This window comes from Trinickia sp. EG282A (assembly GCF_040965455.1).
Taxonomy (GTDB): domain Bacteria; phylum Pseudomonadota; class Gammaproteobacteria; order Burkholderiales; family Burkholderiaceae; genus Trinickia; species Trinickia symbiotica.
The window spans coordinates 283,404-512,794 of sequence record NZ_JBFRCC010000005.1; the positions used below are offsets into that span (position 1 = coordinate 283,404).

200 protein-coding genes and 2 pseudogenes (1 of these 202 only partly in view) are annotated in these 229,391 nt (G+C 62.8%); 111 read left to right on the forward strand and 91 right to left on the reverse strand.

What is annotated here, in order from left to right:
• Positions 1–50, forward strand: the 3' portion of a protein-coding gene (locus AB4Y31_RS24190; RefSeq protein ID WP_368676583.1) for a LacI family DNA-binding transcriptional regulator. It extends 1,006 nt beyond the left edge of the window; the window shows 50 of its 1,056 coding nt (coding positions 1,007–1,056); its start codon lies off the left edge, out of view; it ends in the stop codon at positions 48–50.
• A 68-nt stretch (positions 51–118) separates the two neighbouring features.
• Positions 119–1,129, forward strand: coding sequence for an aldo/keto reductase (locus tag AB4Y31_RS24195; protein ID WP_368676190.1), 1,011 nt, complete (start codon positions 119–121; stop codon positions 1,127–1,129).
• Between the two features lie 153 nt (positions 1,130–1,282).
• Here the strand turns inward: AB4Y31_RS24195 and AB4Y31_RS24200 are convergent, their stop codons facing one another.
• On the reverse strand, positions 1,283–2,167 hold the full coding sequence (locus AB4Y31_RS24200; RefSeq protein ID WP_368676191.1) for an SDR family oxidoreductase: 885 nt from the start codon (positions 2,165–2,167) through the stop codon (positions 1,283–1,285).
• Between the two features lie 182 nt (positions 2,168–2,349).
• Between AB4Y31_RS24200 and AB4Y31_RS24205 the strand changes: the two genes are divergently transcribed.
• Positions 2,350–3,201, forward strand: coding sequence for a helix-turn-helix transcriptional regulator (locus AB4Y31_RS24205; protein ID WP_368676192.1), 852 nt, complete (start codon positions 2,350–2,352; stop codon positions 3,199–3,201).
• 131 nt (positions 3,202–3,332) lie between these two features.
• Here the strand turns inward: AB4Y31_RS24205 and AB4Y31_RS24210 are convergent, their stop codons facing one another.
• Both AB4Y31_RS24210 and AB4Y31_RS24215 read right to left on the reverse strand, forming a co-directional pair.
• Complete coding sequence (locus AB4Y31_RS24210; protein WP_368676193.1) at positions 3,333–4,316, reverse strand: alpha/beta hydrolase family protein; 984 nt, start codon at positions 4,314–4,316, stop codon at positions 3,333–3,335.
• Positions 4,317–4,397: 81 nt separating this feature from the next.
• Positions 4,398–5,450 (reverse strand): diguanylate cyclase, encoded by a 1,053-nt coding sequence (locus AB4Y31_RS24215; protein ID WP_368676194.1) that lies wholly within the window; start codon positions 5,448–5,450, stop codon positions 4,398–4,400.
• A 413-nt stretch (positions 5,451–5,863) separates the two neighbouring features.
• On the opposite strand from AB4Y31_RS24215, the gene AB4Y31_RS24220 reads away from it, so the two are divergent.
• Positions 5,864–8,107, forward strand: coding sequence for a PAS domain S-box protein (locus AB4Y31_RS24220; protein WP_368676195.1), 2,244 nt, complete (start codon positions 5,864–5,866; stop codon positions 8,105–8,107).
• 131 nt (positions 8,108–8,238) lie between these two features.
• On the opposite strand, the gene AB4Y31_RS24225 is transcribed toward AB4Y31_RS24220, so the two are convergent.
• The 7 genes from AB4Y31_RS24225 to AB4Y31_RS24255 form a co-directional block, all read right to left on the reverse strand.
• Positions 8,239–9,291: a DMT family transporter gene (locus AB4Y31_RS24225; RefSeq protein WP_368676196.1), complete on the reverse strand. Its 1,053-nt coding sequence runs from the start codon at positions 9,289–9,291 to the stop codon at positions 8,239–8,241.
• Between the two features lie 154 nt (positions 9,292–9,445).
• The gene (locus AB4Y31_RS24230; protein WP_368676197.1) at positions 9,446–10,321 is read right to left on the reverse strand and encodes an MBL fold metallo-hydrolase; all 876 of its coding nucleotides are present in this window, start codon (positions 10,319–10,321) and stop codon (positions 9,446–9,448) included.
• Positions 10,322–10,594: 273 nt separating this feature from the next.
• A complete protein-coding gene (locus tag AB4Y31_RS24235; RefSeq protein ID WP_368676198.1) occupies positions 10,595–11,914 on the reverse strand; it encodes an MFS transporter in 1,320 nt (439 codons plus the stop codon).
• Between the two features lie 13 nt (positions 11,915–11,927).
• Entirely contained in the window at positions 11,928–12,941 is a 1,014-nt protein-coding gene (locus tag AB4Y31_RS24240) for a succinylglutamate desuccinylase/aspartoacylase family protein (protein ID WP_368676199.1), read from the reverse strand.
• Between the two features lie 311 nt (positions 12,942–13,252).
• Positions 13,253–14,152 (reverse strand): LysR family transcriptional regulator, encoded by a 900-nt coding sequence (locus AB4Y31_RS24245; protein WP_368676200.1) that lies wholly within the window; start codon positions 14,150–14,152, stop codon positions 13,253–13,255.
• Between the two features lie 235 nt (positions 14,153–14,387).
• Positions 14,388–15,740: an alpha/beta fold hydrolase gene (locus AB4Y31_RS24250; protein ID WP_368676201.1), complete on the reverse strand. Its 1,353-nt coding sequence runs from the start codon at positions 15,738–15,740 to the stop codon at positions 14,388–14,390.
• An 88-nt stretch (positions 15,741–15,828) separates the two neighbouring features.
• On the reverse strand, positions 15,829–16,416 hold the full coding sequence (locus tag AB4Y31_RS24255; protein ID WP_368676202.1) for a hypothetical protein: 588 nt from the start codon (positions 16,414–16,416) through the stop codon (positions 15,829–15,831).
• A gap of 181 nt (positions 16,417–16,597) precedes the next feature.
• On the opposite strand from AB4Y31_RS24255, the gene AB4Y31_RS24260 reads away from it, so the two are divergent.
• From AB4Y31_RS24260 to AB4Y31_RS24280, 5 genes are all read left to right on the forward strand, one after another.
• Positions 16,598–17,017, forward strand: coding sequence for a hypothetical protein (locus AB4Y31_RS24260; protein WP_368676203.1), 420 nt, complete (start codon positions 16,598–16,600; stop codon positions 17,015–17,017).
• A 59-nt stretch (positions 17,018–17,076) separates the two neighbouring features.
• On the forward strand, positions 17,077–17,415 hold the full coding sequence (locus AB4Y31_RS24265) for a hypothetical protein (protein ID WP_368676204.1): 339 nt from the start codon (positions 17,077–17,079) through the stop codon (positions 17,413–17,415).
• Between the two features lie 218 nt (positions 17,416–17,633).
• Complete coding sequence (locus AB4Y31_RS24270; protein WP_368676205.1) at positions 17,634–17,942, forward strand: alpha/beta fold hydrolase; 309 nt, start codon at positions 17,634–17,636, stop codon at positions 17,940–17,942.
• Between the two features lie 493 nt (positions 17,943–18,435).
• The gene (locus AB4Y31_RS24275; RefSeq protein ID WP_368676206.1) at positions 18,436–18,771 is read left to right on the forward strand and encodes a helix-turn-helix domain-containing protein; all 336 of its coding nucleotides are present in this window, start codon (positions 18,436–18,438) and stop codon (positions 18,769–18,771) included.
• Complete coding sequence (locus tag AB4Y31_RS24280; RefSeq protein ID WP_368676207.1) at positions 18,764–19,006, forward strand: hypothetical protein; 243 nt, start codon at positions 18,764–18,766, stop codon at positions 19,004–19,006. The genes AB4Y31_RS24275 and AB4Y31_RS24280 overlap by 8 nt, the downstream gene beginning before the upstream one ends.
• 133 nt (positions 19,007–19,139) lie before the next feature.
• On the opposite strand, the gene AB4Y31_RS24285 is transcribed toward AB4Y31_RS24280, so the two are convergent.
• Positions 19,140–19,832: an alpha/beta family hydrolase gene (locus AB4Y31_RS24285; protein WP_368676208.1), complete on the reverse strand. Its 693-nt coding sequence runs from the start codon at positions 19,830–19,832 to the stop codon at positions 19,140–19,142.
• 440 nt (positions 19,833–20,272) lie between these two features.
• On the opposite strand from AB4Y31_RS24285, the gene AB4Y31_RS24290 reads away from it, so the two are divergent.
• Positions 20,273–20,428, forward strand: coding sequence for a hypothetical protein (locus AB4Y31_RS24290; protein ID WP_368676209.1), 156 nt, complete (start codon positions 20,273–20,275; stop codon positions 20,426–20,428).
• A gap of 539 nt (positions 20,429–20,967) precedes the next feature.
• A pseudogene (locus tag AB4Y31_RS24295) lies at positions 20,968–21,057 on the forward strand (DUF2269 family protein); the annotation flags it as partial.
• A gap of 5 nt (positions 21,058–21,062) precedes the next feature.
• Here the strand turns inward: AB4Y31_RS24295 and AB4Y31_RS24300 are convergent.
• A complete protein-coding gene (locus tag AB4Y31_RS24300) occupies positions 21,063–21,539 on the reverse strand; it encodes a MarR family winged helix-turn-helix transcriptional regulator (protein ID WP_368676210.1) in 477 nt (158 codons plus the stop codon).
• Positions 21,540–21,638: 99 nt separating this feature from the next.
• On the opposite strand from AB4Y31_RS24300, the gene AB4Y31_RS24305 reads away from it, so the two are divergent.
• Both AB4Y31_RS24305 and AB4Y31_RS24310 read left to right on the forward strand, forming a co-directional pair.
• Positions 21,639–22,007 carry an antibiotic biosynthesis monooxygenase gene (locus AB4Y31_RS24305; RefSeq protein ID WP_368676584.1) on the forward strand — a complete coding sequence of 123 codons (369 nt, stop codon included), beginning with the start codon at positions 21,639–21,641 and terminating at the stop codon, positions 22,005–22,007.
• 165 nt (positions 22,008–22,172) lie between these two features.
• Complete coding sequence (locus AB4Y31_RS24310; RefSeq protein WP_368676211.1) at positions 22,173–22,565, forward strand: hypothetical protein; 393 nt, start codon at positions 22,173–22,175, stop codon at positions 22,563–22,565.
• Between the two features lie 6 nt (positions 22,566–22,571).
• Here AB4Y31_RS24310 and AB4Y31_RS24315 read toward each other — a convergent pair whose 3' ends face one another.
• A complete protein-coding gene (locus AB4Y31_RS24315; RefSeq protein WP_368676585.1) occupies positions 22,572–22,787 on the reverse strand; it encodes a DUF3820 family protein in 216 nt (71 codons plus the stop codon).
• A 24-nt stretch (positions 22,788–22,811) separates the two neighbouring features.
• Here AB4Y31_RS24315 and AB4Y31_RS24320 point away from each other — a divergent pair, with 24 nt between their 5' ends.
• Positions 22,812–23,333, forward strand: coding sequence for an SRPBCC family protein (locus AB4Y31_RS24320; RefSeq protein WP_368676212.1), 522 nt, complete (start codon positions 22,812–22,814; stop codon positions 23,331–23,333).
• A gap of 98 nt (positions 23,334–23,431) precedes the next feature.
• On the opposite strand, the gene AB4Y31_RS24325 is transcribed toward AB4Y31_RS24320, so the two are convergent.
• The 7 genes from AB4Y31_RS24325 to AB4Y31_RS24355 all read right to left on the reverse strand — a co-directional run bounded on the left by AB4Y31_RS24325 (position 23,432) and on the right by AB4Y31_RS24355 (position 32,215).
• A complete protein-coding gene (locus tag AB4Y31_RS24325; RefSeq protein ID WP_368676213.1) occupies positions 23,432–24,289 on the reverse strand; it encodes an IclR family transcriptional regulator in 858 nt (285 codons plus the stop codon).
• A 123-nt stretch (positions 24,290–24,412) separates the two neighbouring features.
• Positions 24,413–25,948, reverse strand: coding sequence for an AMP-binding protein (locus AB4Y31_RS24330; protein WP_368676214.1), 1,536 nt, complete (start codon positions 25,946–25,948; stop codon positions 24,413–24,415).
• Positions 25,949–25,983: 35 nt separating this feature from the next.
• Positions 25,984–27,756, reverse strand: coding sequence for an ABC transporter permease subunit (locus AB4Y31_RS24335; protein ID WP_368676215.1), 1,773 nt, complete (start codon positions 27,754–27,756; stop codon positions 25,984–25,986).
• Positions 27,757–27,765: 9 nt separating this feature from the next.
• Positions 27,766–28,842, reverse strand: a complete 1,077-nt coding sequence (locus tag AB4Y31_RS24340; RefSeq protein WP_368676216.1) for an ABC transporter ATP-binding protein — start codon at positions 28,840–28,842, stop codon at positions 27,766–27,768.
• A 19-nt stretch (positions 28,843–28,861) separates the two neighbouring features.
• A complete protein-coding gene (locus AB4Y31_RS24345; protein WP_368676217.1) occupies positions 28,862–29,923 on the reverse strand; it encodes an ABC transporter substrate-binding protein in 1,062 nt (353 codons plus the stop codon).
• A gap of 55 nt (positions 29,924–29,978) precedes the next feature.
• On the reverse strand, positions 29,979–30,740 hold the full coding sequence (locus tag AB4Y31_RS24350; RefSeq protein ID WP_368676218.1) for an enoyl-CoA hydratase/isomerase family protein: 762 nt from the start codon (positions 30,738–30,740) through the stop codon (positions 29,979–29,981).
• Between the two features lie 263 nt (positions 30,741–31,003).
• Positions 31,004–32,215 carry an MFS transporter gene (locus AB4Y31_RS24355; RefSeq protein ID WP_368676219.1) on the reverse strand — a complete coding sequence of 404 codons (1,212 nt, stop codon included), beginning with the start codon at positions 32,213–32,215 and terminating at the stop codon, positions 31,004–31,006.
• A 92-nt stretch (positions 32,216–32,307) separates the two neighbouring features.
• Between AB4Y31_RS24355 and AB4Y31_RS24360 the strand changes: the two genes are divergently transcribed.
• On the forward strand, positions 32,308–32,712 hold the full coding sequence (locus tag AB4Y31_RS24360) for a VOC family protein (protein WP_368676220.1): 405 nt from the start codon (positions 32,308–32,310) through the stop codon (positions 32,710–32,712).
• Between the two features lie 42 nt (positions 32,713–32,754).
• Here the strand turns inward: AB4Y31_RS24360 and tam are convergent, their stop codons facing one another.
• Positions 32,755–33,534, reverse strand: coding sequence for a trans-aconitate 2-methyltransferase (tam, locus tag AB4Y31_RS24365; RefSeq protein ID WP_368676221.1), 780 nt, complete (start codon positions 33,532–33,534; stop codon positions 32,755–32,757).
• A gap of 172 nt (positions 33,535–33,706) precedes the next feature.
• Between tam and AB4Y31_RS24370 the strand changes: the two genes are divergently transcribed.
• The 5 genes from AB4Y31_RS24370 to AB4Y31_RS24390 all read left to right on the forward strand — a co-directional run bounded on the left by AB4Y31_RS24370 (position 33,707) and on the right by AB4Y31_RS24390 (position 39,562).
• Complete coding sequence (locus AB4Y31_RS24370) at positions 33,707–34,612, forward strand: LysR substrate-binding domain-containing protein (protein ID WP_368676222.1); 906 nt, start codon at positions 33,707–33,709, stop codon at positions 34,610–34,612.
• A 204-nt stretch (positions 34,613–34,816) separates the two neighbouring features.
• Positions 34,817–35,296 carry a carboxymuconolactone decarboxylase family protein gene (locus AB4Y31_RS24375; RefSeq protein WP_368676223.1) on the forward strand — a complete coding sequence of 160 codons (480 nt, stop codon included), beginning with the start codon at positions 34,817–34,819 and terminating at the stop codon, positions 35,294–35,296.
• Between the two features lie 295 nt (positions 35,297–35,591).
• The gene (locus AB4Y31_RS24380) at positions 35,592–36,683 is read left to right on the forward strand and encodes a LacI family DNA-binding transcriptional regulator (protein ID WP_368676224.1); all 1,092 of its coding nucleotides are present in this window, start codon (positions 35,592–35,594) and stop codon (positions 36,681–36,683) included.
• Between the two features lie 211 nt (positions 36,684–36,894).
• On the forward strand, positions 36,895–38,613 hold the full coding sequence (locus AB4Y31_RS24385) for a SulP family inorganic anion transporter (RefSeq protein ID WP_368676225.1): 1,719 nt from the start codon (positions 36,895–36,897) through the stop codon (positions 38,611–38,613).
• Positions 38,614–38,674: 61 nt separating this feature from the next.
• A complete protein-coding gene (locus AB4Y31_RS24390) occupies positions 38,675–39,562 on the forward strand; it encodes an NAD(P)-dependent oxidoreductase (protein WP_368676226.1) in 888 nt (295 codons plus the stop codon).
• Here the strand turns inward: AB4Y31_RS24390 and AB4Y31_RS24395 are convergent.
• Complete coding sequence (locus tag AB4Y31_RS24395; protein ID WP_368676227.1) at positions 39,482–40,597, reverse strand: S-adenosylmethionine:tRNA ribosyltransferase-isomerase; 1,116 nt, start codon at positions 40,595–40,597, stop codon at positions 39,482–39,484. The two genes, AB4Y31_RS24390 and AB4Y31_RS24395, sit on opposite strands and share 81 nt — an antisense overlap.
• A gap of 2 nt (positions 40,598–40,599) precedes the next feature.
• Entirely contained in the window at positions 40,600–41,325 is a 726-nt protein-coding gene (locus AB4Y31_RS24400) for an SDR family NAD(P)-dependent oxidoreductase (RefSeq protein ID WP_368676228.1), read from the reverse strand.
• 121 nt (positions 41,326–41,446) lie between these two features.
• Here AB4Y31_RS24400 and AB4Y31_RS24405 point away from each other — a divergent pair, with 121 nt between their 5' ends.
• The 4 genes from AB4Y31_RS24405 to AB4Y31_RS24420 all read left to right on the forward strand — a co-directional run bounded on the left by AB4Y31_RS24405 (position 41,447) and on the right by AB4Y31_RS24420 (position 47,398).
• A complete protein-coding gene (locus AB4Y31_RS24405) occupies positions 41,447–42,016 on the forward strand; it encodes a helix-turn-helix domain-containing protein (protein ID WP_107153414.1) in 570 nt (189 codons plus the stop codon).
• A 188-nt stretch (positions 42,017–42,204) separates the two neighbouring features.
• Positions 42,205–42,759: a DUF2760 domain-containing protein gene (locus tag AB4Y31_RS24410; protein ID WP_368676229.1), complete on the forward strand. Its 555-nt coding sequence runs from the start codon at positions 42,205–42,207 to the stop codon at positions 42,757–42,759.
• On the forward strand, positions 42,756–44,603 hold the full coding sequence (locus AB4Y31_RS24415; protein WP_368676230.1) for an Hsp70 family protein: 1,848 nt from the start codon (positions 42,756–42,758) through the stop codon (positions 44,601–44,603). Before AB4Y31_RS24410 ends, AB4Y31_RS24415 begins: the two co-directional genes overlap by 4 nt.
• A gap of 5 nt (positions 44,604–44,608) precedes the next feature.
• Complete coding sequence (locus AB4Y31_RS24420) at positions 44,609–47,398, forward strand: Hsp70 family protein (RefSeq protein ID WP_368676231.1); 2,790 nt, start codon at positions 44,609–44,611, stop codon at positions 47,396–47,398.
• A 36-nt stretch (positions 47,399–47,434) separates the two neighbouring features.
• Here the strand turns inward: AB4Y31_RS24420 and AB4Y31_RS24425 are convergent, their stop codons facing one another.
• The 4 genes from AB4Y31_RS24425 to AB4Y31_RS24440 all read right to left on the reverse strand — a co-directional run bounded on the left by AB4Y31_RS24425 (position 47,435) and on the right by AB4Y31_RS24440 (position 51,682).
• Positions 47,435–48,109 carry an HAD family hydrolase gene (locus AB4Y31_RS24425; RefSeq protein WP_368676232.1) on the reverse strand — a complete coding sequence of 225 codons (675 nt, stop codon included), beginning with the start codon at positions 48,107–48,109 and terminating at the stop codon, positions 47,435–47,437.
• 92 nt (positions 48,110–48,201) lie between these two features.
• Complete coding sequence (gene mdtD, locus AB4Y31_RS24430; protein ID WP_368676233.1) at positions 48,202–49,656, reverse strand: multidrug transporter subunit MdtD; 1,455 nt, start codon at positions 49,654–49,656, stop codon at positions 48,202–48,204.
• Positions 49,657–49,749: 93 nt separating this feature from the next.
• Positions 49,750–50,436 (reverse strand): DUF5074 domain-containing protein, encoded by a 687-nt coding sequence (locus tag AB4Y31_RS24435; RefSeq protein WP_368676234.1) that lies wholly within the window; start codon positions 50,434–50,436, stop codon positions 49,750–49,752.
• Between the two features lie 28 nt (positions 50,437–50,464).
• The gene (locus AB4Y31_RS24440) at positions 50,465–51,682 is read right to left on the reverse strand and encodes a helix-turn-helix domain-containing protein (protein WP_368676235.1); all 1,218 of its coding nucleotides are present in this window, start codon (positions 51,680–51,682) and stop codon (positions 50,465–50,467) included.
• Positions 51,683–51,816: 134 nt separating this feature from the next.
• On the opposite strand from AB4Y31_RS24440, the gene AB4Y31_RS24445 reads away from it, so the two are divergent.
• The 7 genes from AB4Y31_RS24445 (at position 51,817) to AB4Y31_RS24475 (ending at position 57,360) form a co-directional block, all read left to right on the forward strand.
• Entirely contained in the window at positions 51,817–52,587 is a 771-nt protein-coding gene (locus tag AB4Y31_RS24445; RefSeq protein ID WP_368676236.1) for a DUF899 domain-containing protein, read from the forward strand.
• A gap of 19 nt (positions 52,588–52,606) precedes the next feature.
• Complete coding sequence (locus AB4Y31_RS24450; RefSeq protein WP_368676237.1) at positions 52,607–53,443, forward strand: DUF2182 domain-containing protein; 837 nt, start codon at positions 52,607–52,609, stop codon at positions 53,441–53,443.
• A gap of 124 nt (positions 53,444–53,567) precedes the next feature.
• Entirely contained in the window at positions 53,568–53,771 is a 204-nt protein-coding gene (locus tag AB4Y31_RS24455) for a helix-turn-helix domain-containing protein (RefSeq protein ID WP_107153405.1), read from the forward strand.
• A 30-nt stretch (positions 53,772–53,801) separates the two neighbouring features.
• Positions 53,802–54,131: a hypothetical protein gene (locus AB4Y31_RS24460; RefSeq protein WP_368676238.1), complete on the forward strand. Its 330-nt coding sequence runs from the start codon at positions 53,802–53,804 to the stop codon at positions 54,129–54,131.
• Positions 54,132–54,713: 582 nt separating this feature from the next.
• Complete coding sequence (locus tag AB4Y31_RS24465; RefSeq protein ID WP_368676239.1) at positions 54,714–56,543, forward strand: peptidase S10; 1,830 nt, start codon at positions 54,714–54,716, stop codon at positions 56,541–56,543.
• A gap of 46 nt (positions 56,544–56,589) precedes the next feature.
• Positions 56,590–56,985 (forward strand): 2-oxoglutarate dehydrogenase, encoded by a 396-nt coding sequence (locus tag AB4Y31_RS24470; RefSeq protein WP_368676240.1) that lies wholly within the window; start codon positions 56,590–56,592, stop codon positions 56,983–56,985.
• A gap of 177 nt (positions 56,986–57,162) precedes the next feature.
• A complete protein-coding gene (locus tag AB4Y31_RS24475; RefSeq protein ID WP_368676586.1) occupies positions 57,163–57,360 on the forward strand; it encodes a YqaE/Pmp3 family membrane protein in 198 nt (65 codons plus the stop codon).
• Here the strand turns inward: AB4Y31_RS24475 and AB4Y31_RS24480 are convergent, their stop codons facing one another.
• From AB4Y31_RS24480 to AB4Y31_RS24500, 5 genes are all read right to left on the reverse strand, one after another.
• The gene (locus AB4Y31_RS24480; RefSeq protein ID WP_368676241.1) at positions 57,361–58,512 is read right to left on the reverse strand and encodes an alpha-hydroxy acid oxidase; all 1,152 of its coding nucleotides are present in this window, start codon (positions 58,510–58,512) and stop codon (positions 57,361–57,363) included.
• Positions 58,509–60,194 carry a thiamine pyrophosphate-binding protein gene (locus AB4Y31_RS24485; RefSeq protein WP_368676242.1) on the reverse strand — a complete coding sequence of 562 codons (1,686 nt, stop codon included), beginning with the start codon at positions 60,192–60,194 and terminating at the stop codon, positions 58,509–58,511. Before AB4Y31_RS24485 ends, AB4Y31_RS24480 begins: the two co-directional genes overlap by 4 nt.
• Positions 60,191–61,552 carry an MFS transporter gene (locus AB4Y31_RS24490; RefSeq protein WP_368676243.1) on the reverse strand — a complete coding sequence of 454 codons (1,362 nt, stop codon included), beginning with the start codon at positions 61,550–61,552 and terminating at the stop codon, positions 60,191–60,193. The genes AB4Y31_RS24485 and AB4Y31_RS24490 overlap by 4 nt, the downstream gene beginning before the upstream one ends.
• A 135-nt stretch (positions 61,553–61,687) precedes the next feature.
• The gene (locus tag AB4Y31_RS24495) at positions 61,688–62,302 is read right to left on the reverse strand and encodes a UbiX family flavin prenyltransferase (RefSeq protein WP_368676244.1); all 615 of its coding nucleotides are present in this window, start codon (positions 62,300–62,302) and stop codon (positions 61,688–61,690) included.
• Complete coding sequence (locus AB4Y31_RS24500) at positions 62,295–63,779, reverse strand: UbiD family decarboxylase (RefSeq protein WP_368676245.1); 1,485 nt, start codon at positions 63,777–63,779, stop codon at positions 62,295–62,297. Before AB4Y31_RS24500 ends, AB4Y31_RS24495 begins: the two co-directional genes overlap by 8 nt.
• A gap of 300 nt (positions 63,780–64,079) precedes the next feature.
• Between AB4Y31_RS24500 and AB4Y31_RS24505 the strand changes: the two genes are divergently transcribed.
• Positions 64,080–64,988 (forward strand): LysR family transcriptional regulator, encoded by a 909-nt coding sequence (locus AB4Y31_RS24505; RefSeq protein ID WP_368676246.1) that lies wholly within the window; start codon positions 64,080–64,082, stop codon positions 64,986–64,988.
• Here AB4Y31_RS24505 and AB4Y31_RS24510 read toward each other — a convergent pair.
• Positions 64,985–66,550, reverse strand: coding sequence for a methyl-accepting chemotaxis protein (locus AB4Y31_RS24510; protein WP_368676247.1), 1,566 nt, complete (start codon positions 66,548–66,550; stop codon positions 64,985–64,987). The genes AB4Y31_RS24505 and AB4Y31_RS24510 overlap by 4 nt on opposite strands.
• Before the next feature lie 291 nt (positions 66,551–66,841).
• Between AB4Y31_RS24510 and AB4Y31_RS24515 the strand changes: the two genes are divergently transcribed.
• The 11 genes from AB4Y31_RS24515 (at position 66,842) to AB4Y31_RS24565 (ending at position 75,590) form a co-directional block, all read left to right on the forward strand.
• Positions 66,842–67,837, forward strand: coding sequence for a LysR family transcriptional regulator (locus AB4Y31_RS24515; RefSeq protein WP_368676248.1), 996 nt, complete (start codon positions 66,842–66,844; stop codon positions 67,835–67,837).
• Positions 67,838–67,988: 151 nt separating this feature from the next.
• The gene (locus AB4Y31_RS24520; protein WP_368676249.1) at positions 67,989–69,350 is read left to right on the forward strand and encodes a nicotinate phosphoribosyltransferase; all 1,362 of its coding nucleotides are present in this window, start codon (positions 67,989–67,991) and stop codon (positions 69,348–69,350) included.
• A 127-nt stretch (positions 69,351–69,477) separates the two neighbouring features.
• The gene (locus tag AB4Y31_RS24525; protein WP_368676250.1) at positions 69,478–69,744 is read left to right on the forward strand and encodes a DUF4148 domain-containing protein; all 267 of its coding nucleotides are present in this window, start codon (positions 69,478–69,480) and stop codon (positions 69,742–69,744) included.
• A 93-nt stretch (positions 69,745–69,837) separates the two neighbouring features.
• Positions 69,838–70,449 (forward strand): cupin domain-containing protein, encoded by a 612-nt coding sequence (locus AB4Y31_RS24530; RefSeq protein ID WP_368676251.1) that lies wholly within the window; start codon positions 69,838–69,840, stop codon positions 70,447–70,449.
• A 173-nt stretch (positions 70,450–70,622) separates the two neighbouring features.
• Positions 70,623–71,849, forward strand: coding sequence for a Crp/Fnr family transcriptional regulator (locus AB4Y31_RS24535; RefSeq protein WP_368676252.1), 1,227 nt, complete (start codon positions 70,623–70,625; stop codon positions 71,847–71,849).
• A 37-nt stretch (positions 71,850–71,886) separates the two neighbouring features.
• Positions 71,887–72,651 (forward strand): flagellar motor protein, encoded by a 765-nt coding sequence (locus AB4Y31_RS24540; protein WP_368676253.1) that lies wholly within the window; start codon positions 71,887–71,889, stop codon positions 72,649–72,651.
• Between the two features lie 62 nt (positions 72,652–72,713).
• Positions 72,714–73,388: a flagellar motor protein MotB gene (locus AB4Y31_RS24545; RefSeq protein WP_368676254.1), complete on the forward strand. Its 675-nt coding sequence runs from the start codon at positions 72,714–72,716 to the stop codon at positions 73,386–73,388.
• Positions 73,389–73,478: 90 nt separating this feature from the next.
• Positions 73,479–74,048: an HMA2 domain-containing protein gene (locus AB4Y31_RS24550; protein ID WP_368676255.1), complete on the forward strand. Its 570-nt coding sequence runs from the start codon at positions 73,479–73,481 to the stop codon at positions 74,046–74,048.
• Positions 74,049–74,130: 82 nt separating this feature from the next.
• Positions 74,131–74,487 (forward strand): DUF5132 domain-containing protein, encoded by a 357-nt coding sequence (locus tag AB4Y31_RS24555; RefSeq protein WP_368676256.1) that lies wholly within the window; start codon positions 74,131–74,133, stop codon positions 74,485–74,487.
• Entirely contained in the window at positions 74,477–75,040 is a 564-nt protein-coding gene (locus AB4Y31_RS24560) for a hypothetical protein (RefSeq protein WP_368676257.1), read from the forward strand. Before AB4Y31_RS24555 ends, AB4Y31_RS24560 begins: the two co-directional genes overlap by 11 nt.
• Positions 75,041–75,179: 139 nt before the next feature.
• Positions 75,180–75,590 (forward strand): HMA2 domain-containing protein, encoded by a 411-nt coding sequence (locus tag AB4Y31_RS24565; protein WP_368676258.1) that lies wholly within the window; start codon positions 75,180–75,182, stop codon positions 75,588–75,590.
• 19 nt (positions 75,591–75,609) lie between these two features.
• Here AB4Y31_RS24565 and AB4Y31_RS24570 read toward each other — a convergent pair whose 3' ends face one another.
• On the reverse strand, positions 75,610–78,735 hold the full coding sequence (locus AB4Y31_RS24570; protein WP_368676259.1) for an HAD-IC family P-type ATPase: 3,126 nt from the start codon (positions 78,733–78,735) through the stop codon (positions 75,610–75,612).
• Between the two features lie 133 nt (positions 78,736–78,868).
• On the opposite strand from AB4Y31_RS24570, the gene AB4Y31_RS24575 reads away from it, so the two are divergent.
• Positions 78,869–80,125 carry a DUF445 domain-containing protein gene (locus AB4Y31_RS24575; protein ID WP_368676260.1) on the forward strand — a complete coding sequence of 419 codons (1,257 nt, stop codon included), beginning with the start codon at positions 78,869–78,871 and terminating at the stop codon, positions 80,123–80,125.
• An 81-nt stretch (positions 80,126–80,206) separates the two neighbouring features.
• Here the strand turns inward: AB4Y31_RS24575 and AB4Y31_RS24580 are convergent, their stop codons facing one another.
• The 4 genes from AB4Y31_RS24580 to AB4Y31_RS24595 form a co-directional block, all read right to left on the reverse strand.
• Positions 80,207–80,674 carry a hypothetical protein gene (locus tag AB4Y31_RS24580; RefSeq protein WP_018439212.1) on the reverse strand — a complete coding sequence of 156 codons (468 nt, stop codon included), beginning with the start codon at positions 80,672–80,674 and terminating at the stop codon, positions 80,207–80,209.
• A 188-nt stretch (positions 80,675–80,862) separates the two neighbouring features.
• Positions 80,863–83,088 (reverse strand): molybdopterin cofactor-binding domain-containing protein, encoded by a 2,226-nt coding sequence (locus tag AB4Y31_RS24585; RefSeq protein ID WP_368676261.1) that lies wholly within the window; start codon positions 83,086–83,088, stop codon positions 80,863–80,865.
• A gap of 6 nt (positions 83,089–83,094) precedes the next feature.
• Positions 83,095–83,556 carry a (2Fe-2S)-binding protein gene (locus tag AB4Y31_RS24590; protein WP_018439214.1) on the reverse strand — a complete coding sequence of 154 codons (462 nt, stop codon included), beginning with the start codon at positions 83,554–83,556 and terminating at the stop codon, positions 83,095–83,097.
• 107 nt (positions 83,557–83,663) lie between these two features.
• A complete protein-coding gene (locus tag AB4Y31_RS24595) occupies positions 83,664–84,875 on the reverse strand; it encodes a DUF2252 domain-containing protein (protein ID WP_368676262.1) in 1,212 nt (403 codons plus the stop codon).
• A gap of 193 nt (positions 84,876–85,068) precedes the next feature.
• Between AB4Y31_RS24595 and AB4Y31_RS24600 the strand changes: the two genes are divergently transcribed.
• Positions 85,069–85,263 (forward strand): hypothetical protein, encoded by a 195-nt coding sequence (locus AB4Y31_RS24600; RefSeq protein WP_223258551.1) that lies wholly within the window; start codon positions 85,069–85,071, stop codon positions 85,261–85,263.
• Between the two features lie 248 nt (positions 85,264–85,511).
• Entirely contained in the window at positions 85,512–86,957 is a 1,446-nt protein-coding gene (locus AB4Y31_RS24605; protein ID WP_368676263.1) for an NAD-dependent succinate-semialdehyde dehydrogenase, read from the forward strand.
• Positions 86,958–87,039: 82 nt separating this feature from the next.
• Here AB4Y31_RS24605 and AB4Y31_RS24610 read toward each other — a convergent pair whose 3' ends face one another.
• From AB4Y31_RS24610 to AB4Y31_RS24620, 3 genes are all read right to left on the reverse strand, one after another.
• The gene (locus tag AB4Y31_RS24610; protein ID WP_368676264.1) at positions 87,040–88,101 is read right to left on the reverse strand and encodes a lyase; all 1,062 of its coding nucleotides are present in this window, start codon (positions 88,099–88,101) and stop codon (positions 87,040–87,042) included.
• A 105-nt stretch (positions 88,102–88,206) separates the two neighbouring features.
• A complete protein-coding gene (locus AB4Y31_RS24615; protein WP_368676265.1) occupies positions 88,207–89,763 on the reverse strand; it encodes a methyl-accepting chemotaxis protein in 1,557 nt (518 codons plus the stop codon).
• Positions 89,764–89,945: 182 nt separating this feature from the next.
• Entirely contained in the window at positions 89,946–90,629 is a 684-nt protein-coding gene (locus AB4Y31_RS24620; protein WP_368676266.1) for a YoaK family protein, read from the reverse strand.
• Between the two features lie 223 nt (positions 90,630–90,852).
• Here AB4Y31_RS24620 and AB4Y31_RS24625 point away from each other — a divergent pair, with 223 nt between their 5' ends.
• On the forward strand, positions 90,853–93,945 hold the full coding sequence (locus AB4Y31_RS24625; RefSeq protein WP_368676267.1) for an FAD-linked oxidase C-terminal domain-containing protein: 3,093 nt from the start codon (positions 90,853–90,855) through the stop codon (positions 93,943–93,945).
• 119 nt (positions 93,946–94,064) lie between these two features.
• Here AB4Y31_RS24625 and AB4Y31_RS24630 read toward each other — a convergent pair whose 3' ends face one another.
• Both AB4Y31_RS24630 and AB4Y31_RS24635 read right to left on the reverse strand, forming a co-directional pair.
• Positions 94,065–94,376, reverse strand: a complete 312-nt coding sequence (locus AB4Y31_RS24630; RefSeq protein WP_368676268.1) for a hypothetical protein — start codon at positions 94,374–94,376, stop codon at positions 94,065–94,067.
• 346 nt (positions 94,377–94,722) lie between these two features.
• A complete protein-coding gene (locus AB4Y31_RS24635; RefSeq protein WP_368676269.1) occupies positions 94,723–94,998 on the reverse strand; it encodes a hypothetical protein in 276 nt (91 codons plus the stop codon).
• 157 nt (positions 94,999–95,155) lie between these two features.
• On the opposite strand from AB4Y31_RS24635, the gene AB4Y31_RS24640 reads away from it, so the two are divergent.
• Positions 95,156–95,680 carry an N-acetyltransferase family protein gene (locus tag AB4Y31_RS24640; RefSeq protein ID WP_368676270.1) on the forward strand — a complete coding sequence of 175 codons (525 nt, stop codon included), beginning with the start codon at positions 95,156–95,158 and terminating at the stop codon, positions 95,678–95,680.
• 161 nt (positions 95,681–95,841) lie between these two features.
• Here the strand turns inward: AB4Y31_RS24640 and AB4Y31_RS24645 are convergent, their stop codons facing one another.
• Positions 95,842–96,117 carry a hypothetical protein gene (locus AB4Y31_RS24645; RefSeq protein WP_368676271.1) on the reverse strand — a complete coding sequence of 92 codons (276 nt, stop codon included), beginning with the start codon at positions 96,115–96,117 and terminating at the stop codon, positions 95,842–95,844.
• Between the two features lie 194 nt (positions 96,118–96,311).
• Between AB4Y31_RS24645 and AB4Y31_RS24650 the strand changes: the two genes are divergently transcribed.
• On the forward strand, positions 96,312–96,734 hold the full coding sequence (locus AB4Y31_RS24650) for a hypothetical protein (protein ID WP_368676272.1): 423 nt from the start codon (positions 96,312–96,314) through the stop codon (positions 96,732–96,734).
• A 127-nt stretch (positions 96,735–96,861) separates the two neighbouring features.
• Here the strand turns inward: AB4Y31_RS24650 and AB4Y31_RS24655 are convergent.
• The 3 genes and pseudogenes from AB4Y31_RS24655 to AB4Y31_RS24665 all read right to left on the reverse strand — a co-directional run.
• Positions 96,862–97,815 (reverse strand): annotated as a pseudogene (locus AB4Y31_RS24655) (bile acid:sodium symporter family protein); the annotation flags it as partial.
• Positions 97,816–97,975: 160 nt separating this feature from the next.
• Entirely contained in the window at positions 97,976–98,905 is a 930-nt protein-coding gene (gene lhpI / locus AB4Y31_RS24660) for a bifunctional Delta(1)-pyrroline-2-carboxylate/Delta(1)-piperideine-2-carboxylate reductase (protein WP_368676273.1), read from the reverse strand.
• A gap of 31 nt (positions 98,906–98,936) precedes the next feature.
• Positions 98,937–99,584 carry a helix-turn-helix domain-containing protein gene (locus AB4Y31_RS24665; protein WP_018439231.1) on the reverse strand — a complete coding sequence of 216 codons (648 nt, stop codon included), beginning with the start codon at positions 99,582–99,584 and terminating at the stop codon, positions 98,937–98,939.
• A 394-nt stretch (positions 99,585–99,978) separates the two neighbouring features.
• On the opposite strand from AB4Y31_RS24665, the gene AB4Y31_RS24670 reads away from it, so the two are divergent.
• Positions 99,979–101,478 (forward strand): aldehyde dehydrogenase family protein, encoded by a 1,500-nt coding sequence (locus AB4Y31_RS24670; RefSeq protein ID WP_368676274.1) that lies wholly within the window; start codon positions 99,979–99,981, stop codon positions 101,476–101,478.
• Between the two features lie 117 nt (positions 101,479–101,595).
• Positions 101,596–102,768, forward strand: a complete 1,173-nt coding sequence (locus tag AB4Y31_RS24675) for an NAD(P)/FAD-dependent oxidoreductase (protein WP_368676275.1) — start codon at positions 101,596–101,598, stop codon at positions 102,766–102,768.
• Positions 102,769–102,781: 13 nt separating this feature from the next.
• On the opposite strand, the gene AB4Y31_RS24680 is transcribed toward AB4Y31_RS24675, so the two are convergent.
• Positions 102,782–103,882: a DnaJ C-terminal domain-containing protein gene (locus AB4Y31_RS24680; RefSeq protein ID WP_368676276.1), complete on the reverse strand. Its 1,101-nt coding sequence runs from the start codon at positions 103,880–103,882 to the stop codon at positions 102,782–102,784.
• 252 nt (positions 103,883–104,134) lie between these two features.
• Positions 104,135–104,416, reverse strand: a complete 282-nt coding sequence (locus AB4Y31_RS24685; protein WP_368676277.1) for a hypothetical protein — start codon at positions 104,414–104,416, stop codon at positions 104,135–104,137.
• Between the two features lie 274 nt (positions 104,417–104,690).
• Here AB4Y31_RS24685 and AB4Y31_RS24690 point away from each other — a divergent pair, with 274 nt between their 5' ends.
• The 4 genes from AB4Y31_RS24690 to AB4Y31_RS24705 all read left to right on the forward strand — a co-directional run bounded on the left by AB4Y31_RS24690 (position 104,691) and on the right by AB4Y31_RS24705 (position 108,986).
• Positions 104,691–105,443 carry an SDR family NAD(P)-dependent oxidoreductase gene (locus AB4Y31_RS24690; RefSeq protein ID WP_368676278.1) on the forward strand — a complete coding sequence of 251 codons (753 nt, stop codon included), beginning with the start codon at positions 104,691–104,693 and terminating at the stop codon, positions 105,441–105,443.
• A 182-nt stretch (positions 105,444–105,625) separates the two neighbouring features.
• Positions 105,626–106,951, forward strand: coding sequence for an MFS transporter (locus tag AB4Y31_RS24695; RefSeq protein ID WP_368676279.1), 1,326 nt, complete (start codon positions 105,626–105,628; stop codon positions 106,949–106,951).
• A gap of 36 nt (positions 106,952–106,987) precedes the next feature.
• Entirely contained in the window at positions 106,988–108,166 is a 1,179-nt protein-coding gene (gene rhmD, locus AB4Y31_RS24700; protein WP_368676280.1) for an L-rhamnonate dehydratase, read from the forward strand.
• A 37-nt stretch (positions 108,167–108,203) separates the two neighbouring features.
• Entirely contained in the window at positions 108,204–108,986 is a 783-nt protein-coding gene (locus tag AB4Y31_RS24705; protein WP_018439239.1) for an SDR family NAD(P)-dependent oxidoreductase, read from the forward strand.
• Here AB4Y31_RS24705 and AB4Y31_RS24710 read toward each other — a convergent pair.
• Positions 108,980–109,972, reverse strand: coding sequence for a LysR family transcriptional regulator (locus tag AB4Y31_RS24710; protein ID WP_368676281.1), 993 nt, complete (start codon positions 109,970–109,972; stop codon positions 108,980–108,982). The two genes, AB4Y31_RS24705 and AB4Y31_RS24710, sit on opposite strands and share 7 nt — an antisense overlap.
• Positions 109,973–110,119: 147 nt before the next feature.
• On the opposite strand from AB4Y31_RS24710, the gene AB4Y31_RS24715 reads away from it, so the two are divergent.
• The 6 genes from AB4Y31_RS24715 (at position 110,120) to AB4Y31_RS24740 (ending at position 116,325) form a co-directional block, all read left to right on the forward strand.
• Positions 110,120–111,028 carry an amidohydrolase gene (locus AB4Y31_RS24715; protein WP_368676282.1) on the forward strand — a complete coding sequence of 303 codons (909 nt, stop codon included), beginning with the start codon at positions 110,120–110,122 and terminating at the stop codon, positions 111,026–111,028.
• A gap of 35 nt (positions 111,029–111,063) precedes the next feature.
• A complete protein-coding gene (locus AB4Y31_RS24720; protein ID WP_368676283.1) occupies positions 111,064–112,614 on the forward strand; it encodes a sugar ABC transporter ATP-binding protein in 1,551 nt (516 codons plus the stop codon).
• On the forward strand, positions 112,611–113,678 hold the full coding sequence (locus AB4Y31_RS24725; protein WP_368676284.1) for an ABC transporter permease: 1,068 nt from the start codon (positions 112,611–112,613) through the stop codon (positions 113,676–113,678). The genes AB4Y31_RS24720 and AB4Y31_RS24725 overlap by 4 nt, the downstream gene beginning before the upstream one ends.
• Positions 113,671–114,672: an ABC transporter permease gene (locus tag AB4Y31_RS24730; protein WP_368676285.1), complete on the forward strand. Its 1,002-nt coding sequence runs from the start codon at positions 113,671–113,673 to the stop codon at positions 114,670–114,672. Before AB4Y31_RS24725 ends, AB4Y31_RS24730 begins: the two co-directional genes overlap by 8 nt.
• Before the next feature lie 117 nt (positions 114,673–114,789).
• Entirely contained in the window at positions 114,790–115,797 is a 1,008-nt protein-coding gene (gene rhaS / locus AB4Y31_RS24735) for a rhamnose ABC transporter substrate-binding protein (protein WP_368676286.1), read from the forward strand.
• A gap of 147 nt (positions 115,798–115,944) precedes the next feature.
• The gene (locus AB4Y31_RS24740; protein ID WP_107153344.1) at positions 115,945–116,325 is read left to right on the forward strand and encodes a hypothetical protein; all 381 of its coding nucleotides are present in this window, start codon (positions 115,945–115,947) and stop codon (positions 116,323–116,325) included.
• 36 nt (positions 116,326–116,361) lie between these two features.
• Here AB4Y31_RS24740 and AB4Y31_RS24745 read toward each other — a convergent pair whose 3' ends face one another.
• On the reverse strand, positions 116,362–116,763 hold the full coding sequence (locus AB4Y31_RS24745) for a hypothetical protein (protein ID WP_368676287.1): 402 nt from the start codon (positions 116,761–116,763) through the stop codon (positions 116,362–116,364).
• 200 nt (positions 116,764–116,963) lie between these two features.
• Here AB4Y31_RS24745 and AB4Y31_RS24750 point away from each other — a divergent pair, with 200 nt between their 5' ends.
• Both AB4Y31_RS24750 and AB4Y31_RS24755 read left to right on the forward strand, forming a co-directional pair.
• On the forward strand, positions 116,964–117,638 hold the full coding sequence (locus AB4Y31_RS24750; protein WP_368676288.1) for a DUF433 domain-containing protein: 675 nt from the start codon (positions 116,964–116,966) through the stop codon (positions 117,636–117,638).
• Positions 117,635–118,102: a DUF5615 family PIN-like protein gene (locus tag AB4Y31_RS24755; protein ID WP_368676289.1), complete on the forward strand. Its 468-nt coding sequence runs from the start codon at positions 117,635–117,637 to the stop codon at positions 118,100–118,102. Before AB4Y31_RS24750 ends, AB4Y31_RS24755 begins: the two co-directional genes overlap by 4 nt.
• On the opposite strand, the gene AB4Y31_RS24760 is transcribed toward AB4Y31_RS24755, so the two are convergent.
• From AB4Y31_RS24760 to AB4Y31_RS24795, 8 genes are all read right to left on the reverse strand, one after another.
• Positions 118,071–119,513, reverse strand: coding sequence for an aspartate aminotransferase family protein (locus AB4Y31_RS24760; protein WP_368676290.1), 1,443 nt, complete (start codon positions 119,511–119,513; stop codon positions 118,071–118,073). The genes AB4Y31_RS24755 and AB4Y31_RS24760 overlap by 32 nt on opposite strands.
• Positions 119,514–119,649: 136 nt before the next feature.
• Positions 119,650–120,672, reverse strand: coding sequence for an XdhC family protein (locus AB4Y31_RS24765; protein WP_368676291.1), 1,023 nt, complete (start codon positions 120,670–120,672; stop codon positions 119,650–119,652).
• Positions 120,645–121,253, reverse strand: a complete 609-nt coding sequence (locus AB4Y31_RS24770) for a CoxG family protein (RefSeq protein WP_368676292.1) — start codon at positions 121,251–121,253, stop codon at positions 120,645–120,647. The genes AB4Y31_RS24765 and AB4Y31_RS24770 overlap by 28 nt, the downstream gene beginning before the upstream one ends.
• The gene (locus AB4Y31_RS24775) at positions 121,244–122,497 is read right to left on the reverse strand and encodes a VWA domain-containing protein (RefSeq protein ID WP_368676293.1); all 1,254 of its coding nucleotides are present in this window, start codon (positions 122,495–122,497) and stop codon (positions 121,244–121,246) included. Before AB4Y31_RS24775 ends, AB4Y31_RS24770 begins: the two co-directional genes overlap by 10 nt.
• Positions 122,498–122,500: 3 nt before the next feature.
• The gene (locus AB4Y31_RS24780; protein WP_368676294.1) at positions 122,501–123,388 is read right to left on the reverse strand and encodes an AAA family ATPase; all 888 of its coding nucleotides are present in this window, start codon (positions 123,386–123,388) and stop codon (positions 122,501–122,503) included.
• 101 nt (positions 123,389–123,489) lie between these two features.
• A complete protein-coding gene (locus AB4Y31_RS24785) occupies positions 123,490–124,290 on the reverse strand; it encodes a xanthine dehydrogenase family protein subunit M (protein ID WP_368676295.1) in 801 nt (266 codons plus the stop codon).
• Between the two features lie 15 nt (positions 124,291–124,305).
• Complete coding sequence (locus tag AB4Y31_RS24790) at positions 124,306–126,693, reverse strand: xanthine dehydrogenase family protein molybdopterin-binding subunit (RefSeq protein WP_368676296.1); 2,388 nt, start codon at positions 126,691–126,693, stop codon at positions 124,306–124,308.
• Positions 126,694–126,706: 13 nt separating this feature from the next.
• Positions 126,707–127,195 (reverse strand): (2Fe-2S)-binding protein, encoded by a 489-nt coding sequence (locus AB4Y31_RS24795; protein WP_368676297.1) that lies wholly within the window; start codon positions 127,193–127,195, stop codon positions 126,707–126,709.
• Between the two features lie 429 nt (positions 127,196–127,624).
• On the opposite strand from AB4Y31_RS24795, the gene AB4Y31_RS24800 reads away from it, so the two are divergent.
• The 6 genes from AB4Y31_RS24800 (at position 127,625) to AB4Y31_RS24825 (ending at position 133,925) form a co-directional block, all read left to right on the forward strand.
• The gene (locus tag AB4Y31_RS24800) at positions 127,625–128,857 is read left to right on the forward strand and encodes an NAD(P)/FAD-dependent oxidoreductase (RefSeq protein WP_368676298.1); all 1,233 of its coding nucleotides are present in this window, start codon (positions 127,625–127,627) and stop codon (positions 128,855–128,857) included.
• Between the two features lie 345 nt (positions 128,858–129,202).
• On the forward strand, positions 129,203–129,910 hold the full coding sequence (locus AB4Y31_RS24805) for a type IV pili methyl-accepting chemotaxis transducer N-terminal domain-containing protein (RefSeq protein WP_368676299.1): 708 nt from the start codon (positions 129,203–129,205) through the stop codon (positions 129,908–129,910).
• Between the two features lie 102 nt (positions 129,911–130,012).
• Entirely contained in the window at positions 130,013–130,909 is an 897-nt protein-coding gene (locus tag AB4Y31_RS24810; protein WP_368676300.1) for an NAD-dependent protein deacetylase, read from the forward strand.
• A gap of 119 nt (positions 130,910–131,028) precedes the next feature.
• Entirely contained in the window at positions 131,029–132,438 is a 1,410-nt protein-coding gene (gene gndA, locus AB4Y31_RS24815; RefSeq protein WP_368676301.1) for an NADP-dependent phosphogluconate dehydrogenase, read from the forward strand.
• 196 nt (positions 132,439–132,634) lie between these two features.
• Positions 132,635–132,976: a DUF4148 domain-containing protein gene (locus AB4Y31_RS24820; RefSeq protein ID WP_368676302.1), complete on the forward strand. Its 342-nt coding sequence runs from the start codon at positions 132,635–132,637 to the stop codon at positions 132,974–132,976.
• A 229-nt stretch (positions 132,977–133,205) separates the two neighbouring features.
• The gene (locus AB4Y31_RS24825) at positions 133,206–133,925 is read left to right on the forward strand and encodes a murein hydrolase activator EnvC (protein WP_368676303.1); all 720 of its coding nucleotides are present in this window, start codon (positions 133,206–133,208) and stop codon (positions 133,923–133,925) included.
• Between the two features lie 30 nt (positions 133,926–133,955).
• On the opposite strand, the gene AB4Y31_RS24830 is transcribed toward AB4Y31_RS24825, so the two are convergent.
• Positions 133,956–134,183 carry a hypothetical protein gene (locus AB4Y31_RS24830; RefSeq protein ID WP_368676587.1) on the reverse strand — a complete coding sequence of 76 codons (228 nt, stop codon included), beginning with the start codon at positions 134,181–134,183 and terminating at the stop codon, positions 133,956–133,958.
• 238 nt (positions 134,184–134,421) lie between these two features.
• Here AB4Y31_RS24830 and AB4Y31_RS24835 point away from each other — a divergent pair, with 238 nt between their 5' ends.
• Positions 134,422–136,875, forward strand: coding sequence for a glycogen/starch/alpha-glucan phosphorylase (locus AB4Y31_RS24835; protein ID WP_368676304.1), 2,454 nt, complete (start codon positions 134,422–134,424; stop codon positions 136,873–136,875).
• A 33-nt stretch (positions 136,876–136,908) separates the two neighbouring features.
• Here the strand turns inward: AB4Y31_RS24835 and AB4Y31_RS24840 are convergent, their stop codons facing one another.
• From AB4Y31_RS24840 to AB4Y31_RS24850, 3 genes are all read right to left on the reverse strand, one after another.
• The gene (locus tag AB4Y31_RS24840; protein WP_368676305.1) at positions 136,909–137,337 is read right to left on the reverse strand and encodes a DUF6232 family protein; all 429 of its coding nucleotides are present in this window, start codon (positions 137,335–137,337) and stop codon (positions 136,909–136,911) included.
• A gap of 153 nt (positions 137,338–137,490) precedes the next feature.
• A complete protein-coding gene (locus AB4Y31_RS24845) occupies positions 137,491–137,745 on the reverse strand; it encodes a DUF2866 domain-containing protein (protein WP_368676306.1) in 255 nt (84 codons plus the stop codon).
• A 246-nt stretch (positions 137,746–137,991) separates the two neighbouring features.
• Entirely contained in the window at positions 137,992–138,765 is a 774-nt protein-coding gene (locus AB4Y31_RS24850) for an ABC transporter substrate-binding protein (RefSeq protein WP_368676307.1), read from the reverse strand.
• An 821-nt stretch (positions 138,766–139,586) separates the two neighbouring features.
• On the opposite strand from AB4Y31_RS24850, the gene AB4Y31_RS24855 reads away from it, so the two are divergent.
• From AB4Y31_RS24855 to AB4Y31_RS24895, 9 genes are all read left to right on the forward strand, one after another.
• Entirely contained in the window at positions 139,587–141,419 is a 1,833-nt protein-coding gene (locus tag AB4Y31_RS24855; RefSeq protein WP_368676308.1) for a ShlB/FhaC/HecB family hemolysin secretion/activation protein, read from the forward strand.
• Positions 141,416–143,311, forward strand: coding sequence for a filamentous hemagglutinin N-terminal domain-containing protein (locus AB4Y31_RS24860; RefSeq protein WP_368676309.1), 1,896 nt, complete (start codon positions 141,416–141,418; stop codon positions 143,309–143,311). Before AB4Y31_RS24855 ends, AB4Y31_RS24860 begins: the two co-directional genes overlap by 4 nt.
• Positions 143,312–143,403: 92 nt before the next feature.
• Positions 143,404–152,118, forward strand: coding sequence for a hemagglutinin repeat-containing protein (locus AB4Y31_RS24865; RefSeq protein WP_368676310.1), 8,715 nt, complete (start codon positions 143,404–143,406; stop codon positions 152,116–152,118).
• A 1,315-nt stretch (positions 152,119–153,433) separates the two neighbouring features.
• Positions 153,434–153,958, forward strand: a complete 525-nt coding sequence (locus AB4Y31_RS24870) for an Imm42 family immunity protein (protein ID WP_181322033.1) — start codon at positions 153,434–153,436, stop codon at positions 153,956–153,958.
• A gap of 9 nt (positions 153,959–153,967) precedes the next feature.
• Complete coding sequence (locus tag AB4Y31_RS24875; RefSeq protein WP_368676311.1) at positions 153,968–154,573, forward strand: hypothetical protein; 606 nt, start codon at positions 153,968–153,970, stop codon at positions 154,571–154,573.
• A gap of 331 nt (positions 154,574–154,904) precedes the next feature.
• The gene (locus tag AB4Y31_RS24880) at positions 154,905–155,369 is read left to right on the forward strand and encodes a hypothetical protein (RefSeq protein ID WP_368676312.1); all 465 of its coding nucleotides are present in this window, start codon (positions 154,905–154,907) and stop codon (positions 155,367–155,369) included.
• 55 nt (positions 155,370–155,424) lie between these two features.
• Positions 155,425–155,547, forward strand: a complete 123-nt coding sequence (locus tag AB4Y31_RS24885) for a hypothetical protein (protein ID WP_368676313.1) — start codon at positions 155,425–155,427, stop codon at positions 155,545–155,547.
• Between the two features lie 125 nt (positions 155,548–155,672).
• Positions 155,673–155,951, forward strand: coding sequence for a hypothetical protein (locus AB4Y31_RS24890; RefSeq protein WP_368676314.1), 279 nt, complete (start codon positions 155,673–155,675; stop codon positions 155,949–155,951).
• A 162-nt stretch (positions 155,952–156,113) separates the two neighbouring features.
• On the forward strand, positions 156,114–156,578 hold the full coding sequence (locus AB4Y31_RS24895; RefSeq protein WP_368676315.1) for a hypothetical protein: 465 nt from the start codon (positions 156,114–156,116) through the stop codon (positions 156,576–156,578).
• 236 nt (positions 156,579–156,814) lie between these two features.
• On the opposite strand, the gene AB4Y31_RS24900 is transcribed toward AB4Y31_RS24895, so the two are convergent.
• On the reverse strand, positions 156,815–158,269 hold the full coding sequence (locus AB4Y31_RS24900) for a hypothetical protein (protein ID WP_368676316.1): 1,455 nt from the start codon (positions 158,267–158,269) through the stop codon (positions 156,815–156,817).
• Positions 158,270–158,854: 585 nt separating this feature from the next.
• On the opposite strand from AB4Y31_RS24900, the gene AB4Y31_RS24905 reads away from it, so the two are divergent.
• Both AB4Y31_RS24905 and AB4Y31_RS24910 read left to right on the forward strand, forming a co-directional pair.
• Positions 158,855–159,052, forward strand: coding sequence for an addiction module antidote protein (locus tag AB4Y31_RS24905; RefSeq protein WP_368676317.1), 198 nt, complete (start codon positions 158,855–158,857; stop codon positions 159,050–159,052).
• A gap of 54 nt (positions 159,053–159,106) precedes the next feature.
• Positions 159,107–159,313, forward strand: a complete 207-nt coding sequence (locus tag AB4Y31_RS24910; protein ID WP_368676318.1) for a hypothetical protein — start codon at positions 159,107–159,109, stop codon at positions 159,311–159,313.
• Between the two features lie 94 nt (positions 159,314–159,407).
• On the opposite strand, the gene AB4Y31_RS24915 is transcribed toward AB4Y31_RS24910, so the two are convergent.
• Positions 159,408–160,931: a tetratricopeptide repeat protein gene (locus AB4Y31_RS24915; protein WP_368676319.1), complete on the reverse strand. Its 1,524-nt coding sequence runs from the start codon at positions 160,929–160,931 to the stop codon at positions 159,408–159,410.
• A gap of 264 nt (positions 160,932–161,195) precedes the next feature.
• Between AB4Y31_RS24915 and AB4Y31_RS24920 the strand changes: the two genes are divergently transcribed.
• The 5 genes from AB4Y31_RS24920 (at position 161,196) to AB4Y31_RS24940 (ending at position 171,952) form a co-directional block, all read left to right on the forward strand.
• Positions 161,196–162,236, forward strand: a complete 1,041-nt coding sequence (locus AB4Y31_RS24920; protein WP_368676320.1) for a M14 family zinc carboxypeptidase — start codon at positions 161,196–161,198, stop codon at positions 162,234–162,236.
• A complete protein-coding gene (locus AB4Y31_RS24925) occupies positions 162,233–163,012 on the forward strand; it encodes an alpha/beta fold hydrolase (RefSeq protein ID WP_368676321.1) in 780 nt (259 codons plus the stop codon). The genes AB4Y31_RS24920 and AB4Y31_RS24925 overlap by 4 nt, the downstream gene beginning before the upstream one ends.
• A gap of 130 nt (positions 163,013–163,142) precedes the next feature.
• Entirely contained in the window at positions 163,143–168,005 is a 4,863-nt protein-coding gene (locus AB4Y31_RS24930) for an NAD-glutamate dehydrogenase (RefSeq protein WP_368676322.1), read from the forward strand.
• Positions 168,006–168,116: 111 nt separating this feature from the next.
• Positions 168,117–170,708, forward strand: a complete 2,592-nt coding sequence (locus tag AB4Y31_RS24935) for a mechanosensitive ion channel domain-containing protein (RefSeq protein WP_368676323.1) — start codon at positions 168,117–168,119, stop codon at positions 170,706–170,708.
• 182 nt (positions 170,709–170,890) lie between these two features.
• A complete protein-coding gene (locus AB4Y31_RS24940; RefSeq protein ID WP_368676324.1) occupies positions 170,891–171,952 on the forward strand; it encodes a purine nucleoside permease in 1,062 nt (353 codons plus the stop codon).
• Between the two features lie 113 nt (positions 171,953–172,065).
• Here the strand turns inward: AB4Y31_RS24940 and AB4Y31_RS24945 are convergent, their stop codons facing one another.
• Together AB4Y31_RS24945 and AB4Y31_RS24950 are read right to left on the reverse strand one after the other, a co-directional pair.
• The gene (locus tag AB4Y31_RS24945) at positions 172,066–172,362 is read right to left on the reverse strand and encodes a DUF4148 domain-containing protein (protein ID WP_368676325.1); all 297 of its coding nucleotides are present in this window, start codon (positions 172,360–172,362) and stop codon (positions 172,066–172,068) included.
• Between the two features lie 128 nt (positions 172,363–172,490).
• The gene (locus tag AB4Y31_RS24950) at positions 172,491–173,495 is read right to left on the reverse strand and encodes a LysR family transcriptional regulator (RefSeq protein ID WP_107151423.1); all 1,005 of its coding nucleotides are present in this window, start codon (positions 173,493–173,495) and stop codon (positions 172,491–172,493) included.
• Between the two features lie 175 nt (positions 173,496–173,670).
• Between AB4Y31_RS24950 and AB4Y31_RS24955 the strand changes: the two genes are divergently transcribed.
• The 4 genes from AB4Y31_RS24955 (at position 173,671) to AB4Y31_RS24970 (ending at position 180,579) form a co-directional block, all read left to right on the forward strand.
• On the forward strand, positions 173,671–174,516 hold the full coding sequence (locus AB4Y31_RS24955; protein ID WP_368676326.1) for an alpha/beta hydrolase: 846 nt from the start codon (positions 173,671–173,673) through the stop codon (positions 174,514–174,516).
• A 67-nt stretch (positions 174,517–174,583) separates the two neighbouring features.
• On the forward strand, positions 174,584–175,795 hold the full coding sequence (locus AB4Y31_RS24960; RefSeq protein WP_368676327.1) for an efflux RND transporter periplasmic adaptor subunit: 1,212 nt from the start codon (positions 174,584–174,586) through the stop codon (positions 175,793–175,795).
• A gap of 33 nt (positions 175,796–175,828) precedes the next feature.
• Entirely contained in the window at positions 175,829–179,032 is a 3,204-nt protein-coding gene (locus AB4Y31_RS24965) for an efflux RND transporter permease subunit (RefSeq protein WP_368676328.1), read from the forward strand.
• 14 nt (positions 179,033–179,046) lie between these two features.
• Complete coding sequence (locus AB4Y31_RS24970; RefSeq protein ID WP_368676329.1) at positions 179,047–180,579, forward strand: efflux transporter outer membrane subunit; 1,533 nt, start codon at positions 179,047–179,049, stop codon at positions 180,577–180,579.
• Between the two features lie 105 nt (positions 180,580–180,684).
• On the opposite strand, the gene AB4Y31_RS24975 is transcribed toward AB4Y31_RS24970, so the two are convergent.
• The 9 genes from AB4Y31_RS24975 to AB4Y31_RS25015 all read right to left on the reverse strand — a co-directional run bounded on the left by AB4Y31_RS24975 (position 180,685) and on the right by AB4Y31_RS25015 (position 189,179).
• Positions 180,685–181,896, reverse strand: a complete 1,212-nt coding sequence (locus AB4Y31_RS24975) for an ROK family transcriptional regulator (protein WP_368676330.1) — start codon at positions 181,894–181,896, stop codon at positions 180,685–180,687.
• 46 nt (positions 181,897–181,942) lie between these two features.
• Positions 181,943–182,737, reverse strand: a complete 795-nt coding sequence (locus AB4Y31_RS24980) for an ATP-binding cassette domain-containing protein (protein ID WP_368676331.1) — start codon at positions 182,735–182,737, stop codon at positions 181,943–181,945.
• 25 nt (positions 182,738–182,762) lie between these two features.
• Complete coding sequence (locus AB4Y31_RS24985; RefSeq protein ID WP_368676332.1) at positions 182,763–183,761, reverse strand: ABC transporter permease; 999 nt, start codon at positions 183,759–183,761, stop codon at positions 182,763–182,765.
• 73 nt (positions 183,762–183,834) lie between these two features.
• Entirely contained in the window at positions 183,835–184,836 is a 1,002-nt protein-coding gene (locus tag AB4Y31_RS24990; RefSeq protein ID WP_368676333.1) for a sugar ABC transporter substrate-binding protein, read from the reverse strand.
• Positions 184,837–185,170: 334 nt separating this feature from the next.
• Positions 185,171–185,746, reverse strand: coding sequence for a flagellar transcriptional regulator FlhC (gene flhC, locus AB4Y31_RS24995; protein ID WP_368676334.1), 576 nt, complete (start codon positions 185,744–185,746; stop codon positions 185,171–185,173).
• A 10-nt stretch (positions 185,747–185,756) separates the two neighbouring features.
• Positions 185,757–186,077 carry a flagellar transcriptional regulator FlhD gene (gene flhD, locus AB4Y31_RS25000; RefSeq protein WP_018439300.1) on the reverse strand — a complete coding sequence of 107 codons (321 nt, stop codon included), beginning with the start codon at positions 186,075–186,077 and terminating at the stop codon, positions 185,757–185,759.
• A gap of 572 nt (positions 186,078–186,649) precedes the next feature.
• Positions 186,650–186,928, reverse strand: coding sequence for a muconolactone Delta-isomerase (catC, locus tag AB4Y31_RS25005; RefSeq protein ID WP_368676335.1), 279 nt, complete (start codon positions 186,926–186,928; stop codon positions 186,650–186,652).
• A 42-nt stretch (positions 186,929–186,970) separates the two neighbouring features.
• Positions 186,971–188,125 carry a muconate/chloromuconate family cycloisomerase gene (locus AB4Y31_RS25010; RefSeq protein ID WP_368676336.1) on the reverse strand — a complete coding sequence of 385 codons (1,155 nt, stop codon included), beginning with the start codon at positions 188,123–188,125 and terminating at the stop codon, positions 186,971–186,973.
• Between the two features lie 133 nt (positions 188,126–188,258).
• Positions 188,259–189,179, reverse strand: coding sequence for a LysR family transcriptional regulator (locus AB4Y31_RS25015; RefSeq protein WP_368676337.1), 921 nt, complete (start codon positions 189,177–189,179; stop codon positions 188,259–188,261).
• 190 nt (positions 189,180–189,369) lie between these two features.
• Here AB4Y31_RS25015 and catA point away from each other — a divergent pair, with 190 nt between their 5' ends.
• From catA to AB4Y31_RS25055, 8 genes are all read left to right on the forward strand, one after another.
• Positions 189,370–190,290 carry a catechol 1,2-dioxygenase gene (gene catA, locus AB4Y31_RS25020; protein WP_368676338.1) on the forward strand — a complete coding sequence of 307 codons (921 nt, stop codon included), beginning with the start codon at positions 189,370–189,372 and terminating at the stop codon, positions 190,288–190,290.
• Positions 190,291–190,383: 93 nt separating this feature from the next.
• Positions 190,384–191,754 carry a benzoate 1,2-dioxygenase large subunit gene (gene benA, locus AB4Y31_RS25025; protein ID WP_368676339.1) on the forward strand — a complete coding sequence of 457 codons (1,371 nt, stop codon included), beginning with the start codon at positions 190,384–190,386 and terminating at the stop codon, positions 191,752–191,754.
• Positions 191,751–192,242, forward strand: a complete 492-nt coding sequence (benB, locus tag AB4Y31_RS25030) for a benzoate 1,2-dioxygenase small subunit (RefSeq protein WP_368676340.1) — start codon at positions 191,751–191,753, stop codon at positions 192,240–192,242. Before benA ends, benB begins: the two co-directional genes overlap by 4 nt.
• Before the next feature lie 29 nt (positions 192,243–192,271).
• A complete protein-coding gene (gene benC / locus AB4Y31_RS25035) occupies positions 192,272–193,291 on the forward strand; it encodes a benzoate 1,2-dioxygenase electron transfer component BenC (protein ID WP_368676341.1) in 1,020 nt (339 codons plus the stop codon).
• Positions 193,288–194,121, forward strand: a complete 834-nt coding sequence (locus AB4Y31_RS25040) for a 1,6-dihydroxycyclohexa-2,4-diene-1-carboxylate dehydrogenase (RefSeq protein WP_368676342.1) — start codon at positions 193,288–193,290, stop codon at positions 194,119–194,121. Before benC ends, AB4Y31_RS25040 begins: the two co-directional genes overlap by 4 nt.
• Before the next feature lie 143 nt (positions 194,122–194,264).
• Complete coding sequence (locus AB4Y31_RS25045) at positions 194,265–195,476, forward strand: MFS transporter (protein ID WP_368676343.1); 1,212 nt, start codon at positions 194,265–194,267, stop codon at positions 195,474–195,476.
• 230 nt (positions 195,477–195,706) lie between these two features.
• Positions 195,707–196,330, forward strand: a complete 624-nt coding sequence (locus tag AB4Y31_RS25050) for a C39 family peptidase (protein WP_368676344.1) — start codon at positions 195,707–195,709, stop codon at positions 196,328–196,330.
• A gap of 83 nt (positions 196,331–196,413) precedes the next feature.
• Entirely contained in the window at positions 196,414–197,388 is a 975-nt protein-coding gene (locus tag AB4Y31_RS25055; protein WP_368676345.1) for a threonine/serine dehydratase, read from the forward strand.
• Positions 197,389–197,619: 231 nt separating this feature from the next.
• Here the strand turns inward: AB4Y31_RS25055 and AB4Y31_RS25060 are convergent, their stop codons facing one another.
• On the reverse strand, positions 197,620–198,972 hold the full coding sequence (locus AB4Y31_RS25060; RefSeq protein ID WP_368676346.1) for a DUF3734 domain-containing protein: 1,353 nt from the start codon (positions 198,970–198,972) through the stop codon (positions 197,620–197,622).
• 57 nt (positions 198,973–199,029) lie between these two features.
• Entirely contained in the window at positions 199,030–199,770 is a 741-nt protein-coding gene (locus AB4Y31_RS25065) for an acetoacetate decarboxylase (protein ID WP_368676347.1), read from the reverse strand.
• 291 nt (positions 199,771–200,061) lie between these two features.
• On the opposite strand from AB4Y31_RS25065, the gene AB4Y31_RS25070 reads away from it, so the two are divergent.
• Positions 200,062–201,225 carry a winged helix-turn-helix domain-containing protein gene (locus tag AB4Y31_RS25070; protein WP_368676348.1) on the forward strand — a complete coding sequence of 388 codons (1,164 nt, stop codon included), beginning with the start codon at positions 200,062–200,064 and terminating at the stop codon, positions 201,223–201,225.
• A gap of 74 nt (positions 201,226–201,299) precedes the next feature.
• On the opposite strand, the gene pcaD is transcribed toward AB4Y31_RS25070, so the two are convergent.
• From pcaD to AB4Y31_RS25090, 4 genes are read right to left on the reverse strand one after another with little or no spacing between them, the layout of a single operon-like run.
• Positions 201,300–202,058, reverse strand: a complete 759-nt coding sequence (pcaD, locus tag AB4Y31_RS25075) for a 3-oxoadipate enol-lactonase (RefSeq protein ID WP_368676349.1) — start codon at positions 202,056–202,058, stop codon at positions 201,300–201,302.
• A 47-nt stretch (positions 202,059–202,105) separates the two neighbouring features.
• The gene (pcaF, locus tag AB4Y31_RS25080; protein ID WP_368676350.1) at positions 202,106–203,308 is read right to left on the reverse strand and encodes a 3-oxoadipyl-CoA thiolase; all 1,203 of its coding nucleotides are present in this window, start codon (positions 203,306–203,308) and stop codon (positions 202,106–202,108) included.
• A 16-nt stretch (positions 203,309–203,324) separates the two neighbouring features.
• On the reverse strand, positions 203,325–203,981 hold the full coding sequence (locus AB4Y31_RS25085) for a 3-oxoacid CoA-transferase subunit B (RefSeq protein ID WP_368676351.1): 657 nt from the start codon (positions 203,979–203,981) through the stop codon (positions 203,325–203,327).
• Positions 203,982–203,991: 10 nt separating this feature from the next.
• The gene (locus tag AB4Y31_RS25090) at positions 203,992–204,675 is read right to left on the reverse strand and encodes a 3-oxoacid CoA-transferase subunit A (RefSeq protein WP_368676352.1); all 684 of its coding nucleotides are present in this window, start codon (positions 204,673–204,675) and stop codon (positions 203,992–203,994) included.
• Positions 204,676–204,912: 237 nt separating this feature from the next.
• Here AB4Y31_RS25090 and AB4Y31_RS25095 point away from each other — a divergent pair, with 237 nt between their 5' ends.
• The 3 genes from AB4Y31_RS25095 to AB4Y31_RS25105 all read left to right on the forward strand — a co-directional run bounded on the left by AB4Y31_RS25095 (position 204,913) and on the right by AB4Y31_RS25105 (position 206,796).
• Positions 204,913–205,746: an IclR family transcriptional regulator C-terminal domain-containing protein gene (locus AB4Y31_RS25095; protein ID WP_368676353.1), complete on the forward strand. Its 834-nt coding sequence runs from the start codon at positions 204,913–204,915 to the stop codon at positions 205,744–205,746.
• A gap of 182 nt (positions 205,747–205,928) precedes the next feature.
• Complete coding sequence (locus AB4Y31_RS25100; protein ID WP_026229416.1) at positions 205,929–206,369, forward strand: Hsp20/alpha crystallin family protein; 441 nt, start codon at positions 205,929–205,931, stop codon at positions 206,367–206,369.
• A gap of 16 nt (positions 206,370–206,385) precedes the next feature.
• Positions 206,386–206,796, forward strand: coding sequence for an Hsp20/alpha crystallin family protein (locus tag AB4Y31_RS25105; protein ID WP_368676354.1), 411 nt, complete (start codon positions 206,386–206,388; stop codon positions 206,794–206,796).
• A 63-nt stretch (positions 206,797–206,859) separates the two neighbouring features.
• Here the strand turns inward: AB4Y31_RS25105 and AB4Y31_RS25110 are convergent, their stop codons facing one another.
• Complete coding sequence (locus AB4Y31_RS25110; protein WP_368676355.1) at positions 206,860–207,453, reverse strand: hypothetical protein; 594 nt, start codon at positions 207,451–207,453, stop codon at positions 206,860–206,862.
• A gap of 279 nt (positions 207,454–207,732) precedes the next feature.
• On the opposite strand from AB4Y31_RS25110, the gene AB4Y31_RS25115 reads away from it, so the two are divergent.
• Together AB4Y31_RS25115 and AB4Y31_RS25120 are read left to right on the forward strand one after the other, a co-directional pair.
• Positions 207,733–208,143, forward strand: coding sequence for a response regulator (locus AB4Y31_RS25115; RefSeq protein ID WP_051089973.1), 411 nt, complete (start codon positions 207,733–207,735; stop codon positions 208,141–208,143).
• Between the two features lie 367 nt (positions 208,144–208,510).
• Complete coding sequence (locus tag AB4Y31_RS25120) at positions 208,511–210,109, forward strand: ATP-binding protein (protein WP_368676356.1); 1,599 nt, start codon at positions 208,511–208,513, stop codon at positions 210,107–210,109.
• A 15-nt stretch (positions 210,110–210,124) separates the two neighbouring features.
• On the opposite strand, the gene AB4Y31_RS25125 is transcribed toward AB4Y31_RS25120, so the two are convergent.
• Positions 210,125–210,751, reverse strand: a complete 627-nt coding sequence (locus AB4Y31_RS25125; protein ID WP_368676357.1) for a glutathione S-transferase family protein — start codon at positions 210,749–210,751, stop codon at positions 210,125–210,127.
• A gap of 126 nt (positions 210,752–210,877) precedes the next feature.
• On the opposite strand from AB4Y31_RS25125, the gene AB4Y31_RS25130 reads away from it, so the two are divergent.
• Entirely contained in the window at positions 210,878–212,536 is a 1,659-nt protein-coding gene (locus tag AB4Y31_RS25130; protein ID WP_368676358.1) for an ATP-binding domain-containing protein, read from the forward strand.
• A 590-nt stretch (positions 212,537–213,126) separates the two neighbouring features.
• Positions 213,127–213,399 (forward strand): YodC family protein, encoded by a 273-nt coding sequence (locus AB4Y31_RS25135; protein WP_018439335.1) that lies wholly within the window; start codon positions 213,127–213,129, stop codon positions 213,397–213,399.
• Positions 213,400–213,484: 85 nt separating this feature from the next.
• Here the strand turns inward: AB4Y31_RS25135 and AB4Y31_RS25140 are convergent, their stop codons facing one another.
• A complete protein-coding gene (locus AB4Y31_RS25140) occupies positions 213,485–213,784 on the reverse strand; it encodes a superinfection immunity protein (protein ID WP_026229420.1) in 300 nt (99 codons plus the stop codon).
• A 127-nt stretch (positions 213,785–213,911) separates the two neighbouring features.
• Between AB4Y31_RS25140 and AB4Y31_RS25145 the strand changes: the two genes are divergently transcribed.
• From AB4Y31_RS25145 to AB4Y31_RS25155, 3 genes are all read left to right on the forward strand, one after another.
• Positions 213,912–215,369, forward strand: coding sequence for a M20/M25/M40 family metallo-hydrolase (locus tag AB4Y31_RS25145; protein ID WP_368676359.1), 1,458 nt, complete (start codon positions 213,912–213,914; stop codon positions 215,367–215,369).
• Positions 215,370–215,534: 165 nt separating this feature from the next.
• Entirely contained in the window at positions 215,535–216,113 is a 579-nt protein-coding gene (locus AB4Y31_RS25150) for an NnrU family protein (RefSeq protein ID WP_368676588.1), read from the forward strand.
• A 260-nt stretch (positions 216,114–216,373) separates the two neighbouring features.
• Positions 216,374–218,611 carry a hypothetical protein gene (locus tag AB4Y31_RS25155; protein WP_368676360.1) on the forward strand — a complete coding sequence of 746 codons (2,238 nt, stop codon included), beginning with the start codon at positions 216,374–216,376 and terminating at the stop codon, positions 218,609–218,611.
• Between the two features lie 50 nt (positions 218,612–218,661).
• On the opposite strand, the gene AB4Y31_RS25160 is transcribed toward AB4Y31_RS25155, so the two are convergent.
• Complete coding sequence (locus tag AB4Y31_RS25160; protein ID WP_368676361.1) at positions 218,662–219,939, reverse strand: MFS transporter; 1,278 nt, start codon at positions 219,937–219,939, stop codon at positions 218,662–218,664.
• 116 nt (positions 219,940–220,055) lie between these two features.
• On the opposite strand from AB4Y31_RS25160, the gene AB4Y31_RS25165 reads away from it, so the two are divergent.
• Complete coding sequence (locus AB4Y31_RS25165) at positions 220,056–220,973, forward strand: LysR substrate-binding domain-containing protein (protein WP_368676362.1); 918 nt, start codon at positions 220,056–220,058, stop codon at positions 220,971–220,973.
• Between the two features lie 13 nt (positions 220,974–220,986).
• Here the strand turns inward: AB4Y31_RS25165 and AB4Y31_RS25170 are convergent, their stop codons facing one another.
• The 4 genes from AB4Y31_RS25170 to AB4Y31_RS25185 all read right to left on the reverse strand — a co-directional run bounded on the left by AB4Y31_RS25170 (position 220,987) and on the right by AB4Y31_RS25185 (position 226,822).
• On the reverse strand, positions 220,987–221,199 hold the full coding sequence (locus tag AB4Y31_RS25170; RefSeq protein ID WP_018439342.1) for a DUF1059 domain-containing protein: 213 nt from the start codon (positions 221,197–221,199) through the stop codon (positions 220,987–220,989).
• Positions 221,200–221,513: 314 nt separating this feature from the next.
• Positions 221,514–222,908, reverse strand: a complete 1,395-nt coding sequence (locus tag AB4Y31_RS25175; RefSeq protein ID WP_368676589.1) for an MFS transporter — start codon at positions 222,906–222,908, stop codon at positions 221,514–221,516.
• A 196-nt stretch (positions 222,909–223,104) separates the two neighbouring features.
• Positions 223,105–224,877, reverse strand: a complete 1,773-nt coding sequence (locus AB4Y31_RS25180) for a protease pro-enzyme activation domain-containing protein (protein ID WP_368676363.1) — start codon at positions 224,875–224,877, stop codon at positions 223,105–223,107.
• 250 nt (positions 224,878–225,127) lie between these two features.
• Complete coding sequence (locus AB4Y31_RS25185) at positions 225,128–226,822, reverse strand: S10 family peptidase (protein WP_368676364.1); 1,695 nt, start codon at positions 226,820–226,822, stop codon at positions 225,128–225,130.
• A 167-nt stretch (positions 226,823–226,989) separates the two neighbouring features.
• Between AB4Y31_RS25185 and AB4Y31_RS25190 the strand changes: the two genes are divergently transcribed.
• Positions 226,990–228,069 (forward strand): AI-2E family transporter, encoded by a 1,080-nt coding sequence (locus AB4Y31_RS25190; protein ID WP_368676365.1) that lies wholly within the window; start codon positions 226,990–226,992, stop codon positions 228,067–228,069.
• A 61-nt stretch (positions 228,070–228,130) separates the two neighbouring features.
• On the opposite strand, the gene ltaE is transcribed toward AB4Y31_RS25190, so the two are convergent.
• Positions 228,131–229,165: a low-specificity L-threonine aldolase gene (ltaE, locus tag AB4Y31_RS25195; RefSeq protein WP_368676366.1), complete on the reverse strand. Its 1,035-nt coding sequence runs from the start codon at positions 229,163–229,165 to the stop codon at positions 228,131–228,133.
• Positions 229,166–229,391 lie beyond the last annotated feature (226 nt).

A 229,391-nucleotide genomic window follows, 5' to 3' on the forward strand; every position in this document is an offset into this window, starting at 1 on the left:
CGGTGGCCGGTTCGGCAAGCCCGATGGTCTCTGTAACCGCGGGCCAGTAATCGCGGAAAAAGTCGCGCTCTAAAAATGCCAGCGCCGCCGAGCAGTTGCTCGCGGAAAGGAATACATAGTGGAAAGCCAAATAGAAGCGGTGCAGCCCACAAGCGGCGTCACGATTCCCGGACCGATCGGGTTTGGGGGTGCGCCTCTGGGCAATTTGTTTTCGCCCGTATCCGAAGAGCTCGCGGCGCAGACGATATCCGCGGCATGGAAAAGCGGCGTCCGGTATTTCGACACCGCGCCGTTTTACGGCACGGGGCTCTCGGAACGACGCCTGGGCCAAATACTCCGCGAATTGCCGAGGCAGGAGTTCGTGCTGTCCACTAAGGTTGGCCGAATCCTCGTTCCGGACGATTCAGTGCCGTCTGCCCAGAATGGCTATGTCTTCGGTCTGCCTTTCCGCGTCGAGTACGACTATTCATCGGACGGCGCATATCGCTCCATCGAGGACAGCCTCGAGCGCCTCGGTATGGATCGGATCGATGTTGTCTATATCCACGATGTCGCGGAAGACACGCATGGCCCCGATTGGGAAACGCAGTATCGCACCGCAATGGACGGCGCGGCGCGAGCGCTCTCCGACCTGCGCGCGCAGGGCGTGATCGGATCATGGGGTTTGGGCGTCAACCGAGTGGAACCCTGCATCAGGGCGCTGATTGATTCGGACCCGGATGTGTTCCTGCTTGCTGGTCGATATACGTTGCTCGATACATCGGCGCTGGACAGCTTGATTCCCGCATGCGAACAGCGCGGAGCAAAACTGGTAGTCGGCGGCCCCTACAACTCGGGACTTCTCGCAGGGGGTACGACGTTCGAATATTCGACGGCGCCCGTTGAAATGGTCGAAAAGGCTGCTCTGATCGGAGCGCGCTGTGCTCAGTTCGGCGTAAGCCTAAAGGCCGCAGCGTTGCAGTTTTGCAGCGCCCCGGAGGCAGTTTGCGCTGTCATCGCCGGCGCACGGAACCCGGACGAGGTTTGCGAAAACGTGAAAGAGATGTCAGCGCAGATTCCAGCCGACCTCTGGCGGATGCTGAAGACTGACGGGCTGATTCCGGCACACGCGCCGGAGCCCATTCGTTGATAGCGCCTCGGGGCGCGAGCTTAACGGCTACCCAGCAGCGCGCGGACATGTCATTGCACCGGCAAGCGGTAGGACCAGGGGATGATGAGGGGGCTAGTCCCGGCTTGCCGAGATGGAAATAGACGCTGATGGCGCCACCATTCGAGTGCGCTGCTACGAAAAATAGGCCGGGTGGTCAAGATCGGCGATTAGCCCGGGTTGTTGCGGCTTCCAGCGAAGCAGGGACCGGGTTCGCTCGCTCGACGCCGGCATGTCCATCGTTGCGAACCTGAACCAGCCGAAATGCTCTGCTGCCTCTTCAGGCGACTTCGAAACGACGGGGACGTTCAGGCGTCGGCCGATCACTTCGGCGATTGCCTTGAACGGTACGCCCTCTTCGGCGATGGCATGGAAGGGGCCCGCTTGCGCGCCGCGTTCGAGCGACAGCCGGAAGACTCGCGCCGCGTCGAGGCGATGCACCGCGGCCCAGCGATTAGAACCATCGCCGACATAGACGGAGACGCCTTTTTCCCGTGCGAGGTCGATCAGCCTCGGCACGAAGCCGTGATCGCCATGACCATGCACCGACGGGGGGAGGCGCACCGCCGACGCGCGCACCCCGCGCGCCGCCAGTGCGATGGCGGCCTCTTCGGAGGCGCGAGGCCATGCGGGATCGATACCCTGCACCATGTCCTCGGTCACGAGACGACCCGGCGCCAGCAGCCCGGTGCCGCTCGTCACGAGCAACGGACGGTCCGAACCTTCGAGCACGCCGCCGATCGTCTCGATGGCGAGCTTGTCGACCAAGCAGTTCTCCGCGAACTTCGAGAAATCGTGATTGAAGCCCGTGTGGATCACGCCGTCCGCAGCCGCGGCGCCGCGACGCAGGATGTCGAGGTCTTCCAGCGTGCCGCGCAGGACTTCGGCGCCTGTGGCGGCCAGGGCTGCCGCCTTCTCTTCCGAACGGCAAAGGCCGATCACCTGATGGCCAGCGGCGATGAGGTCGTTCACGACGGCCGAGCCAACCCAGCCGGTTGCACCGGTAACAAACACACGCATGATCAAAATCTCCTTCTGGAATTGCGGAAATAAGTTGCCCACGCTGAAAATGGCGATAAACAGCGATGGGAACAGGTTCGAAAGATGGAAAGCAACCGATCGAAAGTAGACCGGGGCTAACTCTCGGCTCATAATCGATCCGGGTAAAGAAGTTAACTTATACGGGTGTAGTTCCTAACCGGATGAGCGGACCAGCCACGAACGACAACGCCCTTGGGGCCTATTTGAAGGATCGCCGCACGAGGCTCGATCCTGCTGCCTTCGGGATTGCCGGCGGTCGGCGACGCACGCCCGGTTTGCGTCGTGAGGAAGTGGCCCAGCGGGCCAACATCAGCGTGACGTGGTACACCTGGCTCGAACGCGGGCGCGGCGGACCGCCGTCCGCCGCGGTGCTGGACCGGATCGCGAGCGCGCTGATGCTGACGGATGCCGAGCGCGAGCATCTTTTCCTGCTTGCCTTGGGGCGACCGCCGGAAGTCCGTTATCAGGAAACCGAAAGCATTTCCCCACGCATTCAGCGTGTCCTCGACGCGCTGGTCTATAGCCCGGCCTACGTGAAGACGCTGACGTGGGATCTCGTTGCCTGGAATCACGCCGCAGGGGTTGTTTTCAACTACGACGAGCTGGACCCGTCACAGCGCAATATCCTGCGGCGCATCTTCTGCGATCCGCGGGTCCGAGACTTTCAATCCGACTGGGACAGCGTTGCTCGGCTGCTGGTGTCGGTCTTCCGGGCCGATGCGGCACGCGCGGCAGCGACCGACGCGGCTGCGAGCGTGGCGGCGCTGGTAGAGGAGCTTAGCCGAGCCAGTCCAGAGTTCGCGATGCTATGGAAGACCCATGACGTTCGCTCTTTCGGTGAAGGCACTAAACAACTGTTGCATCCACAGGGCGGACCGCTCGTGTTCGAGCATTCGTCTTTCGTCATCGATGGCCGTCCCGACCTCAGCATGGTCATCTATTCCCCTGCGACGCCCGCGGACACCGACGTGGTCCGCTCGCTCATCGAAAAGCGTCAAAAGGCGTCCCGCTGACCGGCCCAGCGGAAAACCCTATCAGACCTTGCAACCGACTGTACCGGCCAGCGTTCGGCCGTGATTCCCCAAAGGCTGCGGTCAACGGCCTCGTGACCCGCGGTGCCAGCGCACTCAAGACGAAAAGTTTCCTATGGCAGCATGGCCTGGAAAGACCGCACCACATCGGCGTTGAATTGTTTATGAAACGCCGCCCGGTCGAAGCCCGGCAGGCTGTTGCAGATTTCCGGCCGCATCCGGGAAAGACGCGCATCGCACGGTGGCAGGAAGTCATAGTGACCCGCGTTGGCAACCACGTGATATTCGGGTGCATGGGGCAAATCAGCGCGTACCGGCTCGTCATAGTAGGGATGCGGCTGATGCCGATCGTCGGCCGCGCTCCAGAGCTGGACGGGGGCGCGAACGCCGCTTAGCCCTGCGCGGCCGAAAGTAAATCCGAACGAAGGTGCAGCGATGACGAGGGCCTTGATGCGCGGATCGTGAACCCAGGCGCCGGCGGGAACATTCGCGGCGAAATGGAGGTCGACGCGAGCCTGCTGCAGGGCCCCACACAGATCGTGATCCGGGTGCACCTCACAAAACGGGGCGATTTTCGAAACGTCCGGGATACCGCCCGCGGCCACGAGCACGGTGAAGCCGCCGTTGGAAAAGCCAAACGCGCCGATGCGGGCGGCATCCAGCCGCTTGTGCCAACGCCACTCGTCGAGCATATAGTCAACCAGCCGGCGAAGCTGGGCGGGACGGCGCCAAAGTTGCAAGACCCGGCTCTGGTCGTCGAAAGTGTCACCGGCGTGACTGACCGCTGCCGCGACGAAGCCCGCGTGAGCCAACGCGAGAGCCGTGTCGTAATGGCCGCTGTACCAGCCTCCGCCGCCGTGTGACATCACCACCAGGGGCAGGTGATTGCCCGCGATCGGCGCGTCCAGCGCTACGGTCTGGGTGAAAGTGTCCGACGAGTGCAAAGTCGCCGGCGCATTAGTCGGAAACCAGATGCCGGCCGTGAGCGGTGGCTCGGCACCGTTCGGTATTTTGACCTCCGCAAAGCCGACATCGGCTGCGAAGACAGGCGCGGCAATCAGGCCCAAAAGGGCGGTGAGAATGGCCATCAACCCCATGATCGTCTCGGTTGTTGTCGTCGCTCAGACCGAACGGTACTAAGTACAGGACTGCTTCGATCTCATTCTCATATCAAAGGATCAGCGTGACTGCAACTTGAATCCTTCGCCGCCGATACCTGCCCGGTCCACCGCCGCAATGCGGTTGCGCCCGTGCTCCTTGGCCTGATAGAGCTGCGCATCGGTGAGATTGATGAACGCAGTGAGGTCGATACCTTCATTCGGCGCAACGGTGCCCACTCCGAAGCTCGCTGTGACTCGCTGACCGTGCGGCGAGCGCAGATGGGCGATGGCTTCATCCCCAATCAGCTTGCGGCAACGCTCCGCGACGCGCATGGCCTCATCGGCATCGGTCTCCGCGAGTACGAGCAGGAATTCCTCGCCGCCATAGCGGCCCAGGAACGCGTTTGGACCCGCAGCTTCGCCGAGCACGCGTGCGATGCGCTTAAGACATTCGTCGCCCTGCACGTGACCGTAATAGTCGTTGTACGACTTGAAGAAATCGATGTCGATCATGACGAGCGAAAGCGGCTTGCCTGATGCCGCCGCGCTCGCCCATTCGCGCTCGATGAGCGTATCGAGCATGCGGCGGTTGCCGACGCCCGTCAAACTGTCAGACAGCGACAGGCGTTCCAGTTCGCGCTGGAGCTCCGCGAGCCGTTCCTCTGTGCGCTTGCGTTCGCTAATGTCGAACATGAAACCGATCAGTGCCTCGACGTCGCCGTTCTCTTTGCGCACGACGTGGACAACGTCGCGAATCCATACGTAGCCGCCGTCGGCCGTCAGTGCGCGATAGTCCGCTTCGTGGTCAGTGCCCGCCTGCGACTGCGCGACGCAAAAATTAACCACGGATTCTCGATCGTCCGGGTGCATGCGCGCGGCCCAGTCCTCGACCGTTTTCCAAGTGGACGGCGCATAGCCGAGCAGCGCTTCGATCTGCGGGCCGATATAGGCGAACTGCATCGTCGCCCAGTCGATCTTCCAGGGGATCGCTCGGGTGGATTCGAGCAGCGTGCGATAAACGGCAGGGTTGTCCTCCCCTGGCACGCGCTCAGACGGTACAAGGCTGTCCTGGTGGCGCAGGAATACGGCCTGAAGTGAACTGCCGGCCAAATCTTTGTCTTCGTGGCTCATCGTGATTGTCCAATAACGCGTAAGTGCGTTATCGGCCGGTCGCAGCGGCGCCTTGAACGCGGCACGGAAAATCGGTCGCCAAAACCTGATACTGCGCGGCTTGCCGACCATCGGATCGAGCAGTTCCTCGCACAGTTGAACTCGCGTTCGGCATTCGCTCGGCATGGCTGCGCTGCGCCGGGTGAGTGCGATGCAGGAATCGGTAGTTTTTACGTTTCCCGCAACGCTGCCATCGCACTCCGCGCTACCTGCCTATACTCATATGGCAGGATGAATGCTGAATGGCTTTTTCAGCAGCAAGCCACTTTGCGTGTCTTGCGCGCGTCGTTGCAACGCCTTTCGAAGCCAAATCCGCAAGACGCTGTTCGATCGAGGCCATCGTTGTGCAGCAATCCGTGGAGGGAGCCACAGACATGAGCGGCACCTACAACCCCTTACTGGTTTTTGTCTCCTTCGTTGTCGCATTCCTTGCTTCGTATACCGCCATCGAACTGTCCAGCCGAATCTCGTTGTTACCACAGGCACGGGGACGGACAAGCTGGCTAGTGGGTGGCGCCATTGCAATGGGAATCGGCATCTGGTCAATGCACTTCATTGGCATGCTGGCTTTCGCGCTACCAATCCCAGTTGGATACGATCTTTCCACCACGGCGGCTTCGCTCCTGATCGCGGTGTTGGCTTCATTGGTGGCGTTGATCACGGTCACTCGGGGAACGCTCTCCCGCGCCCGCCTCGGTGCCGCGGGCACTCTCATGGGGCTGGGGATCGCCGGCATGCACTACACGGGCATGTCGGCGATGGAGATGTCTCCGCCGATTCACTACACGTTCTCGATCCTGATGGCGTCGGTTGCCATTGCAATAGCAGCGTCGATCGCCGCGCTGTGGATTGCCTTCACGCTGCGGACGCCCGAGCAGCAAAACCTCACCTTCAAGCGTCTCGGCTCGGCGATGATCATGGGACTGGCAATCACCGGCATGCACTATACCGGCATGGACGCGGCGAATTTTCAGGCGGGAAGTATCTGTCTCGCTGCGAACAAGCTCGATGCGAACTGGTTGGCACTGCTGGTTTCAACGAGTTCATTCACCGTGCTGATCGGAACGCTGGTCTTCCTGGGGCTTAATACCAGCAACTTGTCCCGCTCGCTCACGCGAGCAAACGACGAGTTGCGTCAAAGGGGCGCCGAACTCCAGGAGAGCGAAAAGCGCTTCCGGGCTACGTTCGAGCAGGCGGCCGTCGGCATTGCGCATGTCGGACCGGATGGCCGCTGGCTGCGCGTGAACCAGAAGCTGTGCGACATCGTCGGCTACACACGCGAAGAGCTGCTCACGATGACTTTCCAGGACATCACGCACCCCGACGACCTGGACGCCGACCTCGCGCACCTGCATCAGATGCTCGACGGACAGATCGATACGTACACGATGGAAAAGCGCTACTTCAAGAAAGACGGCAGCGAGGTGTGGATCGCGCTGACCGTTGCGTTGATGCGTGACGACGCCAACAGCCCGGACTATTTCATTTCCGTGGTCGCGGACATCACCGAGCGCAAGCGGGCCGAGGAGCGCTTCCGTCTGGTCGTCGAAGCCGCGCCCAACGCGATGATCATGGTGAACCGTGACGGCCGGATCGTGCTGGTGAACTTGCAGACGGAGAAGGTGTTCGGTTACCCGCGCGATGAACTGGTCGGGCAACGCATCGACGTACTCGTGCCGGAGCGCTTGCGGCACGGCCATTCCGACTACCGCGCCGCGTTCTTTGGGGACCCGAAAAGTCGCCTTATGGGGGCGGGGCGCCATCTCTATGGTCGGCGTCGCGATGGCACGGAGGTGCCCGTGGAGATCGGCCTGAATCCGATCGAGATGGCCGAGGGCATGTTTGTCCTCGCGGCTATCGTGGACATTACGGAACGCAGGCGCGCAGAAGAGGCACTGCGCCAGCGAACGGAGGAGCTGGGCCGCTCCAATCGGGATCTCGAGCAATTCGCCTACGTCGCATCGCATGACCTGCAGGAGCCATTGCGGGCGATCGCCGGACCGTTGCAGTTGTTGCGGCGGCGCTTCCAGGGACAGCTCGACGCGCGGGCCGACGAGTACATCGGGCACGCGGTCGATGGCGCCGGTAGAATGCAGGCGCTGATTGACGATTTACTTGCGTTTTCGCGTGTCGGAAGGTCCGAGGAGTCCTGGCAGCGCATAGACTGCGCGCGCGAGCTGGATAAAGCACTGCGGAACCTGAGCGTGGCGATCGAGGAAAGCGGCGCGCAGATCACCCATCAGGAGCTGCCGACGGTACGCGCGCTATCCGGGCAGCTCACGCTGCTGTTCCAGAATCTGGTGGGCAACGCGATCAAGTTCCGCAGCAAGGAGCGCCCCGTGCAAATCCATGTGGGTGCCGAAACGCGCGATGAGACGTGGCTGTTCCGGGTAGCAGACAACGGTATCGGAATCGACCCGCAGCATTTCGAACGCATCTTCCTGATCTTCCAGCGTCTGCATACCCGTCGCGACTATCCGGGCACGGGCATCGGACTCGCGCTATGCAAGCGCATCGTCGAACACCATGGCGGCCGCATGTGGGTCGAGTCCGAGCCCGGCGCGGGCACTACGTTTTTCTTCACCCTGCGCCGGACGGCCAGCGATGATCACCAATAGCAGAACACCCCAAACGTCGACCCCGCGGCGATCTTCCACTGCCGCCATCCGGCTAAGGCGATTGAACTGAGTTTTTTGCCGCCCAGATCCCCCGTATGAGCCGTGCAACGTCACGTCTTTCCGCGCCGTCGTCAACGGCTACCGAGCGGGCATTGAGCGCGACCTTGCGTAGCCTTGATGGTTGCGTGTGCCAGCAGGGGATTGCGAGGACGCGTCGACTGTCTCTTGTTCATCCGAATGGCAGGCCAGGCGCCCACAGCTCCCGTAAACCCATTCATTGCAATGGCAACAGCAGCGACCTGGAGAGAAGTCGGAATATCGTGAATCGAAACTGCGCCGATGATCAGCGCGACAGGGGGAACCATGGCCGGCAGTACCGCCGCACGCGAGGCCCCCAACATGCTTACCGACTTGGCATATGCGTACACCGTCAATAGCGCGGCGACAATACCCTGTAATGCCGCGGTCGCGGTAAACCAACCAAGACTGACATGGGGAAGTTGTCCGTGCCCGGCGATGAGATACACCGGAAGATACGCGAAGCCAGATATCACATTCACCGCGGCTACCGACGAAAGAGGATCCGCATTCCAACGCTTGAGCATGAATGTGTACGCGGTCCAGAGAAAGCCAGCCGCGACAAACAGCAGATCTCCGATCCATGCCTTCGGCATCGGGTGGTCGCCGCCACCTTGAAGCATCAGCCATAGCAAGCCAGCACCCATAACCGCTGCGCCGACCCAACGTTGAGCGGCAACACGCTCTTTCAATACGAAGTGGCCAACCATCAGGCCGCCGAGCATTGCCACAGCGGGCACCATAATGGCAGTGTGCGAGAGCGGCGCAAAAGGCATTGCCACGTTAACAAGCTGTCCAAAAACAGGTCCTGCTGCAAACGCGAGAAGGATCGCTCGCGGCCAGCCAAGACCTCCCGCGTTCCTGAGCCCGGCGCGCAAGAGCAACGGAATGCAGAAGAGGCCAGAGACGCCGTACCGCATCATAGTGAGGTCAGTGGGCATAAAGCCATGATTGAGGGCGGCCTTTGAACTCACGTTGAAAATGGCCCAACCCAAAACCGCCAACACGCCATAGACAGCGCCCGAGCGCATCGTACCGCTGGTGGGAGTGCCTCTTGATCCATCGGCCGTTGCGTCGGCCGTGGCTTTGTTTTCTGTGTTAAACATTTCGACCTCCAGTTGGTTTCAGAAGAAAGGTGCTTCTTGAATCAATTCTGGACAATCGGTCACTGAATTTCCAATCGTAAATTGTCACGCTAGTGATGCTTTATTAGCATCGCAACGAGGGATGGCGTTCGCCGACTATCTCTTTATGGCGCGCTTATTTGAAATTCCAGGCGAAGCGATCGCCATCGTAATCAACGGTGCCTGCGGAGGGGCCAGCGAAGTGTGGTGTGAACACTGAGGCACCGGTTTGTGCTGCACGTTCAAGCACCCATCGACGTGATCGGTTTGCACCGTCCCGATCGGCACAGAACATGGAGCTCCAGTCCGGGTGGTAGGCCTGAATCGGGTGGTGCCAGACGTCACCGGTGAACAGCGCGCGTTCGCCTGCCGACTCGATTTCAATCGACATGTGTCCAACACTGTGGCCCGGTGTCGGATGAAATCGAATGCCCGGCAAATATTCTCCACCTTCCGCACCGATTTCTTCGGCCAACCCCGCTTCGATCACGGGAAGCACACTGTCCTCAAAAACCATTCTGCGCTTTTCCCCCGCGGGTGTCGCGAAAAATTCTCGTTCGCGTGTCGCAAACACGTAGCGCGCGTTCGGGAACGTCGGCACCCATTTGCCGTCCACAAGGTGCGTGTTCCAGCCGACATGATCGACATGTAGGTGAGTGAGCAGAACCAGATCGACATCTTCGGGTTTCACACCGGCAAGTGCGAGGCGCTCAAGGTACGGGGTGTTCAGCTGATGGAAAATGGCGCTAAATGGGCGGTCCTTATGGTTTCCACTGGCCGTGTCCACGAGGATGATTCGCCCACCGCTTCGCACGACCCACGTGTGAACGCTCAACAGGAAATTCTCCTCGGCAGCATCGAGATGATCGCCAGCAAGCCAGCTTCGATGCTCGTCAATTGTGGCCGGGTCGAAGTCCGGAAATAGCAGGCCAGTCTTGAGCGAAAATAGTTGTTCCGTGACTTTCGTAACGGTTGCGTCGCCGACGCGATAAATTGGATGCGTGTCGTTCATGATCCGACTCCGAAAGAGGGGTTTGGCGGGCGATTTCGACCACTCTTGCGTGCCGCGCAACGCGCCCGCTGGTTGATGATGGCGCCGGCTCTGTCAGGGCGGCTTTCACGTTCGATGAAGCCGCCGTCGTGCCGGCATGTATCCACTATTGCCGAAAATTGCGGAATACTCCAATGCCGATTGACCGCTCAAGCGATGCCGCGCAGGCATCGCTCGAGCGGTGAGGCGATGTCTGTTACGTAATGACGTTGGGGTGAGCACCGCCCAGTCGCTCTAAGCGGCTTCGTAACCGCTTGCAAGCGGTAGAGGACGGGGTAGTCGGTTAATCAACGTAATGGCGGCACCGGCGATTAGCAGCAAGGCCATCACATACATGCCGGCCTGCAAGCTACCAGTGGCAGACTTCACAGTACCGATGATGACGGGACTGAAAAAGCCTCCGAGCACGCCTACCACGTTGATGAACGCGATCCCGCCAGGCGCGGATGCCCCTTTCAGATAGTCAGCGGGGATCGCCCAAAGCACGGTATAAGAAGCCCAGATCATTGCAGTGGCGATGGCAATGGAAGCTATCGAGACCAAGACACTGCTGGTGTACGCCGTGGCGACTAGTAGCGTGGCTGCGGCGACAACACTGCAAATCGCGCTATGCAAGCGTCGCTCGCTACGACGATCCGAACTGCGCGAGACTGCATACATAGCAACAAGCGACGCTATGTATGGCACCGCCGACCACATGCCAATTTCGAGCGTACCCGAGATACCCGCTGCTTTGATGATCGTCGGCAACCAGAAGCTCACAGTGTAGATTCCACAAATGACGCAGAAGTTGCTGAACGCAATACCCAGTACGCGGGGGTCGGCCACTGCCTTGAGCAATGCACGATGCGCACCTGACACTTCGGGCGAGGCAGCCAGTTCGTTATTGAGCGCTGCCCTTTCACTGGAAGTCAGCCAATGCGCGTCATCGATGCGGTCAGTAAGGAAATACCAGGCCACCACGCCCAAAGCGGTACAAGGCAGCCCCTCGACGAGGAACATCCATTGCCAGCCGGCGAGGCCATGCGCGCCGGCGAGTGCCGTCATTGCCCAACTCGACACCGGTCCGCCCACGATACCGCCGATTGGACCGGCAGCCATTACGATCGCCATTGTCCGGGCCATCCGTGCTGGGGGATACCAATACGTAAGGTATAGAATCATGCCAGGCGCGAACCCGGCTTCGAATACACCCAGCAGAAAGCGTAGCGCGTAGAACGAGCGTGCGTCATAGACGAACATCATGGAGGCGGAGACAAGTCCCCATAACACCATAATTCGAGCGATGGTGCGCCGTGCACCTATTCGAGGCAGGAGCAGGTTGCTTGGAATCTCGAACAGCACGTACCCAATGAAGAAGACGCCAGCGCCAAGCCCATAGACCGCGTCGGACAGACCGAGGTTGCTCTGCATCTGCAACTTGGCAAAACCGATGTTGATGCGGTCTAGAAACGCTAGCATGTAGCACAGCGTGAGGAACGGTAGCAAACGCAGAGAAACCTTGCGATAGATGCCGTCAAGGAATTGCGGATCCGAAGAGATTGGCGCTGACATTCTGTTCTCCTAATTATCTGAGCGTCGTGTCGGACGCGAGGAGCACCAGACAGTCGCCAGGTTCAACGCCGGCAAACGACCGAATGCAAACTGCAATGCCATCGCCCGAGAAATTCAGCTCGAGTGGTGCAGACCACGGCGCATGCGGGTTGAAGACACGGCCGGCAAGCTGCCCCTTCACGACGCGATCGCCGAGTTTGACCGTCGGCTCAAATACGCCCATCGCTGGGGAGAAGACATAGTGCTTTTTTCCTTCCACCTGAAGATACCGTGTATCGAAGCGCGGAGCCGGAGCGGCGTCATCTCGCACAATCCCGGTAGCTCTCAGAAGTCTCGCAAGGCCTTCTTCGACAATGGCCAGACCATCCGGATTGCACGTGCCATAGCCACCGAATTCACCGCAAAGGAAGAGCTTGCCCTGGCGCTCGACCGCAGCGCCGTAGGTGCGATCCTCACCCAGCAGATCCATCACCATGGCATGTGGCGCGGCGAACGATTTCACGAGGCGCAGATATTCTTCGCGCGTCACGCCATCCTGCGGCGGGTAAATAAGCAGCGTCGGCATATGGTTGAATGACTGACCGCCCGCATGGATGTCGAAGATGATGTCAGCACGCGGGAACAATTCGGTGTCGACGTAGTGGGCGATCATCTCGGTAATCGTGCCATCGCGCTTGCCCGGAAAGACTCGGTTCATGTTCGCGTGGTCGATTGGTGACGTACGCTTTCCAGCGAGAAAAGCTGGAAAGTTGAGACCGGGGACGACGATAATGCGGCCGTTGATTGCGGTCTGCGAGAGGTGTTGCAGAAGCTTCATCAGCGCGATAGGACCTTCGTACTCGTCGCCATGGTTGCCGCCAGTCAGCAGCAGGGTCGGGCCGTCGCCATTCTTCAATACGGCGATCGGAATTGGGATATGACCATAGGCTGAACGATCGACTGAATGCGGCACGCGGAGCATGCCGGTATGGAAGCCGTCCTGGTCGAACTCAATGTCAGCGGTAATGCGGGGTTTTTGCGCGTCCATGATGGATTGCCTTGATCGTTTGATCGTTGAATGAAAGCCGGTGTCGTCGCCGTGCTGTGAAAATGATCGGCAACCAAAACGCACCATTCCAATGCCGTTTGCTGCGCAAGGTGATGCTCAGAGGACATCGCCGCAACCAGCGGGCGATCGCGGGAGATATTCGGGGCTTGCGCTAGCTGGATTGCGGGTAAACGCTGACGTGCAAGCGAGGGGATACGGCGCGTCCTCTGACGCGACCGAAGCGACCGGGATGTCGCCGTCCGGCGCTTTGATGGCGCGGACGTGGCGACGTAAGGACGCAGGAAACTCGTTCAGCGGGTCATTTCTGCGCGGAGGGCTTCCAGCATCACGATGAATCGGGCCAACGCCGGGTTCTGGTTCTGTCTTGTGTAGGCGAAGGTAAGCGGCATCGCGAGAGGCAGATCGGCCAACTCCAGGAACTGCACCCGTGCCGGCCGCCGGCTAAGATTGCCAGCGTTCACGATAGCAGCGCCAATACCAGCCGAGACTAGAGACAGGATGGCAGCTTCAGTGGTGACTTCCTGCACGACGTTGAGCGTAAGGCCCGCCTCCCGGCAGGCTTGAATCAGATAGTCGTGGTAGGAGGGATAAGTGTCCCGCGGAAATGCAATAACCGGCTTGTCGTTCAGCTCGCTGGCACGAACCGGTCGATCGTCCGGCCAACCCCATTGCCTTGGTACCGCGAGAAGCGCACCTTTGTGCAGGAGCGGGATAGTATTAATTTCAGCTGGGAGTTCCTCGAACCGATAAATGAAGCCGCCGTCGATGCGATCCGCGAGGAGTGATTCAACCTGTTCCGGTGAATTCAGGGGCAGCAGCTCCAGATGGACGTCCGGCGCCTGTGCCTGGTAGCGGGCGAATGCATCTGGCACGAGCCCTTCCCAACTACTGTTCTCGACAAATCCAATTCGAAGGCTGCCCTCAAGGCCTGCCGAAACTCGCTTGGCGGAGAGAGTCGCGGCCGTGAGGATCGAGAGGGCAACCCGGACTTCCCGTAGGAAAAGTTCTCCAGCCGGCGTTAGCATCACCCCAACGGTTGTGCGCTGGAAAAGTGCAACCCCGACCTCGGCCTCCAGGTCCTGAATCTGGCGCGTGATCGCCGGTTGCGTCACGTGTATCCGCTCGGCAGCTACGCGGAAACTGCGATTTTCGGCGACAGCGATGAAATAGCGCAGATGACGCAGTTCCATTTTGCATCAGCGGAATGATTTTACATAGTACCGTGAATGGGTCCGAACGCTCGAAATCAAGGCCTGAGATAAAACGCCAAGTTCGCGCATCGAGCGTACCAGAACTTCCGCACTTTGCGGCGGTGGTCGTGAGCTATTGGTCAACGCATACACCGGTTGTCTGCCGGCGACACGATTGGCCGCATTTGTACCTCGCGCAGCCGACCGACGCATGCGCATCGGAGCGCTTCGCACTTTACGCACGCAAAGGTCTCAACCCGGCGCGCACTTCATTCGCGAAGATCATCGGTTCTTCCCATGCCGCGAAGTGGCCGCCCGTTTCGGGCTTGTTGAAGTAAATCAGGTTGTGATACGCCTTTTCGGTCCAGCTCTTCGGCGCCTGGTAATTTTCTCCCGGAAACGCGCTCACAGCGGCGGGCACATTCACGTCGGCCGCGAGGAAGAAGTTCGCGTGCGATTCCCAATAGAAGCGCGCCGCCGAAATGCCCGTGTTGGTCAGCCAGTAAAGCGTGATGTCGTCGAGTATGTCGTCTCGCGTCAGCGCGCCTGCCGAATGACCATTAACGGGATGACCGAGCACGGCCGCGCTCAGCGCCGCGGCAGGCTGGCCGTAGCCATCGCCATGATCGAGCAGCCAGGACGCCAACGCGACGGGCGAGTCGGCGAGTCCATAGAGGGTCTGCGGACGCGTGCCCATTTCGAACGCGTAGCCGCGCTTCTTCTTGAAGTTGGCGCTCAATTGCTCGTACGCGTGGCTCTCCTCGTCCGATAAGCCGGCAGGCATCGGGTCGCCCGCAGTCAGCGACTTGAGTATCTGTGCCGGAACTGAGGCAGGGAAATTCACGTGAATGCCGATCAGCTCGGGCGGTGCCTGTTTGGCCATGATGTTCGTGACAATGCCGCCCAGATCGCCGCCCTGCGAAGCAAAACGTTCATAGCCGAGCCGTTTCATCAACGTGACCCACGCGCGGGCCGTGCGCTCGGGACCCCAGCCCGTTGTCGTAGGTCTCGCCGAAAAGCCATAGCCGGGCAACGACGGAATCACGAGATGGAACGCATCGGAAGCCGGTGCGCCGTACGCGGTCGGATTGACGAGCGGGTCGATGATCTTGAACTGTTCGATGACCGAGCCGGGCCAGCCGTGCGTCACGATCAACGGCATCGCGTTTTCGTGCGTCGAGCGCACATGGATGAAATGGATATCGAGTCCATCGATCTCAGTCATGAATTGCGGATACGAATTCAGTCGCGCTTCGCATTTGCGCCAGCTGTAGCCGCTCGCCCAATATTGCGCGAGCCCTTGGATGGAGGCGAGCTGAATGCCCTGCGATTCATCGGGCACCGTCTCGCGATCCGGCCAGCGCGTCGCCTTAATGCGGCGTCGCATGTCGACGAGCTGCGAGTCGGGAACGTGAACGCGGAACGGGCGAAGCGCGGACTTGTCGCCGTTTGCGGGTTGCGTGATCTTGGCAATTGCCGGGCTCGTGTCCGCCAAAGCGAGCCGGCTCAGCGAGCCTGCCGCGAGCGCCGCGGCGGCCATACCGACGAAGTGCCGGCGCGATGAGGATTGGGGCGTGTCTTTTGACATGGGATCGGTCTCCTGCCTTGATCAGCGCGTTGCGTTGCGGGCGAAGTCGACGATGTGCAACTTCATGAAGTCTTACATGCTCATGGGCTTACGGCCCGTGAGTTTGAAGAGGTCGTTCGTCATGCGATCGAATCGGCCTTGAGCGTGCAGGCAAATCGCGCGCGATATTCATGAGGTCATGGGCACCGGTTTCTCCCAGAAGTCGCGTCACATAGCTCTGTGCAGCCGACCACGCGCTGGCGGCGCTTTTGAGCAGCAACTCGCCTTCATGCGTGAGCGAAAGAGAACGGCTGCGACCATCCGGCTCGTGTTGCATATGCACTACCTCGGCAAGTCCAGTTCTTACGGTGCGGCGTCCTGCTCGCGATGGGCGTATTTGAGCGGACGAACGTATCCCGCTCGTGTCCAAAAGTTGGTCGTGTGCAAGCGCGCGTATCCCATCTGTTTGCAGATACGTTGGGATACAAGATTCAAAGGGAAGGTGCGGGGCGTGAGGGAGGGAAATGACGAGTTCGGTGACGTGATGTCGCAAAGCCTCAGCCGCCGTTGCTGCCTGGCTCGAGCCTGGCGCAGCCTTGCGCGCATGGAACTGATTGGCTGCGCTGAACACGTCAACAGGACCCGCGACGCCGGACGCGAGGATTCCGTCATAAACCCAGATGCGGACGATAGCCATTTGCGTGTCTGAAATACCACGATTAATGGCGATCCTGCCACTTCTTATCGCGGCAGTAAACCCCGATCATGGCCGCATCCGATGAACCGAGAGCAGGAGCAGCACCGTGCCAATGATCGAGAAGCAGCGCTCGGTGCCGCTAGCGCGGGCATCACGAACGAACAGGAAAGGAGCACCCAGCATGAAATTCAACGATACAGCCCCCGTGATGGCACCCACTGGCGGTCTGCCCCTCTGGCTGGCGAGCCTCACTGAAAACGCGACGCTCGAAGCGACTGTCCTGAAGCGTCCGATCGAGGGACGGGCCGATATTCTCTCGGTGATCAAACACGCGGTCTCGCTCTACGAATTCCAGCATCACAGCTACAAGGGCGTGATTGGCGACGGTTTGTATATGGAGTCGTATCGTTCTCAGATTCAGGGCGTGCCGATCGAGACGGTGGTCGTCGCGCACCTTAACGAACGGGGCGAGACGGATTCCGTGGTCATCAATCATCGTCCGCTCAACGCAGCGCTGCTGTTTTCGAAATTAATGGGGGAACGCGTCGATGAGCGCTTCCGCGATTGCTATCTGACGGGACCCGAATCCGCGGCGCTATGAAACGCCTTCTTCTTAATTTGACAATAGCGTCCGTGATGGCCGCTTCCACTGGAGTCTCCATGGCACACACCACTCCCATGCCAACCACGCCAACCACGAAGATATTGGCGATTGGCACTTTTCCTCCGGGCACGGACATGCAGCTTGTCCAGCACATCCTTCCGACCGAAGCTCGCGAGACAGCGCAGCTCTACCTCGAGGGCAAGATTGATCAGTGGTATTCACTGCAAGACCAGGCTGGGGTGGCGTTCGTCCTGAACGTTACGGATGTGGGTCAAGCGCATGAAATGCTTGAGGCACTTCCCTTGGGGAAAGCGAACTTGATGACATTCTCGCTCATCCCGATAGGCCCACTTAAGCCGTTGAGCAAGCTTGTGAATCCGGCTTCACCCCAGTAGCAAGCACTGGCGGGTACGGTCGAATACAGCAGAGCGTCCGCAATCCTGAAACATTGACGTGCAATTTGGTTAACGCAATTTCTCTAGAGCATATGGTGTATCTACACTACATTGCCTCTTATTGCAAACGCACTGCATCCGTCACGCGAGCACTAGACGAGAATCACGATCATGTCCAAACGTTTAACGAAGGCGACGGCCTTCCCCGCAGTGGAAATATGGCGAAAGGTTGGGGCAGTGATATCGCATCGGCAGACGCCTTCTACCACTACTATTCCTATTTCACCCGCGACCAGGACTACTTCGAAGCCAATATGGCAAAGCTGAAGGTCCCCGTGAAAGTGGTGTGGGGCGAGCAGGATATCTACATCAACAAGGAAATGGGCGTTGAGTACGCGAACCGTAACAGTGTGAAGCTTATGATTCTCCGTAACGTCGGCCATTTTCCGCATTTGCAAGCGCCTAAACAGACGGTGGACGAAGTTCGGGCCGTGCTTAGCGGGGGCGGCACTCCTGAGAGGGACTGAGCGAGTGCGCCGGCGTTGGCTGTCACACAACTCGATGGCTGCTCCACCTCGGAAGCCGGCATCGGGATTGCGCTAGAACGAACGGCGGAAGAGGGTCGGCTGCTGCCCGACGTGGGAACATCAACGAGTGAGCGCTCCGTCGGCTCATCATCTGACCGGGTTCGGCCACTTTCGGTCGGATGCGTCCGGCAGGCGGTCGACCGGTTCCAGGTCCGATTGCGGCGTTCGCACGGTGCATCTCGATTGTGGTGGGTCGACAAGACTCATTCGCCATTCGTATGGGCGGACCGCTTCGCCTGCCGCCCTTGCATAGCACTGCTTGCGCTACGGGCGGGAGCGAATGGCATCGGCGTACCCGTGACTTCCTAGAGCTCGAAAGATCGATGCGGCCTCGCTGCTGGCAGCGATCTATTGTCCAGTCGGTTCGGGAACTGGATAGCGATGTTATCTTCGTGTTACATTAAATGGCGTAGCGGCTCACGAAGGTGACAAAATGCCAACCCCTCACGCCCCTTCTGCCGGTGTCCGGCGGGCGCTGCGAAAATTGGGTGCCGATATTCACGATGCGCGTCGTCGCCGCCGGTTGACCATGGCGGTGGTGGCCGATCGAGCTTTCACATCGAGAGCGACTTTGCAGCGCGTTGAGGCTGGAGATCCGGGAGTGAGCATGGGCATCTATGCAGCGGTGCTGCTGGCGCTTGGCCTTCTAGGCGGACTTCAGGACGTTGCCGACGCTGCCCACGATACGGTGGGGCAGTCGTTGGCTGCCGCGGCGTTGCCTAAACGTGTCCGGCTGCCGCGTGGCAGAGGAGCGGGTGATCATGGCTGATGTCGAGGTGCATATCGATCTCGACGGTTCGCCGAGACCCGTGGGGCTGCTCAGGCGCCATGCCTCACGTCGAGAAGAGACGGTCACGTTCGAATGTGACGAGACCTGGCTGGCCGACGACGAGCGCTTTTCGATTAGCCGTGAACAACAAAACTGTCTCGCCCGATTTCCGGGGCGGATCACCGCAAGCGGATCTGGCAAATTCACTCACTCGGCACTGGGAAAATGTCGCTGACGCGACAGGCGTCGCTTAGCGTGGCTATGCGACAGACCATCTGCGGATAGCGAAGGGATTGAGCGGGCGAGTGCAGCACTGCGAATTCGCCGGCTCGCCGTCCCGACTCTGCTACAAGCATTCCTGCGCTTGCTCAGGTAACAGGCACGAACTTTCCTTCGGCGAAAAACCACGCTGACATCGTCCGTGCCAGTTCGAGCACGACCTCCGCGTCGGTCCGGCCGGAAGACGCGCGCACGTGGAACGAATGATCTGCGTCGTCCACCACATGCAGCGTGGCGCGTGGCCCCAGCGTCTCGACGACCGACCTCAGCAGGTGAAGCTCGGCCAGCTTGTCGCGCGTGCCCTGCAGGAAGAGCATCGGCACCGTGACGTCCGCCAGGTGCCGTGCCCGCTCCACGCCGGGCGCGCCCGCCGGGTGCAGCGGGAACGCGACGAAAGCGAGGCCACGCACGCCGTCGAGCGGGGAGATGGCTTGGGTCTGGGACGTCATGCGGCCGCCGAACGACCTGCCGCCCGCGAAGAGCGGCAGGGCAGGCAGCCGCCGGCGGGCCTCTGCGACGGCTGCCTGCACGGCAGCGTGTGCCACGGCCGGCGAGTCCACCCGCTTGGAGCCCCGCTCCATGTACGGAAACTGGTAGCGCAATGTGGCGACATTGGTCGCCGCAAGCGCGTCGGCCAATGACGACATGCCGGCGTGCTGCATGCCCGCCCCGGCACCGTGCGCGAAGACATACAGGGCTCGCGCGTCCTCCGGCACTCGGAGGAGCGCAGAGACCTTAGTGCCGTCGGGCAGCGCCAGGGAAAGCGATTCTGGGTCGTCCATCGTATTCAGGTCGTGTCGTTGTGGCCATTGCGCCGATTTATCAATGAGGCATCGGGAGCGTTTGTGGCGGCGTCCGGCAAGGCATTGCGCAGGCGGAGCTTGCCAGCCGATCCATGGAGCGCGCGCCCGTTGTGAACGGCGCCGCAGTCGCGATGTGTCCAGTGCCGCCCCGGTGCTTACGGCCTACATAGACCTTCAATCACGAAGCGCTGCTCAAGAATTAAGCAGCCACTGGCGACTTGGTGTCGCACTGCACACCCGGGTAAAACCTTTATAGTGGCAGGGTTTGGGTCGCCCCTCTTTTTGCAGTGCGGTCCAGATCGCCAGGCGCGATCGCACCCCGTGTGCGGCCTTGCCGGCTGTCGACAGCCATGGCGCCGAAGTATTCGGCCCCCGGTCGGCTTCGCCAGTTTCTGCCTACACCTCGAAAGGAAGTCCCTGTGAAATACATTCCCCGCATCGCCGCATCTGCCGCCCTCGTCGTCGTTGCTTTCGCTGTTGTCACGTTCGCCCAGATCAAGTTCGCGCCCCAGTCCGCAGACAACAACCCGGTCGCACAGATCATCCTCAACGTCGAGTCGCAACTGAACGGCTGATCCCCGCCGTCAAAGACAGGCGTCGTCGTCCTCGGCGCTCTCCGCCAGTCGCCACCCGTCCCGCGGCACCACGCGCACTGCTGGCAGGCAGTGCCAGCTGCTTCGCGCGATCTCCAAAATCAATTCGGAGGCCGTGGCGCTGAGCGCGTTACGAATGAATACCCGCCCGAAACAGCCTATACCAGACGCGTCATAGTCATCGTCAACACGACTGTCCCATATCGAACGGCTGGCAGGTTTCCCAGCAAAAGCGGACACAATATTGCCGACGGCGGATGGCAGCAATGGGGTCGTTCAGCGACCGCTGGCTGGCGGGCACACTAGATCCCCTTCGATTGAAAGGAGATCGTCATGAAAACGCGTCCTGCTCTCGCCGACTCGTGCGTGCCGTGGACAAGGGCAAGCTCACCGGCCAGAAGCTGCCGTTGAAGCTTCCGGAAACTGGGCTGCGGCGACGTTGCATTCCCGTTCGGCGCGATTCTCAAGAACCTGCCGATCTTGGCCATTCTGGTTATTCTGATTAGCGAGGAGGCGCGCCGATGAGCGTCTATTTCACCATCAAGGCGATACATATCATTTCCTCGGTGCTGCTTGTCGGCACAGGCTTTGGAACAGCGTTCTATCTCTTCCACGGTCAATCTCGCTGTTCAAGTTCGTCATTTCCCTGCAGTTTATTTCGCAGTGCGATCACGACGCGGCGGGTTGCCTCCAGGTCCATAGGCTGGATGCCGTCCGAAAGGCTATTGACCCAGGGCGCCTGCAGCCTCATGGCCGCGTCGAAGGTCTGCCTTCCTCTGTCGGTTAGAACAACAAGCTGCGCCCGGCGGTGATGCGGGTTGGCCTCAAATGCAACGAGCCCTTCCTTTTCGAGGTCATTGACGATCCGTTGCACGTTTTGGCGGTTACTACCCAAGTCCCTGGCGAGCCACGCCACGGGCTGTGAGCGCCCGGCGCTAACGATTGCACCGAGGATCTGCCAGCGAGCGCTCGTAAGACCAAGTGGCGCAACCAGCCGGTCGCCCGAAGTTAAAAGCAAACTGTTCAACCTGAACAGGTCAGTGAGGAAACTGGTCAGGGTCTCGCCCGCAGGCGTTCGTCTCGTCTTGCGCATCCGTCACCATATATTGGTATTGACATCATCATGTCAATACGCGAGTATCAACCATCGTTTCGATTTGACATCATACAACCGTTTTGTATAGAGGTTATCATGCCACATATGCGCCCGTTGGACCCGGCCTTTCCGATTGAACGTCAAATTGCGCTCGACGCCAAGCCGGTCGTGCTCGTGAACGTATTTACGCTCGATAAAGCCGACGAGCAGACCTTCCTCGACGTGTGGCAGGACGATGCAGCATTCATGAAACAGCAGCCCGGTTTCATCTCGACGCAGCTTCACCGCGCCATCGGCGAAAGCCCGACTTACCTTAACTACGCTGTCTGGGAGTCGACCGAGCAGTTCCGCGCTGCATTCAACCATCCAGAATTCAGAGCGAAGCTCTCCTCTTATCCGTCATCGGCGATCGCGTCGCCGCACTTGTTCCAGAAGGTGGCGGTACCAGGCGTCTGTGTTGCATAACCCGAGCCGGTAACCGGATGGCCGTGGCCAACGCGAAGTTCTGCAATTAGGCACGCCTACTTGTGCCGGCGCATCGGCTGGGAGGTGCGCTCGGGCTGCTCAACAGCCTCGTCTTCGTCGGTGTCGCGTTGGCGAGTGGATGCTTGAAAAAGCGTCAACGGCGACATGGCGGCGGTTCGCTACAGTAGCGGGTTCCGCCGCAGCATCTTGCGTGCGCCGCGGCTTGCTGCCTATGTCCGGCACTTATGTTCGCTCGGTCTTGAAAGTACGACGGTCGTGCCTTCGATCCTCGGCGCGGTGCGAGAGATCGTCGGCGCGGATTATTGCAACTTTATCTGGGCAAGCGACGACTTCGAACTGGCGAGCGTTTACAGCGAATGCGAGGCAGCCTACAAGACCCTGCCTGCATATCAACGCCTGCAGCGGAGCGGTGACGTGTCGAAACTGATCGGTAACTTTCCAGATTGGATGACGGTTCCGTTATTCGGTGGCAATGTCCGAGACAGCGTCTCGGAGATCCGATCTTGCGTGCACGCCAACGGTGTCAATGCCACGTGATCGGCGCTATCCGCGTTTGCGCAGCGGCTCCAGCAAGCCCCTCAGGCCGTTATGATCCATTTCGTGCATCAGCGCGAGCAACCGCCCCAGCTCGCCCCGCGGGAACCCTTCACGCGCCAGCCAATTGAGGTAATACCCGGGGAGGTCAGCGATGATTCGGCCTTTATATTTGCCGAAGGGCATACTGAGGGTGACAAGGCGTTCAAGGTCGGGGATTCGCATAGCGGTATTGTGCACGGCTTTCCTATGTGGGCGGCACTCAGCCACAAAAAAGGAGCCATTCGACGTCGAGCCTTGAATCGTCGACAATCTGTGGTGGGTAACACTAAGTCCGTCGCTCGATATCCAACCTGGGAGTCTCACTACATGCCAATGGCTGAATCGAAAACAATCTGTGTATCGATCGAACGAAGCCAGCAAGACGTGTACGACTTCACGTCGCGGCCTGCCTCCTTCGCACAATGGGCATCGGGCCTCGGCAAACCTGTCGGCAACGATGGATCCGTGTGGCGATTCGAAGGAGAGAGTGGCCTGGTGAAGATTCGCTTCACCGGACGCAATGCATACGGTGTGCTGGATCACTACGTCGAACTGCCCGATGGCACCGAGATCTATGTACCAATGCGCGTGATTTCGAATGGCACGGGCACCGATGTGCAATTCACGCTTTTCCGCGTCCCAGGGATGACTGACGAAAAGTTTGCGGCCGACGCGGAATGGGTCATGCGCGACTTGAAGAGACTTAAGGAATTGCTCGAAGCCCAGTGATCCGCCAGTTGGGGCTCGTCACATCACTCTTACCTGAGCAGGTACGATTTAGCCTCAGGAAATCCGATCGGCTACGAAACCCATCCTTATATCGAACCTCACGGCACCACCTGCGCGGACACCCGCCTCGACGAGATTGCCGACGCCGTCGAAATCACGAGATCCGCAAAGCGCTTCTCGTCCCGCGTCGCATCCCACCTCGGCCGAGCGACGGCGATATTCACCGCACCAATTGCACGGCCATGGGCATTGACGATCGCTGCAGCGGTCGAGATGTCGCTGACGAAGTACTCGTCCTCCGCATGCGCGTAGCCTTGTTTGCGAATCTGCACGATCCGCTTTTTGATCCGCTGCGGTTCGTACACCGTGGACGAGGTATGGGGGATGAGATGCGAGCGCGAAAGGATGTCATCTATTTCGCCGTCATTGAACGTTGCAAGCATCGCCAGGCCCGGTGCCGTGCAGTACGCCGGCAACCGGGAGCCCGTGATCACATGCGCGTTGAACACGTTTCGGCTCACGATGCGCAGGACAAAGACAATATCCGTATCGTCGAGCACGGTCAGATTGGTGGCTTCCTCCGTTTCCGCGCCGAGTTGCTGCAGGTACGGCGTCGCCCGGCTGACGAGCTCGTTCGACGTCAGATAGTGGTAGGTGAAATCGAGTAACTTCGGCGAGAGCTCGTACTTGCGGCTATCGGGATCCTTGCGCAGGTAGCCGAGCACGGCGAGCGTGTACGTGAAGCGCTGCGTGGCGCTCATATCGAAGCCAGTCAACGCGGCGATTTCGGACAACGAGAGTTGCCGCTTGCTGCCGTCGAATGCGGTCAATACGGACATCGCCTTCTCGACGGACTGCACGAAGAGCGGCGATGAGTTGGGATCGGCGGCAACCTGCGCCGGCTGTCCCTTCGCTGCCTTCCTTCTTGATGGGTCTTTGTTGGAAGCGGTAGCCACGTTCGTCCTGAAAAGCTTGAAATACGCACATTATCGCAATCAATAAGTCGATCCATCTATCGGATGCGTCGTTGCGACCATGGGCCGGTTCTTCCCTCAGCGGTAAAAGCGCAGCCTCCAGCGCTATTTGAGTGTTCCCGAATCCCAGACGTCGCGCAGATCGCGCGACAGCATGTGTTTCCTCACTCGCTCGCTCGGTGTCATATCGAACTGCGCGATGGCGCGGTAATAGCGCGGCAGCTGATAGCTCGCGAGCTGCTTGCGGGCCCATGCATGAAGAGAGGGCCAGTCGACGGGTTGGTCCTTGAACTGGACGTTGAGCAGAATATCCTGTTCTCCGATCGGTGACGGCACGCCGATCGCGGCGCTTGCGCGGATTGCCGGGTGCGACGCGAAGATGCGTTCGATTTCCCAAGCAGACACGTTTTCGCCGCGCACCCGCATGCTATCGGTACGGCGCCCAACGAAAAACAGATCGCCTTCGCCATCGCGCCGCGCCCAATCTCCTGTATGCAGCCGGCCTTCTCGCAAAGCGGAGCGCGTGGCTTCCTCGTTGTCGAGATAGCAGGGCAGCAACGCACCTTCGACGCGGCTCGTCAATACGATTTCGCCCGGCTCACCCGGCGCTACGGGGTTGCCGTGGTCGTCGAGCAGGTCGACGTCGAGCCACGGCAAAGGTCGGCCGATCGAACCGGGCTTGTCCGTGCGGTTGAGTGTCGCGAAGCTCGAGCATTCCGTCATTCCATAGCACTCGCGCAGTCGCACGTGCAGCCGCTCTTCGATGGCGCGCCAGTTCGTTGCGCCAACGCCGGCGCCCCACGCAACACGCAGCGTATGGTTGCGCGGCTGCGCCTCCTCGGGCAGCTGCATCAGAATGTCGAGCACGCCGCCGAGGTAATGCAAGTGGGTTGCGCGCGCACGCGCGACGTCGTCCCAGAACCGCGACGCCGAAAAGCGTGGCACCACGTGAAGCTCGATGTCTTCGAGAAAAGGCAGCAGCAATATCTGCGCGCCGCCGATGTGACACAACGGCTCCCACAGCAGCAGGCGGTCGCCGCCGCGCACGTCGGCGACCTGTAGCACGGCCTCGCCGGCAATGCGCATCATCCTGTGTGTGAATACGACGCCCTTCGGTGCACCGGTCGTTCCCGATGTATAAATGATGCATAGCGTGTGATCGGGTTCGAGGTAGGGTGCATCGAGCGTAATGTCTTCGTCCGACGCGTGGAATGAAGGCAGCCGTTCGCGGCGTATGCCGCGTAGGCCTGCCGCATCGACGGCGCCGGCGAATTCCTCGTCCGCGACGAGTAGCGCTGGCCTCGAATGCTCGATCAGATAGGCGAGTCCCGCACCGCGCAGTCGTGTGTTGACCGGGACCCAGACGATCCCGCTGACGATCAATGCATAGATGAGATGGATATGATCGACGTGATTGCCGCACATCACTGCAACATGGTCGCCCGCTTGCAGGCCCATGTCGTAAAGCCAGCGACGAAGCTGCGCAATGCGCTGCGCGCTCTCGCCGCCGCTGACGGGCACGCCTTCGATGAAAAGACGCGGGCCAGCTTGCGCGTTGACGAGGCTTCTCACGATCAGCGGCGCACAGTCGAGCTTGTCTTCGGGATGACGTTGTGGGAACCAGTCGGGGTAGGCGTGCATGAGGATTTGTTACTGCTAGTCGATGTCGATGTCGTTCAGCGCGGCTCGCGCTTCAGGAATGACGAAACCCAGACGATCAGCGCAATCAGCGCGACGAGCGTCGTCGAGACGGCGGCGAGCGTCGGCGTGACGGCGAGCTGGATGTCGTCCCACATCTGCTTGGGCAATGTCGTGTTGATGCCGCCGCTCACGAAAATCGCGATGGTCAGATCGTCGAAAGAGACCAGGAATGCAAACAACAGGGCGGCGGTCACGCTCGGTGCAATGAGCGGGATGAGAATGGTTGCGACTCGCTGTGGCGCCGATGCCCCCATGACGCGTGCGGCATCGTCGAGGCGCCAGTCGAACTGCCGGAGGCCGGCCGCCAGCGTTACCACGACGTAGGGAATGGCAAGCACTGTGTGTCCCACGATCAGCCCCGCGTTTGTGCCCGTCAGTCCGAGACGCGCAAGCAGGTAGAGGAGTCCGATCGCGATCACGATGCGCGGCACGATCAGCGGCGCGACGAGCAATGCGAAGAGCGGCTTGCTCGCGCGCTGCCGCATTTTGGTCAGCGCCAGCGTCGCACCGAAGCCGAGCGCGAGGGACAGCACGGCGGTGCCGATTCCGACCTCGAACGAACGCAAGACCGCGCTGCGCCAGACGGGGGACGCCGCAAATGTCGAGAACCAGCGCACGCTGAAAAGCCGCGGCGGAAAGGCGATGTAGTCCGCCCGCGTGAACGCATAGGGGATGACAGACAGCACGGGTGCGACGAGAGCCGCGAGCACCAGGAGCGTGTAGGCGTGCAGCGCGCCGAAGCGCGGCCCTCGTATGCCGGATGCCTTACCTCGCTTTCGCTGCGGAATCAGCCGCCCAATCGTGAACAGCGCACCGAATGCCCAGCTGCGCAGGAGCGAGCCGCGAGCGCGCTCGGCGATTTCGCCTGTCAAAGACGAAAGGCCGACGATACGGTCATACGCGAAGAAGATGACGATCGAACAAAGGAGCAGTACAGTCGAGAGCGCTCCGGCGAATCGCATGTCGAACGTTTCGAGCACGGACGAGATCACGAGCTGCGCGATCATCGTCTGCGCCGGGGTGCCGAGCAACGCGGGCACGATAAAGAAGCCGAGGCTGGTGATGAACACGAGCAATCCCGCGGCCGCGACGCCGGGAGCCGACAACGGCACGAACACCGTCAGGAAGCTCACGCCGCGATCGGCGCCGAGCGTCTCGGCCGCCTGTGCGTAACGCGTATCGATGCCGCGCATGACGGGCAGCATCGTCATGACCGCGAGCGGCAGCATCGCATGGACCATGCCGATCAATACGCCCGTCAGCGAAGGAACCGCGACGCCAGGATGCGAGCCGAGCCCGAGCGAGTTGCCGAGGGTGGCGAGGACGCCCGTGCGCGAGAGCAGGAGCATCCATGCGTAAGTCTTCACGAGATAGCTGGTCCAGAACGGAAGCACGATCCAGAGCAACCATCGTTCGCGCGATCGTCCAGGCATCCGGCTCAGCAGATAAGCGACCGGATAGCCGAGCATCACCGATAGCACCGCCGTCGTCAGGGCGATCGAGAATGTCGTCCAGAGGACCTTCGCGTAGACCGGCGTTTCCGCGATCCGCCCGAACTGGGCGAGTCCGAACCGGCCATTCGCATCGAAGAGTCCGCCCTGCAGAATCTCGCCTACCGGCACGAGAAAAAAGACCGCGAGGAACACCAGTGCCGGGACGATGGGCCAGAAGCGCAGCGCGCGCGCAATCAACGAACGGCGGGGACGTTCCTTCCCGCTCACGCGGGACGCGTAGGAGAGCGTTGTCATTTCTCGCACCTACGCATCGAGCAGCGTCGTACGCTGCGGATCCCACAGTAATCCGACGCGCTCGCCGATGCGCGGCTTCTCGCTGCGCGCGCATCGAACGCTGAAGAGCGAGCCGTCGTTCATCGTCAATTGCACGCGCGTATCGCTGCCGAAGAAGACGATGTCGGAGATGACACCGGCCGCGAACCCGGCATCGGGGTCGACGAGCCGTATTGTCTCCGGCCGCACGAGCAGACAACCGCGCGTGCCGCTCATCGCCGCATATGCATCGTGCGGCAGCGGCGCACGGCCGCCGGCGGCAAGCCGCAGCGCGGCGGACGTTGCGGCAGTGCCGATGTCGGTCTCGGCCTCGAAAGTGCCATCGAGCAGGTTCGAGTGACCGATGAAACCGGCAACGAAACGCGTCGCGGGTCGATCGTACAGATCGGCCGGCGTTCCGATCTGCTCGACACGCGCCTGGTTCATGAGGCAGATCCTGTCCGACAACGTGAGCGCTTCGTCCTGATCGTGCGTGACGTAGATGAACGTCGCCCCCAGCTCCTGGTGCAGCCGCCGTATCTCGCCTTGCATGTGCTCGCGCAGTTTCTTGTCGAGCGCTCCGAGCGGCTCGTCGAGCAAGATGACGGACGGGCGATAGGCGAAGCAACGCGCGAGCGCGACGCGCTGTTGCTGACCGCCCGACAGTTCACGCGGATAACGCCTCGCATACTCGTTCATGCGAACCATCGTCAGGGCCGCGTCGACAGCGACGCGCAGGTCGCGTCGCGGCATACGGCGCATTCTGAGCCCGTAAGCGACGTTGTCCCAGACCGTCATGTGCGGAAAGAGCGCATAGCTCTGAAACACCAGACCGATGTCTCGCTTACCCGGAGCGACGTTCGTGACGTCGCGGCCGTCGATCTCGATGCGCCCTTCGGTCGGTTCGATAAGCCCGCTGATCATTTGCAGCATCGTGGTCTTGCCCGAGCCGGACGGGCCCAGCAGCGTGAGAAACTCGCCGGCCTGAACGCTGAGCTCCGTCGGCTCCAAAGCGGTCGTGCCGCCGTAGCGCTTTGCGATACCGATGGTCTGGACTTTCGCAATCATCCTCGACTCCTCCGCGCCTTCAACCGATGATCCAGCTGTTGAAGCGCTCCGTCACCCGCGCCCGGTTGTCGGCCCACCATTGCGGGCTCGGCAGGCGCATATCGCGCACGTTGGCCGGTGCGGTTGGCAGCATCGCCGCGCGTGCCGGCGGTATGCTGGCGAACGAATCGCGGTTTGTTGGTCCGTACGCGAGCGTTTGCGTGAGCGTCGCCTGATCTTTCGCGTTGGCGCAAAAGCGCACGAACTGCTTGGCGTATTCAGCGTGCGGCGTTCCTTTCGGAATGGCCCATCCCTCGATTGAATAAAGCCCCTGATTCCAGACAATCTTGACCGGTGCTCCGGCATCGATCGCGGCTTGCGCGCGGCCGTTCCACGTCGACATCATGTCGACTTCGCCGCTCTGGATCGCCTGCATCGCCTGCGCGCCCGATGTCCACCACAGGTTCACGTGAGGTTTGATACGGTCCAGGCTTTTGAACGCGCGATCTACGTCGAGCGGATAGAGCTTGTCGAGCGACACACCGTCCGCGAGCAGCGCCTGCTCGAGGGTATCGATGGGGTTGCGTCGCAAAGAGCGGCGCCCAGGGAAGCGCTTGACGTCCCAGAAGTCTGCCCACGATTGCGGACCGCTCTGAGCGAACTTGTCGGTCCGGTAAGCGAGCACCGTCGAATAGACGTCGACGCCCAGCCAATCCGGCGTGACTGCCTCGGGCATCAGCGCGGGAAAATCGGACGCCTTGAGCCCGATCGGCTCCAGGAATCCTTTCGACTCGAGATAGGGGATGTCTTGCGACAACGTCAACGTGGTCACGTCCCAGATGAAGTTCTTCGTCTGCACCATCGCCGCGAACTGCGCGACGGGTTGCGATTCGCGCGCCACGCTGACGACCTTGATGCCGGTGGCCTTCTCGAAAGGATCGTAGAAAGCCGCTCTATACGCGGTCGTATAGGGGCCTCCGGGATCCGATACGACGATCTGCTTCGATTCCGCGCCAGCCCAGCGGGGCAATGCGGCCGCGGCGGCCAATGCTCCCGCCCGCTGCAAGACGCGGCGGCGTGTCGGATTGAATTCATGCGTCATCTTCGGTCTCCCGCCTGATTATCGAAAGGAATGCAAGCGTTCGTTGCACCTGCACCTACTTGGCGCGGCGACGGAAAAACTCTTCCATCATGCGTGCCGGCTCACCGGAGTCATAGGCTTCCCTTTGAATGCGCTGACCGGCTGCGATGCAATCGCGAAAGCCGGCTTCGGTCATTTCTCGGAAGCGTTGCTTGTCCAGTCGCATCGCCACTGGCGGCTTCGCAGCCAGCTCGTTGGCGATTTCGAGCGCCTTGGTGAACACTTGATCGGCGGGTACCAGGTGATGGATCAGGCCGATGCGCTCACATTCGGACGCTTCCATCAGTCGACCCGTCAGTGTCAACTCGATCGTGCGCGACATGCCGAGCATCGCGTTCATGATCCACGGGCCCGTCGTGCTCGCGATGCCCGCGTTGATCTCGGGCTGTCCCATGCGCACGCCCGGGTGGCCCACTCGAATGTCGCCCAGCAGCGCGACCTGGAACGCGGATCCCGCCGCCGTGCCGTTCAGTGCCATCACGAGCGGCTTGCTCAGGCTGCGCAATGCATCGTAATAGCGCTCCCACTCGCGTACCCAGGCCACTGCACGCTCGCCATCGAAGTCATGCGCTTCGGCCAGGTCCTGGCCGGCCGAGAACGCGCGATCGCCGGCGCCCGTCATGACGATTGCCCGGACCTCTTCATCGCCATCGAAGCGATGAAGCGCTTCGATGATCCGTTCACGCATAGGCGTGGTCCACGCATTGAGGCGGTCGGGACGGTTCAATGTGATCACCGCAACGCGGCCGTGATTCGACAGCAGGATGTCGTCGCTCATGAGTTATTGCATGGAAATAGTTGAATGGTGCATTCCAATATATGCCTTCGAAACGGTGGTGGCAAGCGGAATGGGGTACGGGTTTACGTGACGGGCAAATGGCGTCGACCGCAACTGCGGGGGCGTTGAGGTGCCGCGGAACGTCGCATCGCGGGATGAATCGCGGGTGCGAGGAAGCCGGCGTGGGGAGGGCGATGTCCTGTTGTGGCGGTCTCGCGACTAGCCGGATTGCCGCGCGCGGGCCGGCCCGCGTTCAGGACCCGTCACATCGTCCGGTGGACGTGGCGGGCACCGACTGCCAGAGCGATGAACGCGAGCACTACCGATACGGCGGCGAACGTAACGTTGGCCCAAAGATGCCCGACGCTGCGTGAGAGCAAGGCGACGCCGACAGCCGGCAGCGAATTGCCCGTATAGCAACAGAGCAGGTACGCCGACAACAATTCGGCACGCCGCTCGGCGGGCGCCATTCGGTTGGCTTCCTGCAGGCTTCCGCGAAAGCCGAGCGCGGTCGAAATCCCGCAGAGCACGGTTGCGACGACCAGCAGCGCAACCGAGCCGGCGATCTGTGCCCATAGCAAGAGCGCGAGGCTTGGGGGAAGCAGCCACAAGCCCGCGAACATGGCGACATGCGCCGCGAGCATCGGTGTCACGATGACCGTGATCGCGCTCGCGGCGAAAAGCTCGGCGACGATCGCCCCACTGAGTGCGGGGCTATGCATATGCATGCTGTCTCCGAGCAGATTCGGCAAAAGAGCGGCGTAGAACCCGAGCAACGCGAAAGTCGCGAATGCCGTTACGGCGGGGGCGATGAACGCCGTGCGCAGCTCCGGCGGAACGCCGATGCGCGGCTCGATCGAAAGTTCGGCGGCCGAATGAACTCGTTGCTCGACGGTTTCGCGCGACAACGCAGTCAGCACCGCGGTGGCGATGAGCACCGCTAGATAGACGACGAACACCGTGCGCAGCGGCCACGGAACGAATTGCGCAAGCAAGCCCGCGACCACTGCGCCGCCAGCGAGGCCGGCGAGATTGACCGCCGCGGCCAGGCGGCTTGCGGCCGCTTTGTCGGCCGCCGGGTGGAGTTCCGCGATCCATGCCGTTGCCGTGGCGGCGCCCACTCCGATGGCAAGGCCGCTCGCCGCGCGGGCGACAAAAAGCCACGCGGGGTGCGTGGCGAACAGGAAGAGCAGCGTGCTGACGATCGCCACGGCGAGCACGGCGAGACTGACGGGCCGCCGGCCAGCCCCGTCGGACACCCGGCCGAAAACGAACAGCGCGCTAAGGTTGCCGATCACGTAGGAGGCATAGACGAGCGTGATCGTCAGCTCGGAAAGGCCGAAACTACGCTGATACAGCGGATAAAGTGGCGTGACTAACGGACTGCCTGCATAAAGCACGCCGAGCACGGCGGCGCTTACGATGAGCGATGGGCGTTGTTCGAGCGTCGCTTGCCGCCGCAAAGCCTGAAGCATAGGCTTCTCCTTGGATTCGCGTATCGTCGGACGAAGCGAGCAATCTGCGTTCCGCAGGGGCAGGGCCGGTCAGCGCCAAACGGGGCTAAACGATGAACGTCTTGATCAATATCGACGTGGACGACCTGAGCAAAGCGATTCGCTTTTACAGCACAGCATTCAGTCTCGAAGTCGGCCGTCGTTTCGGTGATGGCGGTGTCGAACTGATCGGCAGTTCCGCGCCGATCTACCTGCTCGTCAAAGAAGCCGGGACGCCATCCTCGAGTACGGCGTTCGACGCTCGCAGATATGACCGCCATTGGACACCCGTCCATTTGGACTGGGTCGTCGATGACATCGAGTCGGCCGTCAAGCGCGCTGTTGAAGCGGGTGCCCGGATCGAGAACGCGATCTCCACGCAAAATTGGGGCAGGCTGACTTTAATGGCCGACCCGTTCGGTCATGGCTTTTGCTTCATCCAGTTCCTCGGAGCCGGCTACGACGAGATAGCGAGCTAGATCGCGCCATCAACCGGAATGGCTATTCGATAATCGCGGGCCTCATACGCGCGTTGCAACGATGAATAACCGTGGAAACGGCAGTAAAACGCTGCCGTCGTTGAAGGCGGGATACGCCTCGGCGATCGCGTCGCGATAGCGCGCAAGGAACCCGGCCTGCTCGGTTTGATCGAGTGGCGAAAGAAAAGGGCGTAGTCCTGTGCCCTTGAGCCATTCGACTACGGCGTCGGCGCCACCCGCGAGCGGATGATAGTAGATAGTTCGCCAGGCATCGACGCGGACACCAAGCGGCTTCAACAACGCGTAATACCACTGCGCCGTATGCCGAATGCCGAGTCGCACGTCTTCGAGCTTCGCCGCCCACGGACCCGACGCCGCGACTTCCCGCATCAGGCGGTGCGTCGGCTCGTCAAGATTGTCGGGCACCTGGAAGGCCAACGTGCCGCCCGCGGCGAGTTTGCCGAGCAGTTTGGGAAGCAGCGTTTCGTGGCTAGGCACCCACTGCAGCACGGCATTCGCAAGGATCAGGTCGTATGGCCCGGTGTCCTCCCACGTCGCAATATCGGCAACAGCGAAGCTCAGGTCCGGCAGGCGCTTGCGAGCCGCATCGATCATATCGGGTGAGCTGTCGATTCCGCTGATCGTCGCCGCCGGCGCGAGCTCGCGCAGCACTTCCGTCGAGTTGCCGGGCCCGCAGCCGATATCGATCGCGACGCGAATCTGCTCCATCGGTACGGTGGCCAGCAGGTCCTTCACCGGCCGCGTACGCTCCTTCTCGAACAGCATGTATTGCCGTGCACTCCAATCGGTCTTGGTTTCCACGCTTCGTGCCTCCTCATTCATTGATCCGAATCGAACGCCCCGCGAGGGCGCGCTACTTCTATCGCCGCGATATTGGCTTCGTCGACGATGGACCGATTCTGTATGCGCGGGCGCACCGAGTAAAATGAATTTATAACTGACATTGATTGATTTTTCTGATGAGTGTAAGCCGATGAAAATCGACACCCTTGGCGTGCAGGCGTTCGTCGCCATTGCCGATGAAGGCAGCTTTCAGGGCGCGGCGGACGCGCTCCATGTCACACAGACAGCGATCACTCAGCGCTTGCGCAAGCTCGAGGACTTTCTCGGGGTCACGCTGATCGAGCGTACGACCCGCTCGTTGGCGCTAACGGAAATCGGCCGCAATTTTCTGCCCCAAGCGCGGCGCTTACTCGCCGAGCTCTCGGACGCGCTCGCCGAAATCCGCGAGACGGGTGTCGCTCGGCGCGGCGACGTTTCCATCGCGTGCGTGCCGACGGTGGGCATTCAGTATTTGCCGCGCATCCTGCAAGCGTACTCGGCGCGTCATCCGCACAATCGCATCCGGATTCTCGACCATGCTTCGTCGGCCGTCGCCCAAGCGGTGTTGCGGCGCGAAGTCGAGTTCGGCATCAACATTGGCGGCGAACATTACCCCGAGCTTACAAGTCTTCCGTTGACGGTCGATCGGTTCGTGTTGATTTGTCGGGAAGACCATCCTCTGGCCGAGCGTCGACGCATCGGTTGGCGGCAATTACAAGCGTATCCGTTGATCTTCGCGGGCGAAGTAAGCGGCAACCGCGCGTTGCTCGACGTAGCGCTCGAGGCAAGCCAGGTAGCGTTGCGGTCGTTCTATGAGGTGCAGCGCAGCTCGACGGCGGTCGGTCTCGTCGCCGAAGGCGTAGGGGCGGCCATCGTGCCCCGGCTCGCGATTCAGAAGGGCGCCTATCCTACGGTCCGCGTCGTGGAGCTTACGCATCCGATCATCTCGCGAACGCTCGTGCTCGTGAAACGTAAGGCCGCGCATCTGTCGCCCGCGGCGGAGGCGCTCTACGAGATGATTCGCGGCAATAGCGACCGTCAAGGCGATGGAGCGTAAGCCGAGCGGCCTACATAAGCGCTTTTCCGGTGCTTGCGCGACTCAAGTCACCGATTGGTGCCCGAAGTGCAACACCGTGAGTCCGTTCGCATGTCTACCGCACGTCGCCGCGTCCTCCTATGATGAGTTCATGCAGGCGGCGCACTGCCGCCAAGTGAGTCCGCCAACGTGGCGGATGTTTGCTCATCGTCGCCAGGAGAAATCATGACGCAGCGTATCAACTACGTTAAGCAATCGCCGGAACTCTTCAGGAAGTTTCTGGAGGTCAACAACCAGTTGAAGGAAAGCGCAGTCGAAGAATCGATCCTCGACCTTGTCTCGCTGCGCGCATCGCAGATCAATGGCTGCGCCTTTTGCGTCGACATGCACGTCAAAGAAGCGCGTATTCACGGTGAACGTGAGTTGCGTCTGCACCATGTCGCGATCTGGCGCGAATCGACCCTCTTCTCGGCACGCGAACGCGCCGCGCTCACGTGGACGGAAGTGCTGACGAAGCTTCCCGAGCATGGCGTGCCCGACGACGTCTACGAGCACGTGCGGACCGAGTTCTCGGAAAAAGAGCTGTCCGACCTGACATTCGCGGTAATGATGATCAACGGATGGAACCGCGCGAGCATCGCGTTCAGAGTCGTGCCGGGTTCGTCCGACAAGGCGTACGGCCTGGACAAAGCGAACCTCGCTTGAATGTTCGGGATCGTCGGCCCGCGCGTGCGGGCTTTAGACAATTCCGTCTCGATCCCCCAACCGCCTTCTGAGTGCGCGATCGGTAGCCAGATCCGCGACAGGCCAGTAATGACCGACACCGCCGGACAGAGCCTTATCGAGTTGTCCGGCGGCCCTTCCAGGTCAAAGCCAGCGAGATGTGCTGTGGCGGTCCATGTCAGCGTCTCCGTATAAATCCTTACTTGAGCCGCGGAATCCGGATACTTAAGCTGTGAAACGTTTCATTTCCGCCCCTAAAGATTCGGCGAAGCGCGACGTGGACGAACGCAAAAAGACGACGAGCACGTTGAAGGACGTGGCGATTGCCGCAGGCGTTTCGCTCGGCACGGCTTCGAAGGTTCTTGCCGGCGCCGCCAACGTCAGCGAGGCGCGTCGCAGGCTCGTATGGGAAGCTGCGCGGCGGCTCGGCTATCGGCGCAACGCGCTTGCGGCAGAATTGCGCAGCAACCGGCCGACATCCATCGGCCTCGTCGTGCCCGATCTCACGAACTCGTTTTTCATCGAGCTGGTCTGCGCGCTCGAAGACCATGCTGAGAAGGCCGGCTACCGGCTCCTCCTCGCGCATGCGCAGGAAGACCCGGAGCGCGAAGTGGAGCGAATCCGCTTCGTGTTGTCGCGCCAGGTCGCCGGCATGATTCTGATTCCATGCCATGGATACCAGCACGCCATCGACGAACTGCGCGAATGCGACGTCCCGCTCGTCATGGCGGACCGCGTGGACAACACTTTTCCCGCCAATACAGTGACGACGGACAGCCGGCGGGCAGCGGTCGACGGCACTCGGCACCTCATTGCGCTCGGCCACAGGCGCATCGCGTTCATCGTCAATGCGCTCGATATCGTCAACAGCCGCGAGCGCGTCGACGGATACCTCGATGCGATGCGGCGGGCCGGCCTCGAGCGGTTCGCACGCGTGGTCGTTTGCGGCATGACCGACGCGGAGAGCTACGCCGCGACACTAAGCCTTTTATCCGAGCGCGAGCGGCCGACAGCCGTGTTCACGGGTGCGAGCGTCGCAACGCTGGGCGCCCTGCGCGCGATCCGCGATGCCGAGCTGCGCCTGCCCGACGACGTTTCGCTGCTCTCGTTCGACGACGCGCCTTGGATGTCGGTGCTGCGCCCGGGTATCAGCTCCATCCATCAACCGGTGGAGGCGGTCGGCCGAGCGATCTGGAATCTGCTGCATAAGCAGTTGGACGGCGAGACTTCCGAAATCGTGCATCTGCGCATGCGCGCGGACCTTCGCCTGCGTGAAAGCACCGGCGTCGCACGTGAGCCGAGCAGCCCCGACACGGCATCCACATCGGAATCAGCGCCGGTTTCCTCGGTGCCGGCCGAGCGCGCATGAGAGGGGTATCGAAAGAACCGGCGCTGTAACGTTCCACTTTTGCGTGCAGATCCGGAAATTCGAGCCGTCCTTGAACGCCGTGATGGTCGTTTTCCCGCAGCAGACCGACGTTGGGTGCACCGGCTGATCGAGGCGCCAGGCAGGGCCTTGTCATAGCTGACCTATTCGGGGCACGATGCGCGGATCGTTTAAATCAAGTCACGGTTAGCGCATGCCCAAATCGAACGGAAATTCATCCGCGGGTTTCAGTCTTCTAAAAGGCGTTTTCCCGATCAACCGCGCCGCGGCGTTACGCGACGCGCTCGCCGGAATATCACTCGCGTCAATGGATATTCCACAGGTTCTCGGCTATGCCCGCATTGCCGGCATGCCTGCGGTGACGGGGCTCTACACGGTCTTTCTTCCGCTCGTCGCATTCGCCTTCTTCGGCGCGTCGCGCCATCTCGTGGTGGCGGCCGACTCGGCGACCGCCACGATCCTCGCGAGCCGCGTTTCGTCGATGGCGCCGATGGGGACTGCCGAGTACATCACGCTCGCGAGCGCGGTCGCGCTGCTGACGGCGGCGCTGTTGCTCCTTGCCCGCATTTTCAAGCTCGGCTTTCTTGCCGATTTTCTTTCCCGCACCGTGCTCATCGGCTTTCTCGCCGGCGTGGGCGTGCAAGTATCGATCGCCATGTTCGGCGATATGTTCGGCATGACCGTGCCGATTCCTTCATCGCGAAGCTTTGCGCAACTCGTCTATGTCGCCGGCCATCTTATGCAGGTCAATCCGCCGACCGTTGCGCTCACTGCGCTCGTCGTCGTCGCCATCCTCGGCGGAAAGCGCTTTTTGCCGAGTGTGCCCTTGTCGCTCATCGCCGTGGTGGGCAGCATAGCGGCCAGCAAGGTTTTCGATTTCGCCGGTCACGGCATATCGGTACTCGGTCCGGTTGCGGGCGGGCTGCCGCCGCTGCGTTTTCCCGTCGTGACATGGCAGCAGTTTCTCGATCTCGTGCCGGTCGCCGCGTCGTGCTTCGTGATGATCATCGCGCAGAGCGCCGCAGCCGCCCGGGTGTTCGCGCAGGCGCACCACGAGGAGGTCGACGCGAACGCTGACATCCTCGGGCTCGCCGCGGCCAATGCGGCGGCCGCGCTCAGCGGGACTTTCGTCGTCAACGGCAGTCCGACGCAAACGGCCATGGCCGAGCGCGCGGGCACGCGCAGCCAAATTGGGCAACTCGCGTTCGCGGTTGTCGTCGTCATCGTGCTGCTTTTTTTTAGCTCGTTTCTCCAATATCTGCCGCGTTGCGTGCTGGCGGGCATCGTTTTCACGATCGCGCTGGGACTCATCAACGTTCGGGCGCTGAAAGCGATTCGAGGGGAAAGCCCCGGCGAATTCGCGCTGGCTTTGGCGACGGCCGCCGCCGTCGTGCTGGTAGGGGTCGAGCATGGCATTCTGCTCGCCGTTGCCTTATCGATGATGCGGCACGTGCGGCACAGCTATCATCCGCACACGATGGTACTGGCGCCCGTCGCGCCGAGCGGACGGTGGGTTCCCGTGCCCGCAAGGCTTGGCGTCGTCACCGCGCCGGGCCTCATCGTCTACCGGTTCGGCGCGGATCTGTTTTATGCTAACGATCACTTTTTTTGCTCGGAAGTCGCCGGGCTCATCGAAGCGGCGAACGAGGAGTTGCACTGTTTCGTCGTCGATGCCGGCGCCATCACCGACCTCGACTACTCCGCGGCGCGTACATTGATCGACTTCATACAAGATCTGCGCGCGCGCAACATCCGCGTGATTTTCGGGCGAGTCAACAGTTACTTGCGTTCGGATATGGACCGGCACGGCGTAACCACGATCGTGGGCACATCGAACATTTTCGAAACGCTCCACGAGGCGCTTGCCGTTGTAGGGGTCGAGCCGCCTGCTCATGTGAATGGCGGTCTATAGCGCGATTTCGGCCGCCCCGGTCGCAAGCCGCGGTAAGGTGTGAGACACACGGGAGACGCTTATGAAGATCGGGTTCATCGGCCTCGGTGTCATGGGCCAGCCAATGGCGCTCAACCTCGCGCGCGCCGGTACTGAGCTCATCGTCTGGAATCGCACGCCGGAGCGAGGCGACGCATTGCGCGAAGCGGGTGCGCAGGTTGCCGAGAGCGTCGCGGAAGTTTGCCGGGAGGCTCGCATCGTGATCGCGATGATGGCAACCGATACCGCGTTGGACGCGGTGCTCGGCCGCGGCACCGATGCATTCGCCGCGAACGTCGCGGGCCATACGATCGTGCATATGGGCACGACGTCGGCCGACTATTCGCGCGGGCTCGAGGCCGATGTTCGCGCGGCGGGCGGCCGCTATGTCGAAGCACCGGTCTCGGGCTCGCGCAAGCCGGCCGAGGCGGGGCAGCTCGTGGCGATGATGGCGGGCGACCCGGCGGCTGTCGAGGAAGTTCGGCCGCTGCTGAAGCCGATGTGTCATGAAACGGTCGTTTGTGGAGCCGTGCCGTCCGCGCTCTTGATGAAGCTGTCGGTCAATAGCTTTCTGATTCCGATGGTGACTTCGCTTGCCGAGGCCGCGCATCTCGCGCGACGTTTCGGGCTCGACATGAAGCAGTTCCAGGCCGTGCTCGACGCGGGTCAAATGGCGAGCAGCATATCGCGCGTGAAGGTCGACAAGCTCGTGAACGAAAATTTCGAGGTCCAGGCATCGATCGTCGACGTGCTGAAGAACAATCGGCTGGCGACTGAGGCCGCGCGCAACGCAAATCTTGCATCGCCGCTGCTGGATGTCTGTTTCCAGCTGTATTCGGAAAGCGTGTCGCTAGGGTACGGCAACGAGGATATGGCGGCGGTCGTGCGTGCCATCGAGGCGCGAAGCGATGCAAGGCGTGGATCGGCGTGAGCAGTGGCGCTCGACCCACATTGAATCGCCGAACTCATGCGTCCGATACTGCGACGCCTCGAGTGCGGCCTCCGCGCGTTGCAGCGTCAGCTCATCGGTGAACGCTCCGAGCAGCGCGTAGTGGCTGGAATCGGGTTCATGTGTGCCTGTCACGATTGCATCGACGACCTTGAGCTCCGTTCGCGGACCAATGTGTTGACGCGCGATACCGTCGCCTGCTTGTACCGTGCCGTCGGCACTTGCCGCGGCTTCCAGCGCGCGCACGACAGTGGTCCCGATGGCGACGATGCGCCCACGGCGCTTGCGTGTGGCTTCGACCAACGCTGCAGTCGCCGCGGGGATCCTGTAGCACTCGTCGAACGGCAACTTTGCATCGAGCGCCGGATCGCCTGTCGTTGACAATCCCGCCGCATGCGTCAACGTTGCGAATGCCACCCCCTTCTCACGCAATGCGTGCAACAGATGCCAGTCGAGGGCAAATCCCGCCGATGGAGGTTCGAACGCGACGGGGTGTGCGGCGATGGGCGTCCAGACATCCCACATCGCAAGCGGATCGACCATGTAGGAGTACTGAATTGGCTTGCCATGCACTGCGAGTTCGTGCCAGATCCGTACGGGCTCGCCTTCGAATCGGATCTCGACCAAACGCGGATGGTCGAGGAGTCGGACGACGGTAGCGATTAGCGCTCCGAATACGATACGCTCGCCGAGTGTCAACGCAGGCGGGGCCGCGCGAGCTTCGGTCGGCGTGCGAAAGTCGCCGTCGCCGAAAACGACGCAACGAAAGTCTCGAACGTCGTCGGGTTCGAGCGAAGAACGGCCGGCGAGCCGCAATTCGACGCACGCGCCCGTGCGTTCGAGGACGCCGGACAGGCTCGCGGGCAGCGTTGCGGCATCATTGGCGATCACGCAATCGCCGCGGCGCAGCAGACCCACCATCGCACTACGAGCCCGATGCTCGATCTTCCCCCAGCGATCGACGACCAGTAGTCGTGCATTCTTCGGTCGCTGGACCGGTGTCGTTGCCGCTTCCATGCTCACATTTCTCCTCTGACTGGCAGATGACGCATTTCGTCGAGCGTCGATGCGATCGCGTCGGAAAATTCGCGCGCCGCGTCGGCTGGGCGCTTGAGCGTCGCGATGTCCGCGTCAGGCACCGCAAGTGCGTGGAACGGCGTATTCATATCGCCGGGATCGAGCGAAAGCACGCGAATGCGGTCGGCACGCAGTTCCTCGTCCCAGATGCGGCTCATGTGGCGAAGCGCGGCCTTCGTCGCGCCATAGGCGCCCCAAGTCGGGTACGGCTCGACGGCCGCGTCGCTCGATACATTCAGCACCATTGCGCCGCCTCGCTCGCGCGCTGCGGCGGCGAGAGCGCCTAAAAGCGCCTTGGTCAGACGGAATGGTCCAAGCAGATTTGTGGCAATCGCCGCTTCGAGGTCCTCGCAATCGGTATCGCCGAGCAACGCGAGCGGCACGGGACCCAGCGACGAAGCATTGTTCACGAGTACATCGACGCCGCCGAGCACGCCGGTGATTTGCATCGCGAGCGGATAGATGTCGTCTTTGCGCGAGACGTCGGCCGCGAAGCCCGTCGCGTACGGGCGCTCGCCAGCCACGGATGCGACGCGCCCGGCGTCCCGCGCGATGAAGGCCACTCGCGCGCCGCGCGCTAGAAGCTCATCGACCAGGGCAAGGCCGAGTCCGGAGGTGCCCCCGGTGATCGCGGCGCGTATGCCTTCAAGGCTGAACGGTTGATCCATGATGTTCTCCTCGTCCAGGTTCTGCCGGTGCATAACCGGCGGTTTCCGTATGACCGATAATGGCCACACTGCCGTACGCGCTCCAGCGTGATGTCCAAAACTTTGTCGGAAACTCGATACGATGGACGAAGTAGAACAGGCTGCTCACCATCTCGCCCGCAATCTCGTGGCCTTGCGACATGCGCGTTCGCTGACGCAGGACGCCCTCGCGAAAGTTTCAGGGTTGCCTCGATCGACGATAGCGAACCTGGAGTCGGGCGAGGGCAATCCATCGCTCGCCGTACTGATGAAGGTCGCGGGGGCGCTTGCGGCGCCGATAGACGAGTTACTGGCATCGCCGCGCGCGAAGGTGCGCAAATGGGCGGCCAGCGAAGTGCCGGCATCGAATCGCGGCACCGGCCTGACGGTCCGGCCGCTCGTGCCAGAGCCCGTGCCGGACGGCATACTCGATACGATGGCGTTCGCGCCTGGTGCGTCGATGCGCGGTACGCCACATCTTCCTGGCACGCGCGAATATTTCACCTGCTTGTCGGGCACGGTGACCGTGTTCGTCGCGGGTGAACGGCACTCGCTCGTAGCCGGGGACGTGCTCGCGTTCCCCGGCCATGTCGCGCACTCCTATCGCAACGAGGATGCGGAGCAGGCGGCGCTGGGCATTTCGATCGTCATCCTGGCCAAGGCCGGCGTGTAGCGCCAATCGATCGCCAATGAGCGCAACTGGGCTCAGAAGGCGCACCTGAAGCAAAATGTCGTCTGCGCAGGTCGGCTGAGCGCCGATCATTTATCGGCTTCCGACCCTTTTTGTTCCCTTCCGGCCATCGATGCCGAGTAGGGGAAAGTCAATTCGTCGTTCAAGCGAGCTCAAAGGAGCCACTGCTCATGCCCGAAACGAACGTTTCGTTTTTCAGTCGATTGTCTCTCGCGATCGGCACGTTTTTTACCATCCTCGCCGATCGTGAGTTCGCGGCCGGCGTGCTCCGCCTGCGGGAAGGCGCTGCGCCCGTCGCCGCGGCGCCCCAAGCCCCGACCCCTGCCGCGCCCGTGATCAAGGATACGGGCCCGGACGCGGCGCTTCAGCTATTGGGACTGCTCCAGCGCGAGGCGCGCTTCATCGATTTCGTCGAGGAGGACATCGGCAGCTACGCGGATGCGGACATCGGCGCGGCGGCGAGGCTCGTGCACGAAGGCTGCCGCAAGGCGCTGCGCGAGCATTTCACGATTCGCCCAGTGCGCGAAGAGGCCGAGGGCAGTCGCGTGACGTTGGCCGAGAACTTCGATGCCAAGGCAATCCGGCTCACGGGCAACGTTGTCGGCAAGCCGCCGTTCAGCGGCAGCATCAGCCATCGTGGATGGCGCGTAGAGGATGTCCGGCTGCCGAAGCTCACGGGTAGTCACGACGCGACCGTGATCGCGCCCGCGGAGATCGAGCTATGAGCGAGCCGCGCTATTCAATCGGCATCGATCTCGGCACGACGCATTGCGCGCTTTCTTACGTCGATCTCTCCGCGAGCGACGGCGAGAAGACGAGCCAGGACGTCATGCCCGTCATGCAACTGGTCGGCCCCGGGGCGCTCGAAGCCCTCGATTTGCTGCCGTCCTTCCTCTATCTCCCGCACGAAAGCGAATTGACGCCGGGCGATCTCGCACTGCCGTGGACGTCGGCGCGGGATTTCATCGTCGGCGAAATGGCACGCAGCCGGGGAGCCGGCACGCCGATTCGGCTCGTTTCCAGCGCGAAGAGCTGGTTATGCCATCCCGGCGTGGACCGCCGCGCCGCCATTTTGCCGAGCGACGCGCCGCCCGAGGTCGCGCGCACGTCGCCGCTCGAGAGTTCCGTCCGCTATCTCACGCATCTGCGCGAGGCTTGGGACTATGCGCACCCCGACGCGCCATTCGCCGAGCAGGCCATCACCGTGACGATTCCCGCGTCGTTCGACCCGGCCGCGAGAGAGTTGACGGCGGAGGCCGCCGAGGCGGCCGGTTACAGCCGCGCGACGCTGCTGGAAGAACCGCAAGCGGCGCTCTATAGCTGGATCCAAAAAAGCGCGGGGGCGTGGCGTAAAGAGGTGCGAGTAGGCGACATCATCCTCGTCGTCGATGTCGGCGGCGGCACAACGGATTTGTCGCTGATCGCCGTCGTCGAGCGCGAAGGCAATCTCGAGCTGCATCGCGTCGCGGTCGGCGACCATATTCTGCTCGGCGGCGACAACATGGACCTTGCGCTCGCGCACGTCGTAGCGCGCAAGCTGGCCGCGCAAGGCACGCAGGCCGACGCGTGGCAATTGCGCGCACTGACCTACGCGTGCCGCTCGGCGAAGGAGATGCTGCTGACGGCGACGGATACGGACGTCGCGCCGCTCGTCGTGCCGAGCCGCGGCTCGAAGCTGATCGGCGGCTCGATCCGGACCGAGCTCACGCGCGACGAACTGACGCAAACGATTCTCGAAGGCTTTTTCCCGCAAGTCGACGTTTCGGCGCGACCGATCAATCGGCCGAGGGCCGGCTTGACACGGCTCGGCCTGCCCTATGCGCAGGACGCGGGCATCACGAGGCATCTCGCCGCCTTTCTTAGCCGTCAGGTCGGCGCGCTCACGGAACTCGACGGCGCGAACGAGGCGCGCGTAGAAGGGGTGAGCTTCCTGCATCCGACCGCCGTTCTCTTCAATGGCGGCGTATTCAAGTCGCCGCTGTTGGTCGAGCGGATCATGCAGGCGCTGAACGGTTGGCTCGCGGCCGAAGGCTCCGCGCCTGCGCGTCTCCTCTCGGGTGCGGATTTCGACCTTGCGGTGGCGCGCGGCGCGGCTTATTACGGCTATGTGAAGCGCGGCAAAGGCGTACGGATCCGCGGCGGCACCGCGCGTTCGTACTATGTCGGCGTCGAATCGGCGATGCCGGCCGTTCCTGGCATCGAGCCGCCGATCCAAGCGCTTTGCGTGGCGCCGTTCGGCATGGAAGAAGGCACGGACGCCGACCTGCCGGCGCAAGAGTTGGGTCTCGTCGTCGGCGAGCCGGTTCATTTCCGGTTTTTGGGCTCGTCGGTGCGCCGCCAGGATCAGGTCGGCACGATGCTCGAAGCGTGGTCGGCGGACGAGTTGCAGGAGCTCGACGCGATCGAGGCGACGCTGCCGGCGCAAGGGCGCACGGCCGGCGAAGTCGTCCCGGTCAAGCTTCATGCGCGCGTCACCGAATCGGGGACGCTGGAGCTCGAAGCGATCCCGCGCGGGACCGACGAGCGGTGGAAGGTCGAGTTCGATGTGCGCGGAGGGGCCGTCGGCTGAATTCGATGAAGCAATACACGGTCGGCATCGACCTCGGCACGAGCAACACGGTCCTCGCCTATGTCGAGGCGGGATCGGAAAACATTCGTGTCTTCGACGTCGACCAGCTCGTAAGTCTCGGTGAAGTCGGCGCGCGGCCGCTTCTGCCGTCGGTGCGATATCACCCGGCCCCCGGCGAGCTCCATGAGGGCGACCTGCAATTGCCATGGACGCGCGCCGGGCAAGACGACGGGATCGGCGCCGAGCCGCCGGCCGTCATCGGCCAGCTCGCCCGGGCGCTCGGCGCGCAGGTGCCGGGCCGCATCGTCGCGAGCGCGAAAAGCTGGCTCTCGCATGCTTCGGTCGATCGTCTCGCGCCGATTCTGCCTTGGGGTGCCGGCGACGAAGTCGGCAAGGTATCGCCCGTCACGGCGAGCGCCAGCTACCTGGCTCATCTGCGCCGCGCCTGGAATCACCGCTTTGCACACGCTCCGCTCGAGCAGCAGGATGTCGTGCTCACGGTGCCAGCGTCGTTCGACGACGGCGCACGCGCGTTGACGCTCGAGGCGGCGCGGATCGCGAAGCTGCCTGACCTGCGCCTGCTCGAAGAGCCTCAGGCCGCGTTCTACGACTGGCTGTTCCGTCATCGCGCGACGCTTACGGAGGAGCTTGCCGAGACGCGACTGGTGCTGATTTGCGATGTCGGCGGCGGCACAACCGATCTCACGCTGATCAAAGTGCAGTTCGACAACGGCGAGCCGCAATTGACGCGCATCGGCGTGGGCAACCATCTGATGCTCGGCGGCGACAACATGGATCTCGCGCTCGCGCGGCTCGTCGAAACGCGCATTGCCTCGGGCGATACGCGCTTGTCGGCGGCGAGCCTCTCGCAGCTCGTCGAGCGGTGTCGAGCGGCAAAGGAGCAGCTCCTGTCGGACGACGCGCGCGACTCGGTCGCCGTCACGCTGCTTTCCGCCGGAGCGAGACTCGTCGGCGGAGCACGAACGGCCGAGCTTGACCGAGAGGAAGCGGAGCGCGTCGTCGTCGACGGATTTTTCCCCGTCGTCGAGCCAGGCGAAACGCCTCGTCGCGCGCGAGGCGCGATCGTCGAGTTCGGGTTGCCTTATGCCGCTGACCCGGCCATCACGCGACACATCGCTGCGTTCTTGAGTCGCTTCGACGGACCTTCGCGCGAAGCGTTGAATGTGCCGGAGCACGCGGGCGCGGCCGCAGCCATGCCGGATACGTTGTTGCTCAATGGCGGCGTCTTTCGAAGCCGGCTGCTGTCGGACCGTCTCGCCGACACCATCGGCGCATGGCGCCAACGGCCGTTGCACGTCCTGCGCAACGATCATCCCGATGTGGCCGTCGCGCGCGGCGCCGTTGCCTATAGCCTCGCACGCAAAGGATTTGCGCCAAGGATCGGCGGTGGGTCGCCGCGCAGCTACATGCTCGTGCTGGATGAGGACGGCGACGTGAAGCGCGGTGTCTGCCTTTTGCCAAGGGGGACCGAGGAGGGGCACGAGGTGCGTCTCGAGGATCGGCTCTTTGCGCTGCGGCTCGGGCACCCCGTGCGTTTCCATCTGGTTTCGACCGCGGCCGATACGGCCTATCGGCATGGCGAGCTCGTCGATCTCTCGACGGGCGATTTCGTGCGATTGCCGCCGATCGCGACCGTCGTGCAGCCGAAGGGGACGGGCGAGGCGCGCGAAACGCCCGTCAAGCTCGCGACTTCGCTCACCGAGGTGGGCACCCTCGAGATGCATTGCGTCGGCGCCGACGACCCCGCGCAACGATGGTTGCTCGAGTTTCAATTGCGGCAGGGTGAAGTCGATGCCGCGTCCGCGTCCGCGTCTGAAACAGCGGCGCATTCGTCGCTCGAAGCGGCGATCGCGCCTATCGACCGTGCATTCGGCGCGCGCGCGGCCGGCGTCGATCCAAAGGAAACGAAGCGGTTGCGCTCGCGCCTCGAGGAACTGCTCGGGCCGCGCGAAAGTTGGGACAGCGCGTTGCTTCGCGAGATGTTCGGTGCGCTTTGGGAGCGCGCGCGCCGGCGGCGGCGCTCCGCGGACCATGAGCGGATATGGCTCAATCTGGCCGGGTACTGCATTCGCCCCGGTTTCGGTTATCCGCTCGACGATTGGCGCGTCGATCAACTCTGGTCGCTCTTCGACGACGGCATTCAATACGTCAACGACGGCCGCGTCTGGTCCGAATGGTGGACGCTCTGGCGCCGCGCGGCGGGCGGCCTCGGCGAAGAGGCGCAACTGCAGTTGCTCGATGCGATGGCTTATCTCGATCCGGCCAACATGAAGCGACGCAAGCTGCCGTTCGATCCCGCGAAGGTCGGCCATGCCGACATGGTCCTCGTTTCCGCATCGCTCGAGCGAATACCGGTGGAGCGCAAGATCGACATGGCGGAGCGGCTGCTCGACCGACTTCGAAAGCCCTCGGAGAATCAGCAGCAGTGGTGGGCGATCGGACGGATCGGCACGCGTCGACCGTTCTATGGCAGTGCGCATGGCGTCGTGCCGCCGGAAGTCGCGACGCGATGGCTGGACGCGATTTTGGCGCTCGATTGGAAGAAGGTCGAATCGGCCGTCTTTGCCGCGCTTCAGATCGCTCGCGTGACGGGCGACCGGGCCCGAGACCTGCCGCTTGAAGTCCGTGAGACCGTCGCGCGCCGGTTGCAGGCGGCGAGCGCGCCGCCGCGGTGGGTGCAGATGGTCAGCGAGGTCGTGGAGCTCGACGACGCCGACTCGGTGCGCGTTTTCGGCGAGACGCTGCCCGCCGGTTTGAAGCTGATCGGCGGCTGACTTCGTACTTCGCTCGCGAAAGCGGAGCGCGATCCGCTACGGCCTAGCCGCGACTTCGTCGAGATGAGAGAGGAGGTCGGCGGGGTCTTCATAGACGCGCAGCGCGCCCGCTTTCTCGAGCTCGTCGGTTCCGTAGCCTCCCGAGAGCAATCCCACGCCGAGCGCCCGGCATCGACGCGCCGCCAGCATATCCCAGACGCTGTCACCGACCACGACCGTATGCTCGATCGGCACACCTAACCGATCGGCAGCCGCGAGAAAGAGATCGGGGTCGGGCTTCGCATGCTTGACTTGATCGCGCGTGACGACGACGGCGGTTTGCGGGTCGACGCCGAGCGCTTCGAGGTTGAACTTCGCCGTTTCCATCCGCCCGCTCGTTGCGATCGCCCATCGAATGTTTGCCCGCGTCAGCGCTTCGAGCAGCGCGATCGCGCCCGGCAGCGGCTTCACCTCGCTACGCAGGCGTTGATAGGCCGCAGTATGGGCGACGCGCAGACGCTCCACTCGATCCTCGTTGAATTGATCGTGCGTTTCGCGCAGGAGCTGGTTGACGAACAGACCTCCGCTCATGCCAATCTTGCGGTGAATGCGCCAGACGGAAAGATCGATGCCCTCCGAGTCGAGCGCCTCCTTCCAGGCGAGCACATGCTGATAGACGCTGTCGACGAGCGTACCGTCGAGGTCGAAAAGAAACGATGTCTCGATGCGCATAGGTGGGTGATCCTCTTGCTCAGGTTCGCTCAACGCCTTCGGGCGTCGAGTCGTGATGTCGGGACTGCGCAGCAACGTGCGTACCGTGCGGCTCAATCCTCTCCGATATGCGCTTCGCCGTGGCCGCTGACCCCGCGCGTATCGGGTGCGAGCTGCGCGAAGATCCAGGCCGAAGACGCGGTGATGACGCCGACGCATGCGTACGTCGCATGAAACGCCACGAGCGTTTGATTGGACGATTGATGGCCGAACAACGACGTAAAGGTGCCGAGCAGCGCGCCGGCCACGGTGACGCCGAGGCTCATCGAGAGCATCTGCGCCAGCGAAAATAAGCTGTTGCCGCTGCTGGCCCCGCCGGTGCCGAGGTCCTTCAGCGTGAGCGTGTTCATGGCGGTGAACTGCATCGAATTGAAACCGCCGAAGATCGCAAACTGCACGATATGCACCCAAATGGGCTGGTTTGGCGCGACGAGCGCGAAGCTCGCCATCGTCAGGCCGACGATCACCGTGTTGACGAGCAGCACCGAGCGGTACCCATACCGGGTGATAAGTTCGACGACGATGCGCTTCGACGCCATGCCGGCAGCGGCGGCCGGCAACATCATCAGGCCGGCGTGAAACGGCGAATAGCCGAGGCTCACTTGGAGCAGGAGCGGCAGCAGGTATGGCATCGCCCCGCTGCCGATGCGAGCAAAGAGGTTTCCGAGGAGGCCGACCCGAAAAGTCGGGATCTGGAACAAGTCGAGCGAGAAGAGCGGCTCCTCGCTGCGCGCGGCGTGCAATGCGTACCCCGTCAGGCAAGCGAACGCGAAAATCAGCAGCACGAGGACGATGGCATGCTGGAGCCCGAGCTCCGCGAGACCATCGAGCGCGAGCGTGAGCGCCAGCATCGCCAGCGCGAGCATCGCGTAGCCTTTGATGTCGAAGCCGCCGGCCGAAGGCAATGGCTCGCCGAGCATGAAGAGCGCCGTGGCCGCGCAGCCGACGACGCCGACCGGCACATTGATCAGAAAGACCCAATGCCACGAAGCGACGTCGGTCAGCCAGCCGCCGAGCGTCGGGCCGATCAGCGGGCCGACGAGACCCGGGATGGCAACGAAGCTGAGCGCCGCCAGGTATCGCTCGCGCGGAAACGTGCGCAGAATCGCGAGGCGCCCGACAGGCAGCAGCATTGCGCCGCCGACGCCTTGCAACACGCGCGACGCGACCAACTGCCAAAGCGCGCGCGAGCTCGCGCAAAAGAGCGACCCCACCGTGAAAACGAGGATCGCGGCGAAGAACACGCGCCGCATACCAAGGCGATCGGCGAGAAAGCCCGAGACGGGGATCATCAGCGCCATCGTCAGCGAGTAGGCGACGACGACCGATTGCATACGCAACGGCAACTCGCCGAGACTGCGCGCCATTGCGGGCAGGGCCGTGTTGACGATCGTGGTATCGAGCGTCTGCATGAAGAACCCCGTGGCGACGAGCCATAGCGTGATCGTCAATTTGCGCTCGTGCGCTTTGTCTGGCTCGATCGCGGTCTCGGTCGTGATGTCGCGCATGGGGTGTGGGACGATGGGGCTGCTCGGGAAGACGACGGGACGATGGCTAAAAAACGTCCGAGTATTTTAGCGGCTTCACTCCATTCGATTCGGTCAGGTGCGCATGGCGTCGCCAGGTTGGTCCGCGCCGCTACCGGCCGTGTCGTCACGCTTCGGTCGGCGCACCGCCCGCAACTTCCCGCTGCCACCGCCCCCGCAGAAGAATTGCTCGCCGCCATCGGACTCGAGCCCCGAGACATTGACGCCTTCCGGCATTTCGATGGATTCGAACACTTCGCCCGTTTGCGGGTCGATTCGTCGCAACTCACTTGCGTCGTCTTCCCAAGTTCCGTGCCAGAGCTCGCCGTCGACCCATGTCACGCCCGTTACGAAGCGGTTCGACTCGATGGTTCGAAGAATGGCGCCTGTTTCGGGGTCGACCTGGTGAATCTTGCGCTCGCGATAGCGCCCGACCCAAAGCGTTCCTTCCGCCCATGCGAGCCCCGAGTTGCCGCCTCCGCCCGGCGCGGGAATCGTGGCGGTCACACGCCCCGTCTTGCGATCGATCTTCTGGATGCGGTCGTCGGCGATTTGAAAGAGATGCTCCCCGTCGAACGCCGTTCCCGCACGCGACGGGACGTCGATCGAGCGTAGCGTTTCCCCGCTCGACGGGTCCAACGCCTGCAGCTTGTCGCCGGTCGCGAACCAGACATGCTGGCCGTCGTAGCTGACGCCGTGCACACCGTCGGCGCCGGGAAACGGGCCGTACTCGCGGATGATTTCGGCTGCCGATCGTTTCATGCATGTCTCCTGATGTATTTTCCATTCACTAGACTAGCCGAGCGGGGAGCAACAATGTGGTCGCCAAAGCCGGCATGGGCGGTGTCATCCAACGACGGGCCCGCCCGCGGCCGACCGATTGCACCTTGCCGCTCTCCGCGAGCGAATCGAGTGCCCGCTGCACCGTCCGCTGACTGGCGCCGAGCGCAAGCGCGACGGCGGAACTCGACCACGATTCGCCGTCCGCCAACAAAGCGAGCACAGCCGCGTGCTTCTCGTCGACGGGCCGTGCCAACACGACGATCTCGCGAGCATGCTGTGGGACCAGCGCAAATCCCCTTTTTGTCGCGATCACCTCTGCTAGCGGCCGAATTGTGGCGCGCAGCCGTGCCATCTCCACCCGCAGCCGCGCGCGATGCGATTCATCGGGGAGCTTCGTCCGGAATGCATCGGCGATCAGTGCGTTTCGGGGCACGTCTTCGGGCCACGCCTCGGCGAGGGCGCGGGCGATCGCGAACAACACCGGTCGCCGTGCAAGACGGATCGCGGGGGCTGCGTTGCAGGCGACGATATGCCGGCAAGCGTCAACGACGAGCGCGCCCGACATCATCAGCGCTTCGACTTCTTCGAGCAGTAGCGGATGCGCCTGCCCGTGCGCGATCAGCCGCGCCGCCGGCGTCGACAGCAGCAGGGCCGCGGTCTCGACTTCCGCTTTTAGCGCAGGAATGCCTGAACGGGCCGCGGCGTGTCGGGCGCGGACGAGTGCGGCACGTGCGGCCTTTGCCTGAAGGCGCCGCATCGCCATGCCCGCGACGATCAGCTCATGCGCCGCTTTCAACGCGGGCGGGAACGGTGCGGGGTCGAGTCCGACGAGCAAGCGCTCGGCATCCTCGAGGCGGCCGATCAGCAAGAGGCGCCGGACTTCGAGGTACCGCGCGTGGGCCGCGTTCAGCCGATCGCCATGCGCTTCGAGCGTCGCGCGTGCCGCGTGCAGCATCTTCGCCGGCCAATTGAGCTCGCGCGAGGCGAGCGCGATCTCGGCCTCGGCGACGACACACCTTGCGCGGGCCAACGCTTCTTTAGGACCGAAGGCGCGCGCCGCGCTGCGCATCAGCGCTTTTGCTCGCGCCAGATCTCCGAGCTGAGCCATGGCAATGCCTCGAAGCGCGAGCGCGGGCGCGTCTGCGCGCAGCGCGACGCGATTCAGCGCACCGAGCGCATCCCCGGCCGCCAGCGCGCGCGCCGCGGCCTCGATCAGCGAGTCCATCCGAATCGCGCCACAGTTGTCACTCCCCCTCGTCAGACGCCCGGCCCTAATCTATCACCACGCTCACCAACGAGCACGTCGAATCGGGGACCGACCGAACGACGAAACCCGACTAAACCCCTTAGGAGGAAGGAATGGCAACGACACATGCAACCGGCACACGTGACGAGTGGCTCGCGGCGCGGATCAAGCTGCTCGAGGCCGAGAAGGAGCTGACGCGACGCGGCGACGAACTGGCGATGCAGCGGCAGGCACTGCCGTGGGTCCGCGTCGAGAAGGACTACCGGTTCGACACCGAGGAAGGCAACGTTTCGCTGGCGGATCTGTTCAAAGGGCGATCGCAACTACTCGTCTACCACTTCATGTTTGGGCCCGATTACCAAGCGGGGTGCCCGGCATGCTCGACGATCGCGGATGGATTCAACGGCTTTGCCATTCACCTCGCGAACCACGACGTCATGCTGATGGCGGTATCGCGAGCGCCCTTCGCGAAGCTGCAGGCGTACAAGCAGCGGATGGGCTGGACGTTTCCTTGGGCGTCGTCGCTCGGCAGCGAGTTCAATTTCGACTTCAACGTGTCGGTGACCGAGGAGCAGCAGCGCAAGGGCGACGTCGAATACAACTACGAGCGCGGCGGTCATGCCATGGATATGAAGGAGCCGCCGGAACCGGTCGTACGGTTTGCGAGTTCCTGCGGCACCGACGCGGCGACCTACACGCGCGATCGGCCCGGCATGAGCGCGTTCATCCTCGAGGACGGTGTGGTCTATCACACCTACTCGACTTATGCGCGAGGACTGGACGGCCTCTGGGGCATGTACCAATGGCTCGATCGCGCGCCGAAAGGACGCAACGAAGCGGACGGCCTCTGGTGGCTTCGCCATGACGAGTACGAAACCCGTTGAGGCAGCTTTCGAAATGAGCATGACGGAAGACCATCCCGCGGAGCGGGCGATTCCGCGGCGCATCGCCCCGGAAATCGCCTCCCAGCGAGCCCTGTTCGGCACCTCGGCGCTGCTTTTCGTCATCGGCGCGGCGGTCACGGTCGTCTGGTCCGCATCGATGTCGGCAATGGACGGCATGCCGATGGCGGGCGGCTGGTCGATGTCGATGACCTGGATGCGCATGCCCGATCAGACGTGGCTCGGCTTCGCGGCATCGTTTGTCGGCATGTGGCTCGCCATGATGACGGCAATGATGATGCCGTCTCTGGTGCCGATGCTCGTGCGCTACCGCCGGGCGATCGATGGGCGGGGCAGCGCGAGACGGCTAGCATGGCTGACATCGATCGTCGGTGCGGGCTATTTCTTCGTTTGGACGCTTTTCGGCATGGCGGTTTTTGCGATTGGGGTCACGCTTGCCGCAGCCGAGATGGCGTGGCCGGCACTGGCGCGCGCGGTTCCGATCGCGAGCGGCATGGCCGTGGCAGCTGCCGGAGTGTCTCAGTTCACCGAGTGGAAAATGCGTCACCTCGTCTGCTGCCGCGAGGCGCCGGGGCGCGATCGCAAACTGCACCCCGACGTCGGCACGGCATGGCTCCACGGTTTGCGTCTTGGTCTGCACTGCTGCTATTGCTCGCTCGGCTTGACGGTGTCTTTGCTCGTCGTTGGGATGATGGACTTGCGCATGATGACTGTCGTGACGGTTGCCATTACCGCCGAACGGCTCGCGCCGGGCGGCGAGCGTATCGCACGGGCCATTGGTGCCGTTGTCGTCGCGATGGGACTGGGCCTGATCATGCATGCCGGCTTGCTGGCCTGACGCCTCGCGGCGATTTGCCTTTTCAGCGTCGCGAGGGTTACTGTCGGAGGCGGGCATATTCGAGATAGGAACCCCGGATGAGGTATGATGGTGGAACATGTATGTTCCATTTGATGGACCTCCCATGAGGGATACCGACGTGCTTTACGGCGAGGACGCGCAGGCGCTGCGCAAGAAGGCCGGGCTCACGCAGACGCAGCTCGCGGAGCGCTGGGGCCTCACGCGACAGCAAATCGGTCGCTACGAAAAGACCGGACAGACAGTTCCGCCAAAGGAGGCCGACGCGTATCGAGGCTTGGTGCTTACCGTGCAGCGTAATGCAACATAGAAATTGCATTTGACGTCTGGACGCGCTACCATGGATCCCCTCAACGAACTTCCTCGACGCGCGATGACGGCTATCGTTTTTGACACGCTTGCTTACGCTGAAAAGCTCGAGGCCGCTGGCTTTACGCACGAGCAGGCCAAGGGCCAGGCGCACGCATTGCGTGAAATCATCGATGACCAGATAGCCACAAAGCAAGACTTGGCCGCGCTCGATGCAAGTGTCTCTACTAGGATCGCCGCGCTGGATGCGAGCGTTTCGGCAAGGCTGTCCGAGACGAAAGCCGAGCTGATCAAGTGGTATATCGGCACAATGTTCGCCATGACCGCCCTGGTCGTCGGACTCGTCAAGCTCATTCACTAGTCCGTCGTTCTTCGCAAACGGCGGCGTCGACAAAAGCTCGCAACGAACCGGTTCGCAATCTTCGTGCCGCATTGCATAGCGAAGCGGGATCTGCGCTCAATTATTTTCCCAATTCAACGATTTATCGATAGATTGTTTATCTGCTTTAAATGCAGAAAGAACGGCCTTTATACCTTTTATTGACAAATACCTTACTATTTCCGGTGCGGGCGATTAAGCACGTAAAGCTCCAGCGATAGAAAAGCTTCCGCTCCCGTGTTGTTCGCAGAGCGCCAGCCTAGTGCCTACGCTCAAGCGGCAGACGAAGCCGCGCCTTGACAAGCCGCGCGTTCCCGCCTAATTTCATAACGCCGATCTTATCGGTATCTATGCATTACCCTCCGAAATTATTTATCAAAATCGCTTAACAGACGTTTCGCATCACGCAGTATTCATTTATGCGGTTCGATAGTCAGGCTCTTGGTTGTGTCGAGAAGAGGGCTGAAGGTCGACCGTCGTCTGCTATTGCGCGCCGCGAAGAAACGACGCGTATAGGAGGCGGCGGTCATCGAGACAAGGCAACTCAACTTCCAAGGACGAATAATGAAGAAGCGAGATAGGAGTGGTGCACCCAGCCTCGAGCGTTGTCATGGCGGCGGGCTCTGGCTCGGTGCGATTGCGGCGGCAGCGCTTGCGCTTGCCGGGTGCGGCGGTGGCGACGGCGGCTCGCCGGTGGCGGCGAGCGCGAATGCGCAGCAACCCACGGCGGCGCAGTTAGCCGGTGACCAGCAGGCGATGGCCGATGCGCCTTTCGTGGATCAGATAGCCTATTCGACGAACGCGGGCGACAGTCTCGATCCGACGCAAGTGACGGAGAAGGCGGCCGTCATGCATCACGTTTGGACGTCGGGCAATACGACGATTCACTACACGACGACAACGGGCCATCTGACGGCCTTCGATCTTGGCGGCAAGCCGGAAGCGACGATGTCGTACGTAGCCTATACGGCGCCGAGCAAGGACGGGACGCCTCGCCCGGTCACGTTCTTCTACAACGGTGGCCCCGGCTCCTCATCGATCTGGCTGCGGCTTGGCTCGTTCGCCCCTACGCGCGTGGCCACGCCTGATCCACTGATGACGAATTGGCCGAATTTCCCGCTCGTGGACAATGCGCAGAGCCTTATCGATACGACCGACATGGTCTTCATCGACCCGCCGGGCACGGGGCTCTCGGAGGCCATTGCGCCCAACACGAACCAGAAGTTCTGGGGTAGCGATCCCGATGTCAATGTGATGCGCGACTTCATTCGTCGCTATATCGCGGCGAACAATCGGAGCAATTCGCCGCTGTACCTCTATGGCGAATCGTATGGCACGCCGCGCACGGACATGCTGGCGCTCGCGCTCGAATCCGCCGGCGTTCATCTGACGGGCATCATGCTGCAGTCGTCGATCCTGAACTACTTCGCCGATGCGATCGAAGCGGTCGCGATCCTCAGCGGCAACACGATCGACATGAATGCGCTCAAGCTCGACACCGATACGTTGAGCGGCTATTACCCCGGATACGCGGCGGTGGCGGCCTACTTCAACCAACTGTCGCTGCCGGTTCAGGTCGACCCGGCGCTGTTTGCGTTCCAGTCGGAGTTGTTCGCGACAACCCACTATCGCGACTTCAGGAAGTATGCGCAGTCGTGGGTACTGAGCCAACTCGGCGTACCGACGTTCCTGGGCACGCCGGTTTTCCCGAGCGCGCCTACGCTGGCTTCGTGGACGTGGTCGTCGGGCTTGTCGTTCCAGGCGTTGAATGGCTATTTCAACATCAATCCATTCAACAACGAACTGCTGCCGGGCACGACGATCGGCCGCTACGACGGACGCGTGTCACTGCCGGATAGCGATCCGCGTCTGCAAACCGATGGCGATCCTTCGGATATCCTGATTTCGCAGCCGTTCACGACGGCTCTCGCGACGCAGATGCCGACGTATCTCGGCTATACGGCGCCGAACGCGACCTACATGCCGTTGAACGACAACATCATCAACGTCTGGGACTTTTCGCACGACGGCCAGCCGCTGCCCGATACGATTCCCGATCTGCTGGCGGCGATCGAGCTCAACCCGCAGTTGCAGGTGCTTGCGTTGAACGGTTACCACGATCTCGCCACGCCGTTCTTCAACACGGAGAAGCAGCTTGCACGCTTGCAGACGGTGCAAGGGTTCAATCCGAACCTGCAGGTGACGTTCTATCCCGGCGGTCACATGATCTATCTCGACGACAATGCGCGCCCGAAGATGAAATCGGACCTGCGTGATTTTTATGCAGCACAGCCAGCGCCTGGTGCGCTTGGACTTTGGATGCTGCCGCCGCCGTGGAGAGACGAAAGCCCGGCGGCCACGCCGACGCTGGCGGCGCAGTCCTCGACGCAGTAACCGGCGCTTGCCGGTTTCTTCAGCTACCCTTTATAGAGAGCGGATCATGTCACCAATCGATATGCTGCGAAGACTTTCTCTCTTGATGCTATTGAGCGTGCTGGCCGGTGGTGCCGATGCGGCCACGCTTCAATCGGTTGCGCCTGTCCAACTGCCGCATCGCGGCGGCGGGGTCGATGGCCCGTACTTCCCGCGAACGCGGGCGACGGCGGCGATGCCGACGACGGGCAACGATCTGGCCCAACAGGCGCAGCAGCGGCTCGACGCACGCCTTGGCGCTAACACGGTGCTCAGCAACGGCGCCGCGATAACCAAGACGCAAGCCCAAGCGAATGGGCTCGGCTATATCGCCAAGCACTTCGATCAGATCGACACGACGCATAGCGGGCGCGTCACGATGAGCGACGTCAGGCAGTACCTGCAGCAGCGTCAACGGCAATAAAGGCACGTCGACGCCCGATTACGGAAGCGTCATGCTGCCCGCACGCGGATTCGCGCGCGGGCGTTTTTTTTGCGCTGCCTGAGGAAAGGGGGAACAATGAGACAATGACCGGCGCGCAAGCGCGCCGCCCGGCCGTTAGCCGGTATCGATAACGACGCTCACTAGATGGGGATCGCAATGCGTCTTTTGCTCGCTTTGGTTTTGCCGTGGTTCCAGTTTTTCACGATCGGCCGTCCGTTCGCTGGAATCATCTGTCTCCTTCTCCAACTCACGGTTATCGGATGGGTGCCCGCCGCTATCTGGTCCGTTTATGCGTTGAGCCAGTACAAGACGGATAAGAAAATCGAGCGAGCGTTGGGAAGCCGCGGCATCTGATCACGCGATCCGCGCCACGAACTTCCGATCGATGTTGTCGATCCACGCACATCCGATCAACGCGAGATCCACGTCGATCTCCCGCCGCAGCAGTCGCAGCGCATGCCGGACGCCAGCCTCGCCGCCGACCGCGAGCCCATACATCGCGGGCCGGCCGACGAGAACAAACCGTGCACCCAGTGCGAGCGCTTTCAGCACGTCGGTGCCGCGGCGCACCCCGCCATCGAGAATGACGGCCATGTCGCCCGCAACCGCGGCGATCTCGGGCAGCGCATCAAGCGTGGCGAGCGCACCGTCGAGTTGCCGGCCGCCATGGTTCGACACGATCACCCCATCGGCGCCGGCCTCTTTCGCGCGCCGTGCATCACCCGGATGAAGGATGCCTTTGATCAGCAGCTTGCCCTTCCACTGCGTCCGTATCCAGTCGATATCGCCCCAGTTAAGCGCCGCACGTCCGCTGCGGTGGTCGCCGGTGGCGCCAGTGACGATAGGCCCGCCGCGCGTTGCGGTGAAATTCTCGAAGTGCGGGATCCCCCGCGTGGCCAGTGTCCGCGCGAAAGTGGACCACATCCAGCGCGGCCTGGCGAGCCCGCCGAGCACGAGCCGAGTGCTCAAGCGCAGCGGCACGCTGAAGCCGTTGCGCAGCTCGTTTTCTCGTAGGGAAGCGAGCGGGACATCGACAGTCACCACCAGTACGGGGAAGCCCGCGGCTTCGACGCGCGCGAGTAGAGCGGCGATCGCGGCGCGATCGGCGCTCAAGTAGGCCTGATACCAGCTGCCGGGCGCGGCGTTCGAGATCGCTTCGAGCGGCACCGTCGACGCCGCGCTCAGCACGAACGGCACGCGCTCGCTGTGCGCGACACGGGCGAGTTGGAGGTCGCCGTCATGCGCGCACAGTCCGGCAAGCCCCATTGGCGCAATGCCGATCGGCGATGCATAGCGCGCGCCGAGCAGTTCGACCTCCTGCGAGCGCTCGGCAACGCCGGTCAACATCCGTGGCACGAGTGCCCAGCGAGCGAATGCGGCACGATTGCCCGCGAGCGCGCATTGGTCTTCGGCCGCGCCGCTCACGTAACCATAGATGCTGGCCGGCAACCTGCGGCGCGCACTGCGCTCGAGGTCGCCGATGGACAAATGACGCGCGAGTTTCATCGAGCGTTCGCCTCCGCTCCGGCATCGATGACTAAATTTGGCGTAAGGACGTGGGGTTCGGTGCGCAAGACGAGCACAGACGCTGTCCGCGCAGCGCGTGCGCGCTCGAAGGCCGAAGGAAAATCTTCAGTGCGCTCGACTTGCTCGGCATAGGCGCCATACGCGCGCGCGAGCGCGACGAAGTCGGGGCTTTTGAGCTCAGTGCCGATCACGCGCCCCGGGTAGTGGCGGTGTTGATGCATGCGGATGCTGCCGTACATGCCGTTGTCGACGACGATCACGATGACGCGAGCGCCGTATTGCACCGCCGTCGCGAGTTCTTGACCCGTCATCAGGAAGCAACCGTCGCCCGCGAAGCAGACCGCCGGCCGCGTCGGTTCGTGCAATGCTGCCGCGATCGCGGCGGGCAATCCGTAGCCCATCGCCCCGCTCGTCGGGGCAAGCTGCGTGCGCCAGCCGCGATAACGAAAGAAGCGTTGCACCCACAACGTATAGTTGCCGGCGCCATTGCTGACGATCGCGTTCTCAGGCAGGGCCTCGTCGATATGCGCGACGATCGCCGCAAGATCGATCGCGCCCTTGCTCGCGGGCGGCGTTCGCCGAGCTTCGTAGTCGGCGTGCGCGGCGCGAGTCCATTCGCTCCACCTCGAGTGGGCGGGCGTGGGCAATCGTGACAGCGCTTGCGCGAACTCGGCCATGCCGGCATTGATCGCGAGATGCGGACGGTAGACCCGCCCGAGTTCAGCGGCGTCGCGATGGACATGGACGAGCTTTGTCGCGGGCACCGGAACGGAAAACAGTTCGTATCCGCGCGTGCTCGTCTCGCCGAGGCGCGGTCCGATCGCAACAACGAGATCCGCTGCGCGCAGTCGTTCGGCGAGGGCCGGATCCATACCGAGCCCGGCTTCGCCCGCATAGTGCGGGTCGCGATTGTCAAAGAGGTCCTGCCGCCGGAACGCGCAAACCACGGGCAAATCGAAGCGCGTGACGAAGGCCTGCAAGTCGGCGCACGCGGCGGGAGTCCATGCGCCGCCGCCGAGCAGGACTACCGGCCGCTGCGCCTCGTCGAGCAGCATGCGCAGTTCGTCGATCCGCGCACTGGCCGGCTCCATGACGATCGACTGAGAGGGCAGCAGCGGCGGCACCTTCTCAGCGGGAACGAGCTCGACGAGCATATCCTCGGGCAGCGCGATGACGACCGGGCCAGGTCGTCCCGACGTCGCCACATGGAATGCGCGGCTCACGATCTCGGGAATGCGCGCGGCGGACTCGATCTGCGTGACCCACTTCGCGACGTGGCCGTACATCTGACGGTAATCGATCTCCTGCCAGGCTTCTCGCTCGAGCGCATCGCGCGACACTTGACCGACGAAAACGATCATCGGCGTCGAGTCCTGCCGTGCCGTGTGTACGCCGATGCACGCGTTCGATGCGCCGGGGCCGCGCGTGACGAAGCAGATGCCCGGCCGATTCGTGAGCTTGCCGTGCGCTTCCGCCATATTCGACGCGCCGCTCTCATGCCGGCAGACGATGAGGCGAATCTCATCGCGCACGTCGTAGAGCGCATCGAGTACCGCGAGAAAGCTCTCGCCCGGCACCGTGAAGATCGTATCGGTTTGTTGTGCGCGCAACGAATCGACGAGCAGACGCGCGCCTGTGAGAAATTCGGTTTCAAGGGTCATCGTTGGTCTTCCGCTTCTCTTTCGATGTCGAGGTTGCCCCGTGTTTCGGGCACGATCAAGGCGCCGACCAGAAACAGCGCCGAAATGCCGAAGAGGAACCATGACAGAGTCGCGGGCAACCGCTGCACGTCGCGCGCGAACAGCGAGACGACCGTCGGCATCATGCCGCCGATGGCGAAGCCGATATTCCAGGAGAGACCCGTGCCACTCGCGCGAATCGCCGTGGGAAAGCGCTCGTTGAGGAAGATCAGTAGCGGAGCGTAGGTCGCGCCGCCGAGAATCGCGAGCAGCAGCGCATAGGCGCCGAGCACGGGCACACTCGTCGTTCGCGTCATCAGCAGATAGAGCACCGGCAGCAGGGCGAGGCGCAGCATCCCCGCGCCGATGAAGACGGTCTTGCGGCCCAAACGCTCGGAGAGTGCGCCGATCGCGACGGCGGCGATCATGGAAAGCAGTCCGGTCGTCATCAGGATCGTCGACGTTGCGCTGTTCGGCAAGTGCTTGATGACCTTGAAAAACGTCGGCATATAGCCGGAACAGAGGTAGTAGCCCGCGCCGCTCGTGCCGGTCAGAATCACGTTGACGAGCATGACGCGGCGATGCGGCGGGGAAACCAGGACGCGCAGCGGCGACTTCTGCGCCACGCCTGCCGCGCGTCGCGCGGCGCGCTGCGCCTGTTGCGCTTTCCAGAACGGGGACTCTTCCAGCTTCGTGAATAGGAGTGCACCGATCAGCGAGGTCAGCAGTCCGGCGAAAAACATCGTGCGCCAGCCCCAAACCTCGAACTGCGGCCCGGGAAACAGTTCGGACGCGACATAGAAAACGAACGAGGCGATGAGCCCGCCGATACCCGCGCCGCCGCCGCCGATCAAGCCCGAGACCGCGCCGCGCCAATGCCGCGGCACCGACTCCGTGCCGATCGTGTGGGAAGACGCCACCACGCCGCCGACGAACACGCCCTGCACGAGTCGCAGCAGCACGAAGATGACGGGCGCGGCGATGCCTACCTGGTGGACCGTCGGCAACGTGCCGAACACCGCGGTGCTGACGCCCACGCCGAGCACGGCAATCTTCATCGCACGCTTGCGGCCGTGGCGGTCCGCATAAGACCCGAAAAGAGCCGAACCGAGCGGGCGCATCAGCAGCGTCACGGCGAACGATGCATAGACGCCGGCCAGCGAGAGCGTCGGATGTTCCGAAGGAAAAAAGAGCTTGCCGACTACGGGCGCCACATAGAGGAGCACGAAGAGATCGAAGAGATCCAGTGCCCAGCCGAAACAGGAAGAGGCCGCGGCAATGACGATGCTGCGATTGCTCTGTGTCGTGGTGCTGCTAACGCCGCCAACGGTCGTATTCATTTCCTTGTGCTCCGTGAAGGGTCTCCAACGCTTTTTTCATACGGGGAAGGCAAGGCGATCGTCTCCCGCAATCAGGCGGCGCCGGCAGCCCTGCTCGCGTGCGGGCGACGGTTGGCGCGGGCCGCTTGCACGCACTCAACACTCGAGCTCGTCCGATCCGCCGTTCCTGAACGAGTCGGCAAGGCCGCTCCATCGCTGCGGGATCTCGCCATGCTCGACGTCGAAGAGATCGAGGATGCGCCCGACCGTGTGGTCGACGACGTCCTCGATCGTTTTCGGATGCGCGTAGAAGGCGGGTACCGGCGGCATAGCGATGGCACCCATTTCGGTTGCGAGCGTCAGGTTGCGAAGATGCGCGAGATTGAGCGGCGTTTCACGAACGACGAGCACGAGGCGCCGCCGCTCCTTGAGCGTCACATCGGCCGCGCGCGTGAGCAGATTGTCGGCGAAGCCATGCGCGACCGCGGCGAGCGTCTTCATCGAGCAGGGAGCGATCACCATGCCGGCGGTGACGAACGATCCGCTCGCGATCGACGCGCCGATGTCGCGCACGTTGTGTACGACATCGGCAAGACGGTCGAGATCGGCGCGGCCGACGCCGAGTTCCTGGGCGGCCGTCACGGCGCCCGACGGCGAAACCACGAGATGCGTCTCGTGCGTGCCCAGGCGCCGCAGCGCCGCGAGCAAGCGCACGCCGATCATCGCACCGCTGGCGCCGGTGATGCCGACGACGAGGCGCGGCCTAGCCATTGGCACGGCTCATGTACGTGCCGAACGCGGCGTTGTCGGGCGCGACGAGCGCCGCGAGGTCCGCGGTCTCGAAGCCTGGAATGCGCACGCGCGTGAAGACGTGTCCGGAATAAACCAACGGGCGCGTCGCGTCGAGGCCCATCTTCGCGCTGATGCCCTGCATGTGCGGCGGCGCATCGTCGGGCAGGCCGACCGTCGTCGAAGGATCGAGCACGGACCCTTGCGCGCCCTCGATGACGACGAGATCGCGATCGGCCTGGAAGCGCGTGGCGATCGCCCATTCGACTTCGGCCGGATCATGGACGTCGACATCGGTATCGACGACGACCACCTGCTTGATGTCGTAGTGCGCGCCGAATGCGCAGAGGATCACGTTCTTGGCTTCCCCTTCGCGCTTCTTGTCGAGCTGGACCCAGAGGTGATAGCGGCAGACGCCGCCGACGGACAACTCCACGTCCTTCACGTTCGGGTGGCTGCGTTGGAGATGACCGAGCAACGTCGCTTCGCGCGGAATCGCGCCGAGCAGCAAATGCTCCATCTCGGCGGGCACGATCGTGTGATAGATCGGATGGCGACGATGCGTGAGCGCGCGGACTTCAATGACTTCGCGCGCCTCACGCGCGCTGTAGTACTTCGGAAACTCGCCGAACGGTCCTTCCATTTCACGCGCGCCCGGCAGGATGCGCCCCTCGATGACGATCTCCGCATTGGCCGGCACACGCACTTCGCTCGTCTTGCATTTGACGACGGGCAGGGGCTCGCCGTGCAGCGCGCCAGCGATTTCGAGCTCGTCATGATCGATCGGCGTGATGGCTTGCGAGGCAAGCAGCGTGAGCGGATCGACGCCGATCGCGATGGCGACGTCCAGCGGTTCGCCATTGGCTTCTGCCGCGCTGTAAAACTCGTGGAGATGCCGCGGCAGCATCAGGATCCCCATTCGGTCGGGGCCGTGGACCTGGATGCGATTGATCGAGACGTTCTGGATACCGGTGCGCGGGTTGCGCGCGATGACGAGGCCCGCCGTAATGTACGGACCGTTGTCATGCTCGCTGTGCGTCGGTATCGGCAGCAGCGCGTAGAGATCGATGCCCGCGGTGTGCACGATTTGTTGGCACGCGGCTTCGTCCGCGTCGACTTCGCGCCATGGCAACGGATGCGCGGCCGCATCGGAAAAGCGCCGCAGCAGGGCGTCTTCACTGACACCCATCGCCTCCGCGATCCACGCGCGGCGTGACATGAAGCCGCTGACCACGGCGATCGAATGGGAGCCGGGGCGCATGAAGCAGGCGGCCTGCCGCCCGTCGAGACGCTTCGCGACAGCGGCGAGCTCATGCTTCAGATCGACTGTGCGCTCGATGGTGGCGAGCCGACCTGTCCGGTCCAGATGCGTGAGCCAGTCACGCAGCGTACGTCCGGGCGCCGCGCCGCTTTCGCGGACTCTGGCGGTTGGGGGCGCCGTCAACTTTCGTGAATTCATTTAAGGGGGATCCTCTCTGGCCATGGCCGCCGATCGTCGTGAACGGCCGTCGCGCGGCAACTCAATCGGCATTTGACGCAGCATAGCGAGTCGGACCTATAACGGCTAATATTGTTTTCTGATCGATCAAATCAGTCAGCGTGATATCGGTGTTGTCACTGATGTCGGCGCACTGGCTCGTCGTAGACATGGATATGTATCGCGAGCATTGAATCGGTCGACGACGATTGATGACCGGGCGATCGTTCGATCAGCGACGATGATGATGAAGGCGGCGATTTCCGCCCACGACGAAACGACATGGACCTCAAGCAAATCCAATACTTCATTGCGCTCTTCGAGGATGGCTCGGTCACGCGCGCCGCCAAGCGGCTCAACATCGTTCAGCCCGCGCTCAGCATGCAGATCGCCAAGCTCGAGGACGAGCTCCACCAGACATTGTTCGAGCGCGGAGCGCATGGCATGACGCCGACTGCCGCGGGCCGGCTCATGTATCGACTGTTTCTGCCGATCATGCGCGACCTTCAGCACGCGCGCATGCAACTGATGCAGCGCGACGAGATCGTGACGGGGCATGTATCGCTGGGACTCATCGCATCCGTCACCGAGACGGTGTTGGCGGATGCACTCTCGCGGTTTCACGCGCAGTATCCGCACGTCGAAGTGACGGTTGTGGACGGCTATAGCGCGACGTTCATCGATCTCGTCACCGGCGGCCAACTCGACGCCGCGCTGATCAACCGACCACGTGCGCGTCTGTCGCTCGACTCCGAGCCGCTTCTCGACGAAGAAATGGTGCTCGCAACCGGCGTCGCCGCCGGCCCGACGCTGCCTTCGGTGATCGAGTTCGGTCAGCTGCAGGACCTCGATCTCGTGCTGCCCACGAAGCGTCACGGATTGCGCGGCGTGCTCGATGCGGCGGCGCAAGCCGCCGATGTGTTGCTCGCGCCGCGCTTCGAGATCGACGTCCTCAGCGCGATCGTGAAGCTCGTCGAGACCACGCGCTTTGCGACGATCCTGCCGCGCATCGTCGTCGAGCGATCGGTTCAGCGAGGCACGATGCGGGCCCATCCGATTCTCGCGCCGCGCATCGTGCGCCACATCGTGCGCATCAGTCATCCGCGGCGCCCGCCCGGTGCGGCGACGGATGCACTGATCGCGATCATCGCCGACGAACTGCGCCAGGTATCGGGCACGGATACCCGCTAACACATCGCGGCTTCGTGCTCGGCCGTCTGAAACACGGCGACGGCGGCGATCAACTGTTGCGTCTGATCGGCCATGAGGCTGGCGGCGGCCGACGCCTGCTCCACGAGCGCCGCATTCTGCTGCGTCACCTCGTCGATCTGCGCGATCGCGCGATTGACCTGCTCGATCCCTGTGCTCTGTTCCGTCGAGGCCGCGGCGATCTCGCCGATGATCCTTCTGACGCGCTCGATCGCTTCGACGATCTCGCGCATCGCACTGCCCGCTTGCTCCACGAGTGCCGAGCCGTCCTGAACGCGCGTGGTGGACTCGACGATGAGCTCCTTGATTTCCTTCGCCGCGGCAGCGCTGCGCTGGGCGAGCGTGCGCACTTCGCCGGCGACGACGGCGAATCCGCGGCCTTGCTCGCCGGCGCGCGCGGCTTCGACGGCCGCGTTCAATGCAAGGATGTTCGTCTGAAACGCGATCCCGTCAATGACGCCGATGATGTCGCCGATCTTGCTCGAGCTCGACGAAATCCCTTGCATCGTATCGATGACACGGTCGACGACGTCGCCGCCTCGCGCCGCGATCTCGGACGCGTTCGTCGCGAGGCCGTTCGCGTGTCCCGCGCTTTCCGCATTCTGTTTGACCGTGGCGGTCAGTTGCTCGATCGATGCCGCCGTTTGCTCGAGCGACGCAGCCTGTTCTTCCGTGCGCGCCGAAAGATCGGTATTGCCCGCGGCGATCTGCTGCGCGGCGGTCGTGAGATTTTCGGCGCTGCCGCGTATGCGGCCGACGATCGACGACAGATTGCGCTGCATGCGAGCCATGGCGGCGAGCAGGCTGCGATCGTCCGCCGCGCGCGCGGCGACGGAAGCCGTCAAGTCGCCATCGGCGACACGGCTCGCAATCTGAGCGGCGTAGTCCGGCTCGCCGCCCAACTGACGCCGGATGCCGCGCGTGATGCGGGTGGTCACCAGCGTGACGGCCCCGCCGATGGTGAGCATGAGCACGAGCGCGCGCAGCAGGATGCCGCGAAACATCGCGTCGATATCGTCGCTATAGACGCCGGTGATCAGGTTCCAGTCCCACGGTTCGAACCGGCGAACGTAGCTCAGTTTCGGCGTCGGCTTTCCCGTTTCGGGCTTCACGTAGACGTAGTTGACGAAGCCTCCGCCCTTCGATGCCACATCGATGATCTCGCGGATGTAGAGCTTGCCCGTGCCGTCCCGCGCGTCGAGCGTCACTTTGCCAATCTGTGAGGGCACGGCCGGATGCATGAGCACGATCCCCTCGGAGTTGTCGACGAGGACGTAGCCGTTGCTGCCGTATCTCATCTCCTTGATGCGTGCCAACGCTTCGCGCTTGGCCTGCTCGAGCGGCAGCGTTCCGTTCTGGGCTTGCTGATAGTAGGCATTGGCGACGTTGGTGGCGATGTCGATTACGCCCTTCAGCGAGGCTTCCCGCTCAGCGATCATCAGCGAGCGGGCTTTGAAGGCGTCGAATACACCAAGCGACAACAGGCCCAGCCAGACGGCGATGGTCACGATGCAGAGGCGCTGACTCAGCGATAGTTTTGTCATCTGTCGATACGGCGGCGTGCGCATGCGCGCCATGGTGGTTGCAATCACCGATCATCTACGGCGCGCGGGGGCGATAACTTTATGCAGGGAGGGGCGTCATCAGCGTAAATTATTCGTCTTATCAATAACGCTGATCGAATTGTCGCTTCTCGAGCGTGGATCGGCTCGTCCGCGCCCAAAGAAGTCTCACTGTTCCGCCAAGACGAATAGTCAAGAATCAAATAGGAATCGGCTTGTGCCGGCCATGTCGGCTGTCCTATCCTGACGCGTTGGCGACCGGAGGGTTAGCATATGGACCGCATTCAGGCAATGGAGGTTTTTACCCGCGTGGTGGACGCGAACAGCTTCACGCGGGCCGCTGAGACGCTCAGCATGCCGCGGGCGACGGTGACGACGACGATCCAGAACCTCGAGGCGTTGCTGGGCGTGCGACTGATGCACCGGACGACGCGGCGGCTCTCGCTGACGCCCGACGGCGCCGCGTACTACGAGCACTGCATGAAGATTCTCTCGGAGATCGCGGAAGCCGACGCCAGCTTCCAGCAGGGCAACCGCAAGCCGAGCGGTTCGCTCAGGGTGCACATGCCGGGCGCCATCGGGCGCCGGCTCGTAATTCCGGCGCTCTCGATCTTTCATCAGCGCTATCCGGATATCACGCTCGATCTGGGGCTGTCGGATCGGCCCGTCGATCCGATCGAGGAAGGGGTCGACTGCATGATTCGGGTCGGGCCGCTCGAGGACTCGTCTCTCGTCGCCCGCCGGATCGGCACGTTGAAGCGCGTTACCTGCGCATCGCCCGAGTATCTGAAGCGATACGGCGAGCCGAGGACGATTGCCGACCTCGAGGGTCATCGCGCCGTGAATTTTCGGATGAGCCATGACGGCCGTCCCCATCCGTGGGTATTCATGATCGACCGGAAGCCTGTCGAAGTAAGGGTGAAGGGCGCCCTCATGGTCAATGATTCCGACGCCTACGTCACTTGCGGCGTGGAGGGCTTCGGGTTGATTCAGCCGACGCTCTTCATGGTGTTGCCGCATCTGCTCGACGGATCGCTGCAAGAGGTGTTGCCGGATTTCAATCCGAAGCCGAAGCCCATTTCGATCGTCTATCCGCACAACCGCCATTTGTCCGCGAAAGTCCGCGTGTTCGCCGAATGGGTCGCCGAGCTGTTCGAGTCGACGCCGGCGCTCGAAGGCGGCGATGACTGGCGCGGCGGCTCGCCGAGCGGCGCACGTGCCGCCAGCGGCAAGAAGCGCCCAGAGGAAAGCGGCCATGTAGCAGCCTGACGTATGCCCCGTTGACGCTTTTCGGCGGACGGCTTCGACCTGCCGACGGGCTCACCGCGCCCGGCTGGCGCAAAAAGTGCGAGCAGCTTCTACAGTGATCTCGACGCGTTGCGCCTGCCGCCGGCACGGACGCCGTTGGGGGGACGCCATCATGAAGGTATCGCTCGATAGCCCGCTTCTTACCGATCTGTACGAATTGACGATGCTGCAGGCGTACTTCGACGGCGGCATGAACGACTCGGCGAGCTTCGAGTTATTCGTCCGATCGTTGCCGCCTCAGCGCAACTTCCTGATGGCGGCGGGGCTCGAGCAGGTGCTCGACTACCTCGAGAAGCTGCGGTTCACTGAAGACGACCTCACGCTGCTTGCTCGAACCGGCCGGTTCAAGCCGGGGTTCCTCCGTTCGCTCGGGTCACTGCACTTCACGGGGGACGTCGATGCGATCCGTGAAGGGACCGTCTTCTTTCCGGACGAGCCCGTCTTGCGGATCACGGCCCCCATGCGCGAGGCCCAGCTCGTCGAAAGCCGCGTGATGAACCTGATTCACTATCAGACGGTCGTGGCGAGCAAAGCCGCGCGCATCGTGCTCGCGGCGCCCGATGCGCAGCTCATCGACTTTGGGCTGCGCCGCGCGCACGGCTCGGAGGCCGCGCTGCTTTCCGCGCGCGCGAGCTATCTCGCGGGCTTCACGGGAACGGCGACGCTTGCCGCCGGCGTGCGCTTCGGAATATCGGTCCACGGCACGATGGCGCACTCGTATGTGCAGGCACACGTGAACGAAACCCAGGCCTTCGAGGACTTCGCTCATTCTCAGCCGGCCAATACCACGTTGCTGATCGACACGTACGATACCGAAGCGGCCGCGCGCAAAATAGTCGACCTCGCTCGGCGCGTCGCGCGATACGGCATCGCGATCAAGGCGGTCCGGATCGACAGCGGCGATCTGGGCGAGCATGCGCGCCGCGTGCGGCGCATCCTCGACGAGGGTGGATTGCCGTACGTCACGATATTCGCGAGCGGCAATCTGGACGAATACCGTTTGCGCGACCTCGTCGCGGCCCATGCTCCGATCGACGGCTTCGGCGTGGGCACGCGCATGAATACCTCCGCCGATGCGCCTTACCTGGACTTTGCCTACAAGCTCGTCGAATATGCGCACCAGCCGCGGCGCAAGCGCTCCGAGGGCAAGGCGACCTGGCCGGCGCGCAAGGCCGTCTTTCGGCAGGTGGACCGGCACGGTGTGATGACTCGCGATTGCCTCGCGCTCGCGGACGAAAGGCGAGACGGCATTGCACTGCTGGAGCCGGTCATGGTGGCGGGCGCGCGCCGCAAAGGCCTGCCGAACCTCGCGGCCAGCCGCGACCACGCGCGCCGCCAATTGAAGGCGCTGCCACCCGCGTTGCAAAGCCTGGAGCCTGCCGATCCGTATCCCGTTGCGGTATCCGATGCGTTGAAGCACCTGGCGCAGCGTTTAGATGCTGGCGCTCCCGCATCAACGAAAAACCAGGAATAAACCGTCGTGTCGTCCGGTACCTCCGGCGTGGCGTTCCTGCATCGAGCACGAGCGCCATTCGCAACCGGCGCGCACCGCATTGAGCGATCCGTGCCGGGCCTCGCCCGTATCTCGCTGGAGAAAGTCCATGAAGACGCTGATGGTGATTTCAATTGCCGCATTCGCGGTTTGTACCACGCAGGCAATGGCGGCAGGAAACGAAGACACGCCAAACACGACATCGAACGACGCCACGGTGATGACGCAGAACGCCGTGGGCGCGCAACCGGCAGCTGGCATGGAGAGCGGTGCTCCCATGGGCAAGACGCGGGCCGAGGTGTATCAAGAGCTGCTCCGCGCGCAAAAAGACGGGACGTTGGATCGCTTGAACGCGCTTTATGGGGGAGGTCAGTAAGGCGTTCGTCTCGGTGAGGAGGGCGCCGGTCAAGAACGGCTGGCGCTCGCACGAGGTTTGCTTGATCGATGATGTCGCTCAAGGAGAACCTCGATGACCAAGCAGGAACAACGATGCTTCAATGTGGGGCCCGGACTTCGCGGATTGCTATCGGCATTCGCCACGCTCGGGGCGACCGATTCGACGGCCGCGCTTCCGCAGCCTGACGCATTTCACTTGCCATCTAACGATTGGATTCCGAACAACCCGCGTTTGCCCGTGCTCGTGTATCGACGCGCAGTGCCGCTCGTCGGGTCCGATCCCGCTGCGCGCTTCGAGCAGCTCTTCAGTCAGAACGGTTGGCCGCCGCACTGGCGAGACGGTGTCTACGATTTCCATCATTTCCACCCGTCGACGCACGAAGTGCTCGGTTTCGCGCGAGGCAGGGCGCGTGTCATTCTCGGTGGCCCGCCGCCGGTCGGGCGTGAAGTCGAAGTCGAGGCGGGCGACGTCGTCGTTCTGCCCGCGGGCACGGCGCACTGCAGGATCGAGGCGAGCTCCGATTTTCTCGTGGTCGGCGCCTATCCACCCAATCAGGACACCGCCATCAGTCGCGAGGCGTTGAGCGAGGCAGAGCACGAAGCGATGCTTGCCGTCGACTTTCCGGAAAGCGACCCGTTGACGGGTGCGGGCGGTCCGTTAACCCGGTTGTGGAAGGCCGCTTAGCGAGTCGCGACGTTTCAAGCCGTCGAGCTTCCGCCGCTCGTCGAGAGATAGGTCATTCTTACCGAGGCATGAGGTTCGTTACGGGAAAACATCGATAAAGATTTCCTGACAAGCTGCCGTTATCCGGTCCATACGGGGAAAGCACAACATCCAAGCTTGACGGGGGATCGACAGTGAGCCAACAACGCACTTCCTGGTCGCGGGCGGCCGCGCCAGGTGAGGTCATCTATTCCGAAGGTTACGCCGGAGAGCCGGTCATCTATGTGATCGCGGACGGCAAGGTCGAGATCTCGACCAATTGCGACGACAAGAAGGTCGTGCTCGCCACCCTCGGCAAGGGCGAGTTTTTCGGCGAAGCCGCGTTGCTGCCGCCCGAACCGAAAGCGCATACGGCGAAGGCGTTGACGTTCTGCCAACTGACGGTCATCCAGGCGGGAATGGTCGAGCAGGAGCTCGAGCGCGCGTCGCCGCTGTTGCGGCATATCGTGCGCTCGACGATCCGCCGACTGCGAAAGCGCGACGATCTGCTCGCGACCTATACGCATGCCGATTTCCTGCCGGGCGTGCTCTCGTACGCGCATGTCCTTTCGTTGATGGCAGGATCCGAGAACGCCGACGCGGGAGATGGCTGGGCGCGTCGCGGCCAGTCAGAGGAAGTCTCGGTGCCGCTCGTCGACGTCATCAAGAAATGCCGGGCCATCGCGGGGCATTCGCGCCCACACGTCATGACGATGTTGAAGCGGATGGAAAAGCTCAATCTCATCACGCTGCAGTCGGGCACCACGGAGCACTTCAGCAACAACGCCGCGCGCTATGCGGCGAACGACGGCGCCACGGCACGCCAGCTCGTGACGTTCGACCCGGCGCGGATCACGGAGCGTGCGCAACAGGTGGCCGACGAGGATCTCGATATCGCGATCAACAGCGAGCTCGAGCTGATCGATCTGACCGATCTCGAGGCGCTGATCGGCGTCGACAAATCCGTGATACTCAACAAGCTCTCCCACGCCGAGATCGCCGAGGACGTGTTCGCGTTCCGCAAGACCAAGGTGCTCAACTACGTCGAGGAGAAGGGCGTCGCCTACTTCTCGCGCCGCAATCCGCGGAGGGTGACCGAGGTGAAGTCGCTCGAGGACCTGGCGTACGTCGATCAGCGCACGCTCTTCGAAGCCATCAGCCAGACCGATACCTACGATCTCGCGAAGCTCTTCGCGTCGATGACGGACCAATCGGTCGTGGACCGCCTGTTGGCCGTGATGACGGAAACGCGCAGGAACGAAATTGCGTGGGTTATGCGTCGCGACATCAAGATCGACCCGGTCGAGGTGGGCGACATCGAGGTGCGCTTCCTCGAAACGGTGAAGGCGCTCAAATCGGCCCCGACGGCCGGCGCGGCCTGATTGCACGACAGCCTCACCAAACTGGAATAGATCGGCTATGGATCTGCTTACGTTATTCGGTGCCATTTTCGGTACCGCCGCAATCGCCACCGGCTTCTGGCTCGAAGGCGGCGACTTCACGTCGCTGCTGCAGGCCGAGGCGCTCGTCGTCGTGCTCGGCGGCACACTTGGCGCGGTGATGATACAGAACACCTGGGCGCGTTTTTTTGACGGCGTGAAGCAACTCACGCTCGCGTTTTCGAAGCCGAAGCAGGTCGATCGCGCGAATCTGGCATTGCTGCTCGAATGGGGAGATCAGGCCAAGGTCAACGGTCTGCTCGCGTTCGAATCGATCGATTCGAACGGCATCGACGCTTTCGCCAAACGCGGCCTCGACTTGCTGGCGAACGGCGTGCCGACGCCGGTGCTCGAAGATGCGTTGCGCAGGGAGCTCGACGCGTACGAGCGCAATCGCATGGCCGCGGCGAAGATCTGGCAGCAGGCCGGCGGCTACGCGCCGACGTTCGGGATCCTCGGCGCCGTGCTCGGCCTCATTCACGTGACGGGTCATATCCTCGAGCCCGCTTCGCTCGGACGCGGCATTGCCGCGGCGTTCACGGCGACGCTCTATGGTCTCGGTCTCGCGAATCTCGTGTTCTTGCCGCTGTACGGCAAGATCAAGGCGCAGGTCGATTCGGAGCTGCGCTTCCGAAGGCTCTATTTCGACGGCTTGCTCGCCATCTCGCGCAAGGAATCGCCGCAAACGATCGAAACGCGTCTCGCCGGAGATATCCGCGAACGATCGGCTGAATTGCTCGGCTGACTTACAGGTGCAGCCGGTGCCCATCCCTTCCGATACGGCAGTCGAACGGAACCTCCGAGGACATGGAATTTTCATCGATCACCAAGCCGCCCGGCACTTCGCCGCGCGATCAGGAGCATGAGGACGAAGCCCGCTCCGAGCGCTGGCTTCTTTCCTATGCCGACCTCGTCACGACCTTGATGGTCTTCTTCCTCGCAATGTACATTCTGCAGCTCGCGAAAACGAAGGAGTCCGAAATGAAAGCCGCGGCCGCTCAGGCGGTGCCCGTGGCCGTGGCGCCATCCGTCGCGCAGCCCGATCTTGCACGCAGGGCTCGGCTCGTCGCGCTGCTCGCGCCGCTCGTCGACCGGCGCGAAGTGACCGTGAAGGAGACGCCGCAGGGGATCGAAATCGCGATCAATGCGAGGGTTCTTTTCAATTCCGGCGAGGCGCGACTGTTGCCCGACGGCCTCGACGATCTCACGCGCGTCGCTGAGGTATTGAAGAAAGGCTCGCCGAGGAGCATCCTCGTCGAAGGCCATACCGACAGCGCGCCGATCGCCACGGCTCAATACGCCTCGAACTGGGAGCTTTCGGCTGCGCGAGCGGGGGCCGTCGTGCGCTTCCTCGTCGAGCGGGGGATCGAGCCGGGCCGCCTGGCCGCAATCGGGCGGGCCGACAACGATCCGCTCGCGCTTGGCGACGATGCCGTGGCGCGCGCCGCGAACCGACGCGTGACGATTGTCGCGCAGTATTAGGGGCTGGCAGTTGCTGTAGATAGCCCCAGGCTGGCACGCTTCTCGCGGCGTTCGGTTGTTCTTCTTCCTTCGGGCGAGTCAGACAGCCAAATGAAACCTTCGAGCGAGAAGCCGCATTCCCACGCGCGGGTGGCCAGCCAGGTGCGCGGCCGCCTGCGCGTCAAGTTCGACCATCGATCGCGCAGCAAGGCGCAGCTCGAGCGCATCGAGCAATACCTCGAGTCGAAGCACGGCATCGGCGATGTCGTCGTCAATGCGGCGACCGGCAGCATGACGATTCCCTACGATCATGCGAAAGTCGACGGGAAGGGGATCTTTCAGTTCTTAGAGGACCTCGACGTCGTAGTCGAGTCCACGCTGCATCCGCCGGCCGCCGACGAGGCCGGACTGGAGTCTGGCCGCCATCCGGGCTTCACAGAAGCGATCGACGATCTCGACGCCTATGTGCGCCGCGCGATCGGCATGCCAATGAATTTGCGGCTCGTGCTGCCGCTCGCGCTCTTGGCCGCCGGCGCGTGGTCCATCGCGAGGCGCGGGCTCATGATCGAAACCGTGCCCGGCTGGGTCTTTCTGTGGCTCGCATTCGATACTTTCGTGAAGCTGCATCCCGAACGCGGGCCGGCGCCTCATCCCGCGCCCGATTTCGCTAGCCGTCGCTGAATGTGATTTCGCAATCGGTGGATCACCCACCGGCAGCGCGAAACCGCGCGTCTATAATGGATTTCTTTGCGGAGGGCGCGTCATGGCCGGACTGGACGACTTCTTCAGGGGCAACCTCTTGGCGGGGCTCGCGGTTGGCGTCGGTGCAGTAGTGCTTGCACCGGTCGTATTGCCCGTCGTTGCCGCCGTCTCGAAGCCGCTTGCGAAATCGGTGATCAAGACAGGCGTCATTCTTTTCGACAAAGGCAGAGAGGCCGCCGCGGAAATGGCCGAGGTGTTCGAAGACCTCGTGGCCGAGGCGCGCGCCGAGCTCGAGCATCAGCATCCGCGCGAAGGCGCAATCGTCGAAGGAATGTCCGCGGCGGGTGCGGCGCACGGGGCGAACGGCGGCGAAGCGGCCACATCTTCTTCTTCACAGGATCATCCCGGTGCCTCTTGACGAAGCGCAGCTCACGCATCGGATCGCGGGGAGGCTGCGCATCAAACTGCGCTCGCGGCGTCGCGACGCCGCGTACTTTTCCGACCTGTCGCGGCGTCTCGCGCAATGCGACGGCGTGACGGATGTGCATGCGAGTCCGCTGACGGGCAGCATACTGATCCGGCATACGACGACAGTCGACGCGATTGCGACCTATGCGGATCGGCATGGGTTGTTCTCGCTTCGGCCCCCGCGCGTCTCGTCGGAGGAAAGCGCGCCTGCGCGCGCCCATGCGGTGATGCGCCGCGAGCCGGCGATCGCCCGCCGCAAACCCGGCGAGCCTCACGAGGAGCGCGAGCGAGCGCAGGCGCGCAGGCTCAGTGCGACGCTTGCCGGCCTCGGTACGCTGCAAACGGTCAGGGGGCAGATCATGGCCCCCGCCGTCACGCTGTTCTGGTACGCCTATGACGCGTGGCGTGCTCGTCCTCGCGCGCGTACTGATTCTCCTGCGCCCCTGCCGCCCGTACCCGTACCGCCAGCAGCGGGCGACGACGCGGATCCGAATCGGCGATAAGCTTGCGTCGCCCGGGGCGAAAAAATCGCATGCCTTCCGCGAAAAACAGCGCTCTTTAATCAAGCCGTCACATCGACGCGTTGCAATAACGCATGACGCCGAGCTATCGGCATGGATGTGTAACGGGGCGCTTGCAAGGATGGCAGAGTCAGAGTATTTCGCGGATCACGTTCATCACGTGCCCGGCCGGCTTCGACTGAAGCTTTCGGCGATCAAACGGAACGACGCGCGCGCGCGCCTTGCCGAGCAGCAACTATGCGTGCTCGATGGAGTGCGCAGCGCGATCGGTAACTCGCTTACCGGCAGCCTCGTCGTGCGTTTCGACCCCCAGTTCGTCAGCGCCGAGCGGATCTTCGCCGAACTCAAGGCGTGCGGCTTGCTCGAAGCGCGAGCGATTCCCTATGTGACTGCCCCGGCGGCGACGATGCCGCAGATCGGCGGTATTGCACGGGCAATGCCTTCCCGGTCGCTCGCGGATGCGCTCGTCGACAAGACGATCGAAGCGCTGGTCGAGCGCTGCGCGATCGCGCTCGTCGCGGCATTGATCTAACGAATCCGACAACAAGCGATCAGCGCGGCTGGTGCGGCCCGTTGCGCACGGCCAGCGCCGGCTTCGTCGATTCGTTCAGCAGATAGGGCGCCGTCGCACCGGCGGCGATGGCCAGCGCATCGAGCACATCGATGCGCGACAGTCCGAGCATTCCATTCAACCCCGGGATCGCACTGGCAAGCAGTTGCAGCGCCACCGAGCCGCCGATCGCGAGATCGAGTTGCCGGTTGCGTGGCCGCTTGACGATGCTGAGCGCGCCGCGCGTCGACGAACGGCAGCTATACGCATGCAAGAGCTGAGCGAGCGTGAGCGTCATGAACGAAACGGTCCCAGCCGCCGCGCCGACACCGTGGCGCATCGCCGCGAAGGTATGACTCGCGAGCGCCCCGCCGCTGATCGCGAGCGCTTCCTTGCCGTACCGGAGCATGTCCGCGCGCTGCACGATCGCTTCACCGGGATCGCGCGGCGGTCTTTGCAGCACGTCGGGTTCGGGAGGCTCCACGGCGAGCGCGAGGGCAGGGAAGACGTCGCTCAGAAGATTGATCCAGAGCAGCTGCATCGGCGTGAGCGGCTGGCCGATACCGAGGCCGAAAGCCGACAGCGTCACGATGATTTCGCTCATGTTCGTCGAGACGAGAAAGTGCACCGATTTTCGGATGTTGTTGTAAATGGTCCGACCCTGACTCATCGCGATCGTGAGCGTCTGGAGATCGTCGTCTTCCAGGACGACGTCCGCCACTTCGCGTGCCAGATCCGTGCTGTGGCGCCCCATCGCCACGCTGATGTCCGCGGCTTTGAGCGCGGGACCATCGTTGACCCCGTCACCGACCATCGCAATGACCTGGTTCTGGCGTTGCAGCCTGCGCACGATACTGAGCTTTTGCGCGGCGCTCGCACGCGCGAAAATGTCGGCGTCCGCGGCAAGCTCGGCGAAGGCGGCTTCGTCGATGCCGTTGATCTGCGTCGAGTCGACGACGATCGCGCCGCCGTTGGTTCCGATGCCGAGCGTCTTGCCGATCGCCCGCGCCGTGACGCTCTGGTCGCCGGTGATGATGACGGTCTTGATGCCGGCTCTTTCGAAGAGGGCGATCAGCTCCTTCGCTCCCTCGCGGATCGGGTCGGCGAGTCCCAGCATGCCGAGCCAGCAAAGGCCGCGCGAATCCACGCCCAGCGTTTCGTCGCCTGACGCATAGGCGAACCCGAGCAAACGCAGCCCGCTGCCGCCCATCTCGACGTTCGCCTCCGTAATGCGGCGGCGATTTTCGTCGTCCAGTGGAAGGCGTTGACCGTCTTTCATCTGCTCGTCGCAAAGCGCAAGCACCTCGACCGGGTTGCCTTTGACGGCGAGGATATGCCCTCCCGATTCCGCATGCCGATGCAGCGTGCACATGTAGTTTCGATCTTCGGCGCGATACGCGATCTTCAGCTGCGGATGACGCATGCGCACGGCATTGACGTCGATGCCGGCGGCGAGCGCCAGCTCGACGAGCGCGATTTCGGTCGAAGAACCGTCGAGACGATAGCGCGGCGCCGTGCCTCGCAACTGCACTTCATTGCAGAGCACAGCGACGTGCATGAGCCTCAGCACGTCCTCGCGCGCGAAGAGATCGATTCGACCTTGCGGCGAATACAGGAGACCGTCCATCACGGCGCTGCGCTCGCCGTTCGCATGCATGGCGAGCACGCGCATGCGGTTGACCGTCAGTGTGCCGGTCTTATCGAAGCAAACGGTATGGACGGCACCGAGCGTTTCGACGGCGTCGAGCCGGCGCACGAGCACGTTTTGCCGGCGCATGCGGCGGATGCCGAGAGCGAGCGTCGTCGTCGCGACGGTCGGGAGTCCTTCGGGCACCGCGGCGACGGCGAGCGATACCGACGCCTTGAACATCTCGAGCAAGCCGCGCCCGCGCAGCAGGCCTAGAACGAAGACCAGGCCGCAGATCGCGGCCGCGATTCGCACTGTCTGATTGCCGAGGCGTTCCATCTGCCGCTGCATCGGCGTGGCCGGCGGGCGCGTGGTGCCGACGAGCGTTTGAATGAGACCGATCTCGGTGGCGCGTCCGATGGCGACGACTACCGCGAGGCCGTTGCCCGTGACGATCGTCGTGCCCATATAGACCATGCAGGTCCGATCCGCGAGCGCGACGTCCTCGCTGTCGGTGCGATTCGACGACTTATTTGCTGCCACGCTTTCGCCTGTCAGCGCGGACTCGTCGGCGGACAGTTGCCGGGCTTCGATCACGCGTGCATCCGCGGGCACGTAGGCACCGCCCGACAGCACGAGTATGTCGCCGACGACGAGATCGCTGGCGTCGATCCGGCGCAAGGCCCCGTTGCGCAGCACGAGCGCATGCCGTTCCGTGTCCTCGCTGAGCGCGTCGATCGCACGTTCGGTCTGCGCCTCGGTCGCATAGCCGATCACCGCATTCACGATCACGACTCCGGTGATCAGCACGGCATCGGCGAGCCCCCCGGTGGCGATCGAGACGACGGCCGAACTCGCCAGGAGCGCAACGGGCAAGCTCTTGAATTGCGACACGAACATGGCGAGCGGCGAGCGACGCTGCGGCCGCTGCAAGCGATTCGGCCCGTTGGCGAGCCGCCGCCGCCGCGCTGCGTGCTCGGACAGACCGCGAAGCCTCGACGAGCCGAGCGCGAGCAACACTTCCTTCGCATCGAGCACGTGCCACGGCCGCGCGGCCTGGCCGAGCTGACCGGCACTTGCGCGCGCACGCTCTTTGCGGTCCTGTTCGCGCGCGGCAAACGGAGGATGAAGAACGCGTGCCGTTGCGCTTTCACTTGCGCTGGCAGACAGTGGCGAATGATTCGGAGTGAAACCGTTTGGCGGCTCGTTGGCCAGCGCGGCGATCTCGGCGACCGGGATCGCCGGATCGAACCATATCAGCGCGTTTCCCGTCATCGAGCTGGCTTGGACGCGGCGGACGGGGCCGCGGGCAGTCAAACTCTGCGTGAAGGCGTTGCACGTCGCTTCGTCGCGGTAGAGTCGCGGTACATGCAATCTTGCGCGCCCTGGCACGGCCGAGTGCAGGACGACGGCCGCGTTCGCTGCATCAGGCATCGGGGCAGGCTCGCCCGGCGCGCGCGCAAGCGCGGTGGCGAGAGCCGCATCGGAGCGCCCGTTCATGAGTGTTCTTCGTCGTCAGCGGTTGAGAGACCAAGCATAGGTCAATCTGATGCGAATGCCAGCCGTTTAGGGATAGCCCCAAGGGTCGCCTAGAATGACGGCCAGTCCACGAGGTTCTCGCGATCGACCGCAAATGAAACGAGACAAACGACAGCAACGACCCGACAAAGCGCGCGACCTGCGGCGTATGAAAGCGGCCGCGACAGGGCTGCTGATTGCGATGATCGCGCTCTTCGCCGTTTCGGCGTTTTTCGAGCGAGCATATCCTGTGCTCGGTTTCGTCCGCGCGTTCGCCGAGGCGGGCATGGCCGGCGGCATCGCGGATTGGTTCGCCGTCACGGCCTTGTTTCGGCACCCGCTGCGTCTGCCGTTGCCGCATACGGCGATCATCCCGCGCAACAAAGACCGTATCGGCGAGAACCTTGGCAATTTCTTCGAGCAGAATTTTCTATCGCAGGAAGACATCGCGGCGAAGCTTGCCGACGTCGATCTTTCGGGCGCATTCGTGCGATGGATCGGCAAGCCCGAGCAGACGGGGCAGATCGCCGACTATCTGGCTGGGCTGATGCCGGACTTGTTGGCCAGTGTCGGCACCGAGGATGTCGAGCAATTCACGCGCAGCGCGCTCGCGGCACGCATCCGCGAGATCGAGCTTGCGCCGCTCGTGGGCGGCGTGCTCACGCAAGTGGCGCAAACCATCGACTACGATGCGCTCATTACGCCTGCGCTCGAAGAGCTGGCGTTGCTCTTTCACGAGAACCACGACCTGATCCGCCGCCGCGTGCGCGAAGGCACTGGATGGATATGGCAGCGCATCGCGCTCGACGATAAGGTCGCCGACGCGGTCATTCGCGTCATCGACGAAGCGATGACCGACGTGCGCGACAATCGCGATCATCCATGGCGGCGCCGCTTCGGCGAGTTCGCGCATGAGCTGATCGCCGGGCTCGCCGCGTCGCCGGCCTATCTGGCGAAATGCGAGGCATGGCGCGAGCAGTTGCTCGAGCATCCTGCGTTCGCAACTTGGGTCGGCAGCCTTTGGAGCGAGCTCGTCGAACAAACGCGCATGGACGCGCAGGCACCCGATTCGGTCGTGAAGGCGCGACTGCAGACGCTCATTACGCAATGGACGCGCGAAGCGTTGCGCGATGAAGCGTTACGCTCGCGGATGAACGAGCGGGCGCGAGAGGCGATCCTCGATATGATGCCCGCTCAGCGGCACGAGCTCGCGCGACTGATTGCCGACACGGTGCGGCGTTGGGATACCGCGACCGTGACGGAAAAACTCGAGGTGGAGGTGGGGCGCGATCTGCAATTCGTCCGAGTCAACGGAACGTTGATCGGGGGCATGGTGGGTCTGGTGCTGCACGCGCTTGGAACGCTTTTCTGATTTTCCGGGGGGGGCGCCGCCGCTCTCGTGAACCACGGCCACCCACCCCGGCGAAGCGCAATCGACCGCGCCAGCCAGTACTTAGGCTTTACCCGCCGACTCGCGCTCGCGCGTACCGACGCCTTCCTCCCGCGCCGATCCACGCAGCGGTACCGCGGACCCGAGTATCTCCCGGACACCGCCGACGCCGCCCACGAGAATCTCGCGTGCGGTCGTCACGACCCCATTGCCGAGCGTTCCGACAGCGCCGAGCGTTTCCGTGCCGACCTCCTCGGTCGCGTGCACCGCGCCGGTCAACACGTCGCGCACGATTTCCACTGCGTCGTTTGCAACGGTGCCGGTCATACGTAGTGTCCCCGTCACCGTGTCGCAGACGAACCCGATGATCGGGCCACCGAATTCTTCTGAAGCGACCCGGGCCGGGCCGCGCAGTCCATATCTCGCGCCACGGCCTTTGCCGTCGCCCGAGGGCGATTGGTCAGCTCCCTGCGTTGCCTGCGTGTTTTCAGCGCCGGTCGCCTTCTCCTTTTCATCTCGACTTGTTGCCATTTGAGCCTCCTCAACTGCAAGAAAATCATTTGAGCAGGGCGAGAAGCGCGGCGGCCCCCCGCTTCATCGCGCGAGCGCAGTCACGCCCCCGGGCGTCGCAACGCCGCCCTGCTACTACGATAGAGCAATGTAGGTCGCCGCAACAATTGTTCCTCGCTATGGCTGAGCCCTCGCGTTGAGATTGTTTCTCACGCTTGGACGTTGGCGGCGGCGAATGGCAAGACATGGACGCGCTTGCCCGTCGCGGCGAAGATGGCATTCGCGACGGCGGGGCCGATCGGCGCCACGCCCGGCTCGCCGACGCCCGTGGGCGCTTCGTTCGAGGGCACGATATGGACCTCCACTTTCGGCATGGCGTCGATGCGCAAGACTTGATAGCCGTCGAAGTTGTTTTGCTCGACGTGCCCGTCCTTGAGCGTGATCGCGCTCGAGAGCGCCGCGCCGAGCCCGAAGCCGATGCCGCCTTCCATCTGCGCCGCGATGATGTCCGGATTGATCGGCGTGCCGCAATCGACGGCGCAGACGACACGGTCGACCTTGACCTTGCCGTCCTTGTCGACGGTGACTTCGGCCACCTGCGCGACGAACGAATGGAAGGCTTCGGCGACGGCGATGCCACGGCCCTTGCCCGGCGGTAGCGGCGTATTGCTCCAGCCGGCTCGCTCGGCGGCGAGATCGAGCACCGCTCGCATGCGCGGCTCGTGCGCGAGCAAATTGCGCCGGAAAGTGTAGGGGTCCTGGCCCGCCGAGTGAGCGACTTCATCGATGAACGCCTCGACGGCGAAGGCCGTGTGCGAACTGCCGACGACGCGCCACCAGAGCACCGGTACGGCCGATTGCGTCGTCGAGAGCTCGACGGCGATGTTCGGAATCGCATAGCCGATGTTCGCCGCGCCTTCGACCGAGGTCGCATCGACGCCGTTCTTGACCATCACCGCCTCGAACGGCGTGCCCGCGAGGATCGACTGCCCGACGATCACGTGCCGCCAGCCGGTCAACTGGCCGTCGGCGGAGAGGCCAGCCTCGAGCTTGTGGAAATACATCGGGCGATAGCGGCCGCCGTGAATGTCGTCTTCGCGCGTCCATTGCAGCTTGACCGGCGTGCCATTGGCGCCGAGTGCCTTGGCGATCGACACCGCTTCGACGATGTAGTCCGATTCCGCGTTGGCGCGCCGTCCAAAGCTGCCGCCCGCATAGAGCGTATGAATCCGCACTTGCTCCGGCTGAAGGCCCGCGACGCGCGCGGCATTGCCCTGATCGACGGTCTGGAACTGATCGCCCGCCCATATCTCGCAGCTGTCGGCCGTGAGCTTGACGACGGCGTCGAGCGGCTCCATCGGAGCATGAGCGAGATAGGGGAATTCATAGGAGGCCGAAACTTTTCGCGCGGCGCCGGCGATCGCCTTCGGCGCGTCGCCGACTACGCGAGCGGGCAGGCCAGGCTTGTCGGCAAGGCGGCGGTACTCGGCCATGATATCGGCCGAGCTGCGCTTTTCGGCGCGGCTATCGTCCCATTCGACCTTGAGCGCGTCGCGTCCTTTCTTCGCGGCCCAAAAGCTTTTCGCGACGACGGCGACGCCGCGCGGAACCTGCACGACGTCGACGACGCCGGGCACCGCCTTCGCCGCCGACGCGTCGAACGACTTCACCGTGCCGCCGAAGAGCGGCGGGCGCTGCATGACGGCGACGAGCATGCCGGGCAATGCAACGTCGATCGTGAATTGCGCCGTCCCGTTCGTCTTCGGGGGAACGTCCACGCGCGGCAGCGGTTTCGCGCCGACGAGCTTGAACGTCTTCGGGTCTTTGAGCGCGACGGTCTCGGGTACGGGAAGTTTTGCCGCGACGGGGACCAGCGAGCCGTAAGTCGCCTGCTTGCCGCTTGCCGAATGATGGACGGTGCCGCGTTCGGCGCGAAGCTCGGTCGCGGGCACGTTCCATTGTTGCGCCGCCGCCGCGATCAGCATGGCGCGCGCCTTGGCGCCCGCTTCGCGAAGCTGCATCCACGAGTTCGACATCGCCGAGCTTCCGCCCGTGCCCTGGATCTTGCCGAATGCGAGGTTCGCGTAGCGCGTTGCGTCGGCCGGCGCGCTTTCGACGCCGATCTGCGACCAGTCGGCGTCGAGCTCCTCGGCGACAATCGTCGCGATGCCCGTATAGGCTCCCTGACCCAGCTCGACATGCTTCGCGATGACGGTCACGCGATTGTCCGTGCCGATTCGCAGGAATGCGTTAGGCATGAAGGTGCCGCCCGCCGGGCCGCCTGGGCCGCCCGATGCGGACGTCGCGGCGAGCGCGCGCGGCGCCGAGACGCCCCATTCGAAGCCGATGGTGAGCGCGAGCGCCGCCGCGCTGCCGACGCCCTTGAGAAACTCGCGCCGTGCCGGCCGCGATACTTCAGCGATATCGGTCGTCATGAGTCGTTACCCCTTGATCTCTTGAGCGGCTTCATGAATGGCGGCGCGAATGCGCGCATAGGTCGCGCATCGGCAGATGTTCCCGCTCATCGCGGCATCGATGTCGGCATCGGTGGGCGCCGGATTGTGTTCGAGCAGCGCCGCGGCCGACATGATCTGACCGGATTGGCAATAGCCGCACTGGGGAACCTGAAGCTTGACCCACGCGGCTTGCACGGCCTTCGCGGGCTTTCCTTGCAGGCCTTCGATCGTGGTGATGTGGCGGCCGGCGACGGCTGAGAGCGGCGTCACGCAGGAACGTATGGCCTGGCCCTCGAGATGAACGGTGCAGGCGCCGCATTGCGCCATCCCGCAGCCGAACTTGGTTCCGTGGAGCCCAGCGACTTCGCGGATGGCCCACAGCAACGGCATGTCGGGATCGGCATCGAGGGTCGTGGACTTGCCGTTGAGAACGAACGAGGTGGACATTGACGGCTCCGGAGGTCTGCGACGATGTGGGAGTGTGCATGAAACTGCACATCCTTCGCTTATCGAATCCTCCGAATTTCTTGCCTAATTCTTTTGGATGCGACGAGTCAGTTCTTGAACGCGCCGCGATCGTAGCCTTCGCAGTACTCGCGCCAATCGCCGACGACCTGCTCGGCGCATTTGACGGCAAGATCGATCAACGGAAGCCGCCAATCTTTTCGCGCGCCGAACGCGATCAGTTCGTCGGCGATCGCGGACCCTTGGCGGCCGCCGCTGCGCAATTGCGCCCATGCCGAGAGCTGCGCCATGTTGTCGACGACCGATTCGAGTCGCGGCAACTTGCCGTCCCAAGCGCCCAGGTCGACGCGGTCTTCCGAGGGCTGCAGGCTGCGCAGCACGTATGGGCGTTTCTCGAACGTTACCGCGTGCAAAAGCGCTTGCGGTACGGCTTGAGCGCGCGCTTGCACTTCCACCACGCGGCGCGCTTCGCTATCCCAATGCGGTTGCGCCACCGTGAGGTTGGGGGCGAGCGACGACGGCAACGCTTGCTTGAGATCGAGCAGGTAGTTGCCGTCGGGCGAGCCTTTCCCTTCGACGAGGATCACATACCGATCGACGCCGAGGCTGCCCGTTCCCGCGATCCGCCGCGCCACGTCGAGCGGCCGGTAGAAACCGGGATTGTCCTGGCCGCTCGCGAAATCGCTCATGAAGGCCATCACCGCAGCTCGTCTTTCGTCGTCGATCGCCAGTGCCTTCTTGCCGTCGATCTTGAGGACGCGCTTTTTGCCGTTCGACTCGGTGCGTCGATTCAGAAGATCGACTCTTGTGCGCTTACCCAGCGAATCGAAAAGCTCGCGCACCATGCCCTCGGCCAGCTCGTGCTCGATCCAGCGCGCTTTGCCGAGGCCCAGGGCCGTGCCATACGATTCGACGGCCACGTGGCACAAGGCGAGCGCCTCGGCGCGGCTGATGCGCAGATCCTCCGCGGCGACGAGCACGCTCGTGAGCAAGCGGATGAATTCATAAAGGCAAGGGGCGAGGCAAGCTTCGTCGAAGTCGTTGATATCGAAATAGACGAGCCCGTTGTCGCCCTTGTAGCTGCCGAAGTTCTGCAAGTGCATGTCGCCGCAGGCCCAAATCGTCGGCCCTTGCGCAAGCACGCCTCCGTCATGCAGACCGCGCACGCGCGCATAGAAAAGATGACAGGTGCCTCGCAGAAACGCGAAAGCGGAGGCCCGCATGAGCCGATACTTCATGGCGAGGCGTTCGTGATCGCGGCCTGCGTTGAATCGCGCGATTTCGGTCGTGACATCCGGCATGACGGATCTCCATGTAAGTGTTTTCCCCAATCAAGATTCTTTGGGCCGTCGTCGTTATAGGCAGTAGTCATCGAACTGTCATGGAAGCCAAGCAGCCGGGCGCAAACGTTTGACCGCGCACCGCCTGGGGCAATGGGGTTTGCTCGCCGACATGAGGCGATGGCGATGATACGTTGTCGCGAAGGAGATGCATGTGAATATGCTGAAAGCCGATGTGGGACAACTGGAGAAGGCCGTGAACGTGTTGATCACGCGTCCGCGCCTGATTCGCCGCGAATACTGGGTCTCGCAAATCGACAGCCTGCTGGAACTTCCGAGCATATCGATGCTCGAGCGCCAACGGTTGTGCGCGCTGCTCGATCTGCTGGGAACTGTCGCCGTCGATTGAAGTCAAGCGCTCGACGCTCGACTTGCCCGCTGCGCGCATCCGCTGTCCCGAGCGTACTGGGTGAGGCTGTTGTTGGCAAACTGAAAGCATCTGGCGTTTCGATCGCCTTCCGTCCGTTGCTCTGCTAAAAACCGCAAATTCTGCGAAAGTTACGGTTTTCCCGCCGCCTTGCAGCTCGACCATCCAATGAGCGAGCGCGCAGAGGATTCCGGTAGGACGTCTTTCCGGGCAGAAAACAGGAGATCAGCATGGCAATCGAAGGGTACGTGGACACGCAGTTGCTCATCAACGGCGAGTGGTGCGACGCCGCGAGCGGCAAGACCATCGACGTGGTCAATCCGGCCACGGGCAAGGTGATCGGCACCGTGGCGCACGCCGGCATCGCGGATCTCGAGCAAGCTGTGTCGGCTGCCCAACGCGGTTTCGAGATCTGGCGCAAGGTGCCCGCGCACGAGCGCGCGGTCACGATGCGCAAAGCCGCCGCGCTGCTGCGCGAGCGTGGCCAGACGATCGCGCGGCTGATGACGCTGGAGCAGGGCAAGCCGCTCGCCGAATCCCGCATCGAAGTATTGGCGGCGGCGGACATCATCGAATGGTTTGCGGACGAAGGACGTCGCGTCTATGGGCGCGTCGTGCCGTCGCGCAGCCTTGCCGTTCAGCAGCTCGTCGTCAAGGAGCCGGTCGGCCCCGTCGCGGCATTTACGCCGTGGAATTTTCCGGTCAACCAGGTCGTGCGCAAGCTCTGCGCGGCGCTCACGACCGGCTGCTCGTTCATCGTGAAGGCGCCTGAAGAGACGCCCGCTTCGCCGGCGCAACTGTTGCGCGCCTTCGCGGATGCCGGCGTGCCCGCAGGGGTGATCGGGCTCGTGTACGGCAACCCGGCCGAGATCTCGGGCTACTTGATTCCGCACCCGGCCATCCGCAAGGTCACGTTCACGGGCTCGACGCCCGTGGGCAAACAGCTCGCTGCGCTCGCCGGTCAGCACATGAAGCGCGTGACGATGGAGCTCGGCGGCCACGCGCCCGTGATCGTTGCCGAAGATGCCGACCTCGAGCTCGCGGCGCGAATCTCGGGCGGCGCGAAATTCCGCAATGCCGGTCAGGTTTGTATCTCGCCGACTCGCTTTCTCGTCCACAACAGCATTCGCGAGGCGTTCCAGCAAGCGCTCGTCAAGCACGCGCAGAGCATCAAGGTCGGCGATGGCCTTGCCGCAGGCACGACGCTCGGGCCGCTTGCCAATGAGCGCCGGCTGAGCGCGATGACCAGCGTGCTGTCCGACGCACGGGCGAAGGGTGCAACCATTGCGACGGGCGGCGAGCGCATCGGCAGCGAGGGCAACTTCTTTGCGCCGACAGTCCTGACCGACGTCCCGCTCGATGCCGATGTCTTCAACAACGAACCGTTCGGCCCGATTGCGGCGGTACGCGGCTTCGACTCGCTCGACGAGGCCATCAACGAGGCCAACCGGCTACCGTACGGCCTTGCGGGCTACGCGTTCACGCGCTCGTTCAGCAACGTCCATCTGCTCACGCAGCGGCTCGAGGTCGGCATGCTCTGGATCAATCAGCCGGCCACGCCGTGGCCCGAAATGCCGTTCGGCGGCGTGAAGGATTCCGGTTATGGCTCAGAAGGTGGTCCTGAGTCGCTCGAGCCGTATCTCGTCACGAAGTCGGTCACGGTGACAGCGGTTTAAAAGTAACAACGACGGCAACAACGGACGGTGCGAACAGGCTCATCGTCAGCGATGGGCCCTCGCGGCCGTGCGGGCAGGCGAATCAATTGCCGCGCGAGCCGGTGTTCCCGGACCGGTAGCGCAGCAGGTGATCCGTGCCCGATTCCGAGAGCCAGACCTCGCCCGGGCGGCCGGCCATCTGACGCACATTCGCGTGTGCGCGAGGCAGCGCGAACACGGCGAACCGTTCGGTGCGCGGATCGAAGCGCACGAGTGCATTGGCGATCCACTCACTGAGCCAGACGATATCCTGATCGTCCACGAAGATGGCGTAATCGTGCGGATTGTCGCCAGGCAATCGCCATTCGCGCCATCCACGCGTGGCCGGATCGTACATGCCGACTTTCCCGGCGTTCCATTCGCTGATCCAGACGCGCCCTTTCGAATCGGACCAGACGCGGCGCGCGCCTTGATTGGGCGTGGGCGGTTCGATCACCTCCGTCGCGCCCGTCTTCGGATCGATGCGGCCCAGATAGCTGCCGGCCAGTGAGGCGAAATAGAGACTGCCGTCGGGGGTCACGCAGATCCCATAGGGCCCTGGGCCTCGCGGCGCGTCGAAGACGTGCATGCTTCCAGTCTGCGGATCGAGCTCGCCGTAGAGGCCGCTTTGCCCCGTAAACCAAAGATGGCCCTGCTTGTCGAATACGGCGGTGTTGAGATTGGCCTCGGGCCGGTCTTTCGGCAATGGGAAACGCTTGACGGCGAGCGTCTCGGCGTCGATGCGCACGATCGCGTTCGCGCCGCCGTCGGTCACCCAGGCGGCTCGATCGGGACCGACGATCACCCCATGCGGTGCCGATCCCTCACCGAGCGGAATCTTCTCGATCTTCCCCGTGCGCGGATCGAGCCGGCCCACCGCGCCCTGCGCTTGCTCGGTGAACCAGACGGCACCGCCCGCGACTGGCACCGGCGCGACATCGTGAGGCGCGCTACCGGGCGGAACGGCGAAACTATCGAATGCCGGCGCTTGCGCTTGCGCGAACGCGGAGCTGAGTGCGAGCGCCAGCGCCATGCCGGCCACTCCCGGCGCAAAAAATTGCTTGAGCCGGGCTGCGAGAGCGTTGCCTGATGCTCCGACAACTCGTTCGTTGGCGATCTTCCTCATCTGCGCCTCCCGTCTCTTTGAATCGGTGATGTTCGACGCTCGATATTCTGTCACCGATAGGGGAAGCGCCACGCGCCTTGTTCTTAACGAGAACCGAATGAGGCGCTAAGCCGACGCCCCCGCCACGCGGAACACGCCCACGACTTCCGAGAGCAGACGGGCCTGTTCTTCCATCGATTGTGCCGCGGCGGCAGCTTCTTCGACCATCGCCGCGTTTTGTTGCGTCGTCTGATCCATTTGCGCGATGGCGATGTTGACCTGCTCGATGCCGCGGCTCTGCTCCTCGGAGGCGGCCGAGATCTCGCTGATGATGTCCGTCACGCGCCGCACCGATTGAACCAGGGATTGCATCTTCGCGCCGGCTGCCTCGACGAGCGTCCTGCCGTTTTCGACGCGGCCGACCGATTCCTCGATGAGCGACTTGATCTCCTTCGCCGCTTCCGAGCTGCGCTGCGCGAGATTGCGCACTTCGCCCGCCACGACGGCGAAGCCGCGTCCTTGCTCGCCCGCGCGGGCTGCCTCGACGGCCGCGTTGAGCGCCAGGATGTTCGTCTGGAACGCGATGCCCTCGATGACGGAAATGATGTCGACGACGCGGCTCGAACTGTCGGCGATCGTTTGCATCGTCGAGACGACTTGCTGCACGGCTTCACCGCCCTCGCCAGCGATCCGCGAGGTCTCGGCCGCCATTTGATTGGCCTGTCGCGCGTTGTCGGCGTTCTGCTTCACGGTCGCCGTCAGCTGTTCCATGCTCGCGGCCGTTTCACCGAGCGACGACGCCTGCTGCTCCGTGCGCGCCGACAGGTCGAGATTGCCGGCCGCGATCTGCCGCGCCGCGTCGGTTATCGTCTCGGTGCTGCCTCGAATGCGACGAATGGCATCGGCCAGCCTCTGCTGCATGCGCTGCATGGCGGACAGCATGCTGCCGTCGTTCGATGCGATCGCGACCTTGTGCGTCAGGTCGCCTTCGGCGATCGTCTGGGCGACCGTCGCCGCATAGGCCGGCTCGCCGCCGAGACTGCGCTTGACGTTGCGAATGATGACCACGAGTGCCAGAGAAGCGCAGCTGCCGATCACGACGATGGCGATGAGGTAGCGAATGAGGTCGCCCGTGAAAGCCGCGTCGATGTCGTCGATGTAAAGGCCTGAAATCAGATACCAGTCCCACGGCTCGAACCGCTTCACGAAAGCGAGCTTCGGCATGCGCTCGGTCTTGCCTGCCACACGGCCCATGTATTGGACGAATCCTTGACCGCTGGCCTGTCCGACTTTGACGAGATCGACGAACAGAAGCTTGCCTTCGCTGTCCGCGTAGTGGCTCACATCTTTGTTGCGCAGATCGGCGAGCACGGGGTGCATGATCACGACGGGTTTCGCGGTCGTGATGATCATGTATCCATTGCCGGGAAAACGCATCGCGGAAAGACGCGCCATCGCCTGCTGCTGTGCATCGGCTTCGGCCAGCTCGTGCCGCTCCGCCATCTGCGCGTATTGCGCGACGATGCCGTGCGCCGCCTCGACGACGTTCCGAATCGCGGCTTTGCGCTCCGCGAGCATCGTGTCGCGCGTTTGTATGGCCGCCCAGCCTCCGAACAACAGCAAACCCAGCCATGTCACCAGCAAGGCCAACCACAACTTCGCGTTCAGACTCAGACGGTCCACTTTTCCCCCTGTCGTCATGCGGCAAACATGCCGCGGTTGCCTGTCGATTCGGGCGGTATAACGGCAACGTGGGGCGCTACTTGATAGGGGGAAACCTCCACACAATCTGAGCGGCTCAGCGCAGTCTATCTTCATACATCGTCATCATGGAGGCTCACGCCGCTCAGGGACGCGGTTGCATGCTAATCGTGCCTGCGTCCGCAAAACAGCACCACGCCCAGCAGTAAGGCCAGCGGCACGCCCAGTACGGCGATGCCGAACCGATGCAAGCCGAGCGCGCCGGCTGCCGCGCCCGCCACGAACAGCAGCAGCTGGAGCGAGAGCTGAACGAGCGTCCGATCGTGCCTGTCGCCATCGTGACGACGCGTCATGCGCTCGACGAGCGCGATCGTCCACGCGCTGAAGTTGCTTGTCATGACGGTGGTGGGTGTGCCCATGCCGAGCTCGCCCGGCAGCTTCGAGAGCGCGCTCTGGCAACCCATCGCAGCTCCGGCGCAGAGCGCCACGGCGTACCGCGCCCAAGTCTCGTCGCTCAGCACCGCCTGTGAGACCAGCAGCAGCGCGAGCCACGCCGCCTCGACGAGAATCACCGCGCGCCGCGCTCGCATCGGCCCGGCGCGGCCATCGATCGTGATGATGCGTGCCGCAACGACGGCGCACACGCCGCCGCCGGCGAACGCGACGATGACGGCAACGCGCAACGCCGTCGTCTCGTCCGGCTTGACGAGCGCGCTCGCCAGCGCTGCGAGATTGCCGGTGACATGCGCCGTGAAAACTTTCGACAAGGCGAGAAAACAGGCCGCATCGACGAATCCGGCGACGGCCGACAGCACGACGAACATCGACATCGCGGGGCGGGAACGCAATTGTGATCTAAATGGTTCGCGCATCGATTGTGCCAGGCGGCGACACATCAACTCAGATCCCAGAAATCGAGCGGCCGCCTTGCCTCCGCAATGGTCTTCGCGAACGGGCACGTTATCTGCGGCTCCTGCCGATGCTCGCATTCGTCGCCTCTGCACCGCAACGCCGCGCGCGCAAGAGAGCGAGCCCAAGCACGAATCCGACGAGCGCAAGAAGGAGTAGCCGATGAGCGTCATCGATATGCATGCACACGCGAGGACGCGCGGCCAGCGCCACGTCGGCGATGCTCGCAGGCAGAACGACGCGGCGCGCGAACTGGCGGCCGCACTACGCGGGAAAATTGCCGGAGAGGTCCGTTTCGACGGCGGATCGCGCGCGCTCTACGCGACCGACCATTCGATTTACCGGCAGGTCCCGATCGGCGTCGTCATTCCACGCACTGACGACGACGTCATCGCGGTCGTCGCCGCATGTCGCGAGCGCGGCGTGCCGGTGCTGGGCCGCGGCTGCGGAACGAGCCTGGCCGGCCAGACTTGCAACGTCGCCGTCGTGATCGACTTTTCGAAGTACATGAACCGGCTCGTCGCGCTGGACCCGGAATCGCGGCAGGCGCGCGTTGAGCCCGGACTCATCAATGACCAGTTGCGCGACGCCGCCCAGCGTCACGGGCTGACGTTTGCTCCCGACCCGGCCACGCACCGCTACTGCACGCTCGGCGGCAACATCGGCAACAACTCGTGCGGCGCACACACGGTGATGGGCGGCAAGACCGTCGACAACGTCCTCGAGCTCGACGTGCTGACCTACGACGGGCTGCGCATGCGCGTCGGCGAGACGTCCGACGATGCGTTCGAGCTGATCGTGCGCGAGGGCGGGCGACGCGCGCAGATCTATCGCGATCTCAAGGCGCTGATCGGGCGCTACGGCGACGCGGTCCGCCGCTCGTATCCGCAGATCCCGCGCCGCGTCTCGGGCTACAACCTGGACGACCTGCTGCCCGAGAAGGGCTTCCATGTCGCGCGCTCATTGGTCGGCTCCGAAAGCACGTGCGCGCTCGTGCTCGGCGCAACGGTGCGGCTGATCGATTACCCTGCGTTCCGTACGCTGATGGTGCTCAGCTATCCGAACGCCGCCGCCGCGGCCGACGAAGTGGTGAGGATCCGCGAATTCGGCCCGGTTGCGATCGAGGGCTTTCACCAGCACATGATCGACAACATGCTTCGCAAGGGCAAACGGCTGCCGGGAGTGGACATGCTCGACAGCGACGGCGCTTACCTGCTCGTCGAATTCGGCGGCATGAGCGCCGAGGAAGCGAAGGGCAAAGTCGAGAACACGTTCGCCGCGCTGCGCAACATGAATACGGGCGCATCGGCCATGCATCTGTTCGAGGATCCGCACGAGCAGGAAGAGATCTGGGCACTCCGTGAAGGGGGAGTCGGCGCGAGCCGTGTGCCCGAAGACGAAGAGGCGTGGCCGAGCTGGGAAGACGCGGCCGTGCCGCCCGAGCGGCTCGGCGACTATTTGCGCGATTTCGACGCGCTCAATCGCCGCTACGACTACCGCTATACGCTCTATGGGCATTTCGGCGACGGCTGCGTTCATACGCGAATGACGTTCGGTCTGCGCACGACCGAAGGCGTGCGGAAATTTCGCGCCTACATGGAAGAAGCGGCGGATCTATGCGTCTCTTACGGCGGGTCGCTCTCGGGCGAGCACGGCGACGGTCAGGCGCGCGGCGAACTCCTGCCGAAGATGTTCGGCGCCGAGGTGATTCAGGCATTTCGCGACTTCAAGACGATTTGGGATCCGACCTGGCGGATGAATCCCGGCAAAATCATCGATCCATATCCGCTCGATACGAACCTGCGCACCGGCCCCGACTACAAGCCGATCGACGTCGTCACGCACTTCCACTTTCCCGAAGATCGCCATTCGTTCGCCGACGCAACCGAGCGCTGCTTCGGCGTCGGCAAATGCCGTGAGCTCGGCGGTGAGATGATGTGTCCGAGCTTCCAGGCCACGCGCGAGGAAAGGTATTCGACGCGCGGCAGGGCGCGGCTGCTGTTCGAAATGATGCGTGGCGAGGCCATCACGGACGGATGGCGCAGCGACGCGGTGCGCGACGCGCTCGACCTATGTCTGCAATGCAAGGGCTGCAAGCATGACTGCCCGGTCTCGGTCGACATGGCGACTTGCAAGGCGGAGTTCCTCTCGCACCATTACGCGGGCCGGTTGCGCCCACGCGCTGCCTATTCGATGGGGCTCATCGACGTTTGGTCGCGCGTCGCGATGCTCGCGCCCGGCTGGGTGAACGCGTTGTTGCGAAGCCCGGGGATCGGCGCGCTGCTGAAGGCCGCCACCGGCTTCACTAGTCAACGCGAGACGCCCGCCTATGCAGCCGAAACGTTCAAGCAGTGGTGGCGAGAGCGCGAACGCGAGCACGTGCGCAGCGGAGATCCGACGCTGCCCGAAGTGATTCTTTGGCCTGACACGTTCAACAATTTCTTCTTGCCTGGCACGGCAAAGGCAGCCGTGCGTGTACTCGAAGCGGCCGGCTACCGAGTGGCCGTGCCGGACGCGCCGCTTTGCTGCGGTCGGCCGCTCTACGACTATGGCTTTCTCGACCTGGCGAAGCGCCGGCTGCGTCGGATACTCGACGAACTGCGGCCCGCGATCCGCGCCGGCATTCCGATGGTTGTGCTCGAGCCCAGCTGCGCGTCCGTGTTCCGCGACGAAATGCCGAACCTGCTCGCGACCGACCGTGACGCCGAACGGCTCGCGCGACAGACGAAGACACTGTCGGAGTTGCTCGCGCAGACGGACGGCTGGTCGCCGCCGCGACTCGAGGCGCGTGCGCTACTGCAGTCGCACTGCCATCAGCGCGCGGTGCTGAACGCGGATGCGCAGCGGCAGCTGCTGGTCTCGATGGGCATCGAGCTGCAGCCGCTGCGCAGCGGCTGCTGTGGACATGCCGGATCGTTCGGCTACGAACGCGAGCATTACGACGTTTCGCAGACCATCGCTGAGCAAGTGTTGCTGCCAGCCGTCCGCACGGCGGCGCCCGATACGCTCGTCATCGCGGACGGCTTCAGTTGCCGGCAGCAGATCCGCGATGGCACCGGGCGGTGGCCGATGCATCCTGCCGAAGCGGTCGCGCTTGCGCTCGAGCGGCAGGCCGATCGGTCAATCGAACTCGCCGAGCGGCGCTATCTCGAGCCGGCCGCGCGCGTGAAGCCGGAGCAGGCCGCGATCGCCGCCGCGGTGCTCGCCGTCGGCGTGCTCGGCACCCTTGCGCTGCGCCGGCACCGTCCCTCTTGATGCCGAAAATGCAGCAATGAAATCGGGCGCCGTCACGCTTATCAACGTGACGGCGCCCGCATGATGTCGAACGCCGGGCGATACGGAAGCGTTTCTACTACTACGCCCCGAAGTATCGATCAGTGGCCGAAATACAGTCCCTGGGTGCCCGACTGCGTTGGCATGCTGTCCGAGCGCGAATGCGCACCGCCCGATTGCGACTGCGACGACTCGACGGTGCCGCCCACGCCGCTGGTCGTGTCGTCACGAGCAACGGTCGTGGCGTTGTACTGTTCGGCTGCCAGCGTTTGCGTGCTGATGCCACGTTGCGACGACGGCGCACCGACGTCAGGGCGATAGAAAGGCGCCGGACCGTAGCCGCTGGCAAAAGCGGGAGCAGCGATCGAGGCAGACGTTGCAAGCAACAACGCGGCGATGAATTTGGTCTTCATGGTGTCCTCCGGGAATTTCAATCGATGTATGCAGGATCGCGCCTAAGAGCGAATCGATTCGCTTGCGGCGCGCTCAATTCAACGTTGACAGTTCCTAGCTTAAGGCTGCGGCGCGATCGGACAAAGAGGGTTGATCGAACAACTCATTTCCCGAAATTCGAACAATCCGTGTCTGTGTTTTGCGCGTCATGCGCAGAATCAATCAGCGCGATAGGCTGGCGCTATTCGATGCCCAGACGAATCGGGCGCCATCGCGTCGACACGCGATGGCGCCCGAGCGGCGCGTAAAGCTAGTGCTGTGCTTCAGGGGGCATCACATCACTGCAGCATGCCCTTCGCCTCGCAATCAACGGCCGAAGTACGTGTCGTTGACAGGGCTATCCGCCTGAACGCGGGCGCCGCCCGACTGCGCTACCGAGACCGAGCCGCCAACGTCGCTTTGCGCAGCAGGGGTATTGCCTTGCTCTGCCGCGAGCGTTTGCGCGCTGATGCCGCGTTGCGACGACGGTGCGCCAACGTCAGGACGATAGAACGGCGCGGGACCGTAACCGCTTGCGAAAGCGGGCGCGGCGATCGACGCGGATGCAGCGAGAACAAGAGCAGCGATAAACTTTGTCTTCATGATGACCTCCGGTACGTTTTAACTGACTGAGAACCGCCTGGACCGAGTCCGTTGCGGTGCGCTGTGTTGATGTCTTGCAGTGTAGAGATGTCGAGCACTCAGACAAAGAGGGCTTGCCGAACATCACATTTCCTGAAACTCGAACAATTGGAATTCCATGGAAGCAGGACGGATTTCACTCCGCGAAGCCGATGCGGAGGACTCACTGGCGATCGCAAAGCTGCATGCGATGAGTTGGCAGACCACGTATCGAGGGCTTTTGCCCGATGCCTACCTCGATGAGGAAGTCGAGCGCGAACGCATCGCCTATTGGTCGGCTCGCATGAGCACGCCGACAGATGCCGATCGCCTCGCGCTCATCGCTGAATGCAATGGCGACGCCGCCGGCTTCGTCTTTGCCGAACGCAAGCCCGGATCGCGCGACGGTGTGCTGCTCGACAATCTGCATGTGTCGAAGCACTACCAGGGGCGCGGCGTTGGAAAGCTGTTGATGAATGCAGTCGAGGAATGGGCTCGCAACCTCGGGGAGAGTCGGCTCTATCTCTTCGTGCTCGAAGGGAACAATCGTGCGATGACGTTCTACGAGCAGCAAGGCTGGCAATTCGCGGGATCCGAATCGGACGAGATGGCCGGCATACCCGTTACCGCCCGGCGATACGTGCGGTCGATTGCCGCGGCATAAAAAAGCGTTGGGCGGGCGATAGCGTTTCTTCTTGCTCCATCTGCGGCAACCAATAGATAAGCGCCATCGTGTTCATCACGCGATGGCGCTCGAGCAGTGCGAAAGGCTGATGTTGTCGCTTAGAGACACCTTTGATGAGGTGCCCCTCAATTGCGATGCAATCAACGACCGAAGAACGTGTCGTTGATATGACCACCTGCCTGAACGCGGGCGCCGCCCGACTGCGCTACCGAGACCGAGCCGCCAACGTCGCTTTGCGCAGCGGCGGTATTGCCTTGCTCTGCCGCGAGCGTTTGCGCGCTGATGCCACGTTGCGACGACGGGGCACCGACGTCAGGACGATAGAACGGCGCGGGACCATAACCGCTCGCGAAAGCGGGTGCGGCGATCGACGCGGATGCAGCGAGAACAAGAGCAGCGATAAACTTCGTCTTCATGATGACCTCCGGTACGTTTTAACTGACTGGGAACCGCGTGGACCGAGTCCTTTGCGGTGAGCTGTGTTGATGTCTTGCAGTGTAGGGATGTCGAGCACTCAGACAAAGAGGCCTTGTCCAACATCACATTTCCTGAAACTCGAACAATTGAGATTCCATGAAAGCAGTACGGATTTCACTTCGCGAGGCATCCGATGGAAGAACGATGGCAATACCAAGTGCGAATCGACGTTACGCCGGAGCTTGCCGAGGCCTTGCGGGCCGGGGCGCTGCATCCGTGCCGTGATGCGATCGAATTGATCCTGCGTCGGTGCAACGCAACGCTCGTGTGCCAATTCGACGCATTCACGGATTACGTTGCGGAGGCCGAACGCGCGGGCCCCGAGCGCTATCCGCTCTATCGATGGACGAAGGAGACGATCGGGAATCCCGAAAAGAAGGCGAAATATTTGAAGTCATTCACCGTCTATGTAGGCGGCGAGCCGGTCTATGAGAGGGATATTGCGGACCAGCTTCATGCGCGGTTGTCGGCTCTTGTCGCTAATGACGGCATCCAACGCGTGCTGAAATTCGATACGAACCCGGCGAATAATCCGCAACCGCCCGCGCAGCAGTGAGCGGCGGATCGACGAGCAGGCCATCACCTGTTCTCAGTTTTCCGCGGAGCGGGCGCGGTCAAACCATTTCGTTGAAGGCCCGCTGGTTTCCGCTTTTCGCTTGGCGCGCGTCAGCACGAGCGGCGGCGGCACCCCATCGTTGCGCGAGCGCGGCGCAGACCATCAGCTGTATTTGATGGAACAGCATGAGCGGCAGCACTGCCGCGCCGACAGCATGGGAGGCGAAGATGACCTTCGCCATTGGGATGCCCGACGCGAGGCTCTTTTTGGAGCCGCAGAAAATGATCGTGACGCGGTCCTCGCGCTCGAAGCCGAGCCACTTGCTCGCCGTCGCCGTAACGATCAGCGCGGCGGCCAGTAAGACGGCGCTCACGACGAGCAATCCGACCAGCGCCGAGACCGGCACGCGATGCCAAAGCCCCTCGTTGATGGCCTCGCTGAACGCCGAGTAGACGACGAGCAGAATCGAGCCTTGATCGACGAAGCGGACGACGCCGCGATTGCGGTCGATCCATCCTCCGAGCACCGGCCGCAGTAATTGTCCGCATACGAACGGCACGAGCAACTGCAGCACGATGTTGCCGACCGTGTGCCACCCGGAGCCCGACGTCGCGTGACTCGAGATCAGTACGCCCGCCAGCGCGGGGGTGATGAAGATGCCGAGCAGGCTCGAGGCCGACGCACTGCAAACCGCTGCGGACACATTTCCTTTCGCCATCGACGTGAACGCGATCGACGATTGCACGGTCGACGGCAGCGTGCAGAGGAACAGGATGCCGCCATACATCGCCGGTGTGACGAGCGGTGAGAGGACCGGCTTGAACGCAAGGCCGAGCAGCGGAAACAGCGCGAAGGTGCTCAGCAGCACGAGACCGTGCAGGCGCCAATTCGTGGCGCCGGACACGATCGCTTCCCGCGGCAGCTTTGCGCCGTGCAAAAAGAAGAGCAGGGCGATGGCGAAGTCGGTCGACCAATCGACTGCCACCGCCGTTTCACCGCGGCACGGCAGCAGGCTCGCGAAAACGACGGTTCCGACAAGGGCCAACGTGAAATTGTCGGGAAGGTACTTGGGGCGGGACACGATGCAGGATTCCGTAACCATTACTTCCGTGCTGCATTGCAGCACACTAAGTAAGAGAATACTACAAAAAGGGTATCGCTGCAGAAGGGCGCTTCGTCGTTGGGCAGCCCGACGTTCGGTCGTCGGCCAATGCACGCCCCCCAATGGGGCTCAATCAGCCTTAGGTCCGGGCGGCGGCCGCGCGTGCTACCCGGCACGCGGCGAGATCCCAGGCGCCGCTGCCGACGGTCTTGAAGACAATCGGCTGATCTTTCCGAACTTCGCCGCCGACGATCGAACCAAGCGAACGGACAGCACTCCAGTCGACTCCCGCTTGCAGCAGATCGCCCGCTTCCTCTTTTGCCGCGGCGAAATCATCGACGAAGACGCGGCTCGCCCGGACCGTTTCGGCGGCGATCTCGGCCGCGTCGGGCGTGAACGCGCCGACACCGATCACGAGGCGGCTCGCTTTCGCGCCATCGGTGTAGACGGGAATCTTGCTCGTCGTAGCCGCAATGACCGTATCGATGTCGTCAGGAATCGGTCCGTCCGCGGACACCTGCGCAAGAGCGGCAACGGCGACGCCTTCGCGCGCCATCTGCTCGCAGAACGCTTGCTCGGACGAGGGCGTGCGGCCCTTGACGAAGATCTTCGCGCCCTGATGCAGCGCGCCGATCGCGGCCGCATGGAAGCGCGCTTGTTGTCCCGTGCCAATGAGAAGGAAGGTGCGCGGAGCCGAAGGATGCAGCAGCTTGACGCCGAGCATCGAGAGCGCCGCCGTCCGGCGTCCCGTGACCGTCGGACCGTCGAGAATGAACTCTGGCTGGCCCGTCGTGGCGTCGCAGACGGTTACCGCCCCGAAGATCGTCGGCATGTCGCGCGCCGCGTTGCGCGGGCAGACACTGACGAGTTTGTGAATGGCGATATCGTGCGCGCTTGCCGGCATCGAGAGAAGCACGCCGCCTTCGTTGAGCGGCAATGCGGTGCGCACGGGCGAGCGGATCTGCCCGGCGTCATGCTCCTGAGCGGCGACGGAGAGCGAATCGACAAGTGCTTCGAAGTCGAGAAGGGCCGCCGTTGCGGTGGCATCGAACGTGAGAAGTGTCGGCATGTTTCAGGTCGCGCGGCGTATGGGGATGGAATCAGGCAGGGCGCTTGATCAGCGAAGGGGGCGGAGCGCCGGCATCGAAGGCCGCGATATGGCCTTCGTCGATGATCCATAACACTTCGGCGTCGTCCTTGCTCGTCGAAACCGCCGCGTGCCCGGTGCGGCTGTCGAAATAAATGCTGTCGCCCGCTTCCAGATGCGTCGGCGCATACAGTTCGGAGTACAGACAAACGCTGCCGCTCAGCACATAGAGAAACTCCTCGCCTTCATGACGCCCCCATTCGGTGAAGTCGTCGAGAGAATGCGCGGTGATCCGTATCCGGAACGGATGCATTGCCTTTTGCGAGAGATCGGTGGCGAGCAGCTCCATGAGATAACAGCCCGCGGCGTGCATTTGCCCGCCGCCCTTGCGCGTCAACGCACGCCGCCCGCTCGCGGCGGGTTTCGGACTCGAGCCGAACAGTTCGCCGAGGTCGATGTTCAGGCCATGGACGATCTTCTGAAGCACGTCGAAAGTCGGCGACATGATGCCGTTTTCGATCTTCGAGAGGGTCGAGCGCGATACGCCGCATACACGGCTCGCGACCTCGAGTGTGTAGTCGTGCCGCAACCGGGCGGCCTTCACTCGCTTGCCAAGCTCGGAGGAGCCCTGCTCAGCTGGCTTCAGGAGAGTTTTTTCCATATGCGGGGATGGATCGCAGTCCTAACGATCGGCATGTCAAGTTTCCTATCATAACAAAGACGGGCGCCGGGAAACCAATGATCCGTCGGGGCGGAGCGCAGCTCCTCGCTTCGAAAGTTTCTTTTGTGAAACGTATGGCGACCGCGGAGAAGCCATAGTTGCTAATGGGTAGGGCCGGCTAGCGATCGGGACGGGCCCGCAGACGTATCGTTTCCGATGTGAAACCCGTTTAATCGAGGCGGATCTTGGTTACTGAGTGGCCACGCAGAGCGTCGGCTTGCCCGCGTCGGCGCACATGCGGAACGTCGTAGGCAGACGTTGTAGCGGTGACGGCACGAGTGTATAGTTCCCCGATGTACTTGAATTTCGTATCGGAAACTTTAAGAGGGATCAAATGAAAGCATCGACCATCCTCTCCGAACTCGGCATCTCCCATCTCGCGGAAGCTGGCGACATCGCCGTGCATTCGCCCATCAACGGCGAGCTCATCGGCCGGGTCGCAAGCAAGACCGTCGCTGAAGTCGATGCAGCGCTCGCAAAAGCGCAGGATGCCTTCAAGGTCTGGCGCAACGTTCCGGCGCCGCGTCGTGGAGAGCTGGTGCGCCTCCTCGGCAACAAGCTGCGTGAGCGCAAGCGTGCGCTCGGCAGCATCATCACCCTCGAGACGGGCAAGATTCTGCAGGAAGGCCTCGGCGAAGTGCAGGAAATGATCGACATCTGCGACTTCGCGGTCGGCCTCTCTCGCCAGCTCTACGGCCTGACGATCGCATCAGAGCGCCCGGGCCATCGCATGGCGGAAACGTGGCATCCGTTGGGCGTCTGCACGGTGATCTCGGCGTTCAATTTCCCGGCGGCCGTATGGTCATGGAACGCCGCGCTGGCTTTGGTGTGCGGCAATGCGGTCATCTGGAAGCCGTCGGAGAAGGCTCCGCTGACGGCACTGGCCGTCGACAGGATTCTGCAGGATGCGCTGAAGGAGTTCGGCGAGGCCCCCGAAGGACTGACGTGCGTCGTCAATGGGGGCCGCGACGTCGGCGCCAAGCTGGTGTCGGACCGGCGTTCGAGCATCGTGAGCGCGACGGGCAGCACGGAGATGGGGCGTGCGGTCGGTGTCGAAGTCGCGCGCCGCTTTGGCCGCTCGATTCTCGAGCTCGGCGGCAACAACGCCGGCATCGTTTCGCAAACGGCAGACATGGAACTGGCGCTGCGCGGCATCCTGTTCTCGGCGGTCGGCACGGCCGGTCAACGCTGTACGAGCCTGCGGCGCCTGTTCGTTCATGAAAGCGTCTACGACAAAGCGGTCGAGCGTCTGAAGACCTTGTACGGCAAGGTCGCGATCGGCAATCCGCTCGAGCAGGGCACGCTGATGGGCCCGCTCATCGACGAATCCGCGTTCAACCGCATGCAGGCGGCTTTGGAGCAGGCAAAGCGCGAAGGCGGCAAGGTGTTCGGCGGTGAGCGGCATGTCGTTGCCGGCAACGAAAACGGCTTCTACGTGCGCCCGGCCATCGTCGAAATGCCGTCGCAGACGGAAATCGTGCTGAAGGAGACCTTTGCGCCGATTCTGTACGTTCTCAAGTACAGCGACTTCAACGAAGCGATCGAAGCGAACAATGCCGCGGCGCATGGGCTCTCGTCCTGCGTGTTCACGACGGACATGCGCGAGAGCGAGCGCTTCCTGTCGGCCTCGGGCAGCGATTGCGGCATCGCGAACGTCAACATCGGCCCGAGCGGCGCGGAAATCGGCGGCGCGTTCGGCGGTGAGAAAGAGACGGGCGGGGGACGCGAGTCGGGCTCGGATGCTTGGAAGGCTTATATGCGCCGCGCCACGAACACGGTCAACTTCTCATCGGCGTTGCCGCTGGCGCAAGGTATCGACTTCAACATCGAATAAGCGCGGGGTCTTCCGGACTTGCCGTTGTGTCCGTCTGCGAAGGGGCATATCGGCACCTCGGTTCGTGAGAGCGCTCTCATGGAGCGCTCGAGCAACTTCTGCAACCAGGAGCAACTCGTGAGTTCTCAAGTCGTTATCGTGGGCGGCGGCGTAATCGGCAGCTCGATCGCTTACTTTCTGCGTGCGTCGGATCCGACGGTGTCCGTGACCGTCATCGAGCGTGATCCGAGCTATGCGAGGTCGTCGTCTGCGCTATCGGCCGCATCGATCCGGCAGCAGTTTTCCACGCCGCTGTCGATTCAGATGTCGCTCTTTGGCATTGACTTCCTCCGTCACATCGGCGAATTGCTCGAGGTGGACGGAAGCCAGCCCTCCATCGACTTGCACGAAGGCGGCTACTTGTTTCTGGCCACGCCGACGGGAGAAAAGACGCTGCGTGAGAACCACGCGCTGCAAAGGCGGCTCGGGGCCGATATCGATCTGCTATCGCAAGACGCGCTAAAGGCAAAGTTCCCCTGGCTCAACGTCGAAGACCTCGCTGCCGGCGCATACGGCGTCAGCGGGGAGGGCTGGTTCGACGGCTATGGCCTGGTTCAGGCGCTGCGCAAAAAAGCGCAATCGCTCGGCGCGCGCTATGTCACAGCGGAGGTGACGGGTCTGGTCCTTGACGGTCGAAAGGTCACCCATGTCGCCGCCGGCAACGGCGAACGGTACTCATGCGACACGCTCGTCAATGCGGCGGGCGCATGGGCGCGCAAGATCTCGGCGATGATGGGCATCGATATCCCCGTCTATGCGCGACGTCGCAGCATTTTCAATGTCTCGTCACCGGTGCGTCTGACGAACAGCCCGTTGTTGATCGACCCGACGGGCGTCTACTTCCGTCCTGAAGGCAAGACTTATATCACCGGTACGTCGCCGAGCGCGGACAACGATCCGGACGATCTGCCGCTGGACGAAGTCGATCACGATCTCTTCGACGAGGTCATTTGGCCGACGCTCGCGCATCGCGTCCCGGAGTTCGAAGCCCTTCGCGTCGAGAACTGCTGGTCCGGGTACTACGAGTACAACGTGTTCGACCATAACGCCATCATCGGTTACCACCCCGACATCGCGAACTGCGTGTTTGCGAACGGATACAGCGGCCACGGCTTGCAGCAAGGCCCCGCGACGGGCCGGGGCGTGAGCGAGTTGATTCTCGATGGAAAGTACACGACGCTCGATCTGTCCTCCCTGAGCTGGGACCGCGTTCTGGAAAATCGTCCCATCGTGGAGAAGAACGTCGTCTAGTTTTGGACGCGCCTCAATTCGACGAGCTGCGGCGCGCAGCATCAGCGAACATGTCCTGCAGCGTGCGCCGCTCTTCGTCCGTCAGTTGCGAGGCGGCCCGCGGCATCGTGAGGACGACGCGCAGCTTCAGTTCGCCACGATTGCCGCTGCTGTCCGAAAGCCCCTGAGTCGGCAGCCGGATCACGCTTCCATGCTGTGCGTTCGGCGCAACCATGATCGACAAGTCGCGCCCGAGCACGTTGGCGTCGAAAGGACCTCCCACTGTTGCCGTGACGAAGTCGATTTCGATGTCCACCGTCAGGTCGAGGCCCTCGCGCTGAACGCCGGCGCCGCAGAGAATCGCGATCGTGAAAATCGCGTCGCCGGGCGGGCCGCCGTGCAAGCCGGGGGCGCCGCCGCCGGTCACGACGAGCCGCTGGCCGTCCCATGCGCCGGGGGGCACCGCGATCGCATCGGATTTCGGCAGCAACTCGATGCCTTTGTTCTGGCAGGCCGCGCACCATAGGCTCGTTCGAATACGGCCACGCCCGGAGCATGCCTCGCACACCGTGCCGTCATGCAGCCGGGCTCGCCCGTCGCACGTCGGGCACGGTTTCGCCATATGCGGCGCGCTCGCGCCGTTGCATTGCCGGCATGTCGCCGTCACTTGATAGCTCGCGGGCACGTCGCCGCCGTTCATGGCGACTTCCAGCGGCACGTAGAGCTGTGTGTGGCGATTCGCCCCACGCACGGGAAGAGGACCACCGGGCGAGGCGAAGCCGCGCCAGGGATCCGAAGCAGGGCGGTCGCGATCGGTGCGCGCGGCGTCTCCGTGTGCGCGGTTTTTTGGCCGCGAGGCGTCTTCGCGAGCGTGGCCCTTCTGCCGTGTCGTCTCGGCAGCGCGGCTGCCCGCGCCATGCGATGCGGACTGCGGCCATTGCGGTGCCTCGCGTTTGCCCGTCAGAATCTCGAACGCCTCCTGGACACGCTTGAAAGCCGGTTCGACAGACGACTCGTCGCCCCTGTTGCGGTCCGGATGGTACTTCGCCCTGAGACGGCGGTAGGCTCGCTTGACCTCGGCAGGCGACGCTGCGCTCGGCAAGCCTAATCGTTCGTAGTACTCATCAAGGCTCAATCGTTGATTCCCATCTTCGTTGCAAAAGCCGCGCGCTTCGTTGGCGCGAGAATATGAGCGCGTTGTTCCTGGGGGGCTGAGTTTCTGGGACGCCCGTGTCACACGGCGGCCGCGTTGGCGCGGGCCGGCGCCGTTGCCAGCCCGCGCCTCAAACGTCTATCGGCGTTTTTGCAGCGAAGCTTGAATTTTTTTCGAGGTTGCGGCACCCACAGCCGTCGAAGTCATCGAGGCGCAGCCTGGCGACCGGCCGAATCAATCGTCGTCGCGATCGTGATGATGATGGTGATGCCATCCGCGATGCCAGCCTCTGTCGTGCCATTCGCGGTCGTCCCAGTATCCGCCTTGATACGGATATCCGTAGACGGGCGCCGGGGCGTAGACGACGGGCGGTGCCTGATACACGACAGGGGGCGGCTCCTCGACGACCGGCCCCGGGACACCGAGGTAGACGCCGATATCAGTATGCGCTTGCGCGCCGACAGAGGCCAATGCGGTGGCTGCCGCGGCGGCAGCCAGGATCACAGCGCGTTTCATGTTTCACCCCACAGCGAGTTTCTTAGGATTTCGTTTTGCCCATCGAGCTTGCGCCGATACTAGCCGCGGCCCGGCGGCCGAGGTGAAACGTCCTCGTCGCTTTTGTAATGGGGTGTAACACCAGAAAGTTATCTGACAAACAGCTTTCAATTCACTCTTTGCCACGTGACTCGATGCACTTTTGCTATCGGCTCATGCTTCATCCGGATTGTCCCGCTATCGCGCAGCGACCTATAGTGCCCGCTATGGGCAGACAAACGGAGACAAAGGAGACATGAATCAAATCGACTTGAATGGTCGCGTGATGGTTGTCACGGGAGGGGCGCGCGGGATCGGCTATGCGATTGCCGAGCGCGCGTTGCGATCGGGCGCCGCAGTCGCTCTTTGGGATATCGATGAGCAAAGGCTCGAGCAAAGCCGGACGCAGCTCGCGGAGCTGGGCACCGTGTCGACGAATGTCGTCGAGCTCACCGACGAGCAATCTGTCTCGGCCGCCACGCAGCGAACCATCGATGTGCACGGTGCCATCCATATCCTGATCAACTGCGCCGGCATCACGGGCGGCAATGGCGCGACGTGGGAGCTCTCTCCCGAGGTCTGGCGCCGCGTCATCGACGTCAATCTCATCGGGCCGTATCTGACGTGCCGGGCCATCGTGCCGCAAATGCTTCGGCAAGGCTACGGACGGATCGTCAATATCGCCTCCGTCGCGGCCAAAGAGGGCAACCCCAACGCATCGCACTACAGCGCGTCGAAGGCCGGGTTGATCGGGTTGACGAAGTCGCTCGGCAAGGAGCTGGCGACCAAGAACATTCTCGTCAATGCGGTGACGCCCGCCGCGGCTCGAACCGAGATTTTCGATTCGATGTCGCAGCAGCACATCGACTACATGCTCTCCAAGATCCCGATGAATCGCTTCCTCCTGCCCGAGGAGGCGGCATCGCTGATCGTCTGGCTGTCATCAGAAGACTGCGCTTTCAGCACAGGCGCCGTATTCGATTTGTCAGGCGGCCGCGCCACATATTGAACCTGAGTGAACCTGAGGGGCCGCCGCCAGCCGGCCCGATCGGTACATGTCTGCCAGCGGAAGGATCAGCGAGGATCCTTTTCGCGAGCGGCATCGAAGCCGGACTTGCGGCGGCGAACGAACAAGAAACATCGAAATAGGAAGCCGGCGAACGAAGCCGGCCGTTTCAGGAGACGATCGATATGCCCGACACGCTTGCTGTTTCCGCCGACGGTGCGGTCAACAAGACGATGCGCCGCCTGCTGCCGTTCCTTTTACTGATGTACGTCCTCGCGTTTCTCGATCGGGCGAACATAGGCTTCGCGCAAAAGGCACTGCAGCAAGACACCGGACTTTCGAACGTCGCATTCGCTTTCGGCGCCGGCGTCTTCTTCGTCGGCTACGCATTGTTCGAGGTGCCGAGCAACTTACTGTTGCATCGCGTCGGCGCACGCATCTGGATGTGCCGCATCATGGTGACCTGGGGGCTCGTTTCCGCCGCGATGGCGGCAGCGAATACGCCTACATCGTTTTATGTGATGCGTTTCGCGCTCGGCGTGGCCGAGGCGGGCTTCTTTCCCGGTGTCATCTATTACCTGACGCATTGGTTTCCGCAGTCCGCCCGCGCACGGGCCGTCGGCGTGTTCTATTTCGGTGCGCCGCTCGCATTCATCTTCGGCAGTCCGCTGTCGGGCCTCTTGCTCGATCTCGACGGGCTCCTCGGTGTGGCCGGCTGGCGCTGGCTCTTTGTCGTCGAGGGTGGGCTCGCATCGATCGTCGGCGTCTGGGCCTTCTGGTTTCTCGATGACAAGCCAGCTCACGCGCGTTGGCTGAGCGCCGACGAGCGCAGCGCGCTGGCACGCGCGATCGAGCACGATGCGCGCGACGCGGCGGCGGACGGTCCGCACAATGTCATGGCGGCACTCATGGATCGGCGCGTGCTCTCCTACGCGCTCATTTATGCGCTCATCCAGATCAGCGTCTACGGCGTCATCTTCTTTCTTCCTCAGCAGGTGGCTTCGTTGCTTGGCAAGAAGGTCGGCCTCGAAGTCGGTCTCGTCACCGCGGTGCCCTGGATTTGCGCGGTCGCCACGACGTGGATCGTGCCGCGGCGCGCCGATCGATCGCATAGCCACCGTGCCTGGGCGATGCGGCTGCTCGTGCTGGCCGGGTTCGGCATTGCGGCTTCAGGCCTGACGCATAGTCCTCTGATTGCGCTGATCGCGCTTTGCTGCGCGGCGAGCGGTTTCATCGCGGCTCAGCCGCTTTTCTGGACGTTCCCCACGCGTCGTTTGGCAGGGGCGGCGGCGGCCGGCGGCATCGCGCTGATCAATTCGCTGGGCAGCCTTGGCGGTTTCGTCGCGCCATCATTGCGCGGCATGGCGGAGCGTGTTTTTGCATCGAGCGCGGCGGGACTGATCGCGCTCGGCGCCGCGAGCATCGCCGCCGCGCTGCTGATCGCGCTCGTCGTTCCCCGCCTGTCGTCACGGGATGCGCTTGCGGCCGGCTCGGTTCCGCGCGCCCGGTAATCGATCGAGACTCTACGAAACAACGGAGCTACCTACATGGCCATGCCAACCATCAAAGCGGTGCGCGCGTTCGTCGTTCGCGGCGGCGGGGCGGACTATCACGATCAATCGGACGGACATTGGATCGACGACCATATCGCGACGCCGATGGCACGCTACCCTGAGTATCGGCAAAGCCGCCGGTCGTTCGGCATCAACGTGCTGGGCACGCTCGTCGTCGAAATCGAGGCCAGCGACGGGACGGTGGGGTTCGCCGTTACGACGGGCGGCGAGATCGGTGCATTCATCGTCGAAAAACATCTTGCGCGCTTTCTCGAAGGCCAGCGCGTGACCGACATCGAGAAGATGTGGGACCAGATGTACTATGCGACGCTTTACTACGGTCGCAAGGGCATCGTGCTCAATACGATCTCCGGCGTCGACCTCGCGCTTTGGGATCTGCTCGGAAAGGTCCGGCAGGAGCCTGTCTATCAACTGCTCGGCGGTCCGGTGCGCGACGAACTCACGTTCTATGCCACGGGCGCGCGCCCCGACCTTGCAAAACAAATGGGGTTCATCGGCGGCAAGCTTCCGCTGCAGCATGGCCCCGCCGAAGGCGAAGACGGGCTCAGAAAGAACATCGAGCAGCTTGCCGAGATGCGCCAGCGCGTCGGTGACGATTTCTGGCTCATGTTCGATTGCTGGATGAGCCTCGATCTGCCCTACGCGACGCGGCTCGCCAAGGCGGCGCACGAGTATGGGCTCAAATGGGTCGAGGAGTGCCTGCCGCCCGACGACTATTGGGGCTACGCGGAACTGCGCCGCAACGTGCCGCGCGGCATGATGGTTTCGACGGGCGAGCACGAGGCGACGCGTTGGGGCTTTCGGATGCTGCTCGAAATGGGCTGCTGCGACTTGATTCAGCCCGACGTCGGCTGGTGCGGCGGCATCACCGAACTCATCAAGATCTCGGCGCTCGCGGATGCCCACAATGTCCTGGTCGTGCCGCACGGTTCATCAGTCTATAGCTATCACTTCGTCGTGACGCGGCATAACTCGCCGTTCGCGGAGTTCCTGATGATGGCGCCGAAAGCCGATCAGGTCGTGCCGATGTTCACGCCGCTCTTGCTCGACGAGCCCGTTCCCGTCAATGGGCGCATGAAGGTGCCGGATACGCCGGGCTTCGGCGTGCGGCTCAATCCCGAATGCGCGCTCGTGCGGCCTTACTCGCATTGACGCGTCGATCACGAAGCATGGCTGAAAGGAGAGACACGTGCTGCTCAAGGACAAAGTTGTGATCGTCACGGGCGGATCGCGCGGCATCGGCCGGGCGATTGCCATCGCATCCGCGCGCGAAGGCGCCGATGTCGCGATCAACTATTGGAGCGATAACGACGCCTCGTACGGACGCCGCTCGGCGATATCGGAAGTGCTCGCGGAAATCGAGAACCTTGGCCGCCGCGCAATCGCTGTCGAAGGCAATGTCGCGGCGCCGCAAACGGGCGTCGATCTCGTGCGGCAGACAGTCGAGGCGTTCGGCAAGGTCGACGTGCTGGCCAGCAACGCGGGCATTTGCCCGTTTCATGCCTTCCTCGACATGCCGCCCTCGGTGCTCGAGCGCACGGTCGGCGTCAATTTGAACGGCGCGTTCTACGTGACGCAAGCCGCGGCGCGCCAGATGAAAGAGCAGGGAACGGGTGGCGCGATCGTGGCGACGAGCTCGATCAGCGCACTTGTCGGCGGCGGCATGCAGGCGCACTACACGCCGACGAAAGCCGGCGTCCACTCGCTGATGCAGTCGTGCGCGATCGCATTGGGACCCTACGGCATTCGCTGCAATTCGGTCATGCCGGGCACGATCGCGACCGATCTCAATGCCGACGACCTCGCCGACGAAAGCAAGCGCGCCTACTTCGAAAAGCGGATTCCGCTCGGCAGGCTCGGCGCCCCCGAGGACGTAGCCGAGTGCGTTGTCTTTCTGGCGTCGGATCGTGCCCGCTATGTGACGGGTGCCGCGCTGCTCGTCGATGGCGGGCTTTTCGTCAATCTTCAATAGATTGGCAGCGAGGACGAGACATGACGGCCGGACGTCGCATGATCGGTGGCGAGCGGTTGCGAGAAGCGGCGCAACAGCCCCACAAAATGCTCGGCCGGCTCCGCGAGCGGCTCTTCCTTGCGTGTGAGAATGCCGAATCCCGGCAAGCTCTTGCCGATTTCCAGTGGCAAAGGCACGAGCAGCTTGCCGCGCACGTGATCGCGCACGACGGATTCGGGCAGCATCGCAATAGCGTCGTATTTCTCGAGCAATTGCAGCGTGGCAAAGATCGACGCGCACTCGGTCAGATTAACGGGCGTCGCAAGCCCCGCGCGCGCAAGTTCCTCTTCGAACAGCACGCGGGCGGGACTCGTGACAGGCTGCGCGACCCAGGGCCAGTCCATGAGCTCGCGCAAGGTGATGCTCGCGGTGCCGGCGAGCGGATGCCGCGTCCGCACGATGAGCATCAGCGTTTCGCGCGCGAGCGGCTCGAAGTCGAAATCATTGTGTTGCAGCGGGGTGGTCAAGCGGCCGAGCGCGAGGTCGACTTCGCGGCGATGCAGCAGCTGCACGACCTGATCGCTCGTTTCGCCGAGCACGCGGACGTTGAGCAGCGGGCGCTCGGTCTTCAGCGTCGCGACGGCCGTGGCGAGCAGGTCGGGGGCGGCACCCATGATGGCGCCGACGGTGAGCTGACCGTGCCCGCCCTTGCGCTTCACGTCGAGGTCTTCCGCGAAGCGCGTGAGTTCGGCAAGCGCGCGGCGCGCGTAGGCCAACGTGACGACGCCGAGCGCCGTCGGCTGCATGCCGCGCGCGTTGCGCTCGAAAAGACGGAATCCGAAGGCTTCTTCGATATCGCTGAGCATGCGGCTCGCGCTCGGCTGCGCGACGTTGATCGTTTCGGCGGCTTGATGAACGTTGCGTGCGTCGTCGAGCGCGACGAGGAGTGCTAGATGTTTGAACTTGAGCCGGTTGACGAGTGCAACAGTGGCGGCCTGACGGTTCATGGTCTCGTGGGCTCCTGCGATTCGGTTTGTCGATCGCCCGATCCCAACTACGGATTGGTTTGCTATCGATGCACGGATTATAGTCGCAGCAAAGTCCCGCCAAGCAGCGGGAAAACGATAACGATGGAGACATAGGAGTAACGCGTCATGCAAGTCGTCGATCCGCATGTCCACTTCTGGGATCTCGATAGCCACCGTTACCCGTGGCTCGACAATCCCGGCACGTCGTTCGTGGGGGACGCGAGCCGTCTCAAGCATAACTATCTGCCTGCCGACTTCCTCGCCGATTCGGGCGACATCGACGTGTTGAAGGTGGTGCACGTCGAAGCGAATCACGATCCGGCCGATCCAGTGGAAGAGACGCGTTGGCTGCAGTCGCTGGCGGATGCCGGTCAGCAGCGAGGCAATGCAAAGCACCGTCTTCCCGAGGCCATCGTGGCGGCGGCCGACCTATCGGCCCCCGACGCGGCGGACACGCTCGCGGCGCATGCCGTTTTCGCCAACATGCGAGGGATCCGGCAAATTCTGAACGTCCATCCGAATCCGCTCTACAGCTACGTTCAGCGTCGCTATCTGCGCGATGAAACTTGGCGCGCGAACTTCGCGCTGCTCGAGCGATTCGCGCTGTCATTCGACATGCAGCTCTATCCGTCGCAGATGGAAGAGGCGGCGGCGCTCGCCCGCGCGCATCCGGGCATTCAAATCATCGTCAATCACGCGGGCATGTTCGTCGATCGGCATAGCGTCGCCGGTTATCGCGAGTGGCGCGACGGGCTCCGTGCGCTCGCCGCGTTGCCGAACGTCACGGTCAAAATCAGCGGGCTTGCCATGTTCGATCACAGGTGGACGATCGAGAGCTTCAGGCCATACGTATTGCAGACGATCGATACGTTCGGCGTCGAGCGCGCAATGTTCGCGTCGAACTTTCCGGTCGACAGGCTCTTCGGTTCCTATTCCGATCTTTGGCATGCGTATGCGGAGATCGTGAGCGGAGCCAGCGACGACGAGAAGGCGGCGCTTTTTCGGACGAACGCGGAACGTATTTACAGAATGTGATCGGCGGGCGCGGCGGTTCGCGTCGTTCGCCGACGATGAAGGAGACGAGCTTGGAGACGAAGACGGAGGGCGCACGTGTGCCACGCCTCGATTTGCGCCACGCGCGCAAATCGTTCGGCCGTGTGCTTGCGCTCGCGGAGGGCAACCTGACGCTTTGGCCGGGCGAGGTCCATGCGCTGCTGGGCGAAAATGGCGCGGGCAAATCGACGCTCGTCAAAATCCTGGCGGGTGTTCACCAGCCCGATAGTGGAACGCTGCTCATCGACGGCATCGAACGGCATTTTTTCTCGCCGGCCCAGGCCCGCGATGCGGGAATCGCGGTGATCTATCAAGAGCCGACGCTGTTCTTCGATCTCTCGATCGCCGAAAACATCTATATGGGTCGTCAGCCTGTCGATCGCCTTGGGCGCATCGAATACGGCACGATGTGCCGCGAAGTCGATGCGTTGCTCGTCTCGCTCGGCGTCGAGTTGCGAGCCGAGCAGCCCGTGCGGGGTCTCTCGATCGCCGATCAGCAGGTGATCGAAATCGCAAAGGCGCTTTCGCTCAACGCGAACGTGCTGATCATGGACGAGCCGACAGCGGCGCTCTCGCTGCCCGAGGTCGAACGGCTCTTCGCCATCGTGCGCAAGCTGCGCGAGCGCGGCGTCGCGATTCTCTTCATCACGCATCGTCTGGAGGAGGTCTTTGCGCTCGCGCAGCACGTCACGATCATGCGGGACGGTGCAAAGGTTTCCGACGCACCCGTGAGCGAGCTGAACACGGCAACGATCGTCGCGAAGATGGTCGGCCGCGATTTGGAGACGTTCTATCCCAAAGCGGACGTGCAGCCCGGCGAAGTGTTGCTCTCCGTGCGCGGGCTCACGCGTACCGGCGTTTTTCACGATATTTCGTTCGATGTTCGCGCTGGCGAGATCGTTGCGCTCGCGGGGCTCGTCGGCGCGGGACGCAGCGAGGTGGCGCGCGCGATCTTCGGCATCGATCCAAGCGACAGCGGACACGTGCATATCGCGGGCAAGCGGCTCGCGATGGGGCAACCGGCCGCATCGATCCGTGCCGGCCTCGCGCTCGTCCCCGAAGATCGCCGGCAACAGGGCCTGGCGCTCGAGCTCAGCATCGCACGCAATGCGTCGATGACGGTCCTCGGCCGGCTGACTCGCTTCGGACTCCTATCGACCGCGCGCGAAGTCGCGCTCGCCAAAAGATGGGGCAAGCAATTGCAACTGAAGGCGAGCGATTTGCTCGCGCCCGTCGGCACATTGTCGGGTGGCAATCAGCAAAAAGTCGTGCTCGGCAAGTGGCTGGCCACGGGCCCGAAGGTATTGATCATCGATGAGCCGACGCGCGGCATCGACGTCGGCGCAAAGGCGGAAGTGTACGGCACGCTCGCGGGCCTCGTGCGCGAGGGCCTCGCGGTGCTGATGATCTCGAGCGAATTGCCCGAAGTGATCGGCATGGCCGATCGCGTTCTCGTCATGCACGAGGGAAAAATCAGCGCCGAGCTTTCGCGCGCCGACGCGACGGAGGAGCGAATCATGGCGGCGGCGCTCGGGCAATCGAACATTCATCTTGGGCACGCGGCATGATGCGCCATTCAACCACTCACGACGCCGAGACTTTGCGGCACCAGAAGGCCGACGCAGCCGGCCGTCGCGACGGCAGCCGGCGCTTCGTCGAGAAGCTTTTGCAGAGCAGGGAAAGCACACTGTTTGTCGTTTTGCTGTTGCTGATCGGCACAACGGCCCTCGCCGAGCCGCAGTTTCTCAATCTGCAGAACTTGCGGGACGTCCTCCTCAACGTTTCGATCATCAGCCTGCTGACGGCCGGAATGACGATCGTCATCCTGATGCGCCATATCGATCTTTCGATCGGGTCGACGGTCGGCATCAGCGCTTATGCGGTCGGCAGTCTTTATGTGACGTTCCCTCAGATGCCCGTCGTCGTGGCGTTGGCTTCGGGCATCGCGATCGGGCTCGTTGCCGGCGCGATCAACGGGTTGCTCGTCGCAGTCGGCCGCGTGCCATCGCTCGTCGCGACGTTGTCCACGCTCTACATATTCCGGGGGGCGGACTATGCGTGGGTGCACGGCGGTCAGATCAACGCGACAAGCCTGCCCGAAGCGTTTTCCCGCCTTGCGACAGGCTCCGTGTTCGGCGTACCGACGCTCGTCCTCATCGCCGCCGCGCTGCTTGTTGCGCTCTCGGTTTATCTGAAACAGTTTCGCCCCGGCCGCGAGCACTACGCGATTGGATCGAACCTCGAAGCGGCTCGGCTCGCGGGGATCGACGTCGAGCGGCGCGTGATGGCGGGCTTTCTGATTTCCGGCGCGATAGCCGGTCTTGCCGGCGCGCTCTGGCTCGCGCGTTTCGGCACCGTCGAGGCGGGAACGGCCAAGGGCATCGAGCTCCAAGTCGTCGCGGCGGCCGTCGTCGGCAGCGTGGCGATCACGGGCGGCGTCGGCACGATTCTCGGTGCCACGCTCGGCGCGCTCGTGCTCGGCGTGATCAGCATTGCGCTCGTGGTGCTGCATGTCTCGCCGTTTTGGGAACAGGCGATCGAAGGCGCGCTCATCGTCGCGGCGATCGCAACCGATACGTTGCTTGCCCGCTCGGTGGCCAAGCGCATGATGAGGAAACGCGAACATGGCTAAGCCCGATTCGGCGGCGCGCACGCGCACGTCCGGCATCCCGTTGCAGTGGGAGGCGCTGCTCGTCGTCATCCTGCTCGCATCGCTCATTCTCGGGCGCGTACTGTCGCCCGTTTTTCTGAGTTCGGCCAATCTCGCCAACGCGCTTGCCGAGCTCACCGAGATTGCGCTGATGGCGTTGCCGATGACGCTCATCATCGTCGCGGCCGAGATCGATCTTTCCGTGGCGTCCGTCCTCGGTGCCTCTAGCGCCTTGATGGGCGTGCTCTGGCATGCGGGATTGCCGATGCCTGTCGTCATGCTGCTCGTGCTCCTGGCCGGCGCGTTGGCCGGGCTTCTCAATGGGCTTATCGTCGTGAAGCTCGAGCTGCCTTCGCTTGCTGTGACGATCGGCACGCTAGCGCTTTTTCGCGGCGTTGCGTACGTGCTGCTTGGCGATCAGGCCGTGGCCGATTTTCCGCCCGGCTATACGCTCTTCGGCATGAACACGCTCGGCTCCACGTTCATTCCTTTGCCGTTCACGATCGTCATCGTGGCGGCCGTGGCCTTCACGGTGCTGCTTCAGGCAACGGCGTTCGGGCGGAGTCTCTATGCGATCGGAGCCAATGCGTCGGCAGCCGCTTTTTCGGGAATCGAAGTCGGCAAGATCAAGCTGCGCCTCTTCGTGCTGTCGGGAGCGATGAGCGCGCTCGCCGGCATCCTCTACACGCTGCGCTTTACGAGCGCGCGCGGCGATAACGGCGAAGGCTTCGAGCTGTCCGTCATCGCGGCGGTGCTGTTCGGCGGAGTCAGCATCTTCGGCGGCCGCGGCTCGATGTACGGCGTGATGCTGTCGTTGCTGATCGTCGGCGTGCTGAAGAACGCGCTGACGCTCGTCGACGTATCGAGCGAAACGCTCACGATCGTCACCGGTGCGCTGCTGCTCGCCTCGGTGCTGATTCCGAATCTGGCCGCCCGGTGGCGCGCGGGGCGGGACAAGCGGCTCGTTGCCGAGTGATGCGTGAAGCATCGCCGGCGACGGGCATTCGATGAAAGCGGGTCTTCATCATCGTGCAGTTCGATTGTGTGGCAATGACTCGGACGCGCGTCCGATTATTCGAAGAGGAGACGATTCATGTTGAAGCTATCAGGTCGTGCCGCATCCGCGGTGCTTTGTGCGATGCTTTTGGCGATCGGCACGACGGCATCCGCGGCCAGCATCAAGGAAGGGCTCAAGATTGCTTTCGTTCCGAAGCAGATCAACAATCCCTATGAAGTCATCGCCGACAACGGAGGAATGGAGGCTATCAAGGAGTTCAAGGGCGATGGCAAGGTCGTGGGCCCTTCGGATGCGGGTGCGTCGTCGCAAGTTTCGTACATCAACACACTCACCACGCAACGACAGAATGCGATCGTCATTGCCGCCAACGATGCGAACGCTCTCGTTCCTTACCTGAAGAGAGCGATGGCGCAAGGCATCAAGGTGGTGACGTTCGATTCCGATACGGCGCCGACGGGTCGACAACTGTTCGTCAACCAGGCTAATGCCGAGAGCATCGGCCGCGGGCAGATTCAGCTCGTTTCGAAACTGATGGGCGGCGAGGGTGAATTCGCGATTCTGTCCGCAACGCCGAATGCGACGAATCAGAACACCTGGATCAAGTGGATGCAGGAGGAGCTCAAGAAGCCCGAGTACTCGAAGATGAAGCTCGTGAAGATCGCCTACGGCAACGACGACGATCAGAAGTCCTTCGTCGAGACCCAGGGCTTGCTGCAAGCGTATCCGAATCTGAAGGCGATCGTCGCGCCGACCTCGGTGGGCATTGCCGCCGCCGCCCGCTATATCGCTTCGTCGCCCTACAAAGGCAAGGTGGCGGTGACGGGGCTCGGTACGCCGAATCAAATGCGCGCGTTCGTGAAGGACGGCACCGTCAAGGCGTTCCAGCTCTGGGATCCGGGCCAGCTCGGCTACCTCGCTGCTTATGCCGCGGCAAATCTCGCTTCGGGCGCGATCACGGGCAAGGAAGGCGAATCGTTCGATGCGGGCAAGCTCGGCAAGCGGACCATCGGCAAGGACGGCGAAATCATCCTGGGGCCGCCGACGACGTTCGACGCGTCGAATATCGACAATTTCAATTTCTAAGTCGCGGGGCAACGCCTGGGGCATTGCCATCCGTTTGCGATGGCGAGCGCCGGGCGTTCGGTGTTATCGTGGCGCCCTATACTGATTGGCAAATTCGGGATTGGTTGGCGACGATCGGTTCGGTCGAATCAATGTAACGGGGTGCTGATGATCAAAGAAGAGGCGACACCACTTGTCGTTGACCTTGCCAAAGGGCTCGTTTCTCTGGTCCGGGATGTTGCTCCGGACTGGCGAAAGGCATTTTTACGAATTTGTGTGCGTGATGCTGTATCGGAGGCGAAAGCTTCGTACGTGCATGAGAGGGGCGTCGACATTGTCGATGTCTTAAAGCACAAGGACTTTTTTCACGCTGTGACGGCGCAAGGCCGAGCGCTATTGGCCATTCTCGATAAGCCCGAAGGCCTTTTCTTGCTCGTCGTCGACTCTGCTCTTGATTATGAAATCAAGTTCGAGCACAAGGACATGAGCAAATGGGCGATTAGCAAGATGCGCGGCGGGACCGGCGTTCCAGCGGGTCTTGATCAATAGGGGACAGTCGGTCCTCCTCGACTGCGCCAACGGCAGTCACTTGCCAGCGCCTGTTACCCGCGCACAGCTCAGCACGAGCGTGTCGCCAGACTTTGCTTCAGGAGCCAGCGCGGCGGTATGAAGCTCGGCATTTCCGCAGCGCCATTCGGCGAGGAAATCAGGGCGGCACTGTTTCATAGGCTCGCTCCCTAACCGATCCCCCAATTCGTAAGAACACGTTTCGTTCCCGTTGCATCGGCGCGTGAGGTCACGGCTTGCGTTGCCGCGTGGCAGGCCACAATTCGAGCCATAGGTGCCGGACAACACCTCGATGCTTTGCGCAGCCGGAGCATTCGAGCCGTCCGCCGTGGCGGCGATGCCCCACATGGCGAACAAGCCAAATAGTGCAGAGATGACGGACGGCGGCAATCTGAACGCGGTCGCGGATATCGTGCCCATTCGACCTCCATGCATCGAGATATGACTCCGACACAAAGAAGGATAGACATCCGTGCCGGGTGCAGCAATCAACCGCGAAGCCGTGGCGGCTGGCTCGCTTAGGACTGGGCTTACCGTTGTCAAGATTCGCAGATCGGTTATAATGTTTCCGATAGACCGGAAACATTTTGCGCCGTTGGACCAGAACCTGGAGCACTACCATGCTGAGCGCTAAAAACGGAGTGTCGGCTGCCGAGATCGCCTTCATAGCCGGCTTGACGGACAAGGACGTGAACCGGCTGGTCGATGAAAACGTTTTGCCGGCGGTTCTCTTTTTTCGTGGCGAGGGGCGTCGCTTCGCGCCGCTTACGGCGCCGATCGCCCTTTTCTACTTCAGGGCGAGCGAAGACTTGACGCGCGCTGCGCGAGTGAAGGTCATCCAAACGCTGATCGAGAGGCTATCGGAACGGCCGGATTTCGATGACTTTCTTGCGCTAAGCGAGTGGGTGCTACGAGCCGGGTTCGATTGGAGTGTCGCGAGCGAAACGTTTACCGTGTTCTTGACCCGCTTCGTCGAGGAGGCATCGCGACGCGCGTCGCAAGTCTCGGAGGCTTCGCTGCACATCGTGGAAGACCCGGAGGTATTGAGCGGTGCTCCTTGCTTCGCAGGGACGCGCGTGCCCGTCGCCAACGTGCTTGCCGCGCGTGAAAGCGGCGTAGGGCTCGCAGAGCTGCAGGCCGCGTATCCATTTTTGACCGAGCAGTTATTGGTCGACGCGGAGATATACATGAAGGCCCATCCTCGCCCTGGGCGTCCGCGGCGGCTCGACGAAACCAATGCTCAATTGCGGTTGATTAGTAGAAAGGTGGTTCGCCGTGCACGGGGCGGTGAGTGAGGTACCGCTTTCTGATCGATGAATGTTTGTGGCCGGGCCTCGTCAAAGTGGCGCGGGCCGCAGGATATTTGGAATCCACATGCGTGCGTGATCGCGGTCTATCGGGGATGAAGGATCATCGGTTGGTCCGCTTTGCAATTGATGGCGACTATACGATCGTCACGCATAACGCAGTCGATTTTCGCGGACCGGACGCAAGTCTGCCGGGAGGGCTTTACTCCCGAGAAGCGATTCATGCGGGGCTAGTCTGTCTGGCTTCGGCATTTACGATGAGCCCTGACCGCCAGACTGAGCTTTTTGGCTACGCTCTACAAGAAGTGGCAACGCTGGAAGACCTCGTCAACCAGGCGCTTGAAGTGGCCGAGGACGAATGCGGCGAAGTCACGATCCTGCGCTACGGCATTCCGGACCCTGTAGAGGTGGACGACTCGCCTAAGCGCAGCGATTGCTCGACGCAGTTTTGATTTGTCGGACAACGCTCGCGACAGCCGCGATCGCTCGAGCGAGGTCATCGTCATTCGTTTGCCAGTTGCAAACCGAAATCCGCATATACCGCTTCCCGCGCCACGTCGTATTGCTGAAAAGCGCTTCGCCCGTTTCGAGCACGGCTTCCGTGACGGAATCGGTTCGCGCGTCGTGATCCTGCTCGGTTGCGCCCGGGCGTGGATCGAGGAAGCGAACGAGCCCTTGATTGATCTGCGGCTCTCGGACGAGAACCACGCCCGGCAGCGCCGAGATTCCGTTCGCCAACGCACGCGCCGCCTCGCAGTTCCGCTCGATGAGCGACGCGACGCCGTTGCGGCCGAGTTCGCGCAGCGCCGCGTAGGCGGCGAAACCACGGCCTCGCCGGGACCAGACGGGTGTCCAGTCCTTTTGCTCCCGCACCTGCTCGTTGTACGAGACATAGCTCGCATGATGCGACATCGCATTGCGATGAGCGTCGGGATGCGCGACGAACGCGAAGCCGCTGTCGTAAGGGACATTGAGCCATTTGTGCCCGTCGGTGGCCCATGAGTCCGCCTGCTCGACGCCTTCGAGCAGATGGCGGTACCGCGCGCTGGTATTGACCCAGAGCCCGAACGCTCCATCTATATGAACCCAAGCGCCATATCGATGGGCGAGCGGTAGGAGTTCGGGGTACGGATCGAATGCACCGATGTTCAGATCGCCCGCCTGCAGCAGCACGATCGTCGGCGCTTCGGGCGATTCTCGCAGCGCGGCTTCGAGCGTGGCCGCTTCGAGTTGACCCGCCTCGCTCGACGGCAACGGCTGGATCGCGCTCGTCCCCATTCCGAGAAGGCGCAGCGCCTGCGTCACGCTGCCGTGAAACTGGTCGCTGCTGAGCACGCGGATTTTGGGAGCGCCGAAGAGACCATCGCTCTCGACTTGCCAGCCGCGCCGCTCCAGCAGGCCATGCCGTGCGGCGGCGAGGGCGGTCAGGTGCGCCATTTGGCAACCGCTCGTCAATGCAAAGCTCGCATCGTGCGGGAGCCGCAACAGATCCTTCAGCCACGCACCGCACACTTCCTCGACGACTGCTTCCGCAGGCGCGCAAGCGTATGACGCCGCGTTTTGATCCCAGGCGCTCGTGAGCCAATCGGCGCCGAGCGCCGCCGGCAGCGCTCCGCCTATCACCCAGCCGAAGAAACGACCGCCCGCGCTGCCGACGATGCCGCCCGCCGTGTCGGCAACCAGCTCGTCGATGACCTGATCGGCCGGAATCCCGTTTTCACCGAGCGGTTTTCCCAAGCGCGCGCGCAACGATTCGAGTGTGGCTTCCGCGGCGACGGGACGGCATGACAGATTGTCGAGATAAGTCAGAGCGTGATCGAGGGCGTGTTCGAGGGCAGGGCGGAACGGCGACGATTGGCTCATGCGATTTTCGGCGAGTGTTTGATTGGGACTACTGAGCGATTGTCTTACGATCCCTCGATCTCTGAGTGCGCGGTTGCCCCGGGAGGCTGGCGTCCAGCGTCCACTCAGGAAACGGGGCACCTTATGGCCGCGCCACTCAGACCTTGCAAGTGGAGCCTTCGCTCGCCGCCTGTTCCCGGGCGGCCTTGGCGCCTTCCACCTGCAGCAGTGTCGGCAACGATACGCCGTTCTTTGCTGCGGTTACTTCGGCCAAAATCGAAATGGCGATTTCGGGTGGCGTCCGGCTGCCGATGTAGATCCCCACAGGCCCGTGCAGCCGCGCAAGCTCCCCGTCGGTCAGATCGAACTCTTTCAGGCGTTCGCGTCGCGCGGCATTATTGCGGCGCGAGCCAAGGGCGCCGACGTAAAACGCGGGTGTCTTCAGCGCTTCCATCAGGGCCAGGTCGTCGAGTTTCGGATCGTGCGTCAGCGCGATGACGGCCGAGCGCTCGTCGAGCCGCATATCGAGGACGGTATCGTCGGGCATCGTCCGCACGACAGTCGTGCCGGGCACGTCCCACTCGTCGGTGTACTCTTCGCGCGGATCGCAAATGGTGACCTGATAGTCGAGCCCCACTGCGATGCTGGCGAGATAGCGCGATAACTGCCCCGCGCCGATCACGAGCATCCGATAGCGCGGCCCATGAATCGTCAAGAGCCGCTTACCGTCGAACTCGAGGCCGTCCGTCGCTTGCGCGGCCGCGAGCGTGGCCATGCCCGTCTCCAAATCGAGCGTCCGAGCGACGAGCCGCCCCGCTTCCACGTCGTTGCAGAGTTCGCCGATACGACTCGCCTGCGTCAGCGGCTCGAGCACGAGCTCGATCGTGCCGCCGCAGGGCAGCCCGAAGCGATGGGCTTCCTCGGCCGAAATGCCGTACTTGACCGCCTCCGGCCGCGTTTGCTCGATGCCTGCGCGGCGCACACGGTCGATCAGATCGTCTTCGATGCATCCGCCCGAAACCGAGCCGACCACGAGGCCGTCGTCGCGCACGGCGAGCATCGCGCCCTGCGGGCGCGGCGACGAGCCCCACGTCTTCACCACCGTCACGAGCAATACGCGATGGCCGTCCTCGAGCCATCGCACGCTCGACCTCAGAACTTCGAGATCCACGCTTTCCATGATTTATGTCCCTTTCCTCCAGGCGCATGCTCGGCGGCTTCGGCCGCGCGTTCCGACGGATCGGCCGTTTGCGCACTGGTATTGTCGCCGGCGCCGTCAGGGCTTTCGGACTCGGCCGCCTGAGCGTCCGGCTCAGCCTCGCCCGTCATATACGCCGAGAAACGTTTGAAGAATTCACCCGCAATCTTACGCGCAGCGCCATCGACGAGTCGCGAGCCGATTTGCGCTAGCTTTCCTCCGACTTGCGCTTTCGCCGTATATGAAAGCTTTGTCGATGTTTCACTCTCGGGTTCCAGCACGACCTGAGCCGTGCCCTTCGCGAAGCCGGCCACGCCGCCTTGCCCTTCGAAGACGACGGTATAGCTGTGCGGCGCATTGATATCCGTCAGCGACATGCGTCCCTTGAAATTCGCCTTGACCGGCCCTACCGCCGCGCGCATCGCGACCGCGTAGCCGTTTTCGCCGTCCGCCTCGAAGCTTTCGCAGCCAGGAATCGTCGCGCGCAGGACGGATGTGTCGTTCAACGCCTCCCACGCACGCTGTTGCGGAACGGGCAGGATGTGCTGCTCGGTCAGTTCCATGACATCGCTCCTTCCGATGATGACGACGCGACCGCTCTGAAGCGCGGGACGCGCGCGAGCGTAGCGAAGTCGTGCCCGAATGCGATCAGGCTGTCCAGGTTGTGAACGGGACGGTGTGCGTCGACATGAGGGAGGATAGCCTGAATGCCGCGCGCACGCGGGGTGAACTGCGCATATCGCAATAGGGGGTTGAGCCAGACGATGCGATGCGCGAAGCGCGCGAGCCGCGCCATTTCTGTCTCGAGCAGATCGATGGCCTCGTGATCGAGTCCGTCCGTGACGAGGAGGACTGTCGCGCGGCCCGAGAGAACGCGCCTTGCCCAACGTCGATTGAACTCGGCGAGCGCGGCGCCGATGCGCGTGCCGCCGGACCAGTCGGCTACGTGTTCGGCAAGCGCCGCGATCGCAATGTCCGGGTCGCGCTCGCGCAGCGCACGCGTCGCATTCGTGAGGCGGGTGCCGAACAGAAAGACCTGGAGGCGCTCGCGCGAGTGCAGCAGCGCATGGCAAAAGTAAAGTACCGCCCGCGAGTAGCTGCTCATCGATCCGGAGATGTCGAGCAGCAGGACGAGCGGCGGCTTGCGCTCGCGCGCGGCGCGGTATTTCCAGACGACCCAGTCGCCGCCTTCACGCACGGCCTGGCGAGCGCTCGCGCGCAAATCGGCGTGCGTGCCATGCGAGGCAGCGTGCAAACGGCGTGTGGGTTCGGTCGCGAGCGAAACGCGCCGGCTGCGGATCAGATGGCGCAGCATGCGCCACTCGTCGGCGCTCAGCGTATCGAAGTCGCGCCGACGCAGCCGTTCCTCGGCGCTGAACGACACATGCGCGTGCAACTCGTGTTGCGTTGCCTCGCCGACATGACCGGGCGAAGCGTCTCGAGCGCGACTGGCGAGCGCATCCGCGAGCCGGTTGTTGCGCGGGGCAGGCGGTACGCCCGATTTTGCTTTGGGCAGCATCAGCGCGCGAAGGCGGCCTTCCCAATCGGGATCGCGCCAGAATACGTCGAACGCCGCATCGAAAAGCGTGCGTTCGTCCGGGGCCGAGACGAGCACCGCGGCGAGTGCGGCCTGCACGTCGTCGCGACGCCCTACGTCGACGAGACGCAACGCTTCCAGCGCATCGACTGCGTGCGCGGGCGACATCGGCAGTCCTGCCGCGCGCAAGAGCCGCACGAAATGAACGACGTTGCGCCCGAACATCGGTGCGTCGCCGGTTTCTGTCGCGTTCTGCTCGATGCCTGCCATCGTTCACTCCGGCGCAACGAGACATTGAGCGATGCGCTCGGCATCGAGGCGGGCCAGATCGTCTTGATACTTGAGCAGCACGCCAAGCGTGTCCCGCACCGATTGCGGATCGAGCTCCGTGACACTCAACGCGGCGAGCGCGCGGCACCAGTCGATCGTCTCGGCGATACCGGGCGCCTTGAATAGGTCCATCGCGCGAAGACGATGAACGAAACCGACCGCGCGCCGCTGCAGCTCGGCGCCCGCTTCGGGGGCTCGTGCGGCGACGATGGCGAGCTCGCGCTCGCGCTCGGGATAGTCGATCCATTGGTAAAGACAACGGCGCTTCAACGCATCGTGCACTTCGCGCGTACGATTCGACGTCATGACGATGAGCGGGGCGCGCTCGGCGCGCACCGTGCCGTACTCGGGTATCGAGACCTGGAAATCCGAAAGCAGCTCGAGCAAAAACGCCTCGAACGGCTCGTCGGCGCGGTCGATCTCGTCGATCAGCAATACACGCTGCGCGCCCGGATGCTGTTCGTCGGGCAGGAGCGCCTGCAGCAGGGGGCGCTTGAGCAGGAATTCGCCGCGATAGAGCGTGTCGTTGGTCGGATGCTCGCCGGCTGCTTCGGCAAGACGCAATGCCATGATCTGGCGTGGGTAGTCCCACTCGTAGAGCGCGCTTGCCGTGTCGAGACCTTCATAGCATTGAAGGCGTAGCAACGCCGTGCCGAGCATGCCGGCCGCGGCTTTTGCGAGCTCCGTCTTGCCGACGCCGGGCTCTCCCTCCAAAAAGAGCGGCCTGTCCATGCGCAGCGCGAGAAAGAGCGCCGTCGCCAACTCGCGGCTCGCGAAGTATCCCTCTGCCGAGAGCTGAGCGAGCGTCTCATCGATCGTCATCGGTTGCATCGTCGCCTGGGCCGGAGTCGCGCCCCGGTATGGTGCGCGATTCCGTGCTCCGTGATTACTTCGAAGTCCTTAGCATTGTTCGATTGTGCATCGCTTCCGATCTAGCGTGCCCGCTCGACCGCGCGCGCGGCGAGCACGGGGATCAGATGCGCGCGGTAATCGGCGCTCGCGTGCAGATCGGTGTTGAGGCCGTCGGGTGCGATCGTCACGGAGCGCGCGGCCGCGCTCGTGAAGTCGGCGGTGAGCGCCTTCTCGAGCTCCGTCGAGCGAAAGACCGAAGAAGCGGCGCCCGTGACGGCGACGCGCACGCCATCCGCATGCCGGGCGACGAATACGCCGACGAGCGCGAACTGCGAAGCGGGATTGCGGAATTTCTCGTAGGCGCACGTTTGCGGCACGGGGAACTCCACGGCCACGATCAGCTCGCTGGGCTCGAGCGCGGTCTCGTACATGTCGACGAAAAAGTCGTCGGCCGCGATTCGTCGCCTGTCGGTCACGATCGTTGCCGCGAGCCCGAGCACGGCAGCCGGATAATCGGCGGCCGGATCGTCGTTGGCGAGCGATCCGCCCAGTGTGCCGCGCGCGCGCACCTGTCGATCGCCGATGTTGCCCGCAAGCTCGGCGAGCCCCGGCAATACCCGCCGGATGTCGGCATGTTCGGCGACGTCCGCATGGCAGACCGCCGCGCCGATCGTAACCATCGCCGCGTCCACGCGAATCTCCTTTAGCGCGGCGATGCGCGTCACGTCGATGAGCTTGGCCGGTTGAGCAAGCCGCAGCCGCATCGTCGGCAAGAGACTCTGACCGCCCGCGAGGTACTTCGCTTCGCCGTCGGCCGTCAGCGAAGCGACGGCTGCCTTCGCGTCGGAGGCGCGCTCGTAGTCGAATGAATACGAATACATTGAGGACTCCTTCGCTTAGTGAGCCGATTGCCGTGCCGCGGCGATGGCGGACCAGACCCGGTGCGGGGTGGCCGGCATCTGGATATCCTTGACGCCGAGCGGCGCGAGCGCATCGAGGATGGCGTTGATGACGGCGGGCGGCGAACCGATCGCGCCGGCTTCACCGCAACCCTTCACGCCGAGCGGATTGTGCGTGCACGGCGTGCCCTTCATCGTTTCGACCGTGAAGTCGGGGAGATCCGATGCGCGCGGCATGGCGTAATCCATATAGGAGCCGGAGAGCAACTGCCCCGTATCGTTGTCGTACTCGCAGTGCTCGAGCAGTGCCTGCCCGATCCCCTGGCCGAGTCCGCCGTGCACCTGGCCCTCGACGATCATCGGATTGATCACGTTGCCGAAGTCGTCGACGGCCGTGAATCGATCGATACGTGTTTCCCCCGTATCCGGATCCACTTCCACCTCGCAGATGTAGGCGCCCGCCGGATAAGTGAAATTGGTGGGATCGTAGAACGCATTCTCATCGAGGCCCGGCTCGAGCTCTTCGAGCGGATAGTTGTGCGGGACATAGGCGGCGAGCGCGACATCAGCGAACGATTTCGTGCGATCGGTGCCGGCCACACGGAAGACGCCGTTCTTGAACTCGATGTCGCTTGCCGATGCTTCGAGCAGATGCGCGGCGATTTTCTTCGCCTTCGCCTCGATCTTGTCGAGCGCTCGCATGATCGCGGAGCCGCCGACGGCGATCGAGCGCGAACCGTAGGTGCCCATGCCGAACGGAATACGGCCCGTGTCGCCGTGCACGATCTCGACGTTTTCGATCGATACGCCGAGCCGGTCGGCCACGACTTGCGCGAACGTCGTCTCGTGCCCTTGACCGTGGCTGTGCGAGCCGGTGAAGACGGTGACCGTCCCCGTTGGATGCACGCGCACTTCGCCGGCTTCGAAGAGCCCCGCGCGTGCGCCCAGCGCGCCGGCGAGCCTCGAAGGCGCGAGGCCGCACGCCTCGATGTAGCACGAATAACCGAGGCCGCGCAGTTTACCGTTTTGCTTCGACGCGTCCCTGCGTGCCGCAAAACCGGCTACGTCCGCGCGCTCGATCGCCCTGGCGAGGCAGGCTTCGTAGTCGCCGGTGTCGTACGTGAGGCCCACGGGCGTCGTGTAAGGGAATTCGCGAATGAAATTGCGGCGGCGGATTTCGGCCGGATCGATACCGGTTTCGCGCGCGGCCGTTTCGACGAGGCGTTCGACGACATAGGTTGCTTCGGGGCGGCCTGCGCCGCGGTAGGCATCGACGGGCACGGTGTTCGTGAAGACGGCCTTGACTTCGGCATAGATCGCGGGCGTCGCGTATTGGCCGGCGAGCAGTGTCGCATAGAGGATCGTCGGTATCGACGACGCGAACGTCGACAGATACGCGCCCATATTCGCGATCGTATGCACGCGCATGGCGAGGAACCGGCCGTCGCCGTCGAGCGCGAGCTCGGCTTTGGTCACATGATCTCGGCCGTGTGCGTCGGAGATGAACGATTCCGAGCGCTCCGCCGTCCACTTGACGGGGCGGCCGACACGTTTAGCCGCCCAGGTGAGCGCGACGTCCTCGCCATAGAGGAAGATCTTCGATCCGAAGCCGCCGCCGACATCGGGTGCCACGATGCGCAGCTTCGATTCAGGCAGCGACAGCACGAACGCCGCCATCAGCAGCCGCTCGACGTGCGGATTCTGATTCGCGACATAGACCGTGTAGCTGTCGTCCTGCTTCGAGTAGCTGGCGTTGACGGCGCGCGGCTCGATCGCATTCGGCACGAGCCGGTTGTTGACGATATCGAGCGTCGTCACATGCGCGGCCTTCGCGAACGCGGCATCGGTTGCGGCTTTGTCGCCGTGGCCCCATGTGTAGCAGACATTGCCGGCCACGCTGTCATGCACGAGCGGCTGGCTCGAATCGGCCGCATGAGCCGTGTCGGTCACGGCGGGCAGCACGTCGTACTCGACTTCGATGAGCTCGGCCGCGTCCTTGGCCTCTTTCGCCGACTCGGCAATGACGAGCGCGACGGGATCGCCGACGTGGCGCACCTTGTCGACCGCGAGAACGGGATGGGGCGGCTCGTGCATCGGCGTGCCGTCGATGCTGTGAATGAGCCATCCGCACGGCAAGCCGCCGACGCGCTCGGCCGCGAGGTCCGCGCCGGTGAAGATGGCGATCACGCCCGGCGAGCGCTTCGCGTCCTCGATATCGATGTTGCCGAGGCGCGCGTGCGCGTGCGGCGAGCGCAGAAACACGCCATAGGATTGCTGCGGAAGCACGACGTCGTCGGTGTATTGTCCGCTTCCGGTGAGGAACCGATAGTCTTCCTTGCGCTTGACGGAAGCACCGATCAAGCCTGGCTGTTCGGGTGCGTTCATCGTTCAGGTCTCCTTAACGGACTTGTCCCGCGCTGCTCTTCATCGCCGCCGCGCCTTCGAGCACGGCCTTCACGATGTTGTGGTAGCCGGTGCAGCGACAAAGATTGCCCTCGAGCTGATGGCGCACTTCATCCGCGCTCAGCTCGGGCCGTTGCGCCGCGAGCGCGGCCGCGCTCATGACCATGCCCGGTGTGCAAAAGCCGCACTGAAGTCCGTGGCAGTCGCGAAACGCCGCTTGCATCGGATGAAGTTCTCCGTCTCGCGCGAGGCCTTCTATCGTCGTGACCTCGGCGCCGTCGGCCTGCACGGCCAACACGTTGCACGCCTTCACGGCGCGGCCGTTCAGATGCACGGTGCAGGCGCCGCATTGCGCCGTATCGCAACCGATATGTGTGCCGGTGAGGCGAAGACCGTCTCGGATGAAATGGACGAGGAGGGTGCAGGGTTCGACTTCCTCGGTCACCGGCTTACCGTTGACCGTCAGGCTGATGCTGATTGCCATGAATCGTCTCCTTGGGGATCGAGACCGGCACTTCTAGTCGAGTCGAGTGCGCTCGGTGCCGCTCGCGCCGCCAACCGTCGCTGTGACCGTGCCGCTGATCTTGACGATTAGCCAGCCGTGCTTCGTTATTCGAGATGCATCGGCAAGTAAAGCACAATTTGACGGCAGGCGCTGCGTTTTCCGCTTGGCGTTCGTCGGCTGGGGCTCACGAGGGGAACGTCCGGCAAATCGTGGAATCGTCGAATCGCGCGCGGGACGCACCGTGTCAGCCTGTATCATTGCTGCGACCACTCGCCATGACTCGCTACTGAGCTCCATGCTCGCTCGAATGAAAAAACAAGCCGACCGCTCCGCGCACGTTTGCGCATTGCACAATGGCCGCCCGTCTCATCAGCGGGGCCGTCGGCACCTACCTTCCATCGCCATCTCATGAAATTCGACACAATCGTGCTCGGCGCCGGCATGGTCGGCGTCTGCATCGCCACGCATCTGCAAAAGCGCGGGTGCGCCGTGGCGCTGATCGATCGCAAGCAACCGGGCAACGAGACCTCGTTTGGCAATGCGGGGCTGATCCAGCGCGAGGGCGTCTACCCCTACGCCTTTCCGCGCGAGCTGGGCAAGCTCCTCGAATACGCGCGCAACGAGGCGCTCGACGTACGCTACCATCCGGCGGCGATGCCGAAGCTCGCGTCGTTCCTGCTGCGCTACTGGCGCAACTCGCATCCCGAGCGCCACGCGGCGATCGCCCGCTCCTATGCGACGCTGATCGGCCATTGCGTCAGCGAACACCGCGTGCTGGCCGACGCGGCGGGCGCGAGCGGGCTCATGCGGCCGACGGGCTGGATCAAGGCATTCCGGACGGCGGCGAAGCGCGACGAGGAATTCAGGACTGCCGAGCGTTGGCAAAAGGAGTATGGCGTCGAATTCGAGGCGCTCGACGCGGCTCGGCTCCACGAGCTGCAGCCCAATCTCGCCGCCTCACTCGTCGGCGGGGTCTGGTTCACGCAGACGTATTCGGTCGGCAATCCGAACGCGCTCGTCACCGCTTACGCGCGCTACTTCGAGCGGCTAGGGGGCCGTTTCCTGATCGGCGACGCCGATACGCTTTCCGGACAATGGCAAGTCGAGACGGACGAAGGTCGAGTCGAAGCGCGCTCGGCCGTCGTCGCGCTCGGTCCGTGGTCCGAGCGCATCGCATCGAGGCTCGGCTATCGCCTATCGCTCGGGATCAAGCGCGGATATCACATGCATTATCGGCCGCAGCCCGACGCGCCTCTGACCTATCCCGTGCTCGACGCGGAGAAGGGCTATTTGATTACGCCGATGGATCGCGGCATTCGGCTCACGACGGGCGCCGAACTCGCCTTGCTCGATCAGCCGAAAACGCCGGATCAGCTGGATGCTGTCGAGCCGATCGCGCGCGAGCTTTTTCCGCTCGGGCCCAGAGTCGATGCAGAGCCGTGGATGGGCCAGCGCCCTTGCACCGGAGACATGCTGCCGATCATCGGGCCCGCCACGCATCACAGGGATCTCTGGTTCGCTTTCGGCCATGCGCATCACGGCTTTACGCTGGGACCCGTGACGGGCCGGCTCGTCGGCGAGATGATGGCGGGTGTTGCGCCTTTCGTCGATCCCGCTCCGTTTCGCGTCGATCGCTTCTGAAGCTCCGCCCGTCGCCGGAAAGGGGCACCGGGCTGGCCGCCGGCCGGCCCCTCGACGGTGCGCTCGACCTGCCTCTTTGCACCAAACTGACTCTCGACGCTCATGCGACGGGCGTTTGGTCGACCCCGTCCGAAAAGATCGCACGAATCATGAAGGGCACCCTCGCCGTGGATGCCGGCCGATGCGTGGCATGGGTATTGCGTCGCTCTTGCCGCGGCCAGGTCAACGGGGGCTTCGCCGGAGGTACGAAAACGATGCTTGCCGCGGCGACGACCGCGGCCGAAAGGACAACGGGGTCCTTCATCGATCTCGCGCCGATTGGGCGACCAGTCGAGCGTTACGGATATGAAAGAACAGCTAGATAAGAAGAACAATGCCGTCTCGGGCCAAATCATCGGCGAGCTGATCAATGTCGCGGGGCGCCAGCGCATGTTGTCGCAGCGCATCGTTCTGCACGTCCTGCTTGCCGGCCAAGGCGATGCGTCGGCGCTCGCAATTGCACGTGAGAGCGTCGCGACGTTCGCCGGGGCGCACACGGACCTGGTCGACGGCAATGCGCGGTTGCCGGGTGCCTTCTCCGAGGCGTTGCGCTCACTTTATTTCGGCACGCACAAGGCGGACGAGCGTATCCGCCGTTTCATCGGCGATGCGGGTGCGGCGATCGAATCGATTGCAGCCGGCGACGCAGCGGCAGGCAGTCAATCGCCCTCCGGCAACCGCCATCGTGCCGTCGATACACTGATCGCACAGGCGACTCCGCTGCTCGAGCTGCTCCAGCAGATCACGCTTGCGTATCAGAACGAGATGCGAGGCGTCGAGCAGACCGCTTCGAAACGTAATGCCGAGCTGGCGGAAAGGCTCAGTCACATCTCGATGCAGGCCAACATCGTCGCGATCAACGCTCGCATTTCCGCGGGCCGCGCCGGCCCTTATGGCCGTGAGTTCGCGGTCGTCACATCGTTGCTCGCCGAAATCGTCAAGGAGATGGACGGCATGATCCAGAGCGTGCTCGGCGCAAGAGAGGCGCGGCGAGCCGCGCCGCAATCACGCTGAACGCCGAAGACGCGGCACGCTCGGCCAAGCGCTCGGCAAGCGCGGGACGAACGGCGTAGAATGCGCCTCGTCGCGCGTTGCGCCGTCGTAGCCTCCCGTGTCATGAGCGAATCCGTCGCCTCGTCATTGTCGTTTGCATCGTCTCCGTCCCTCGCCATCCAACCGGCTGCCCCGAACGAGGGCGGTCTCGACGCGCTCCGCGAATTCATGGAGCGGCACCGACGTCTCTTCGTGTTGACGGGCGCTGGCGCGAGTACCGCGTCAGGCATTCCTGGCTATCGCGATGCCAACGGCGAATGGATGCGCGCGCAACCAATTCAGCTGCAAGCTTTTCTCGATTCCGAGCACGCGCGGCGCCGCTACTGGGCTCGCAGCATGGTGGGCTGGCCGCTTCTGGCCGGGGCGCAGCCGAACGAGGCGCATCGGGCGCTCGCTCGGCTCGGCGCGGCGGACCGCGTCGCGCGACTCGTCACGCAAAACGTCGACGGTCTGCATCAATGCGCCGGCAGCACGGACGTCATCGAGCTCCACGGCAGCATTCGCCAGGTCGCGTGTCTCGATTGCGGCGTCGAGCATCCGCGCGCCGATATCCAGCACATACTTGCGCGCGAGAACCCACGGCTCGCCGACGCTGTCGCGGCGCCTTCCGCCGATGGCGATGCGCACCTCGAATGGGACGGACTCGATGCGTTTCGTGTACCGGCCTGCCCGCATTGCGGCGGCTTTCTGAAGCCTTCCGTCGTCTTTTTCGGTGAGAGCGTGCCGCGCGAGCGTGTGGACGCCGCATCGCATGCGCTCGAAACGGCCGATGCGATGCTCGTCGTCGGTTCGTCACTGATGGTCTACTCGGGCTACCGCTTCTGTCTATGGGCGTCGCGTGCGGGCACGCCGATCGCCGCGCTGAACATCGGGCGAACCCGGGCCGACTCGTTGCTGTCGCTCAAAGTGGAACTGCCGTGCGGCGATGCATTGGCCGCACTGGCCGGACATTTTTCATAGTGGTGACGGCGCTTGCGTCGTCCCGCGCGGCCGCATCGGCGGCTTTCGTTCTCGCGCCGCGTCGAAAATCATCTGATTGATACTCCGCGTCGCGGCAGCACTTCTAGGAGAATTCAGCAATGGGCAAAGCAGCTATCGGCGTCATCGGTCTGGCAGTCATGGGCCGCAATCTCGCACTGAATATCGAAAGCCGCGGCCATGCCGTGGCCGTCTATAACCGTAGCCGCACGCGAACGGACGAGATGCTGGCCGAATTTCGGGGCCGCAATCTCGTGCCCGCCTATTCGTTGCAGGAGTTCGTCGACTCGCTCGAGAAGCCCCGCCGGATTCTGCTGATGGTGAAGGCGGGCGAGCCCACCGATGCGACGATCGCGGAGGTGAAGCCGCTGCTCGAACCTGGCGACGTGCTCATCGACGGCGGCAATACCCACTTTACCGATACCGTCAGGCGCAACGAGGAACTCGCGAAATCAGGCCTGCATTTCATCGGCACCGGCGTTTCGGGCGGCGAGGAGGGCGCGCTGAAAGGGCCTTCGATCATGCCTGGCGGCCCGCGCGACGCCTACGATCTCGTTGCGCCGATTCTCACGGAGATCGCGGCGAAGGCGCCGGACGGCGAGCCTTGCGTTGCCTACATGGGCCCAGGCGGCGCGGGTCATTTCGTCAAGATGGTTCACAACGGCATCGAGTATGGCGATATGCAGTTGATCGCCGAAAGTTATGCCGTGCTGAAGCAGGTGGCGGGCTTGTCCAACGCGGAGCTCGGGCAGGTCTATGCGGAATGGAACGAGGGCGAGCTCGACAGCTATCTGATCGACATCACGGCGAAGATCTTCCGCAAACGCGACGAGGAAAGCGGACGAGATCTCGTCGACATGATCCTCGATCGCGCGGCGCAAAAAGGCACGGGCAAATGGACGAGCCAGAACGCGCTCGACCTCGGCGTTCCGCTGCCGCTCATCACCGAATCCGTGTTCGCCCGAGTGCTTTCGTCGCTGAAGACGCAGCGCGTGGCGGCGAGCAAAGTGCTCGTGGGGCCGCAGCCAAAGGCATTCACGGGGGATCGCGCCGCGTTCGTCGAAGCGGTGCGGCGCGCGCTCTATCTGAGCAAGGTGATTTCCTATGCCCAAGGCTTCGCGCAACTGCGCGCCGCCTCGGAGGAGTACGACTGGAACCTGCAGTTCGGAACAATCGCGAAGATCTTCCGGGCAGGCTGCATCATCCGCGCGCGGTTCCTGCAAAAGATCACCGACGCGTACGGCAAAGAGCCGGGACTCGCGAACTTACTGCTCGACCCGTACTTCCGCGATATTTCGGAGAACTATCAATCGGCGCTGCGCGAAGTGGTCACGGCGGCGGTCGCGGCCGGCGTGCCCGTGCCGGCCTTCGCCTCGGCGATCGCCTATTTCGACGGATACCGTTCTGAGCGTCTGCCGGCAAACCTGATCCAGGCGCAGCGCGACTTCTTCGGTGCGCATACGTTCGAGCGGATCGATCGCGAGGGGAGCTTCCACGCGACCTGGGCGTGAGGCGGGGAACATCGGCGAAAGTCAATTGTGATCGGTTTCATAGCCAACGGTAGCACGAGACAACCGGATTATTGCTCTTTGGGAAACACTCTTTCATCAATTTAATGGTTTTCCCTAGGTGCTCCGGTCGTTAGACTGTGATTAACGCTTCAAACAAGAGGTGTTTGAGGCGAACACAAACACCGGAGGTCATGTCATGAAATCGCTCATTTTTGCAGTTGCCGCAGCTTCCGCTCTCTCGTTGCCGCTCGCGTCGTTTGCTCAAGTCCAATCGAACCAACCCTTGACCCGCGCTCAGGTGAAGGCTGACCTGGTCCGCGTGGAGCAGGCGGGCTACAACCCGGCGGTAGGCACCGACCCGTATTACCCGGCCGATATTCAAGCGGCTGAAGCGCGCGTTGGGCAACAACAGGGCGCGCCCGTTGCCGAGGCGACCGGCGTCGGCGGCGCCGCGAACGGTTCGGTCCAATCGGGGGCGCCCGTGGATAGCCGGCCGACGAACGTCGACGGCGTACACCCGCTCTTCTTCGGTCGCTGATCGGACGAACGCGCACCGTTCTTTCGGCTGAGTCAATATATCGAAAGAAGCGGCGCGCGATAGTAAGCATTCCGAAAGACTGGCTCGCTGCCACCGTGCAAACGGGGCGCGGGCCAGTTTCGTTTTTGCCCTCGGATGGCAAGATGTGCGATCCTCGTGCCGCGAAACCGTGAATCGATATCGCCATCATGTAAGACACTCGTTTCATTGCATTCGATCGAGGGCCATCTTGACGAAAACAATTTCGACTCCTGCTTATCGACAGCGCGTGCTCTCGCACGCGGCGTTGTTCGCGCTGTGCGCTCTGCTCCTGAGCGGCTGCGAGACGACGGACCGGTGGTTGAACGGGCCGACGGCAACGACGGAAGCGCGCCCCTACGCGCAACAGGCCGGCGTACAGCCCGGCTACTACCGAGTGAACCTCGGCGACACGCTCGCCAGCGTCGCAGCCGGGTTCGGCCAACGGCCGCAGGACATCGCGGAATGGAACCGGCTGCCCCTCAACGCGGCGCTCGCACCCGGGCAGGTGTTGCGCGTGGTTCCGCCCGTTGCGGCGAACGCGAACGTGGCCGGCGCCCCTACGATTCGCCTGGCTTGGCCTGCTTATGGCCAAATACTGAGGTCGCAGTCGACCGCGAAGGCCAAGGGAATTACGATCGCCGGGCAGGCCGACGAACCCGTCAAGGCGGCGGCCGATGGCCAGGTCATCTACATCGGCAGCCCGACCGAGGGCGACCAGTACGCGTCGCTCATCGTCGTGAAGCACAGCGACGCGCTCGTGACCGGCTACTCCGTGAGCGGCCCCGTCTCCGTCAAGGAAGGCGATGTGGTCAGGAAAGGCCAGCCGCTCGCGACGATGGGCATCGACAAGAGCGGGCGAAGCACGCTCGAGTTCGAGGTTCGCCGCGAGGGCGCGCCGATCGACCCGCTCGCCTATTTGCCGCGGTAGCGCTGCTGACCGCTGCGAACGGGCTCGCGGCTAGCGCAGCGAGGCGAGCCGAATCGACAGCTTCCTGATATGCGTCTTGTACGCTTCGATCGTCTCGCGCTCGCTGTCCGCGCTCAAATGCGGCAACTCGACGAGTTCCGCCTGTGCTTGGAACTCATCCACGATTTGCCGCCTCATATCAGGCGGAAGGGCGCGGATCAGCGAAACGGTCAACAGTTCCTGGGCGTGCATCATCCCGAGGACCGAGTGCATCGTCACGTGCGAGGCCATGTCGAACTCCGTTAGGACTGCCGACGGTTTCCATAGTAGGCGGCGCGCATTGATCCGCCAATCCCGAGGCCCACGCAGCCATCGCGGCACGGATGCGTTAAGTCGGATGGGATGGTCCCGCGGCGCGGCAAAAAGGCGTAACCTGTGCGCTTCGCGGCACCCGCGTTTCTCGCGATCCGCCCGGGCGATAGCAAAGCGTGTGCCGCTGCGCTAACCAGGAGGATTCATGACAGCCGTCGATCTCGAGTTCGATCAGCTGAACAGCACCGCCGATGCGTTGCGGCGCTCCATCTCGAACCGTCTGATATACGGCGTCGGCAAGGATGCCGTCGCCGCGCGGCCGCAGGACTGGCTCCATGCGGCGGCGCTGGCCGTGCGCGACAGGCTCGTCGCGCGCTGGATGAAGACGACGCGCCAGCAGTACGAGCAGGACGTGAAACGCGTCTACTACCTTTCGATGGAGTTTCTCATCGGCCGGACGTTCACGAACGCACTGCTCGCGCTCGGCATCTACGACCAGATGAACGAAGCCCTTTCGAGCCTCGGCGTCGATTTGACGTCCATCGCCGAGCTCGAGCCTGACGCCGCGCTCGGCAATGGCGGCTTGGGGCGGCTCGCCGCCTGTTTCCTCGACTCGATGGCGACGCTCGCGATTCCGGGCTTCGGCTATGGCATCCGCTACGACTACGGCATGTTCCGCCAGCAAATCGTCGATGGCGCGCAGATTGAAACGCCCGACTATTGGCTGCGTGGCGGCAATTCCTGGGAATTCCCGCGTCCGGAGGTTCAGTACATCGTCCATTTCGGCGGTCATACGATTCAGCGCGACAGTGGGGTCGAATGGGTCGAGACCGAGCACGTCAACGCGATGGCGTACGACACGGTGATACCGGGATATGGCACGAGCGCGACGAATACGCTGCGGCTATGGTCGGCGCGCGCGACAGAGGAACTCGATCTGTCCGCGTTCAACCAAGGCGACTATCGTCGCGCCGTGGAGGCAAAGGAACATTCGGAGAACGTTTCGCGGCTGCTCTACCCCGACGATTCGACGCAGGCGGGCCGCGAACTGCGCTTGCGCCAGGAGTACTTCTTCGTCTCCGCGACGATGCAGGATCTCATTCGCCGCTATCAGCGCACGCACAGCACGTTTGGTCGCTTCGCCGAGAAAGTCGCGGTCCATCTCAACGATACACACCCGGTGCTCGCGATTCCCGAGCTGATTCGGCTGCTCGTCGACGTTCATCACGTTCCGTGGGACCGCGCGTGGAAGATGGTTCAGCAAGTGTTCTCGTACACGAACCATACGCTGATGCCCGAGGCGCTCGAAACATGGGACGTCGATATGCTCGCGCGCTTGCTTCCGCGGCACCTCGAGATCATCTTCGAAATCAATGCGGGTTTTCTGAAGGAGGCAAGCGAGCGCTTCGGACACGACGTCGACGTCATCCGGCGAATCTCGCTCGTCGACGAGTTCGGCCAACGCCGCGTGAGGATGGCGCATCTCGCCATCGTGACGAGCCAGAAGGTCAACGGCGTATCGAAGCTCCATTCGCAATTGATGGAGCGCGAATTCTTCAGCGACTTCGCGCGCATGTTTCCCGACCGGTTCACCAACGTGACGAACGGCATCACGCCGCGCCGATGGCTGGCGCAGGCGAGCCGGCCTTTGTCGTCGCTGATCGACTCGCATATCGGCATGGGTTGGCGTACCGACCTCTTCGAACTCGGCAAGCTGCGCGCATTGAAGGACGATCCCACGTTCGCGGCCGAATTTCGCTCCGCGAAACGCCGCAGCAAGATCCGGCTCGCGAACCGGCTGTTGCACGACATGGGCGCTTCGATCCATCCCGATGCGCTCTTCGATATGCAGGTGAAGCGCATTCACGAGTACAAGCGGCAGTTGTTGAACGTATTGCATGTGATCGTCCGCTACAACCGCATTCGCGCGAATCCCAATCACGACTGGGTGCCGCGCGCCGTCATCTTCGCGGGGAAAGCCGCGTCGGCGTACAAGATGGCGAAGACGATCATCAAGCTGATCGGCGATGTGTCCGCGATCGTCAACAACGATCCGCTCGTCGGCGATCGACTCAAGGTTGTCTTCGTGCCGAACTACGGCGTGAGCGTCGCCGAGCTGCTGATTCCAGCGGCGGATCTTTCCGAGCAGATTTCGATGGCGGGAACCGAAGCGTCGGGTACCGGCAATATGAAGCTCGCGCTGAATGGCGCACTGACGGTCGGGACCATGGATGGTGCCAACATCGAGATTTGCGAGGCGGTGGGCCGAGAGAACATGTTCATCTTCGGGCTCTCGGCAAATGAAGTGACGGAGATGCGCTCGTCAGGCTACCGGCCCCGCCAGATATACGAGGAGAATGCCGAACTGCGCCAGGCCCTCGACCAGATCCGCACAGGCTTTTTCTCCGATGGCGACTCGCATCGCTTTTCCGACATCTTTCACACGCTCGTCGATTGGGGCGATCACTACATGGTGCTGGCCGACTTCGCGGCCTTCGCGGCCGCGCAGGATGCGGTGGACGCACGCTTTCGCGACCCGCGTGCATGGACGGCGAGTGCAATCGAGAACGTGGCGGGAATGGGCCAATTCTCGTCGGATCGGACCATTGCCGAATACGCGCGCGAGATCTGGCGCGTGAAGGCGCTCGAAACGGAGTGATGCGGCGGCGCTTCGATGCGCGGGGCTCGGGCGTCAGTGTGATTCATTCTTGCGCGATGACGGCGAGCGCTGCGCAGAGGCAGCGTGCCCATTCGCCAAGGCACCGCGCACCGCTTGCTCGACGCGCGCGAGGAATTCGAGGTCCGGGCTCGAGACAGCCTCTCGCTCGCCGTTGGCCGTCTTGACGACGAGCCGGTGTATCACGTCCTGCCAAAGCCAGGCCAGCGCGCCGACGACGACGAGCATTACGCCGAGCGCGAGCGCGGCACCCGATCGATAGATCGGGGTGCCTGTGGCCGCGAGAACGACGCCGACGATCGAGATCGCAAGCGGAAATACCTTGTTCTTGCGCGTCTCGACGACGCGAACATCTTGGATCTCGCGCAGCGAGAATACCTGGCCGCCCGCGCTGAGCGTGTTGCGCGTGATCATGACACCGCGTTCGTTGAACGTGTTTTCCATCGAAAAGGAATCGGTGCGCGTTGCACGATGAAGGTTCGCAAGCGTAGCAGAGAACGCTTGCAGAGCAAATTGGGCGAGGCGAAATGGCGCGCGGCTGGAGGGGCTCGGTCGAACGACCGTGTGAGGGCGGCGCCCTTCGTGACTGAGTGAGTTTCAGCGCACTTCGTCGACAAAGATGCGGCCGGGTACGTGAGAAGCGACGTGGCGTGCGATTTCCGTATCGCTGAGTTCAGCCGGCACCACGCAACGGTGTGAGGGAGCGTCATTGGCCATCGTCCATTCGACGAGCCGATAAGTACGGCCCCAGGGGCGTTGCACCGGCGCCGATACCCGGCAACTCTGCACGGGGAGCGCGTGGTCGCGCTTTAGTATGCTCTGCAGATCCTTGAAGACGGTATCTTCGATCATCGCCTTTCCGTTTCCCGCGTCGCTACGCGATGAGGACGCCGGAGAAAGAGAGAACCCATAGGCAAAAAGATGCCGCCGATGCTCCGGCGGCTCAACAGGGGTGGTATGGCTGCCATCGTGACAGCCAACAATTAAGCCAAACTTAAGAGGACCATCGCGACTCTTACAGATAAACGAAAAGGCTCCGCGCATGGCGGAGCCCTTCATCGAGAGAAACGCCGCCTTGCGGCGGCGCGTTCACGTTGATCAGCTAGCGGACTTCGGCGCCACGTCGAAGTCGAAATACTTGCTCTCGAGCTTCTTGTAGGTACCGTCCTTCATCATGCCGTCGATGGCTTTGTCGACCGCGGCCTTGAGGTCCGCGTCTTCCTTACGCATACCCATGGCGGCTGCGCCGCTCGGGATCGGCTCTCCCGCTTCCGCGAATCCAGCGCCGCGCGATTGCTTCAGAAAGCCGAGGTCTGCCTGCACCTTGTCTTGCAAGGCGGCGTCGAGCCGGCCCGACAGCAGGTCTTGATAGACCTGGTCCTGGTTTTGATAGGGGACGACCTTCACGCCGGCCGGCTCCCAATTCTTCTTCGCGTAGGCTTCCTGCGTCGTGCCTTGCTCGACGCCGACCGACTTGCCCTTGAGCGAAGCGGCCGTGGGCAGCAGGCCCGAGCCCTTCTTTGCGACGAGCGCCGTCGGCGTGTCGAACAGCGGCTTCGAGAACGCGATCTGCTGCTCACGCTCCGGCGTAATCGTCATGGACGACAGCACGCCGTCGAACTTGCGCGCCTTCAAGCCCGGAATCAAGCCGTCGAAGTCGTTCTCGACCCAGACGCATTTCGCGTGCACACGCTTGCAGATTTCGTTGCCGAGGTCGATGTCGAAGCCGACGAGCTTGCCGTCCGGCGCTTTCGATTCGAAAGGAGCGTAGCTTGCGTCGACGCCGATGCGAATCTCCTTCCATTCTTTTGCTTGCGCAGCGCCGGCACAAGCGAATGCAGCAATGGCTACTGCGGCAAATAGTTTCTTCACGTTGACTCCTCGAAGCGGTTCGTCGAACCCCTCACGGTTGTGCCGCGGGGGGGCGTGGTTATTGAGGCCGACGGCGTTGGCCGGCGGCGCGGCGCACATCATACCAAGTCAAAATGATGACTGTGCCCGAGAGCGGAACGCGGCGGCTCCTGTTACAAAAAATTTCTAAAGATCGGCTTCGGCATGCCGATATTCGGCAGGTGTGTGGTCGGAAACTATCGGCACCGCTATCCGTACATAGAGACGGGAAACGCCGCCGTTTTTTGCGGCGATGCCATTCATCAAGATTAAAAATTTCGAGTTCCGGGGCTGAACATGTCACAAGCATTCGGGGTCATTGGGCAGTCGACGACGAGAGGCGTCGACCATGCTGACTATATTGGCAACAACGTCACTCAAGCAATCACGACGTTGCCCTTCCATCGAGTTTCGGGCGCATCAGGCGCGCGCCGATTGAGCTAGCTGCCTTCGCACTGCTTTCTCGACAAGGTTTTCTCGAACGCCGTTTGACGACGGCGATACCGAAGCTTCGCATTTGCCTTCGTTGGATACCCGCTCCAAGCGGGCCGCATAGATCGGTCCCAACGCATTGTTTCACGCTTCTATCGAAGCGTGAGCGGGCAATCGTTTGGCTTTAAAGCGACTGCGGTACCCGTCGCGGGATTTCCTTTGTCGATCTATCTGAGAGCGACGGCATCTGGTCATCGTGAAGTCTGACAGCCGTGTTGCCCGCTTTTGCTTTGCTTTTGCTTGAAGCACGTCGCTCGCATTGGCATTCGATCGTGCCGGCGAGCGACTGATAAGAAGAAGCCATAGAGAGAATGAAAAAACGAGGTAGCAAGCCTGCAATCGACAGGCTCTCGGGTTGGCCGACGACAACAAAGCGTGTCCCCTGGAGCGCCCGCTTGCGCGCGGTCCTGCCGCTCTGCGGCGCGCTTGCCGCAATGAGCTGGTCATGCACGTCGCACGCGCAAGCAACGAGCACGCTCGACGAACAAGAGCAGCGGCGGCGTGCGCAGCAGCAGGCGATCGAGCGCGAGCGCGCATTGAACGCGCCCAGGGTGGAGCTCGAGCCGCAGCACCGTGCCGAGCCGGTCGATGACGGACGCGTGCCCGAAGAGTCGCCGTGCTTCAAGGTCGAGGAACTGACGCTGCGGATTCCGGAAGGGCTCAGCGAGCCGGTTCGCGCCGCCGGCGTCCGCGCGCTCTCGCCGGACCCGGTCTTTCCCGGTGCGCTCCTTTTCGCATCGTCGCATTTGCAGCGTTACCGCGGCCAATGCGTTGGCCGTGAGGGACTCAATCTGATCGTCCATCGTCTTTCCGCATTGATCCTCGCGAAGGGCTACACGACGACTCGCGTGCTCATTCCCGAGCAGGATCTCTCCGGCGGCAAACTCACGCTCGATCTGATTCCCGGTGTCATCGGCGAGATTCGCTTCGCGGACCCGAAGACGTACGGTACCTGGCGTAACGCATTCCCAACCCATGCCGGGCGGCTGCTCAATCTGCGCGATCTCGAGCAAGGCCTCGAGCAGATGAAGCGCGTGCCGAATCAGGACGTCGACATGCAGATCGTCCCCGGCAAAACGACGGGTGAGAGCGATATCGTCATTACGGTCAAGCGTACGAAACCGTGGACGATTTCAATGAGCCTCGACGATAGCGGGCTCAAGTCCACCGGGCAGTTGCAGGCCACCGTACATCTCGGCTTGAGCAATCTGCTTGGTCTTTCGGACATCTTCGATCTCAGCTACAGCCACGACGCAAACGGTCATACCGATCGATACGGCACGCACGGCGCCAGCGCCTACTACGCGATTCCGTGGGGCAACTGGACGTTCACCGCGACGGCGAGCCAGTATCACTACCACCAGCAGATCGCGGGCGCCTTCGCCAATTTTGTGTCGAGCGGCCTCTCGAACACCTTCGATATCAAGGCCGAGTACCTCTTCCAGCGCGATCAGGTGCAGAAGAACACGCTCGAATTTCGCACGGGGAAGTACTACAGCGAAGCATTCGTCGACGGTTCGGAGATCGACATCCAGCATCGCGACAACAGCTACGCTGAAATCGGCTGGGAGCACAAGCATTACTTCGGTCCCGCACAACTGGACAGCACCGTTTCTTATCGATGGGGCGTGCCCTGGTACGGTGCGCAAAGCGATCTGCCAGGCGTCGGGGCCGGCACGCCGACCTACTACTACCACATAGAAACCCTCGACGCGACGTTGAGCGTGCCGTTCTCGGTTGGGCGTGTCCCGTTGCGCTATCAGACGACGATCCATGCGCAGAACTCGCCCAATCTCCTCTATCCGACCGAGGACATCGCGATCGGCGGCCGCTATACGGTGCGCGGCTTCGACGGCAACACGATGCTCGAAGCCGAAAAGGGCTTCTACGTTCGCAACGATTTAGAAGTGCCGATTTTTCGGACGGGGCAGGCTTTCTACATCGGTATCGATGGCGGCGAGGTGTTCGGCCCATCCGCTCAGAACCTCGTCGGCCGCAGGCTCGCGGGTGCCGTCATCGGCCTGCGCGGCAGTCCATTCAAGAACGTCGTCTACGACGTGTTTCTCGGCGGCCCGCTGTACCAGCCCGCCAATTTCCCCAACCGGTGGCCCGTCGCGGGTTTCAGCGTGAGCTTCCAGCTATGAACAGACTCCTCTATCGCATCGTCTTCAACGCGGCCCGCGGACTATGGATGGCCGTTCAGGAAAACGCAAACAGCGTCGGTAACGGACGCTCCGCGGGCAAGGACGGCAATTCGAGGGCAGCCGCACTCGTACGCGATGCGTGGCAGACCGTCGACATGCTGGCGATGCGGCATGTCGCCTTTGCCGCACTCTGTGTCTTTGGGATGCAGCCCTTGTTGCTGCATGCTCAGGTGGCCGCATTGCCGACGGCACCGGCGGCCAACAAACCGGCGGTCGGGGTGACGGCCAACGGGCTGCCTATCGTTCAGATCGCGACGCCGAACGGCGCGGGCGTGTCCAATAACCTCTACTCGCAATTCAACGTAGGCCCGCAAGGGCTCATTCTCAACAATTCGCAGGGCAACGTCCTCACGCAGCAGGGCGGGTACGTCACTGGCAACCCTTATCTTTCGTCGGGAAGCGCTCGCGTCGTCGTGAATCAGGTGGTGGGCGGCGGCGTGAGTCAGCTGCTCGGCTATACCGAGGTGGCGGGTCCGCAGGCGCAGATCGTCATCGCGAACCCAGCGGGGATCTACTGCAATGGCTGCGGATTCATCAATACGAGCCGCGGGGTGCTGACAACGGGAACACCCGTCTTCGGAGGGAGCGGCAGTCTCGATGCGTTCCACGTGACAGGCGGTCAGATCCAGATCGGCACCGCGGGTCTCAATGGCAGCAATGTCGATCAGGTCGACCTGATTGCGCGCAGCGTCGAGATCAACGGCAAGCTATGGGCCAACAAATCGCTCAACGTCATAGCCGGTGCCAACGATGTGCAGTATGGCGATCTGAGCGCGCAAGCGCTTACGCCCGATGGGAACATGCCTGGCGTTGCCATCGATGTGGGGCAGCTCGGTGGGATGTATGCGGGCAAGATCATGCTCGTCGGCACGGAGGCGGGTGTCGGTGTCAACAGTGCCGGAACGATCGAGGCCCAGGCCGGCGACATCGCCCTGAGCAGCCAAGGCAAGGTCACGTTGACCGGCACCACGAGCGCGAGCGGCAACATCGATATTCGTGCAGCCGGCGATGTGTCGAATAGCGGCAGCGCGTACGCAGCGCAAAACGCAAGCGTTGCGAGCCAAGCTCAGGTGAGCAACAGTGGCACGCTCGCCGCGTTCGGCAACACGACGATAAGCGGTGCGACGATTGCCTCGAGCGGAGCGCTCGGCGCGGGCATCGACGCGAACGGGCATGTCACCGGTACCGGAAGCCTGACGCTGACGGCGCCGGGCGCGATCAGTGCCACGGGACAGAACCTGGCTGGCGGCAATCTCGCGCTGACTGGCAGCAGCCTCGATATGTCGGGCGCGCAGACGCTGGTCAACGGCAATGCCTCACTGGCTGCTACCGGGGCCGGTGGCGATAGCGGCAACATCGTTCACAGCGGCGCGACGCTCAGCGCGGGCGGTGGACTTGCATTGACGGCCGCAGGCGCCATCGTCGACGACAACGGAGCGATGAGCGCCTCGCAAATCGGATTGAACGCGGCGTCCGTATCGAACCGTGCCGGCAAGCTGGCGCAAACGGGCACGGGCGCCACCAATTTCTCGGTGGCGGGCAGCTTCGATAACACGAACGGTATCGTCGCAACCGATGGACAAAGCGCGACGATTCAAGCCGGCAGCCTGACGAACGATGGCGGGCAGATCACGGACGCCGGCGCTGGGCTGATGACGCTTCGCACCGGAGCACTGGACAACAGCGCCGGGGCGATCGGCGGAAACGGCGGTGTCTCCGTGACCGCGTCGAGCGTATCGAACACGGGTGGCTCGATTAGCGCGGTGCAAGCGTTGATACAGGCGGAGTCATCGGCGGGAACGGTAACACCACGATCAACGCCGCGACGCTGACGAACAGCGGCAGCATTACCGCCGCGCAGAAACTGAATGCGACCGTCACGGGCACGCTCGATAACAGCGGCGGGATCCTGAGTGCGGCAACCTTGACGGCCGGGGCTGCGTCGCTGAAGAACGTCGGCGGCACGATCAGCGGCGCCACGACGGCATTGTCGATCCCGCAGTTGGACAACAGCAGCGGCAAGATCGTCGCCAATCAATTGACGCTCACCGCGACCAACCTCGTCAACGGACATGGTTCGCTGACGCAATTGGGCACGGGGCCGATCGGCATCGCCGTCAGCAACTCGATCGACAATTCGAACGGCGGCATCATTCAGACCAACAGCCACGACTTGATGCTCGCGCCCGCGACGCTGAACAACAATGGCGGGACGATCACGGATGCTGGAGCTGGGACGCTGACGATCAATGCGGCCAACGGCTCGGGGAGCGTTACCGACATTGCCGGCAAGATCATAGGCAATGGCCAGGTCGTCATTTCGGCGGGGAGTCTCGACAACACGGCGGGCAGTGTTTCAGCGCAGGCGGACCTTTCGACGACCGTCGCAGGCTTGTTGAACGACACCAACGGTTCGCTTGTTTCCAACGCGAACGTGAACGTCGTGACGGGCGGGGCGGTGACGAACGCGCACGGGACGATTGGCGCCGGCAACAATGCGATCATCCGGGCGGCATCGTTGACGAATGGCGGCAGCATCGGTGCTGGAGACTCGCTGACGGAGACGGTCACCGGAACGCTCGACAACAGCGGCGGCACGATGACCGCGACGGCCCTGACCGCGAGCGCTTCCACGTTGAAGAACGCGTCGGGCTCGATCAGCGCGAACACGGTCGGACTCAGCGTCCCGCAATTGGACAACAGCGGCGGGCAAATCACTGCCGATCAGCTCACGCTAACCGCGACCAACCTGACGAATGAGCACGGCACGTTGACGCAGTTCGGTGCTGGCCCGATCGACGTTGGCGTCAGCGGCGCCATCGACAATTCGAACGGCGGCGTGATTCAGACCAATAGCCAGGACCTGACGCTCGCTCCGGCTGCGTTGAACAACAGCGGCGGCACGATTACTCACGCCGGCACTGGCACGTTGACGATCGACCCGGGCAATGGCTCTGCATCGTTGACGAACGTCGGCGGCAGCATAGGCAGCAACGGGCAGGTCGCCATCACGGTCGGCGGTTTTGACAACACTCGGGGCACGGTGTCGGGCCAGGGGCTCGTTTCCGCCTCAGTTGCCGGCGTGCTCAACAATACGGGCGGCTCGCTGCGTTCGAGCAGCGCGTTAACCACAACGACGGGCGGGGCGTTGTTCAATGCGGCCGGCAGCATCAATGCGGGAGGTTCTGGAGGGAACCCCAGTACGCTCTTTGTCAGTGCCGGATCGATCGACAACACCGGTGGCGCCATCAATAACGCGGGCACGGGCAACACCACGGTCTCCGGCACCAGCTACATCGCGAACAGCAATGCCGCAGGGGCGGCCGGCATGGGGCTGATCAGCGGGAACGGCAACGTGACCATCACGACGTCGTCCCTGACCAATACGCAAGGCGGTCAGCTCAGTGGCGCGAACTTGCAAATCAACGCCGGAAACCTGAACAACAGCGGTGGGTTGATCGGTAACGTTGCGAATGCGAGCGGTGATATCGGCATTTCGACCGGCGGTACCGTGACGAATGCCAATGGGGCGATCAGCGCGGCGAGAAATCTATCGATCGGAGCGAGCGCATTGGCAGGGGGCGGCGGTTTCAGCGCGGCGGGCGATCTCACGCTGAACCTGCAGGGCGATTTCAGCACGTCACCCGCATTCAGCTTCAGCGCCGGCCACGATCTGACGTTTACTTTGCCAGGGACGTTCTCTAACGGCGGTGGATTCCTGGCCGTCAATAACCTCAACATCAACGCAGCGAACATCTACAACAGCGGCGCGTTGATGGCGGGCGGCCTGTTGAGCACGCATTCGAACACACTGACCAACACCGGCGCGATCGTCGGCGGCAGCGTATCGCTGACGGCCTATCAGACCTTGTCGAATCTCGGCACGACGGCGTTGATCGGCGCGACGGATAGTGCGGGCACGCTCGAGTTGTTGGCTCCGGATATCGAGAACCGCGACGACACGACCACCACGGATACGCAAGCGCTTACCGCGATCTACGGCCTCGGTCGCGTGGTGCTTGCCGGCGGCAAGGATGCAAGCGGCAACTACACGAGCGCCAACCTCATCCATAATCAGTCCGCGTTGATCCAATCGGGCGGCGACATGCAGCTCGTGGCGAATGAGGTCACGAATACGCGGCGCGTAATGACGGCCTCGGGTGGCTATAACTCGCCCGTCGACGCGACGGTGCTGGCCCAGTTCGGCATCAGCCTGTCGGGCTGCACCGCCGTCTATATGGCCGCATGCGGACCCGGGAATCCGGAGGTCCTGGGTACGAAGGGCGATCCGTCGCTGATCGGCGGCATGCCCATCGATCCCCCGCATGGCGGGCAGTGGAACAGCACCTACCAGTACACGACTTATACGGGCGAGGCGCTGGCCAACCTCGTGACGGCGATCAGCCCACAGTCGCAGATCATCGTCGGCGGCAATCTGAACGCAGCATCGGTCGGGACGTTCCAGAACTACTGGAGCCAGGTGGCCGCCGCGGGCAACATTTCGTCGCCTGCCGTGCTCGACCAGGACAGCTGGAAGGGCAATGTGGCGCCCGGCGTGCAGGTCACGTACTCGGGCGAGTATCACTACGACAACTACGACAATTCGGAACACAACTGGCAGTTGCCGTTCGGCAATGCCGGGTTTGTGACGTCGAATCCTGGTGGCTACCAAGCGGCGCCCGCAGATGTCCGCACCTATTCGTTGCCGGGCTACGAATCGAGCTTTACAGCAGGCGGCACGCTGAGCGGCACGGGTGTCAGCATCAACAACACGGCAGGCAATGCATCGGTGACGCCGCTCGGCCTGTTGCCAGGGCAGAGTGTGGGCGGGGGCGGTCCGCGTGCCGTCGTCGGCAGCATCGGCACCGGTGGGTCCACTAGGGCGACGGCGGCGCAATCGGCTGTAGGCGGTCAATTTGCCAGCGGCATCAGCGGCACGACGGATCCGATCATCGCGGGCGCGACGGCTGTCAACGTGCTCAGTAATCTGACGGTGCCGCAAGGTGGCTTGTTTCACAGGGACACCGCGCAGAATGCGCCGTATCTGATCGAGACCAATTCCGCATTCACGAATCAGCACCAATGGATGTCGAGCGACTACTACTTCCAGCAGCTCGGCATGAACCCGCAACTGATCCAGAAGCGGCTCGGTGACGGGTTCTACGAAGCGCAGCTCGTGCAGAACCAGATCATGTCGTTGACGGGGAAATCGGTACTCACGAACTATGCGAGCACGCAGCAGGAATTCCAGGCGTTGATGACATCGGGTGCCCAACTGGCGAAGGAGCTTGATCTTGCGCCCGGCATGGGGCTCTCGGCCGAGCAGGTCTCAAAGCTCACGAGCAACGTCGTCATCATGCAGACGGAGGTCGTGGATGGCCAGTCGGTGCTCGTGCCCGTCGTATATCTGGCGAAGGCGAGCCAGCAGAACATGGGCAACGGACCGACGATTGCCGCGACCGACATCGACCTGCAGAACACGCAGTCGTTCACGAACAGCGGCACGGTCAGCGCGACGAACAGCCTGACGATCACGGGTCAAAGCATCGACAACAAATACGGCACGCTCACGAGCGGCGGCCAGATGGCGCTGGCGACGACGGGCGACGTCGATCTGACTTCCGCCACCGTGAAGGCGGGAAGCCTTGCGCTGCAAGCGGGCGGCAATCTCATTCTCGATACGGCCGCGAAGACGGTCAATCAGGTCAGCGCGACTGGCGCAACGAGAACGACGACTACGCTCGCGCCATTGGCGAGCCTCGATGTGGCAGGCGATGCGGCGATCGTGACCGGAGGCAACTTCGAGCAGAACGCCGGCAGGCTTTCGGTGGGCGGCAATCTTGCGATGAGCGTTGGCGGGAACTGGACGATGGGTGCCCAGCAAACGGGCGAAAAGAAGGTCGTCGCGGGAGCCGGCGGCGCATCGGATACCAGCATCTGGAGCCTGACCGGCAGCAGCTTGAGCGTGGGCGGTGCGTCGTCGCTATTGATCGGCGGCGATTTGACGGCTCGCGGAGCGCAGATGAATCTTGGCGGAGGCGGGACGATCATGGCGGGCGGCGATGTCTCCCTGCTGGCAGCGACGGCGACTTCGACGATTCACGGCACGAGCTCCGTCGATTATCACGGACGGCATAACGCCGAGGACATTTATACGTCGGACGACAAAGTCACCGGCACGACGCTGCAAAGCGGGCAGAGCCTCAACGTCGTATCGGGCAAGGACATTACGCTGACGGGCAGCACGCTCGATCTGACGCAGGGCAACGCGCTGCTGATGGCGGCAGGCAATGTCAACATCGGCGCGGCGACGGAAACTCACGTTTCCAACGTCAACCAATCGTACAGCCATGGCGGATTTGCCAGCACTACCAGTGGCGTCGATCGTGTCGACCAGACGACGACACTCGCGGACGGCAGTACCGTGTCCGCCGATGGCGTGTCGATCGTCAGCGGCAAGGATATCAATGTCACCGGCAGCAATATCGTCGGGATGAACAACGTTGCGCTTGCGGCGAAGGGCAATGTCAACATCACTGCTGCGACGAATACTTATCAGGACTCCGAATATCACGATCTCAAGCACTCGGGTTTCTCGGGCACGGGCGGGCTCGGCATCAGCTATGGATCGAGCGAGCGGACGGACCAATACAACGGCACGTCAGTGACGGAAAGCCAGTCGCGCAGCACCGTCGGCAGCGTCGCGGGCAACGTGTCCATTTCGGCCGGGAAGGATGTGCACATCGGGGGCAGTGATGTGGTGGCCGGCAAGGCTGCGGCCGACACCACTGGCGCGACCGGCAATATTGGGATTCAGGCGCAGAACATCGCGATCGATCCTGGCCAGGATCAGAGTCAGTCCCACGATCATCAAACGTCGCATTCGAGCGGAATTTCCATGGCGATCACGGGCACCCCGCTCGATACCGTGCGCAACCTGCGCGACGCAAACTCGTCGGGTACGGCATTCCAGCGCGGCGAGGGCGTACTGAACGAGTTGGCGGCTAGCGGGCAGGATTTGCCATCCGTTTCGGTCTCGTTCGGACGCAGCAGCAGTTCGAGCACGACCGACATGTCGAGCATCACCAACGCCGGCAGCACAATTCGCGGCGGCGGGAACGTCTCGTTGGTGGCGACAGGCGGTGCGCTCAAGGATGCGAACGGAAACTCCGTTGACGGCGATATCACGGTGACCGGCTCGACAGTGACAGCGGGCGGCATTGCCTCGTTCAGCGCGAACCGCGACGTGATCTTCCAGGCATCAACCGATCAGTTGCGGCAAAGCATGGATGCGAGTAGCTCGAGTATGGGAATCCAATTGGCGGCGCCGACCCCGGGCGATTTCTCTCGCTGGGTGAGCGGTGGGCCGAATAACGGAGGGGTGAGCTCATCGCCCTATAACGCGAGTAGCAGCAACTCGAACGGCAACTCCTCTTCGACGCAGCAGACGGCCACGGTCGTGACTGGCAATAGCGTCGTGGTCAAGAGCAAGACCGGAGATATCGACGTCGTCGGCTCCGGGATCAGCGGCACGCAAGGCGTCGATTTGATTGCGACCCAGGGCGCGATCAACGTTCTCGCGGGGACGGACACGAGCACCAGCCATCAGGAATCCAGCAGCCACCAGGTCGGCAGCCTCGGCAGCAACGGTACGGGAACAGGGTTCACCATCGGTGTGGCGAGCAGCCATTCGGTGCAGGATTCGGCCGCTCAAACGCAAAGCACGATCCGTAGCCAGATTGCAAGCCAGAACGGCAACGTGACGCTCGACGCCAAGCAGGACTTGACGGTTCAAGGCTCCGATTTGTCCGCGGGCAAGGACCTCACGCTCATCGGCAAGAACGTGAACCTCGATGCGGGTACCGACGCGTTGCAGAACAGCATGAGTCAGAGCTCGAGCCAATTCGGGGTCTCGCTCGCGCTCGGTGGTGCGATTGGCAACGCGGTCGCAACGGTGAATCAAGCCATGGCGCAGGCGAGCAAGACCGATAACAAGCGCTTGGCGGCGCTCGATGTGGCGCAGGCGGGGCTGGCGGTATATGGAGCAGAACAGGCGGCTACAAGTACAAATTGGGCTCAAGCCACGCAATCGCTCTTTAGCCCGTCGAACGGTACGCCGCAAGGGGCACAGCCGGCCATCAAGGTGACGGTCAGCATTGGGGGCGGGTCTAGCCATAGCGAGTCGCAAAGCAGTTCGGTGACGAACGACGGCAGTACGCTGAAGGCTGGCGGCAACGTGACGCTGATTGCGACGGGCAGTGGGGCGCAAGATGCAAACGGAAATGCGCTCGATGGCGATATCAATTCGCGCGGCACGCAGATAACGGGGCAGAACGTTACCTTGAACGCGGCGCGTGATATCAATTTGCTGAGCGCGCTCGATACGACGCAGCAAAAGAGCAGCAACAGCAGCAGCGGCGGAAGCATCGGCGTAGGCGCGGCCTTCGGCGGACAGCAGAACGGCTTTACGGTCGAGATCGGTGCGAGTGTGTCGAAGGGCAATGCCAACGGCAACAGTGCGACGAACCGTGACACGGAGATTACGGCCGGCAATACGCTGTCGCTGACGAGCGGCCGAGACACGAACCTGCGCGGGGCCGAGGTATCGGGCAATACCGTCGATGCGAACGTCGGCCGGGATCTGAATATCCAGAGTCCGCAGGACACGAACACGTATCAGAGCAGCCAGTCGAGCGCCGGGGTGCAGTTGAGCTTGTGCATTCCGCCGATTTGCTATGGGCAGACCGTGAGCGGCACTGCAAGCGCCAGCGACGAGACGATCAAGGACAACTATCAGTCCGTCAACAAGCAAAGCGGCATCTACGCGGGCAACGGCGGGTTCAACGTGCAGGTCGGCAACCATACGCAGTTGGATGGCGGCGTGATCGCGAGTACGGCGAGCGCGGACAAGAATACGCTGTCGACCGAGACGTTCGGCTTTACGAATCTGCAAAACACGGCGAGCTACTCGGGCACGAGCATGGGCTTCAGCGTGAGCGGGGCGGCGGGCAAGAGCACGCCGAACGGTGTGGCATTCACGACGCCGGTGCAGACGGGCAGCAACACGCCCGGGCCGACGAATTCGGCAGGGCTGGGGCCAAGCGGCTTCGGCATGGCGGGCACGAGCGGCGATGCGTCGGGAACGACGTACGCGGCGGTCAGTCCCGGCACGATCACCGTGCGTGGGGATGCGGGCACGGGGCATGACAGCACGGCGGGATTGAGCCGCGATCCGGCGAGCGCGAACGGCTCGGTGCAGAACACATTCAGTGCTCAAAACGTGCAGGACGATCTGTCGATTCAGCAACTCACGGGGCAGGTCGGGATGCAGGTGGTGGGGGATGTCGCGCAGGGATTGGAGAAGAAGGCAAGCGACCAGGCGGAGAAGGACCATTTGGCGCTGACCGCTGCTCAGGCGTCGGGCGATCCGAACGCAATCGCCCAAGCGCAGGCGAATTACGATGCCTCGTCATTGCAAGCAGCGCTGTGGAGCAACGATGGTGCGGCGCGTGTCGGCCTGCATGGTTTGGTGGCGGGGCTGGGGGCGGCGATGGGAGGCGGCAATATCGCCGGCGCGCTCGCGGGGACGGTGGCTGGCGACTATGCGGGGGCGGCGGCGACGTCCGCGTTTGGCGACACGCTCGGCGGCAATTTGCTGTCGAATATCATTTCGGGGGCGGCCGGGGCGCTGGCGGGTGGGGTGGCGGGTGGCTCCTCCGGAGCGATGAGCGGGGCCAATGGCGCATTGTCGGCGGATCTTTACAACCGGCAGTTGCATCCGGATGAGTACGCTCTCGCGAAAAAGTACGCGAAGCTGGTAGCGAAGGAACTCGGCATCACCGAAGAAGAGGCGGAAGGGCGAATTGCTGCAGAGTTGATGCGAAATGTGGATGGTCAGACCGAACTGGCTGACGGCGGTGTGCATGACTACAAGCTGCGCTCAATTCTTGGTTGCCAGATGTTGGAGTGCAATGCGTCGTCGAGCGATCCGAATTATTGGAATCACGGGTATAACGCACAATACATTCCGTCGAACGGCGTAACCTACGAGTTGGGCGTCTCGCAGGGTCTCGTTGGTCAAACGTATGGCGATTTGGTGACGAGCAACATCAAGAACAATCCGGTGAGTACGGCGATTGCGGGCGCGGGGATAACCGGGCTTGGTGTTGCAATGGGTGGACTGCCTTCGGCAGGGCTTGCTACTGCCGGCACAGTGATCGGTGCTGGAGCTAATGCTGCGATCCAGTACGCGCTAACGAAACAAGTCGGCTGGAACGACGTGGCGCTTGCTGGGGTGACAGGCGGGTTCGGTGCTGGGCTCGGATATGTCCCTGCGCTTTTGATCAACACAGGAGGCTCGTTGTTTGGCTCCAGCTTGAGCGGTCAAAATCCCAATAGCGGTATGATTGGATCGGTTGTCGGTACCACACTAGGTTACCCGGTGGGGTCGTTGGTCGAGGGTGCGACGGGCGAGCGCATAAACCCGTGGTATCGCCCTCAATGGAAGGACATCGGCCTGGGCATTTCCGCACCTGTGTCACCTAGCGCTCTTCCATCCTGGTTCGGCATGACAGGGAGTAGTTTGACTCAAGAAATTACAGGGCAGCCAACCACTAACCAGTTCAATAAACCAAAATGAGAGGCAGGTATTTATCGGCTCTCTTGCGAGCGATGCGATTAGCCGTTGTTTTTACGCTCGGATTAGAGTTGTTGTTCATGGCGGCTGTGTACGTTGGCGCGCCGTTTGTGATCTATCTCACAGGCGACGGCAGGGGGTATCACGTTATCGCATGGGACCAGGTGCAGCGATTGATTATCTTGGCGCCGATACTGGGGGCTTTGTTGACGATTGCGGCCTTGTTCACGCGGAAACGTTGAGGGCTGCGGCTCGCTGGGCTTGAGCGATCGCGTGGTCGCTTGATCCCGTTGCGCAAACCGCGTCTAGGCAAAAAAATGCGAAACGTGGGGTGCGTCGGGGCGAAGTTGGCTGCAAAGCCTTGCTGCATCTAGGCGAGCGGTGCATCGACAACGGCGGTCGTGTCGGGGCGTAGTGATCTTTACAATCGGCAGTACCACCCAGATAAGGACCCGAAGAAGGACGAACGCAAGACGCTCGATGCGCTGGAGGCAGGGAAGAGCGCAGACGAGAAGCAGCGATATGAGGACGCTGGCTGTTATATGGTCCATTGCGCTGACCAGATGTCGGATGACAATCCTGACAAAGCGGCTGCGCTGGCCTCGCAACAGCGAGGGGCGAGGGATACAACGGAGCAGGCGCAACTTGCGTCGACCGGGTTGTTTAAATACGACCCGTTAGTCGATGGAGGACTGGATCTGCTCGGTAGGGGATGGGATTGGGCGGGGCCGGGGGCAGTTCGTGGGGCAACGAACCTCGGTCAGCAGTTGTTGACGGAGATTAGGCAGGGCGGGGGTGCTCAAGCACCCGCCGATGATCTGAGTAGCGCGAACAGCGGTGGAAATCCGCCCAAGGCTGGCGGCTCGGTCGTCCTGGTCCCGCAGTGTGAAGGGCCGGTGTGCACGCTTGCTCCTCTGCCTACGATTGGCACGCCTGGGTACGTTCCTCCGACGGCGACTGTGTCGAGTAGTTGCAGCAACGATGAATCGAGCTTATCCGGTACGCCCAGTCCCGCACTGCCGGACAGCCCGTATAGCCCATCGAACGTTGATAGCCGGGTGAAGCCACCATATCAAACGAATCCAGCGCATGATACGGGCAGTCCGTTGTACAACCCGAAAAAGACGCCTGAGCCGAACGATGCGCAAAGCGCATACGAGGACGGCGCGGTTCGGGGAGGGATGGGCACATGGTACGCGCAAGGACAAGGAGGCTATTACCGCTACTTCTCGGACAACGCGGGTACCGTGCATTTCAGCGGGACAGTCCCGGCGTCTCAAGTGCCGCCTAGTGTGTTGAGGATTTGGGGGAAATAACAATGGAATTCGGCAAAAGAAGTCGCTTCTCCATCGAAATTGATATAGACGACAACTGCGGTGGTGCGTGGTTGTTTGGGCACATTTGCTATTGGGTCGCAGGCAACGTCGTAGGAGACTATGATGCCGGTACGTCGCTCCGAGACGTGTTGTTCCAGATGAAATACATAGCTGGAGATCGAGGGCGCAGGAATTGCCCCGCGTTGATGCAGCTTTCTGAGCGGAAAGCATTCGAAATGATTTCTGCTGCGCTGAACGAGACCAGCGACGAGCTCTACGATTTCGTGACTCCGGATTTTATGCCGGCAAGCTTGGATGTCAGGATTCCTGTGGACGTATTTGATTCGTGGAAAATATTCCTCGTTGAGAGCTCAGAGGCGGCCAAGCTGTTGTGTTTCAATATGGAAACTTCTTCGCTGACATCTGCGATCCTATCTTTGCATGAGTTCGATACAGTATTCGCAAATGCTTATGAATATTTGGATTTGATCTATGAGTCGCATAGCAAATCTGATGGTGGTTCATAGTGTGGAACGTTGTCGTCTGATCTTTACAATCGGCAGTACCACACCGATAAGGACCCGAAGAAGGACGAGCGCAAGACGCTCGATGCGCTGGAGGCAGGGAAGAGCGCAGACGAGAAGCAGCGATATGAGGACGCTGGCTGTTATATGGTCCATTGCGCTGACCAGATGTCGGATGACAATCCTGCCAAAGCGGCTGCCCTTGCTTCGCAACAACGCGGGGCGAGCGATACGACGGAACAGGGAATACTGGCATCGACGGGATTGTTTAAATACGACTCAACCATCGATGGAGGGCTCGATAAGCTCGGCGCTGCGTGGGATTGGACCGGCCCAGGCGTAGTACGCGGAGCGAAGAATTTCTTCAATGGCGGCGCGGACTCAGCGAATCAGTTCGTCGACCTGATGAAGGGCGATGCGCAGAACAAGATATCAGAATCCCCCATTACTCTTGTGGTTCAGGGAATTGTGAATGGTCTAAGCGCGATCGGGGGAGTCGAGGGCGGTGGGCCGAACGCGTCGCCGGTTTCAGTTGGCGGATTCGGCGGCGGGGCAGGCTGCGAACACTTCGCCGGGTCTTGGTGGGCAGATGCCTCCTACGGCGACGCTGTCAAGTAATGGGGATGCAGGGAAGGCCGGCGGTAACACAGACGGCACAAACTCCGAAATGCTGGGTGCTAACGGCCCCCAGTTTGCTTGCAAAACAATTTGGAAGGGCGATGGAAGTGAACGTATCGACGTCGAGAACCCGAATCCTGGCCGGCGTCCGGGGCAGATTCACTACCAGGATGATGATGGAAACAAGTATTTGTATGATCCAACAACAAATTATTTTCCCCGGTGCTCCGAACTCCGTCAACAAATTGTTGAAGGATCCGAGCTTTAGCGCAGCAATTCAAAAGGGTCTTGCCAAATATCTTGAGGGTGGCTAATGAAGACGAACACGGCCATGAAAAGAATTCTCGCAAACGTCGAGCTCGCCGCGACGCTGCCGATAGCATTGAGGACTATCGTCGATGGTGGATTCGTCGTCAAAGACAATTGTCATTTCTTGGTGCATCTTCTCGCAAAAGCACGGAGCGCCAGAAGGGAACAATTCGACGACTGCACAGGGTACGAATGCTTCGTCAATTCTGTGCATGTTGAGGACTATGATGCGAAAGATCCCCTGTCGAGGTCTGTGGGATTTATCGAACAAGTTTTTAAAGCCTGGTCTACACATGCTCCTGGAGTGAGCCTAGTGGGCATCGTTAGCGCGGTTGAGTTCAGTGTGATGGTCAAGTTTCATGCTAAGCATTCAACCGAAACGTGGCTTAGCGACAACCTAGAGGGTTACGAAGATCCGATCATGTCGGTTGAGTCGTCGGAAAACGTCGTGAATGCGATACAGGCGTTGAGGGGAGCGGACTTTTAGTGCGGATCTTTACAATCGGCAAACGCACGCGGGCGACAAGGAGATCGCTAAGAAGTTGGCCGAGACGGGGGGCAAGTACACCGAGCAGCAGATTGAAGATCAGATGCGGATGATGGGCGTGACGATCGACGGTATGTGTCTGGTGCCCCCGACACGCTGGTGGGGAATCAGGCGCTGACCGACTCTGGGGCTACATGGGTTTATGCTGGGACGACCGCCGATGGGAAATCGGTCTTGACGCAGGGTACGGTTCCGGTTGACCCGCTGTTGGAGGACGCGATTGTTCAAGTGTTGGAGGCACGCATGAGTGAAATATCGGACCTTATACGGGTGAATATTAGTGTTGGAGGCTATGAGAAGGCTTATTCCATTGGTCGTGATGCGTTACAAGAATCGGAGTGCGACCGCGATGAGATCATCGCTGCTCTGTGTGAACTGACCGCTCGACTCCGATCGGACTGTATGGGGCTGGCAGTGAAAAAAAATGACTTTGGTGCAGACTATGATGCACTTGAGAATCTCCTGCGCAAAGCGAATGAATTGACCGGACAAGATATGTACGGATTCTTTAAAGCGAAGTGAATCTCTACGATCGGCAGTTGCATAAAACCGAAAAAACAGGCGATCCACGCTGCGGCGAACGGAGACTCTGCCGAGGAGAAAGGCTGACGGCTGCTGCCTGCCTGTTACGTAGGCCGCAGGATCATGCTACGGTCGATCCATACAAACGACCAGGTTACTGAAATGATGACAGAAACGCTTGCTAACCGGTTCCAGCAATCCAAAGGTCGGCCCATCCGAGTCGGCAACGAGACAGTCTTCGCGATATATGAAGCAAGCGTTGCAGCTGGGCGGCTGCTAGTCCGGATAACAAGGGAAGCTGATAAGCCAGCGCCTACGCAAGGTCTGCGCTTCAAGATTCAGCCGGGTAGCTTCGAGGTGAATAAGCAGACCCTCTCTGACATCGTGCTGTGGGCTGACAACAGTCCGGATGATGTGACGCTGTTAGTCCCAACCGCGAAGGATGCCGCAATTAAAATATGGAATGTTTGGTCGGTTGATGATGTGATGCACGCATGGACCGGTAATTCAGGAATGCTTGTAGAGCAGACTGGCCGCAATCTTACTCTCCACTGCAGCGACGGTACTGGTGAAGTTTGCTTTTCGGATCTTATTGCATCGATTGAATTCAATTCAATCGATGCATAGTGAGCCAGAGGGTTGATGAGCACAGCACGCAGCGGCAGACGAGCAAAATCGGGACGATCGGGACTATGGAGCCTTGCTGTAGAAAATGTAGCGGTCGGTTCGGCTTACGATGCGTTGAAGGCAGAGCTTCTCGCGCTGTCACTGCCGACCATGTCCGCGCTCGCGTGGCCGCCGAATACGTTAAGGCGCGATGAGTTACCGCATCGCGCTTGCCCCGGGTGCTTTTCCTTGGCAACTTATTCGAGCACCCGCTTTCCGTAGATCCATTCGATGCTTCCATAGGGAGCGAGCTTATTGAGGTCCTCCAGGAGATCGTGTCCGCCGGCCGGCTTGCCGTTCACGAACTTCGCATGCGCTCCCAAGTAGAACAACTCCTCGCCGAGCGCTTCTTGCCTGTCGGTCCCGGACATTCCGGCGATAACGGCATCGGCTTCCTCGATGGCCTCCAGGGTCGAGTCCGTTCCCTGCCACATACGAAGCAATGCGCCGTAATGACTCTTGTCATGCTCGGTGTAATACGTCGCGTCCTGCTCGAGCCGCGCGTTCGCCAATGATGGGTTTTGAGCCCTCGACATGATGTAGCGATACATTAGGCTTCTATAGGCGTAGAACCTCGGCCCCTCGAGCGGAGACTCGGCATCGGCGAGCGTACCGATGGCAGCTTGCCACTGCTCCAGTTGGATATGAGCGAACGTGGCCGTAATGAACCCCTCTGTGTATGTGCCCAACACGGCCATCCGCTCGGATTGAGGCTTGCCATCGGCAAGCTTGCGCGTCTCTTCAATTTCCGGGGCCAACAGCGTCAATGCCGACTGCGGATCGTTAAGTGAGAAAAGGATGCCCGCCTTGGTCGCAACCAGATCCTTGTTTTTGGAGGGATCGATGAGTTTCAGGGCTTGGTCGATGATCGCGAGTGCCTCATCGGATCGGCCGAGAGAATCCAGTGCCGAAGCTTCGTGCTGCATGGCAAAGGCCTTTTCCGAATTCGATGCCGCCGCTGCCTCTTTTTTTCGCGACTCTTCGAGCACTTGCTCATGGAAGGTCTTCAAGTAATTCTCTTTGACGTTTCCCAAATCGGCGATTTGCGACAGACGGCCGCACGTGACTACTTGCCCGATCGGCGCTGGGTGGTCCGGGTCCGTGACATCGGCGACGCGTTGTGAACAACTCTTCGTGCCCTGAAAGGCGAAGTCAACTTCGTAGCTCCGTCCCTTTTCGGGCGTGAACGTCGTCACGATCGGGCCGCATGAGAAGTAACGGGGGTCGTGGCTCTCTGATCCCGACAGGCCTTTTACCTGGATCGTCACGCCAGGCTTGACATACCGCAGGCGCGAGGTCTCGGCTTTATAGAAAGCTTTGTTGGCGCCTTCCGTCCAGCGGGCGATCGAGGGCAGGAGGGTACCTCTGCCGCTGTCGAAAACCCGGCCGACAGGTTGGAACCCTTGACAAGCCTGCTCTGCAGTGCTCGTCCAGTACATCACCTGCATCGGCATTCCGCTCGATTTGAATACTAGCTTGGCGTCGTCAGCAGCATGGTCAGGGCTCGCTGCTACCGCCTTTGATCTGTGCGCCTTGCGTTTTTGGCTGACGGTGCTATCCGTCGGCGGATGTCGGTGCGCGCAGCCCGCAAGGCCAAGAATCGAAGCCAGGGTTATGGCAATACTTAGTGTGGTGATCTTCTTTGAATACATATTCTTCGTCTCGGTCAAGCGACTTACCGACCGTCATAGACGGCGCGGTGATCATTTCCAATTGAGTGAGTGTCGAAGCGTTTCGGAATCGCCTTTAGGAGCCATTTGCTGACCGTTCCACAAACGTTCAATCGGGTTCCGAACAACGTTCGCTAAACGTCCAGATACCAGGTGGCTCTCCATGTGGCCGCTCCGGCCCACCTACCGTCAACATCAACGATACTGTCGGCAAGTTCGTCTGGAACTTGAGGGTTCGCTAGGTCTTGCCTGCGATCGATGCATCAAGAGCTATCGGCGTGGCCGCGCTGGCCCGGTGCACAACGACGTTGTTCAAAACGCCGTTCGCCTCACGGTGCCAAAGGCCGCACGCCTCAGCGTTACTTGTTCTGATATTGCAGGAAAAGCGGCGAGGCGCCGACGGGGCGCAGCCAATATACGCGGCCCGTGCCGTTGAAGGCGTGCTTCCGTTGGTTAGTGCGCGGAGGCCGATATCGACATGCTGCGGGTGGAAAAGCGTCTGCCGCAGCACGCAAGCGACAGACATTGAGGCGGCGAAGCGCCTGGCAAATGAGTGGAGAGAGTGAGATGAGCGAAAAGCTAACGACCTTTGACCCTGCCGAGGACCTAGGCAGTGAGGAAGCGATGGCAGTGTTCATGGCTGAGGCGTTCGAGACGAACGATGCGGCCTACATCGCGCATGCGCTTGAGGTGTTGGTCCGTGCGAAGGGGATGGCGCAGATTGCGGAGCAAACGGGGCTCACGCGTGGGCAACTGCAGGGATAGCGAGATTGCTGCGACCCGTCACCGTGCCGTTGTGCGAGAAAGGAAAAGGCAGAAATGAGCAAAGTAGACACGCGCGTCCGCCGTGTGACGAAGCCGGGCGCGAACTTGTTTGCCGAACTGGACTTTGCGCCCGAGGAGGCGCGGCTGTACCAGGAGCAGTCGCGGGCCCTCATGAGTCAAGCGCTTGCACTTAAGGAGCAACTCACGAGCCGTGGGGCGCCAAGCTGTGACGAAGAGGGTTCGTGCGGCCCGCTGGCCTAGTTCTTCATCTCGCCGGTAACCGTCGTGAATCCCTCAGCAAGTGGCGAATCGGCGCTATTCGGTAATAGCGCCTAAAAGTGTCGCCCGCCGCGACCTACCGACGCCCCATTGACGCAACAGTCTCCGCGCAAGCCTTCGCGACATCCTCAACCACGGAAACCCAATCCCCCGCACGCGATTGCCTAAATAACCGTGTTGTCCCCGGATACCAGGGCGAATCCGTGCGCTCGCGCATCCAGCGCCAATCGGTCCCCGTAGCCGGCAACAGCACCCAGCACGGCTTGCCGAGCCCGCCCGCGAGATGCGCGACCGCTGTGTCGACGCAGACGACCAGGTCGAGTTGCGCGATCACCGCCGCACTATCGGCGAAGTCGTGAATATCGCCAGCGAGATCGAGAACGCGCCGATACGCACCCAGCGACTGCAGCTCATTTTCGCCTTGCCCTTTCTGCAGACTCACAAAGCTGACGCCGGGCAGGCTCAACAGCGGCGCAAGCGTTTCGAGCGACGGCAAAGAGCGGTGGGCGTCGTTGCCATGTCCAGGGTGACCCTTCCACACCAGACCCACGCGCAAACCTGTCAGCGGCGCGAGCCGCTCCCGCCACTTTGCAACGAGCTCGGCGGACGGCTTCAGATAAACAGCGGAGGGGATCGACTCCACCGTCGTGCCCAATCGAAACGGAATACTGAGCGGAAGCGTCCAGAAGTCATATTCCGCACGCGCAAGCTCTGATTGGGCGTCGACAACCGCGTCGAGATACGCAAGCCTGTTAAATAGCCCGTGAAGCACGGGAGCACATGCCAGCGTGATCCACGCCGCCCCCCGCGCTTTCAGTAACGCGAGATAGCGGCCAAATTGGATCATGTCGCCGAAACCTTGTTCCTGCCAGACGAGCACTGCCTTACCCTCGAGCGATTCGCCTCGCCACTGCGGATAAGTGAACTCCGGAGCGAACGACGTGCGATAGGTCAGCGTCTTATCGTAGCGAGCTTCGTAGAGCGGCCAACCCTCGGCAAAGCGGCCGGTGGCGAGCAGCAACGTGCCCAACTTGCCTCGGGCGTCGGCGTATCCCGGCTGCGTCGCCAACGCCTGCCGATAGGCCGCTTCAGCCTCGTGCAAACGACCGAGGTCCATCAGTACCGTACCAAGATCGTGGTGAATGACGGCGCTGTCAGGTAGAACAACGAGCGCCTCGCGGCACACCGCTTCCGCGTCCAATAGGCGATCGCGTGTCTTCAGCAGCGCGCAAAGGTTATGGCGGGCATCGAGGTAATCGGGGCGGATTGTTAACGCCTGCCGGTAGGAAGACTCGGCTTCGTCCCAGCGCCCGATTCCATGGAGCAACACCCCGAGGTTGTAGTGGGCCTGGTCGTAATCCGGCTTCAGTCGTATGGCCTGCCGCCAGTACATTTCCGCGTCGGTCTTCCTGTCGAGACTGAGCGAGCAGGCCGCCGCGAGGTTGAGCGCCTCCGCCACTGTCGCTTTGTCCGGCTCACCAGGTTCGAGGAGCGGCAGCAGTATGGTCAATGCGTCGAGGAATCTGCCGTTCGCATACAACGCAAGCGCCGCCTGATATCGGTCGGCGCGGGTCAAGGCAGGCTGCGGTCCAATGCTCATCGATTTTCGTTTTTAACCGGCGGGTTCACATGGCGACACGAAGCGTGGCCGACGAGAACGAGCGTGTCAAGCCGGTTCGGAGGCGGTATCCATAAAACTCATACAAAAGCGCAGCGGCGCGACGCCGGGCTGGCTCCCATGCGATACGGGAAGCCGCGCAAAAATCGAAAAATCGGCGTCTTCCCACTATAAATAGCACCTATATTGATTGCATCATCCGTGGCGCGCCAGCCGCCTTTCGCTCTTTCTCGCGGGTCTTTGAAGATGACCGCTATCCTCACGCCTCTGCCTGAAGCCTCCTTCGTCGAATATGAAAACCTCAAGGCGATCCTCGAAGCGGCAAGCCCGCGCATGACCATCAATGTCGTCGGTGAAGTGAAAGCCGGCGAGCGCTCGTTCGCCGTCTACGTGGCCACGCTCGGCTCGTCTGATCCGCGCGCGCCCGCCATCGGTTTTTTCGCCGGCATTCATGGCCTCGAGCGAATCGGCACGCAGTTACTGCTGGACTATATGCGTGTGCTGTTGTGTCGTCTCGAATGGGACCAGCTGCTGCAGCAACAGCTTCAGTCGGTCCGGCTCGTCTTCATGCCGATCGTCAATCCGGGCGGTATGTGGGCTATGACACGTTCGAATCCGAACGGGGTTGATTTGATGCGAAACGCGCCGCAAAGCGCGGAAGGCCGCGTTCCGTTTCTCGCAGGCGGGCAACGCATCGGCCCCTGGCTTCCCTGGTATCGCGGCAGGCGCGGCGCACCGATGGAAGTGGAGGCGGCATTGATGATACGCGTCGTCGAAGAGGAGTTGATGTCGCGGCCGCTCAGCTTCGCGCTCGACTGCCACTCCGGTTACGGCTTTCGCGACAGCATCTGGTTTCCCTATGCGAAGTCGACGAGGCATATCGCGCATCTGCCCGAGATGTACGCGCTGAAGGCGATGCTCGAAGGCGCTTACCCCCACCACGGCTATCTTTTCGAGCCGCAGAGTCTGCAATACCTCGCTCATGGCGACCTTTGGGACTACGCTTATGACCGTGTTCGCGCCCCGTCGGTTTTCTTGCCGCTGACGCTCGAGCTCGGCTCGTGGCTCTGGATCAAGGAGAACCCGCTTCAAATCTTGAAGCGCGAGGGCATCTTCAATCCGATCAAGGCGCACCGCACCGAGCGAGTCTTGCGGCGGCATGCGACGCTGTTCGATTTCCTTGCGCGCGTGGCGTATGCGGGCGAGCGCTGGTTACCGCAAGGTATCGGCCGGCAGCAGTTGATGACGCGAGCGATCGAGCACTGGTACCGGAGGCACAGGCAGTGACGACATGGGTCTTGCTGCGCGGTTTGACTCGCGAGGCGCGGCATTGGGCCGACATGGCCGAGCAACTGCGCGCACGCGGTCTCGAAGGGGACATCGTTTCCGCGGATCTGCCCGGGACCGGCGTGCATTGGCGGGTTCGCTCGCCCGCGAATGTGCCGGCGCTCGTGGACTTCGTTCGTGCCGATCTGCATTCGCGCGGCTATGCGCCGCCGTTTCGCGTGGTCGCGCTTTCGCTCGGCGCGATGGTCGCGCTGGCATGGGCGCAACGCGAGCCGAGCGAGATCGAGCGCCTCGTCCTGATCAATACGAGCATGCGGCCGTTCAATCGGCCTTTCATGCGCCTGCAGCCGCGCGCGCTCCCGGAGCTGCTGTGCGCGGCGCTGAACTGGCGCAGCCGGCGGGATGCCGAAACGGCGATCCACCATCTCACTTGCAATCGGCGCGACATGCGCGATACCGATCTGGCCAAATGGATCGCCGTCTATCGAAGCGCGCCCGTCAGCCGCGCAAATGCATTACGTCAGCTTTGGTCGGCGGCGCGCTTCAAGGCGAATGCCGCACCGCCGCAATGCCCGGTCCTCGTGCTGTCGTCGCAGCGCGACGCGCTCGTGCATCCGGGATGCTCTTCGGCAATCGCGGACGTCTGGCATGCGCAGCACCGGCAGCACCCGTGGGCAGGGCACGACCTGCCTCATGACGACCCGGTATGGCTTGCGAGTTCGATCGCGGGCTGGGCCGCCGCGCTAACCGCAGAGAATGCGGCCAGCCGCGGCTGACCAGGCAGGCGGAGGCGCCGGCATTTGCCGGTAGCTGCGGTAGGGCGACCGGCGCATAATCGCGGTTGCGAGCAAGAGCAGGCCCGAAACCTGCCCCTCGAACGCATTGTCGCCCGCCGCGGAGGACATCATGCTGACGAAGAACGAGGAAGCGGTTACGCATCTGCTGGACGATGTCGTCGAGCATGCAAGAGGAAGATGGCCCCGAGAGGCTTTCGGACCGATCGAATCGTTCCTGCGCTCCTATTACGAGCTCGTCGACTCTCAAGACATGCAAAGCCGCTCGCTTGCCGATCTCTACGGCGCGGCGATGGCACACTGGCAGCTCGCGCAGAAGTTCGTCTCGGGCGCCCAGGTGCTGCGCGTCTACAACCCGGTCGTCGACGAGCACGGCTGGCATTCCGACCATACGATCATCGAAATCGTCAACGACGACATGCCGTTTCTCGTCGACTCGGTGACGATGGAGGTCAATCGGTCGGGGCTCACCCTTCATTCGGGCATGCATCCGGTCTTTCGCGTCTGGCGCGGCGCCAACGGCGCCATCGAGCGGATCGAGCCCGGCGGTGCCGCGCGTGCCGACGACGTGACGGCCGCATCGTCGCATCTCGAGTCGTTCATTCACTTCGAGGTCGACCGATGCGGCGATGCTGCGCGGCTCGCTCAACTGCGCGCCGATATCGCGCGCGTGCTCGGCGACGTGCGCGCCGCCGTGGAGGATTGGCCGCGCATGATGGACGGCGCGAAGCAGACCATCAAGCGCCTCTCCACGCAAGACGCGGGCATGGAAACCGCGGAAGCGCGCGCGTTCCTCGAGTGGATGGTGGCCGACCATTTCACGTTCCTCGGCGTGCGCGACTATGAGCTCGTTTCGCACGGCGACGGTCTCGCGTTGCGCGGCATCGACGGAACGGGGGCCGGCATTCTGCGAGAAAGCCTGCGTGCGCCCGGCGCTTCCGATACCACGCCGCTGCCTCAAGCCGCGTTGAGTCTCGTCGACGAAACGTCGCCGGTCTTTCTGACCAAGGCGAACTCGCGCGCGACGGTCCATCGTCCCGGTTATCTCGACTACGTCGGCGTCAAACTCTTCGACGAGTCGGGTAAGCTGGCCGGCGAACGGCGCTTTCTCGGGCTCTATACGTCGACGGCTTATACGCTGCCGATCGCCGATATCCCGATAGTGCGCCGCAAGTGCGCGAACATCGTACAGAAGGCGGGCTTCCTCGCGAAGGGCCACCTTTATAAGTCGCTCGTGACGGTGTTGGAGCAGTATCCGCGCGACGAGCTTTTTCAAGCCAACGAGGATGAGCTCTACGATATCGCGCTGGGCATTCTGCGGCTGCAGGAGCATCAGCGAACGCGCCTTTTTGTGCGGCGCGATCGCTTCGAGCGTTTCGTTTCGTGTCTGGTCTTCGTCGCACGGGAAAAGTACAACACCGACCTGCGCCGCCGCATCGCCAAGCTGCTCGCCGATGCATTCAACGGGACGAGCGTCGAGTTCACGCCGTTGCTGTCCGAATCGCCGCTCGCGCGCATCCATATCGTCGTGCGGACGGCGGCGGGCGCGTTGCCGCAGGTCGACACGCATGAGCTCGAGTCCCGGCTCGTCCATGTGACGCGGCGCTGGCAGGACGATCTGGCGGCGGCACTGCTCGAACGATTCGGCGAGGAAGAGGGCAATCTGCTGTTGCAGCGCTACGGGGAATCGTTTCCCGCCGGCTATCGCGAGGACTATGCGGCGCGCACCGCCGTGCGCGACATCGAGCTCATCGAAGCGGCGCGTGAGCACAACGTGCTTTCGATGAATCTCTATCGGCCGATCGAAGCCGCCGCGCGCGCTTTTCGGTTCAAGGTCTATCGCGTCGGCCAATCGATCGCGCTCTCGCGCAGCTTGCCGATGCTCGAGCACCTCGGCGTGCGCGTCGAAGAGGAGCGTCCGTATCTGATCGAGCCTCGAGGCTCGACACCCGCGTGGGTGCACGACTTCGGCCTCGAGCTTGCCCATGATGCGGAATTCGATATCGAGCGCGTGAAGGCGCTCTTCGAAGAGGCGTTCGCCGGCGTCTGGAACGGCGAGATCGAGAACGACAACTTCAATCGGCTCGTGCTGCTGGCGGAACTCGGGGCGCGCGAAGTGTCCATTCTGCGTGCGTACGCGAAGTATCTGCGGCAGGTGGGCTCGACGTTCAGCGATGCGTACATCGAGCGGGCGGTGACCGGGAACCCGGCCATCGCGCGCAAGCTCGTCGAGCTCTTTGTCGCCCGTTTCGCGCCGACGGTCGGGCCGGCACGGGCGGCACGGACTGAGGAGCTGCTGCACGAAATCGAAAGCGCACTCGATCGGGTCCCCAATCTCGACGAGGATCGCATTTTGCGTCAGCTCCTCGGCATCATGACGGCGACGCTACGTACGAATTACTTCCGGCGCGATGTGAATGGCCGGCCGCTGCCTTATCTTTCGTTCAAGCTCGATCCCAAACAGGTTCCGGGTTTGCCCGAGCCGAAGCCCATGTTCGAGATATGGGTCTACTCGCCGCGCGTCGAGGGCGTGCATCTGCGCGGCGGGCGTGTGGCGCGCGGAGGATTGCGCTGGTCCGATCGGCGCGAGGATTTCCGCACGGAAGTGCTGGGCCTCATGAAGGCGCAGATGGTGAAGAACACGGTCATCGTACCGGTGGGCTCGAAGGGCGGGTTCGTCGTCAAGAACCCGCCGCCCGCCATCGATCGTGAAGCCGTCATGCGTGAAGGAATCGCGTGCTACCAGACCTTTCTGCGCGGGCTGCTCGACGTGACCGACAACCGCGTCGGCGGGGCCATCGTGCCGCCTCCCGATGTGACGCGGCACGACAGCGACGATCCGTATCTCGTCGTCGCGGCCGATAAGGGCACGGCGACATTTTCGGACTACGCGAACGCGATTGCCCGCGAGTACGGGTTCTGGCTCGACGATGCCTTTGCATCGGGCGGCTCCGTCGGCTACGACCACAAAAAGATGGCCATCACGGCTCGCGGCGCCTGGGAATCGGTCAAACGCCATTTCCGCGAAATGGGCGTGGATACCCAGACAACGGACTTCACGGCCGTCGGCATCGGCGATATGTCGGGCGATGTATTCGGCAACGGCATGCTGCTGTCGCGTCATATCCGGCTCGTCGCGGCCTTCGATCATCGGCACATCTTCCTCGATCCCGACCCGGACCCGGAGGCGAGCTTCGTCGAGCGGGAACGTCTTTTTGCGCTCGAACGGTCGAGCTGGGCCGATTACGATACGGCCCGTATCTCGGCCGGCGGCGGAGTTTATCCGCGCACGGCCAAGACGATCGTGCTTTCGCCTGCCGTTCAGGCCTCGCTCGGTGTGCGCGCGCACGCGCTGGCGCCGAACGAGCTCATCCGCGCGATCCTGCTCGCACCCGTCGATTTGCTCTACAACGGCGGCATCGGCACCTATGTGAAGGCGACTCACGAAACGCATGCGCAGGTCGGCGATCGAACCAACGACGGCGTGCGCGTCAATGCCGCGGATCTGCGCGCCAAGGTCGTCGCGGAGGGCGGCAACCTCGGCCTGACGCAGCTCGGGCGCATCGAATATGCCTTGAAAGGCGGCCGCATCAACACCGATGCAATCGACAATTCAGCCGGCGTCGATTGTTCGGACCATGAGGTCAACATCAAGATCCTGCTCGGACTCGTCGTGGCGGATGGCGAGATGACCGAGAAACAGCGCAACGCGCTGCTTGCCGAAATGACGGATGAAGTAGCCGATCTCGTCTTGCGCGACAACTATCAGCAAACGCAGGCGCTCTCGATCGCAAGGCGATATTCGGCCGATTCGTTCGAGGCCGAGGTACGGTTCATGCGCGCGCTCGAGCGGTTGGGGCGCTTGAACCGCGTGATCGAATTCCTGCCGACCGACGAGGACATCGCAGAACGGCAGGCGGCGAAGGGCGGCCTCACCTCGCCGGAACGCGCCGTGCTGCTCGCCTATAGCAAGATGTGGCTCTACGACGAGCTACTCGAATCGAATCTTCCCGAAGATCCGCTCGTCGCCGACATGCTGCGCGATTATTTCCCGAAGCCGTTGCAGGCGCGCTTCGCCGACGCGAGCGAGCGCCATCCGTTGAGACGCGAGATTCTTGCAACGCATCTGACGAACGCACTCGTCAACCGCGTCGGCTGCGCATTCGTCCATCGGTTACAGGAGGAAACAGATGCTAACGCGAGCGAGATTGTCCGCGCCTGTATCATTGCGCGTGACGTGTTCGACATCGGCCGTCTTTGGGGTCGCATCGATTCACTCGACAATCGCGTCGCAGACGATATTCAGGCGCGCATGTTCGTGGAAGTCGTGCGCCTGATGGAGAATGCGGCGCTTTGGTTCTTGAGGCATTTTCAGGCGCCGGGTCTTGCGCGCGCCGATGCGGCGAGCGTGGCGGCCGTGATCGATCGCTGTCGCGAAGCCGTGCATCGGCTTGCGCCTCAGCTCGATCAGTTGCTGCCGGCCGACGATCTGGAGCGGCTTGCCGAGCGACGCCATTCGCTCGAAGAGGCCGGCGTCGATGGCGAGCTCGCGACGCGCGTGGCAAGCGGCGAGATCTCGGCGGCGATGCTCGATATTGCCGATATCGCATCGACGACCGGCAAGCCGCTCGAGCTCGTCGCGGGCGTTTATTTTGCGCTGGGCACCGCCCTCAACCATGGGTTCATTGCCGAGCGCGCGAATGCGCTGCCGACGCATACGCACTGGGACGTGCTCGCACGCGCCGCGGCGCTCGCGGAGTTCGCGCGGCTCAAGCGCGCGCTGACGGCCAGCGCGCTCGCCGAGGCAGGCAGCCGCGCCACGGCCGACACGATCGCGCAAGACTGGCGTGACAAGCGCGCGGCGTCGCTCGAGCGCTATGAACGGCTGATCGCCGAGCAGCGTGGCTCGGGAGGCGCGAGCCTATCGATGCTGCTCGTGCTCGTGCGCGAGATGGCCACACTCGAACAGGCGTGAACTGTCGGCCGGCACGGACGGTCGTAACGCCAATCGACAAACAATCTACGGGCGATGCGCGGGCGAGAAGCGTGCGCCAGCGCGCCGCCATTCGTGAACTTTCGTTCTTCTATGCGCAAATCCTTTTTTATTGCGTTGCTCTTTTCGTTCATTTGCTCGATCGCCTGCGCAGCGGCGCCGACGCCGGCAACCGCGTCCGCGCCCGCATCGGCGGCGGCCGCCGCTTCGAACCCGTCTCCGGTAGTCCTGACGCCCGACCAGGCAAAGCATGCGCTCGAGGTGCTCGACGATCCGAAGGCGCGCGCGAAGCTCGCCGATACGCTGCGGGCCATCGCGGCGGCCGGGGCGTTGAGCGCTCCACCCGCGGCGGCGAGCGCGCCCGCCGCGCCGGCCGCGTCGCCGGCAAGTGCAGCGTCGGCTGTATTGGCGGCCATCGCGGTGAAAAATGGCCTCGTTTCGCAGTTGTCCAGGCAGGCGGCAGTCAGCCTGCGCAGCGCGGGGGACGCGGTCCGGCGTTCGGCAGCGGCATTGCTCGACGTGCACTCGGTCGGCTCGTGGTGGCGCTATGAAATCGCCAGCCCGCAAGGGCGCACGCAACTGCGCGAGCTCGCAAGCACACTGTGCGCCGCGCTATTGCCGGCCTGGCTCATCGGCGCGCTCGTGGCTCGCGCGCTGAGAAGGCGTATCAACGCGCTCGGCGGAAAGGTCGAACCCAGCGATGCCGCGTCGACCGGAGGCGTCGATTCAGCCGGCGAAGCCGCGGCCGCACTGGACGACGTGTCGAAGCAACCCAGCACGTATGGGCCCGATGTCGATGCGGAGCGGGTAGCCCGTACTCAACGCAACACCGCGCATGCCACGCGCCAGTGGTCGTTGCTCCAACGCCTGCCTTTTGCACTGCTGCAGACGCTGCTGAAAGCGTTGCCGCTCGTCGTCTCCGTGTTGATCGCGGTCTTCGCGGCGTCGATATTGACGGATGACGGCACCGCCGAAGAGCGCGTCATCGATACGCTGATCCAGATCTTCGCTATTGCCCGTCTCGTCTCGCTCGGCTGCGAGCTGCTGTTCGCGGCGGATGCGCCGAAGCTTCGATTGCTGCCGATGTCCGACACGACGGCGACCTTCGTCGAACGTTGGCTCGTGCGGCTGACCGCCGTTCTCGCGCTCGGCATTGCATGCGCGGAGGCGCCCGTTCCGCTCGGGCTCACGCCCGATGCGCACGAGGGCATCGTGAAAGCGGTGACGCTGATCGGGCACGTCATGCTCGCGCTGCTGATTCTCCAGTTGCGCAAGCCGGTGGCACAGTGGATCCGGGCGTGGAGCGAGCGTGCGCACGTGTTCGCATTCCTCGGGCATTGGCTCGCGGACGTATGGGCCTATATCGCCGCGTTCGCGGTGATGGCCCTCTGGTTCGTGTGGGCGCTCGACGTGCAAAACGGCTATCGCGTGCTGCTCGATCGCGGCGGCATATCGGTTGCGATCCTGGTCGGCGCGCGGATCGTCGCAATCGTCACATCGGGCGTGCTCGGCCGAATCTTCAGGTCGTCGAACGGCGAGTCAGGCTCGATCGCGCTGCAGCGGGCGCACCGTTACTACGCGTTGCTGCGTCGGCTCGCGTCGTTCGTGATTCTGGTCGTGGCGCTCACCTTCGTCTTGTCGGCATGGGACATCCATCCGTGGCAGTCTCTTTTTGCTTCGGACATCGGCAGACGGCTGCTCTCGGCCTTCATCACCGTGGCCGTGGCCGCATGTCTTGCGATCGTCGTCTGGGAGACGATCAACGGCGCGATCGAGCGGCGGCTCAAGCGGTGGATGGCGAGGGGCGATCTGCTGCGCGCCGCGCGGTTGCGCACGTTGCTGCCTATGTTCCGTACGACGCTCTTCGTCTGCATCGCGCTCGTGATCGGCTTGACAGGGCTCTCCGAGATCGGCGTGAACGTCGCGCCCTTGCTCGCGGGCGCGAGCATATTCGGTGTCGCGCTCGGCTTCGGCTCGCAAAAGCTCGTGCAGGATTTCATCACGGGGATGTTCCTGCTGATGGAGAATGCGATGCAGGTCGGAGACTGGGTGACGGTCGCCGGTGTGTCCGGCACGGTCGAGTATTTGTCCATACGGACCGTTCGATTGCGCGGAGGCGACGGTTCGCTCTACACAGTACCGTTCAGCTCCGTGACGACGGTCAACAATACGAATCGCGGCCTCGGCAACGCGGCGGTGCGCGTCAGCATTGCGTACGGGCAGGACGTCGAGCTGGCCGCCAAGACACTGCAGGAAATCGGCGCATCGTTGCGGGAAGATCCGCAATTCAAGGACGGCATCGTGTCCGATTTCAGCTTCTGGGGCGTCGATCAAGTCGACGGTGCGATGGTCACGCTGGTGGGCCAGATACAATGCCGCGATTCGGCGCGCTGGCCCGTTCAGCGCGAATTCAACAAGCGTATTCTCGAAACCTTCCGCGAGCGCGGCATCGAGATAGCGAATCCTCTGCGCACCACCATGGTGTCGCCTGGAGGATCCTCGGCTGCGGGGCCTGAAAGTGCCGCATCGGGCGCCGTACCCGAAGCAGAACCCAAAGAGGCACCCAATGCGGAATCCAATGGAGATCCGCGAGATTCAAAAACAGAATCAGAAGCGCAATCCAACGCACTGCGTGAGGCACATACCGGAAGAATCGAGAGAGAGAGACGAAAAGGCATGAGGTGACGATGAGTGCGCATTTGTCTGGGTGAGCGGGCGAGTGCGCAGGCGGGTGCGCGAAGCGGGCGGGCCTGAACATCCGTTTTTTTTTGCTACGGATGCCTTTGGCCGGCCGCTTCTCTATACTCATTCGGCTGACAAGCAGCGAGCAGTTCTCGTTAAAGAAATCATTAACAAAAGGAACGCCTATGCTCACCCGTACCATTTCATCGATCGCGGCCATCGCGTTGGCCGCCTGTGCCGCGACGGCCTCGAACGCACAAGATAACGGCGATACTTTCGCCGAGTCCGCGTCGCACGGCCGCCCGGTCAAGGTCATGATCATTTCGATGTTCGCGCCGGAAGGGCAGGTCTGGCTCGATCATCTCGGGCCCTGGGAATCGATACCCGTCGCCGGACTGTCTCCCGACTATCCGGACGTCCACTGCAACAAGCAGGACATTTGCGTGATGACGACGGGCATGGGTCACGCGAACGCCGCGGCCTCGACGATGGCGCTCACGTTCTCCCCGCGGTTCGATTTGCGCCATACCTACTTCCTCGTGGCAGGCATCGCGGGCATTGATCCGCAGCAGGGCACGCTCGGCTCGGCGGCATGGGCGAAATATCTCGTCGACTTCGGCATCCAATGGGAACTCGACGGCCGTGAGATTCCGCCCGGCTGGAATACCGGCTATCTCGGCATCAACACGAAAGATCCGACGCAAAAGCCGCCGCTCGACTATCGAACGGAAGTCTTCCAGTTGAATACGGCGCTGGCCGACGCGGCATTCGCGCTATCGCGCAACGTTCAGCTTTCCGACAGTGACGAGGCAAAGGCGGCGCGCGCCAAATATGGTTATGCGCCCGCGGATCTTCCGCCTGCCGTCATTCAATGCGATACGCTGGCGGGCGATACCTGGTGGTCGGGCACGCTGCTCGGCGAACGCGCACGCCAGTGGACGAAAATTCTCACCGACGGCAAGGGCGTGTATTGCACGACGCAGCAGGAAGACAACGCGACGTATGAGGCACTTTCGCGTGCTGCCAATGCGCACCGTGTGGACTTGAGCCGCGTGGCCGTGCTTCGCTCGGGATCGGACTTCGATCGGCCGTACCCGGGCCAGAGCAGTGCCGAGAACTTGCTCAACTATGCCGCTCAGGGCGGCTTCCAACCCGCTGTCGCGAACCTGTTTCTAGCGGGGAATCCGCTCGTTCAGGATATCGCGACGCATTGGAGCGAATGGCGCCACGGCGTTCCACAGCGCTGATCGCTCCGGCCGCCGCGGCGCGTTGCCGCGGCGGAAACGGCGTCCAAACCGGCGCGTCGCTGTTCCAATGATCGAGCAGTGACGAATCGGCATCGAACATGTTCGCCTCCGGCTTATTCGCCGGCACGCGCCACGGCGACGCCGTTGTTGCCTTCTTGCAGGGCAAGGCGCTCAGCTTGCGTTTGGCCTTGCAGGCTCAGGTTCGGGTACGTCGTCTTGTTGAGCGACGCCAGCGTGCCTTCGCGCCACGCGGCGTCGCGTTCAGCGACGACTTCCGCACGCGTCTTCGCACCGGCGCCGATCCACGATTGATCGTTGTACGTGCCGTTGTGGCCGATGCCACCGTCGGCGAAAGCCGCCGTGCTGGCAAGGAGGGAGGCGAAAAGGGCGGTGGTGACGATGCGCTTCATGATGATGCTCCTGTCGATTGAGGGGCGGCACCGAAGATCGGTACCGCGACAGGTGCAAATTTAGGCGCCTCGGCAATCAGGATAAATACGAGTATTCCGAAATGAATTGTTCTCCAGCAAGAACAATCTCAGGCCATCCATTCGTTCACGACCGGCGTATCGAGACGTGGCGCGCTTTCGAGTTCTTCGATCGTCCGCTTGCTGCAGGTCGCCTCGAGGCTTTGGCGGCCGCTCAAAAGCGGGCAGCGGTCGAATACTTCCGCTATCCAGTCGACGAAAACGCGTACCTTCGGCGAGAGGTGCCGACTGTGCGGGTAGACGGCCGAAATCGGCATCGGCAGCGGCTTCCACTCGGGCAGCACCTCTTTGAGCGCACCCGAGCGCAAGTGCGGCAGCACCATGAAGCGCGCCATCTGGATCAGGCCGAACCCTTCGAGTGCGCAAGTGACGTAGGCGTCCGCGTCGTTGACCGAGACAGCGCCCGCCATCTTCACCTCGACTTCCTTGCCGTCGACGAGGAACGCCCAGTCGAGGATGCGCCCCGTTCGGCTCGAGAAATAGTTGACCGCCTTGAACCGGCTCAAGTCCTCGAGCGTCTGCGGCACGCCGGCGCGCGCGAGGTAATCGGGCGATGCGCAGGTCACACCTTCGAAGAGGCCGATACGGCGCGCGACGAGCGACGAATCCTGCAGGGCGCCGACGCGAATCACGCAATCGACGCCTTCTTGCAATAAATCGACGGGGCGATCGGAAAAGCCGAGTTGCAGATCGATATCCGGATATTGTTTGTGGAATTCGCACAGCGACGGAATTACGATCGTTCGTCCTATCGATCCCGGCATGTCGACCCGCAGCTTGCCGTTCGGCTTCTTGTTGCCGTTTTGCAGACTGCTCTCCGTCTCGTCGATGTCCGCCAGAATGCGGACGCACCGTTCGTAATACGCCGCGCCGTCCGGCGTGAGGCTCAAGCGGCGCGTCGTCCGGTGCATGAGCCTCACGCCGAGGTGAGCCTCCAGATTCTGGATGATGGTCGTCACCGAAGCGCGCGGCAGATCGAGCGTTTCCGCGGCTTTCGTGAAGCTGTTCGTGTCGACCACACGCGTGAACACCTGCATGGCCTGAAGCCGATCCATCTTGGTTTCTCCGAAGAAATAGCAATCGCCGCGTACGTGCGCGCGTGCCTGCACGAATGCGGTGAATTGTTCAGAGGTAGTGAATTGTGTTGCCGGATTATAGGCATTTATCCGGAGTTTTGCTGAACCCACAATTCGGGTCATTGTGAAACTCTCGCGCTTTGCGCGTCCGATCATGCGTTCCACCCCTTCCCGCGGCATGGTTGCGGGCTCCTCGTCAGGCGAGCCGGCGCTCGACGTCAACGAGATCCAGATTGCCGGCTATCAGTCCACGATCGGCTTGCGGCTCTATCGCCGCGCCGGCACACGCGGCTTGCCCGTAGTGCTTTACCTGCACGGCGGCGGATTCGTGCGCGGCTGTCTCGACGATGCCGACGCGGCGGCGCGCCATTTCGCGGAACATTTGTCCGCACTGGTCATATCGGTGGATTACTCGCTCGCGCCGAAACATCCGTTTCCCGCGGCCCTCGAGGACGCCTACCGGGCCGCGCGCTGGGTCGATGCTGTCGGCCGCGTCTTCGGCGCGGGCGGCAAGAAGCTGTTCGTGGTCGGCCATTGCGCCGGCGGTCACATCGCGAACGGGCTGTCATTCGTCGCGCGCGACCGCGGCGAGGTGCGCATCGATGCGCAGGCGCTGTTCAGCCCGATGCTCGATCCGAGCATGACCTGTCTTGCCGACGAAAGCCGTGTTGCGTCGGACATTTCGGCGAGCCAATGCGCGGCAAGCTACCGAGCCTATCTGCCACAAGCCTTGCAGCGCATGCATCCGTATGCGGCGCCGCTCGAATCGGCAAGGCTCGCCGGCTTGCCGCCGACTTTCATCGCCACGGCCGAGAACGATCTGCTGCATCTCGAGGCGGAGAAGTACGCGGCGCGGCTCATCAGCGCCGGCGTGCCGACGCAAGTCGTCCGGTATGCGAGCGCTTCGCACGAGCACGTCGCACGCGAACGGCAGGCCTTGCACGACGCGGTTTGCTTCTTTCGAAGCCGCCTCGACCAGCCGACCGTCACAGGCCGCTGATCCGAAACGTCATACAACGACGAACAACCAATAACCAACAATCGAAAATCACTAACCGGAGCCTCGTATGTCCAAGCCATTCTTTCGTACACGCATTGCCTACGCGATTGCCGCCGTCATCGTGCTGGCCGGCGTCGGCGTCGTGACCGCCGTGCGCGTCGACGCCAGCAATCCGCCGCCGGCGTCCGCGCCGATGTTGCCCGAGGTCGACGTCGCGACGGTGCTCGAGAAGACGGTGACCGATTGGCAGGAGTATTCGGGCCGCCTCGAAGCGATCGACAAAGTGGACATACGTCCGCAAGTGTCGGGCACCATCGTCTCGGTCAACTTCAAGGACGGCTCGCTCGTGAAGAAGGGCGACGTCTTGTTCGTCATCGATCCGCGCCCTTATGCCGCCGAGGTCGATCGTGCCGAGGCGCAGCTCGCCGCCGCCAAGGCGCAGGAGGGCTACGCGGCGGCCGACTGGCAGCGCGCGCAGCGACTCATCGAGGACAACGCGATCGCGAAGCGCGATTTCGACGAGAAGAAGAACGCCGCGGCTTCGGCGGCGGCGAACGTGAAGGCGGCTGAAGCCGCGCTCGAAACGGCGCGCATCAACCTCGGCTATACAAAGATTGTCGCGCCGGTGTCGGGCCGGGTATCGCGCGCCGAGGTGACGCTCGGCAACGTCGTGTCGGCCGGAGCCAACTCGGTGCCGCTCACGACGCTCGTTTCCGTGTCGCCGATCTACGCTTCGTTCGACGTCGACGAACAGACCTACCTGAAATACATCGGCCGCGCACGCACGGGCACCAGTGTGCCTGTCGAGCTCGGGCTTGCGGACGAATCGGGCTATTCGCGCTCGGGCACGATCGCGTCCGTCGACAACCGGCTCGATGTTTCGTCGAGCACGATTCGGGTGCGCGCGCGCTTCGACAACCCGGACGGCACCCTGGTACCGGGCCTGTACGCGCGAATCAAGGTGGGCGGCGGTGCGCCGCATCGGGCACTGCTCGTCGACGAAGCCGCGATCGGTACCGACCAGGACAAGAAATTCGTGTTGGTGGTCGACGCCCAAGGGCGCGTAGGTTACCGGAACGTCTCCCTGGGCCAACTGCACGGCAATCTGCGCGTGATCACGGCGGGCCTGAACGCAGGCGAGCGGATCATCGTGCACGGCGTCCAGCGCGCGCGGCCCGGCGACAGCGTGCGTCCTCACATGATCGCGATGGACGGCGGCGCCGCGAGCGGCGATCAGGCCGACGCGAAGGCGGCTTCGGCCGATTCGTCGAATTCGTGAGTCTCGTAAGACGGCCCTTTACCAGAACGTGACATGAACATCTCCAAATTTTTTATCGATCGGCCGATCTTCGCAGGGGTGCTATCGGTCCTGATCCTGCTGGGAGGCGTCATCGCGCTCTTTCAGCTGCCGATTTCGGAGTACCCCGAAGTCGTCCCGCCATCGGTCGTCGTGCACGCGCAGTATCCGGGCGCGAACCCGAAGGTGATCGCGGAAACCGTGGCATCGCCGCTCGAAGAGCAGATCAACGGCGTCGAGAACATGCTTTATATGCAGTCGCAAGCCAACAGCGACGGCAACATGACGCTCACGGTGACGTTCAAGCTCGGCACGAATCCTGATCTCGCGACTCAGCTCGTGCAAAACCGCGTGAACCAGGCGTTGCCGCGTCTGCCCGAAGACGTGCAGCGTCTCGGCGTCACGACGATCAAGAGCTCGCCGACGTTGACGATGGTCGTCCACCTCATCTCGCCGAACAATCGCTATGACATGACGTACCTGCGCAACTATGCGGTGCTCAACGTCAAGGATCGGCTCGAGCGTATCCAGGGCGTCGGTGAAGTGCAGCTCTGGGGTGCGGGCGATTACGCCATGCGGATCTGGCTCGATCCGCAGAAGGTGGCCGAACGCGGTCTCACCGCGAACGACGTCATCAATGCGATCCGCGAGCAGAACGTCCAAGTCGCGGCCGGCGTCATCGGCGAGTCCCCTTCGTTGCCCGGCGTTCCGCTGCAATTGTCGGTCAACGCACGCGGGCGTTTGCAGACGGAAGGGCAATTCGGCGCGATCGTCCTGAAGACGTCGCCGACGGGCGGCGTGACGTATCTGCGCGACGTCGCGCGCATCGAGCTCGCGGCGTCCGAGTATGGCTTGCGCTCGCTGCTCGACAACCAGCAGGCCGTCGCGCTCGCCATCAATCAGCAGCCCGGTGCCAATTCGCTTGCGATCTCGGATCAGGTTCGGCGCGATATGGCCGAGCTGAAGAAGGACTTCCCGGCCGGCGTCGATTATTCGATCGTCTATGACCCGACGCAGTTCGTGCGCGCCAGCATCGAAGCCGTCATTCATACGCTGCTCGAAGCGATCGCGCTCGTCGTCATCGTCGTGATCGTCTTTCTGCAGACTTGGCGCGCCTCGATCATTCCGCTCGTCGCCGTGCCCGTGTCGATCATCGGTACATTTTCACTGCTGCTCGCGTTCGGATTCTCGATCAACGCCTTGTCGCTGTTCGGCATGGTGCTGGCGATCGGGATCGTGGTCGACGATGCGATCGTCGTCGTGGAAAACGTCGAGCGCAATATCGCGGAAGGTCTTTCCGCGCGCGCTGCGACCTATCGGGCGATGCGCGAGGTGAGCGGACCGATTATCGCTATCGCGTTGACGCTCGTCGCCGTGTTCGTGCCGCTCGCGTTCATGAGCGGTCTCACCGGGCAGTTCTACAAGCAGTTCGCGATGACGATCGCGATTTCGACGGTCATTTCCGCGTTCAATTCGCTCACGCTTTCCCCGGCGCTTTGCGCGATCCTCCTGCGCGGCCACGACGCCCCCGAAGATTGGCTCACGCGCGTCATGAACCGCATCTTCGGCGGGTTCTTCCGGGCCTTCAACAAGGTCTTCAAGAACGGCTCGGTTGCTTATGGCCGCGGCGTGAAGGGCGTGCTCGGCCGCAAGACAGTGATGCTCGTGGTCTATGCGCTGCTCGTCGGCGCGACAGTGCTCGTGACGCGCGTCGTGCCGGGCGGGTTCGTGCCCGCGCAGGACAAGGAGTATCTCGTCGCGTTCGCGCAGCTGCCCAACGGCGCGACGCTCGATCGCACGGAGCAGGTGATTCGCGAAATGAACGACATCGCGATGAAGCAGCCGGGCGTCGAGCACGCCGTGGCGTTTCCGGGCTTGTCCGTGAACGGCTTCACCAACAGCTCGAGCGCGGGCATCGTATTCGTGGCGCTGAAGCCGTTCAAGGAGCGCGGCTCGCGCGCCCTTTCGGCCGGCGCGATCGCGGGTGCGCTGAACCAGAAGTATGCGGGTATCAAGGAAGCGTTCGTCGCCGTGTTCCCGCCGCCCCCGGTTCTGGGGCTCGGCACGCTCGGCGGCTTCAAGCTGCAGATCGAGGACCGCGGCGCGCTCGGCTATACGGAGCTCGACAAAGTCACTCAGGCGTTCATGCAGCGCGCCCGCAGCGCTCCCGAGCTCGGCCCGCTCTTCACGAACTATCAGATCAACGTGCCGCAGCTCAACGTCGATCTCGATCGCGTGAAGGCCAAGCAGCTCGGCATTCCGGTGACGGATGTATTCGACACCATGCAGGTCTATCTCGGCTCGTTCTACGTCAACGACTTCAACCGCTTCGGCCGCGTTTATCAGGTGCGCGTGCAAGCCGATGCGCCGTTCCGTGCGCGGCCCGACGACATCTTGCAGTTGAAGACGCGCACGGCCACGGGCGAAATGGTGCCACTCTCGTCGCTCGTCACGGTGACGCCGACGTTTGGCCCCGAGATGGTCGTCCGCTATAACGGCTTCACGGCCGCGGACATCAACGGCGGCCCGGCGCCGGGCTATTCGTCGGGACAGGCGCAAGCCGCGATCGAGCGCATCGCCGCGGAAACGCTGCCGCGCGGCGTGAAGTTCGAGTGGACCGATCTGACGTATCAGCAGGTGTTGGCCGGCAACTCGGCGATCTGGGTCTTCCCGATCAGCGTGCTGCTCGTGTTCCTCGTGCTGGCGGCGCTCTACGAGAGCCTCACGCTGCCGCTCGCCGTGATCCTGATCGTGCCGATGAGCGTGCTTTCGGCGCTCACAGGGGTCTGGCTGCTGCGCGGCGACAACAACATCTTCACGCAGATCGGGTTGATGGTGCTCGTGGGACTGGCCTCGAAAAACGCGATCCTGATCGTCGAGTTCGCGCGCGAGCTCGAGCATGACGGCCGCACGCCGATCGCGGCGGCAATCGAAGCGAGCCGCCTGCGTCTGCGTCCGATTCTCATGACGTCGATCGCATTCATCATGGGTGTCGTGCCACTCGTGCTGTCGACGGGGGCGGGCTCGGAAATGCGCCATGCGATGGGTATCGCCGTGTTCTTCGGGATGCTCGGCGTCACGTTGTTCGGGCTCATGTTGACGCCGGTCTTCTATGTGGTGCTGCGTACGCTTGCGGGCGGCAAGATCCACGTCGCGGGCAAGGACTCGAATGCCGATTCGGATGAGAAAGTCCGCGCCATGTCCGTCTCGGACGCATAAGGTTGGGAGAACAAATGAATAAGCGATATGCAACGGTCGGCGGCGCGAACAAGGGGCTCGGTTTGCGCGCCGTGGCGGGAGGCGTCCTGCTCGCGCTCTTCATGACCGCCTGCTCGGTCGAGCCGACTTATCAGCGACCGCAGGTCGACGTGCCCGCCGCGTTCAAGGAAGCAGGGCCGGCGGCCGTCCCGGGCGCATGGAAACCGGCGCAGCCGTCCGACGCGGAGCCGCGTGGGCAATGGTGGACGATCTTCGGCGATGCGACGCTGAATCAGCTCGAGGACGAAGCGCTCGCCGCGAACCAGGATCTGAAGGCGGCCGCGGCTCGCGTGCGCCAATCGCGTGCCGCGCTCGCCGCGGCGCGCTCGGCCTGGTTCCCGGAGATCGATGCGGGTTTCGGGCCGACGCGCGAGCATGCCTCGCCCGCCTCGCAGTTCCTGCCGCAGAACACCAACATGCCGACGGCGACGCTATGGCGTGCGCAAACGACGGTGTCGTACGAGGCCGATTTGTTCGGCCGCGTGGGCTCGAACGTATCGGCGGCGCGCGCGGACTCGCAGCAAAGCGAGGCGCTTTATCGTTCGGTCCAGCTTGCGTTGCAGGCCGACGTCGCGTCGAACTACTTCCAACTGCGCGAGCTCGACACGGAGCGTGATCTCTACAGCAAGACCATTGCGCTGCGCGAGGAGGGGGTGAAGCTCACTCAGCACCGGTTCGACGAGGGCGAAGTGAGCGAGCTCGATCTCTCGCAGGCGAAGAACGAGCTGGCGACCACGCGCGCCGAAGCGGTCGGGGTGGAGCGGCAGCGCGCCGCCGCCGAGCATAGCCTTGCGATTCTGCTCGGCAAGACGCCGGCTGCGTTCAGCTTCGCGCAGCAGCCGCTCGTGCCCGTCACCGCGCGCGTGCCGCCGGGTCTGCCTTCGGCGCTGCTCGAACGGCGTCCCGACATCGCGGCCGCCGAGCGTGCGATGGCCGCGGCGAACGCGCGTGTCGGATTGGCGAAGTCGGCCTTCTTCCCGAAGCTCGACATCACGGGTGCGTTCGGTTATGAATCGGCGACGCTCGGCGATCTGTTCATGTGGTCGAGCCGTTCGTTCCTGCTCGGGCCGTTCGCCGGCACGGCGCTGACGCTGCCGCTCTTCGACGGCGGCCGCCGCAAGGCGCAGCTCGCGCAGGCGCGCGCGCAGTACGACGAGGATGTCGCGAACTACCGCTCGCAGGTGCTCACGGCGTTCCGCGAGGTCGAGGACAGTCTGGCCGATTTGCGCTTGCTCGACGATCAGATCCGCGCGCAGAACGATGCCGTAGCCGCGGCTCAGCGTGCTGAGCATTTGTCGCAGACGCAGTACCGGGAAGGGCAGGTCAATTATCTCGACGTGCTCGACAGTGAGCGGTCCGTGCTGACCGCGCAGCGGCAGGCGAGCCAGCTTGCGGGGGCGCAGGCGGTCTCGACGGTGACGCTCATTCGCGCATTGGGCGGTGGTTGGGGTGACGTAAGCGCGGCAGCCGCGAGCGCGACGACCACGCAGCAAGTCGCCAAGCAGTAGCAACGGTAGCCTGAAGATTGGAACCTGTCTCTGTCGGAGCCTATCGGAATCTCGAGCGCGCTGCCCGTGACCGCGAGTTGCGGGTGGCGCGTACCGGGCACTCAGTCATTCGCCTTCGGGCTTCAAAAATAGCTCGTGCATCGGCGCAAAGTGCGCGTAAAGCGGCAGGATTGCGCCGCCCATGGCGCGCGCGTCCGCGCCGATCGTCCCTTCGAGCAGCTGCGGTCTGACCATCCCTTCCCACTCGATGCGATCGAGCTCACGCTGCGTGCGGCGAATGATTTCACGCGCGAGTTGCCGATCGATTTCGCCATCGATGATGACGGCCTCGAGGTCGAGCAGCGCCGTCGACGTTGCCACCGTCGAGGCGATGGCCGCGCACGCTTCGTCGAGCCATTGCTCCGTCACCGCCCATAGTTGCGCGTCGAATGCGCGATGATCATGCGCAGCGGCGGCGGGCGCGCCGGCCGCGCTCATGCGCTGCTCGAGCACGAAACCCGATGCCGCGTGCAGCAGTTGTTTCGGCGTCCTGCCATTGCTGGCTGGCAGCGGGATCGAGCCGACGGCACCCGCGTTGCCGTGCGGCCCGCCGTGCAGTCGCCCATCGATGACGAGCCCGCCGCCGATGAACGTGCCGACGAACAGATAAAGAAAACTGCGGATATTGCGGCCCTGGCCCATCACGAGTTCCGCGGCGCAGGCGGCCGTCGTATCCTTCGCGAACTCCACGGGGAGTCCCGTCATCGCTTCAATACGCGCGCGGATGTCGATCGCGTTCCAGCTTTCCAGCGCGTTGGGCGGCGCACCGAGAAATTCGCGCCATCCGCCGAGCCACAGCGGCGCGGCAACACCGACGCCGACGATCTTTGCGGCCTCCTCCCCGAGCGTTGCGCGCACGCGCGCAAGTTTCTGCTCGAGCGCCGGAAACAATACATGCGGGTCCGGGTAGTCGTATTCGAGCACGTCCCGACTGCGAACGCGGCCGACGAAGTCCATCGTCAGCACATCGAGGCTGCGCCGGCCGACCTTGATTCCGACTGTATAGGCGCCGTCGGCCCGCAACGCGATCGGCACGGACGGCTGCCCAATCCGTCCGCGCAGGCGCGCCTGCTTTTCGAGCAGCCCATCGTCGATGAGCCGTTCGACGATCATCGACGCCGTCTGCATGCTGAGCCGCGTGAGCCGCGCAACATCAGCTTTAGGCAATGGGCCGTGCAGCCGGATCGCCTGCAGCACGATGCGCTCGTTGAACTGCCGCATGCCGACCTGGTTAGATCCGACGGGGCGCGTGCCATGCGGCTGCGAGCGCTCGTTCATGATCAAGTCCATGCGCGTGCCGCGACGATCGGATTCGGGCAACGCTTCATGCGATCGCCTTGACGTCCGCTTCCTTGGCGCCAGTCATGATCGCAACAGCCTCCGACATGTGAATGTCCTTCGTCTTGACGAGCGCGGCACGACGACCGAGGCGCTGGATATGGATCCGATCGGCAACTTCGAAGACGTGCGGCATGTTGTGGCTGATCAGGATCACGGGCAATCCGCGATCGCGCACGCGCCGGATGAGCTCGAGCACCATGTTGCCTTCCTTGACCCCGAGCGCGGCCGTCGGCTCGTCCATGATCACGACGTGGCGCGCGAAGGCGGCGCTGCGCGCGACGGCGACGCCCTGGCGCTGGCCGCCGGAAAGCGTTTCGACGGGCTGCCGCATCGAACGGATGCCGATCTGCAAGTCCTTCATATGGGCTGTCGCTTCATCGAGCATGCGCCGCTTGTCGATCATTTTCAGCAGCGAGCCGCGCCAGCCGGGCATGCGGCGCTCGCGACCGAGAAAGAGGTTTTCGGCGATCGTCATCGCCGGCGCAACCGCGAGTTCTTGATAAACCGTTTCGATGCCGTTCTCGCGCGCGTCGAGCGGGCTGCGGAAGTGCACCGCCTTGCCGTCGAGGAGGATTTCGCCCTCATCGGGCACGGCCGCGCCCGAGAGCGCCTTGATCAGCGAGGATTTGCCCGCACCGTTGTCGCCGATGACGGCGAGAATTTCACCGGGCATCACTTCGAAATCGCAACCGTCGAGCGCGGTCACCTGGCCGTAGCGCTTGACGAGGCCCCGGGCCTCGAGCACGGGAGTGGCGGGACGGGTAGAGGATGTCGACATGGCGTTACCTGTGATGAAGAGGGGCTTAGGCGCGACGATGCGAAAGCTTATCGGCGGCGACGGCGAGGATCACGAGGATGCCGGTGATCAGCACCTGGTAGACCGACGAGACGCCCATCAGCGTGAGGCCGTTGCGAAACACGCCGACGATCAGTGCGCCGAGCAGCGTGCCGACGATTGAGCCGCGTCCGCCGAAGAGACTCGTGCCGCCGAGCACCACCGCTGTGATGCTGTCGAGGTTTTCCGTCTGGCCGGCTTGCGGATCGCCCACACCGGTTCTCGAAACAAGCAGCAGTGCGGCGATCCCATAGATGAGACCGGCAATCGAATAGACGGCGATCAGAATGCGCTGTGAGGAAAGGCCCATCAGCCGCGCGGCTTCTGGGTTGTTGCCGAGCGCGTAGAGATGGCGGCCCGGCACGGTGTTGCGCAGCACGAACCATGTGACGAGGTACATGACGAGCGCAAGGACGGTGCCGTATGTCACCTCGGCCGGCCCGACACGGAACGTATTGCCGAGGAACATCATGGCGTCGGGCAGGCTCGAGACCGTTTCGGCATTCGAATAGATCTGCGTCAGCGCAAAGGCGATATTCAGCGTGCCGAGCGTGACGATGAACGAAGGCAGCTTGATGCGCGTGACGAGGACACCGTTTAGGAGCCCGAACAAAGTACTCGCGCCGATGCCGCACAGAATGGCGATGACCGGCGGCACACCGAGATTGACGGCGAACTTCGTCATGACGATGGAGCCGAATGCCATCAGCATGCCGCACGAGAGGTCGATGCCGGCCGTGAGCACGATGAGTGTCTGGCCGATTGCGATCACGGCGACGACCATCGTCTGCTGAAGAATCAGCGAGAAATTCTGGAACGACAGAAAGCGATGGCTTTGCGAGACGAAGAATGCGCACGCGGCGATGAGCGCGATCAGCGGGCCGGCTTCGGCGAGCGTCGGCATGCGGTGCTGATGGCTGTGCGGGACGGGGGCCGGTCCAACCGGCCGAACGGATCGAGTCGTCATGATGCGTCTCTCGTAGAGGCTTCCGATGACCGCCGGGGCCTAGCTTCGACCTCGGCGGCGCTTCCATGGAGGATTACTGGCCCCAGCAATTCTCGAGGCCGAATTTCGTGTCTTTGCTGTCGATGCCCGACATCGGCTTGTCGGTGATGAGCGTGACGCCCGTGTCGGTGTAACCCGAGACCTTCTTGCCGGTCTTCGCGTACTCGACCCCGGCGTCGACGCCGAGCGAAGCCATCTTGAGCGGATACTGCTGCGCGGTCGCAGCGATCATGCCGGCTTTGACGTTGCGCACGCCTTCGCAGCCGCCATCGATCGAGACGATCATCACGTCCTTATCCTTGCCCGCGGCCTTCAGTGCGCGATAGGCGCCGGCGGCGGCGGGCTCGTTGATCGTGTAGACGACGTTGATGTCGGGCACTTTTTGCAGGCAGTTCTCCATTGCTGCTTGCCCCTTGGCTCGGTCGCCGCGCGTGTCCTGACTGCAGACGATGCTCGGATCCCCGTCCTTGATGCCGAAGCCCTTCAGGAAGCCGTTGTGCCGAAGCACGCCGACGGAGATGCCGGGCGCGAGATCGAGCGTCGCGATCTTGGCGGGCTTGTTGCCCAGCGCGGCCTTCGCATAGGCGCCGATCAGCTCGCCGGCCTTGAAGTTGTCGGTGGCGAAGAGGGCATCGGTTGCGCTTTGCGGATCGGTCGGCGTATCGAGTGCGATCACCATGACGCCGGCTTTGCGCGCTTTCTCGATCGACGGCACGATCGCTTTCGTATCGCTCGGCGTGATCAGAATCGCCTTGGCCCCGGCAGTGGTCATGTTTTCGAGCGCCGTCACCTGCGCGGCGTTGTCGCCATCGAACTTGCCGGCGGCGGTGAGTAGCTTGGCGCCGTCTTTCTGAGCGGCGGACTCGGCGCCTTGCTTCATCTTCACGAAGAACGGATTGGTATCGGTCTTCGTGATCAGGCCGACAGTCGGCTGGTCGGCAGCGAGCGCGTTGCCGATGCCGATGCCCATGATGGCCGAACCTGCGGCGCAAAGCACCGCGATCCGTTTGACGGCCGGGTAGGGACGGGTTTTCATCGAATACTCCTCCTCCGATGGATATAAATCGGTTGTTGTTGGTCGATCGAACGACTGGGGCGACTAAATCAAGTCGTGTGATTTAGTACAGCAGGACGCGCTGAGCGAGTCAAGGAAGGCGGTTGGACGCGGCGCGCAAACTCAGCGCGCGTCTGAGCGGCTCATCGGCTTGCTCGCCGGGGCTCCGCGCGCAATGCTGCGCTGCGACAAACAAGTGTCGATCTAGGGGTAAATCAGGAGGGGGCGGTTTGCGGTAGCTGCTTACCGCATTGGCCTCAATCGATGGGGAGAAAGCGGCGCGCGAAATGGCGCCGCTCGAGACAATCGGCTTCTCTCAGGCTGCTTGAGCGGGTGCGGCTGCGTGGGAGACGGCTATCGTTTGCTTGTGCGCGGCTTTTTTCGTCTTGCCCGCGCGAGACGGTGGCTGGCAAGCGCCACAGACGACGTTGTGCTGCAACTCGTGCTTGTGCGCGATGAACTTGCCCCCGCAGCGACAGCACGGCGTCAATTGCAGCATGTCGGCGTCGAAGAAGCGCACGAGTGTCCAGGCGCGCGTGAGATCGAGCACGGGCTCGCATTCGCCATGCTTACAGTGCTCGAGGTAAAGCCGATAGCCCTTCGTCAGTGCATCGAGATGAGAGCAGCCGGCCTCGTTCTTCAGGAAGAGGTAGGTGTTGTAGAACAGCGACGCATGAATGTTCGCGAGCCAGGTCATGTACCAGTCTGAAGAGAACGGCAGCATGCCCTTGGGCGGCGATACACCCTTGATTTCGCGGTAGAGCCGGATCATGCGGTCCCGCGAGAGAGACAGCTCGCTCTCGAGCACCTGCATGCGAGCACCAAGCTCGATCAGTGCGATCGCGCGGAACACCTCTTGGGCATCTTCGGTAAGACTCTTCTTCTGAGCCATGACCCGCTCCTTACGCAAACTGCTCGGCCGGTTGTCCCGCAAGCAGGATCGCCGTGTGCGTGGACGCAATCTCGGCATTCTTCGCCGTCTGCGTCAGCGCGCTCAGCATCGCGTGATCGTTGAACCGGAAGCTGCACAAGAGCTGATGCGCCGACGAAAGCTTCACGCATTGCGCAAGCGACAGCCCGGCGAGCAGATCGGCGAGCTCCGACGACAACCCCAGGCGGAACATGCCGATGGCTTTGTCCTCGCGCAGCATCCGTTGCGCAAGCATGATGTACGAAAGATTGATTTCGCGGATAGAGTCCAGCGTCTCACTGCTGTGGTCCATTTCTCACGCTTCCAAAGCCCCGTTGGTTGTCCCAGGTAATTTATACCTTGTAGTTTTTTCTCCTATGGCCCGCTTGGTCAGGGCGGAACCTATTTCCCGGTTTGATACAAGGCGTTACATCTTGTAACAACCGGTGAGGTGCATTGTACGAATACGTTTGCGCGAAATCAATCCCTTCCCAAAAATGTAGGAAAAAAGATACCTGTTGCTTTGCGGCAATTTTTTCATAAACATGTAACAGGAAATTTTGACCGGCATTCGTAAGATATGCTTTCTGGAAAGGTGAATGTAAGTTTCGCCTATAAATTGAAACCGTTTCCCCGCGTAGCGGCGGAAAAATTTGCGTTGTGGCGGCGGGTCGCCGCGCGCTTGGGGCTCTCGAGGCTCAACGGCGGGCGTGGGCGGGATGTCGGGGGAATGAGAGCTGCACGGAGGCAGCCCGTGAGCGGAGCAGGGAGTTGACTGCGGCACTGCGGCGATCCGCTGGATGTGGAGCGCCCAGCGGCTCGAGCGCGATGCGGTGGATGACCGCTTCGTTGTTCTTCTTTTCGGTCGAGAGACGTCGTGCCGCTTCAGTGAACCGAGGAAGGATGGCGCGCGAGCGGCGTGACGGCGATCTCGAGGTAGGGGAAGAGCGGCAGATTCGAAAGCAGCGTATGAAGTTCGTCGTTCGATTCGACATCGAAGATGCTGTAGTTCGCGTACTCGCCGACGATTCGATAGAGCTGCGGCCATTTGCCCTCGCGTTGCAGCCTCTGCGAGTAGGCCTTCTCGCGCGCCTTGATTTCCTCGGCCTGATCGGCGGGCATATCGGACGGCAGATGCACGTCCATTCTGACGAGATAGAGCATGACGTTCCTTTGATCGAATGGTTGAACGAACGGGGCCAGGGCTCAGGCAGAAACAGCGCCGGGCACCGTCATACGTTTCGCGTCGCGCCGGTAGTGGGCCAGTTTGTCTTCGTCGATTGCCACACCGAGGCCCGGTCCCTCGGGAAGCTGAAGCGTGAAGTCACGATAGACGGGGCGCTCCTGCACGATGTCGTCTTTCAACAGCAAGGGTCCGAAGAGCTCGGTTCCCCATGCGAGCTGCGGTAGCGCGGCGAAGCAATGCGCCGCGGCGGTCGTGCCGATGCTGCCTTCGAGCATCGTTCCGCCGTAAAGCGCGACGCCCGCGGCATCGCCGATCGCCGCCGTGCGAAACGTTTCGTAGATGCCGCCCGCCTTCGAGATCTTGAGCGCAAACACATCGACGGACGCGCCGCGCACGAGCTCGATCGCGTCCGCCGGTCCCGTGAGCGCTTCGTCGGCCATGATCGGAACGACGAAGCGTGCGGCAAGGCGGGAAAGCGCCGCGCGCTGCTCGCGTGGAGTCGGCTGCTCGATCAGATCGATGCCCGCGGCTTCCAGCATGGCAATGCCGTTCGCCGCCTCGGCCTCGTTCCAGGCCTGGTTGACGTCGACAGTGACACGCGCGCGCTCGCCCAGCGCGCGCTTGATCGCGGCCGCATGGGCGACGTCGTCGCGCAGCGCGCGCCGGCCGATCTTGAGCTTGAACGTATCGTGCCGCCGCTCGGCCAGCAGTTGCTCGGCTTCGTCGATGTCGCGCTTCGTTTCGCCGCTCGCGAGCGTCCATAGCACCGGCAGTGCCGTGCGTACCGCACCGCCGAGCAACGTCGAGAGCGACACGCCGAGCCGCTTGGCTTCGGCATCGAGCAACGCGGTTTCGAGCGCGCTTTTCGCGAAGCGATTGCCGCGCGCCACTTTGTTCAAGCGCGCCATCGCCGCTTTGACGTTCGTCGCGTCGATGCCGATCAAGGCCGGCGCCAGGTAAGTATCGATAGTGAGCTTGATGCCTTCAGGACTTTCGTCGCCGTAGGACAGCCCCCCGATCGTCGTCGCTTCGCCGATGCCTTCGACATCGTCGCTGCAGCGCACGCGCACGATGACGAGGGTCTGTTGCCGCATGGTCGCCATCGCGAGCTGATGGGCGCGGATGGTCGGCAGATCGACGAGGACTGCCTCGATGGAATGGATGCTTGCATTCATGCTGTGGCCGATAAGGTCGAATCGTTCGGCTGCAGTATGCGATGCGGCATCGCGCGATGTCCAAGACCGTTATCGTCTGGTTCGATACCCCTCCGGTATCGAGCCGTCGCGATGCGGCGAGGATGGACGTTGGCTATTGACGCTCGTGCGGCGGCAGATAGTCGATCCCTTCTTCGGCGTAGAGGTCGTAGATCAGATCGAGCATCGAGCGAATATCTTCCGATTCGTCGAGCATGCGCATGCTCATGATGATCGGCGAGACGAGCTTCGGATCGTCGAGCTCGTGATAGCTCACGTCGTCGCGCTTGAGCCCGTGCACGCTCTGCGGCACGACCGTGACGCCGACGCCCGCGGCCACGAGACCGAGCGCGACTTGCAGCTCGCGCGCTTCGTAGGTATGCGCGGGCTCGAGCCCGCGATCGTGGAAAGCGGCGAGCACCTGGTCCGCATAGCTCGGCCGCGGTGCCTTCGGGTAAACGATCAGCGTATCGTCGACGAGATCGTGCAGCGCGAGTTGCGGCTTGCCCGCCGAGAGCGGGTGGCCGAGCGGCAACGCGGCAATCAGACGCTCCTCGCGCAGGACGACGCGGCGCACGCTGGGATCCTCGAGCCGTATGCGGCCGAACCCCACGTCTATGCGGCCTTCCTTGAGCGCCTTCATCTGATCCATCGTCGACATTTCGTGAAAACTCAACTCGACGGCGGCGTTCTCCGCGCGAAAACGACGAATGACTTTCGGCAGCATGCCGTAGAGCGTGGAGCCGACGAAGCCGATCGAGAGGCTGCGCTCGATCTTGCCGACGCGCTTCGTCATGGCCTCGAGTTCCGACATCTGCGCGAGCAGCTGCATCGCATGGGAGTAGAAGAAACGGCCGGCGTCCGTGAGCTTCAAGGGACGCGCGTCGCGCTCGAAGAGCTGGACGCCGAGATTTTCTTCGAGCTGCTGGATCTGCCGGCTGAGCGGCGGCTGCGCAATATGAAGCCGTGCCGCGGCGCGCGTGAAGTTGCGTTCCTCCGCCACGGCGACGAAATAACGGAGATGGCGCAGCTCCATGAGCATACCTCTGCGATATCGAATGGATACTAAAACGGTGTTGGACGCCGCCGATTGGCGCTAATTATCCTTCAGTTACGGATTGCCGCCTATCGGCTCATACCTTTCGAGCATCGAAGGGGCAGTGGATGGCGCAGGCGGCTTGCCGTCGTGGGGACGGCCGACAACGGAGACAGATCAGGAGCAGACAATGAAGCATGCAGAAATCGAGGCCCTCGTGAAAGGGTTCATCGTCGATACGGCCAAGGGCGAAGCCGACCCGCGCGTTCAGCAGGTGGTGCTGCGCCTGGCGACCGACCTTTTCAAGGCCATCGAGGATCTCGACTTGAGTCCGACCGAAGTATGGAAGGGCATCGAATACTTCTCGGAGGCGGGCGCGAAGCAAGAGCTCGGGCTGCTCGCGGCCGGTCTCGGCCTCGAACGCTTTCTCGACATCCGCATGGACGAGGCCGAGGCGAAGGCTGGGATTAGTGGCGGCACGCCTCGCACGATCGAGGGCCCGCTCTACGTCGCGGGCGCGCCGGAAAGCGTCGGCTTCGCGCGGCTCGACGATGGTTCGCAGGCCGACGAGGGCGATGTTCTATTCATGCAAGGCACCGTGTTCGGCGCGAACGGCAAGCCGCTGCCCGGTGCGCGAGTCGAAGTCTGGCACGCCAATCTGCTCGGCAACTATTCGTTCTTCGACAAGACGCAACCGGAGTTCAATCTGCGCCGCACGATCGTGACCGATGCGGATGGGCGATACCAGTTTCGCAGCATCGTTCCCGTCGGCTACGCCTGTCCTCCCGGCGGCACGACGCAGCGCCTGCTCGACAAGCTCGGCCGCCATGGCCGCCGGCCCGCGCATATCCACTTCTTCGTCTCGGCGCCAGGGCATCGCAAGCTGACAACGCAGATCAACATCGACGGTGACGCCTACCTTTGGGACGACTTCGCATTCGCCAGCCGCGAAGGGCTCGTGCCGCCGATCGAACGCATTTCGTCCGCGGAGCAGCTTGCGCGGCATGGCGTCGACAAGCCGTTTGCCTCGATTGATTTCGACTTCCACCTGAATGTCGACAACGCGGCGGCGCCCGCCGTCGAAGTCGAGCGCAAGCGGGCGGCGGTGTAGGAGGTCGGCGCGCGCGCACACGCGGCGCGACTGATTGCCCCAGGACGGCGCACCGGCCGCCGTCCGTTCGAGACTCACCCGGAGATATCACTCATGATCCCGATCCATCCGGATCGCAGCCCCCGGCTTGCCCGAAGCATCGACGATTATCTCGTCGAAGACCGCGAGCGCGGCGATTACAGGTTGCATCGAAGCGCTTTCACGGATCCGGCGCTCTTCGAGCTCGAGATGCGAACTCTGTTCGAAGGCAGCTGGATCTATCTTGCCCATGAAAGCCAGATCGCCGAGAAGAACGACTATTACTCGACGCACATCGGCCGGCAACCGATCTTCATTGCGCGCAACCGACAGGGCGAGCTCGGTGCGTTCATCAATGCCTGCACGCATCGCGGCGCGATGCTTTGCCGGCGCAAGCATGGCAACAAGGCGACCTACACATGTCCGTTCCACGGCTGGACATTCAACAACAGCGGCAAGCTGCTGAAGGTGAAGGATCCCGAAGAGGCCGGCTACCCCGAATGCTTCAACCGCGAGGGCTCGCATGACCTCAAGCGCGTGCCCCGTTTCGAGAACTACCGCGGGTTTCTCTTCGGCAGCCTGAATGCCGACGTGCCGCCTCTTGTCGAGCACCTTGGCGAGGCTGCGCACATCATCGATATGATCGTCGATCAATCCGAACATGGCCTCGAAGTGCTGCGCGGCTCGTCGACCTATACGTATGAAGGCAATTGGAAGCTGACCGCCGAGAACGGTGCCGACGGCTATCACGTCTCGTCGGTGCATTGGAATTACGCGGCCACGACGAATCGCCGCAAGCAGGAGGCCGGCCGCATCGACGACGTCCGCGCGATGGACGCCGGGAACTGGGGGCGCCAGGGCGGAGGCTTCTATGCGTTCGAGCGTGGCCACATGCTCTTATGGTCACGTTGGGCCAATCCCGAGGACAGGCCCAACTACGGCCGGCGCGAGGAACTGGCCGGGCGTTGCGGCGCCGAGAAGGCGGACTGGATGATTCGCAACTCGCGCAATCTCTGTCTCTATCCGAACGTCTACCTGATGGATCAATTCAGCTCGCAGATCCGCGTGCTGCGGCCGCTTTCCGTCGACAAGACCGAGGTCACGATCTATTGCATTGCCCCGAAGGGCGAGCCTGACGCAGAGCGTGCCCATCGTATTCGGCAGTACGAGGACTTTTTCAACGTCAGCGGAATGGCAACGCCCGACGATTTGGAGGAGTTCCGCTCGTGCCAGCAAGGCTACGCCGGTATCGCCGTCGAATGGAACGACATGTGTCGCGGCTCGACACATTGGCTCGAAGGGCCCGACGAAGCGGCGCGCAAGATCGGATTGAAGCCGCTCTTGAGCGGCGTGAAAACCGAAGACGAGGGGCTTTATACGATTCAGCACCGTTATTGGGTCGAGACGATGAAGAAGGCCGTGGCGGCGCAGGGGAGTCAAGCATGAGCACCGTGACGATGAACGACATTCAGGCGTTTCTCCATCGCGAATGCCGTCTTCTCGACGACAAGCTCTGGGACGAGTGGCTCGAGTGTTATCACCGCGACGCCGTCTTCTGGATGCCCTCATGGGACGATGACGACAATCTCGTCGCGGATCCGCAGCGCGAGGTTTCGCTTATCTATTACCCGAATCGTCAGGGCCTCGAAGACCGTGTCTTCCGCATCAAGACGGAACGCTCGAGCGCGACGATGCCCGATACCCGCACGTCGCACAACCTCAGCAACATCGAGCTCGAGAACGAGGCCGGCGGCGTCTGCACGGTGCGCTTCAACTGGCATACGCTGAGCCATCGCTATAAGACGACGTTCAGCCATTTCGGCATGTCGCGCTACGTCATCGACTTTACAGGCGAACGACCGCTCGTTCGCAATAAGTATGTAGTCCTGAAGAACGACTACATCAATCAATTGATCGACATCTATCACGTCTGAGCGCATTCGTGCTCGGGAGCAGTGCGACTATGGAACACCGCATTGCGCTTCACTTCGAAGACGGAGTGACTCGATTCATCTTCTGCCGCGACGGCGAGACGCTTGCCGACGCTGCCTATCGCCAGGGAATGAACATTCCGCTCGATTGTCGCGACGGCGCATGCGGCACTTGCCGCAACCGATGCGAGTCGGGGCGCTACGACCTTCCGGAGTCGAGCTACATCGAGGATGCGCTGACAGCCGAGGAAGCCGAACAAGGCTACATCCTCGCGTGTCAGACACGGCCGCGTTCGGATTGTGTCATTCAGGTGCCGGCGTCATCGACAGTTTGCAAGACCGGCGGAGGGCGGTATGAGGGCCTGATCGCGGAGGTCGGCAAGCTTTCGGAATCGACACTGCACTTTTCGATCGCGCTTGATGATCCGGCGCAATTGGGCTTCTTGCCGGGCCAGTACGTCAAAGTCGAAATACCGGGAACCGGGCTCGCGCGTTCGTATTCGTTCAGCTCGATGCCGGGCGCGGAGCAAGCGGCATTCGTCGTCCGCAATGTACCGGACGGCCGAATGAGCCGCTATTTGAGCGAAGTCGCGAAGCCCGGCGAGCGTATTTCGTTTTCAGGTCCGTATGGCAGCTTCTATTTGCGGGAGCCTCAGCGTCCCCTGCTGTTTCTTGCAGGGGGAACGGGGATCGCTCCGTTTCTCTCGATGCTCGGCACGCTCGCCGAGAAGCGACCGTCGCAGCCGGTCCGGCTCGTCTACGGCGTGACGCGCGAGATCGATCTCGTCGCGATCGAGGACATCGAAGAGGCGGCGGCGAAACTCTCAGACTTCGCTTATCGAACGTGCGTCGCCGATGCGGCGAGTGGGCATTCGCGCAAGGGGTACGTGACCGCGCACGTCGATGACGATTGGCTTCACGGCGGCGATGTGGACGTTTATCTCTGCGGTCCGGTGCCGATGGTCGATGCGGTGCGCGGCTGGATGAACGAACGGAACATCACGCCGGCGAACTTCTACCACGAAAAGTTTTCGGCGAGCAGCGCGTCATGAAGCCGATGATTTTCGCGGGCCGTTTCGAGGGGAAGACGATGATCGTGACCGGCGCGGCGCAGGGGATCGGCCGCGGCGTTGCGGTTCGCGCCGCGCGTGAAGGCGCGGCGGTCGTTCTTGTCGATCGATCGGATTTTGTCTATGACGTCGCGGACGGTATCGCCAAAGAGGGCGGCGTGGCGCACGCGTGCATCGCTGATCTTGAAACGTATGCCGGTGCGTGTGCGATGACGCGTTTCGCGATCGAGACGTGCGGGCGCATTGACGTATTGATCAACAACGTCGGCGGGACCATCTGGGCGAAGCCGTACGAGGCGTACGAAGAGGCGCAGATCGAGGCCGAGGTGAGGCGTTCGCTGTTTCCGACGCTCTGGTGTTGCCGCGCCGTGTTGCCCGAGATGCTGCGGGCGAAGCGCGGAGCGATTGTCAACGTTTCGTCGATTGCGACGCGCAGCATCCATCGCGTGCCTTATGCGGCGTCGAAGGGCGGCGTCAATGCGCTGACGGTGAGCCTCGCCTTCGAGCATGCCGGCAGCGGCATACGCGTCAACGCGGTGGCGACCGGCGGAACGAACGCGCCGCCCCGGCGCGTGCCGCGTAATGCCGAACAGCCGAGCGCGGAGGAGACGCGCTGGTATGAGGCCATCGTCGAGCAGACGATCGCGACGAGCCTCATGCATCGGTACGGCACGATCGAGGAGCAGGTCGGGGCGATCTTGTTTCTTGCTTCGGATGAGGCCTCTTACATTACAGGCACGGTGCTGCCTGTCGGGGGGGGGCGACCAGGGGTGACCACCAGAGGTGACATGGTCCTATTTCCGGCTCTGTAGGACCCCGATTCCGAACAGTCGCGGGTATATCTGCCCGCGTCTGACTGTGTGACGCCGACGCACCGCTGCTTTGCGGATAGTTTGAACCAGGTTTGCGGCTAACGCAGCTCAGGCGGACATGTCCACAGTTGCGGAGAGCCCGAATGGCATCACTGGTCGACCATGCATCGCTTTATCGGGAGGCGTTGCGTTTCCCGTCATTTCAAAAATTGTTGATCGGCCAAGGCCTGTCAATGGCAGGCGATGCGGTGTGCCTGACAGCGCTTCCTGTTGCCATGCTTCATTCTGGCTTCAGCGGGTGGATGTTCGGGCTTGTGATGGCGGCGGTTGGACTTGGCTCAGTCATCGGTGCATTGGCGGGGGGAATGCTGGCGGATCGTGGATCGCCGAAGCATATTCTCATCGCGACAGACGCCGCCAGAGGGGCGGCACAAATCGCTGCTGCTACGCTCATCGTATTTGGCGCACCATCGTGGAGCTTAGTACTCGTTTATCTGGCATTTGGGATTGGGATCGGCGTTTCTCGCCCATGTACCCAAGTTTTGCTGGTCAGTCTGCTGCCCAAGCACGCCCTGGTTGCGGGAAACGGTGCACTTAATTTCCTCGACAATCTGGTAGCCATCGTCTTCCCGGCGACGCTGGGCGTCTTGCTCATCCTGTGGGATCCGGTGTGGGGTGTGGTGATCGACGGCATTACATTTTTCGGTGCTGCGTTTTTCACGGCATTGTTGCCCGACGACGGAAAGCTCCAATCAGGCGACGAGTTTTCGATTCGCGAGGCGTTGCGCGGTCTAACGGTAATCGCGGGCAATCGTGAGTTGTTGTTGGGTTTCGTCGCTACCGTGATCGTGAATGTCCTCTGCTTTCCCGTCTTTCTCGTCGTAGCCCCGTATGCAGTGAGTGAGCGCTTTAGCGACACAATGTGGGGCGTTTGCCTGGCAGCCTCAGGGGTTGGCGCGTGCATCGGATCTGTGATCACGGTACTCGTAGCCGGCCATCGTCACCTGAAGGTAATGGCACTCGCTTGCGGCCTATTGTTGTGTGCAGCGATGGGTCTGTTGGGTATAGGCGGTTCCGCGTGGATGGCGGTCCTGGGAGCGGCGTTTGTCGGCGTTGTCGAAGCATCGTGGCTCACCGGCTGGGCAACTGCCATCCAAACCCATTCGCCAGAAAAGCACCTCGGCAAAGTCGTCGCGGTCGATACGCTTGTTACGAGCGGGGTGCATCCAGTCATCTATCTCGCCGGCGGCCTCGTTGGTGAGGCCCTCGGATACTCGAATACGCTGACCATAACTGCCGTGATCGGTGCGATAGGGACCGCCGCAGTCAGTCTCGCCGCCGTCAAGCGGACCTAATCACCCCTATCAACGGTGATAGTCGACGCTTCACCGTGCCGAGGCTAATCTACCGATCAATCAAGTGCTCCATTCTTTGCATTGCTGTCGGCGAATATTGTAAATATGCTAAAAACCCAAAAATCGTTAGATATCGATTTTCGTAAATCAAAAATACTTGTCTTGACTGGCGGTATAGGCCCTGAGCGCCCCGGATCGCTTCTATCGGGAAAGGAAAATTTAGATAATTTATGTGCGAAATGGAAGGCTTCTTTCATTGCAACGTCCCATATTTTTCACAGTGGGCATCGCCAGAATTCAATGCAAGAATCGTTAATGACGGATTCGATCCGTGTCAAGATCCAAATTGGCAAAATTCAGGTTTCATAAATCCGGAAGAATACAGATTTTGGAGTCGGAGAATATGTGGTCTAGCTTGTTTGCAGTCCATTCTTGCATACACTGGGCGCCTGCCCGAAACGGCATTTGAGCTGCTCCAAGATGCACTGTCTTTTCATGTTTTCGAGATAGAGAAGTCGCAGGTTAAAGGACTTATCTATGATCCGTTTGCAAACTGGGTCGAGCGTCGATTCGAACTTGGCGTGACAGTATTTGCTCGCATCTCCGTTGAATCTTTGGTCGGGAAGGTAAGAGACAATGCGATGGTGATTGCATCGGTTAGCACAGAGATCAGAAATCCGACCATAAGCAACTTGCGGCGCGGCGGACATCTTGTGTTAGTTCATGGATTCGACTCTAGATTCATTCGCTTTCATAATCCATCCGGAGTTTCGCCTTACATGGAAAATGCCACATTGTCGATCGAAGAATTTGACGGGTTTTTTGCTTCGCGAGGAATGCTTGTGACTTTCTAACGGTTTCTGGAGATGATTTTGTGGGGCTTCCGAAAATTACGCGTAGCGCGGACGTGAAGAGGGCCGACGAGTGGGCCTTTTACATGGAATCAGCGCGCGCAAGGGTTGGGCGGGTTGCTGTTCAAACCCCTCTCTTGGAGTCTAGGGATCTGAGTTCGGCGTTGGGCTTTAAATTGCTGGTGAAAGCTGAATCGCTTCAGACTACCGGTTCATTCAAGTTCCGGGGCGTTGCAAACAGAATTCTGCGAGGGGCGGAAACTGAACATGCAAAAGAGTTTTTGACCTGGTCCTCCGGCAACCATGGGGCTGCGCTCGCAGAAGTCTGCCGACTGGTTGGTAGCCATGCGACTGTCGTTGTTCCGCCGTGGATCCCTGCAGAGAAAGCGGCGAATATCGAAGCGAGAGGTGGCGCAGTTGTACGCGCGCCCAAGCACGAGAATATTCCCGAATTCTCAATGGAGCTTGCATCGAAAATCGGAGCATCGGTCGTATCGGCCTACGACGACATCGACGTCATCGCGGGCCAATCGACGGCCATATCAGAGGCGATCATGCAATTGAAGCGGCGCAAGGATAGCTTTGACGCGGACGCAGTCATTGTTCCGTGCGGTAGCGGTAGCCTGGCGGCGGGCGCAGCCCTTGTCTTGAGCGAGACGCCCTCGATCAGGCTGATCGGGGCCGAGCCAGTAAATGCGGCGGATACCAAGGCATCTCTTGAGGTTGGGCGACCTATACCGGGACCATCTGCAGGAGCGACGATTTGCGATGCGCTTCGCAATTCAAAGCCAGGCGGCATGGCCTTTGGCTTGTTGAAGGATGTCGTTTCGAAGATTGTCTTAGTTGAGGACCGTGAAGTCGAAGCCGCAATGCGCTTGATCTTCGAAAAGTTCAAGCTCGTAACAGAGCCGAGCGGTGCCATCGCAATTGCCGCGGCGCTCAACGAAAGCAGGATGCTGCGCGGTTTAGTCGTCATCGCGCTCATTACCGGAGGGAACATCGGGGCGCTTTCGTTTGGCAACGTCCTTGCCGCTGCTGCTGCTGCTGAACTAGCGACATAACGCTCGTCCCGGATTGGCGCCGCTGCCATGGGGTTGTTGCCTGGGGGCCGGATGCGCGCGATCAGCTCGAGGTCTGCCGGCCGCTCGGCGTTGAGATCTATCGGCTTGCACCGTCATTGCTAGACAGTTGGTCGCAGCCGCCCGTCGCGGCATACAAGGGGCAGCACGGGTTGACGCTGAATGAGCCGAACTGGAAGTGCGGCTGTTGATGAACGTTTCCCCGGCCGGCGATCAGCGCCGGCGCTTCCTCTTTGCGCCACTCGGCTCGACCGCCTCGAGCGCCGCGGCGCCATGAGGCTCCTGAGCCACTGACTCACTTTGCAACAGCCCCGAAGACGCCTTCATCGTGTCCGCGTTTCTGCGCGTACGATGAATATCGTGCGTCACGAAGCCCGCATCGTTATCGGGCATGTCGAGCCAGTCGCGGTGCGCCAGCGTCTCGCGGATATCCTTGAGCCCAGCGGCCCAGTGTTCGCGCATCGTCGAAACACCGAACTGATAGTCCTTGTAGTGAGCTTCGTACTTCTGCTGCTGATAAATGAGGTGCAACACGTTGTACCGACGGCCGCACGCAAGGTCTTCCGCCACTTGGCACCAGGGATCGTTCTCACGCACGTCCGCCGGCACCTTTTCGAGCACTTCGCGCAGCACATTCCGGAATCGCTGAGAGCGCTGCATCATGTCGGTAACGAGGCGGGTCCGGCTCGAATACTGAATGTCCTTCACGCGCGAGGCGACTTCGGCGATGTTGTCCGGCACGGGCCCGCGGGCGCTCCAAAGATCGACCTGGAACGCGAGCGTATCCTTGCGCGGCGTCGAGCGCATCACTTCATAGAGCGGCGTGTTCGAGACAACGCCGCCGTCCCAGTAGTGCTCCCCATCGATTTCCACCGCGGCGAAGCCGGGCGGCAACGCCCCCGAAGCGATGAAATGCTCGGGGCGCAACTTCATGCGCGTGTTGTCGAAATAGGCGAAATTGCCAGTCCCGACATTCACGGCGCCCACCGAGACGCGGACCTCGCGCGCGTTGATTCGATCGAAATCGCAGAGCCGCTCGAGCGTGGTCTTGAGATGAGACGTGTCGTACCAGCTCGCCGCGGCCGGATCGCCGGACATCCAGGGCAGCGGTGTCGGCAGCCGCGGCGTGAAGAAACCGTATTGGCCCTGCATCAGCGCGCCGGCCGCCTGAAGCGCGGTAAAGCCCTTGCGCACCATCTCGTTCATATCGAACAGCATTTGTTCGAGAGGCGCGGCAACTGACGGCCAATAGGCGGGCCGGCAAATCGTCTCCCAGAACTCGCGCAATCGTTCGACGCGCTTCGCCGGCGCATTGCCCGCGATGATCGCGGTGTTGAGCGCACCGATCGAGATACCGGAGACCCAGTTCGGCGCGATGCCGGCTTCGTCGAGACCTTCATAGACGCCGGCCTGATAAGCGCCGAGCGCGCCGCCACCCTGCAGTACGAGTGCAATCGTTTCGTAAGGCGGCAGATGAATATGCGCGGGATGTCGGGCCGAGTCGACCTCGACGCCGATCCCGGCATCGTCATCGGCGCGCTTTTCAGCAGGGGCGTGTGGTTTCATTTGGGGTACTAACCAGTCTATATGGAAGGCGCTCGACGATAGAGCGCATCGCGCATCTTAACGCGCGAGGTAATCGTGGACGACCTCACCGAGACCGAGCGTGAGATCGGCGACCAGATGCCGGGCCTCGACGATTTCGAGCACGGGCAAATCGGCGACGGGAGCCAGCGCGTGCGGCGTCAATTGCAAAGCGGCAGGGCCCGTCCATGCGCCCTTCATGACGATATCCGTCAAGTAGTAGCGCACGAGCTCACAAATGCGCGGCGAGCCGTCCACGTGCGGAATGATCTTCAGCAAGTAGTTCGGAGCGGCAAGCCGGTTGCTCTGCTCGACGATATCGAGGTCCTTGTGCTTGTAGCCCATCGTGCCCGTCGCCACGCGCATGGAGCCGTAATCGAGCGTGCCCATCAACGTATCGAGGTGCGTTTCGAGCTTCGGAAACGCCAGCTTCTTTGGAAATCCCCACAGCTCGCGTCCGCCCGCGATCGGCGGATGGTCGTCGAGATACATCGCAAGCGTATAGCCGCCCGGCTTGCCTTCGAACGTCACGGGAATCACCTGGCCGCTTTCGGTGTAATCGCCGAAGCCCGTTGAATCACGCATGCGGATGAACTCGTAATGCACGAGCGGTTCATCGATTTGCAGCGGTTCGGGCACGACTTCGCGCAGGCGATCAGGATCGGTGCGGTAGGTGATGATCAGGAATTCGCGATCGAAGAAGCGGTAGGGGCCGATGGGAAATGCCGGGCTCGTCAGCGGCATCGCAAAGGCGTTTTTTCTTACGCGGTCAGGGCTCATGGGCGCTCGCAAAGAAAAAGCCGACACGGGGTGCGTCAGCGGCACGCACAGAATACGAATGCTTTGTTACAACGGCAACATGCCGCGCTGAAACAGAACGTTGCGTTGCGCGCACCTAATCGGCCGGTTTTTCGCATCGTGCAACACGCTTTTGCGGGCACCGCCGCAAGACTAACGTTGTTCTATATCTTCAGGCAAGCATCGATCTCGGCTATTGGCTCGCGCTTGTCATTGTGCGCATCGAAAATGGCCGAAGTACACTGCGGGTTTAGGTTGCAGATTGTCGTTGTTATGTCCAAGCACTCGGTTACCCCGGCCTCGTTGAGTCTTCGTCAGGCCCGCCAAATCTGGCTCAAGGCGCAAAGACTCGATACGCCCGAACCGTTCGGGGACGGGGTCCAAGCCACGCAAGCGGCCGTCGAGCATCTCGGCTACGTGCAAATCGACACGATCGACGTCATCGAGCGTTGCCACCACCATATCCTATGGAGCCGTATCCCGCGATACCGGCGCAATGATTTGCATGTCGCACAGGCTGTCGAAAAGACGGTATTCGAATATTGGACTCATGCGCTTTCCTACGTGCCGGTGCGGGACTTGCCGTATTTTCTGCCGGCAATGCGGCGGCACAGTAGCGAGCCGGGCCGCTGGTTCAGCGCGGTGACGCCCGCCGAGGTGCGCAGGATCATCAAAAGGATCGAGACGGAGGGGCCGCTTTCGATCAGGGACATCGAAGACGACGAGCTGCAAGAGAAAGACCACCCATGGGCCAGCAGAAAGCCATCGAAGCGGGCGCTGCAGCTCGCGTTCTACAACGGCTTGCTGACGATCAGCGCGCGCGCGGGCATGGTGAAGACCTACGAGCTGATGCAACGGCACTTCGGCTGGGAGAAGCGCCCGAAGGGCGCGACGGAGCGCGAGGTCGTCGACTACCTGGTCAATCGGGCGTTGCGCTCGCAAGGGCTGGTCAGCCTCGATTCGATTTGTCACCTCGATGCCGGTCGCAAACCGGCTGTGCGGCAGGCGATCGAGTCGCGCGTCAAGAAAGGGCTGCTCGTGCCCGTCGAAATTGTCGGTGAGGGCATTCGAAAGAACGAGCATTGGATCGAGCCGGGCCTCCTCGAAAGCGATGCCGGCAATTCGGCATGCGCTGTCCATATCCTGTCGCCGTTCGATCCGCTCATCATCCAGCGCAAGCGCTTGTCGCTGCTGTTCGGCTACGAGCACAAGTTCGAAGCCTACCTGCCGAAGGAAAAGCGCGTGTTCGGATACTTCGGTCTACCGGTATTGGTCGACGACGAGATCGTCGCCGTGCTCGCCTTGAAGGCCGATCGAGAGCGCAAGAAGCTGCTCGTGCAGCAATGGACGTGGGTCGGCATCGGCAACGCGCGAGCGCACAAGAAACGCATCGAGGAGGCGTTGCATCGCTTCGACGCGTTTCAGTTCGCGAGCTGAGGGGCTAAGGAGCTAAGGGGCTAAAAGGGGCCAAGGAGCTGGCTGACGTTCCCGGCTTGCCACACGCTCGGCAGTCAGTCACAGAAAAAACGCAAGACGGCCTCGGTGAACGCCTCCGCCGCTTCGATATTCGACAGATGCGATGCATCAAGTTCGACGAGACGAGCGCCGGGCACGCGCGCAGTGATGAACCGCGCATCGTCGACGGTCGTCACCGGATCGTGCACACCGGCGATGACGAGGGTGGGACATGAAATGCGCGCGATGTCTTCGCGCAGGTCGGCATCGCCGAGCGCATCGCAGCAGGCTGCATACCCTTCCGGCGAAAGCGACCGGAGCCGAGCCGTCGACGTTTCGACCGTCGCGGGTTGCGCTGCGATGAAGCGCGGCGTAAACCAGCGCCCGGCCGCACCGTCGGCCACGTCTGCGATGCCTTGCTTGCGAACGAGGTCCGCCCGGGCGCGCCATCCTTCCGTGGTGCCGATGCGCGCGGCCGTGTTCGAAACGACGAGCTTGTCGATCCGCGCTCCGGCATGAACGCCGAGCCATTGGCCCGTGAGCCCGCCCATCGAAATTCCGACGAAATGCGCGCGCCCGATGTCGAGCGAATCGAGCAGGGCGATGACGTCGCGGCCGAGCTCATCGATCGTGTACGAACCGGGCGGCGCGGCGGAGCGTCCATGACCCCGCGTGTCGTAACGCAACACACGGAACTTCGCCCGCAACGCGTCGATCTGCGGATCCCACATCTCAAGCGTAGTGCCGAGCGAGTTGGAGAGGACGATGACCGGCGCGCCGGCCGGCCCGGAAAGCTCGTGATGAAGAGTCGTCATGAATGTCGCGGTTCCCGTGTTGTCGCAAGCGATCGAGATCGAACGAATCAGACGTGCTCGATGACGACGGCGATGCCCTGCCCGACGCCGATGCACATCGTGCAGAGTGCATAGCGTCCGCCCGTGCGCGCGAGCTGGTAGGTCGCGGTCGTGGCGAGTCGTGCACCCGAGGCGCCGAGCGGATGGCCTAGCGCGATCGCGCCGCCGTTCGGATTCACGCGCGCGTCGTCGTCGCCAAGGCCGAGACTGCGCGTGACGGCGAGCGCCTGCGAGGCGAACGCTTCGTTCAATTCGATGACGTCCATCTGATCGAGCGAGAGTCTCGCACGTTCGAGCACCTTACGCACGGCTTGCGCGGGACCGAAACCCATGATGCGCGGCGCGATGCCCGCCGTAGCCATGGCAACGACGCGTGCGCGCGGCGTCAGCCCATAGCGTGCCGCGTCGCGCTCGTTGGCGAGCAGGAGGGCGCACGAGCCGTCGTTGACGCCCGACGAGTTGCCGGCCGTGACGGTCCCGTCGGGACGCACGACGCCCTTCAGCTTCGCGAGCGCTTCGAGCGAAGTGGCGCGAGGATGCTCGTCCTTGCCGACGATGAGAGGCTCGCCTTTTTTCTGCGGGACGCTGACGGGAATCAGTTCATCGTCGAAGCGCCGCGCCTCTTGAGCGGCCGCGGCGCGCATCTGGCTGCGCAACGCGAACTTGTCCTGGTCTTCACGGCTGATCGCAAATTCGGCCGCGACGTTCTCGCCGGTTTCCGGCATCGAATCGACACCGTACATCGCCTTCATCGCAGGGTTAACGAAGCGCCAGCCGATGGTCGTGTCCTCGATCTTCGCCGAGCGGCTGAAGGCCGTCTCAGCTTTGCCCATGACGAACGGCGCGCGGCTCATGCTTTCGACGCCGCCCGCGATCATGAGGCTCGTCTCGCCCGTCTTGATCGCGCGCGCGGCCGTGCCGAGCGCATCGAGCCCCGAGCCGCAGAGGCGGTTGACCGTGCTGCCCGGCACGTCGACGGGCAGCCCCGCGAGCAGCGCCGCCATGCGCGCGACGTTGCGGTTGTCCTCGCCGGCCTGATTCGCACAGCCGTAGATGACGTCGTCGATCGCGGCCCAATCCACTTTGGGATTGCGCTCGATGAGCGCTTTGATCGGCAGCGCGGCGAGATCGTCGGCGCGCACGGTGGACAACGCGCCGCCGTAGCGGCCGAACGGCGTCCGTATCGCGTCGCAGATATAGGCTTCTTCCATGATGTCTTCCTGTTCGTCAGGCGTGCGCCGCCGAGGTCGCGAGGATCAGCGGGACAGGGGTGACCTTTTGCAGCTCGTCGAAGCTCAGGCCATCGACGATGTCGATGACTTCGAGTCCGCGCGCCGTGATGTCGATCACGGCAAGGTCGGTATAAATACGATCGACGCAGGCAATGCCCGTGAGCGGATAGGTGCAGTGCTCGACGATCTTGCATTCGCCCTGTTTGGTCAGGTGATCGGTCATGACGAACACCTTCTTTGCGCCGATCGCGAGATCCATCGCGCCGCCGACAGCGGGAATCGCGTCGGGCGCGCCCGTGTGCCAGTTGGCGAGATCGCCGCGCGCCGAAACCTGAAACGCGCCGAGCACGCAGATATCGAGGTGGCCGCCGCGCATCATCGCGAACGAATCGCCATGATGGAAAAAGCAGCCGCCTTCGATGAGCGTGACGGGCTCCTTGCCGGCGTTGATGAGCTCGGGGTCCTCCTGACCGGGCGCGGGCGCGGGGCCCATGCCGAGCAAACCGTTCTCGCTCTGCAGAAAAATCTCGCGCTCTTTCGGCAGGTAATTGGCCACCTTCGTCGGCAGACCGATGCCGAGATTCACGTAGGCGCCTTCGGGAATGTCTTGCGCGACGCGGCGCGCCATGTCATCGCGGGTCCACTTATGCATGTTTTGCTCCTCACGCGGCCAGTGCGGCCTGACCGGGCACGGCCACGACGCGTTTGACGAAGATGCCCGGTGTGACGACGGCTTCGGGATCGAGCGAGCCGAGCGGCACGATCTCGCTCACCTGAGCGATCGTCACCGACGCGGCCATGGCCATGATCGGACCGAAGTTGCGCGCCGTCTTGCGATAGACGAGGTTGCCCCAGCGATCGCCGCGATAGGCCTTGATGAGGGCGAAGTCGGCCTTGATCGGGTACTCGAGCACGTACCGCTTGCCGTCGATCTCGCGCGTTTCCTTGCCCTCGGCCAGCAGCGTGCCGTAACCCGTCGGCGTGAAGACGGCGCCGAGCCCGGCTCCCGCCGCCTGAATGCGGACGGCGAGATTGCCCTGCGGCACGAGCTCGAGCTCGATCTCGCCCGCGCGGTAAAGCGCGTCGAACACCTGCGAGTCCGCCTGACGCGGAAACGAGCAGACGATCTTGCGCACGCGTCGGGCTTTCAACAACGCGGCAAGCCCGAGCTCGCCGTTGCCCGCGTTGTTGTTGACGATCGTGAGGTCTTTGGCGCCTTGTTCGATCAAGGCGTCGATGAGCTCGGCCGGCTGTCCGGCGGTGCCGAAGCCGCCGATCATCACGGTGGCGCCGTCGAAGATGCCGGCCACGGCCTCTTGCGGCGAAGAAACGGTCTTATCGATCATGGTTTGAGCTTTAGCGCTCGAGCGAGCGCAGGGTCGCTGTCTTGATGCTGCTCAATGTAAGGGCGAGCGACGGCGACGGTCAAGGGCGATTATCGAAAGACTGTTCGGTGATCGAACAATGAAGGCAACGTGCTCGCGGCGCGCGGACAGGCCAAGGAAGCACCAATTAAGGGCAATTGTTCGATAACCGAACAAACCGATTAAAATGGTTCAAGAACTACAGTGGGAAACTTCACTATGAACGAGCCGCTTCATCCGCCCGACGCCGCGACCGCGCCCCCCGTACCCGACACGCCCATCGACGCACCGAGCGAGTCGGATCCCGACTTCATGACTTCGCTTGCGCGCGGACTCTCGGTGATCCAGGCGTTTTCGCCGCAGCGCCGTGTGCTGACGATTTCGCAAATCAGCCAACGCACCGGCATTCCGCGCGCCGCGGTCAGGCGCTGCCTGCATACGCTCGGCAAGCTCGGCTTCGTCAGTGCCGAAGACGGCCGCAATTTCTCTCTGCGTCCGCGCATCCTCGCGCTGGGCCATGCCTACCTCGCGTCGACGCCGCTCGCGAACGCGGCGCAGCCCGTGTTGCGCCACATCAGCAACACCTTGAACGAATCCAGCTCGGTGGCGATCCTCGATGGCGACGAGATCCTTTATATCGCGCGAGCGTTCACGTCGCGGATCATGACGATCGACCTGCACGTCGGCAGCCGCTTGCCGGCGTATTGCACGTCGATGGGACGCGTGCTGCTTTCTCATCTGCCGGGCGCGGACCTCGATGCCTACCTCGAACGCGCCAAGCTGATCCAGCACACGACGAATACGATCGTTTCACGCGACGGCCTGCGCGAAGCCCTCGAATCAGTGCGCCGCGACGGCTACGCCGTCAACGATCAGGAACTCGAGATCGGCTTGCGATCGATAGCGGTGCCGATCGAGGCGCCGGACGGCCGCGTCGTGGCCGCGTTGAATGTCGGCGCGCAAGCGGCCCGGGTCTCGGTCGCCGAAATGCTGAGTCGCTTCCTGCCCGTCTTGAAGGACGGTGCGCGCGAGCTTGGATTGCTATTGGCCTGAGAAGCGTCCGCACGCGCATCGCGGGTCTTGAAATTTGCCGCTTGGTTCTTATCTGCTGTTTCGCTCAGGCAGTGACGCACGATCGTTGCTGCCTCGTGTTTCGATTTGTTTGCCGGTGCTCCGGCGGGCGGATGGGAGCGCGTCGCCCTTTCGCCTTACTTTGGCGCCAGGAGGAAATGACCATGAGCGATCTCTTTTTCGGAACTGACCTTTTCGGCGAATTCGACCGTTTGCAGCGGCAGATGGCGAGCTTGTTCGGCGGTTTCCCATCCAGCATCCGGGCGATGCAGCTTTCCGCTTTTCCGAACGTCAACATCGGTTCGACCGACGATTCCGTCGAAATCGTCGCATTCGCGCCGGGCCTCGATCCGTCGAAGATCGAAGTGTCGATCGACAAGGGGCTGCTGACGATCAGCGGCGAGCGCGATTCCTTGCTGCCCGGGCCGGGCGACGAAACGCGGATTTACGCGCAGGAGCGCTTCGCGGGCAAGTTCCGCCGCGTCATCGAGTTGCCGCAGTCCGCCGATCCCGACAAGGTCGAGGCGCGTTACGAAAACGGCTGCCTGATGATCAGCGTCGGCAAGCGCGAGTCGTCGAAGCCGCGCGTCGTGGAAATTCACTAATCGAAGGAGGCTGATCATGAGCGATACGAACCAATTGTCTCAGCGCGACGACCAGCAGCAAGCGGTCTCGCGTCGCGACGGCGAGGCCGTGCGTCAGGTCAAGGTTACGCCTGCCGTCGACGTCTATGAGAACAAACAAGGCATCACGCTGTGGGCCGATCTGCCCGGCGTGAGTAAAGACAAGCTCGAAATCAATGTGCACGACGGCAGGCTCTCGATCGAAGCGGAGGCTGTCGTGTCGATGCCGGCCGCGCTGCGCGTGCAGCATGTCGAGATGCGGGAACCGCGTTTCGCGCGCACGTTCACGTTGAGTCCCGACCTCGATACATCGAAGGTCGAGGCGGAGTTGCGCGACGGTGTGCTGAAGCTGACGATCCCGCGTCGTGAAGAAGCGCAGCCGCGGCGCATCGAAGTCAAAACGAGCTGAGGAATCGACAAGGGCAACGCCCCCGTTCGCCGGGGGGGCGAACGCAGCGGTGCCAACGGTGCCTTAAGCAGGCGTTTGCAGCCCCGGCACGCTGCGTCGCCTTGCGCGCTCCGCGATCGACGCGATGACGAAGGCCTCGGCCGTGGCGACAATCAACCAGAAAACCAGTTCGAGGGCGACGAGAACGAGCGGCTCGCCGAAGAGATTGAACGGCGTGAAGAATTCGAAGAATAGGTAGGCGAGGACGAAATTGAGGCCGGCAAAACGAAACGCCCTTGCGATTACACCCGTCGGCCAATGGGGCGCGAGCCAATCGTAGATCGCGGCATGAACGAATCCGAACAATAGGAGCCCGATCAGCATCGGGGCGGGTGCCACGACGATTTTCGGCAGCGGCTCAAGTTGCGTCCAAACAGCGACAAATTTGCCGCTTTGCAACGGCGAGGCGAGCAAAACGCCCCCGCCCGTCCATCCGAATCCGAGCAGGCGAAACGTGAGAAGCATCGCCACGTTGAGCGTCAAGCCACCTGCCAACCCCGCGCCGAGCTTGCCCATTTCATGCTCCTTGTTGGAAGCCGAGACTCCGACATGCGCGGCGATTGTATCCCCGAGGAGCTGCTTCGCGGCATCCCACTGAAAGGGATTGTCTTCGGGCACTGATTCTTCTCCGTTGTCATGCAGTTGACGTCGCGCTGCCGGTCGTTTTTGCCATTGCGTGTGAAAGCCAACACTGCCGGCAACGTCATTCATCGTCGCGACGCCGGTACGTGGTATCGTCCGCCGCGACTCGAGTGAGAGGCGAGTTGTGTAACGAGCTACAGTTTCGCTCGCGTGTGTCCGCTGCCGTTAGGCTATGGCGCGGGCAACATGCAACTCGAAGGCTCGAGCGAAGTCCGAAGCTCAAGAATCCCGCATGGGCGGTGTCAAAGAATTCATATGAATGGAGTACAGAGGCTGGAGCAGATGACGATCGTCGTCGTCGATGACGATCCCTCCAGCAGAGAATCGTTGACGGAGATGTTCGAAGCGGAAGGGGCGCGCGTCGTCGCGGCCCACGATGCCGAGGAAGGTGTCGAAGCCGTATTGAGCATGACTCCCGACGCAGTGGTCTGCGACCTCGATTTGCCGGCGATGGATGGCTTTTATCTGATCCAGCGGTTGCGCGACGATGAAATTCGCCACAACCGCTCGCCGGCGGTTTCCGTCGCGATTACGGGCCACACCGACGAAGCCTATCGGCTACGCAGTATCGGCGAGGGTTTTCAGCATTTCATGACGAAGCCGGCCGAGCCCGATCGTCTGATTGCGCTCATCGCCGAAGCCGTCGCCGAGCGTGCCGCGAGCTGAACCGCGGCAGGGCAAGGAAGCCGGCGATAGAGCCTTCGATCGACTGTTCCTCGGCCGAGCGCGCCGGGCACGAGTCCGCCTGCCTGACCGAGAGTAGTTTTTGCAAATCGTTCCGGTTAAAACTGGCGTTCCGCACACGTTGCCAATGAAGGCCCGCGCCGCGCGCAACGCGTGTGCGGCGAGGTCACGATGCGTTCGCCGAGCGATGCCAAGCGCATAACGACATTGCCCCGCGCGACGTTGCCGCGCGGCGACCGGCGAGGGCCACGCGACCGCCAGTGCTTCGGCACATATCGTGCTTCCAGGTTGCACCTATTGCGGCAGTCGCTTCGACGCCGTCTCCTTCCAACAAGTCAACGCGTCGTCTATGCATCCGGACTCCTCCGCCTGGGACGTTCAGCCGGTCCCGCCCGAACCGGCACAAGCCCCGCCCGAGGAACGCTTCCGGATCCTGGTCGAATCCGTCCAGGACTACGCGATCTTCATGCTGGACACGAGTGGCAACATCGTGAGCTGGAATAGCGGCGCGCGGAAGATCAAGGGCTACACGGCCGAGGAAATCATCGGCCGGCACTTTTCGATCTTTTATCCTCCTGAGGACGTCGCAAGGGGCAAGTGTGAATCGGAGCTCGTCACCGCGGCGAGCGTCGGCCGCGTCGAGGACGAGGGTTGGCGCGTGCGCAAAGACGGCACGATGTTTTGGGCGAACGTGGTCATCGCGGCCGTCTACCGGACGGAAGAAGACGGCGAACGGAAGCTGTGCGGCTTCGCGAAAGTGACGCGCGACATGACGGAGCGCAAGCGCTTGCGCGATCTCGAGGCCGCGAGCCAGCACATGAACGAGTTTCTCGCGACGCTCGCGCACGAGCTTCGCAATCCGCTCGCTCCGGTCAGCAACGCACTGAGCGTGATGATGCTCGAGCCGCTCGTGAGTCCGACACTCAGACAATGCCGGGACGTGATCGATCGCCAGATTTCGCACCTGACGCGTCTTGTCGACGACTTGCTCGACGCCGGCAGAATCACGACGGGGAAGGTTGCGTTGCGCCTGGCCCCGGTCGATTTGCGCGACGTCGTGTCGCGCGGGATGGAGATGATCCGCCCGCACCTCGCGTTGCGTCAGCAGACTGTGGAAGTGAAGGGGCCCGATGCCGGCGTCATCGTGAATGGCGACATGGCTCGTCTGGTGCAGGTTGCACAGAGTCTTTTGAGCAACGCTTCGAAGTTTTCCGAGCAGGGCGGTCATATCAGCGTCGAGATCGCGCAGGAAAACCGTGTTTTCGCGGTCATGCGCGTCAACGACGACGGTTGCGGGATCGACCCAGCCGCCATCGATTCCATCTTCGATCTGTTCGTGCAGGCCGACACGCGGCTCGAACGAAGGGAAAGCGGGCTCGGCATCGGCCTGACGCTCACCCGTTGGCTCGTCGAAATGCATGGCGGCTCGGTTTCCGCCACGAGCGGCGGGGTCGGGCGCGGTGCGACTTTCACGGTGCGGCTGCCGCTGCTCGCGGCATCTTTGGCTGCCAACAACGGTCACGATGGACTCGGGAAGGCGGGGGCGAGCGAGAGCGGTCGCGGTGAAACGCTTGCGATATTGATCGTCGACGACAACGTGGATTCCGCCGACAGCATGGCGATGCTGCTGCGCATGAAGGGGCATCGCGTTCACGTCGCTTATAGCGGGGCGCAGGCGCTCGCGCTGGCGGGCAAGACCAACGATATCGACGTCGCGCTCATCGATATCGCGATGCCCGGGGCGGACGGTTTCACCGTTTTGCAACGGTTGAAGCAGGTATCGGCGCTGCGCGGCTCGCTGTTCGCCGCGATGACGGGTTTCGGGCAGGACAGCGATATCCAGCGTTCGCTATCGCGCGGCTTCGATGTGCATCTGACGAAACCCGTGCAATTGCCGCTCATCGACGCATTGCTCGAACGCGCCACGGAGCGGCGAACCGGACGATAACCGCCGACGAGAGGCTCAGGTCAACGGGTGGTCGATATGCTTCTTGAACGGCGCGCGTTGAGCGAGCCGCTGATACCAGCGCTCGAGGTTCGGCATCCGCGGCCGCTCGATCCCGTCGAGCCCGAACCAGCGCTTCGCAAACGCGCCGAGCACGATGTCCGCGATCGTGAACTTCTCGCTTTCCAGGTGAAAGCGGCCTTGCAAATGACCGTCGAGCAGCTTCCAGCGCTTGATCAGCGTTTGCAGATTGGCGTCGAGCGCGGCCGCGTCGCGTTGGTCGGGCGCGGTTCGCACGAGGCTGATGAAGACCGGGCGTTCGGCGGGTTGCAAGGTCGATAGGGACCAGTCGAGCCAACGGTCGACACTCGCGCGAATTTTCGGCTCGGCCGGGTAAAGCGTGCTCGACGCGCCATATTGCATCGCCAGGTAGCGCAGGATCGAGTTCGATTCCCACAGCACGAACGTGCCGTCGACGAACGTCGGGATCTGCCCGTTCGGATTGAGCTCCAGGTACTCGGGATCGTTCACGCGGCCGAATTGCATGCCGGCGTCGATGCGCTCGAACGGAAGGCCCAGTTCGTCGCAACACCAGAGCACCTTTTGCACGTTGACCGAGTTTGCCCGTCCCCAAATCTTCAGCATCTTCAGCATCCTCCCAAAAAAAACGGCGTCGTCACGACGAGCCGGCCATGATACGCGGTTCGCGCGACACGATTAGTAAAATACGCGGCATCCGCAAGAAACTTACCGCGAGGAACCTCGACCGTCATGGCCCGCCTCATCCCCGACGATTGGAAAAATCTGGCCGCGACAGGCGCGGCCGAACGCGAGCGCGAAACGCTGGCGCTGCTCGAAGCCGCGTTGCCGGCAGGCTACACGGTCTACCACGGCGTGCATTGGACGCGTCTTAGCGGAAGCTTCTCGGTTTTCGGCGAAGCCGATTTCGTCGTCGTGAGCCCGGCGGGCCGCGTCATGCTCATCGAGCAAAAGGCCGGCTTCCTGCGCGAAACGGCTAAAGGGCTCGTGAAGGTCTACCTTCAAACCGAGCGCAACGTTTCCATCGAGCTTGCCCGCACGGTCGAGCGCATGCATCGCCGCTTCACGGCCGCATTCGGCGCGGGCAGCTACGGTATCGAGGCGCTGCTCTTCTGCCCCGATTACATTGTCAAAGACGCCGCCATTGCCGGTGTCGCCCCCGAGCGGATCGTCGATTTCACGCGCAAGGATCGGCTCGTCGCCGTCATTCTCGAGGCGCTGCCCGCCGACGAGCCCCGACTGCCCTGCGCACCGAAGGTCCATCACTATCTGGCCGACGAGCTTGCGCTTACGCCCGACGCCAGCGCGCTCGTGGGCCAGGCGGGCACGATCGTCACACGGTTGTCGGGCGGGCTCGCGACATGGGCGAGACGCCTCGCGTTCACGCCGTTCCGCTTGCGCGTGATCGGAACCGCGGGCTCAGGCAAGACGCAGCTGGCCGTGCAGGTCATGAAAGACGCGGCCGCGAGCGGCAAGCGCGCGCTCTACGTCTGTTTCAATCGCCCGCTGGCCGATCACATCGCGCGCGTCGCTCCGGCCGGCGCAAAGGTCGCAAACTATCACCAGCTCTGCGACGCGGTTGCGCGCGACGCCGGGTGGATACCGGATTTCCAGACGACCGACGTATTCGCGCGGCTCGAAAGGGCGTTTGCCGACGCTCCGATCGGCGAGAACTGGCGTTTCGACGTCCTCATCGTCGACGAGGGCCAGGATTTCCAGGAGCCGTGGGTCGAGGCGCTCGCCCGGCTTGTGCGGCCCGACGGCGCATGGTGGTGGCTCGAAGATCCGCTGCAAAACCTTTATATGCGCGAGCCGCTCGCCTTGCCGGGCTGGACGGTGCTCACCGAGACGACGAATTACCGCAGCCCGCGCGACATTCTCGACTTCGTGCGCGAGAAAGTCGGCGCGGCGGTGCCCCGGGCTGCCGATCTCGCCGCCGGCAGCCCCTTCGGCGGCTCCGAGATCGCATTCAGCCCGTTCGACGAAAACGCCGACGACGCCGTCGTCGAAGCGACCAAACGCGCGATCACGCAGGCGCTCTCGTTCGGTTTTCGCAAGCAAGATATCGCCGTGCTCTCGTTTCGAGGCCGGGAAGGCTCGGTGCTGACGGCCCTGGAGCAGCTCGGCCCGCACCGGCTCAAAAGCTTCACCGGCAAATACGACTTGTTTGGCAGTCCTCAATATCGGGAGGGTGACGTGGTGCTCGAGTCGATCTACCGCTTCAAGGGCCAATCGGCGCCCTGCGCGATCCTGACCGAGGTCGATTTCGAGGAGTTCGACGAGCGGGCGGCGCGCAAGCTTTTTGTCGGCGCGACGCGGGCGACGATGAAATTGATCGTCGTGGCTTCACGGCGGGCGATGCGGCGACTACGCCCGGACGACTGCGCCTGATCTGGCGAATTGCCGGGGCCGGCACCGGCAATTCCTGCCGTTGAAGACGGGTTCGTCAGCGGCTCAAAGGTAAAAACAACGCGTAATTTCGGCGGCGCGATAGGCGATTCCCATGAATGAATTACGCGTTCATCAATGAAAGGCGGCCCTGGCGGATCATTTGATCTGCGTCAAAGCAAATGTGAAGCGTTCCCTTGAATCCACAATTTCCCCACGGTCCGGAGGAGTATTTGATCGCGCAAATGAAAGGGATCGGCGATTATCCGATTACCTGCATATCAGCATCCATAAAGTACTATTATTTCGTTCGCGTGATTTTCCGTCCCTTATTTTGAGGGCCGGCTCGTGAGCCTCCTAGACCGTTCTTGTGAGATTGCGCCGGATATTTGACGCGGCGCGTCTCATGGCAAACGCGGGGCATCGTTTTCCCTGAAACTGCTTGTGGAATAAATATTCTATTGTTAGTCTCTACCTGCCTTCGCTAATTCCCGTGAAGGCCAATACGAGACGTTTCGCAATTCGTTTTTCGGTTCGCCGGCGCACATACGCGGCGGTGAGAAATCGACTGGGTTGCTATTGACGGGGCGCACATGCTGACGGATACGATGGACAGGCAGGAACAATTTTGCGCAGGCGATGTCGTCACGCTGAAAACGGGGGGAGCTCGCATGACGGTGACGTATGCGGGAGCCGACGAAGGCGGCGACTGGTTGTTGTGCCAATGGTTCGACGAGCACGGCGAGCTGCGACAAGAGAAGTTCATGCGGGATGCAGTCGCCCGCGAGCCTCGTTCGATCTCCCCCGGCCTCGTGCGTGTGCGCCGGTTCTCGCCGCAATCGGGCCCGCGCGCGTCGCGCACTTAGTAATAGATAACCGAGAACGGCGGCAGACCGACGCGGTCGAGCGCGGGGTTGCGCACTTCGTGACCAAGGGGCAGGCGCCGAGCGGCTAACCGCGCCGATCGGCTCTTCGTGCGATGCGATCAGTGAGCGCTTGCGAAAACGCCCGCATGCTTAGCACTCGACGCTTGCGGACGACGTCGCTTGCCAAATCCACGGGCGGATTCGGCAAAAAGGCCCAGCGCATGGCGATGAGCCAGCCGATTCCGGTCCAGCCGACGCACGCGGTGAAGAGTGCGATGAGCAGCAGGTCGTGGCGCTTGCGGCGGTCGGCGATGATCGCCGGCAGGAAGTAGAGCGCGAGCGCCAGCACGACCTCCACGACCTGCACCGCTATGTCATCCAGCATTCCATCCAACATGAAGACGCTCCAGGGTCCGGAGACCATTGTCGCGCGTTCCTGGGTTGTTCGCTAATGTCTGCACCAGGCGGCCCGAGGCTCTATCATGAGCGCTTTGAGCCAGAGGGCACCCGCCATGACCGCAGCCGACACGGCACAAAAGCCGCTCGATCACGACGCGCTCCGCGGATTCGTCGATCGCAAATGGAATGACGAGATCGTTCCGGCCTTAACCGATTACATTGCGATACCCGCGAAAAGTCCCGCCTTCGACGCCGACTGGGCAAAGCATGGGTATCTCGAGCGTGTGGTCGCCGATGCGGCGCGTTGGGCGGAGGCGCAGCGTGTGCGCGGTCTGAAGCTCGAGATCGTCAGACTGCCGGGCCGCACGCCCGTGATTTTCTTCGAAACGCCGGCCACGCGTGCCGGCAGCACCGATTCGATCGTCCTGTATGGCCATCTCGACAAGCAGCCCGAATTCGAGGGCTGGCGCAGCGATCTCGGCCCGTGGCTTCCCAAGTATGAAGACGGCAGGCTTTACGGCCGAGGCGGGGCGGACGACGGATACGCGATCTACGCGAGCCTGTGCGCGCTCGCGGCGCTCGACGCGCAGGGTATCGAGCGTCCCCGCTGCGTCGGACTCATCGAAACTTGCGAGGAGTCGGGCAGCTACGATCTGCTTCCATACGTGGACGCGCTGCGCGACAGGCTCGGCAACGTCGGCCTCGTCGTATGTCTGGACTCCGGCGCCGGCAATTACGATCAGCTTTGGCTCACCACGTCGCTGCGCGGTCTCGCGGCCGGATCGCTCGAAGTCGAAGTGCTCGAGGAAGGCGTGCATTCGGGCTCGTACGGGGGCATCGTGCCGTCGAGTTTTCGCGTCATGCGGCAGCTCTTCGATCGGCTCGAAGACGCAGCCACCGGAAATCTACTGCCGGGCGCGTTTCACTGCGAGATTCCCGCGGACCGCTTGCGCGAAGCGGAGGCGACCGCCGGCATTCTTGGCGACGAGGTCTGGAAGCCGGCGCCGTGGGCCTGCGGCCAGGACGGCAAGCCCGTGCTTCCTGTTACGGCCAATCCACGCGAGGCGCTTCTGAACTCGACCTGGCGCCCGTCGCTGGCCGTAACGGGCGCGCAGGGCCTGCCGCCGCTCGCGAGCGCGGGCAACGTGCTGCGCCCGCGCACGGCGTTCAAGCTGTCGCTGCGATTGCCGCCGCTCATCGACGCGGCGCGCGCCGTGGCCGAGCTGAAGACGCTGCTCGAGCTCGATCCCCCCTATAACGCGAAAGTCACGTTCAAGCCCGAAGCGAGTGCCGCGAACGGCTGGAACGCACCTGAGCTCGCGCCGTGGCTCGGCGAGGCGCTGCAGCGCGCGTCGCAGACGCATTTCGGCGCGCCGTGCGCGTTCATCGGCCAAGGCGGCACGATCCCGCTCATGAACATCCTGCAAGCCGGTTTCCGGAAGTCGCAATTCGTCGTTTGCGGAGTGCTCGGCCCCAAGTCGAATGCGCATGGCCCGAACGAGTTCCTGCACGTGCCTTATGCAAGGAAACTGACGGCCGCGATGGCCGAAGTCATCGCCGCGGCGCCGTGAATCATCGAGGCCGCCGCCTCCCCGCGCGCGGCGCGCCGTGCACCCTGACGTGAGCCGGTGCGCCTAAGCGTGGCTCACGGTCAACTTGCCTGAAGGATCGGCATAGGCTACCTTTTGCTCGCCCGTTCGCCTCGACGGATAACGACAATGCCAAAGGAGCTCGACATGGCGGTGCTGATTCTCGGTTTGATCGCGTTTCTCGGCGTGCATTCGGTGCGCCTCGTCGCCGAGCCGTGGCGCGCCGCGCAGTTCGCGCGTCTCGGCGAGCAGCGTTGGAAAGGTCTCTATTCGCTCGTCTCGCTGATCGGTTTCGTGCTGATTATCTGGGGCTACGGAATCGCGCGGCGCTCGCCCGTCCTCCTATGGGCTCCGCCGGTCGGCGCGCGTCATCTGACGGCGCTTCTCGTGGCCATCGCATTCATCCTCATCGCGGCGGCGTATGTTCCCGGCAATCACATCAAGCGCGCGGTCGGCCACCCGATGTACGCGGGCGTCGCAATATGGGCGATCGGCCACCTGCTCGCAAACGGTACTGTCAATGCCGTCGTTCTGTTCGGCGCATTCTTCGTCTGGGCCGCCGCGGGATTCCTGATCTGGCGTGGCCGCGACAGCCGCGCGGGGGTCGCCTATCCGGCCGGCACGACGGCGGGGGACCTCAAAGCCGTCGTTGGCGGCCTCGTCGCCTGGGCCATCTTCGCATTCCTTCTTCACGGCTGGCTCATCGGGGTCAAGCCGTTCGGCTGACGCTTCGCACGCCGATGGCTCGTGGCGGAGCGTAGTGGCGCATCAAATCGGCAAGGACAGACCGATTCGATTCGGGCGTCAGTCGATTCCTACCGACCACCGAGAAAACCGACGCGAAATCGCGCGCACCGCTGATTTCCGCATAACCGCGGACCGGCAATACTAGCCGAACGACACGGGCGAGAAGCCCGGGCACATGTCCAAAACGTTCGGTAGTCCTAACTAGTACGTCGCTGGGCGCCGGTTCCGAGGGAAGTCCGATGAGTGAAGGTGTTCGCCACACGCCCCTGCGGCGCGGGGAAGCTTTTGTCCGTTTCGCGCGACGCACGTTCGCGTTCGCGATCGCGAGTTCGGTGCTGTTGCATGCATCGGCGTTCGCGCAGGCGTCGCTGAACTACACGACGTCATGGATCGGCAACACGTTCGGCTTCGGCGACGGGAAATGGGTGCAGCTCGACGTCGAAGCGCTGGCGGTCGGCCAGGACGGCACCGTCTACACCAATGCCCCCTGGGACGAAAGCGGCAGCGAGATCGGCGCGTACAAGGGCGGCACGAAGGTCGGCTACGCCGGCCAGACGCACGGGTGGGGCAATGCCGGTGGCGACGCGATCGCCGTGAACGGCACCTATTTGTACGCCGGCATGTCGATCGGCAATGAAGCAGGCAAGCTCGTCGGCAGCGGATATCCGTCCAACGGTTCGACGTGGTATGGGATCACCCGCCGCCCGCTCGTCAATATCACGCAAGGTGCGCCGTTCAAAGGCGGCGTCGGCAACCAGGGCAACCCGACGGCGGCGAGTTTCCTCGTTCTCGATGTCGTTCCCGACGGAACCGACGCCTCCATTCGCGGGCTCGCCGCTACGAGCACGGCCCTTTACGTCGCGAACACCTATGCGAACCGGATTGAGGTGTTCGATGCGAACACGATGGCGCCCGTCGCCTCCTGGGGCGTTCCGTCGCCGGGGCGCATCGCGATCGATACCGACGGCTCGCTCTGGGTCATTCAGGGGTTGCAGTCGGCGTCCGGCCGCACCGTCGCGCATTACTCGGCGAAGGGCGCCGTCCTGCCGGGCACGGTCACGCTGCCGAGCAATGCGGTGCCCGTCGAGCTCACCATCGCCCCCTCCGGTCAACTGCTCATCGCGGACGGCGGTCCTTCGCAGCAGATTCTCGTTTTCGGCAAGACGGCATCAGGGCTCGTGCAGCCCATCACCGGGATCGGCGCGCAGGGCGGGATCTTCGCGCCGAGGCCCGGCGTGCCGGGTGACTGGCGCTTCAACGGCATGACGGGCATCGGCTTCGACGGCGGCGGCAATCTCTATGTCGCGCAAAACAGCGCGGGCCCGCGCGATTTCGGCTCGTTGTCGACGGGACAGGGCACGGTGCTCGAGAGTTACAACTGGTGGTCGAAGGCGCTCAACTGGCGGCTGCACGGACTGCTCTTCGTCGACGGGGCGGCGCTCGATCCGGCATCGCCGAGCGACGTGTTCAGCGGCTCGAAGCATTTCACGTTGAACTACGCGGCCGGTCCGGGCCAGGAATGGAGCTACAAAGGCTTCACGATGAACCGCTTTCGCTACGCCGACGATCCGGCGCTTCATCTCACGCGGGGCGTACGAGGGGAGCCGCTCGTGCGCCGGATCAATGGCGCGCGGTACCTGTTCACGCAGGATATGTACGCACACTACCTGAGCATCTACCGCTTCTCGCCGACTACGGACGCTGAGGTCGCGATTCCTTCTGGTCTGCTCTCGCAAAATCCGATTCCCGGCAACTGGCCCGCCGGCCAACCTGCCTACGGCGAGTGGATGTGGCGCGACACGAACGGCGATGGCCGGCTCACGCCGAGCGAAATCCAGTCGAACGTCGCGACGGGCAACAGCGTGTACAACGGTTACTGGTGGGTCGACGATGCGGCCAACATCTGGCTCGCGACGGGCGGCAGCGGAATTCGCGAGATGCCGCTGCAGGGCGTCGATTCATTCGGCAATCCCATCTATCAGTACAGCTCGGCGAAGACGTTCGCGATGCCGCAACCGTTTACGAGGATCGCGCGGATCGTCTACGTGGCATCGACGGACACTATGTATATTTCGGGCTTTACGAACACGGCACCGTACGAGGCGTCGAACTGGAAATCGATCGGCCGCGTCGTTGCGCGCTACGACAACTGGAGCTCCGGTGCGCCAAGGCTTCAGTACGTGATTCCGCTCGTTTATGGCCCGACGCAAAATCCGGCGCTGATCCCCGTCTCGCTCGCGGCGGCCGGAAACTATCTGTTCGTTGCCGAGAGCACCACGGCGCGACTCGATGTCTTCGACGCGCGCACGGGCCAGCAAGTTGGGGCGCTGGCGCCGCAATCGACGGTCGGCGGCACGAGTGGCTGGATCGACGCGGAGATGGCGATCAGCGCCGCGATCCTGCCGAACGGCCAGTATGTCGTGCTTGCCGAGGAAGATGCGCGGGCCAAGGTTCTCATGTATCGCTGGACGCCATGACACGATGACATGGTGCGTCGACGTCCTCGCGGCAACCGGGATCGTCGTATTCATCGCCTACCGGTTCGCGGAGTTTGCGGCCGAGGGAAAAGCGGATAGACGCCGAGTGCGAGCAGCCCGGCCGCCCACCAGACGCCTGCCCACGAACTGGCGGCGAGCAGATGCGGGATCGCGAGCGGCGCCATGAAGAGACCCGCATAGACGACGGTGTTCCCCATGCCGAGCGCAGTGCCGGCGCGCGATGGGCCGGCCAGCGTGGCGAGCTCGGCATACGCTACACCGTGCCACGCGGAAATGCAGATGCCCGCGACCACGACCATCGCCACGACGACGGCGGTCGGCACGCCGCGACCGAGCATGACGGCCGATGCCAGCACCGCGAAGGATGCCGCCGCGACAAGCGTCGAACCGCGCAGATAGGCGCGCCGGTTGCCGCGCCGATCCGTATAGCGGCCGCTCCAGACACGCATCGCCATTGCGCCGATCTGCAGCGCCGCCATCGCGAAGCTGATTCCGGCCGTGCCTACGTGAGCGAAGTCGTGCAGGAAAACGGTGGCGAAGGTCAGCACGGCGAACTGGGGCACGCACAGAATGCCGATGCCGAGCGCCACGCGCCAGACGCCGGCATCGGTGAGCGGTCCGCGCTGCGATGGGCCCGATGCGCGAGTGACGGGGCGCTCGGCATGCTCGGCGTGCGGCGGGCGATGCAACCAGCGCAGCGCAAATGCGGCTGAAACGAGGCACATCGAAGCCAGCACGCCAAAGACGCAACCGAAGCCCTTGCTCGAGGCGAGCCACGGCAGCAACGAGGCACCGATCCCGCCACCCATCGGCACGGCGGTCTGCCGGATACTCATCGCCAATCCGCGCTCGCCCTCCTTGAACCAGCCCATGATCGCGCGACCGCTCGATCCGTTGACGCTGCCGCCGAGCAAACCGGCGACGCACATGGCTGTGGCGAGCAACGTTGCGGTGGGTGCCGAGCCTGACGATGGCACCACGGCGAGCATCATGAAGAACAGCACGAGCGCGGTCCCGACGAGCCCCGTGACGAGCACGCGCCGATCGCCGAACCGATCGGTGGCCACGCCCCAGGGCAACTCCGAAAGAGCGAGACCGAGCCCCATCGACCCGAGCACGAGACCCAGCTCCGCATTGCCGAGGTGATAAGCCGAGCGCATCCAGACGGCCGTCGTCGGGATGCCTGCCGCCGCGGCCGAGAAGCTCGCATTCGCGGCAACACCGGCCCCGAGCACTTTCCAGCGATGTGAAGCGCCGATTAGCGTCGCGCTGCGTTCGGCGCCCTTGGCGAGACATTGCGTTTCCATCGAAATCCCCTTGCGCGGTGGCGTTTGACGGGTGAAGTCTCGCACTCTATGATCGTGCTGAAAATCAGATATTTTTTAACTGACCATCCAATAAAACTGGATGATTGGGTGAGGCCATGAGCCAGACGAACGTTGACATCGCGGCATTGCGGAGCCTCGTGATGGGCATGGATCTCGGCAGCTTCGCGAAGGCGGCGGATCGCGTGGGTCGGTCGACTTCGGCCGTGAGCGCGCAGATACGCAAGCTCGAGGAACAAGCGGGTACGCCGCTCTTTCGCAAGTCGGGCCGCGGCCTCGCGCTGACCGAGGCGGGCGAGGTCATGCTCCGCTACGCGCGCAGGCTCGTCGAGCTCAACGACGAGGCGATTTCCGCCGCGCGCGGCGTCAATCTCGAAGGTTGGGTGCGGCTCGGCTTGCAGGAGGATTTCGGCGAGTCGTTGCTTCCGGGCGTGCTCGGCCGGTTCGCCCGCGCTCATCCTAAAGTGCGAATCGAGGCGCGCGTCGCGCGCAACACCGACCTCTTCGCGCGCCTCGACGCGGGCGAGCTCGATCTCGCCCTGACCTGGGACGACGCGGACTCATCGCTGCGCGCGCGGCGCGCGGCTGGGGCAAGCATGCAAGTGGCGGCGCCGCGCCTTCATTGGATCGGTTCGGATGCGCTGCGATGGGATCGCGAAGCGGGGGAGCCCCTGCCGCTCGTGTTGTTCGATGGACCCTGTGTCGTTTGCAATGTCGCCACGGCCGCGCTCGATCGTGCCGGCGTTGCATGGCGCGTGGCGGTCACGAGTCCGAGCCTCGCGGGTCTCTGGGCCGCGGCCGCGGCGGGACTCGGCGTGACGGTACGCGCATCGTACGGGTTGCCGTCGAGCGTGCGCACGCTCGATGCGAATGCTTACGGTTTGCCGACACTGCCGACGCTTCCGCTCATGCTCTTGCGCGCGTCGAACTCGTCGGCGCCGCCCGTCGACCAGCTGGCCTCGATCGTGCTCGACGCCGTCTTGGGCCAGACCAGTCCCACGGAACGGGCGGCGTAAAGGTCGAACCGCTTCAAGCCGCGCGCGGCGCTTCTACCGGCGGCGTGCCTTCGTGAAAGAGCGCGCGCAATTGCGAACGGAACTCCGGCGTGTCGGCATGATGGTGAACGGCCACCGCATGCTGGACGGCCGCTTCGATCAGCTCGTCGTCGGAATCTGCCGATAGCGCGACCGAGCAGTTCATTTCGCTCGGGTACTCCCGGCAATCGATGTATTTGCGGGTCATGGCGTCTGTCCTCCTCGATGGCTACCGCACACTGACGAAGCCACGACGGAACGATGAAGCCTAAGGCTTGATGTTCTGATTGTGGCGGTTAGTACTTCATTGAGCCATTCTTCGTAACAAAGATAGCAATATGAAAGAACGCAGGTGCCTGAATAATAGAGCGTGCAAGGCGAGCGACCAAATCGCATACACCGTGCTCTTCATCTTGCCGTTTCCGCCAGCGCACACGCGTTGCCGTTCTTGGGCGGGCGCCATCGGCGCTAAGCAGGAAGGGAGAGAGCGACCGCGCGCGTGATGACAGCGGGCGAGCGCGGCTATCCTCGCGAGCCGCGCGCGATTTCATCGCCCGCGTCGGGCGAGAGGCGGCGCGTAATCGGAATCGAGCCGAACGAGAAAAGGCCGACGACGAGAAACGCCGGCCAGAAGTCGGACCACGTCACGTGCGCGTGACCGTGCACTGCCCGGGCGATTTGCAGCACGATGCCGCCCACCACGACGCCGAGGCCGAGCGACATCTGCTGGACGACGCTGCCGAGGCTCGTGGCGCGGCCGACATCGCGGCTCGCGATATCCGCATAGATCATCGAATTGAGGCTCGTGAACTGCAAGGCGGGGAAAAAGCCTCCCAGTAATACGACAAGCCAGATGTACCAAAGCGAGGTGCCGGGAAAGAACGTGCCGTAGGCGGCGATCGCGACACCCGAAAACGCCGCGTTGTAGATGAGCACCGTGCGAAACCCGAATCTGCGCAGCGTAAGCGACGTGAGCGAGCGCATGAACATGCTGCCGAAGGCGGACGCACAGGTGATGAGGCCCGATCCGAACGCTGTCATGCCGAGTCCTTCCTGCAACGCGAGCGGCAGCAGAAAAGGCACCGCGCCGAGCCCGATGCGAAACATCGATCCGCCGAGCACGCTTGCGCGATAAGTAGGAATCCTGAGGAAACGCAGCTCGAGCACGGGCCGTTCGGCACGCTGCGCATAGAGCACGTAAAGCGCAAGGAGGAACGCGCCCACGAGGCACATTTCGTAGGCGGTCCGATCGGCGACGATGTCGGTGCCGATCAGCGATAGTCCCAGCAGCGCGAGCGAGGCGCCGAGCGCGGAAAGAACGAAGCCGGTCCAGTCGAGCGGACCGGGGTGCGGCTCGTGCGTATTGGCGATGTAGCGGTTCGTCAGGTAGATGCCGAGCAGGCCTATCGGCACGTTGATGAAGAAGATCAGCCGCCAGTGAAGATAGGTGGTGAGGAACCCGCCGAGCAGCGGCGCCGCGGCCGGCGCGAACATCGCGGGCATGCTCAGGTAGTTCATCGCGCGCACGAATTCGCTCTTCGGCACCGAGCGGAAAATGATGATGCGCCCGACCGGCACCATCATCGCGCCGCCGATGCCTTGCAGAAAGCGCGCGAGCGTGAAGAAGTGCATCGAGCGCGACGCCGCGCACATCAGCGAACCCGCGATGAAAATGCCGATGGCCGTGCGAAAGACCGTGCGCGAGCCGAAACGATCGGCGAGCCAGCCGCAAATTGGAATGAAAACGCCGAGACTCACCACATAGCTGATGATCGCGATTTTCAAGGAGACGGGATCGCTGCCGAAATCGCGCGCCATCGAGGGAAGCGCGGTGACGATGATGTTTGCGTCGGCGCTTTCCATGAAAAGCGCGCAGGCGACGATGAGCGGAGAGATTAAGGCGATGGCAACCGGCATGGACAAGCGGCGCTGCGGCCACGCGTGCAGGGCACGAACGCAAAGCTCGAATTATGCGCCGACTTTTCCGCCGATGGGACGTTTCTGTACAGTTTGTTGCGTGTGCAACGGATAGTGTTGCAGTTTCGTTCTCTTGGTCTCCTCGCAGCTCGCAGCTAGCGGCTCGAATCGCCGCTTTCTATTCGTGGCCTGCCGGTCAGCGGGCGAACGGATTGCGCTCGACGTAGGCGGCGAGATCCTTCATCCGCAGGCTGCCCCAGCCGGTGGGGTAGTCCCAGCGCGGTCCCGCCTTGTAGCCGTACCCGCCATAACCGTTATTGCCCGAGGTCACGTCGAACGCGAGCGACGGCGTGGCGGCCATCGCGCTGTAGAGGCTCGATGCCGGGAAGCCGAGCGAGTTCGAATGAGCGGATTCGAGGCGCGCCCAGAATCCAACGAAGAGCGGCGACGAAAGGCTCGTGCCACCGACTTGCTCGATGCCGTTCGACGTGTAGATGAGCGCGCCCGTGCTTTGCGCGGCATCGAACGAGATGTCGGGCACGGCCCGGCCCGCCGGCCTCGGGCTCACGTTCAGCGCGCGCTGCCAGACGGGCGTCGGCTCAAACGCACTGAATCCGCCCGTCGATGCCCAGACCTTCCCATCGCCGTCGAGGCCTTCGTTCCAGACAGTCTCGTTGGCGAACGAGCCGTCGGCCCGCGTGTAAAGCGTCGTGCCGCCCACTGAAATCACGTTCGGCGACGAAGCGGGCCACGATAGCGAATAGGTGCCGCCGTCCGGAAAGCCGCGGTTGTTGCACTCGTAGGCGCCTTCGTCGCCCGAGGAGACCGAGAACGTCTGCCCTTGCGCCACGGCTGCCGTGAAGATTTGATCCTCGGCGGCCATGGTGCCATCGGTGTACGCATCGGCCTCGCACCAGCCGAGCGAGGCATTGATGACCTTGGCCACACCGTCGGTGACGGCCTCATTGAATGCCTGCGTCAGCCCCGTGTTGCCCGGCGCGTTCATGTCCGCTGCGTAAAAGATCAATTGCCGCACCGCGCCGCCCGCCGCGCCGACGATGTCCTGGCTATCGAGATCCCATTCGACTTGCCCGTACGGATCGTCGTCATAGTTGCCGTTCGACGCGCCGGTATTGACGGTCGAGACGTTGACGGGCGAGAGGTTATTCGCGCTCGTGAATTGCGCGAGGTCGCTCGTCGCCTGGCTCGCGCCGCCGATCGTGACGATGCCGACGGTCGTATTCGATGCGCTCGGCAGGCTGTCCGCTTGATAGATCGCGGAGAACTCCATCGGAGCGTGGCCTTTCGCCGTGCCGGCGGCGGCGCGTGTATCCGCCAGCGTGCGCGGCCCGCGGACCGCCATCGTATGCGCTCGCGTCACGTTTTGCAGCCCGAGCACCGCGAGCACGGAGTCGGCGAGGCCCTCTGGCACCTGCGCGGTTCTCGAGTTCGCGTGCACGAGCCGCCCATCTTTCATGAAGTGGACGATCGGCGTATGGAACGCGCGCTTGACGGTGCCGGAGGTGCCGTCCGCCGAAACCAACATGCGGTTGCGAGAGACCGTGATATTGACGAAGCCGTTCTCGCGCAGGTAGGCGACCACGCGTTCGACTTGCCGCGGAGTCGGCGCGTATCGCTCGAGAAAGGTTTGCGGCGTCAGAAAATGGTGGTAGCCCGGGTTCGCTCGACGTGTGACGGCGTCGGCAAGATCGCGCAACTTGCCGAAATCGTGAGCCTTCATGCTGACGACGACGCGAATCGGCTCGCCCGCCGTCGTTTCCGTTTGCGTGGCGGCGCTGAAAGTCCGTAGCTGAGCGGGCGTCAGGAACCCTTTGGTCGCAGTGTCGACCCAGTTCGTCGAGGCGCCGGCCGCGTGCACGGAAACGGTGGCGAGCAAGAGCGGCAGCGCCATTGCGGCGCGATCGCGCCATTTCGACATCGATTGTTTCGGCTTCGCAGTCGAATCCATTTGACCTCCTTGGTTTGCAACGCCGGAGGAGACGCCGTAGCGGTCGACCGCGAGCATCGCGGTCCGTCAACGGATGTGAGCATGGTTCCCGTCTCGAGCCATTGTCGCCGTGGGGGAGTGGCAAGTGCTCGCGATCGATCGCTGAGCGCTTTCAACCTAGAGGACAAGAATGGCTTCGGGTAGCTATTCGATCTGCGGGGGAAAGTGGCGGTCTGTACAGCGTGCCCGGCACGTTTGATTCACGCGTGCATCACTTGGGCGATGCTTCGCTCGAATTCGCGCCGGCATCGTAGAAATTCGCGAGGTCGCGCTTCCAGGCGCGCAAAGCGTCGTCGTCGAGATAGACCATGTGACCGCTCGCGTAGTGCTTCACCTGGATATGTGCGCGCAGCGATGGCTCCAGTCCCATATGCGCGAGATCGTATTCGGTGCCGAAGAACGGTGTCGCGAGATCGTAGTAGCCGTTGCACGACAGCACGCGAAGGCTCGGGTTTTGTCGCATGGCTTCGGCGAGATCGCCGGCCGCGTAGGGCAACTCGAGCGTCTCGCCCCACGATTGGCGATGCTTCCATTGCCATGCTTCGAGCACGGTGTCGCTGAAGACCCGATAGGGCGTCGGCGCGACGTAGTGCAAATCGCGCGCGAGGTGGTCGTGAAACGCCGCGTCGAACGCGCTCACGATGTACTTCTCGGAAGCATCGAAATCGGGGGTCTCCGAGACGTCGTCCGCTTCGATGCCGATGACGCGCGCGTCGTAGCGCCCCACGCCGCGCGGTTCGCCGCGCAGCAGTTGCTTGCGAAATCGCGAAGGCCGGATGCGCAGGTGCGAAGCGATCACATAACGCACGTCGAGCCCGGTGTAGCGGGCCACCTGCGCCGCGATCGCATCGCGCTCGTCGTCAGGCAGCGCGTCGCCCTTCGCGAGGGCGGCGGCGTAAGGCCCGATCGCGAACGCCCGCACCTCATCGAGAAACGCCGGCAGATCGGACGGCTTGGGGCTCGGAAGCTTATCGTGGTACCACGCGACGGCCGCGAACGAGGGTAGGTAGCGGATGCTCATGAGGTCGTAGCCGGGCATCCGGCTGTTGGCGTTCAACACCGACGATAACAGCACCACGCCGTTTAGCGCGATGTTCTGCTGACCCAGTCGGTATGCAAGCATGGCCGCGCGCGCCGTGCCGTACGATTCGCCGATCAGGTACTTCGGTGAGTTCCAGCGATCGTTGACGGAGAGATAACGCTCGATGAAGCGCGAGAACGCATCGAGATCGCCGTCCACGCTGTAAAAGCGCTTTGCCGCCGTCGCGGGGCCAAGCGGCCTCGAGAAGCCGGTGCCGACGGCATCGATGAAGACGAGATCCGTCTTGTCGAGGAGGCTTTCCGGGTTGTCGCGAAGGACATAGGGCGCGGGCGGCGTGGGGGCAGGCGTTTTTGTGCGCACGCGCACGGGGCCGACCGATCCCATCAGGAGAAAAATGCTGCCGGCGCCGGGACCGCCGTTGAAAAGGAACGTGACCGGCCGCCGCGCGGTGTCTTTCGCGTGGGCCGTGTAGGCGACGTAGAACATGCTCGCATCGGGCTCGCCTTTGGCGTTGTCGATGACCAGCGTCCCGGCGGCGGCGCGGTAATCGATGCGGCGGCCGTCGATGCGGATCGTGTGCTCGGTGACGCTCGATGTCTCGCGCGGCGCGGGCTGGGCCGTGACCGCCGAGGCGGCCGATGGTGCAGATGCCGTCGACGACGCGACGGCCGCGGCACGCGCGGCGGCCGATGCCGGGGTGGCCGCTTCGGTCTCGTCCGCGTCGTCAGCCTGTGCCGATGACGAGGCAACGCACGAGAGCGCGAACACCAGGGCCAGGAAAGGCGGCAACAAAAGGCTCGAAAGGGGACGCGCCGCGCGCGTGGCCCGGTCATTGCACAGCATGTCAGCGAGGCGAAGGCGCATGGGCGCTCCAATGGGTCGATGCCGTCCAAGAACGGCATCGATTCTTCGTAATGCGGCGCACCAAGTCAACGCCAACGTTGCAGGGCGCGTCGAGCCGTCAGCGGGGTGATCCGATAAGATGTCGGCGACCGAACACTGCGATTGCCTTTCTGACCGAGCGATTTCCGATGCCATCCCATCCTTCCGTCGAACCTCCCCAAGAAGACACCAAGAGAAAAGCGCAGCGTGTTGCCTGGACGGCGCTGAACGTGGCGTTGATCGTACTGGCGGCATGGGTGCTGCGGGAATTCATCGCGCCGATGGTCTGGGCAGGCGTCATCACGATCGCGCTGTGGCCGCTGCTCCTCAAATTGGCGAGCCCGCGTCACGCCCAGGGCGGCACGACGGCGCTCGCGCTTGCCGTGACGATCGCGGTCGGTTTTTTCGTCGCACTGCCGTTCGTTCTCGTCTTCGCGCAGACGGCCCTCGAGGCGCATGACCTCATGGCCTGGATCAAGAACACCGAGGCGAACGGCATCCCTTTGCCTCACTTCATCGATCAACTGCCGTTCGGCAAGCAAATCGCCGACTGGTGGCAGGCCAATCTCGCGCGCCCGTTCGAACAATCCCCGGCCATGAAGCAGCTGCACGGCGAAACCGTGGCCACGGTGGGCCGGCATTTCGGTGCACTCGCCGTCCGCGGCATCGTGCATTTCGGCTTCATGCTGTTGACGCTCTTCGTGCTGCTGCAGACCGGTCCCCGCCTCGCCGATCAATCGCTGAAAGTCGTGCGACGCTTCTTCGGCGTGGAGGGGGCGCAACTGGCGAGGGGAATGGCCGAAGCCGTGCGAGGAACGGTAACGGGGCTCGTCGTCGTCGGCCTCGGCGAAGGGCTGCTGATCGGCGTCTCCTACGCCTTGACGGGGCTGCCGCACGCAGGAGCTATCGGTCTTCTGACGGCCATCGCGGCGATGTTGCCGTTTTGCGCGCCCGTCGTGTTTTGCTGCGCCGCACTTTGGCTCTTTGGACACGGCTCGACGGTCGGCGCCATCGCCGTCCTCGCCACGGGTTCTATCGTCGTGTTCATCGCCGAGCATTTCGTCCGCCCAATATTGATTGGCAGTACTACACGATTGCCGTTTCTTCTCGTCTTGTTCGGCATCCTCGGCGGCGCGGAGACATTCGGCCTCGTCGGTCTTTTCATTGGACCCGCACTGATGACCGTGCTCGTCGTGCTCTGGCGCGAATCGACGCAGCAACCGTTGTAGCGCAACCCATCACGCTTGGAAGGTGCCCCGATGGCGGGCGCCGGGCGCCGGCCGCCGAGCGTCAGGCGTGCCGGGTGAAGAACTCGGCCGCGACGGCGAGCGCTATATCGACGGCTTGCCTGTCGACGTCGAGATGCGTCACCCAGCGCTGCCGCGTCGCGCCGTAGGCCGACGTGACGCCGATTCCGTGCCGCGCGAGGTGCTCGGCGAACGCGCTCGCGTATTGCGGCGCGACATCGACAAAGACGATGTTCGTATCCGGCGTGACGACGCTCACGCCGGGAAACCTGGCGAGGCCCTGTGCGAGCATTTTCGCGTTCGCATGGTCGTCGGCGAGCCGCTCGACGTTGTGCTCGAGTGCATAGAGGCCGGCCGCCGCGAGGATGCCGACTTGCCGCAGGCCGCCGCCGAGCATTTTGCGCAGCCGGCGCCCCTTGGCGATCAGCTCCGCCGATCCGACGAGGACCGATCCGATCGGCGCGCCGAGACCCTTCGACAGGCAGACGGAGACGGTATCGAACGGGCGGGCCAGTCTCTCGACGGGCACGCCGAGCGCGACCGCCGCGTTGAATACGCGCGCACCGTCGAGATGGCACGCGAGCCCGTGGCGCCGCGCAAGCGCCGTTGCTGCTTCCACATAATCGGTCGGCAACACTTTGCCGCCGATCGTGTTCTCGAGCGCGAGGAGCCGCGTACGCGCGAAATGCGGATCGTCGGGCTTGACGGCCGCCTCGATCTGCTCGAGCGCCAATGTGCCATCGGGCAGGTTGTCGAGCGGTTGCGGCTGAATGCTGCCGAGCACGGCCGCGCCGCCGCCCTCCCAGCGGTAGCAATGGGCCTGCTGTCCGACGATGTATTCGTCGCCGCGGCCGCAGTGCGCCATCAGCCCAATCAGGTTCGATTGCGTGCCGGACGGAACGAAAAGCGCCGTTTGCTTGCCGAGCATCTCGGCGAGCCGCATTTCGAGCTGCTTGACGGTCGGGTCGTCGCCGAAGACGTCGTCGCCGACTTCAGCCGCGGCCATCGCCGCGCGCATCGCGGAGCTCGGGCGCGTGACGGTATCGCTGCGAAAGTCGTGTTTCAGTGCCGCAATCATCGAGTTTCTCCTGCATGGATCAAGAGCGGTGCGGGACGGCGCCGCCTGCGCAAAGAGGCAACTGTAGCCGGTTTCGGCGCTAATTGCCGCCGAGACGCGCGGCGCCGGCCCGGATTCGGAAATTTCCCAAGGGGAGAGGGCGGCGCCGTCGGGCACGCGCGCGACAAAGACGATAAAGTGCCGCATGCGACGGGCGCCAAGCATCCGGCGCGCGACCGGGCATCCG

Coding starts and splice junctions, on each gene's coding strand:
- AB4Y31_RS24390 (WP_368676226.1), top strand. CDS start 38,675: ATGAAGATCGGGTTCATCGGCCTCGGTGTCATGGGCCAGCCAATGGCG.
- AB4Y31_RS24505 (WP_368676246.1), top strand. CDS start 64,080: ATGGACCTCAAGCAAATCCAATACTTCATTGCGCTCTTCGAGGATGGC.
- AB4Y31_RS24945 (WP_368676325.1), bottom strand. CDS start 172,362: ATGAAGCGCATCGTCACCACCGCCCTTTTCGCCTCCCTCCTTGCCAGC.
- AB4Y31_RS24685 (WP_368676277.1), bottom strand. CDS start 104,416: ATGAAACGCGCTGTGATCCTGGCTGCCGCCGCGGCAGCCACCGCATTG.
- AB4Y31_RS24215 (WP_368676194.1), bottom strand. CDS start 5,450: ATGAGCCACGAAGACAAAGATTTGGCCGGCAGTTCACTTCAGGCCGTA.
- AB4Y31_RS24920 (WP_368676320.1), top strand. CDS start 161,196: ATGACCGCTATCCTCACGCCTCTGCCTGAAGCCTCCTTCGTCGAATAT.
- AB4Y31_RS25170 (WP_018439342.1), bottom strand. CDS start 221,199: ATGACCCGCAAATACATCGATTGCCGGGAGTACCCGAGCGAAATGAAC.
- AB4Y31_RS25085 (WP_368676351.1), bottom strand. CDS start 203,981: ATGCATAAGTGGACCCGCGATGACATGGCGCGCCGCGTCGCGCAAGAC.
- AB4Y31_RS24235 (WP_368676198.1), bottom strand. CDS start 11,914: ATGTCAGCGCCAATCTCTTCGGATCCGCAATTCCTTGACGGCATCTAT.
- AB4Y31_RS24720 (WP_368676283.1), top strand. CDS start 111,064: ATGAAGGAGACGAGCTTGGAGACGAAGACGGAGGGCGCACGTGTGCCA.
- AB4Y31_RS24310 (WP_368676211.1), top strand. CDS start 22,173: ATGGCGGCGGTTCGCTACAGTAGCGGGTTCCGCCGCAGCATCTTGCGT.
- AB4Y31_RS24965 (WP_368676328.1), top strand. CDS start 175,829: ATGAACATCTCCAAATTTTTTATCGATCGGCCGATCTTCGCAGGGGTG.
- AB4Y31_RS24605 (WP_368676263.1), top strand. CDS start 85,512: ATGGCAATCGAAGGGTACGTGGACACGCAGTTGCTCATCAACGGCGAG.
- AB4Y31_RS24635 (WP_368676269.1), bottom strand. CDS start 94,998: ATGAAGACAAAGTTTATCGCTGCTCTTGTTCTCGCTGCATCCGCGTCG.
- AB4Y31_RS25180 (WP_368676363.1), bottom strand. CDS start 224,877: ATGGATTCGACTGCGAAGCCGAAACAATCGATGTCGAAATGGCGCGAT.
- AB4Y31_RS25160 (WP_368676361.1), bottom strand. CDS start 219,939: ATGGAAACGCAATGTCTCGCCAAGGGCGCCGAACGCAGCGCGACGCTA.
- AB4Y31_RS24950 (WP_107151423.1), bottom strand. CDS start 173,495: ATGGATCGGCTTCAGGCCATGCAGGTGTTCACGCGTGTGGTCGACACG.
- AB4Y31_RS24765 (WP_368676291.1), bottom strand. CDS start 120,672: ATGGAAAGCGTGGATCTCGAAGTTCTGAGGTCGAGCGTGCGATGGCTC.
- AB4Y31_RS24275 (WP_368676206.1), top strand. CDS start 18,436: ATGCCAACCCCTCACGCCCCTTCTGCCGGTGTCCGGCGGGCGCTGCGA.
- AB4Y31_RS24985 (WP_368676332.1), bottom strand. CDS start 183,761: ATGACGACTCGATCCGTTCGGCCGGTTGGACCGGCCCCCGTCCCGCAC.
- AB4Y31_RS25105 (WP_368676354.1), top strand. CDS start 206,386: ATGAGCGATACGAACCAATTGTCTCAGCGCGACGACCAGCAGCAAGCG.
- AB4Y31_RS25015 (WP_368676337.1), bottom strand. CDS start 189,179: ATGGAGCTGCGCCATCTCCGTTATTTCGTCGCCGTGGCGGAGGAACGC.
- AB4Y31_RS25125 (WP_368676357.1), bottom strand. CDS start 210,751: ATGCTGAAGATTTGGGGACGGGCAAACTCGGTCAACGTGCAAAAGGTG.
- AB4Y31_RS24205 (WP_368676192.1), top strand. CDS start 2,350: ATGAGCGGACCAGCCACGAACGACAACGCCCTTGGGGCCTATTTGAAG.
- AB4Y31_RS25060 (WP_368676346.1), bottom strand. CDS start 198,972: ATGAAACCACACGCCCCTGCTGAAAAGCGCGCCGATGACGATGCCGGG.
- AB4Y31_RS24395 (WP_368676227.1), bottom strand. CDS start 40,597: ATGGAAGCGGCAACGACACCGGTCCAGCGACCGAAGAATGCACGACTA.
- AB4Y31_RS24270 (WP_368676205.1), top strand. CDS start 17,634: ATGGCGAAAGGTTGGGGCAGTGATATCGCATCGGCAGACGCCTTCTAC.
- AB4Y31_RS24955 (WP_368676326.1), top strand. CDS start 173,671: ATGCGTTCCACCCCTTCCCGCGGCATGGTTGCGGGCTCCTCGTCAGGC.
- AB4Y31_RS24975 (WP_368676330.1), bottom strand. CDS start 181,896: ATGAACGAGCGCTCGCAGCCGCATGGCACGCGCCCCGTCGGATCTAAC.
- AB4Y31_RS24930 (WP_368676322.1), top strand. CDS start 163,143: ATGCTGACGAAGAACGAGGAAGCGGTTACGCATCTGCTGGACGATGTC.
- AB4Y31_RS24990 (WP_368676333.1), bottom strand. CDS start 184,836: ATGAAAACCCGTCCCTACCCGGCCGTCAAACGGATCGCGGTGCTTTGC.
- AB4Y31_RS24260 (WP_368676203.1), top strand. CDS start 16,598: ATGAAATTCAACGATACAGCCCCCGTGATGGCACCCACTGGCGGTCTG.
- AB4Y31_RS25130 (WP_368676358.1), top strand. CDS start 210,878: ATGGCCCGCCTCATCCCCGACGATTGGAAAAATCTGGCCGCGACAGGC.
- AB4Y31_RS24280 (WP_368676207.1), top strand. CDS start 18,764: ATGGCTGATGTCGAGGTGCATATCGATCTCGACGGTTCGCCGAGACCC.
- AB4Y31_RS24360 (WP_368676220.1), top strand. CDS start 32,308: ATGAACGTCTTGATCAATATCGACGTGGACGACCTGAGCAAAGCGATT.
- flhC (WP_368676334.1), bottom strand. CDS start 185,746: ATGGCTCAGAAGAAGAGTCTTACCGAAGATGCCCAAGAGGTGTTCCGC.
- AB4Y31_RS25135 (WP_018439335.1), top strand. CDS start 213,127: ATGCTGACGGATACGATGGACAGGCAGGAACAATTTTGCGCAGGCGAT.
- AB4Y31_RS24530 (WP_368676251.1), top strand. CDS start 69,838: ATGACCAAGCAGGAACAACGATGCTTCAATGTGGGGCCCGGACTTCGC.
- pcaD (WP_368676349.1), bottom strand. CDS start 202,058: ATGACGACTCTTCATCACGAGCTTTCCGGGCCGGCCGGCGCGCCGGTC.
- AB4Y31_RS24460 (WP_368676238.1), top strand. CDS start 53,802: ATGGATCCCCTCAACGAACTTCCTCGACGCGCGATGACGGCTATCGTT.
- AB4Y31_RS24625 (WP_368676267.1), top strand. CDS start 90,853: ATGAGCGTCATCGATATGCATGCACACGCGAGGACGCGCGGCCAGCGC.
- AB4Y31_RS24775 (WP_368676293.1), bottom strand. CDS start 122,497: ATGGCAGGCATCGAGCAGAACGCGACAGAAACCGGCGACGCACCGATG.
- AB4Y31_RS25070 (WP_368676348.1), top strand. CDS start 200,062: ATGTCCAAGCACTCGGTTACCCCGGCCTCGTTGAGTCTTCGTCAGGCC.
- AB4Y31_RS25095 (WP_368676353.1), top strand. CDS start 204,913: ATGAACGAGCCGCTTCATCCGCCCGACGCCGCGACCGCGCCCCCCGTA.
- AB4Y31_RS24730 (WP_368676285.1), top strand. CDS start 113,671: ATGGCTAAGCCCGATTCGGCGGCGCGCACGCGCACGTCCGGCATCCCG.
- AB4Y31_RS25050 (WP_368676344.1), top strand. CDS start 195,707: ATGTGCGAAATGGAAGGCTTCTTTCATTGCAACGTCCCATATTTTTCA.
- AB4Y31_RS24570 (WP_368676259.1), bottom strand. CDS start 78,735: ATGAACGGGCGCTCCGATGCGGCTCTCGCCACCGCGCTTGCGCGCGCG.
- AB4Y31_RS25100 (WP_026229416.1), top strand. CDS start 205,929: ATGAGCGATCTCTTTTTCGGAACTGACCTTTTCGGCGAATTCGACCGT.
- AB4Y31_RS24525 (WP_368676250.1), top strand. CDS start 69,478: ATGAAGACGCTGATGGTGATTTCAATTGCCGCATTCGCGGTTTGTACC.
- AB4Y31_RS24480 (WP_368676241.1), bottom strand. CDS start 58,512: ATGAAACTCGCGCGTCATTTGTCCATCGGCGACCTCGAGCGCAGTGCG.
- AB4Y31_RS24745 (WP_368676287.1), bottom strand. CDS start 116,763: ATGGGCACGATATCCGCGACCGCGTTCAGATTGCCGCCGTCCGTCATC.
- AB4Y31_RS24475 (WP_368676586.1), top strand. CDS start 57,163: ATGCGTCTTTTGCTCGCTTTGGTTTTGCCGTGGTTCCAGTTTTTCACG.
- AB4Y31_RS24465 (WP_368676239.1), top strand. CDS start 54,714: ATGAAGAAGCGAGATAGGAGTGGTGCACCCAGCCTCGAGCGTTGTCAT.
- AB4Y31_RS25120 (WP_368676356.1), top strand. CDS start 208,511: ATGCATCCGGACTCCTCCGCCTGGGACGTTCAGCCGGTCCCGCCCGAA.
- AB4Y31_RS24630 (WP_368676268.1), bottom strand. CDS start 94,376: ATGAAGACCAAATTCATCGCCGCGTTGTTGCTTGCAACGTCTGCCTCG.
- rhmD (WP_368676280.1), top strand. CDS start 106,988: ATGGCCATGCCAACCATCAAAGCGGTGCGCGCGTTCGTCGTTCGCGGC.
- AB4Y31_RS24740 (WP_107153344.1), top strand. CDS start 115,945: ATGATCAAAGAAGAGGCGACACCACTTGTCGTTGACCTTGCCAAAGGG.
- AB4Y31_RS24980 (WP_368676331.1), bottom strand. CDS start 182,737: ATGTCGACATCCTCTACCCGTCCCGCCACTCCCGTGCTCGAGGCCCGG.
- catA (WP_368676338.1), top strand. CDS start 189,370: ATGAAGCATGCAGAAATCGAGGCCCTCGTGAAAGGGTTCATCGTCGAT.
- catC (WP_368676335.1), bottom strand. CDS start 186,928: ATGCTCTATCTCGTCAGAATGGACGTGCATCTGCCGTCCGATATGCCC.
- lhpI (WP_368676273.1), bottom strand. CDS start 98,905: ATGCCGACACTTCTCACGTTCGATGCCACCGCAACGGCGGCCCTTCTC.
- AB4Y31_RS25165 (WP_368676362.1), top strand. CDS start 220,056: ATGAGCCAGACGAACGTTGACATCGCGGCATTGCGGAGCCTCGTGATG.
- AB4Y31_RS24820 (WP_368676302.1), top strand. CDS start 132,635: ATGAAATCGCTCATTTTTGCAGTTGCCGCAGCTTCCGCTCTCTCGTTG.
- ltaE (WP_368676366.1), bottom strand. CDS start 229,165: ATGATTGCGGCACTGAAACACGACTTTCGCAGCGATACCGTCACGCGC.
- AB4Y31_RS24340 (WP_368676216.1), bottom strand. CDS start 28,842: ATGATTGCGAAAGTCCAGACCATCGGTATCGCAAAGCGCTACGGCGGC.
- AB4Y31_RS24450 (WP_368676237.1), top strand. CDS start 52,607: ATGACGGAAGACCATCCCGCGGAGCGGGCGATTCCGCGGCGCATCGCC.
- AB4Y31_RS24670 (WP_368676274.1), top strand. CDS start 99,979: ATGAAAGCATCGACCATCCTCTCCGAACTCGGCATCTCCCATCTCGCG.
- AB4Y31_RS25185 (WP_368676364.1), bottom strand. CDS start 226,822: ATGCGCCTTCGCCTCGCTGACATGCTGTGCAATGACCGGGCCACGCGC.
- AB4Y31_RS24790 (WP_368676296.1), bottom strand. CDS start 126,693: ATGAACGCACCCGAACAGCCAGGCTTGATCGGTGCTTCCGTCAAGCGC.
- AB4Y31_RS24425 (WP_368676232.1), bottom strand. CDS start 48,109: ATGCGCATCGAGACATCGTTTCTTTTCGACCTCGACGGTACGCTCGTC.
- AB4Y31_RS24305 (WP_368676584.1), top strand. CDS start 21,639: ATGCCACATATGCGCCCGTTGGACCCGGCCTTTCCGATTGAACGTCAA.
- AB4Y31_RS25010 (WP_368676336.1), bottom strand. CDS start 188,125: ATGAATGCAAGCATCCATTCCATCGAGGCAGTCCTCGTCGATCTGCCG.
- AB4Y31_RS25115 (WP_051089973.1), top strand. CDS start 207,733: ATGAATGGAGTACAGAGGCTGGAGCAGATGACGATCGTCGTCGTCGAT.
- AB4Y31_RS24345 (WP_368676217.1), bottom strand. CDS start 29,923: ATGACGCATGAATTCAATCCGACACGCCGCCGCGTCTTGCAGCGGGCG.
- AB4Y31_RS24650 (WP_368676272.1), top strand. CDS start 96,312: ATGGAAGAACGATGGCAATACCAAGTGCGAATCGACGTTACGCCGGAG.
- AB4Y31_RS24800 (WP_368676298.1), top strand. CDS start 127,625: ATGAAATTCGACACAATCGTGCTCGGCGCCGGCATGGTCGGCGTCTGC.
- AB4Y31_RS24750 (WP_368676288.1), top strand. CDS start 116,964: ATGCTGAGCGCTAAAAACGGAGTGTCGGCTGCCGAGATCGCCTTCATA.
- AB4Y31_RS24900 (WP_368676316.1), bottom strand. CDS start 158,269: ATGTATTCAAAGAAGATCACCACACTAAGTATTGCCATAACCCTGGCT.
- AB4Y31_RS24935 (WP_368676323.1), top strand. CDS start 168,117: ATGCGCAAATCCTTTTTTATTGCGTTGCTCTTTTCGTTCATTTGCTCG.
- AB4Y31_RS24350 (WP_368676218.1), bottom strand. CDS start 30,740: ATGAGCGACGACATCCTGCTGTCGAATCACGGCCGCGTTGCGGTGATC.
- AB4Y31_RS24665 (WP_018439231.1), bottom strand. CDS start 99,584: ATGGAAAAAACTCTCCTGAAGCCAGCTGAGCAGGGCTCCTCCGAGCTT.
- AB4Y31_RS24300 (WP_368676210.1), bottom strand. CDS start 21,539: ATGCGCAAGACGAGACGAACGCCTGCGGGCGAGACCCTGACCAGTTTC.
- AB4Y31_RS24400 (WP_368676228.1), bottom strand. CDS start 41,325: ATGGATCAACCGTTCAGCCTTGAAGGCATACGCGCCGCGATCACCGGG.
- AB4Y31_RS24550 (WP_368676255.1), top strand. CDS start 73,479: ATGAAACCTTCGAGCGAGAAGCCGCATTCCCACGCGCGGGTGGCCAGC.
- AB4Y31_RS24320 (WP_368676212.1), top strand. CDS start 22,812: ATGTGGGCGGCACTCAGCCACAAAAAAGGAGCCATTCGACGTCGAGCC.
- AB4Y31_RS24845 (WP_368676306.1), bottom strand. CDS start 137,745: ATGATCGAAGATACCGTCTTCAAGGATCTGCAGAGCATACTAAAGCGC.
- AB4Y31_RS24780 (WP_368676294.1), bottom strand. CDS start 123,388: ATGCAACCGATGACGATCGATGAGACGCTCGCTCAGCTCTCGGCAGAG.
- AB4Y31_RS24860 (WP_368676309.1), top strand. CDS start 141,416: ATGAACAGACTCCTCTATCGCATCGTCTTCAACGCGGCCCGCGGACTA.
- rhaS (WP_368676286.1), top strand. CDS start 114,790: ATGTTGAAGCTATCAGGTCGTGCCGCATCCGCGGTGCTTTGTGCGATG.
- AB4Y31_RS24645 (WP_368676271.1), bottom strand. CDS start 96,117: ATGAAGACGAAGTTTATCGCTGCTCTTGTTCTCGCTGCATCCGCGTCG.
- AB4Y31_RS24445 (WP_368676236.1), top strand. CDS start 51,817: ATGGCAACGACACATGCAACCGGCACACGTGACGAGTGGCTCGCGGCG.
- AB4Y31_RS24575 (WP_368676260.1), top strand. CDS start 78,869: ATGAAACGAGACAAACGACAGCAACGACCCGACAAAGCGCGCGACCTG.
- AB4Y31_RS24855 (WP_368676308.1), top strand. CDS start 139,587: ATGAAAAAACGAGGTAGCAAGCCTGCAATCGACAGGCTCTCGGGTTGG.
- AB4Y31_RS25055 (WP_368676345.1), top strand. CDS start 196,414: ATGGAATCAGCGCGCGCAAGGGTTGGGCGGGTTGCTGTTCAAACCCCT.
- AB4Y31_RS24435 (WP_368676234.1), bottom strand. CDS start 50,436: ATGAAACGATCGGCAGCCGAAATCATCCGCGAGTACGGCCCGTTTCCC.
- AB4Y31_RS24420 (WP_368676231.1), top strand. CDS start 44,609: ATGAAGCAATACACGGTCGGCATCGACCTCGGCACGAGCAACACGGTC.
- AB4Y31_RS24330 (WP_368676214.1), bottom strand. CDS start 25,948: ATGCACGCCTACCCCGACTGGTTCCCACAACGTCATCCCGAAGACAAG.
- AB4Y31_RS24595 (WP_368676262.1), bottom strand. CDS start 84,875: ATGCCGGATGTCACGACCGAAATCGCGCGATTCAACGCAGGCCGCGAT.
- AB4Y31_RS24915 (WP_368676319.1), bottom strand. CDS start 160,931: ATGAGCATTGGACCGCAGCCTGCCTTGACCCGCGCCGACCGATATCAG.
- AB4Y31_RS24555 (WP_368676256.1), top strand. CDS start 74,131: ATGGCCGGACTGGACGACTTCTTCAGGGGCAACCTCTTGGCGGGGCTC.
- AB4Y31_RS24495 (WP_368676244.1), bottom strand. CDS start 62,302: ATGGCTAGGCCGCGCCTCGTCGTCGGCATCACCGGCGCCAGCGGTGCG.
- AB4Y31_RS24385 (WP_368676225.1), top strand. CDS start 36,895: ATGCCCAAATCGAACGGAAATTCATCCGCGGGTTTCAGTCTTCTAAAA.
- AB4Y31_RS24610 (WP_368676264.1), bottom strand. CDS start 88,101: ATGAGGAAGATCGCCAACGAACGAGTTGTCGGAGCATCAGGCAACGCT.
- AB4Y31_RS24580 (WP_018439212.1), bottom strand. CDS start 80,674: ATGGCAACAAGTCGAGATGAAAAGGAGAAGGCGACCGGCGCTGAAAAC.
- gndA (WP_368676301.1), top strand. CDS start 131,029: ATGGGCAAAGCAGCTATCGGCGTCATCGGTCTGGCAGTCATGGGCCGC.
- AB4Y31_RS24250 (WP_368676201.1), bottom strand. CDS start 15,740: ATGTCAAAAGACACGCCCCAATCCTCATCGCGCCGGCACTTCGTCGGT.
- AB4Y31_RS25145 (WP_368676359.1), top strand. CDS start 213,912: ATGACCGCAGCCGACACGGCACAAAAGCCGCTCGATCACGACGCGCTC.
- AB4Y31_RS24315 (WP_368676585.1), bottom strand. CDS start 22,787: ATGCGAATCCCCGACCTTGAACGCCTTGTCACCCTCAGTATGCCCTTC.
- AB4Y31_RS24805 (WP_368676299.1), top strand. CDS start 129,203: ATGAAAGAACAGCTAGATAAGAAGAACAATGCCGTCTCGGGCCAAATC.
- AB4Y31_RS24255 (WP_368676202.1), bottom strand. CDS start 16,416: ATGGCTATCGTCCGCATCTGGGTTTATGACGGAATCCTCGCGTCCGGC.
- flhD (WP_018439300.1), bottom strand. CDS start 186,077: ATGGACCACAGCAGTGAGACGCTGGACTCTATCCGCGAAATCAATCTT.
- AB4Y31_RS24585 (WP_368676261.1), bottom strand. CDS start 83,088: ATGACGACCGATATCGCTGAAGTATCGCGGCCGGCACGGCGCGAGTTT.
- AB4Y31_RS25140 (WP_026229420.1), bottom strand. CDS start 213,784: ATGCTGGATGACATAGCGGTGCAGGTCGTGGAGGTCGTGCTGGCGCTC.
- benA (WP_368676339.1), top strand. CDS start 190,384: ATGATCCCGATCCATCCGGATCGCAGCCCCCGGCTTGCCCGAAGCATC.
- AB4Y31_RS25065 (WP_368676347.1), bottom strand. CDS start 199,770: ATGAGCCCTGACCGCGTAAGAAAAAACGCCTTTGCGATGCCGCTGACG.
- AB4Y31_RS24725 (WP_368676284.1), top strand. CDS start 112,611: ATGATGCGCCATTCAACCACTCACGACGCCGAGACTTTGCGGCACCAG.
- AB4Y31_RS24225 (WP_368676196.1), bottom strand. CDS start 9,291: ATGTTTAACACAGAAAACAAAGCCACGGCCGACGCAACGGCCGATGGA.
- AB4Y31_RS24970 (WP_368676329.1), top strand. CDS start 179,047: ATGAATAAGCGATATGCAACGGTCGGCGGCGCGAACAAGGGGCTCGGT.
- mdtD (WP_368676233.1), bottom strand. CDS start 49,656: ATGCGCGACATCACGACCGAGACCGCGATCGAGCCAGACAAAGCGCAC.
- AB4Y31_RS24520 (WP_368676249.1), top strand. CDS start 67,989: ATGAAGGTATCGCTCGATAGCCCGCTTCTTACCGATCTGTACGAATTG.
- AB4Y31_RS24510 (WP_368676247.1), bottom strand. CDS start 66,550: ATGACAAAACTATCGCTGAGTCAGCGCCTCTGCATCGTGACCATCGCC.
- AB4Y31_RS24375 (WP_368676223.1), top strand. CDS start 34,817: ATGACGCAGCGTATCAACTACGTTAAGCAATCGCCGGAACTCTTCAGG.
- AB4Y31_RS24245 (WP_368676200.1), bottom strand. CDS start 14,152: ATGGAACTGCGTCATCTGCGCTATTTCATCGCTGTCGCCGAAAATCGC.
- AB4Y31_RS24895 (WP_368676315.1), top strand. CDS start 156,114: ATGATGACAGAAACGCTTGCTAACCGGTTCCAGCAATCCAAAGGTCGG.
- AB4Y31_RS24500 (WP_368676245.1), bottom strand. CDS start 63,779: ATGAATTCACGAAAGTTGACGGCGCCCCCAACCGCCAGAGTCCGCGAA.
- AB4Y31_RS25090 (WP_368676352.1), bottom strand. CDS start 204,675: ATGATCGATAAGACCGTTTCTTCGCCGCAAGAGGCCGTGGCCGGCATC.
- AB4Y31_RS24485 (WP_368676242.1), bottom strand. CDS start 60,194: ATGACCCTTGAAACCGAATTTCTCACAGGCGCGCGTCTGCTCGTCGAT.
- AB4Y31_RS24760 (WP_368676290.1), bottom strand. CDS start 119,513: ATGAGCCAATCGTCGCCGTTCCGCCCTGCCCTCGAACACGCCCTCGAT.
- AB4Y31_RS24565 (WP_368676258.1), top strand. CDS start 75,180: ATGGCAGAGTCAGAGTATTTCGCGGATCACGTTCATCACGTGCCCGGC.
- AB4Y31_RS25175 (WP_368676589.1), bottom strand. CDS start 222,908: ATGCCGGTTGCCATCGCCTTAATCTCTCCGCTCATCGTCGCCTGCGCG.
- AB4Y31_RS24840 (WP_368676305.1), bottom strand. CDS start 137,337: ATGGAAAACACGTTCAACGAACGCGGTGTCATGATCACGCGCAACACG.
- benB (WP_368676340.1), top strand. CDS start 191,751: ATGAGCACCGTGACGATGAACGACATTCAGGCGTTTCTCCATCGCGAA.
- AB4Y31_RS24590 (WP_018439214.1), bottom strand. CDS start 83,556: ATGTCCACCTCGTTCGTTCTCAACGGCAAGTCCACGACCCTCGATGCC.
- AB4Y31_RS24440 (WP_368676235.1), bottom strand. CDS start 51,682: ATGGACTCGCTGATCGAGGCCGCGGCGCGCGCGCTGGCGGCCGGGGAT.
- AB4Y31_RS24490 (WP_368676243.1), bottom strand. CDS start 61,552: ATGAATACGACCGTTGGCGGCGTTAGCAGCACCACGACACAGAGCAAT.
- pcaF (WP_368676350.1), bottom strand. CDS start 203,308: ATGGAAGAAGCCTATATCTGCGACGCGATACGGACGCCGTTCGGCCGC.
- AB4Y31_RS24230 (WP_368676197.1), bottom strand. CDS start 10,321: ATGAACGACACGCATCCAATTTATCGCGTCGGCGACGCAACCGTTACG.
- AB4Y31_RS24240 (WP_368676199.1), bottom strand. CDS start 12,941: ATGGACGCGCAAAAACCCCGCATTACCGCTGACATTGAGTTCGACCAG.
- AB4Y31_RS24220 (WP_368676195.1), top strand. CDS start 5,864: ATGAGCGGCACCTACAACCCCTTACTGGTTTTTGTCTCCTTCGTTGTC.
- AB4Y31_RS24715 (WP_368676282.1), top strand. CDS start 110,120: ATGCAAGTCGTCGATCCGCATGTCCACTTCTGGGATCTCGATAGCCAC.
- AB4Y31_RS24960 (WP_368676327.1), top strand. CDS start 174,584: ATGTCCAAGCCATTCTTTCGTACACGCATTGCCTACGCGATTGCCGCC.
- AB4Y31_RS25040 (WP_368676342.1), top strand. CDS start 193,288: ATGAAGCCGATGATTTTCGCGGGCCGTTTCGAGGGGAAGACGATGATC.
- AB4Y31_RS24890 (WP_368676314.1), top strand. CDS start 155,673: ATGAGTGAAATATCGGACCTTATACGGGTGAATATTAGTGTTGGAGGC.
- AB4Y31_RS25155 (WP_368676360.1), top strand. CDS start 216,374: ATGAGTGAAGGTGTTCGCCACACGCCCCTGCGGCGCGGGGAAGCTTTT.
- AB4Y31_RS24785 (WP_368676295.1), bottom strand. CDS start 124,290: ATGTATTCGTATTCATTCGACTACGAGCGCGCCTCCGACGCGAAGGCA.
- AB4Y31_RS24410 (WP_368676229.1), top strand. CDS start 42,205: ATGCCCGAAACGAACGTTTCGTTTTTCAGTCGATTGTCTCTCGCGATC.
- AB4Y31_RS24355 (WP_368676219.1), bottom strand. CDS start 32,215: ATGCTTCAGGCTTTGCGGCGGCAAGCGACGCTCGAACAACGCCCATCG.
- AB4Y31_RS24415 (WP_368676230.1), top strand. CDS start 42,756: ATGAGCGAGCCGCGCTATTCAATCGGCATCGATCTCGGCACGACGCAT.
- AB4Y31_RS24810 (WP_368676300.1), top strand. CDS start 130,013: ATGAGCGAATCCGTCGCCTCGTCATTGTCGTTTGCATCGTCTCCGTCC.
- AB4Y31_RS24515 (WP_368676248.1), top strand. CDS start 66,842: ATGGACCGCATTCAGGCAATGGAGGTTTTTACCCGCGTGGTGGACGCG.
- AB4Y31_RS24265 (WP_368676204.1), top strand. CDS start 17,077: ATGGCACACACCACTCCCATGCCAACCACGCCAACCACGAAGATATTG.
- AB4Y31_RS25150 (WP_368676588.1), top strand. CDS start 215,535: ATGGCGGTGCTGATTCTCGGTTTGATCGCGTTTCTCGGCGTGCATTCG.
- AB4Y31_RS24835 (WP_368676304.1), top strand. CDS start 134,422: ATGACAGCCGTCGATCTCGAGTTCGATCAGCTGAACAGCACCGCCGAT.
- benC (WP_368676341.1), top strand. CDS start 192,272: ATGGAACACCGCATTGCGCTTCACTTCGAAGACGGAGTGACTCGATTC.
- AB4Y31_RS24545 (WP_368676254.1), top strand. CDS start 72,714: ATGGAATTTTCATCGATCACCAAGCCGCCCGGCACTTCGCCGCGCGAT.
- AB4Y31_RS24370 (WP_368676222.1), top strand. CDS start 33,707: ATGAAAATCGACACCCTTGGCGTGCAGGCGTTCGTCGCCATTGCCGAT.
- AB4Y31_RS24695 (WP_368676279.1), top strand. CDS start 105,626: ATGCCCGACACGCTTGCTGTTTCCGCCGACGGTGCGGTCAACAAGACG.
- AB4Y31_RS24640 (WP_368676270.1), top strand. CDS start 95,156: ATGGAAGCAGGACGGATTTCACTCCGCGAAGCCGATGCGGAGGACTCA.
- AB4Y31_RS24880 (WP_368676312.1), top strand. CDS start 154,905: ATGAAAAGAATTCTCGCAAACGTCGAGCTCGCCGCGACGCTGCCGATA.
- AB4Y31_RS24795 (WP_368676297.1), bottom strand. CDS start 127,195: ATGGCAATCAGCATCAGCCTGACGGTCAACGGTAAGCCGGTGACCGAG.
- AB4Y31_RS24770 (WP_368676292.1), bottom strand. CDS start 121,253: ATGGAACTGACCGAGCAGCACATCCTGCCCGTTCCGCAACAGCGTGCG.
- AB4Y31_RS24335 (WP_368676215.1), bottom strand. CDS start 27,756: ATGACAACGCTCTCCTACGCGTCCCGCGTGAGCGGGAAGGAACGTCCC.
- AB4Y31_RS24200 (WP_368676191.1), bottom strand. CDS start 2,167: ATGCGTGTGTTTGTTACCGGTGCAACCGGCTGGGTTGGCTCGGCCGTC.
- AB4Y31_RS24210 (WP_368676193.1), bottom strand. CDS start 4,316: ATGGGGTTGATGGCCATTCTCACCGCCCTTTTGGGCCTGATTGCCGCG.
- AB4Y31_RS24405 (WP_107153414.1), top strand. CDS start 41,447: ATGGACGAAGTAGAACAGGCTGCTCACCATCTCGCCCGCAATCTCGTG.
- AB4Y31_RS24540 (WP_368676253.1), top strand. CDS start 71,887: ATGGATCTGCTTACGTTATTCGGTGCCATTTTCGGTACCGCCGCAATC.
- AB4Y31_RS24710 (WP_368676281.1), bottom strand. CDS start 109,972: ATGAACCGTCAGGCCGCCACTGTTGCACTCGTCAACCGGCTCAAGTTC.
- AB4Y31_RS25190 (WP_368676365.1), top strand. CDS start 226,990: ATGCCATCCCATCCTTCCGTCGAACCTCCCCAAGAAGACACCAAGAGA.
- AB4Y31_RS24690 (WP_368676278.1), top strand. CDS start 104,691: ATGAATCAAATCGACTTGAATGGTCGCGTGATGGTTGTCACGGGAGGG.
- AB4Y31_RS24905 (WP_368676317.1), top strand. CDS start 158,855: ATGAGCGAAAAGCTAACGACCTTTGACCCTGCCGAGGACCTAGGCAGT.
- AB4Y31_RS24285 (WP_368676208.1), bottom strand. CDS start 19,832: ATGGACGACCCAGAATCGCTTTCCCTGGCGCTGCCCGACGGCACTAAG.
- AB4Y31_RS24870 (WP_181322033.1), top strand. CDS start 153,434: ATGGAATTCGGCAAAAGAAGTCGCTTCTCCATCGAAATTGATATAGAC.
- AB4Y31_RS24455 (WP_107153405.1), top strand. CDS start 53,568: ATGAGGGATACCGACGTGCTTTACGGCGAGGACGCGCAGGCGCTGCGC.
- AB4Y31_RS25045 (WP_368676343.1), top strand. CDS start 194,265: ATGGCATCACTGGTCGACCATGCATCGCTTTATCGGGAGGCGTTGCGT.
- AB4Y31_RS24910 (WP_368676318.1), top strand. CDS start 159,107: ATGAGCAAAGTAGACACGCGCGTCCGCCGTGTGACGAAGCCGGGCGCG.
- AB4Y31_RS24940 (WP_368676324.1), top strand. CDS start 170,891: ATGCTCACCCGTACCATTTCATCGATCGCGGCCATCGCGTTGGCCGCC.
- AB4Y31_RS24470 (WP_368676240.1), top strand. CDS start 56,590: ATGTCACCAATCGATATGCTGCGAAGACTTTCTCTCTTGATGCTATTG.